The sequence below is a fragment of the Ruegeria sp. HKCCD7255 genome (genome assembly GCF_013031565.1).
Lineage (GTDB): Bacteria > Pseudomonadota > Alphaproteobacteria > Rhodobacterales > Rhodobacteraceae > Ruegeria.
Window position 1 is genome coordinate 1 of sequence record NZ_WQAG01000008.1, and the last position, 202,037, is coordinate 202,037.

Genomic DNA, 202,037 nt, shown 5'->3' on the forward strand with positions numbered 1-202,037 from the left:
TATCTGACCGCGATGTTCAGCTTTCTGTGGGATCATCTTTGAGACACTTGCAACGACCGTTGGGCAGACCATACGTAACCCAATCGAACGAAAGGCTAATGTGCGATGGACGGGTTAGCTAGTTTATTATTTCTCATCGTCTTAGGCGTTTTTGTGATCTGGCTTTACATCCTTCCAATCACAATGGCCGGACGACGCAACCGATCCGGTTTGATCTGGTTTTTGATTGGTCTGGTCGGATCGCCACTGCTGGCAATTCTATTGCTGCTGGCTTTGGGTGACGCACCCGAACAACCTACGATTTGACGGAAGCCAAAAAGCGGCGACACAGGGTGTTATTGTCTAGGGTTTGCTGCCATTAGCGATTAAATGTTTAGTGTCTGCACTGGGCTCAAGGCGGTCATTCGCTTTACTCAGTGTGACCGACTGCTTTGCGGACATTTCTGCCGGTTGCTGATGCGGCAAAATCGGCCTCCTCGCGATAGCCGAATTTCGTAGCTGATCGCTCCACCGCCGCGCGATTCCCCGAAAGCGGTCATTCAAAATAGTCAAAATGGCCGAAATCCAAACCGGACCTTCGCTGCGCCGGGTTCGAGCGTCTCACATGCGGACAAAGCTGCCATGACCCGCTGAAGCAAAATTGTTCTGATATGATTGACCTTCAAACGGAGGCATACCCCCGCAATCGGATCACCAGCGGCATCATCAGCAGAACCAGTACGGCCGCGAAAAGGAACGGTGCACCCGGGAAGTAAAAACCTATCGCATCAACGGAATTCTGAAACAATCCAGTCATCACCAAGGGAGATAATACTGCGGCAACGGATGACAGCGACGCAATAACGCCCTGCACGACACCCTGCCGATCTTCATTAACTTGGTTTGATGCCATCGCTGTAATCAACGCTGGTACGAGGTCAGACAACGCCGCAAGAACAAGGAAGATGATCAGGGCCACAACCGAACCGGTGAAGCCAAAACCGATCATCCCAATCAGTGCCGAAATCATGCCCAACATCAGCGTGCGGAAATCTCCGATCCACCTGATGAAGATGGGCATTAACCCCCCCTGAACCAAAGCTAACAGCACGCCGTAGGCCGCAAGCGACAGTCCGATATAAAGTGTCGGCCAGTCGAATACTTCGCGCGTCCAGAACGCCCAAAGCGTTGGGTAGACCATATTGGCAAACTCAAAGATAAAAATGCAAAGCAGGGGCACCGCTAGGCCCGGTAGGCGGAAAGCGTCTAGAATCGACTTGAATGGGTTGAGGTCGCGTTTTCCAAAAGCACGGCGTTTGTCCGACGCCAGGCTTTCTGGTAGCGCGAAGTAACCAAACAAGGCGTTGCTTGCCGATAGAACCGCCGCAATCCAAAACGGTGCCGCAATGCTGATTTCTGCAGCAATTCCACCCACAGCTGGTCCCAGTACAAAGCCGATCCCAAATGCTGCGCCGATAAGGCCAAAATTCGCCGCCTTTTCCTGAGGAGAAGATATGTCGGCAATATAAGCTGTCGCAGTGATATAGGTCGCCCCTGCAAGGCCAGCGAGGGTCCGCCCGAGAAGAAGAAGCCAAAAACTGTCTGCCATGGCCATGATCGCATAATCCAGTGCTAGCATGACAAGTGCCGTGATCAATATTGGCCTGCGGCCAACGGCATCTGAAATGCTTCCGACAATGGGGCCACACAGGAACAACGCCCCTGCGTAGGCAGCCATCAGCAAACCACCCCAGAACGCTCCTTGCCCAGTATCACCCGCTCCGACCCGGTTCATCAAATCCGGCATAATCGGGAAAACGATACCGATGCCGATGGCGTCGATCAGCAGTGTTAGTAAGATGAAGACAATAGCTCGGTTCTTGAACATACCGCCCTATCGAACGGGAACAGCGGCAAAGCAAGCCAAAAGAGTTTTCTATGCGAGGCGTGGATCCCACCAAACAAAAAACACAGCAAAGGAGTTAGCGGCAGCTTTGGGTTCAGAGCGGTCGTTCTACGATACAGCGGTTGAGTTTCGACCGAGCATGATAAGCAGACATTGCCCACCAACCAATGATTTCGTTTATTCTGAGCTTTATGCGGCGAGGCACTGAAAATGCTGACTCAGAGGTCTCCATGCGTAAATGCAATGGCACCAATCAATGCAAAAATTCTAGTTCTCTAACGCACGACTTCTTGAAGCACTTCGCCGCTTGCGCCATTTGGGCGCGCTGTGCTCAGCAAGGCGGACAGAGTAGATGCTATGGATGTTGTGCACACTCGGCGCGCGACACGTTGCGGCTCAATGCCTGGGCCGGAAAACAAGATGGGCACATGGGTGTCGCCTCTCCAAGGCGAACCATGTGTCGAGGTCACTGAAAGGCCATCAAAATCTGCAATAAACCAGCCAGGTTTGAAAACAACGTAGATATTGCCAGAACGCGCGGGGTTATGGTTGTTTCCGATCAATTTCATGATTTCAGTATCGGGCAGTTGGTTCGCTTCGATGGCAGTAGCCGGGATGGCGAAGGCCACATCCGGAAAAGACAATAATTCCTCGGCAATGGCAGCCTCAAGAGCGTTCAAATCAATGTCGGGGAGCGCCAGAACCTCGGGATCAATATTGAGATAGGGATGGGCGTATCCCGCCAGCAACGGACCAGTGATCTCAAAACGCTGTTTCAAACGCGTAATTTGTTCGGTTGGGTCCCAAGTATCCGGAGCCACGAGGCCTGTTTGAATGCCAACGCTTTCCAAATAGCCGGGTGCATCCGTCGTTCCGTGATCCGCAGACAGAACGATCAAAACATTCTCCAACCCAATACGTTCGTCGATAAACGCGAGAAGGTCCGAAAGCGTTTGATCCAACCTGAAAATCGTGTCCTCGGCTTCAAGACTGGACGGCCCGAAGACATGGTTGACGTAATCGACCGACGAAAAACTGATGGCCAAGTAGTCTGTAACGTCGTCCTTACCGATTGCTTCCGCATCAATCAAATGTTTGACAAACTGCGCTGTCAACTCATCACCGGCTGGGCTGAGCGTAAGGAAAGTTGTGAAATACGGGTTGTCAAGCGGATCGAAACTGGTCTGAGACACGCTGTAGTAGTGAGGAAATGTGATCCCGAACCCAGCGACATCTGTTTCCCAAGGTTGGTCGTCTCGATCGCCAAAGATATATGCTTCCCGAGGGTGCATCAGCTCCCAAGTCGCGCCTTGATAGAATGCAGTCGGCGCCTGGTCGTTCCAAGCCGTGACCCAGTCGGGATAGGCATCGTAGTAGTAAGAGCTGGTGACAAAGCGGTTCGCAGATTTTGAGAACCAAAAAGCCTTGCCACTTTGCCCAGCCATTGTGATTGCGCCGCGGTCCTTGATCGAAACGCCAAAGACTTTTGCCGCTCCGGCTGTAGATGCGCTTAATTCATCAGAGATTGTCGTAACCAACATCGCGCGGCGTGATCTACCATCTGTTCCCGCTGCAGCTTGTGTCGGATCGATTTCAATGTCTTCATTCACGCCTGCGGCTTCATCAAGCAGTGGCGCAGTATCGTCCTCTACGTTGTACACAACGCGGTCCAACGATCTATCAAACCAGACATTACCGATCATACCGTGAACCGCTGGCGTCGCGCCCGTCGCCAAAGTGGCATGTCCTACAACGGTCTCCGTATTGGCGTGGCAGTGATGCGCATCGACGTAGTGCACCCCAGTTTCCAGCAGATGCCTAAGGCCACCTTCGCCAAGATTGTCCAAGTACTTGGTCGGCAAATCACCTCGAAGTGCATCAACAGTCAGCTGCAAAACAAGACGTGGAGCATCCTCGGCGTTAACAGGGTTAACAGCGGTAAGGCACAGTACCGCGCTGGCCATCAATGAAATTCTCATGGGATCTCTCTTCACTACGATCGTGCGGATGGTGCCACGTCATCGTCCTAAATTGCAACATTTCGGTCGAGACTACGACACTCCAGACGGCGCCCGCAAAGTACCATCTTCGTTGTCCGTGCCCGCGGTTTTGACAATGGGCAAAGGCGCGGCGAATGACTGGATTGGATTTCAAGCTTTTTGGCGGCTGTGAGCGTCCGCTCTCGGTAAACTCTGTTACGCTGAAAGAAGTAGTTCGGTGATATCGTCGAGCAAATAAGACAATTTTCGCTGCGCCAGCATCAGGCAGCTCTGTCCGCAAAGCGGATGCTTGGCAGGTCGGATTCAATGACCGTATTGAGCCCAAGTCTGCCCTTCAAAGAGTGCCGATGCCCCTAGCCAGACTCCCTTATCCCTGCCCTGTAATTATTGAGGGTGCACGCAGTTCTTTAGTTAGCTGGCACGCGGCGTTCTCGTCGGGAGATTGATTGCGTTGGGACTTTTGGCGACTTTTGCCAATTGGTGTGTTAACGTTTGTTGGATCATCAGTTTTATGCCCGTGGCAAACAGCCTTGTTTTCCATTCTCTAATTTTTGACGGGTTGAGGAGGCGACATGACGGCTTGGACGCTTTTCTACGAAAACCGCTTTCCTCCCAAAGCAGATGGACCCGATATCACTCCGGATGATTTTCGAGGAGTTGAGGGTCAACAGACGGTTAAGGACTTCGAAGGTTTCATTGCGGTTCTCGATAGAGACGAGGTGGGCGAAGAAGATGAAGCGAGGCCACCGCGCGATGATGCGGGTGAAGGCAGAGCCGGATTTGGCATCGGCCCTGGGCGCAACATCGTCTTTGAACCGACGCGCAAAATGCAAGACGTGGTCGGGGCGGACATCACATTGCGGCTCGCGGTCAGTTTTATGCGCGTGGGTCAGTCATGCTCTGTTTTGTCACTTGGTCAAAATGGTATTGCCCTTGGCCTGACCGCGCTTGAAGCCGCGGACGAGAACAACAATCAGAAGTTCAGGCTCGAAATCCAAACATCTGTGGGCACCGTGACCGTCGCCCCTCTCATCCTCACAAAGGTGGCCCGAAACGATCTTAAATCCTTTCTGACGCTACGGGTACGGTGGGAGGCAAAAGGGCAGCTCCGGGTTTGGCGCGATGACGATCTGATTGCCTATGAGAATGCGGTCGGCGTGGGTCTCAAACTGCGCTTGGACCGGATCATGCTCGGAGAAATCGGCAATCCTTTGGAAGGCACATCAAACGTGATGATTGCGGGACTTCGCGTGCTCGAATTGCGTGAAGATGCAGCAGCTGGCGAACTTGGTGACATTCTGGACCCGCGCGGCGCCGATGAGATCGCAGATCGATGTAACGAGCTCGCACGCTTAAGTCTCAATCGGCTCACCACGCAGATGCGCGGGCTCATGGCTGGCTTCATTCAAAACCAGACTACGCCTTGGCGACAGGGTATGGCGCAGCCGGCCTTTTCCGAGAGCGCCCTGGCGCTGCACGCCTCCGCACAGAACGCAGGCCTCGCCTTACCGCGTTACCTTCAAAGCGGGGATGAAGCAGAGCGCACCTCTTTGATCGAGGGTCTCTCGGAGGTCTTGACGAGTTTGGCGGCAGATCAACCCCAACTTTTCGACGAGTTGCTCGCGACGAGCGTGCAGCCACCAGCAGATCTGCTGGAGACTTGCGGCCCGAGCATCGATCGCTTGCGACAGGAAAACGGTGATCTCATGGCGCGACTTGAGCCGATTTCCACTGAATTGGAAGCGGTTGTCCAACGGATTCGGGAGGCACAGGAGTGACAGATCTCGCAAAACTCAGACGCCTCGCGCAGATGGCTCAGGTCAATTTCACTGGGCCGCTGTCACATCAAACCGTCTCACGACTCGCCCAACACTGGCTGCCGGATGTGAACTTCCATGAAGATGAGCGGTTCCACAGCATCGATTTGTTCGACCTCTATAAATTACCTCCTGAAGTTTTTGAGCTGGAGTTCCAACAACGCGAACGCGAGGAGTACAGCTTTGTGGAGAATGGTGTTAGTCGGGTGCCTCCGAGGCTTCGAACACGGACTGGCGAAACGAGTTTTGGGACGGACGTCCTTCGAGACCTTGCAAGACCGGAATTCGGACCCGCAACGGTATATTCTCACGGCACCGATCTGGAATTCTCGGAGAAGTTTTTTGGGTCCGAAACCCATTTGCCCGGAGTCGCCAATCCGGCAATGCCCAGACATGAACTTAAGGCGCGCGCTGAGTTTCGAATGCTCTTAGATACGTTGAAATCAGACTTGGCGTTGCGGGACCTTGACGGTGGCGAGGGGGAGAATTTTACGACAAAAGCAGTGGACGCGATTTGGGGAGAGTTCGACGTTACCGATCTTCTTTTGCGTCGGGCTCCGATCAACGGCCAGGATCAGGGCCCAGCAGGCCGACGCCAGCGCTGGGAATACGCGAAGGCGCTGATAGCCGATTTCGAAGCCGAAGATCATGCTGCGGTTCATGAACGCTTGGACAATCCACCAGAAGGCACAGTGGTCAATCGAACCGTTTGGCTGGCGCTGTCGTCTTGTGGCCTAATGGAATACCACTTCGTTTACGCCTACAACGACTTCACGCGATATGGCGGCATGTTTACGAATGAACATGAGGGCGACAATGAAGGCTGCTGTTTGGTTTTTTCGCGGGTGGACTTGGAGGGATTGGAGCGCAACGAAAAAACGGTTGATCAGATTTCGCCGATCGGTCTCATCACTGCAGCCCATGAGCCCGAGGATCAAGCCGATGAAAAACGTGCTGTCGACAGAGATCCGGCCGATGCGCGCGATGGACTCGACGTTTACGTCGCGCGCGGATCTCACGCGACGTATCTTACCCCCGGCGTCCATGATTTCTTTACTGTTGGCGGTTTGATCCGAAAGAAACCGGGGCTTGTCCTTCTTCTTATTGCGGCCTTTCCCGGCCTAACTGTTGCGTTGTTGGCGATACTTGCGATCTATGAGCATTTCGATCCTGATCCCGATGTGACCTCGGCGGATGGCGTGACTGGCAAAACCGGCCTGGACGAGGAGCAAGCCGCTCAGTTTGAGAAATTGATGTCTCTCGTGGTCACCGAACTTTCCGCGCTTCCGGATGAAAGCATCTACAAACAGAACGGCAATCAAGACGAAACAGATGAATTGGCAATCCGGGCCTTCCAGGGTCGGTTGGGCGGGCACACCGGGATCAAAAACACCAGCCCAAGATGGACCAACAAAACCCGTCGGTACTTCATCCAACTTGTCCGCGCGCTTGAAACCGAGCAATTTCGACAACCGACACGTCGATAGGCTGCATTCATTCAAACCCGACTTAGTTTCTCCAAGCGAGGTTCGTCTGTCTAGCCCCCTGTGTCTGAGTCACTGATCAGGGGTTTCTCTAATAAAGTTTCCGGAACCGGTGGGCACATGCTGAGTGCTTGATGCTGCCGGGTGTGATTGTACTGCCTGAGCCAGTGGTTGATGACGATCTGGGCCTGCTCGGTCGTCGTGAACCACTCTGCATTGAGAACCTCTCGACGCAGTGTACCGTTGAAGCGCTAATTGTAGCCGTTCTCCTAGGGGGATCCCGGATAGATGTGGATCGGCTTGATGCCAACGCGTCTAAGCCAGACCTGCATCGCTTCAGCGAAATGCGACTAGTCCGCTCTGGGCTCATTGTGGATGATGGCGCGCTTAAACCGGCTAGCCGTTTTGTCCGCAAAGTGGACGTTATAGAAGGTTGCCGCAAAAGATCGCTATGTGGACGAAGCTGCTATTCTGAAAGTGAACGTTATACTATTCTCCGGGTTGAATGCAGACCTTTGAGCTTGACCGGTCGCTAGCCTCAATCAAGTCCGAGGCTGTAAATTTGAGCGCGAGAAGTGGAATCGGCTTGGTGAGGAAGCGATATTTATATGACGCCAATTTACAGTCAGGGCGCTAGACTCGGGATAGATTGATTGAAAACATTTACTAGTTTGCTCCGTCAGTAGCCCCAGATATTGGTGCTGCCCTAGTGCTGCCCAAATAGAATTCGACATGCCAGCAATCCAATGGAGGGCGTATAAATATCTGAAATTATTGTATAGATTGGTCGGAGCGAGAGGATTCGAACCTCCGGCCCCTGCCTCCCGAAGACAGTGCTCTACCAGGCTGAGCTACGCTCCGACCGTGGCGGGTGATCTACAGAAGGAGGGCGGGATCCGCAAGGGGGATTCTGAGGCTAAGGCAGCGGGTCGGTTTGGTAGAGGCGCACCTTGGTGCCGCCATGATCCACAACCGGGCCGGGGGCCAGCAGGGGCAGGCGCGTTGCGCGGGCCAGCGCAGGTGCGCTCGTTACAATGCCTATGCGCCAGCCTTGAAATCTGGACATAAGCGTTTTGCCTAGGCTTCCGTAGAGCGAGCGCAGGCGTTTTTCGTCGCCAATACGCGCGCCATAGGGGGGATTGACGATCACCAACCCAGTCGGACCCGGCGGGGGTTTGATATCGCTGACGACGCGCTGGCTGAACCGGGTGTTGTCCGCCACGCCTGCGCGCGCGGCATTTGCGCCTGCTGCCTCAACCGCACCGGAATTGCGATCAGATCCGAAATGGATCAATTTGCTGTGGGTCGGTGTGTACGAAGACCGCATCTGAGACCAGGCATCTGCGTCAAAACCAGCCAGTTGCTCGAATGCAAACGATCGCGACCGACCGGGCAGCAGGCCCCTAGCGATCTCTGCGGCCTCGATCACGAATGTGCCCGATCCGCACATCGGGTCCAGAACGGGCTCTGACCCGTCGAAACCACACGCGCGCAGGAACATCGCGGCCATGGTCTCTCGCATCGGGGCCTTGGCGATGGCTTCCTTGTGCCCGCGCTTGTGCAAAAGCTCTCCGGAACTGTCGATCGAGAAGGTGCAGAGGTCTTTTTCGATGCGCAGCAGCACGCGCAAGTCGGCCTCGGACGAGATGGGTGCGCCAAGCGTTTCGTTGATCGCGCGTTCGACCCTCTGCCGCGCGGCACCTGCGTGATAGATGCGTGACTTGCGGCTGGTGGCCTCAACCCTGACAGGGATATCCGGGCGCAGAAAGTCGGCCCAAGGAAATTTGCGGCACCGTTTGTCGAGTTGCGCCAGATGCACTGCCGGGAAACTGCCGATACGCGCCAGAACCTTGTTGGCCCCTCGCAAACAAAGATTGGCGCGCCAGACCTCGGGCCATGATCCTTGGCAGACGACACCGCCCGGAACTTTTCTCGCATCTGCGAATCCGTTTTCCTGCGCTTCGGCACACAGGGGCGATTCAAGCCCTGGGGTGGCGACCAAAAAAATCTCGAATTTCGTGTGTTTTGTCATTTTGGTTGCTTACACTGGATGCAACAGGGGCGCGACCGGCTAATTTGAGGAAAATCTGATGAATGAAACGCCAAAAATCCTGAGATTGCGGGTTTGAGCCATGACTTTTCGCGGTAACGGGTTTGCGTTTGTGACCAACCGCGCGTAAAGGGTCCATGATCAGAAATACGCCTGCGGATTCTGGAGTGTTTACGATGCGATTGCAAAGCGAACCCAGAGTATCCGCGCTGACGCAAAACCCCGATTGGGTGTAGGCTAAGCTGGCGCAGAGAAAAGGCTTGGAAGACCGTAGCAAGATGCAAACTTTCAATCTGAAAAAGGGGCTGGACCTGCCGGTCGAAGGCGCCCCGGACCAAAAGATCCAACCGGGGCCGGAATACAGCCGTGTTGCGGTTCTTGGGGGTGACTATATCGGTCTGAAGCCCAAGATGCTGGTGCAGGAAGGTGACATCGTGCAGCGGGGCGCGCCGCTCTTTTGTCATAAGGACGCGCCCGAGGCTATGATGGTGGCCCCGCTTGGCGGCAAGGTGGTTGCCATCAACCGCGGTGCGCGACGTGTGTTGCAAAGCGTGGTCATCGAAGTGTCTGACGCCAATGACACCGGCATAGATTTTTCGGACGTCGGTGATGCCGATACGGCCGAAGGCGTGACAACCAAACTCTGCGCGGCGGGTCTGTGGACGTCGTTTCGTACGCGCCCCTATTCCAAAATGCCGCAACCGGGAACTGCGCCTGCAGCGATCTTTGTTACCGCAATGGACAGCGACCCGCTGGCACCGGAAGCGGGCTTGATCATCTCCGAGGTGACAGAAGCCTTTGCGGCGGGTCTTGCGGCGGTTGCCAAGCTGACCGAAGGCGTGACCTATGTCTGCCACAAGGATGGAGATACCGTGCCGGGCGCTGACGTGGCCGGGGTAGAGCTTGCGGCATTCTCTGGCCCACACCCTTCGGGCCTGGCCGGAACGCATATTCATTTTCTCGAACCCCTGATCGGTGACAAGCAGGTCTGGACGATCGGATACCAGGATGTCATCGCTATCGGTCGGCTGATGCTGACGGGCCATCTGGACCCCAATATCGTGATCGCCCTGTCCGGGCCCGGTGCGCGCCAGCCGCGCCTGATCCGAACTGTTATGGGAGCTTCGACCGACGATCTGACCCGCGATGAGGTCAATATCGACGGCACCGCCCGGATCATCTCGGGCTCGATCCTGTCGGGCCAGCATGCTGAGGGGCCAACTGCCTTTTTGGGTCGGTTCGCCCGACAGGTAACCATCATCCGTGAGGATCATGACCAGATCCCGATGGGCTGGATCCGTCCGATGCCGTCTAAGTTCTCATTCCAGCCGGTGCTGGGCTCGGCGTTTTCGAAAAAGCTCTATGCTTTGACATCGAATTTGAACGGTGGACGGCGCGCCATGGTTCCGACTGGCGTGTTCGAAGAGCTGATGCCGCAGGATTACCTGCCGACCCAGCTGTTGCGCGCGCTCCTGGTGATGGACACCGATACGGCTCAGGCGCTGGGTGCGCTGGAGCTGGATGAAGAAGATCTGGGCCTTGTAGGCTTTGCCTGCCCGGCGAAATATGAATACGGGCTGGCGCTGCGCGACTGTCTGAACAAGATTGAAAAGGAGGGCTGAGCCGATGGGTTTGCGCAGCTTCTTTGATCGGATCGAGCCGAACTTTACCAAGGGCGGCAAGTACGAGAAGTATTTCCCCATCTACGAGATGGTCGAAAGCTTTATCTACACGCCGAAAACCGTCACCACCGTTGCGCCACATGCGCGGTCATATATCGATATGAAACGCATCATGACCTATGTCGTGATCGCGACGATCCCATGCATTTTGTGGGGGATGTACAATACCGGCTATCAGGCGAACTCGGCCATTGCCATGCTGGGCGCGGATGCGGCCACCGGCTGGCGGATCGCCATCCTGCAAGCATTCGGCATTTCGCTGAACCCCGACAGCATCTTTGCCAACGTGATGCACGGGATGATGTATTTCCTGCCGATTTACATCGTCACTTTGGTCGCGGGCGGCATATTCGAGGTCATCTTTGCCACCGTGCGTGGGCACGAAGTGAACGAGGGCTTTCTTGTTACTTCGATGCTTTACACCCTCATTATGCCCGCTTCGGCCCCGCTATGGCAGGTGGCGCTGGGGATCATCTTTGGTGTGGTCATTGGCAAAGAAGTGTTTGGTGGTACCGGCAAGAACTTCCTCAACCCGGCACTTGTTGGGCGGGCTTTCTTGTATTTCGCCTATCCTGCCAGCATGTCGGGCGACACCGTCTGGACACCGGTGGATGGCTTCTCGGGCGCGACCGCCCTGTCAGTGTCGGCCTCGCAAGGCTATCAGGCGCTGGCCGCGGATGGCATCACCTGGTGGAACGCCTTCTTTGGCACCATTCAGGGCAGCTTTGGTGAGACATCGACGTTGGCTTGCATGATCGGCCTGGCCTTCTTGCTGACCACGCGGATTGCGAATTATCGCCTGATCCTGGGCTGTTTGGGTGGAACAATCGGCTTTACCCTGCTGTTGAACCTGATCGGATCCGACACGAACCCGATGTTTGCCATGCCGTGGTACTGGCATATCGTGATCGGCGGTTATGCCTTTGGGCTGGCCTTTATGGTGACCGAGCCGGTCTCGGCCAGCCACACCAATCTGGGCCGCTATATTTATGGCGCGCTGATCGGTGTCATGGTTGTGATGATCCGGGTGATCAATCCGGCTTTCCCCGAAGGCATGATGCTGGCAATTCTGTTCGGGAACGTATTTGCACCGCTGATCGACTATTTTGTTGTTCAGGCCAATATCAAACGGAGGGCGCGTCGCCATGTCTGATCCGCAACCTCAAGAACCCAAAGGCGCCTTTGCCAAGTTTCTGGCGGCCTCGCCGGATTCCGTTGGCAAAACGATCGTCATCGCCGTGGCCGTCTGCCTTGTGGCTTCGATGGTCGTATCTGCCGCCGCAGTCAGCCTGCGTCCGGTGCAAGAGGCCAACGCCCTGAAGGACAAGCAGGTCAACGTGTTGCAGGTGGCAGGCATCTACGAGCGCGGCATCGATGTGACCGAGGCTTTCGCTGCGTTCGAACCGCATGTGCTGGATCTGGCCACCGGCAGCTTCGTCGACGATCAGTTCGACCCGGCCACGTTTGACGACATCGCTGCCGCCAGCGACCCTGACCTCAGCGTCGCGCTGGAGGATGATCCGGCTGGTATCGGCCGCAAGGCCAAATACCGCGTGATCTATCTGCTGCGCGACGATGCGGGTGGGCTGGATAAGGTGATCCTGCCGCTGCATGGCTATGGTTTGTGGTCCACGCTCTATGGCTTTATCGCGCTGGAAAACAACGGCAACGATATCTTCGGGCTGCAATTCTATCAGCACGGCGAAACCCCCGGTCTTGGAGCCGAGGTGGACAACCCGCGCTGGAAAGCGCTGTGGAACGGCAAAAAGCTGCGCGACGACGCGGGTGATCTTCAGATCACCGTGGCGAAATCGCAGCCTGCCGCAGGCCCCGACTTTTACATCGACGCGCTGGCCGGGGCGACCCTGACCTCGGTCGGGGTCGACAACCTGGTGAAATTCTGGATGGGTGACGCGGGCTATGCCCAGTTCCTGGCCAAGCTGCAAGCAGGAGAGATCTGATGTCCCAGACCAAGAAAGAGATGCTGGTCGACCCGCTTGTCGACAACAACCCGATCACCTTGCAGGTCCTGGGCATCTGCTCGGCGCTGGCGGTGACCTCGTCGCTGCAAGTGTCGATGGTGATGGCGCTGGCGGTGATCTTCGTGACATCGTTCTCGTCCTTCTTCATCTCATGCCTGCGCAACCAGATCCCCGGCTCGATCCGGATCATCGTGCAGATGGTGATCATCGCCTCGCTGGTGATCCTGGTGGATCAGATCCTCAAGGCTTATGCCTTCGAGATCTCGAAAACCCTGTCGGTCTTTGTGGGCCTGATCATCACCAACTGTATCGTGATGGGCAGGGCCGAGGCGTTTGCGATGAAGAACCCTCCGGTCGCGTCTTTCATCGACGGCATGGGCAACGGGATGGGCTATGGCCTGATCCTGCTGCTGGTTGGATTCATTCGTGAGCTGTTCGGTGCAGGTTCGCTGTTTGGCGTCACCATCCTGCAAACCGTGAACAATGGCGGTTGGTATGTGCCCAACGGCATGCTGCTGCTGCCACCTTCGGCGTTCTTTATCATCGGTCTGATCATCTGGGCCTTCCGCACATGGAAGCCAAACCAGGTCGAAGAACGTGAATACAAAATCCAGCAGGTAGAGGCCCACTGATGGAAGGTCTGATTTCACTGGCCGTAAAGGCCATCTTTGTCGAAAACCTCGCGCTCAGCTTCTTTCTGGGGATGTGTACTTTCATCGCCGTATCCAAAAAGATTTCCACCGCGCTGGGTCTGGGCATCTCGGTCATGGTGGTGCAAGCCATCACCGTGCCTGCCAATAACCTGCTGCTGAACTATCTGCTGAAACCGGGCGCGCTGGCCTGGGCGGGTTTCCCAGATGTAGACCTGACCTTCCTTGGCCTGATCTCGTATATCGGCGTGATCGCGGCGATGGTGCAGATCCTTGAGATGGTTTTGGATAAATACTTCCCGCCGCTTTACAACGCGCTGGGGATTTTCCTGCCACTGATCACGGTTAACTGCGCCATTCTGGGTGGCTCGCTGTTCATGGTAGAACGCGACTACAACTTTGCCGAGGCGGCGACCTATGGTCTGTCGTCGGGCTTTGGCTGGGCGCTGGCGATCACTGCAATGGCAGGCGTGCGCGAAAAGCTGAAATACTCGGACATTCCAGACGGTCTGCAAGGCTTGGGTATCACTTTCATCACCGCTGGGCTGATGGCGATGGCCTTCATGTCCTTCTCGGGCGTGAAACTGTAAGGAGGGCGGAATGGAAACCTTTGGCTTAGGTGTAGCCCTTTTCACCGTCATCGTTCTGGGCCTTGTCGCCATCATCATGGCGGCACGGTCGCGGCTGGTGTCGACCGGGAATGTCAACATCACCATCAATGGTGAGAAAACGGTCTCTGTTCCCGCCGGTGGCAAACTGTTGCAAACCCTGGCGGCCGAAAAACTGTTCGTGCCCTCCGCTTGCGGTGGTGGCGGGACCTGCGCACAATGCCGGGTGCGGGTGCATTCCGGTGGCGGCTCGATCCTGCCGACCGAGGAAAGCCACATCACCAAGCGTGAAGCTGCCTGTGGTGACCGACTGTCCTGTCAGGTGGCGGTCAAGCAGGATATGGATATCGAAGTCCCGGAAGAGGTATTTGGCGTCAAGAAGTGGGAATGCACAGTGCGTTCGAACGAGAACGTCGCGACCTTCATCAAGGCTCTGACGCTGGATCTGCCCGAGGGCGAGGACGTGAATTTCCGCGCCGGTGGTTACATCCAGATCGAAGCCCCCGCGCATGCGCTGAAATACACCGATTTCGACGTCGAGGAAGAATATCGCGAAGATTGGGACCGCTTCAATCTGTGGCAATATGAATCGGTCGTGAGCGAACCGATTGAGCGCGCCTATTCCATGGCAAACTACCCGGACGAAAAAGGCATGATCATGCTGAACGTCCGCGTGGCCTCTCCACCTCCGGGGGCCGAAGGCATCCCGCCGGGTCAGATGTCATCCTATATCTTCAACCTGAAACCGGGTGACAAGGTTACGATCTCGGGTCCGTTTGGTGAATTTTTCGCCCGCGAGACCGAGAAAGAGATGGTGTTCATCGGTGGCGGTGCAGGTATGGCACCCATGCGCAGCCACATCTTTGATCAACTCAAACGGCTTGAAAACCGAAACCGCAAGATCAGCTTCTGGTACGGTGCGCGGTCCAAGAAGGAGATGTTCTTTGTCGAAGATTTCGACACTCTGGCGAAAGAGTTCGACAATTTCGAATGGCATGTGGCCTTGTCCGATGCGCAGCCCGAGGATGACTGGAAAGGCTATACCGGCTTTATCCATAACGTGTTGTTCGAAGAATACCTCAAGAACCACCCCGCTCCCGAAGATTGCGAATATTACATGTGTGGCCCGCCGATCATGAACCAGTCGGTCATCAACATGCTGCTGGAACTGGGCGTGGACCGCGAAGACATCATGCTGGATGATTTCGGCGGCTAAGACAATGAAACCGGCGCCCTGAGCGCCGGTTTTCAGTTTTGGGTGACGTCGATACCCAGAACCTTTTTGATCGCAGCCGGCGGGTCGCACCTGTGGGCGCGCATATCCAGCCCCTGATGCAGCGCAACGGCCCGACGCGCACGGGACGCATTGCCATAGGCTATCAGGGCGCTGAGGCCGCCATTGAGCACCGAATAGGGCAGGACCATCAGGATCAACATTGCGGTTCCTGTCTGTCCCAAACTCTGCATGAACGCAGCCAATGCCAGAACTGCTGCGGTCCACAGCAGCGAAACCCGGATCAACTGGCTGGTGATATATCGGCGATAGGCGCCGTACCCGCCAAAGCGCGGGGCAAGCGCAAAAAATCGCAAAATCCCATGGTTGAGCGCGCCGTAGATGCAGACCTGCCCAAAGCTGAACAGTGTCATTGCCAGCGCCAGCTGCGCATAGGTCTGCGGTTCCAGCATCTCGGTCTGTAACCGCAACAGGGCCAAACCTCCGACCAGCAAAAACAGCTGACCGAGCCCGACCCAAATCGCCTCGGACCGTGAGGTCAGAGCGGCCCCGGCGTCATTTGCCGTGGTAATCCCGGAACCATTCGACGAAACGGGCTATCCCGTCTTTGAAGTCGGTCTGTGGGCGATACCCGGTCAGGCGCTGCAACAGATCCGCATCCGCCCAGGTGGCCGGAACGTCGCCCATCTGCATCGGCATGTAATTGCGGATCGCCTTCTGACCCAGCGCCTCTTCGATGGCTTCGATGAAATCCAGCAGGCGTATCTTCTCACCATTGCCGATATTCACCACCCGATAGGGCGCCACCGGTGACAGGCTGTCGCCCTCGATGATCTCGTCAGGGCTGGCGGGCCGAACCGGAGGCGTGTCAATCAGCAACCGGATACCGCGGACCAGATCTTCGACATTGGTAAAGTCGCGATACATGTCGCCGTGATTGTAAATGTCGATCGGGCGGCCATCGAGGATGGCATCGACAAACTTGTAAAGCGCCAGATCAGGCCGCCCCCAGGTGCCATAGACCGTGAAAAAGCGGAACATGGTGGTCGGCAGATCCCACAGATGGGCATAGGAATGGCCCATCGATTCATTGGCCTTTTTGGTCGCGGAATAGATCGTCAGTTGGGTGTCGGCTTTTTCCACCTCGGTGAAGGGCATTTCGGTATTGGCGCCGTAAACGGATGAGGTCGAGGCCATCAGCAGATGCTCGACTTTATGCTGCCGCGCGATCTCCATCACGTTGAACGTGCCCACGACATTGGATTGGATATAGCTGCGCGGTTCCTCCAGGCTGTAGCGCACACCGGCTTGCGCGGCGAGGTGAACGATCACATCAGGCTGAAACTCATCGGCGATACGGACAAGGGTATCGTAATCCTCGAGCATGCCTTCGGTCGCGGCAAAGCCCGGATTTTGCAGCAACATCTGATGGCGGCGGTGTTTCAGGGCCACGTCGTAATAGTCGGTCATCCCGTCATAGCCATGCACACGGAACCCCTCGGCCAGCAAAAGCCGCGCCAGATGGAACCCGATAAACCCAGCTGTACCTGTGACCAGAACCCGCTTCATATCACCCTCGATCATAGTCTTGACGTCGCGCCATCAGGGACCCTTTCCACCTGCGAAGGTCAAGGAGATTTTGTCAGCCACCCGCTGCATCCAACCCCGCATTGACCAAAGACGGCAGGAATTGATCCAGCGCGCGGCCCCATGTGGTGATCGGTTGTTCCTGAATGAACACGATATCATTGGGGCGCAATTGCATGCGCGAGGCCACCGACAGCGCAGCCGGGTTGCGCGCATCCAGATGCCACGCGGTCACCGCACCGAACTCGGCCGGGTTGGGGGAGGCGCGCAGCACATAGATATGGGACGCATCAGCGGTGCGCGTGCTGAACCCGCCTTGCCCGAACAGCGCATCCGCCAGATTCAGGTGCTGCCCATAGGGCAGGGGCATGCGGGCGTTGCTGCGGAACTCGCCACCCAGATAGACATAATCGCGGGCTTCGGCCCCCAATTCGGTGCGGGCGGTGAAATTGCTGCGAGATTCGATCAGTTCGTCGCGTTGTAGCCCCACCGCCAAGTCCAGCTCGGCCAGGGCATCAGCGCGGGCCTGACGGTTGAGGCTGATCACATCGACCTGATCTCGGTAGAACCCAAGCGCGCGGTCCAGATCATAGCTGGTATCCACATAGACCGCGTCACCATTCAGCAGGTTCAACCGTTGCAGATCAGGCCGCGCGAAATAGTCTTTCAGCGGGATCTGATAGAGGTCGCCTGTGCGATAGATCCGAATGGTGCCATAGTCGCGATCCCGCGTGCTGAGCCCCCCGGCGGCGGCAATCGCCTGGCTGAGGGTCAGGGGCACGGGTTTGACCGCGATATTCTGAGGTGCGGCGACCAACCCGCCAATGGCCACGCGTTTCGAGTTATAGCCGGTCTGTTCCAGTGCAAAAGACGGGTCGATCTGGCGGTCGACAAAAGCGTTGAACAGGGCGGCTTCGGCATCTTGCAGGCTGAGGCCTGATACTCGAACAGCGCCAATATCAGGTACCGAAATGGTGCCGTCCGCTCGGATTGTATAGGTCTCACGCTGCGGCGCGGATTGCGCGCCCAACGCACTTGCTCCGGCCCGGACCAGGGCAACCTCGTCGCCCACGCCCAGACGATAGGGCGGCGGTTTGACCTGAGGTGGCGCGCGCAGTTCCAGCGCTTGAGGGGTCAGGTGCGGCACTTCAGGGCGGTCCGGCAGCGTGGCCAGACGCTGCACCGGCGCGCCTGTACCGGCCGTGTCATAGAAGGACGCCGGCAGCCTGCGCGGCGTGTAGGGGGTAGACCGATTGGCCAACAGGACCGTCTGAGCTGTCAAATCCACCTCTCGCACCGCAACGCTGTCCAACTGGTTCGACACGCGCGGGCTGGTATAGGTGATCCCACAAGCCGTAAGCGGCAGCACCAGCAAAACAAGCGAAAGAAAACGGAGGATCGGCGTCATGTCATTCTCCTGAACTGTCGTTTCAGCGGACCAGATGTTCAGCCCATAGGTACCCGGCACTGGCGCTGACCCATTGGCGGGATTTCCAGATGAACCCGTCAGGGCCCAGCCAATAGAGGTTGGTTACGGTCAGGCCGGGCGTGATGCAGGTTTCTTCGATACGAACCGTGCCATGGGTACGGTCGAAGATGGTGATGCGTTCTGGGGTCTTGCTGGTGCGCTGGCACTGAAAGCTTTGAAATTCCGTCTGAAATTCACCGTCCAGATAGCTGTGCAGCTTCAGGTAATATCCAGTTTGGTCACCCCGCAGCATCGACAGTGTCCCGGATATATCCGCCGTCATCAGGTCGCGGCCCAACCCTCGGCTGGCCACCAGAAGACCGCTCTGGAACGACAGCGAGGCCTGATCGCCCGACGACCAGGTGCGCACGCCCGTATTCTGCGCGGATGGCTCAAGTGTTGCTGCAACTTTCAACTCGGGCAGTTCAGCAAGCAAGGTGGGACGTCCAAGCGCGTCCAGCTGCGCGCGGCTGAGCAAATCCCGAGGGTCTACAGGTTGCGCCGCGCACCCCATCAAGGCCAGCAAACAGATCAGACGGATTACCGCCAGAACCGCCCCCAATTGACCTGAAGGTCATGCCCACGCACCCCGCGTACAGTGTCGTAAAGCCGCCCCGCCACATCCAGACGCGCACCGCCATCCCGTTGGACAGGGCGCAGTACGGTGGTGAAATCATCGCGGGTGGGTGAGCCCGAAAGCCAATCGATGGGGATCGTGACAATGATGCCTTTGTCAAACGACCCTTCGCCAAAATCCTCGGCAGAGACATTGGTAAGCGTGGCAAAGGCCCCGATGCGCCAACCGTTCTTGAACTCGCGATGCAAGGTGAAGGTGGCACCCCAATCACCGGCAAGATATCGGCCCGCGTCGATCTGCGTGTGAAACCCGTTCTGCATCTGCCAATAGCCCGACAGATGACCGGTGGCGACGCTGTAATCCTGAAAGCCGAACAGCTGGTTGAAATCGCGCTGGCGGACATAGTTCAATTCGGCCCCCATCGCGAACCGCGACTTCAGCGGAAACCACAGCAACTCGGCGGACAGGCCGCCGAACATCGGCTCCAGATAACCGCCGGTGATCCGTCCGAACAGATCGCCAGCAGGCTGGTAATAATAGGCACCCGTAAGCTCGGTGATCGCGGGGCTGCCTTCGGCATCATAGAGCGCCCCATCGCTGCGCACGCGCGGTAGGGTCGAATCCGAAGGCCTGTCAGAATCGTCCAGATTGCCCAGCAAGGGCTGGCGCAGGATGCCGCGCAGGATCACGCCACGGGCCGGTTCGACCTGGGTCGAGGCCTGAACGCCGAAATCTGCCCGCACCGGCTCGTCAGGATCGAACAGGGCGGGTTGGATATAGGGTGAGATGCGGTTGTCCCACACCGGGTAGGCAGCGCGCGGTCCGGCAATGGCCTGATCCTGCTCTTCGATGCGCGCGCGCGCATAGCTGGACCAGCTGTTGTCCAGCTCATGTTCCAGCTGTTCCATATCCCGCCGTTGGATTGTGACCTTGGTCGGGGTCAGGCCGTTGACAACCAGTGCAATTTCGAACTGTTCGATATGGGCAGGCAGGGTGCGGCTCATCGCCCGGGCGGTGCGCCCGATGTCCTGCCCCGTCCGGGTGCGCGAGGTGCCCTGTACGCCGACCGCCGCGATGTCGCCCTGCGTTTCAAGGCTTTGTAGCCGCAGCCCTTCTTGCTGCAACGCCGCCGCCAAACGACGCCGACTGTCGGCAGGTGTGCCTGCAGGCATTTGGTTGACCCCGCGCACCAAGACTGGTGGCGGTGCATTACCGCGCAGCCCTGCGGCGGGTGGGTCTTTGGGGTTCAATGCAAAACTCAGGTTCACGCCGACTTCCGAGCCATAGAGATAGGTCAGCGATAGATGAATGTCGGGACGAATGCGATACTGCGCGGCAAAATTGAACGAGGATTTGCGGTCGAACGCCGTGCCGTCCTCCTGCGGGTAGGCATCGGGTGAGAACTCGGCCTGCAGCTTCCACCCGTCACTGAGCTGCCATTCGATCCCGCCAAACAGGGCGGCCGGACCGCGAAACCAGTTTTGCGATTGCAACGTGCCACCCTCATCATCTTCACGGCCGGGTCGGGTGTCCATCCGGCTACCAAAGATATAAGACAGCGGGTTCTGAAAAGACCCAACCCCCGCGAGTCGACCCCAGCCAATGCCACCTGTCAGGCGCAGGTTCGGGCGCACGGTCTTTGAGGCTACGATATATTCCGACTGGTAGATCCCGGTGCCCAGAAAATCGTTCAGCCCGATGGCCATGGCCGGGCGGCGGCTGGACTCGTCCAGAAACCGGTAATGGATTGAGAAACTGCGATCGAAGATCTCATCCTGCACAGCGGCGCCCGGTGTATTGCCGCGCACATCGCGCAGCGCCGAATAGCGCAGGCTTCCCGACAGGCGCGGGGTGACCTGAAAAGTCAGCGTCGTGCGCGTGGTGTTTCTGAAATGGCTGAAGTTCAGCGCCAGTTCCGCGTCCGGGCGGCTATGGGCCGGGGGTAGCTCGACCAGACCCGGATAACCATAGGTGTTATAGGTGGTCTGGATCTGAGGATCTGCCATGGTCAGGGTCGGTGCAACCAATGCCAAAAGACCGACAATAAGACGGCTGCGCCTAATGGCCCGGGTTCCGAAGAAGCGGCGCAAATTGCCCCAGTTTACGCAGGTTCTTTGCCAACAATGTGCCAGCGCCCCCAGCCTGGTTGGCGCGCAACGCACGATAGTCCTCGCGCGCCTTTGTCAGCAGTCCAGCGCCCAGATTGGTACTGACACCGCCATGGCGCATCTTGACCAAGACCCGTGGCACGTAACCCAGTTTGATCTCACCGGCCCCGATCCAGCGCAACATCGCGTCATAGTCCCCGGCAATCCGGTACGCGCTGTCATAGGCGCCAAAGCGTTCGATAACGCTGCGGCGCACGTAAAGCGTAGGGTGCGGTGGCATCCAGCCCCAGCTGAGACGCCTGCGTGAGAACGGCCCTGCGCGCCAATGGCGTATCACACGCCCCGATGCTGACAGGATCTGAAGATCGCCATAGATCGCGTCAATCGATGGATCCCGAAAGGCCCGTGCGATATCGGCCAAGACCTGATCATCCGCCAGCATGTCATCGGAGCTGAGCAAGCCGATGACATCTCCGTGGCAGCGCGCCACACCCTTGTTGATGGCATCGTAAAGACCACCATCATGGGCAGATTGAACACGCATCGGATGACTGTTCTTCCGGTCGAACAAAAGCTTCAACGTGCCGTCGGTTGAACCACCGTCCTGAACAACAAGCTCAGCCTTTTCATAGGTTTGCTGGTCAATCGACCCAAGCGCATCCGGTAGCGAACTTGCCCGGTTCAACACCGGCATCACAATCGAAATCATCATGCTAAACGTCAGTCTACCGAAATATCGAACAACAGCCCAAAAGCCATCTTCCGGTCACTGACAAAACGGATCCCCTGGGCCTCTAGAACCGAGCGCAGTTTTGTAAGGTTGCCTTTGCGCGAATGGGGTACGCCGTCCACGGCCTCATAACGCGTGATAGTGGCTGCTCCGACCCCGGACTTTTCCGAAAGACATCGGACCGACCAGTTCAAAGCCCCGCGCGCAGCGCGCAGTTACTTGCCTGTGACCGAGGGCATTTCGCCCTCAGCGTGATTTTCTGTATGCTTCATTTTAAGTAAAATTGCCTGATCAACGGCTACCGCACCGGAAGTGACGAATGTCTGACTTCTGGAGGTGGTTTCATGATCAGAGCCTTGGCAGGGAAAAGAGTAAATTTCAATCGCTAAAGTTGTAGATGATTGAAATTAGATAGTTCTGTTGGGTTTCAGTAACAGAATTTGCGTCAACCGCTTAAAATCAGAAAAACCTCAGCAAGGTTAGCAAAGTATTAACCATTTGCTTCAAGTTTGGCAGGTAAATGGCGAAGGTTGGATCATGCACCTCAGGACTGTTTTGCTTGCGTTCGGTGCAAGTATCGCACCACTTCCGGTTGTTTCGCAAAGCGCTGACGCTTTGCAATTGGCGCGCAGTCTGGATGCCTGTTCCGGGGCGAAGGTCTTGCGTGCAAAAGTTCTCAGCGACGGCAGTCTAAAGGTCTCGTGTGCGCGTCAAAACAGAAGGCAACGACAAGACCAGCTCCCCGGAGTGGCGCCGGGGGCGACGAACGTGGTGGGGCTGCAGGTGCCTGCGCTTGGCTTGGGGGCCGCCGCAGCGGCGGTGGCCGCAGGAACGTCGTCAACCTCATCAACCGACAGCACCGGCAGCAATTGAATGGTTAGGCAGGATCAGCACATGGCGCATAGCCAAGTTCGATCATCTGTTGCCCGGACAATCGGCGATGCCCGTTCACCCGGTGTCGCGCCATCTCCAGATACCATTGCCGCAATGGCGCGGGATAGTGGCTTGCGATCAGCTGGCTCCAATATTCGAAACTGGCCGCATCCAGAGCCAACCCCCAAAGACTGGGACCGTGGAACCCAAACACGGTATCTGCGTCGACACACACATCATCTGCGGCCAGATAGAGGGTACAGGCGGACAGGCAGATCCGGCCCCGAATCTCGACCCGATCCCCGTGTTGGCGCAAGCGTTCGACCCGCGCGACCCTGCGGTCGATCCGCCCACCCAGATCATTGCCGATTACGTGTACGACTCGTGAAGGCTGAGCCAACAGCGCGGGCGCAGAACCCACAGAGATCAGCATCGCAAAACACACAACAAGACACCCGGAAAACCGGGCAATACTTCCTTTCGGCACTTTCCAACTCCCCTGACAAAGCCCATAGATTTTCACACTGTGCGGTCGGGGAATTAACAACGGCATAAGTTTGCAATTCTCTGAAAATACAAGGTTTCTTTCATGACGCAGGACCGCTCTTCCTCAGCCCGTGATCATAGCCAGTGGTTTGCTGCGCAACTGCGTCCAAACATGCGCCTGATCGCCGAGCGCAACCTGACGCGACAAGGATTCAAGACTTTTTGCCCCACACGCTGGGAAACAGCGCGGGTCGGTCGCAAGCTCAGAACCAAGGCGCAACCGCTTTTCCCGGGCTACCTCTTTGTCGGCTTTACGCCTCAGTCAGCGCGCTGGCAGGTGATCAACAACACGCGCGGCGTCAATCGGCTGATAACCGACGCACGATTGAATCCTGCGCCCATTCCTCCCGATTTCATGACAGCGTTAAGGGCACGCTGTGATGCAGAGGGTGTCTTGCAACCCGATCGGGGGCTGGCCCCGGGTGACACGGTGCGGATTTTCTCGGGCCCGTTTTCGGGGGAACTGTCCCGGATCGAAAAGCTGGATCAGCACCAGAGATTGCAAGTGCTGATCCAGATACTGGGCCGCGCTGTGCGCGCAACGGTTTCGCGAGACGTGGTCGAGCGGGTTTCGCGGCCGGAACCCGCCTGATCCATCGTTCAGAGGGTTTGCAGACCCATATTTCCGATGTCGCTTGCCCAAAGACGAAGCATCTCCACATGACCCATCATCCCGGGCCCAAGGATCAGATCCTGCGACCCAAGCACCGGGATGCCACTCACCGCAGCTGAAGACCCGTCGGCCAGAGCGACCTCTGAATAGGTGTGGCGCGACGCGAGTTCAAACGGCTCATGGCGGGAAAGACCCACACTGCCGGGCGCGGAGCTTACGGTGGTTCCGGCGCCGCCAGCCAAATGCAAGACCTCTTTCCGACCGTCTGCCGCCACGGCGTATTCCAGCCCCTCGGTGACCCCATCAGACCACTCCAGCAACACAGCGCGACCCGGAACCGCGGCCCGATCAAGCGCCCCTTCCAACGCAATCGACACCGCATGTGACGCGTTGCTATCGGGTAGATAGGCCGATTTCAGGGTAACGCTTTCAGCCGCACGTGTCTGAGCACTTGTCTGCGTCGGGATAAAGGATGACGGTGCCCCGCCGTGTTCCAGCTGGGCACCCCAGATATAGGTAAATCCGGGCTGTGCAGAGGATGTGTTCAGATCCTCCTCGGAGTTGTAGATCTCGAACGCCGAAATCGCCGAGCGCGTGGCCTGCACCGTGATGGCACAGCGATACCAACCATTGCCAAGCGCCTCCATCGCGGCCGTGTGCACCGAGTTTACCGTTCCGGTGACCCCTGCGCTCAGGTTGAAATAGCTGTCTTTGGCAAAACCATGCGTGCGTTCGCGCAGAAAGATGAATTCGCGGTCACCGGCTTTGGCGTAGACCGAAAAGGTCAGGACATCTCCAATCAGATAGGCAACCGATTGCTGCACGGCTCCATCAAAGGTATCCGCTGTACTGGTCAGCCGGGACGCGGTGCCGGTGCCATCAGGGGCTAGGGCATCGTTGGGCGAGATGGCGGCGCGTGACCGCGACCAGACCGACGTGTCAAAGCCCGAGGCGTGTAGCAGCAGATTTGTGCGCGCCTCGGATTCCAACAAAAGACCGGCGCTCTGCCAGGTTCCGCCCGTCAGGCGATGGTCAAACCGAGGTTCACCGGGTACGGACTGGCTTAAAAGGCCCGAGGAATTCACATAGGTCGCTGTTGAGCCGCGCGCAAAGTCAAAGGCATCGTGAAAGGCAACCGGCCCTTGGGCAGCCCGAAAGACCGAGGATGAGAAATCCGCGACGACATCCGGCACCATCCCGTTGACGCCATATGCGGCAAACGGGTCACGCAGCGGCGCGGTGCGCCCGCTGAACGCGAACCGTCCGCTTTGAAACCGTGATCCTGTCACCATATGTCACCCGACCAAAAGCGTTACAGGGACGTCATTGCCCGCGATCCACAGGCGCTCGCCCGATTTGATCTGCATGGCCTGTGATCGGCCCGGTTGAACCGGATGGCCTTGCGAGACGTCAAGCGCGGGCACTGCATCGTCGGTTGTGATCTCAAAATGGATTGTGTCACCGCCCACATTGCTCAGCAATATGTCTTCGTCAGCGGTCGCGGTGTGACGGTTGGATGCGATCCATCCTGCAGCGGTCTTGTAAGCAGTTGATGGCATGGGAAACTCCTGTGGTTAGACCGCGCCACCATAGGGGCAGCGCCCGCACCGTTGCCCGCACGGCAAAATAACCCTGTGTTAAGGCGCTGCGACCTTTGCCAATTGCCCCTGCCTGGCGGACAAGATAGGGGTCTGTTCCATGATACCCGGATGGCTCAAAACCTTGATCTCGCGCCCTGCATCGAATGCAGCAGAGCCGGGCGTAATTGCACCGGATCAACGCTTTATCGCGGTTGGTGATATCCATGGTCGGATGGATCTTTTGCAGTCGTTGCTGGACAGGGTGGACCTCGATTGCCCATTGGTATTTCTGGGGGATTACGTTGATCGCGGTCCCCACAGCGCGCATGTGTTGCGTCATCTCTATCAGCTTGAACAGAACGACAATCGTCCGGTGACGTGTTTGCTGGGAAACCATGAAGAGATGTTGCTGCGTTTTGTTGATGAGCCAAAACGCAATGCGCAGTTATGGATGCTGAACGGTGGCTTGCAGACGATTGCATCCTTCGGCCTGGGGGACCTGGACGGGGCCGCCATCGGCCGAGATGCAGAAGGTGCTGCCACCCGGTTGCGCGAGGCCATGGGCGACGCGCTGCTGGACTGGCTACGGACGCGTCCTCTGACCTGGACCAGCGGCAATGTCACAGCTGTCCACGCCGCGCTTGATCCCAATCGCGCAGTAACCCGGCAACAGCGCCAGACCTGTCTTTGGGGGCATCCGGAGTTTCCGAAAACGGCTCGGCGAGACGGGCACTGGGTTCTGCGCGGCCATGTGATCGTTGATAAGCCCGACGCGTCAAACGGGGTGATTTCGATCGATACAGGCGCGGTTTTTACCGGTCGCCTGACAGCAGCAGACATCTCGTCCGAAGGTGTTCATTTCATTTCGACCAGCTGAACGCGCGAGCTTGTGACAAAATTCCGATCATAGCAGGAGCCCGCGTTCTCCGAATATTAGAAAAATCGCATGTTTTTGGGTAACCTACTGTTAAGGTTAACCAATAATTTACCAATGTCCCGTGACCCTTGCCCAAAGCTTCGCGCTGTTTTCCGGCGCACAAGGGCGCAAGGGGACAGGAATGTTGGATTACGAGCTCACATCGACGCGTATCGGACAAGAGGCTACTTTCTATCGACCGCTGCGGCAGGGGCCGTCGCCTGTATTCTTGGTGGCAAAGCGCGGATTTGACCTGTGGTTTTCGGTGATGTTATTGCCTTTGCTTTGCGTTACTTCGGTCATGCTGCTGCTGCTGAACCCGTTTTTCAATTCTGGCCCGGTGTTTTTTGCTCAAATCCGAATGGGGCGCCATTGTCGGCCGTTTCTGGCGTACAAGTTCCGATCGATGAGCCCGAGGCAGCGGGCTTTACGCGGGCCGTTTGATCCACTGGAAGCGGACCGCATTCCAGCGCTGGGGCGGTTTATCCGCCGCAGCCGGTTGGATGAATTACCGCAAATACTCAACGTGATCAAAGGCGAGATGAGCCTGATCGGTCCGCGCCCTGATTATGTGGGGCATGCGCGACACTATAACCGCACCATGCCAGGATATCGCTCCCGCCACAGCGTGCGTCCAGGCATTAGTGGATTGGCACAGACCGAGATCGGCTATGTCCAATGCGCCGACACGGTGCAGGCCAAGGTGCAAGCTGACCTGAGGTATATCCAAACAATGGGTCCAATGCAGGAGATACGGATTTTCTGGCGCACGATCCTGACCGTGCTGTGTTTGAAAGGGCAATAAGATGACGCCCGAGATGCAAGCTGAACAGGATGAATTGGGCCGTTTATTGGGCTTGCTATGGGCGGGCAAATGGCTGCTTGCGGCAACGACGGTGCTTGGGTTGACCCTTGCCATTCTGGCCGCGATCTATGTGGCCAAACCGGTCTACCAGGCTGAAACCACACTGCTTTTGGATCCCGGCTCTGATGGTTTTGAGGCAACCGCAGGTGCCTTGAACGGTTTGGCAACGGATGTGTCTGCCATCAACACCCAGATCGAGATCCTGCGCTCGGACCAGATGATGCGCCAACTGGCGGAGCGGATGAATCTGGTGGCAGATCCCGAGTTCAATGCCTCTTTGCGACCGCCTTTGCCGCTTATCGGCCAGCGCGGCAGTGGGGCAGAGGATGTTGCCAAAGCCTTGGCTGCGCGCGTTTCAGTCGCCAATATTCGCAATTCGCATGTCCTGACTCTGTCGGCCCGCAGCGAGGATGCGGCTAAGGCGGCTGAGATCGTCAATACCCTGGCGACGCTTTATGTGGACGGGCAGGTTGCGGAAAAACGCCGCGACATCAACACGGCCGTGAACTGGCTGTCCGACCGGGTTGTGTCTCTGGAACAGGAAATCGAACAGCAGGATGATGCGGCCGCACAGGTTGGCGCGGCGATCGCCGTCCAGAGTATCGAGGCCTTGGCCAAGCAGTTGTCAGATACGCAGGCCCGGCTGGATCAATTGTTGAACCGTCAGCGCAGTTTGCAACAGCGTGCGCAGCGGCTTGAGGCGCTTGCAGACAACCCGACTGGTGCCGCATCTTTCGAAGATGAGCTGTTGCAGCGTCAGGCCACAGCCGCGCTGGCCGGAGATACCGAGGCCCTGCAAGGCTTTGCTGCGCGGGTGGCGGAACTGCAAAACCAGACCATCCGCGAACTGGCGCTGGCCGACCGCCAAGCCAACGTTTTGCAATCGGGGCTGCGCCAGCTTGAGGCAGATTACCGGGCGCAGACCGATCAACTGGCGCAGTTGCGTCAGGTTGAACGCGATGCACGGGCGACCGAACTGTTGCACCAGACATTCTTGTCGCGCCTAAAGGAAACCGCTCTGCGCCGTGGTTTGCAAACACCCGACAGTCGCATCATTTCACCGGCCATTGAGGCGCGAAAAGTCGCGCCAAACACGGCAAAACTGGCCGTTTTCGGCGCTTTGGCGGGGGCCGTCGCGGGTATCGGTATCTTGCTGCTTAGACAGGCCCAACAGGCGAGAGCGCCAACACTGGCGACGATCGAGGCAGCGACACGCAGCCCCGTGATTGGCCAACTGCCCAAAGCGCCGGTCCGGTCTCGGGCTCAACTGATCGACTATCTGACCGCGCGCGCGACCTCACCTTTGGTCGAGGCGGCGCACAACCTGCGCACCTCGCTGCTTTGGCGCAACAAAACGGATCCACCGAAGGTGATCTTGTGCTCTTCCTGCGTGCCGGGCGAAGGCAAGATGACCACCGCGATCATCTTGGCTCACAGCTTGGCAGGGTTGGGCAAACGGGTGTTGCTGGTTGAGGCTGATATCCGCCGCCTGTCGTTCCAGCATTACTTCCCTGAAAATCCTAAAGGCGGATTGGTGACCGCCTTGTCGTATCGAGTGCCTGTGCAGGATCTGATCCAGCGCGATGCGCGAACCGGCCTGGACGTGTTGATGGGCGAGCGCAGCGCCGACAGCGCGGCTGATCTGTTCTCGTCTCCCGAATTTCACGCGCTGTTTGAAGACCTGCGGCATCGCTATGATCATATCGTCATCGATTGCCCACCGGTTCTGGTGGTGCCCGACGCACGTGTCATCGGACAGTCTGCCGACGCCATCCTGCTGACCGTTGCCGCCTCTGACACAAACCGGTCCCTGGTCGAAAACGCGCTGCGTGAGTTTTCAAGCGTGAACCTGCAGGTGACGGGGTTGGTAATGTCGCGTGTCAGCGCGACCAAAGGTACCAAAACCGATCTGGTCTATGGCACCTATGGTCAATACTACGATACGGTCTGAGCGTTAGCCGACAATCATCTGCTTCATCCGCAGCGCCTCGTATTCCAGCTCTTTCAAGCGGAATTGCACCACATCTCCGATGGTAATAACGCCTTTCAGATGTCCGTCGGACATCACTGGCATATGGCGAAAGCGTCCCTCGGTCATGGTTTTCAGAACTGCATTCAGGCTGTCTTCGGGCGCGCAGGTCTGAACCTCGCGGGTCATCAGTTCTTCGACAGACTGAGGCAGGGTCTGACCCGGCGTATCGGCCATGCGACGCACGATGTCACGCTCGGACAAGATGCCCTGTAGCGCACCGTTCTGATCAGTCACAACAACAGCACCGATACGTTTGTCGCGCAGCAGGTTCACCACCGAATGGATCGTGTCGTTGGGCCGTACCGCAAACACCGCATCCCCTTTGCCTTCCAGCAACTTGGCTACTGTCGTATTGGAGTGCGACAGGTTGGATTCAACCGACTGACTGCGGGTGGGTGCAGCGGGCTTGTCGCCGCGTGTCGGGGGCTGGTAAGAGCTTGGGGCCATGGGCGGTCTCCTCCTTTACCGGAAATGGCGGGTTCCTCTACCTTAGCGTGAAGATGGGCCCTGTATAGGGTAGAATCTTGCAAGGTGGCGCATCAGAAGGAAACGCGTAGACGTGAGCCAACTCTATCTGACCCCAACCTTTGCTGTTGTGATCTTTATCGGTGTGGTCATTTGCGGCCACAACTTTCGCATGCTGTGGAAGCATCAGCCCGAAGGCTGGCAAAAGCGCGCTTGGCTCTTTGGTGTCCCGGCGGGTATCGGCCTTATGGCCTTGGCCTTTCTGCCGATGAAGATCTGAGGTCGTTTGACTCTGCCAAAGCCCGCTGGCATATGCCGGGCACCACGTCCCGCAGGAGGTCAAACATGCGTATCTTGTCAGCACTGGCTGGGGTTTTTCTGGTCACCGGCTGCTGGTTCGACAAAGAACCCGACGTTGTTCGGCTGTCTGGCGAAACCATGGGGACGACCTTCAATATTGTCGCAATCGGGGAAGACCTGGATCAGGATGCATTGGCCGCTGATGTGCAGGCCACGTTGGATCGGGTCAATGGCAAGATGTCGAACTGGGATCCCAATTCCGAAGTTTCGACATTCTCGGCCTCAAGCAGCACCGATCCTGTGCAGGTCTCGGACGAATTCGCGCTTGTGCTGGCTGCAGCGAATGAGGTGCACAGCAAATCCGGGGGCACTTTTGATGTTACCTTGGGGCCACTGATCGAACTTTGGGGGTTTGGCCCGCGTAAACCCGAAGACCCGGTGCCCAGCGATGCCGACATTCAAGCTGCGCTGGATGCGGTCGGGCAAGATCGGTTGCTGACTCTGGACAGTCAGGCCGGGACACTTGCCAAGTCCGATGCTGGTGTCGGTATCAACCTGTCAGCCATCGCCAAGGGCTATGGGATCGATGCGGTTGCGGCCACGTTGGCCGATGCGGGGATCGAGGATTATATGGTTGAGATCGGTGGCGATCTTGTGGCCAAAGGCGAAAACGACAAGGGTGAAAGCTGGCGTATAGGGGTCGAGAAACCGGAAACCGGAACACAGGCGATCCAACTGGTTGTGCCCTTGAATGATCGCGGGATGGCAACTTCGGGCGATTACAAGAATTTCTTTGTGCAGGATGGCATTCGCTATTCCCATATCATTGACGCCACCACCGGGCGTCCGATCACCCATCACACGACGTCGGTCACTGTTCTGGCCGAAAACGCGATGATGGCCGATGCCTGGGCGACAGCCATGTTGGCCCTGGGCCAGGAGCGGGGGCTGGACCTGGCCGAGCAGCATAAACTTGCCGTGTTTTTCATCTCGCGGGATGTGACAAATGGCGAAGATGCCTATATCACCGTCCAAAGCAGCGCTTTCAAAGACGTGCTGGACACCAACTGACCGCTAGGAACCGTTATGAGCACCTTTATTCTCGCCTTCTTCCTGCTGTTGATCGTCATGGTCGGTATGGCGCTGGGTGTGATGTTGATGGGCAAGACCATCAAAGGCAGCTGCGGTGGCCTGAACGCAATCTCGGGCGCGGACAAGTGCGTCGTCTGTCAGAAAGACGTCGATCCAAACAGTCCTCTGCGCGATCAGTTGCAGTGCAAGCGAGCGAAAAAGATGCTGCAACGGATGGAAGGCTAGGATAACCCTCTTGGCATGAGCAAAGCCAAGAATATTCTCTTCATCATGTTCGATCAGTTGCGCTGGGACTACCTCAGCTGCAATGGCCACCCCCATCTTCACACCCCCAATATCGACCGGCTGGCATCAATGGGCGTGCGCTTTACCCGCGCCTATATCCAGTCACCGATCTGCGGCAGCTCGCGCATGTCTACCTATACCGGGCGCTATGTGCATTCGCATGGGGCGTCGTGGAACGGCATTCCGTTGAAAGTTGGCGAGATGACGATGGGCGATCACCTGCGCAAGGCGGGCATGGGCTGTTGGCTGGTGGGCAAGACCCATATGGTCGCGGATGCCGAGGGGATGGAACGTTTGGGGCTTGAGCCCGACAGCCTGATCGGCGCGCGCGTGGCGGAATGCGGGTTTGACGTGTTCGAGCGCGATGACGGGATGCGCCCCGAAGGCCCCAATGGTTTCTATGACCCCAATGGTGCCAAAATCTACAACGCCTATCTGAATGACAAAGGCTATGAGGGCGACAATCCCTGGCACGATTTTGCGAATTCCGGTCTGGATGAGGACGGCAATGTCCTGTCGGGCTGGTTTCTCAAGAACTCCTCTGAGGCCGCCAATATCGCTGAGGAAGACAGCGAAACGCCCTACCTCACGACCCGTGGCATGGAGTTCATGGAAAGCCAGTCCGGCCCGTGGTGCTGTCACCTGAGCTATATCAAACCGCATTGGCCTTATATCGTGCCGGAACCCTATGCCTCGATGTATGGGCCAGAACACGTATTGCCTGTTGTCCGGTCACAGGCCGAGCATGAGAACGCCCACCCCGTTCTGCGCGCCTTCATGGACACGAAAATCGGCAAAACCTTTTCGCGCCAGGATGTTCGCGAGGCGGTGATCCCAGCCTATATGGGCCTGATCAAGCAGGCAGATGACCAGATGGGAAGGCTGTTTGATTGGATGGAGCAAACCGGCCGGATGAAGGACACGATGATTGTCCTAACCTCGGATCACGGGGATTTCTTGGGCGATCACTGGATGGGTGAAAAGACCTTTTTCCACGATACATCCACCAAAGTTCCGCTGATCATTTACGACCCATCCCCGGACGCGGACGCAACCCGTGGCTCCACCTGTGACGCGCTGGTCGAATCCATCGATCTGGCGCCGACCTTCGTCGATGTGGCCGGTGCGCAGATTCCAGACCATATTCTTGAAGGGCACTCTCTGCTGCCGATCTTGCGCGGGCAAGCCAAGGAAACCCCGCGTGAGGTGGCGATCTGCGAATATGACTACTCGGCCTCGCCCATTGCGACGATGCTGAACGCTTCGGTGCGCGATGCAGTGATGTTCATGGTGGCCGACAAGCGCTGGAAACTGATCCATTGCGAAGGCGGCTATCGGCCCTTGCTGTTTGATCTTGAGAACGATCCCGATGAGCTGGTCGATCTGGGCGACAGCGCTAAGCATGCAGATGTAATTGCGCAGATGTATGATCATCTTTTTGCCTGGGCCCGTCGCCTGTCACAGCGGACAACAAGATCCGCAGAGCAGCTTATGGAACGGCGCACCAAAAGCAGTGGCACAGGTGTGGTGATCGGTATCTATGATGAAAACGACACGCCGCTTGAGCTGACGGTGAAATATCGAAACCGAAAGGCGCGCCCGTACCAAGAAATCAGAGGCAAGACAGAATAAATCAGGGCAAGACCCTGAATGCCAGTTCACCCTTGGTCACCCAGAGGGTAGAAGATCGGCGCAGAGCAGCAGACGGAGACCCTCATGACCGCCCCCAAACCCGTAGTCTTGTGCATTCTCGATGGTTGGGGATTGTCTGACGACACGCAAGCCAACGCCCCGGCGCTGGCCAAAACGCTTACATTTGACGCGATCATGGCAAAAGGGCCGTCGTCACAGCTGATCACCCATGGCCCGGATGTTGGGCTGCCTACCGGTCAGATGGGCAATTCCGAAGTTGGGCACACCAATATCGGTGCGGGTCGTGTGGTGGCGATGGATCTGGGGCAGATCGATCTGGCAATCGAGGACGGGTCATTCTTTGTCAACGCGGCTTTGCAGGATTTCATTGCCAAGGTGAAAGCCGCAGGTGGTACGGCGCAGCTGATGGGTTTGGTCTCGGACGGTGGGGTGCACGGTCATCTGACCCATATCGTGGCTGCCGCAAAGGCCATTACTGATGCTGGCGTGCCCGTGGCCCTGCACGCGGTGACAGACGGTCGGGATGTGGCGCCTAAATCGGCTGATGGGTTCATTGCCCAGCTGGAAAAGCTTCTGCCGGAAAGCGCTCGTGTTGTGACGGTATGCGGGCGATACTATGCGATGGATCGGGACAATCGCTGGGAACGGGTGTCTCAGGCCTATGAGGCGATGATCAAGGGGCAGGGGCGTACAGCGCCCACAGCTTTGGCGGCGATCAAACAGGCCTATGACCAGTCGGAAACCGATGAATTTGTCGTTCCAACCGTCCTTGATGGCTTTGGCGGCGTCAAAGATGGCGATGGGTTCTTTTGCCTGAACTTCCGTGCCGACCGGGCGCGTGAGATTCTGCGGGCCATTGCCGAGCCGGGTTTTGCCGAGTTCGACACCGGCCCGCGCCCGAACCTGTCGGCTTTGTTGGGCATGGTCGAATACTCGGATGGTCATAACGCCTATATGACCACCGTTTTCCCAAAACGCGCGATTGTGAACACTTTGGGGGAATGGGTGGCCAAGCAGGGCCTGCGCCAGTTCCGTCTGGCCGAGACCGAGAAATACCCCCATGTCACGTTCTTCCTGAATGGTGGCAAGGAAACACCCGAACCGGGCGAAGACCGTTTCATGCCGAAATCGCCGAAAGTGGCAACCTATGATCTACAGCCGGAAATGTCTGCCCCCGAGGTGACCGAGAAATTTGTCGCAGCCATCAAGGGCGGCTATGATCTGATCGTCACCAACTATGCCAATCCAGATATGGTCGGTCACACGGGTGATTTGCAGGCTGCTATAAAAGCCTGTGAGGCGGTGGATCAGGGGCTGGCGCAGGTTGTTGCCGCATTGGAAGAGGTCGGCGGCGCGATGATCGTCACCGCAGACCATGGCAATTGCGAGGTGATGGTTGATCCAGAAACCGGCGGCCCGCACACAGCGCATACACTGAACCCGGTACCGGTGGCATTGGTGGGCGGCCCTCAGGGCGCCACATTGCGGCAGGGCCGTTTGTCTGACCTGGCACCCACGCTACTGGATTTGATGGAACTGCCCAAACCACCTGAAATGACCGGAGAAAGCCTTTTGTCATGAGGCTTGCCGCGCTTGTTGTTGCCTGTGCCCTCCTCGCCGGGCCCGCGTCGGCGCAAACCAGCCCGGCGGATGCGGCTTTGGCGGCGGCGCAGCAGTTGGAACAGGCGTCTGTGTCCTTGTCTCAGGCCGACACGGCGCGTGACCGTGTTCGCGCGCTGACGGAAACTGTGCAAGCCTATGAGGCCGGTCTTGCGGCCATGCGCGAGGGGTTGCGCGGGGCGTCGCTGCGCGAGACGCAACTGGTGGCCGAGCTGCGCGCCAGTGAGGCCGAAGTGGCGCAGTTGCTGGGCGTGTTGCAAACGATTGAAACCACAGCGCCGCCGATCCTGATGCTGCATCCGTCGGGGCCCCTGGGCGCGGCGCGCACGGGTATGATCTTGTCGGATGTCACCCCAGCGCTGAACGCAAGGGCGCAGGCCTTGTCCGCTGATCTGCAAGAGGTTCAGACCCTGCGCAAGCTGCAGGAAAACGCGCAAGCGACACTGACCGAGGGTCTGACCGGCGTGCAGGACGCCCGCACCAAGCTGAGCGAGGCAATTGCCGAACGCACCGACCTGCCGCGCCGCTTTGTCGAAGATCCCGTGCGCACGGCGATCCTGATCTCGTCTACTGAAACGCTGGACGGATTCGCCAGCGGGCTGTCCGAGATTTCGGATGGTGAGATCATCGCCAGCAATGCCGACATCTCTTACCTCAAGGGGCGGCTTGAGCTGCCGGCCCAAGGGGTGATTCTGCACCGCGCCGGTGAAACGGATGCCGCTGGCGTGACCCGCCCCGGTCTAGTTCTGGGGACACGACCCCGCGCGCTTGTGACAGCGCCCACCGCTGCAACGATCCGCTATCGCGGGCCGCTTCTCGACCTGGGAAACTTGATCATTCTCGAACCGCAACCCGGTCTTCTCTTTGTTTTTTCTGGTTTGCAGGATGTCTATGGCGAGCCCGGGCAGGTCATTCCAGAGGGCACTCCGGTGGGGCTGATGCCGGGGGAAACGCCTGAAATTGGCGCTATTATGTCAACAAGCGGTGAAGGCACTGGAACTGATCGCTCAGAAACGCTCTATATAGAGGTAAGACAAGAGAACAGCCCCGTGGATCCGGAAGCGTGGTTTCGGACGAACAAGGATGGATAAACGAGTATGAAGAATTTTCTGATGGCCGGATTGGCCGGAACCGTGGCAGGTGTGATCGCAACAACGCAGGTCGCAGGCCCACTGTTGGCGCAAGAGGCCGAAAGCAAGGCCAGCGTCTATGAGCAACTGGATCTGTTTGGCGATATTTTCGAACGCATTCGCGCGCAATATGTGGAAGAGGTCGAGACCGAAGACCTGATAGAAGCGGCGATTGACGGGATGCTCACGTCGCTGGATCCGCATTCCAGCTATCTTTCGCCCGATGACGCGGAACAGATGCGGGTGCAGACCCGCGGCGAATTTGGCGGGCTTGGCATCGAGGTCACTCAGGAAGAGGGGTTTGTCAAAGTTGTGTCGCCCATCGACGATACGCCAGCCGATGCGGCGGGGATCGAAGCGGGCGATTTCATCACCCATGTGGATGGCGAAAGCATTCTGGGCCTGACGTTGGACAAAGCCGTCGATCTGATGCGTGGCCCGGTTGGCTCCGAGATTGTGATCACCGTGGTTCGCGAGGGCGAACAAGACCCGTTTGACGTGACCCTGATCCGCGACACCATCAAACTGACCGCTGTGCGGGCCCGGACCGAAGGTACCAGTGTTGTGCTGCGGGTGACCACATTCAACGACCAGACCTATCCCAACCTCGAAGCCGGGTTGCAAAAGCAAATCGAAGAGGCCGGTGGTATCGAAAATATCAACGGCATCGTTCTGGATCTGCGCAACAACCCCGGAGGCTTGTTGACCCAGGCGATCAAAGTGTCGGACGCGTTCCTGGACGAAGGCGAGATCGTCTCGACCCGTGGCCGCAACCCCGCCGAAGGCGAGCGGTTCAACGCGACGCTGGGCGATCTGGCAGATGGCAAACCCATCGTGGTGTTGATCAATGGCGGTTCGGCCTCGGCGTCGGAAATTGTGGCCGGTGCGCTGCAAGACCACAATCGGGCCATTGTTGTGGGTACAAAAAGCTTTGGCAAAGGCTCGGTCCAGACCGTGATGCCGCTGCGGGGTGACGGTGCGATGCGCCTGACTACATCGCGCTACTACACGCCGTCTGGTCGCTCGATTCAGGCGCTGGGTGTCAGCCCGGACATCATCGTCGAACAACCGCGTCCTGCACCTGAAACCGAAGAAGAGGAAGCCTCGAACACACGCACGAGGTCAGAGGCCGATCTGCGCGGCAGTCTGAACAATGACAGCCTCAGCGAAGACGAAATCCGTCAAATCGAAGAGGACCGCGCCAAGGCCGAAGCCACGGCAGAGCTGCGCGAAGAGGATTATCAACTGGCCTATGCCATCGATATCCTGAAAGGCTTGTCCGCCTTCCGGCCAAACGGGCCGTCTCAGTAAACCAGATCAGGGCCGCAGCAGATGCGGCCCTTTTTCCCTGCCGGTCAGCCTTCGACCTTGTGCAGTTTCTTCTCATCCAGCAACAGCGCCAGAACAAGCCCGAACGACACCGAGACTGTGGCGAAGACAAAGGCCATGTTCATTCCGCTGTCAAAGGCGTTAGCGATTGCGGTCTGAACTTTTTCGGCCTCGGTAGAACTGAGTTTTTGCATGATCGCCTTGGCCGTATCGGTGGTCAAAGTACCCCCATTGATCGCCTTTTGATCTGCAAGAGACAGATCAATACCATCTGCCTTGAGCTGCTTGCCAAGACTGTTCAAGCTGCTGACATACATGACCGCTGTGGCGCAGGCGACGGAAATGGCGCCATAGACCAGATGGGTCATGAAACTCAGCCCGCCAACCAGGCCTGCGCGTTCCGGTTTAACGGCACATACAGCCGCTGTGCCTGACGGACCCACGGTCAGAGTTGCCCCAAGGCCGATCAAAGCCATCCCCGGCAAGATTTGGAAATAGCCCAGGCCGTCAGGCATCAACACAATACTCGCCGAGCCCAAAGTGGCGCTGAGATATCCCCAGAACAACAGCCGTTTGGGCCCGAAATCGTTGTATAACGTCCCCGAAACCACAGATCCGACCGCCAGCAACACGGTCAAAGGGGCCAATCCCAGAGCGGATTCAAAGGTCGACCAGCCCAGCACCTTTTGCATGTATTGCGGGAAATACAGCAAGCCGATGAAGGCCGCGGACACGTTGAACATGTTCAGTCCCAGCGTGATCAGAAACTCCCGGTTCTGCATCAGCTGCGGCAAAAGCAGAGGCTCGGGCACCTTTTTTTCGATCCTTGGGAACATGAAAAAGAGAACGCCGCTGGCAAAGAAAAGCAGCAGCAATGGGACCGAGGTCCACCCCCAATCTGCACCGATGTCCAGCCCGTAAAGCAACAGAAGGACCGCGAAGGACAGGATTGCCATGCCTGCAAAGTCGATCCGTTCGCCTTGTTTGTGCTGGGTTTCCTTTTCCATCACGAAAATCGCGGTGGCCATCGAGATCGCTGAAAACACAACATTGGCCAAAAAGAACAGCCGCCATTCGCCCAAGGTGACAGCCGCGCCACTGATCATCGGTCCAAAGACGTTCCCGGTGGTCACCCCGGCCAGGATCATCCCCATGATCAGAGCCCGATGTTCGGGTTTCGAGACTTTGGTGGCCCCAAACGCCAATGTGCAAGGCCAAACGCAGCCTGCACCAATCCCCTGAAGGGCCCGCGCGACGATCAGATAGTCCAAACCGGGCGCGACAAAACACATGATCGACGAGAACAGAAAGATCGACAGTCCGATAATCATCATCTTCCGATGCCCGAACATGTCGCCCATCCGGCCTCCGGCAACCATCGTCATGGCAAAGAACAAGGCATAGATGTTCAGAACCCACTGGGTTCCCGTGATGTCCGAGTCAAAACTGTTTTCAATCGCCGGAACCAGCATCAAGGCGCCAGTAAAGTCGATGCCAATGCCAAAACCCGTCACCATGAGGGCGATGAGCATTACGATGCTTTTGCGTTCCATAGGTCCACCCGGATTGAACGTGATGTCCTATTGATGCACGGAAACGTGTCAAAAAGACATATAAAACCCGGATTTGCCGGTAATTCAGCTGCCGGACACGTGCAGGCGGCGGACCACTCGTTTCAGCAAATCCACTTCGGCTCGCAGCAGGGACAGCTCTGCCAGCAGGCTGTCGTCGGCGGGCTGGCCTGCGATGATGGTGATGTCGCCTAGCTTTTCATGTGTTGTCGCGTTTTGGATAAGGATCGTGTGAACTCCGTCCGATAACGTTTCAGTCGGCACGGTTAGTTGCAAAACCCACTCGGCACCGTCTTGCTTAAGTTCGAAATCGGTCAGGGATTGGCCGCAATACAGAATTTCGACTTCTGGGGGAGCATCGCTTGTGAGACGACCTTCCCAAACGCCGTTATTCAGCCGGATTGGAGTCAGAATGGGTTGGGTCATGCTTTGGCCCTCTTACAAATCGGCTCGGTGGTGGCGGCAAAAGGTCATATCGCGCAAGATCACCCGATTCATGGCGGGGTGTTCCAGGATGATATCCAACCAGAGTTTTTCGATCCGCCGTTCGTTCAGATCCAGATGCGCCAGATCGAAGTCGATTGAGGCTTCTGTCTTGGTCAGATCAAGTTCCCGCAGAACATGGTCGGTATTGGGACCGTGCTGCACATTGAGCCTGGCAAAGATACGGCAAGGCCGTTCGCTTTCGGTCAGCATGTCCAATCGAACGAGATGCTGTTGGGTCAGTTGGTTCGCTGCCTCGGCTGGCAACTCAACGGCAAGGGACAGAAACGACCCCTCAAAGGCAAAAACTTCGATTGCAAGGCTGAACGGGGCAAGGTCTTTGTCACTTCGGTTCCGGATCTGTCGCAGCGCGATCTCACGCAGCTCACAGTCATGGAACAGGGTGGACTGACCATCGATTGGTACGCGGCGCGGGGCCGAAGCAATACCCTGGGAATTCAGCGGCAATCGCCAAAGATCCGGTCTCCATGACCAATCCGACCCTAAGGGTTTGGAAAATCGCGTCGATCCGATCTCGGGCTGAACCAACCGCCCGTCTGCGTTCCGGATCAACCGTTCAACAGCAGTTTTGATCTGGCGCGCTTGGTCCCTTTGTCGCCGCAGGTCGGGCAGGGGTGTCAGATCGGCATTGCGATCCAGACGCGTCCAGCGTGCCAGCGCTTTGCGGTGAAGATAGCGATCCAGAAGTTTTCCCATTGCGCCTGATCCGATTTTCAGCCCTGTTTAGCTATTTTTACGCAAAGGGGTAGCCCGAGACTGCGCGTCAGGTGGTAAAAATTTCCTGAATTCTCGCGGGGCATGAGAAAATCGAAGTCCGGGTATGTTCCAGTTCTTGTAAAGGCGCGGGGTGCGCCTTAAGTTCCGCTGTCCGGCGTGTATCATTTCCTATACAAGCGTTTTCCAATAAGAAGGTAGGGCATGGAACCCACCCTATTCTCGTTCATCTGGAAATATTCCAAGAAACAGCAGCTGGTGCTGCTGGTCCTGACAGTATTGTCGTTCCCGTTTCTCTACGCTTCGCTGGAACTGCCCAAGCAAATCATCAACGACGCCATCGGCGCGCCCTCGAACGAGGTGTCATTGTTTGGCTATTCGGTTTCGCAGGTACAGTACCTGTTGATCCTGTGTTTTGCCTTCCTGGCCACTGTGATTGCCAGCGGCCTGATGAAGATGCGTATCAACACGATGAAGGGCGTCTTGGCCGAGCGGATGCTGCGGCGGTTGCGCTATACGCTGATCAGCCGGTCCATGCGCTTCCCGAAATCCTATTTTGCATCGACCAGCCAGGGCGAGCTGGTCTCGATGATCACGTCAGAGGCCGAACCGATGGGCGGCCTGATGGGCGATGCCATTGCGCAGCCGGTGTTCCAGTTCGGTCAGATGATGACCATTGTGACGTTCCTGTTCATGCAAAGCGTCTGGTTTGGTCTGGCCAGTATCGCGCTGATCCCGCTTCAGGCCTGGTTGATCCCCAAATTGCAACGCCAGATCAACTTGTTGAACAAAGAGCGTATTCAGGAAGTACGCCATCTGAGTTCCGAGATTGGCGAAAGCGCTGCGGGGATCAGTGATCTGCGCACCAACGGCGGGTGGCGTTACCGTCTGGCGCAGTTCAGCCACAGGCTGGGCACCTTGTTCGAGATCCGCTTCAAGATCTACAACAAGAAGTTCTTCATGAAGTTCCTCAACAATCTGATCACTCAGATGACGCCGTTTCTGTTCTATTCAGTCGGTGGTTATCTGGCGATCAAGGGTGAGGTAACGGTCGGGGCTTTGGTCGCGGCGCTAGGGGCTTACAAAGATCTGAGCGGTCCTTGGAAGGACCTTCTGACCTACTACAACCAGGTGCAGGACATGTCGCTGCGCTGGGAGGTGGTGACCGAGCGGTTTGCCCCTTCGAACATGATCCGCGAGGAGCTTTTTGAAGGAGAGCCCGAAACCATTCCACGTCTGACTGGCGATATCGAGTTGCGGAACGTCACCGTGCGCGATGATGACGGGAAGACCATTCTCGAAGATATCGACCTTACGATTCCCCGAGGCGCGCGGGTTGCGATCCAATCGACCCATGCCTCGGAACGCTCGGCGCTGGCGCAATTGCTGACCCGAGAGGTTTTGCCCGCGCAGGGAGAGGTGATCATGGCAGGCCATGATCTGAACGAGATGCACCAAAAAGTCATCGCGGCGCGGATCGGCTATGCCTATTCCCGCCCTTATCTGTTTGACGGCACGCTGGGTGACAACCTGATGATGCCGCTCAGAACCCACCCGCATCCTTCGAAAGAACTGTCAGTTCCATCGCAGCGACAGATCGAAGCGGTGCGGTCGGGGAATTCTTCCGATCTGCTCGATACCGTTTGGATTGACCCCGGACTGGCGGGGTTGGACGACACTGACGGTATTCGCGACTGGTGGTTCCAACTGGTCGAGGCGATGGGGATTGACGAGTTTATGTTCCGCCGCACTTTGCGGTCGCAGTTCGATCCCAAGCTGCACCCGGTTCTGGCCCAAGAAATCGTCAATTTAAGGGACGTTGTCGCAGATCGTTTGCGTGAAAAGGGCCTGGATGAATATGTCTATCGGTTTGATCCCGATCGGTTCAACCCAGCCGTACCCCTGGGCGGAAACCTTCTCTTCTCGGCCCCGTCGCGCCGAATTTCGGCTGACAATCTTGTTGAGGATGGCCGTTTCCTGTCGATGCTCAAGGATCATGACCTTGACGATGATGCTTTGGTGATCGCGACAGCAGTTCTGGACACGCTGCGCCAGACCTTTGGACGTGATGGTGCCGATCACCCGCTCTTCCTGCGTCTTGGCTTGTCCAAGGATATGTACCATCGCTTGCTGGATATCGAGGAAGAACGCATCTCGAAAGGCGCCGATGCGATCAGTGAAAGAGACCGGGCGCTTTTGCTTGCGGTTCCGTTCATGCTGACCGCTGAACAGGTTGGCCCAAGTTTTCCGGATGAATACAAGGACAAGATCCTTGCGATCCGCCAAAGCCAGGCGGAACAGCTGCGCGCAGCGTTGGGGGATATGTTCACTCCGGTCTCTCCCGATGTGTACCTGCCGCGGCTGACCGCGATGGAGAACGCGCTTTACGGGCGGGTGTCGTTAACCGCGGGTGCCAGAGCGGACGAAATCGAGGACGTCGTGGCCGAGGTGTTGAACGAAGCAGGATTGCGCCGTCGGGCAGCAGCGATCATCTTTGATTTGCCCTCAGGCCTTGGTGGGAACAACCTGCCCACGGTATTCCAGGAACGCGCGGCCTTTTCGCGTGCCAGCATCAAACGCCCAGATATTTTGATCCTCGACAAAGCGCTGGCCAGTCACGATTCCGAAAGCCGTTTGCGGACACGTTTGAAACTGCGGGAATTGCTGCCGGATTCGATCATGATCTTTATGGAAGATCATTTTGCCCATCCCGAAGCTTACGATCTGTTTATCGAAATCAAAGATGGTCGAATCGACGGTGTGTCTAGCACGTCGGCCGAGTCCGACGACAGACCGTCCGATGATCTGAGCCGCAAGCTAAAGATCATATCCACCACCGAGCTGTTTTCACGACTCGACGGTCGCAACCAACGACTGTTGGCCTTTTCGGCGCAATGGTATGAGGCCAGCGCTGGCCAAACGATTTTCGCCCGAGGAGAGTCGCCGGATGCCGCGTATCTGTGTATTTCCGGCAAGGCGACATTGTACATGGACACTCGTGACGGTGCACCGCAGGCGATTTCCGTTATCGAACCGGGTCGGCTGATCGGAGATCTCGCAATCATAACCGGCGATGCACGACAATTGGATCTTGTCGCAAGCGAACCCTGTGTATTCCTGCGGATCGGAGCCGAGGAATTGCGCGCGGTGATCGAAAGCGACGCAACTGTTGCCGTACAGTTGCTGGAACGGGTCGCAGGCCATTTGACATCTGTTGCCGAACGGCTGCGAGATTCGAATGCTCTGTTGCATCCACACCCAGACACAGTCGAGCAACACAATGCGAGTTGAAGGGCCTCAGTCCTATGTCGCTCATGAACAATTGGTCGCCGATGCGCGCCGCTATCCGCAAATATGGCGGTTGGTGGTCGGCGTATTGGTGGTGGGTGCTATTACCATACTGGCGAATTTCGCCTTGTTTTCGGTTGTCGCAAATCAGGGCCCTCCAACTTGGGTTGACGGTTTTCTGAACGGGCTTTTCCCTGTCGCTGTGCTCGTGATTTTGGCAAGCTTTGTGTTCGTTATCATGGGAGTGGCTCTGGCCGCACGTCTGTTGCAGCGTCGAGCGTTGCGGTCGATCATCGGGTCTTCTTCAAGGGCAATGCGCCAATTCGTAAAAGTGCTTGTGGCATTGCTGACGCTGCAAGTGATACTGCTATTGCTGCCGCCTTACGGGTTCGGTGCACCTTTGGTGCCCAATCTGGCTTTTGGTCAGTGGGTGTTGTTGCTGCCTCTGGGTCTGGTTGCGATCCTGATCCAGACCAGTGCCGAAGAAATCCTGTTTCGAGGCTATCTTCAGCAAAGCCTTGCGGCGCGGTTCCGATCGCCCTGGATCTGGATGCTGGTGCCTTCGGTCCTGTTCGGGTTTGGGCATTACACGCCGTCTGTGGCCGGTGGAAACGCGATGATCGTCGCAGTATGGGCCATGATCTTCGGTCTGATCACAGCGGACCTAACCGCACGCGCCGGCACACTTGGACCCGCGATAGCCTTGCATTTCTTCAACAACTGTTGGGTCATCCTGGGCACCTCGATGCCAGATATGCTCAGTGGCTTGGCGCTGTACCACTGGCCGTTCGACTCTGCTGATACAGCAAGCCTCAGGCCCTGGCTTTACGTCGATTTCGCGATCATGATTGTTAGTTGGCTAACCGTCCGGCTTGCCATCAGGCGTTGATTGCATTTCTGTCCCCAGAGTCTTATTTGACGTCAAAACCGTAAAACAAGGTTCCGACATGAACTGGATCACAAACTACGTCCGCCCCCGGATCAACTCGATCTTTTCGCGCCGCGAAGTGCCCGAAAACCTTTGGCACAAGTGCAGCGAATGCGGAACGATGTTGTTCCATCGCGAATTGGCCGAGAACCAGAATGTCTGCACCCAATGCGGTCACCACATGGCTATCACGCCACGCGACCGGTTCGGTCATCTGTTCGATGGCGGTATTTTCACCGAAATCGAAGTGCCCGCACCCAAGGACGACCCGCTGCAGTTTCGGGACCAAAAGAAATACCCCGACCGCATGAAAGCTGCGCAGAAAAAAACGGGTGAGAAAGAAGCGATGCTGGTCGCCACTGGCGAGATCGGGCGCACTCCGATTGTGGCCGCCGCACAGGATTTCTCGTTCATGGGTGGCTCGATGGGCATGTATGTCGGCAATGCCATTATCGCTGCAGCACAAGAGGCAGTTAGGCTTAAGCGCCCGTTGATCCTGTTCTCCGCCGCAGGTGGCGCGCGTATGCAGGAGGGGATCCTGAGCCTGATGCAGATGCCGCGTACGACTGTTGCGGTTGAGATGCTGAAAGAGGCAAACCTGCCCTATATCGTTGTCCTGACCCACCCGACCACAGGCGGTGTAACCGCGTCTTACGCCATGCTGGGCGATGTTCATATTTCCGAACCCAACGCGCTGATCTGTTTCGCAGGCCCGCGCGTGATCGAACAAACCATACGCGAGAAGCTGCCGGAAGGGTTCCAACGCGCCGAATACCTGCTGGATCACGGAATGTTGGACCGGGTGACCAAACGCACCGAGATGCGCGAAGAGCTGATCACCATCACCCGGATGCTGATGAACCAGCCTCCTGCGATCAAGGGCGATCTGCCAGCGCCAAAACCCGAAGACACCACCTCCGAGCCACAGGCGGCAGAGCCCGATCAGACATGACCGAGCAGACATCTGACGTCATCCTCGAACGGATGATGGCCTTGCACCCCAAGATCATCGACCTGACCTTGGATCGCGTCTGGCGTCTTCTGTCCGCGCTTGGCAACCCGCAGCTTGACCTGCCGCCGGTGATCCATATTGCCGGAACCAATGGCAAAGGATCAACACAGGCGATGATCCGCGCGGGGCTGGAAGGGGCAGGGCGCAGCACTCATGCCTATACCTCGCCGCATCTGGCGCGTTTCCACGAACGTATTCGTCTGGCCGGAGAGCTGATCTCGGAACCTGCGCTAACGGCTGTTCTGGACGAATGCTATGTTGCAAATGGCGGCGAGAATATCACCTATTTCGAGATCACAACCTGCGCAGCCTTGCTGGCTTTTGCCCGCACCCAGGCGGATTACACCTTGCTAGAGGTCGGACTGGGCGGGCGTCTCGACGCCACCAATGTGATCGAACAGCCTGCGGTGACAGTGATCACTCCGGTCTCGATTGATCACGAGCAATTTCTTGGTGACACTTTGGGCAAAATCGCTGCCGAAAAAGCCGGGATCATCAAGCCTGGTGTGCCCTGTATCGTGGGGCCGCAAGAAGACGAAGCGCTTGAAGTCATCGAATACACCGCCGCCCGTCTTGGTGCGCCTTTGTTGGTCCATGGCCAACACTGGCATGTGCACGAAGAAAACGGACGTCTGATCTATCAGGATGAAACCGGGCTGCGCGATCTTCCTTTGCCCAACCTGCTGGGTGCGCATCAGTTTCAGAACGCGGGTGCTGCTTTGGCTGTGTTACGCCACCTGAACATGGGCGATGACGCCTATGAGGCCGCCGTGACCAAAGCCCATTGGCCTGCCCGCATGCAGCGCCTGAAAACCGGTCCACTGGTCGACCAGGCGCCGCAGGCTGAGCTGTGGCTGGATGGTGGCCACAACGCCGCCGCAGGCAGCGCATTGGCCGATCTGCTGGCGAAACTGCCAAAAAAACCGACCCATATGATCTGCGGCATGCTGAAAACCAAGGATGTGACCGGCTATCTCAGCCCTTTGGCCGCGCAGGCCCAGAGCCTCACCGCCGTTTCGATCCCGGGCGAGGCGTCAACGCTCAGCGCGGATGAAACCGCCGCGGCTGCCAAGAAAGTCAAGCTGCCCGCAACCACCGCCGGAACCGTGTCAGAAGCATTGACCGCAATCACGCGAAACGATCCGCAAGCTCGCGTGCTGATCTGCGGCTCGCTCTATCTGGCGGGCAATATCCTGCGCGAAAACGGCTAGGCGGATCCGCGCAGGGCGAAAGGGCAGAGCCCCCTATGTTCCCCAGTTCTGATCCTGCATTTCCCGCAGGCGCGAGGCCGTGCGTTCAAATTCGAACGTCCCTTCGCCTTCGACATAGAGCATCTCTGGCTCCGCTGCCGCAGAACAGATCAACCTCACCCGAGCCTCGTAGAGCGCGTCAATCAACGTAACGAACCGTTTGGCCTCGTTGAAATTGTTGCGCGACAGCCGCGGGATATCCTCCAGAACCAGCACCTTCACGGCCTCAGCAATGGCCAGATAGTCCCCCGGACCCAGCATCCGACCGCACAGATCGTAGAATGAGGCCCGCGCAACCCCGTTTCGAAATGCAGGCAGAACAACCTCGCGCCCTTTGACCTGCAACGCCAACGGTTCAGCCGGTCCACCGGACAGATCGGCCCAGACGGCCCTGATCTTGTCGCGCGCCTCCGGGCCAATGGGGGAAAAATACACCGGCGAGCCTTCGAGGCGGTTCTGTCGATAGTCGGTGGGCGAGACCAGCTCCCAGACCTGCAATTGCTCTTTGATATGCGCGATAAATGGCAAAAACAGCTGACGGTTCAGTCCATCCTTATAAAGATCATCAGGATGCCGGTTCGATGTGGTGACCACCACAACCCCACCCGCATGCAGCAGATCAAACAGCCGCCCGACGATCATCGCATCGGTGATATCGGTGATCTGCATTTCGTCAAATGCCAACAGGCGAACCGACTTCACGACCGCCTCGGCCACTGGGGCTAGCGCATCTTCAACGCCGTCTTCGCGGGCTTTGTGCAGGCCTGAATGGATTTCTTGCATAAAGGCATGAAAATGCACGCGCCGGGTCGGAATATCCCCCAATGTCTCAACAAACATGTCCATCAACATGGATTTGCCACGCCCGACACCGCCCCACAGGTACAGGCCCTTTGGGGGCGGAGGAGCTTTACGGAAGAAACCGCGTTTAACAGGGGTCGCAAGCTCGGCCCTGATCCGCTCGAAATGCGGAAGAACCGCCTCTTGCGCGTCATCGCGCGTCAGGCTGCCATCCGCGATACGGGCTTCATAAAGCGAAATCAGATCGGTCATGGGCCCGAGCCATAACGCGCCGTTCCAGCCTTGAAAAGCGGCCTTTTCCGCGTGACATCAGAAATTCTGATCTGACCGCCCATAAATTCTGATTTGACGCGGCCTAACTAGCATTTAGGCTCGCCAAACCACCCATTCGCAGGACACCATGCCTCACACCGTACGTCTCTTGAACCCGATCCTGATCGTCGGCTGTATCATCATCACCGTCAGCTTTGCTGTGCGGGCCTCGTTTGGTGTGTTTCAGATCCCGGTCGCCGAAGAATTCGGCTGGCTACGTTCGGAATTCTCTATGGCGATTGCGATTCAGAACCTGGCCTGGGGCATCGGACAGCCGATTTTCGGAGCGATCGCCGAAAAAGTCGGAGACCGCCGTGCCATTGTGCTGGGGGCATTGACCTATGCGGCGGGCATGGTGCTGACCGCGTGGTCTGTCACCCCGTTTGAACATCAGATGTACGCCTGGCTTGTCGGTTTCGGAATCGCAGGCACCGGGTTCGGGGTTGTGCTGGCGGTGGTTGGGCGGGCCGCCTCGGATGAGAACCGCTCGATGTCGCTGGCCATCGTCACGGCCGCAGGCAGCTTTGGTCAGGTCATCGGGGCGCCGACAGCAGAGTGGTTGCTGACCTTCATGCCCTGGCAGCAGGTGTTCATTGTCTTTGCCGTTACCATTCTGGCGCTGGTTCTGACCCTGCCGCTGATGCGCGCGCCGCAGCCCGCCAACAAGGCCGAACTGCAAGAAAGCATGGGGCAAATCCTTGTCCGCGCCTTCCGCGATCCCTCATATTCATTGATTTTCATCGGCTTTTTCAGCTGTGGCTATCAATTGGGGTTTATCACCGCCCATTTCCCGGCCTTCGTGACAGAAATGTGCGGCCCGATTCAACCCGGCGGCGTTTTGCACTCCATGGGAATTACCTCGACCTCTGCTCTGGGCGCTGTGGCGATATCGTTGATTGGTTTGGCCAACATCGGTGGCACCCTATTGGCCGGTTGGGCGGGCAATCACTTCCCCAAGAAATACCTGCTGGCCGCTGTCTACACGGGCCGCACCATTGCTGCCGCCTTGTTCATCCTGTTCCCGATCACGCCCATGTCGGTCATCGTGTTTTCGCTGGTGATGGGCTCGCTCTGGCTGGCGACGGTGCCGCTGACCTCGGGCCTTGTGGCGCATCTATACGGTGTGCGCTATATGGGCACGCTTTATGGCATCATCTTCCTCAGCCACCAGATCGGCAGCTTCTTGGGCGTCTGGCTGGGCGGGCGCATGTATGATCAGTTCGGCGACTATTCTCTAGTCTGGTGGATCGGCGTTGCCATCGGCGCGTTCAGCGCCATTGTCCACCTTCCCATTCGCGAGAACAGGCCGTCGATCCCCGCCGCTGCGTGATCACGGGGCGAATTTGCTTTGGATATAGTGGCTGGTCATCAAGTCCAGATGCGCCCCACCGCCATTCTTGAACAGCGTCACGGTGGAAGGGTCGGGGCGGAACTGATCCAGCCCGTAGAAATCGGCGATCAGGTCACTGCGCGAGATCACCCCCTCGGCAATTGGGGTCTTGATCTCGCCAATATGCTCCACGGTCGACTCAAAGCTGTCCACATAGATCGCCGAGCGCCTCAGCACCGCGTCGTCGACCTCGCGCATATCCGGGCGATAGGCGCCGATCAGGTTCAAATGCTGCCCCGGGCGCAGCCATTCGCCTTTGATCACGGGTTCGGTGCTCATAGTGGCCGTCAGAACGATATCGGCTTGTTGCACTGCCTCTGCCAGATCATACGCCACGTCGACATGCCCCATCTCGTGCGCCAGCGCTTCGGCTTTGGCGGTTGTCCGGTTCCAAACGGACAATTGCGCCTTCGGAAAACCTGCCGAGAACGCCTCACATAGCGAGGTGGCAACCGGCCCGGCCCCCACAATCAGCACCGACTGGCTGTCAGGGTTGGCCAGCCGCAACGCGCCCAGCAGGCTGTCACCGGCGGTTTTCCACTTGGTCACAAGGTGGAAATCCAAAAGCGCCGTGAATTGCCCGTCCTTGTCATCAAACAGGCTGACCGACCCGTTGATCGGTGGCTGCCCCTTTTCGGCGTTGCCTGGAAACACCGTGGCGGATTTGACGGCCAGCCCCAGTCCATCGATCCAGGCCGCCCGAGACAGCAGCGTATCTTTGCCGCGATAGAGGAAACTGTCCTGAATCTCGGCCTTGGGGCGGGTATGACCCGCTGCCAACGCCTGCGTCAACTCCAGCCAATCCAGATTGGCTTGTCCCTCTTCAAACGGGATTTGCAGAACCTTCATCTCGCCTCGCTTTCTGTCCGACAGCGCCTTGGCGCCTGAATGCCATTGGTCCCGGAACTGAACCAATCCTAAGCCTGGGATGCAAGCACCGACCGCAGCGCGCAGCGCTGCCGGGCCCAACGGGAAGAGGCGCATCTCTGATGCGTCGATGACCGGCGGGAGTGTCAGCCTCGCTTGGCGGCTCGCAGCTCTCGCTCCAAAGCGTCAAGGAACCGCGACCGGTCCGCCTTGCCAAAGGGTTTGCCACCGCCCCCCTGTCCCAGAGGGTTGGCTGCGCGCAGATCGGCCATCAGATCACGCATCGCCAATTGCTGGCCGATATTGGCGGCGGTGAAGGCCTCGCCATTGGGTCGCAACACCCGTGCGCCGGCTTCGACACATTTGGCGGCCAGAGGAATGTCGGATGTCACCACCACATCTCCCGCACCGCAGCGTTCGGCGATCCACTTATCCGCCTCGTCCGCGCCCTCGGACACGATGACAACCTGCACCAGCGGATTGGCTGACGGGCGCAGACCTCCGTTCGAAACCAGGGCCAGTGGCACTTTGTGGCGGGTTGCCACGCGCTCGGCCTCGGCTTTCACCGGACAGGCATCGCCGTCGATATAAAGTGTTGTCACGCCGATTTGGCCTTTTTCTTTGCGGCGGGCTTCTTGCGCACTTTGAACTCGTCCGGGATCGGCATCCGGTTAAAGGCGTCCAGACCGGCGATCTTGTAGGCCTCGGCCAGCGTCGGATAGTTGAACGTGTTCTGCACGAAATAGTCGACGGTGCCTTTCAGGTTCAGCACTGCTTGGGCGATATGGATCAACTCGGTCGCCCCTTCGCCCACGATCTGCACCCCCAAGACGCGGCGGGTCTTGAGCGAGAAAAGCATCTTCAGCATGCCATGTTCCAGCCCCATGATATGCCCGCGTGAGGTTTCACGGAACCGTGCCACGCCGACCTCATAGGGTATTCCACGCTCCTGCAGCTCTTCTTCGGACATGCCGCAGGTCGACATCTCGGGTACCGAATAGATGCCATAGGGGTACCACGGGCTTTCCGGCAAGGTTGGCGTGTCCAGCGCATGGCAAGCGGCCACACGGCCTTGTTGCAAAGAGGTCGAGGCCAGCGATGGATGACCGATGACGTCCCCGGTCGCATAGATATGCGGAACCGAAGTTTGATAGGTCTTGCGGTCGACATTGATCCGGTTGCGATGATCGGTCTCGATCCCCACAGCCTCCAGGTTCAGCGCTGAAGTGGCACCCATGCGACCGGCTGCAAATAGCAGCATCTCGGCCCGCACATGGCGCCCGTTTTCCAATGTCACTTCCACATGGCTGCCTGCATCTTCGATCTTTTCGACCGCCGAACCCAGTCGCAGATCCACACCATTTTCGCGAATCTGATGGGTGAACTCGTGGATCAATCGGGTATCGATGAAATCAAGGAACGTCTCGCGCGGCTCGATCAGCGTCACGCGTACATCGAGCGCCGAGAACATGGTGGCATATTCCACACCGATCACACCTGCGCCAATAACCACCAGCGAGCGTGGGATTTCCGCCATTTCTAGGAAATCATCCCCGTCCACAACCGTCTTGCCATTGAATGGCACATAATCCGGGCGATAGGTCTTGGTGCCGGTTGCAATCAGAAACTTGGCCGCCGTCAGGCGCGTAGTGTCGCCGGAATCCGTGGCAACCTCAACCTCGTGCGGGCCGATGAATTTCGCCAGACCGCTCAGCGTGTCCACATGGTTGCGGTTGAACTGGTGTTCCAAAACATCGACTTCATGATCCAACGTCATATGCAGCCGTGCCTTAAGGTCTTCTGCCCGGATCTGGTCCTTCACACGGTACGAGCGCCCATAAAAGCTCCGTTCGCGCCAGCCTGACAGGTTGAGAACAGTCTCCCGCAGGGTTTTCGACGGTATTGTTCCTGTATGAACGGAAACGCCACCCAGCCGGTCATGGCGGTCGATGACCAGCACCCGATGTTGTAGCTTCCCCGCCTGAATTGCTGCTGAACGCCCAGAGGGGCCCGATCCAATGATAATCAGGTCATAGTCAAAATCGCTCATGCTTCAGTCCCCGTATAGCGCTTCGGCATGGAAGGTGATGTGGTCTTCCATGAAGGTGGACACAAAGAAATAGGAATGATCATAACCCGGCTGAAGCCGGTAAATGGCTTGCTGGCGACGTTCGGCAATGGCCAGTGCCAACGTTTCCGGGCGCAAAAGATCCATGAACTGGTCTTTGGCACCGGTATCTATCAGCAACGGCCCGTCAAACCCCTTTTCCTTCATCAACAGCGAGGCGTCATGTTTGTTCCAGCCCGCTGTGTCATCCCCCAGATACGCGCTCAACTGCTTGCGGCCCCAATCGGCCCCGGTCGGGTTGCAGATCGGTGCAAAAGCCGAGACCGAACGGTAGCGACCTGGCAGGTTCATCGCCAGCGTCAAGGCGCCGTGCCCACCCATCGAATGCCCGGTGATGGCCTGGCGATCGGCGTCTATGGCGAAGTTTTCGACCAACAGTTCGGGCAACTCGGTCGCGACGTAATCCCACATCTGAAAATGCGGGGCCCAGGGTTCTTGTGTGGCGTTCACATAGAACCCGGCACCCTTTCCCAGATCATAGTCGTCGTGATCGGCGACGCCCGCGCCACGTGGGGATGTGTCAGGAAAGACAATTGCGATCCCCTGTTCCGCAGCCCAGGCCTGCGCCCCGGCTTTGGTCATCGCGTTTTCATGCGTGCAGGTCAGGCCAGACAGATACCACAGAATCGGGACAGGGCCGTCTTTTGCTTCGGCGGGCAGGAATAGCCCGAAAGTCATATCGCATTGGCAGGCTGACGACGCATGGCGATAGACGCCTTGTACACCACCAAAGCATGCATTTTCCGAAAGGGTTTCCATCACGCTCTTCCTTGCAATGAGTTTGGGACATGGCTAACGGCCTGCAAGCGCAAGGTAAAGTGCAGGTGCAGAAAGCGCGCATAATTTACCATTGGTGAAGATCAGAGAGCGCTAATCCAGCCTATGACGACCGGGACTGTGAAAATGCTGAGCATTGTTGAAAGCAGAATTGCAGCTGATGCCCGTTGCGGTGCAATGCCATAATGCGCTGCGAGAATATAGACGTTGCCTGCCACGGGCAGGGCGGCCGCAGAAATTGCTATAGCCGCCGAGAACGGTGCAATTGGCAGCACATAAAGCAACATGATGGCGACGCAAAGCGGGTGGATCACCAGCTTGCAAAAGCTCAGCCAACCCGCAACCTGGATGCGTTCAGCGGACTTCCCGGCCAACGACGCGCCAATGGCAAACAAAGCACCGGGGGTAGCGGCTCCGCCCAGAATTGTCAGAAAGTCGGTCAGAGGTGCAGGAACTGGAAACTTTAGTGCCGACCATGCTACACCTGCCGAGATCGACAGGATCATCGGGTTTGTCAGCAGCCCTTTCCCGATTTGCCGCACCATGCGCCATGACAGCCGTCCGTCCCGGCCACCGTTTATCAGGATGACGATCAGCGAAGAAAACACCACCAAATCCACGGTCAAAACCACCATGACCGGGCCTATCGCGGCTTCGGTGAACAATAGCGCAAGCATCGGCAGGCCCAAAAAGCCCACATTCCCAATGGCTGCGCATTGCGCCTCGACCGCTCCGGTGGGGATGTCGAGCCCGCGCAGATAGGCCACCAGCGTTGCCAGGCTATAGACCGCCAATGTGCCAACCAGGTACCCGATCACCAGTTTCACGTCGAATATTTCGTCAAAGGGCAGCGTAGCCGAAAACCGGAAGAGCATGGCGGACAGGGCGAAATAGAAAACGAACTTCGTCAGATAGGCCGTCGCCTCGGCCGGAAAAAACCGTGTGCGCCCAGCCCAATAGCCCAGGCCGATGATCGCAAAGAAGGGCAGAGTGCGCAAAAAAATCTCGACCATGAAAGTGTCCCTAGCACAGCTGTCGCGTGCCGCAAGGGCCTTTACCGCATTGAAACGAGACACGTAGTTATCAAAAATCGTTGATACTAAACTAAATGGTTTATATTCTCGACGGATACTCAAGGAGGTGTCATGACCCAAACTGCCACGATTCTACGCACCGGGCGCAAATTTGATCAGGTGCTGCGCGGCGCGCGAGAGGTTTTCATGGCAGACGGGTTCGAAGGCGCAAGCGTAGACGATATCGCCCGCGCCGCCGGGGTCTCGAAGGCCACCTTGTACAGCTATTTCCCAGACAAACGCCTTTTGTTTTCCGAAGTCGCCCAGACCGAATGCAGCCGGATGGCTGAGAGGGTGATCGCGATGATCGATGAAACGAAACCGGCGCGCGAAGTCTTGATGATCGCTGCCACGCAATTGACCGGGTTTCTGGTTTCTGAATTTGCTCAGCAGGTCTTTCGCATTTGTGTGGCCGAACGTGACCGGTTCCCCGAACTTGGCAAAGCGTTCTACCAGGCTGGCCCAAAAAACGGCCAGGAACATATGGCAGCCTATTTGGACAAGGCCGTCGCCAAAGGTGAGTTGAAGATCGACGATGTCCACTTGGCGGCTGAACAGCTGTCCGAGCTCTGCAAAGTCCGGATTTGGAATCGATCGGTCTTTGGCATTCAGGTGTCCTTCACCCAGGACGAAATCGAGGCCGTCGCGACGCAGGCGGTCGATATGTTCATGTCGCGCTACGGCGTATGATATTTTTCAAAATTTTGGTGCGGGTGGAGGGACTTGAACCCCCACGCCTTGCGGCGCCAGAACCTAAATCTGGTGCGTCTACCAATTTCGCCACACCCGCAACCGTGGTGCATGTGCACCGCAATGACGCGCTGAATAACAAAGCTTCCTGTCGAGTGCGAGAGGGAAAATGAAGACCAGCGCAAGTTTGTGTATCACGTTATGACCCTCACCGGGACGAGCAGGGTTATCAGAAGTGTTTCTTTGACCGAGTGGGTGCCTCGGTCATTTTTTTTCATTCCGGCCAGCCAGTTACGGTGTTTGGTCCGTGTTTTTCCCGGCGTATTCACGCAACTCCACCCTGGGTTGAGACATTTATGCGAAGAGCCATCACAATCGCGCCACAATTCAAACGCCAAAAAATCTTATTCGCGTCAAAATAACACCGCGGTAATCGCGCTTGTTTAACGACAACGAGTTAATGAGTCTTTTTTGCCGCGAGGCGCGTTTGCCAGTTCCCGCTCAACTCCAACAACAGGGGTCTCTGTCGTGACCAACCAGATGAACAACGCCGTAAGCGAGCAGGATGTCATCGATCTTGCGCGTGAGAGCTTTGTCGACGAGCTCAAAGTTCTAAATCGTCATCACCCTGGAACAGGGTTTGGGATTGCTTTGAAAACACTTTCGGGCGACCGCTATTTGCTGGCCAATGCGCGTATGCCGTTACCCGCACATAAATCCCAGGACTTTCCAACAGGGCGTCGCGTCGCGCGTCTGGAAAATGGAGAGCATTTCAGCTCGATCGAAGTTCTGGCCGATTCATTGGCCTATGAATCGATATCGCCTCTTACCGAGGCCGAGATCTTGGGCAATGCGCTGGATCTGATCGCGCGAATCGACACATTGGCGGGCCTGCCGAAAGGTGGCCAGCCGTTAGAAATTGCCGCAACTGGCACCGGAGGCTGAATAATGGCGCGCAACGACCATCTTTTGTCCGTTGGAAACGAAGCTCTGTCCCCCGTGACAGAAGCGATGACGTCCCTGACGGCGCAGATTGACCAATTGACAGAGGTGGCGGATGCGCGCTCCTCGGCACGTTTGGCCACACTCAAGACGCGAATGGAAAACTTTACCGCTAACGTGACGTTGGTGGGGCAGGTCAAGGCGGGCAAGTCGTCGATCGTGAACATTCTGGCAGGGCGCCCGGATTTGCTGCCTTCTGATGTAAACCCGTGGACCTCGGTGGTGACCACGCTCAACATCAACACTCGGACCGAAGGCGACACAAAGTCGAAATTCACATTCTTTGAACAAGAAGAGTGGGACAACCTGATGGTCGGTGGCGGTCGTCTGGGTGAACTGGCCAACCGGGCCGGTGCCGATGACGAGATGGAGGACATCCGTCGCCAGGTGGCCGAGATGAAGGCCAAGTCGGAAGAACGTCTGGGCAAGCATTTTGACCTGATCCTGGGGCAAAGCCACCAGTACGACTATTTCGACGACGAGTTGATCCAACGCTATGTCTGTTTGGGCGATGAAGACGATCCGGACATCAACCCGAAGACAGGTCGTTTTGCCGATGTGACCAAGTCGGCCGAGCTTTACATGGATATTCCGCAGTATCCGTTGGCTTTGCGCCTGTGTGATACGCCGGGTGTGAACGACACGTTCATGGTGCGCGAACAAATCACCCTGCGCAGCCTGCGCGGGTCTGAAGTGTGTATCGTGGTTCTGGCCGCCAGTCAGGCGCTGACCACGATGGATATGGCGCTGATGCGGATCATCGCGCAATTTGAGAACCGTCAGATCATCCTGTTCGTGAACCGGATTGATGAACTGTCGGATCCGATCAACCAAGTGCCTGAAATTCGTGACAGAATTCAGGAAACGCTGAAACAGAACAACATCGACACCTCAACAAGTATCGTGTTCGGAAGTGCCCTTTGGGCAGAAGCCGCTTTGACAGGAAATCCTGACATCCTCACGGAAGAGTCGCGGCAGACCCTGAACACGTTCTATCTGGCGGCCGGCTTTGGGGATGAAGCCGCGTCGTTGGATAAGATTTGGGCATTGTCCGGATTGCCGGACCTGCTGTTGGCAATGAATGAACGGATCGCTGAAGGTACAGGCAAGCGATTGATCGACCGCGTGCGCCACCGTGCGCGCAACATCGCCAGCCAGATCCGTGCCACCTCGGTTGCCAAAAAGCTGTCGGACAGCGAAGGGGTCGTTCACAATTTGGAAGGCGCCAGCCCCGAAGAGGCGATCGCCACCGTTTCAGACGAATACGAGAAGAAAGCGGCCGAGTTGACCGCAAAACTGCGCGACAAGGTACTCGAACGCCTGACCTCGGCAGAGACGAATTTTGTCAAACGCGCGACGGACTCGTTGATCGCGCATCTGGAAGAAAACGGCGAGCAGGGGACCTGGCAATACGATCCCGCTGGCCTTCGGACCCTACAAAAAGCGGCCTATTTCAGCTTTGCCCGCGCGATGCGGAAAGATGCGGGTGCGCTCTATGAAGCCGCTGCAGCGGATATCGGTGAACTGTACCATAAGCTGTTGGGCAACCATCTGGGCGAGTTCACGATCGAAGCACCGATTGTGCCGCGCGTACCGCCGCCATTGGGCATCGGCAAGACCATTGCGCTTGACCTGCAAAGCACCTGGTGGCGCCGCTGGTGGCAAAAACGCAAGGGCTTTGAAGCTTATGCTGCGGATTACACCCGTCTGATCGCCTCTGAGGCGAACTCGATCACCAAGGACATCGAAGAAAACCAGATCGCAGCCGTTCTGGAAAATGTCCGGGCGACATTGTCTGATTTCCTGCGCGAGCAGAAAGAGACATTGCTCAGCATCTCTCAGTCCGGAGAGCAAAGCAAAGCCCGTAGTGCAGAGCTGATGGCCGAACAGAAGCCTCAGAAATCGCGCGACGATATCCTGGGTGACATCCTCAAAGATCTTAGCAACGAAGCGGCATAAGAAGAGTTATGGTAAATACAGCACAAACCCGTTTCGTTACCCCCAAAGCCTGGGACCGCATTGAAAAGTGGTCGCGCCGCAAGCCCGTGTTTGCGCTGATGGGGGAATTCAGTGCCGGTAAATCGACATTGATGAACTTCCTCTTGCGCAAACAAACGTTGCCGACACAAGTCACAGCGACGCAATTGCCGCCGGTCTGGTTCAGCTTTGGAAAAGGCTCGGCCTATGTTCTGCGTCATGATGGCAGCAAAGAAATGATCACGCTGGATCAGCTTGATCAGGTTGGCGTCAACGATGTGCAGTTCGTGCGAATTTTCCTTGAGGCGGATATTCTTGAGGCCGTCGATTTGATCGACACCCCCGGTATCTCTGATCCCAAGATCTCGAACGATGTCTGGCGTCGTGCGGTTGGTCAGGCCAATGGTGTGCTGTGGTGTACACATTCTACTCAAGCATGGCGCGAGACCGAGCGTGCCACCTGGGTGTCCTTGCCCGAGCGTCTGCAAGCCAACTCGCTTCTGTTGGTCACACGTGCCGACGCATTGAATACGAAGGATCGCCAAAAGGTGCTGCGTCGCGTGAACCGCGAGGCCGGACATCTGTTCAATCGGTCTATCCTTTTCTCGGCACGCGATGCCATCATTGCCCGGGACAAGACCGGAGATGCCGAGATGTGGGGCCGCAGCGGTGGCGGCAAGATGGTCGACAGCTTCCTTGAGATCACCGAGCAGATTATGGGAAGCCGCGCCGAAATGCTGTCGCGCTACCAAATGGAAAAATCGACCCTACCTGGGATCGAAAAGATCAAACCGCTGCGTCCGGCCAAGCCGAGCGAGGCAAAGGACGACGTGACCACTGTCCGAGTGATCCCTCCCGAAAACGCGGACACCGAAACAGTGACGAGCTTTCCGGTGCGTCCTGCGCGTGTCGAACGGCGTTCGGACGAGATAGAGCGTCCGAGGATCGATGCCGAGGAAGCCGAAAAGCTGCGGCAGGAGATGATCGTCGAAGAGGACGGGGTCGCAGCGACGGATCAGAATGTTTCGTTCAGCGATGACAAAGACGAGGCAATGGATCTGGACTTCCTGCCGAACCCGGCCACGGATGTTGACGAGTTCGAGTTCCAAGGCGAAGAAGAAGCGGAACCCGAAGATGAACTGACCGTTTCGGACACCAGTGAAGATGATCCGGTTGAAGAAGAGATCGAAATCGTGGAAATCGCGCGCGGCGTCGAATCCGATATCGAACGGTCGGTATCCTCGATAACGGCCCTATTGGCTGAAAAGTCTGAAGAGGACTACGAGCCCGAACCCGAATCCAATGCGCTGACCGACGGGCAAGTTGTACCAATGCAGCTTGAGGATGACGTCGCGGACGCCCCAGAACCGGACGTGAAATCACTCATTCAGGTTGTGCCTGGAACACCGATCAGCGCGGTCGATCTCTGGAACGAATTTGTCTCGAAAGAGGAGTTGCCCGACGATGCCAATGGGCTGCGCAGTGTCTTCTCGGCTTTCCTGACCGAGTTCGATCAGATATCCCGTGATTACCAACCCAATTCAGATCAGCCGGTAAACCCTATTGGACGATCTGAAGAAAACTCGGCGGCGGAACGACATGCTTTGTAGTTTGTTCCGGTTCGCTCGCGCCAAAGGCAGGTTAGAACATGTCAATTGAGAACGCGCTTTCCACTGCCATGGACTCCATACCCGACTGCGTTGCAGCCGGGTATGTTGATATGGAAACGGGTATGTTGCTTGGGCTGAAATCGGATCAACCTGATCACACGAACCTGCTCGAGAACCTGGCATTGGCCGTTGCGAACCTGTTTCAAGGGCGCGGTGTTCGTGGCTTTGAATCATTGTTGCGCATGATCGGCACCCAAGAAGATGACAACCCGGGCTTTGGGGAAATTGCCGTTTTCTCGGATGATCGGCTGCATATCTTTTTGCGGACGCGGGAATATCCCGATCACGTAGTCTGTTATGTCTGCCGCAGTGACGAAAAAGCGGGCTTGGCGCTGACGAAATCACATCTCAGCCTCGGGCCAGTTGCGGCGGCGGTTTAGACAGGTCCAAAGGGGGTCAAGACACGATGGATGCCGACATTCTTGAGATGCTCGACAGTATTGGACGCAACTCACTCGCGCGTTTGACGCCTGCTGTCTACCTGAACGGTGACACCGCACAGGACCGCAGAAACGGCGTTTTGAAAGCCATTCGTGGCACCATTCTTCCGCGCAGGCTGGAGTTTACGGCCGCCAACGATCTGGTTCTGGCGATCGAGGTCAATAGCTCTCGCATCACCGATATCTTTAGCTTTGGCGACGAGCCAACGCCCGATTTTGAAACGGAGCCGCGCGAAGCACTGACCGAGGTTCTGGCACGGATGGTGACGGACATCGCGATGGCCCCTGGCCCACTTGAATTGGTATCGCTGCGCCCGGACAACCAGCTTGAGGCTGACGATGTCGGGATCACCTATTCCGAGATCGCTGCAGCCTGTGCCGGGATGGAAATTTCCGAAGAACCTATCATGACGATCGTGCCCGACGCGCCCGAGGAAGAAATCGAGCCCGAGCCAAACGTGGAACCGGTTGAAGCCGTGGAAACCGAACCCACCAGCCCCTCGGGTATGGCGCATGGTTTCTACGCGGCCTCTGATCGCTTTGCAGAGGGTCGCATCCTTCTAAGTGACGACGACGGCGAAGCGCTCGAACTCGACGGGCTTTGCGCCGAAGGTCAGAGCGGTTTTCCCGAACAAGAGCTTTTGCAAAGCTTTGCAAAAGACCTTGCCGGCTGGAAATCGGACAGCGAAGGTGCCTTGACCCAACCACAACTGATTGTTGTGCGCGCTTCGGGCGGGCAAGGCACCGGCCTTTCGATCCTGTGCGACGGTGCGCAAACAGCAATCACATTGCACGAGGCGCGCAAGCTGGGTGCAGTCGTAAACCTATGGAGATCACTGCAGGGTGCCGCTGAATAACCGCGATCCTGCCCTATCCTGTTCTTTATTCTTTAATATTAGTGCATATGAGTTACCAGGTGAACCTAATGAGCGAGCAGAAACGCAACGAACTTATTCGCATCGCTGAAGATATGAATGAGATGAGCAATGACGAAACCCGTCATTTCATCTCACGCATTGTTGACGACCTGACAAAACTGAAACCCTCGATTGCGTTTGTCGGCCAGATCAAAGCCGGCAAGTCTCGCCTGATCAACGGGTTTACCGGTCATGCCGAATACTTGCCCTCGGACGTAAACCCTTGGACGACGGTGATTACCGACATGCATTTCGGTCACCCTTCAGGCAGAACGTCTGGCGCCGAATTTCATTTCTTCGACAACCGCCAATGGCAATCGCTGATCGCCGAAGGCGAAGAGCTGCGCAACATGTTCCCCGATGAGGAGGACAGCTATAAGCGCGAGATGATCGAAGAGCAGGTTGAGGCGATGAAAACGCGCGCCAAGCTGCGTTTGGGTGAAAGCTACAAACACCTGCTGGGTCAACACCATGATTTGGAAGATCTGACATCCGAGGATTTGGCGCGGTATGTCTGCGCAGGCGACGACCCAACAGAAGAGGACGCGCATGATCCCGGGTCTGATCGTGGCCTCTATAGCGACATTACCCGCAAGGCCGAAGTATACTTTGACCTTGGCCATTTTCCGTTTCCCCTGACGGTAACAGATACACCCGGCGTCAACGACCCTTTGCTGATCCGGGAAGAGATTTCGCGACAATACCTGAAGGAGTCGGACTTCTTCGTCGTGGTTCTGTCTGCTCACCAAGCACTCTCGCGGGCGGACCTTAAGCTGTTCCGCCTGATGCAGGCGTTGGAACTTGGTCAGATCGTGGTTTTCATAAACCGTGTCGACGAATTGGGTGGCGGTGCAGAAGACGCATCGAAAGTACGTGCCGATGTTTTGGAAGGGCTCGAACGTGCCCTTGGCAACTCGGACATCGATGTTCTCATGGGAAGCGCACAATGGGCGCACTACGCTCTGACAGGTGATGAAAACGGGATTGATCACGACCAGATCCTTGCCTGGCTTCGGGCACACCCGGAGCAGATGCGTCAGTACCTGTCTGGTGTAGAAGAGATCAAGCAGGGCTCGGGCCCTGTTAGCCGCGCCGCTGTTTTACGCTATGCCGCTATGGTTGCTTCGGGTCTGCCAGACCTGCGGCACCATGTAACTCAGGCCCTGACAAATGGGCCGCGCAATGAGCAGTTGCGTATGGCGTGGCAGCACTTGAACAGCTTCGCTCAGGGCGAGCTGGATCGCAGCAAAGCGAACCTGCGCGCGTTGGAAGCGAAAGAAGGGCCCGAAACCAAAGATATTACGGAAAGCAACCAGGCACTTTCCGACCTCAAGGCGCTTGTGGTCGAAAAGTCGGAGACGATCACCAATGAAATGGACGACGTTCTGGCCAATTTGCGGGGTGTCATGGATGACACAGTGGCCGAGGCCGTCTCTTTGGTGGTCCGTGGACCTGACGGGCAATCGCCTTTGCTTGCCAAGAACAACGAGACCGAGTTGAATTTTGGACCGCTGCGCGAACGCATGCGTGAATTGGTTCAAGGCGCAACTCAAGTGGTACGCCAACGCATGTTAAGCGAGCTTTATGCGATTGATATGCAAAGCAACGCGGCACTCCGCGCCTTGCCTGGATGGCGCGACCAGTCCGAAAATCGCATGAATACCAGTGCTGTACGCTGGTTCCGCCCGAACATGACCGCTCTGACCCGAGGTATAACAGTCGAACTTCGCGTCACCTGGCTGTCGCGTCTGATTTCGCGCAAAAGCGTCGTCAATCGGGCTGAGCGAATGATCATTCAGGAATTCGAGATGATCGGTGATGATCTGATCGACACCGCGCGCGGTGATCTGGTCGAGCGGATGAAAACTGTGCTGGATCACTACCTGGCCCTTCTCACAGGCCATCTAGAGCATCGCGTTGGGCCGCAAAGCAGCAACCCGCGGGTCGAAGCACAAGCTGCGGTTGACCGCGCCCGCCACATCGTCGATGAATTGAACAGCACCATGGGCGCTGCCCTGTCAGACAATCTTCAGCCAGAGGCCGCAGAATGATCGATTTCCCCGGAACCGATGCAGAGGTAAGACAGCTCGAACGGTTTCTGACTGCAACTGAGAAATTGCCTGCAACACCAGAGCTGGACGATCTGCGTTCCAAAGCGATGGCGCATGCCGAAAAGCTCTCGAACGCCGTCTCAATCGGCTTCGCGGGTGAGTTCGGCGCTGGAAAATCAAGCCTTGCCAATATGCTGGCAGGTGCCGACATTCTGCCGACAGGTCCGCAGCATCTTAAACTGCCGCTGGTGATTGTTGCTTATTCCGAGTCTCCGGAAACCACTGTTGGCTGGTGGGATCGAGAGCCCAAAGTTTACTCGGGGATCGTTCTCGAAAAAGCCGCCAAAGAAGAACCAGATTTCATCTCGGTTGGGCTAAACACCCCTGCCCTGCAGGAAATCTCTCTGTTCGACTTGCCGGGCGCCGGTGCATTGGATGACACCTATAAGCAGACGTTGGACCTGTTGAGTTACGTCGATTGTGCGATCTGGTGCACCAATGGAACCACCGCTTGGCGCGAGACTGAGCGTCACCTGTGGATGAAGGTTCCGCAAAAGCTGCGCGACAACAGTGTGCTTGCGGTCACCCATGCTGATCTTTTGACGGACAAATCCGCGCTTGAGCGTGTCACCGCACGACTGGACAAAGAAAAGAACGGCCTGTTTCAAGCCGTTGTTCCGATTGGCACTCCGGTCGCGGTACGCGCGATGGCACAAGAACCTGAGCCTGACTTTGATCTTTGGAACAACTGCGGTGGTCAGGATTTGGCCGAGCAGGTTTTGCGCATGGCATCGGTTCATCGCCAGGCCGATCTGGACGCGGCGCGAAAAGACATCGAGACTGTGTTCCAGCCCTATCTGGAACAGTTTGACGACGCGCAAACAGAAGAACAGCTTGACGATGCATCTGTTCAACCTGGCGTCGCGGCAAATCACTCGCCCTTGCAAAACCCGATCCTCGAGGATTGGCTGGCAGCGATTGCCAGCATTCACCATGATCTCAGCGAAAGCCCCGAGACCGAGCCTGCAGCATTTCTGCAGAATTGTCAGGAGATTGTTGAGGATTTTGCCGAGCGGTTGGAGGCAAGTGAAGAAATCAACCCAGACGCAGATTGGGTTCCAGCTGAATTTGAAAAGGCGACGGACCTTTTGCTGCTGCTGCAATTCGAAACCGGTTCCGCGCCTTTGAAAGATGCGGTACGGATTCTGGCCCAGTTGAGCGATACTCTGGCCTGGGCTGGCAGCTCCGAAGCTTCTGCGGCTTCCCGAACAGGCACCTGAACTCCCGCATAGATTGCACTGTTACAGCCCGATTCGCGGTGTCAAGAATCGGGCTGCTATTGTTTCGAATTCAGTGACCAATAGCCGGGAAATGCGGGGTATGGTGCGGTTTACCCAACTCAGCAACACTATATATGGCGTCGAAGAGGTCGATATCTCAATATATTGATTCACCCTTTTTTAAGTCCTTAGTGAAGCCATGCGGCGGCCCCAATAAAGTCAGATTTGAACCGTCTAACAGTCTTAAGTTTCTGCGGCTGTGTTTGGTTGTGAGTTCGCGGGCTGAAAGCCCAGTTAGCTTTGCCGCAATGTGTATTAAATGGGCGGGAAGAAATGAGCCACAACCAGGCTGTCGGCACGACGCACGACGAACCTCAAATTGAAGGTCTGCAACCAGGCGCCAAACTGTTGCGCGGGCAATACGAAATCCTGCGCTTTCTGAGCAATGGCGGTTTTGGGATCACATATCTGGCGCGCGACAGCCTTGAACGTGACGTGGTTATCAAAGAGTGCTTCCCCGGGGCGCTGTGTAAACGCAGCGGTGATTTGGTTGAACCGGCCGATCCTGAATACAAAGAAGACCTGCGCGCCATCATAGACCTGTTCATTCTCGAGGCGCGCAATCACGCGCGATTGGTGCACCCCAATATCGTGAACGTGCATCAGGTGTTCGAAGACAACAACACCGCCTATATCGCGATGGACCTGATCCGTGGGTGCGATCTGCTTGAATATGTCGAGAACCCCGAAAACGACCGGGGCCCGGACTTCATCGTTCAGGTGACCGAAAAAATGTTGTCTGCGGTGGCATTCATCCACCAAAGCGGCATGTTGCACCGTGATATTTCACCGGACAATATTCTGATCGACGAGCATCATCAGCCGGTGTTGATCGATTTTGGTGCGGCGCGCGAGCAGGCGGCCCATAAATCCGCGGCGCTGATGACGTTGCGGGTGATCAAGGACGGGTATTCGCCACACGAATTCTACGTGCGGGGTGCAGATCAAGGGCCCAGCAGCGATCTCTATGTGCTTGCGGCAACCCTTTACCACGCCATCAGTGGTGAGCGTCCGATTGACGGTCAGACACGGTTGAACGCGTTCAACAGTGGCCATGCCGATCCCTATTCGCCGCTCGACGGTCGTTTTGTCGGCTATCCCAAAGACTTTCTGAAAGCGATCGACAAGGCGATGGAGGTACATGCCACCGACCGTCTGCAATCGGCGCTGGATTGGCTGCGTATGTTCCGTGGCCCGGACGTCATGTTCGACACGTTCGAGCATCGCCCGATCTCGGTCATTGTCGGGATGGACCGCAAGGACAAGGAAGAAGAGGCAGCGCGGATCAAGGCCGAGAGCGAAAACGCCGAGGCCGTTGTCACTGCGCTGCTGGCCGGAAACGCTGACTTGACCCTCGGAAACGAGGATAAGGCGGATCAAGATCTGGCCAAATTTTCCTCGGACGATGACAACAAGGTGGCGGTAGATACCGTCGTCCGAAGTGGTACCGGGGGTACCAAGAAATTTGTGCTGCTTGCAGGTGTTGCGTTGATTGCGCTGGCCGCAGGCGGATTTTATGTGATGTCGGGCAACACTGGTACGCCCGAGGCAAGCCCCGAAGCGGCAGTGGCCAACGATGCCATTGCGGTCGCCGGGGAACCGATCGAGCAGACCGCCGAGGCCATCACAGAGCCGAAACCGGCCGAGCCGGCCCCGGCGGCGGATTCAGATGTTGCACCGACCGAGCCTGCCCAGCAGGAAGAGTTCGTTACTCCCGAGGTTGCGGCAACGCTAGAACCTTTGGCCGCTGCATTGGCGCGGGCGCTGGAAGAAGCGTCCGACGAAACAGCGGCCGAGGATCATCCCATCGAAGCTGCGGCCGCACCGCAGCTTAATGAAACCGTGGCTGAAGACGTGACGCCCGTTGCAAAGGCGGCGTCAACACCGGTCAACCTTTCCGAAAAACAGGTGTCGTTTGCGCATTGGGATGTGACCATTCCGTTCCAAACGGCGCTTCGGCGCGCGTCCACTGGCAACACAATCGCGGTCACCGCTGTGAACCCAAACCAGGACATGTCGGTCATTGGTGAATGGGTGCAGCGTGGCGCGACCATCTTCACGCTGAATGGTGACCCGGTGCGCGCAGATCTTTCTCTTGCCGCTCATTTTCTGGACAGCTTTACCGTTGATCCTGATGGCCATATCCGCAAGGCCGCGCGCTATCGCGAACTTGGGCAGACGCGTGCTCAGAACGGCCTTTTGGCGCTTCCCGCACAGCGTAGCATCGGGCTGGAGAACGGCCTGACCTTTGAGGCGTCACATGTTTCGGATAGCGGCTGGCAAACTGTAGTGAACTCGATTGCTAATGAAGGTCAGACAAGTCTTCAGGTCGGCGACATCGTCTTGCGTGAAAGCAACACCGATACAGCGATTGACCAGCCCGAGGCTTTGGACGCCGTGTTGGCGACGCTGGTGGCCGAGAACACGCCCGAAGCCAAATTCACCGTGCTGCGCAACGGAACCGAAACAACCGCAACCATGCAACTGGCAGGAAACTGAGCGCGCGGCGCATCTGCCTCAACCCCGCGCTTCGGCGCTGAGAACTGAATTAACCCGCGGGCTCTGCCCCGCATCATTAGCGAAGAAGGTGTCGACACCATGTTCAAATATAAAAGCCCTCTGAGCCGGCTTCTGGAAGGTGCCGGCAAAGCCAAGGACGATGATCTCGCAGACGTCAGCGAGGTACAGGCCGAAGACAACAGCCAGCCTGAGCCCATCGCGGATTTCAACGCGCTGCGAAACGCGCTTGCTGGTGGCAATCTTGGCTCAGAGAGCTATGACGACGCCGACGAGTTGCTTCCAGAAGAGAAGATGGAAGAGTTTCCCGAGGAAGACCTCGTGGAAGAGGAACCTGCTGCAACCGAAATCGCGTCAGAAGATGATCCGGTTGTCACCTTGCATTTGACCGAAGCACAGGGCGTTTCCAGCCAAGAAGAGGTCATGGCAGCCGTTGCCGAGGCGACGATAGAGGTGGCTGAAGAGAAAGCGGAGCCAACCCCTGAGATTGAAAACATCACAGAGGTTGCCGAAATCGTCGAGCAAGTCGAACTAGAAGAGGAGCTGAGTGTTCCCGAGCCTCTCGCAAAAGCACCAGAGCCAACGCCGATCCCGGCAACTGCTCCGACTGGTGACCGCCGGTCTCGCGTCAAAACTACCTTCCTTGGGTTCGAGCGCGGTGACACCAAGGTACAGGACTTGATGGAAACGGCAGCTCCGGTCGCCAAGACCGAAGCGGCAGAGCCCACATTCCCCGTCGGCTGGCTTGTTGTAACCTCGGGCCCGGGTCGCGGCGCAGCTGTTACCTTGACCGAAGGACTGATGCAGATCGGTCGGAATGATGATCAGGCCATTCAGCTGGATTTCGGCGATACCGGCATCTCGCGCAGTAACCATGCGGTGATTGCTTACGACCCCGAAGATCGCAAATGCTATCTGGGCCATGGTGGCAAGGCCAACCTTGTGCGTTTGAATGGCAAGCCTGTCCTCAGCACCATCGCACTGTCCAGCGGTGACCTGATCCGCATCAGTGAAACCTCTCTCCGTTTTGCAGCCTTCTGCGATGATGGCTTTGACTGGCGGGATACCGACTGATGCTGGCAACCCCTGCATATGATGTTGCGCTGATCCTGGATAAGGGTCAGCGAGATACGCAGGAGGATGCGATTGCTGCCCGTGTTTTCGACGCGGCGCAGGCGGGCTATGTCGTTGTGGCCGACGGGATGGGAGGTCACGATGCAGGCGAAGTTGCATCTGGCCTATGTGTCTCGACCTGGCGTGCGGCGTTCGACGGATTGCTGGAAGACCAAGAGCTTTCGCAGGATGTTCTTGTCGATGTCTTGCCCTTGGCTGCTATGCAGGCCAACGCGGCCGTAGCAAGCCACAGCGAAGATCACCGTATTCAGCTTGGGTCGACCCTTTTGGGTGTGTTGCTGCTAGATCGAAACGTGTTTTGGATCTCGATTGGTGACAGCCCGCTCTACCTGTTCCGCGACGACAAATTGCAGCAGATCAATGAAGATCACTCGATGGCGCCAGTCATCGATGCCCAAGTTGCCGTCGGCTCGCTGACAGAGGCGCAAGCCAAGGCGCACCCGGATCGCAATCAGCTGACTTCGGTGATCATGGGTGCAGAGATTCCGAAGGTCGATAGCCGTGAAGTTCCGTTTGAACTGAAATCTTCCGACATCCTGGTCTTGGGCAGCGACGGGATTCAGTTTCTGAGTGACACCGAAATTGAGCAACTGATGCGTGCGCATCTGAATGCCCCGGCGCGCGACATTGCAGATGCGTTGCTGCAAGCGCTTCACGCAAAAAACGACCCGGATCAGGACAACATATCAATCGCCGTCGTTAAGCCGGCCCTTTCGTGAAATTGGTAGAAATACAGGACACATGAGAAACCATCTGATCATATCCAGCCTTGCGCTCGCAGCCGCAACTGGCGCAGCATCGGCACAAGAAGCCTGCTCAACCTACGAAATTCAGCGCGGCGACAGTCTGCGCGAACTGGCAATCGCGGTTTATGCGACGGAAGACTATGGTTTTCTCTATGACGTAAACCGTGATGTCATCGGGTCAAACCCCAACATCATCCGGATCGGTGATGTGCTGACATTTCCTTGTTTGGAAGACGTGGGACGGGCCCTGCCCGAGCCGGAGACCGAAGCAGAACGCATGGCGGTCGAAATGGCTTCGGAATTGGTGAAAGCTGCAGAAGAGCGCGCGTCGAAGGCAATCGCTGATGCGGAAGCCCGTGTCGCCGCCGCCGAAGCAGCTGCCAAAAAATCAAGCGAAGACGCGGTCATTGCCGCCAAGGCCGCCGCCAAGGCCGAGATTGAGGCCGCGCGGGTTGAAGGTGCTGCGTTGATCCGGAACGCAACCAACAGTGAGCGTCCTGAAATCCGTGATCGTCAGCTGCTGTTGATCACAGGTGGAAACTACGCCCCGTTCACGGATGAAGCCCTGCCCCATCGCGGTTTGTATACGCAGCTTGTTGAGACCGCCATGTTGCGGGCCGCGCCCGAGCAAGGATACAAGATCCAGTTCGTCAATGACTGGTCTTCGCATCTCGATTTGCTCATGCCGACACTGGCTTTTGACGGCACATTCCCGTGGTCGCGCCCAAATTGCGAAGCAGCCGAAAGCCTGTCTGAAAACGACCGTAACCGCTGCGAGACCTACAACTTCTCGAACCCGTTCTATGAAGTCGTTGATACGTTCTTCGCGTTGTCAGGCTCTGGCTATGAACAGACGCTCAGCTACGCGGATTTCGCAGGGACAACGATCTGTCGCCCCGAAGGTTGGTCTTTGTCTCATATGGATGCGGTCAGCTTGTATGAACCCGTCATAACCTTGATGCGGCCAGTCTCTCCGGATGATTGCTTCCACGCGGTCATGCAAGGTGAGGCTGACATCATCGCCATCGAAGCCCATCTGGCCGACGAGGCGATCAGCCGTCTGGGCTATGAGCATCAGATAATCGAAAACCCCAATCTGGCGGCAATCAAGTCGCTTAACGTCATGACCCACAAAGATAATCCAGATGGGGTAGCTGTCCTTGAGACGCTAAACCAGGGTCTGGCGATCATGCAGCAATCGGGCGAATGGCGCGACATCGTGTCAACAGCTCTTCGTTACCAAATGGAAAATGGCTAAGGCCCAAGTTGGCCGGGCAAAACAATAGTCTGGAGGAAGTGGACATGTTTAACAAAAAACTGAAGAAAGCAGTACTGTCGGCATCTGCCCTCACCGCTCTCAGTGCAAGCGCAGCGGCAGCACAAGAGGCCTGCACTAACTACACGGTTCAGGACGGAGATACGATGGCCACCATCGCGATCGCGGCCTATGGAACATCGAACTATCAGCCGATTTTTAACGCAAATCGGAACGCAATAACGAACCCTGGGTCGCTAGAGCCGGGTCTTGTTCTAGCCTTGCCGTGCGAAGACGGCAGCCTGCCGGATGGCCGTTCGGCTCAGGACATCATCGCCGCAGAAGAGCAGCGTGCCGCGAGCGTGCAACGCTCAAACGTTTATGCTCCGCCAATCAAGATGGTTGCAGGCAACGGCTGGGAACCGTTCACAACAGAGTCGCTTGCTGGTGGTGGCATCATGACACGCCTGGCTACAACGAGCTTGCAGCGGGCGGGCAACAGCCGTGACTATTCGGTCAGCTTTGTTGATGACTGGACCTCGCACTTGGAAACGCTTCTGCCCCTGGGCGCGTTTGACATTTCGATCGCGTGGACCGTGCCAGACTGTACAAACCGGTCTTATGAGTGGTCCCCAGAGACCGAAGCACGGTGCACGCAGTTTGTTGCTTCAGTTCCAGTTTATGACGTTGTCGGCGGTTTCTATACTCTGCCTGAGAGCGAATATACCAATGCGACCACGTTCAGCGATCTTGAAGGTTCAACGATCTGCCGCATGCAAGGGTGGAGCATGGTGGTTTTGGAAGAGGTTGGCCTGAATTACAACAACACGACTGTGGTCCAGCCTAACTCGGCACGCGAGTGCCTCGACGCTGTTCTAACAGGTACAGCCGATGTTGCAGCGTTCGAAGTGGAACTGTTTGCGGCAACGATGAAGGACATGGGCTTGACCTCGTCTGACATTGTCGAGAATCCTTATGTGTCGACGTTGTCGTCGATGAGCTTCCTGGCGCACCGTACAAACCCATTCGCGCGAGAGTACATCGCGATGATGAACAAAGGTCTGAACGAAATGCGCGAGTCAGGAGAATGGTACGCCATCATCTCTGACACTCTGCGTGAGCATAACGAAAAACTGATTGCAGCGTCGAACTGATCCCTCGGTTTACGCATTCACTGGGGCCGGTTGTTGAACCGGCCCTTTTTCGCTCATGAACAAGACGTTCTGCCGAGAACAGTCAAAAGTTGCAGCGGCAAACTTTAACCATAATTCGGACGAATTTTGGTCTTTCCGCGAACCTACAACGTTCATGTCTACGGGAAACCCCGAATATTTTTTCGGGTCCAATGTTCTAGACTGGGCTTAACAATACCGGTGTCGGCTTAGGGCCGCCCCACTCACTCAGAAAAAGGCTGGCTATGGGGGCCAGCCTTTTTTCGTGTGTATTTGAGGGAACGGTCGAAAAAAGCCGGCCCAAGCAGGCCGGCTTTTCCGTTTTCGTTGTCGGGCAAGATCAGTCGATGATTGCGTTCAGCGTGGCGCTGGGACGCATGACCTTGGCCGTTTTTGCTGCGTCCGTGTGGTAATACCCCCCCAGATCGACCGCAGGACCTTGGGCTGCTGCCAATTCCGACAAGATCTGCTGTTCGTTGTCGGCAAGCGCTTTGGCAATGGGTGCAAACTCCGCTGCCAGATCGGCATCTTCCGTCTGCGCCGCCAGGGCTTCGGCCCAATAGCGGGCGAACCAATAGTGGCTGTCGCGGTTGTCCGGCTGACCCACTTTGCGGCTGGGCGATTTGTTGTTGTCCAGGATCCCCTGCGTTGCCGCTTCGGCTGCAGCCCCCAGAACACCGGCCTTGGCATTGCCTTTGCTGTCGGCCAGGAAGTTCAGCGATTCACCCAGTGCGCAGAACTCACCCATCGAGTCCCACCGCAGGTGGTTTTCCTCGACCAACTGTTGCACGTGCTTCGGTGCCGAGCCACCCGCGCCGGTTTCAAACAGACCGCCACCCTGCATCAGTTTCACAATCGACAGCATCTTGGCCGACGTGCCGAGTTCCAGGATCGGGAACAGGTCGGTCAGATAGTCACGCAACACGTTGCCGGTGATGGCGATGCTGTCTTTACCGGCCGTAATAGTTGTCAGCGTCTGATGCGTTGCTTCGCGCGGGGCCATGATCTGGAACTTGTCGGCCACGCCAGCAGCCTCAAGCGCCGGTTTGACGTATTTGATCAGCTCGGCGTCATGGGCCCGGTTTGCGTCCAGCCAAAAAATCGCCTCGGACCCGGTCAGGCGCTGACGGTCCACCGCCAGTTGGATCCAATTTTCGATCGGCGCTTTCTTGACGGTGCAGGCGCGCCAGATATCACCGGCCTCAACTTCATGCGCATGCAGCGTCTCACCATTGGCCAGAACGATGCGGATTGTACCATCCGCAGGGGCCTGGAACGTGGTCGGGTGCGAGCCGTACTCTTCTGCCTTCTGCGCCATGAGGCCCACATTGGCAACCGCACCAGCAGTCGCCGGGTTCAACGCGCCATTGGCTTTGAAGAACTTGATAGCCTCATCATAGACCGGTGCATAGCAGCGGTCGGGGATCACACAATTGGTGTCACCCTTGGCGCCGGTTTCATCCCAGCCCTTGCCACCTGCACGGATCACGGCAGGCATCGAGGCGTCGATGATCACATCCGATGGCACGTGCAGGTTGGTGATGCCCTTGTCACTGTCGACCATATACATCGACGGGTGGTCGACCTTCAGCGCGTCAATGGCGGCCACGATCTCGGCATTGCCTTTCACCCGCTCCAGAAGGTCACCCAGGCCCGAGTTCGGGTTTACACCCAGCGCGTCCAGTTCAGCGGCATACTTGTCGAACACAGGGGCCAACCACGCCTTGACCGCATAGCCAAAGATGATCGGGTCGCTGACCTTCATCATCGTGGCTTTCATATGCAGCGAAAACATCGTGCCGTCTTTTTTGGTGTCTTCGATGGCATCGGCCAGAAATGCCGACAGAGCTTTGACGGACATGAAGGTCGCGTCTGCTACGGTGCCCTCTTCCAGCGGCCAGCCGTCTTTCAGAACGGTGGTGCTGCCATCTTTGCCAACAAATTCGATCTTTGCATCGCATGCCTGCGCAGCGGTGATGGTGGCCGATTTCTCGTTGGCATAGAAGTCGTTGCCTGACATCGACGAGACTTTGGTCTGGCTGGATGCCGCCCATTCCCCCATCGAATGCGGGTTCTTCTGGGCATAGTTCTTCACCGCCTTCGCCGCGCGGCGGTCGCTGTTGCCTTCGCGCAGAACCGGGTTCACGGCCGAGCCCTTGATCGCGTCATAGCGCGCGCGGATGGCCTTTTCCTCATCGGTCGAAGGCTCTTCGGGATAGGTGGGGATGTCATAGCCCTGCGATTGTAGCTCTTCGATGGCCGCCACCAGCTGCGGGACCGAGGCTGAGATATTGGGCAGCTTGATCACATTCGCATCGGGGGTTTTCACCAGTTCACCCAGCGCGGCCAGATCATCAGTGATACGCTGCTCATCGGTCAAATTCTCGGGGAAGGTCGCCAGAATGCGACCGGCCAGCGAGATATCCTTGGTGCCGACACTGACACCCGCAGCGGATGCGAATTTGCGAATGATGGGCAGGAACGAGGCGCTCGCCAGCTCCGGCGCTTCGTCTACAATGGTATACAATATATCGAAGTTCGATTTTTCTGCCATGTTCCGTTACCTTTTTTAAGCCTTTCAGGGGCGTGCGATCCAAGAGTATGTGCCATGGTCCAACCTGGCACCGAGCCGTAACGGGGTAATGAAACCCAACCGGAGACTCTGATGTGACAGGGCCTCCCTTAAATCAGGATTGGCTTGGGATCAATCACCTATCCGGGCGCAAATTGACACGGGGCGGGAAAGTGAACGTTAAAGCCCTCTCGGAGTCTCTGGCAATTTCAGCATTGCATAGAAGGCGCTTAAATCGCTCTTTTCATGTTGATGAATAATACAGTCTGAAATCGCCTGTTTCAGATGCGCACCTGATCCTTTGTCAGCCATTTGGTCGACTTGAATGCTTTTTGATCCGATCAGGCGCAGCATGAAGAGCCGACCGCTTTTGCCGGAAGTGCCCAGGAAGTCTCCCATCTCTCTTTTAGCCTAAGCGAACTCATCAACCCTGCGCATAGAATTCAGCACATAGCAAAGCGGCAAGGCGGGTTATCATGTAAAGTCCTTAAGCTCAAATCCGGGTTCTTTGGACCCGTTCACAGTTCAAAAAGCAGGTCTGCTGGCTTGAAGTTCGGGTTTGCAGATCTGCCACCCCTCGCCATTTAACCTGTTTGAACCTTCACAAGAAAATGCGGCCGAACTAAGGATATCAGTCCCACAAGTTGCGGTTTTGCCTGAAATTTGAACAGCTTCCCGTCAAGTTCTGCTTGCAAGCTGGCACCGAGTGGACAAGACCTGTGGATAGTCTCAAGAATATGGCGGTCAGTATCTGTGCGTCGAAAGAGTAAAGAGGTTTCTATGCAGCCATCCAAGGCCCGAACATTTGACGCTCGGCTGAAGTCGTTACTGGGGCAGGTCTATCCGGATCAAAATGCCGCCGAATTGGGCGCGCAGGTTGTTGACGCCTTTTGGCCAGACACCGCACATCCCAGAAAACGCGGTCGTGTGCCCAGCAACAATCTGTGGAGCGAAAAAGATGCGTTGGTCATAACCTATGGCAACTCGATCCTGGATGGTGCGCATAAACCGCTGGATTTGCTGCATGATTTTCTGCTGCGCCGCCTCAAAGGGGTGGTGAACGGTGTTCACATCCTGCCGTTTTTTCCCTTCACCTCGGATGATGGTTTTGCCGTGACTGATTTTCAGTCGGTGAACCCGCAGCTGGGGGATTGGGCCGATATCAACCGGATTGGTGGCGATTTTCACCTGATGTCTGATCTTGTGCTGAACCATGTCTCAAGTCAGGGGACCTGGTTCAACGCCTATCGGCAGGGGCAATCGCCCTATGACGCGTTCTTTTTCGAGGCCTCGCCCGATGATGACCTGAGCGACGTTGTGCGCCCCCGGACCACGCCCTTGTTGCAAGAGGTCGAGACGGCAAACGGGCCCAAACATGTCTGGTGTACGTTCAGCCATGATCAGATTGATCTGGATTTCTCGAACCCCGAGGTGTTGCTGGAATTTCTGCGGATCATCCGCCTGCATGTAGACAACGGCGTACGCATCATCCGTTTGGACGCCGTCGCCTTTCTTTGGAAAGAGGTGGGCACACCCTCGATCCACCTGCCCCAGACCCATGCCATCGTGAAGTTGATGCGTCTGCTGTGCGATTATGCGACTGAGACGATCATCCTGCTGACCGAAACCAATGTGCCGAAAACAGAAAACCTCAGCTATTTTGGCAACCGGGACGAGGCGCATGCGATCTACAATTTTCCCCTGCCCCCGCTGATCCTGCACGCGGTCATGTCGGGTTCGGCCGCTTATCTGCGCCGCTGGCAAAGCGGGATGCCGCCTGCTCAGATGGGATGCGCCTATCTGAACTTTACCGCCAGCCATGACGGTATCGGTATGCGCCCTGCCGAAGGGATATTGCCCGCCGAGGAACAGGCGCGGATGATCGACACGATCAAAGAGGTTGGGGGGCTTGTTTCGATGCGCGCCCTGCCCGACGGGCGCGAGGCCCCGTATGAGATAAATACCACCTATTACGAGGCCACGGCGCAGACCTTTGCAGGCAAGGATGATCATCACTTCGATCGGTTCGTCTGCTCGCAAACCATCCCGATGTCGCTGGAAGGCATTCCGGCTTTCTATATCCATTCGCTGCTGGCCGCCCCCAACGATCACGAACAGGTCGAACGGCGCGGCATGAAACGCGGGATCAACCGGCACAGATGGGATTACCCGACGTTGAACGCGTTGTTGGATGATCCGTCTACCCCGCAGGCAAGAGTTCTGAAAGCGCTGTCAGATCGGTTGCGGATCAGAACGCGCCAACCGGCCTTTCACCCCAACGCCACACAATTCACCATCCCACTCGAGGATCGCGTTTTTGGGGTTTGGCGTCAAAGCCTGGACCGCTATCAATCGATCTTTGCCCTGCACAATGTCAGCGACCAGACGGTCGAGGTTCCGCATCTGTCGATGAACCTTATCGATGATGAGGCCTGGGTCGATCTGCTAAGCGGTGATGTCGTGGATATGTCGACCGATACTGTTACACTTGCGCCCTATCAGTGCCGCTGGATCAGTAATCGCAGTTAGTATTCCTTTTCGTCCGCGCGGGCGGCTTGGGTGATGTCGGACAGAAAGCTTGGGTCAGCCGCATGTATGCGGTTCCAGGTCGGGATAAACGGCGTCTCATGCGGGTTGTCCAAGAAGATTTGCCCCGCACGCATGATGTTTTCGGCAAACATCTCAATTGATTGCTCTTCCTTGTGGCGGTCGACAGACAGCCCGTTCATCTTGGCGTCGTTGTAATAGGCCTCCAGCAGGTCCAGCGCACAGCGATAATAGGTGGCCTTGAGCGTGCGGAACACGTTCGGCGTAAAAACCGTTCCGTCAGCCGCCAGTTTGCGGAAGATGGCTTTGCAGATATCGGTGGACATTCGGTTCAGGCCCGCATGGGCCTCGTCTGGGTTCAGATCCTGATGCTTGTGGTCATAGGCGTCCGAGATATCCACCTGACAAACCGCCTTGGGGGCCAGATTGCGCCAGGCCTCAGACAAAACACCTATTTCCAGCCCCCAATCGGAGGGGATGCGCAGGTCGGGCAGAATGGCGGTGCGCATGGCAAATTCACCCGATAGGGGATAGCGGAAGCTGCGCAGGTAATCGATATAATCGCGGTCGCCGATGACCCGTTTCAGGGCAATCAGGATCGGGCTGACCAACAGCCGCGTCACGCGCCCGTTCAGGTTCTGCCCGCCAATCCGAGGGTAATATCCCTTGGCAACCTGATAAGGGAAGCTGGGATTGGCCACGGGATAGACCAGCCGGGCCAAAAGCTCTTTGTCATAGGTGAGGATGTCACAATCATGGATGGCCATCACCGAACTGTCAGCGCAGCCGATCAGATAGCCCAGACAGGACCAGACATTCTTGCCTTTGCCCTGCTCGCTGGGGGCAAGGCCCATTTTCTTCAACCGCTCTCCCAGTGCAAGCATGCGCGGGCTGTCGTTCCAGATCACGATATGATTTTGGTTAAGGTCCTTGAAGAACGACTTGGCATGGCGAAACTGCGCCTCATCCGCCGCATCCAGGCCAATAATGATCCGGTGCAGATATTTGACCTTTGACAGCTCGGACAGGATATGCGGCATCGCCTGGCCTTCGAGCTCGGAATAGAGGCACGGCAACACCAGAGAAATCTTGCGGGTTTCGGCAAAGCTGCGCAGCTCATATTCCAGTTCATCGAGGGATCGAGTGTTGAGATTATGCAGCGTTGCGATGTTCCCGTTCTGGTGAAAGTCGCTCATTCCTTAGTATTCCCTTGCAAGTCCAGTCTGTTCAGAAGGTCCAGAACAGCTCTATTCCATCCTGCGGGCCCGGCCAACTCTGTTCGCAGGATGCGCCCGCTGTCTTCGCCTTTCAATGGGCCCAAGGCCGGGCGATGCGGGTTCGCGACCACGACGCCAAATTCGGCATGTTCCAACATCAGCACGTCATTGGGCGCATCCCCAAGCGCAATCGTATGCCGGGGGTGATGCTGCGCGATGATCTCAGTCATACAATCCGCTTTGTTCCGCCCGAAAGAAAGCGTCAGAAAGCGGCCGCCTTGTTGGGCCGTGATGCCCTGACTTTGCAAGGCCGCAAGAAAATCTGTCTTCTGTGCGTCGGATCCCTGCCAAAGCCCCGGCTCGGAAAATCCGCGCTGCTGGGCCAGGGTCGCAGCATCGGGGCTGAGGCCCGTCATCTCGACAACACCAGCTGCCGATACATCGCCAAAGCCCTTGAACGGTTGGCGCAGGCCTTTTGGCATTGCGTCCAGCACTGCGCGTAACCTGTCATAGTGTGTCCGATCGGGAATGTCGTCGGCAAAGGGCGGCAGTATACCCGCGCCGTTTTCGACGATGGCGGGCCACTTCTCAAAGCCCAGATTCGCCCGCAGACCACTGATTTCCAACGCGGTTTTACTGCTGGCTAAAATGACGGCAGTGGGCAACGATTGAAGAGCCTTCAGCGCCGGTTTTGCGGCATCCCACCGATAGGTTTCGTGGTCGATGAGTGTTCCGTCCAGATCTGTGAAGATCATCAGGCCTAGGTCTTCGGTCATGCCCGATCATAGGGCCCGATCTTTGACAGACGCAACAGCCGGTCAGGTGCAAATGGTGCTGACCGGCACATCCCGTGCCGATCCGCTTTGTTTTTGAGCATGCCCTGCGGCCGCGATCAAACCGGGGCGCGTCAGCCGCGCTTTAACCCGTTCATGTTCGCCACGAAATCCGCGAGCATCGGCAGGTATTTCTGCCCCTGCCCTGCAGCCTCCATGGCAGCAAGCGCGTTGCGAACATCGGCCTGCACCGGGGTCACCGCACCCACGCTATTGGCCAGATTGGCAAGGTAACGCATATCCTTATGCGCGTTGGTCACGGTGAATTTGTGAGCGTTCTCGTCGCGCTCCAACGACCACTTCATGAAGGTCTCATAAAACCCGTTCGACAAGCGGCCCGGGCGGATAACGGAATCGACCTGTTCGACGCTCAGCCCCGATTTCTCGGCAATGGCCAAGGCCTCGGAATACAAAGCGGCATAGCCCAGCGAGATGAAATTGTTGATCAGTTTCATCTTGTGGCCCAAGCCCACCTCGCCCAGATGCACAACCAGACCGGCCCAACAGTCAAGCACTGGCTTGATCTTGGCAAAGGTCTCAGGTGCGGCACCAACCATCGCATCCAGCGTTCCGGCCTCGGCCTCTTTTGGGGTGCGCCCCAAAGGCGCGTCGGCCAGGTCCATGCCCGCCTGGCGCAGCTCTTGCGCCAGTTGCAGTGTCGAGACCGGATCAGAGGTTGAACAATCGACCACAATCAGCCCCTCTTTGCCCGAAGCCAGAATACCCTCTTCTCCGCGAACCAATTGTTCGACCTGTGGGCTGCCCGAAACGCAAAGATGAAGGATGTCGCATTGCTCGGCCATCTCTTTGGCCGACGCCGCTTCGGTGGCACCACGGGACAGCAAGTCATCAACCGGCACCCGGTTGCGATGCGCCATCACCACCAGAGGATAGCCATTGGCGATGATGTTCTTGGCCATACCATGACCCATGAGGCCGACGCCAATGAAACCAATCGTGGGTTTTGTCATCTTCAAGTCCTTCTACAAAAACAGGGTCCAGAGTCTGTTTGGCTTACCTCCGGGCGCAACGCATTCACCATGCGCATGCCGGCTGTCGAGGCAAGCCGAAAGCTTAACCATCTGCCAGGTTGCCTTCTGACAGGATGACAAGCGGTCTGTCTGCTTTTTCTGCCAAACAAGCCGCCAGTCCAGCTGCGCCCGAGGGTGTGGTCGCAAGCCCCAATGTTTTGGCCTGGTCCACAGCGTCACGGGCCTGATCGTCGCTGACAGTGACCCAAGTGTCGGCACGATCCCGCAGGATATCGAAGGCCAGCATCGAGGGTGTCTTGCAATCCAGACGCCCCATGACCGAGGTGGGCCCTTTGACCGTAACCATTCTGCCCGTCTGAACACTATCCCGCAGGCAGGGCGCTGCGTCAGGCTCGACAACTATTATCTTTGGCTGAACAGCCCAAGTCGAGCGGATCATATAGGCCATCGCCGCAGCCAACCCGCCAACACCCGCTTGCAGATAGACATCACTCGGCCAGTTCCCAGACGCTTCGAAGGTTACGCACATTTCTTCAGCGATGACGGTGTAGCCTTCCATTACCAGATGTGGGGCTTGGGTGTATCCGGGCCATGACCCGTCAGCCAGGTGAATGGCGCCGCTTGTGTTCGCATCATCAATCGCCGCGGCGACGCTGGCCTCATAGTCTTGGCCGGAACGGATAACCTCGGCCCCTTTCGCGCGCAGGCGCTTGGCAAAGCTGTCGGGGACGGTGCTCGCCAGATGGATCCGGGCACTGGCTCCGAACAATTGTGCGCCTGCCGCAACGGCCATGCCATGATTGCCCGCGCTGGCGCAGACAAATGTAAGCTGCGCCGCAACGCTTTGAACGCGTTTGTCCAGAAACTCGTCGGGGTCCAGAGGGCCTTCGACACGGGCGCGGATCAACTCCGCCACCGCATAGACACCGCCAAGCGCTTTGAACGCACCCAGATTCATCCGGTGGGTTTCGTCCTTGATAAGGATCGAACGACCTTCCAGCTTATGCTTCACCAAAGGCGACGCGGTGTAGGCCGGGCAGGACTGTAACAGAGCCAAGGGCTTAGCGACGTCAAATGTCATCGGGTCTTGCATGTTTCGGCCTGACACTTTCGGTTTCAAGAGCTCTTTGGTTTTGGTCCCGCCGTGGTGGAAAAGCGAGAGGTTTTTTGCCAAAGCGCTACATAACCGGGCAGTCCGGTGGCCAAGATGCGAATTGGCGGGGTTTCCGCGCAACACGTAGTCAGGACCGCCAGGGCAGGCGTTGCCCAAGGCCAATGGGTTGGTATTTACGTGATTTGAAGGGCTTTTTGTGATAACAAGCCGGAAACGTAGTTTCATTGGTGTCACTAAAACAAAAGTCGACACATCTTACTCAGGAGGTATTTCATGGAAAAACATCAAATGATTGTCCGCGCGCCTGACGGACGCATGATTTCGATCGACAGGGATGGCATTTCGGTCAAGACCGACGTTGTTGCCGCGCAAGAGCCTCGGCAGTCTTCCACTGCGAATTCCGGCGTCATGGAGCCGCGCGCCGTCGGTGCAAAGATTGATCCAGCACAGATTGGCGCCAAGATCGACCCCGCACAATGTGGTGCCAAAATTGATCCTGCTCAGCATGGGGCAAAGATTGATCCGTCGCAGGTTGGGGCCAAGATTGATCCCGCACAGCACGGGGCGAAAATCGACCCGACACAATGCGGTGCCAAGATCGACCCTGGGCAAGTCGGAGCCAAGATTGACCCGACACAAGTCGGGGCCAAGATCGATCCGACCTCGGCGGTCTGACGACTGAGCTTATCGGGTGTTGGTCTGGATTGGGTGCCAACACCCCTTGAACGCGGATCAAAAGTCGCGCAGGGACATTAGAAAGCTTTGAACGGTCCAACGAGGGGTTGGCTTGAAACATTATCTGCGCGGCACGCACAGGATCCGCCCCCCCGCCGAGACTGTCGATCTTTTGCGCCCCCTCTTTCCGGTCTTTGGTATTACACGGATTGCTGATGTGACCGGGCTGGATCGTGTGGGGTTGCCAACGATGGTTGCGTGCCGGCCAAACTCGCGTTCGATGGCGGTTTCCCAGGGCAAAGGCGTCACGCCCGAGGCGGCGGTCGCATCGGCCGTGATGGAATCGATCGAGATTTTCCATGCCGAGCGGATCACACAACCGGTACTGCACGCCTGTTATGAAGACATCCGGTATTCGCATAACATCGTCCGGATCGACGACTTGCCTTTCAACAGCGGCAGGTCTTTTGATCCCTATGTACAGATGCTCTGGATCCAGATGCAGCGGCTGGAAGATCAAACCGGCATCTGGGCCCCTTACGAGTTGATCCACACCAACTACACCCGCCCTCTGCCCCCGGGCAGCGGGTTTTTCCTGTCCAGTTCCAATGGCTTGGCCTCTGGCAATTCGCGGGCCGAGGCAGCGACGCATGGGTTGTGCGAGGTGATCGAACGGGATGCAATAGCGCTGTGGACGCAATTGCCGTGGGATAGGCGCGATGCCCGCCGGGTGGATCAAAGCACGATCAAAGACCCGGATTTGCAGCAGATTCTGCAAAAATTCGCCGCAGCGGATATCGAACTGGCCATTTGGGATGTGACCTCGGATATCGGTGTGCCTGTCTTTCTGACCTGGGCTTGTGAACGGGGCAATATTCCCGCGCTGTTGTCGCGCCCGTCCGTTGGGGCCGGGTGCCATCCCATGCGTGAGATTGCCCTGTCGCGTGCATTGACCGAAGCCGCGCAAGAGCGATTGACGCTGATCACCGGCTCTCGGGATGACTTGCAGCAGGACTTCTACAAGGAAATGCCGTTTCGCGAATTGATAGCCCGTCCGGGGCAGTTGGATTTCACGTCGCGCCCATCTGTTCATGCGCCGACGCCCGAAGACGATTTGAGCTGGGTCCAAATCAGGCTTCAGGATGCAGGGCTGAAAGACGCCTGTTTGATCGACATCACGGCGCCTTATGTGTCTGACCATATCTCAGTGGTGCGGGTTCTGGTGCCGGGGCTGGAAGGCGCCTGCGACGATGACCGCTATACCCCCGGCGCGCGTGCCGCCTCTGCGCAGGAGCTTATGTCGTGACCGTCATCATCTTTTGCGGCCCCACCATTGGGCCAGACGATGCGCAGGCCTATCTGCACGCCGATTACCGCCCACCCGCCGCGCAGGGAGACGTGATGGCTGCGGTGGCCAGCCAGCCCCGTGCCATCGGAATAATTGACGGATATTTTCAGCTGACGCCCTCGGTTCTGCACAAGGAAATCCTGTGGGCCCTGCATCACGGTATTCACGTTTTTGGCAGCTCCAGCATGGGCGCGCTGCGCGCTGCGGAGTTGCACGGGTTCGGCATGATCGGGATTGGCCGCATCTTTGAGGGCTACCGCGACGGGCAATTGATACGAGACGATGAAGTGGCCCTGAATCACGGCCCTGCGGAACTTGGATACCCGGCCCTGTCGCAACCGCTCGTGAACATACGCGCAACGCTTGCGGCGGCGGTTCAGCAAAACAACGTCTTGCAAGCTACGGCGGACAAGCTGCTAGACCTGATGGATCAAAGCTATTTCTCGAACCGGTCCTATCGGCAGATGATTGATCTGGGCCACGACGCCGGTCTCGAGGCCGAAGGCCTCAGCGCATTAGAGGCCTGGATGGAACACGGCGCCGTGGACCTCAAGAAAAAAGATGCGATTGAAATGCTCACGCATATGCGCAGCTTCCTGGCGAGTGATCCCGAACGCTTTGTGCCCAAATTCCACCTGGAACGCACATCAATCTTTGATCAGACGCACCAATAGGGGTCGCTCACGGATAGGGCGAAATAGAAGTTTTAGACCCGCAAGGCTTGTCGGTAAGGGGAGCGGCTACCACTACAACGAAATGGCTGTTCTTACCTCCAACCGCGTTTCATTTGGTTAATACGTTGACTTTCTCAGTGCAGGGAGCGTTCTAGTACACCTGCCATTCGCTTCAACCCGCACGAACTGCCGACCTGCGGGACTTTGCTGCCATTTGATTCAAGCCATGATATGACTAGTCCGGAAGCTATCGGGGTAGGCAATTGACGGGCGAGCCGTTCTACAAAGAGCATTGGAAGAGCATCGAACCTGAGAGGATGTCTGCCTATCGGAGTGGTTTCGGTTGGGATGATGCAGCGGAACAACTCTACATTCCTGCCGACATCGCTGTTGGACAATCTGTTGCCGATTTCGGATGTGGGCCCGGTAAAGTTTCTGTGGCGCTCGCCAACAAAGTCGGAACGGGTGGACGCGTCCACGCAATCGATATCAACGCCGAGTTTCTGAACTTGGTCAAAGAGAATGCCGTTGTCGCCGGTGTCTCGGATCGAGTGAGGACCCATCTGAATGATGGCGTCTCGCTGCCATTAAGTGATGCCTCACTGGACCGCATTACGGCTCGAAACGCCATCATGTACGTTGATGATCCAGTCAACACATTGATGGAGTTTTATCGGGTGCTTCGCCCCGGAGGGCTCGCTCACGCAATCGACGGTGACTGGTACATGATGGTAGCGGAGCCCGTTGCACATCAGCCTTGGAGAGACTTTGTCGAAGCTGCCTCGCACGCTTGCCGCAATTCGGACATGGGACGAAAACTTTACGTTTCATTCGTTGAAGCTGGCTTTCAGGACGTACGCGTTTCAATCATTGCCAATGCAGATGTTGAGGGTCGGCTGCTCGGCATGATCCGCAATATGGCGCTGTACGCCAAGGAAAGTGGCACGATTGACAACGACGCTGTTGATCACGTCGTTTCACAAGTCGAGCAAGCGCATGCCGAAGGGACATACTTGGTTGTTTCGCCTCAATTCGTCGTAACCGGAAAAAAGACCGGCTGAGCCGAACTTCGGTCGAAATGGGCTCTCTGCCGACCTTCTCGGTACGTTGCCCGAATGGTCGTTCTGGTGCTGGCGTAGTGTTTCGCCCCAGCCGCAAGAGGCCCCCGATAGCCTTCATCCGGCTACATCACCGCGCCGATCTGCCAGGGCACGAATTCCACGCCGCCGAACCCAAGTTCTTCGCTTTTGGTTTTCTCGCCGGATGCAACACGGATCAGGATCTCAAGCAGTTCCTGGCCCTTCTCCTCGATGCTGACACCTTCACTCACGATATCCCCGCAGTTCAGATCCATATCGTCGGACATGCGCGCGTACATCTCGGAATTGGTTGCCAGCTTGACGCAAGGCGTGGGCTGATAGCCCGAGACGGATCCGCGCCCGGTGGTGAAGACAACCAGATTGGCCCCCGAAGCCACCTGCCCGGTGACCGAGCAGGGATCAAATCCTGGGCTGTCCATGAATACAAAGCCATTCTTGTCGACCTTTTCGGCAAACGTGTAGACACCACGCAACGGTGCAGTACCGCCCTTTGCAACAGCACCAAGGGATTTTTCAAGGATGGTCGTCAACCCGCCGCGCTTGTTTCCGGGGCTGGGATTGTTGTCCATCTCGCCTCCGTTGCGTGCGGTATAGTCCTCCCACCACGCGATGCGTTCGATCAGCTTCTCACCCACTTCGACGGTTTCAGCCCGCCGGGTCAGCAGATGCTCGGCCCCGTAGATTTCAGGCGTTTCCGACAGGATCGTGGTGCCACCCTGTTGAACCAACAGGTCCGAGGCATATCCGAGTGCGGGGTTTGCGGTGATCCCCGAATACCCGTCTGAGCCGCCGCATTGCATTCCAACGGTAATGGCGCTGAGCGGTGCCGGAGCGCGTTCGGCCTGATTGGCCAGCTCGGCAATGCCACGCAACTCGTCCAAACCGCGCTCAATCGTACGTCGCGTCCCGCCTTCGTTCTGGATGGTCATGTAACGAAGCGCGCCATCATGGCGGATTGGGCGACCTCCGACCAAATCCGCCACTTGCATCACTTCGCAGCCCAACCCGATCAGCAGAATTCCCCCGAAGTTCGGATGCTGCGCATAACCTGCAAGGGTGCGGAACAGCGTGTCGTATTCTTCACCCTTGGCCGACAACCCGCATCCTGTGCCATGCACAATGGGAACCACTCCATCCACGTTCGGGAAAGCGCCCAGCAAACCGGATTTTTCAGCCGCTTCTGCGACGAACCGCGCGACCGAGCCGGAGCAGTTCACCGTCGTCAGTATGCCGATATAGTTCCGCGTCCCAACCCGGCCATCGGACCTGTGATAGCCGTTGAAGGTTCGGTTTTCCGCACGCGCAGGCAAAGGTGTGTTTGCGCTGGCATGGGCATAGTCCTGTTGGTGTGCGCCCATGCCCAGATTGTGAACATGCACATGCTCGCCCGGGGCGATGTCGCGTTTGGCCTGACCAATGATTTGACCATAACGGATCACGTTTTCACCCGCGCCGATTGCGGCCACCGCGATTTTGTGACCGCGCGAAATCGACGAGGCCAACGGAACAGGCACATTTTCAGGCTCAGCGCCCGCAGGAAGATCTCGCAGGGCGATCACTACGTTGTCCTCAGGGTTCAGCGTAATCACGTCATGAGTGGTCGCGGCAGTGTCTGTTTGCATTCTCTTCCCAACTTTTCGCGCATATTTCCGGCTGTTGATTCAATTCTTGCTAACTAACATGTTAGAATGATAAGTGAAAGCGAATGAGTGACCATCACGACATTGACGCAGGTCTATTGCCTGAAATAACCGCGATCCAAGGGTCACTGACCCAGCAGGTCCATCACGTGATGAAACAGGCTATACTGGCATTGGACTTTCCTCCTGGGGTGAGTTTGCGCAAGGCGCCCATTTGCGAAAGGCTTGGTGTTTCACGCGCACCCGTATCCGAAGCCATTGCTCGTCTTGCAGCAGAAGGCCTGGTCGATGTGGTGCCGCAATCAGGTACGCGGGTTTCCTACTTTTCGATGGACGAAATCCGTGAAGGCGCTTTCTTGCGCGAAGCGCTCGAGCTTGCGACGGTTGCGAAAGTCGCGCGCGACCTGACCGAAGATCAGCGCAGGTTGCTCAACCGGAATTTGCGATTGCAAGAGGTGTTGATCGAGGATGGTGATAGCGTTGGCTTCTACCAGGCAGACGAAGAGTTCCACGACCTTTTGATGGAGTTTACAGGATATCGCCGTCTTTCTGAGGTGGCTCAAACGGTCTCACTGCAAGTCAGTCGTGCGCGAATGCTTATCCTTCCGACACCTGGCCGTGCTGCCGAAACGCTTGTGGAACACCGTGCCATCTTTGATGCAATTTGCCAGCGCGATGAGCGTGCCGCGCAGGATGCCATGCGACACCATCTTGGCCAGCTTTTGCCGCGCATAGAGCTGTTAGAAGACCACAAACAAGAGCTTTTCAAACCAACAACGCGCAGAACACACTCGGCAGAATGAGCTTGCTTTCAACAATGCCACCGCTCAGCAGTATCAGAGTTATCGTTCCCGAATTGCACGTCGAACAGGCTGCATCAACCCAATCGAGTTCTGTGCAATCTGTCCTGCCCGCCTGAAATCATACCTGCCAAAGGAGAATACCAATGCTGCATAACATCGATCCGATCCTTTCACCCGATTTGCTGCATTCTCTGCGTGCGATGGGACACGGTGACGAGATTGTCATAGTGGACGCCAATTTTCCCGGCTCAAGCAGCGGGCCAAAGTGTATCCGCGCCGATGGGTCGACTGCGAGTGAGGTTTTGAAGGCGGTTCTTTCACTCATGCCGCTAGACACGTTCGTACCCGACCCGGCCCTTACGATGGAAGTGGTTGGTGAGCCCGAAACGATCCCCGAGGCCGTTGCAGATTTTCAGGCCATCATCAATGAGGCCGCTGACAATCCAGCACAGATTCAGACCCTAGAACGTTTTGCCTTTTATGACCGCGCGGCTCAGGCCTATGCCATTGTTCAAACTGGCGAGCGCAGGTTCTATGGCAATATCATTCTCAAAAAAGGGGTGATCGGCTAACGGCCGGGCCACTATTTGCAAACCGCTTCTTCTGTTGGTCATAGGTACTGGACCTGCTCAAAGGAGTTCGCAAGACCAACAGATCTGAACTTGAAATCAGTGGTGTACGCGTTAACCAATTGAAATCTGCAATGCGTCTTTTGTGACGCGTTCGCGTATCAAATACCGCCTTTGCTAAGAAAGAAACGTCATGCTGACCGGAAAACACCTCATCTCAGGCGAATGGATTGGAAGTACCGCACAGTTTTCGTCCGCTCCTGCACATGGACCCAGCCATGATTTTGCGGTAGGAACCGCAGCGCAAGTTGATGCGGCCGTGCAAGCCGCTGACGAAGCGTTTCTTGCCTTCGGTTGGTCCAGCCGCGCAGAGCGTGCCACCTTGTTGCGTCAGATCGCAGATGAGATTGACGCGCGCGGCGAAGTGCTAACCGAAATAGGAACTCAGGAAACCGGTTTGCCCGAGGCAAGGTTGCAGGGCGAACGAGCCCGCACAACCGGCCAATTGCGCCTGTTCGCCGATCATATCGAGCAAGGTGACTATCTGGACGAACGCCACGATCCCGCGTTGCCCGACCGAGCGCCGATGCCCCGGCCCGATTTGCGCATGATCCAACGCCCGTTGGGGCCGGTTGCCGTTTTTGGTGCGTCAAACTTTCCACTGGCTTTCTCGGTCGCAGGCGGTGACACGGCGGCGGCCTTGGCGGCAGGCTGCCCTGTTGTCGTCAAAGGTCATCCGGCCCATCCCGGTACTGGTGAGATTGTTGCGCAAGCGATTGACGCGGCGCTGAAGGCCACGGGCACACATCCGGGTGTGTTTTCCTTGATCCAAAGTGACGGCATCGAAGTGGGGACTGCGCTTGTGAAACATCCGCTGATCCGCGCCGTGGGGTTCACAGGATCGCTAAGAGCGGGGCGCGCCTTGTTTGACCTTTGCGCCGCAAGGCCGGAACCGATCCCTTTCTTCGGGGAGTTGGGTTCGATCAATCCCATGTTCATCCTACCGCATGCCGCTGCAGCACGGGGGGACGCGATCGCTGAAGGGTGGGCAGGATCGCTGACCATGGGGGCGGGCCAATTCTGTACAAACCCGGGTATTGCACTGATCCTGGAGGGCCCTGACGCGGACGCCTTTCAGACCAAAGCGCAGAATGCGCTGTCAAAAGTCGCTAATCAAACGATGCTGACCGACGGTATCGCAAGCTCTTACCGCGCAGGGGTCGAACGCGTCGCCACCACCGCTGGTGTTCAACAGATCATTGGCACGCCTTGCGAGACGCGCGAAGCAGCACCCTATCTGTTCACCGTATCTTGTGATGACTGGCTGGCTGATCCTGAGCTGCAAGAGGAGGTTTTTGGGCCGCTCGGCATCGTTGTTCGGGTCCGGGATTTCGACCAGATGCTGCGGGTCGCAAACACAATCAAAGGCCAACTGACCTGTAGCCTGCAGTTCGACGATCAGGATCTGAACCGCGCGCAATCACTGCTGCCCATCCTCGAGCGTAAGGCGGGGCGGCTTTTGGCCAACGGCTTCCCAACCGGGGTCGAGGTCTGTGACAGCATGGTGCATGGTGGCCCCTATCCTGCGTCAACCAATTTTGGGGCGACATCGGTCGGGACGTTGTCCATCCGCAGGTTCCTGCGCCCGGTCTGCTATCAAAACATCCCCACAGACCTGCTGCCCCAGCGATAAGAACGGGCCGCGATCTGGTTCGAGCAGAGCCACCGCGTTTCAGATTTGAACGCGGTCCGGCCCCGACGCGGGCCTGATCTTCGAGCGGCTGATATAACGTGGAAACACACACATGACCTTTTGGATGTGTGTGTAACGGGCTTTCGGGCCCGACAAGCTCGAGCGCTATCGCCCGCAAAACGCTTGGGTGGATAACCGTGCGTTTCTGAAACATTTTCTGCGGAATGTACCTGTTTCGGGGCTCTTTCTCACGAAACGATCCCGAACCAGAAACAAGTCTGTGATAAGAGTTGCGCAAGTCTGGCAGGACTTCGGTGATGCGAATAACTAGAGACCACTGGTCGCGGTCGTGCCGCTTATAGGAGCACAATTCTCATGTCTCAGGTATCCGATTTCGTTCTCACATTGTTGCAAGTTCTGAGCTACACTTTCATCTTTGCGGTCGGGATCGCCTTTTTGTGGATTGTGGTCACGTATTTCCGCGACAAGACCCAAACCGAAAGCACCTTGCGGCGGAACTATCCTGTTGTGGCGCGGTTTCGGTACTTCTTTGAACATATGGGAGAGTTCTTTCGACAGTATTTCTTTGCACAAGACCGCGAAGAGATGCCGTTCAACCGGGCCGAACGGTCATGGGTCTATCGGGCTGCCAAGAACGTGGATTCGACCGTCGCCTTTGGCTCGACCCGTGATCTGAGACCGACCGGCACTGTCTATTTCGTGAACTGCCCTTTTCCAACGCTGGAACAGGATGCACAACCGCCATCCATGGTGACCGTTGGTCCCTATGCCCGGCAGCCTTATACCACGGATTCCATCTTCAATATTTCCGGAATGAGCTTTGGGGCAATCTCGGTACCGGCTGTGCGCGCTTTGTCGGAAGGGGCCAAAAAGGCAGGCATCTGGATCAACACCGGCGAAGGCGGGCTGTCACCTTATCATCTGGAAAGCGGCGCCGACATCGTGTTCCAGATCGGAACCGGCAAATTCGGTGTGCGCAAACCCGAAGGCGGGTTTGACGAGGACCGCCTGCGGGTTGTTGCGGCCCATGACGCGGTCAAGATGTTCGAGATCAAGCTGAGCCAGGGGGCCAAGCCCGGCAAGGGCGGCATTCTGCCCGGGGCGAAGGTCACCGAGGAAATCGCCGAAATCCGCGGTTTGAAAGCGGGTGAAGACGCGATCAGCCCGAACCGGCACCCCGAAATTGACAGCGTCAGCGATCTGCTCGACATGATTGCCTATGTGCGCGACGTGACGGGCAAGCCGGTGGGCTTCAAGGCGGTGATCGGCGCATATGGGTTCTTTGATACACTCTGCGCTGAAATTCTGGCCCGAGGCCCTGAAAGCGCACCGGATTTTGTCACCATAGACAGCGCGGATGGCGGTACGGGTGCTGCCCCGATGAGCTTGATTGACAACATGGGGATGCCGCTGCGGGAAAGCCTGCCCCTGGTGGTGGATGTTTTGAAAAAGCACGGTTTGCGCGACCGCATTAAGGTTTGTGCCAGCGGCAAGATGATCAACCCCTCCGAGGTGGCCTGGGCCTTTTGTGCCGGTGCAGATTTCGTGAACTCGGCCCGGGGGTTCATGTTTGCACTTGGCTGCATTCAAGCCCTTCAATGCAACAAAAACACTTGTCCCACTGGCATCACCACTCATGATCCCAAACTGCAATTCGGTCTCGATCCCACCAGCAAATCCGAGCGTGTTGCCTCTTATGCCAACAACATGAAGAAAGAGGTCGGTATCATCGCCCATAGCTGCGGAGTTTCGGAACCAAGACAATTGAAACGCTATCACGCGCGCATCGTGCTGGATAACGGGCGTTCCGTGTCGATGGACGAACTTTATCCAGAGCCCGAGATCATGCACGCCGCTGAGTGAACCACGTCAGAACTATCCCCACGATCAAACCTCGAGAAACCGGAGGCCCAAATGGCTGACACGCAGACTTTGACCCCCACAAAAGCGTCGGACCTTTTGGTTGCCGCGCTTGAAGCAGAAGGTGTGGAATATATCTTTGCCGTTCCGGGTGAAGAAAACCTGGACGTGCTGGAATCTTTGCGGACGTCTTCGATTGAACTGGTACTGACCCGGCATGAACAAGGCGCGGCCTTTATGGCCGCCACCTATGGGCGTTTGACTGGCAAGGCGGGCGTATGCATGGCGACGCTTGGCCCGGGCGCCACCAATTTCGCCACTCCAGCGGCCTATGCGCATCTGGGCGGTATGCCTCTGATCATGATCACCGGGCAAAAACCCATCAAGAAATCCAAACAGGGCCAGTTTCAGATCGTAGACGTGGTTGGCCTGTTTGATCCGATCTGCAAAATGTCCAAACAGATCGTGCATGGCAACACGATCCCGTCGCTGATCCGCGAAGCCTTCCGCATTGCCGAAGAGGAACGCCCCGGTGCGGTTCTGCTGGAACTGCCCGAAGACATCGCAGCCGAAGAAACCGACGCAACCGTTCTGCAACCGCACCCCCGTCATTATGCGGTGGCCTCGGATGAGGTGTTGAACCAAGCCGCCGAGATGATCCGCGCGGCAAAGATGCCCCTGCTGCTGCTGGGGGCCGGTGCCAATCGCAAAGACGCGCGCTCGGCGCTCAGCGACTTTGCCGATGCCACGCAGATCCCGTTCTTTAACACCCAGATGGGCAAAGGGGTCATCGACGAACGCTCGGACCTGTTTCTGGGGACGGCGGCGCTGTCGGATGGCGACTATCTGCATTGCGCCATCGACCGGGCGGATCTGATCATCAATGTCGGCCATGACGTGGTGGAAAAACCACCCTTTTTCATGGAAGAAGACGGCCGCCAGAAGGTGATCCATGTGAACTATAAGGCAGCGCAGGTCGATCAGGTCTATTTCCCGCAGCTTGAGGTCGTCGGCGATCTGGCGAAATCGATCACGCGGCTGAATACGATCATTGGCGGCAAGGTCGAATTTGACCGCGACTATTTTGAACGCATCAAGCAAGAGACAGAAAAGCACACGTCCGAAGGTTCTGACGACCCACGCTTTCCGATCATCCCGCAACGGCTGGTGGCCGATACACGCAAGGTCATGGACGATTGCGATATCATCGCGTTGGACAACGGCATCTACAAGATCTGGTACGCAAGGAACTACAAAGCCTATCAGCCCAACACCGTGTTGCTGGACAACGCATTGGCCACGATGGGGGCGGGCCTGCCCTCTGCCATGATGGCGGCGAAGCTGCATCCCAAGCGCCGGGTCATGGCCATCTGCGGAGATGGTGGCTTCATGATGAACAGCCAAGAGATTGAGACAGCTGTGCGGCTGGGTCTGAACCTTGTGGTTACCGTGCTGAATGACAGCTCTTACGGGATGATCCGCTGGAAGCAGTCGCATGCAGGCTTTGATGATTGGGGGCTAGAGTTCAACAACCCCGATTTTGTCCAATACGCCAACAGCTATGGTGCCACGGGCCACCGCGTCACCAGAACCGAAGATCTTGTGCCCACATTCGAGGCCGCGTTCAACGCGGGCGGTGTGCATCTGATCGACGTGCCGGTGGATTACAGCGAAAACCAACGTGTTCTGATCGAAGAGCTTGCGGCAAAGGCCTGCCTGATATGAGCCAGACCATCGACGTCGTAAACCCTTACAGCCTGGACCCGATTGGAACGGTTGAGACAAGTACGAGGCCTCAGATCGATCAGATGCTGGGTACGGCCCACGCGCTGTTTCGCAATCGCGAAGAATGGCTGCCTGCCCATCAGCGCATTGCCATCCTGCGAAATACCGCGCGCTTGATGGAGGCCCGGTTTGACAAGCTGGCCCATCTGATCGCCAGCGAGGGCGGCAAGCCCCTGGTCGATGCCCGGGTCGAGGTTGCAAGGGCCATCGATGGGGTCGAACTGTGCGTGCATGAGATCGGCCAGATGTCGGGCAAAGAGATCCCCATGGATCTGACCGAGGCCGGGGCCGGACGCATCGCCTTTACCCAGCGCGAACCCATTGGTGTCGTGGTGGCGGCCAGCGCGTTCAACCACCCGTTGAACCTGATCGTGCATCAGGTGGCACCCGCCGTGGCAACCGGCTGTCCAGTGGTCGTGAAACCCGCCATGGACACGCCACTGTCGTGTCTGGAATTCGTGGCCATGTTGCACGAGGCCGGGCTGCCAACGGATTGGTGCCGCGCTGTGGTGTGCGACAATGAAACCGCGGAAAAGATGATCACCGATGCGCGGGTTGGGTTTTTCTCATTCATCGGCTCTGCGCGGGTGGGCTGGATGTTGCGATCAAAATTGGCCCCAGGCACGCGCTGCGCTTTGGAACACGGCGGTGCCGCACCGGTGATTGTGGCCGAAGATGCCGATATCGACGCGATGATCCCGGCGCTTTCGAAAGGTGGGTTTTACCATTCGGGCCAGGTCTGTGTCTCGGTCCAGCGGGTCTTTGCGCAGGCAGGGCAAGCCGAAGTGATTGCCCAAAAGCTGGCCGCGGCGGCTGAGGGCCTGACCGTCGGGGACGCTACCAACCCCAACACAGATTGTGGCCCACTGATCCGACCGGCCGAGGTCGACCGCGTCGAGGATTGGGTGCAAGAGGCGCTGGATGGCGGTGCCAGGCTGATAACCGGTGGCAAACGGCTGGGCAAAACCACCTATGCGCCAACCGTTCTGCTGGATCCGCCTGCTGATACCCGAGTTTCACAGATGGAGGTCTTTGGCCCTGTGATCTGTGTCTACAGCTGCGACAGCATGGATCAAGCCATTGCCGCCGCCAACAGCCTGCCGGTCGCCTTTCAGGCTGCGGTGTTCACCAAATCGCTCGACACCGCAATGCAGGCGGTTCAGCGGCTGGACGCCACAGCGGTTATGGTCCCGCCTTTCGCGTCGACTGGATGCCCTTCGCCGGACGCCGGCAATCGGGCTATAACACCGGTGGGATCGGCTATACGATGCATGACATGACCCAGGACAAGATGGCCGTCATCAAGCTGTAACTGCCAAAACACATGTGCTAGATTTCAAACAGCCTGACTGTCCGCAGTCGGGCCATTCCACTATGCAAACTCTTTTCAGACAGTAGAAGCTCGTGCATTGGCGAGGGGAAATGAAACGCGTCATGATCGTTGGACAACCGGGCGCTGGTAAGTCAACGCTTGCGCGCGCCCTTGGGGAACGAACCGGATTGCCCGTTGTCCATATTGACCTGATCCATTGGAAACCGGGCTGGGTTGAGCGGGTCAGGGACGAAAAGACCAGGCTTTGCAACGAAGTCCACGCGCGCGAGGAATGGATATTCGAAGGCGGGCATTCGACCACATGGCCTCAGCGGTTGGAGCGATGTGACACTTTGATCTGGCTGGATTTTCCGCTGCTGGTGCGGACCTGGCGCGTATTCAAACGATCGGCAAAGGATTACGGGCGCAGCCGAATAGACCTGCCCGAAAACTGCCCTGAACAATTCGACCCAGAATTCTATCGCTTTATATGGCGAACCCGAAAAAGGGCGCGGCAAAACATCCTGAACCTGTTCGAACACGCTCCCTCAACAAAGAGAAAGGTAAAGCTTTCAAGCACATCAGAAATTGCAGAGTTTCTGGATGAATTCCGATGACGCGGCTCCGTACCACCCTGTCAGCCAGCTTAGTTGGTCAGGCTCAGCATAATCTCGATATCCCGGCGGCTTAAATCCTTCAGCAAGTCTTTTTCGGCCGCCAACAGGCCCGTCCCGGCCTGAATATGCTGCTCCAACAGTAACGCGATCTGGCTGGTGGAGTGATAATAGAGATCCCCATGGCTGCGGCTCAGCTCGACCACCATCCGGTCCAACAGTTGTTTCTGGCGTTCTGACACCAGATCTTTGCGCTTGTCCTCAAGCATGGGCCCGCCCTTTTCCTTGTCTCTGGCCTTACAGATAGCGCTGGCCGCGCGCGGGCACAGGGCTAGATCAAGCAGACGCAACACAGGGCGACATTCGGCGCATGCAAGTGGTCTGGTTCAAACGGGATTTACGTGTTCAGGACAATGCGGCATTGACGCAAGCCACGCGTCAAGGGCCGGTTCTGCCGCTTTACGTGGTCGAGCCCGCGCTGTGGCAGCAACCGGATATGTCAGCTCGGCATTGGGCGTTCATCGCCGAGACATTGGCAGAGTTGCGAGCGGATCTGGGTCGCCTTGGGCAGCCCTTGATCATTCGATTTGGCGACGTGGTGCAGGTCTTGGCCGAGTTGTACGAGGCAAAGAAGCTCTCAGCCCTTTGGTTCCATGAAGAAACCGGCAATGACTGGACATTTCAGCGCGACAGGGCCGTGTTGGACTGGTGCCGCGCGAATGGTGTGCCCTGGCATGAGTTGCAAAACCATGGGGTGATCCGACGCCTGGCAAAGCGGGAGGGTTGGGCCACCCGTTGGGACGGGTTCATGGCGCAGCCGCAGGCCTTGGCCCCTTCGTTATCTGCGCTTGATTTGGGTCTTGATCGGATACCCACCCCGGGTGATCTGGGGCTTGGCCCCGACCCGTGCCCTGAACGGCAACCGGGCGGGCGACGCGCAGGGCTTGCGCTTTTGCAATCGTTCCTTGAGCAGCGCGGCAAGACGTATCAGCGCGCCATGTCGTCTCCGCTGGACGGTGCGCAGGCCTGTTCGCGCCTGTCGCCCTATCTGGCCTGGGGCGCGTTATCGATGCGCGAGGTGTCGCAGGCCACCGACCACCGGCGGCGCGGCTTGCTGCCGGGTGAAACAGCTTGGCGTAAATCGCTGCGGTCCTTCTCGGGGCGTCTGCACTGGCATTGCCATTTCATCCAAAAGCTCGAAGACGACCCGCGCATAGAATTTGAAAACCTGCACCCGGCCTATGACGGTCTGCGCCCGATCGAGCCGCACTCTGACCGGTTGCACGCTTGGGCCTACGGGCAGACGGGCTATCCGTTCCTTGATGCCTGTATGCGATCACTGCGGGCCACGGGATGGCTGAATTTCAGAATGCGCGCGATGGTCATGGCGACGGCCAGCTATCACCTCTGGCTTCACTGGCGCGCGCCGGGGTTGGAACTGGCACGGCTCTTTACCGATTACGAACCGGGCATCCATTGGAACCAGGTTCAGATGCAATCGGGTACAACCGGGATCAACGCGGTGCGGATCTATAACCCGGTCAAACAGGGCAAAGACCAAGACCCCACCGGTGCGTTCACGCGTCACTGGCTGCCGGAACTGAAAGACATCGCCGATCCATACCTGCAAGAACCGTGGCTGGCCCCCAACGGGGACGCTGTGCTTGGCAAGACCTATCCCGAACGCATCTTTGATCACGTATCGGCTGCAAAACAGGCGCGCGACCGGATCTGGGCCATTCGGCGAGATCCCGATTTCCGATCCGGCGCGGCGCGGATTCTGGCCAAACATGGCAGTCGTAAGAAGAGGCGCCGCAAGCGGACGGCGCCAGATCATCCTGCCCAGCTTAGCCTGCCATTGGGGGATTGAGCCGTGCGGATGCGCAAGAAATCCGATCTGCCGGTAAAGACCTGCGCGCGCTGCGGTCGCCCGTTCAACTGGCGCAAGAAATGGGCCCGGGTCTGGGATCAGGTGCTATATTGCTCGGACCGGTGCCGAAGGGCGCGGTGATCAGGTGCGCGCCTTTTCAAATGCGGCCCAGGCGGCCTCGAACGCGGCAAAGTCAAAGCCCGGCTGGCTGGCCGGGTCCAGAACCAGACGTTCAGTTTGCAGCAGTTTTTCGATTGCAGCCTGCAACTGATCGATCACCTCGGCAGGAACGACCACGGCGCCGTGGCGGTCGGCGTGGATCAGATCACCGGGATGTACTGCCATGCCAAAGACCTCTACGGGCGTATCGACCTCGCGCACATGCACAAAGCCATGGCTGGGACCGATGGAGCCCGCCACAACGGGAAATCCTTCGGGCATATCGCCCAAATCGCGCATCACGCCATTGGTCAAAGCCCCCGCCATACCAAAACCCTTGTGGATCGTTGTGTTGATCTCGCCCCAATAGGCGCCGATGCAATCGGGATAATCCACATCTTCGATCACAGCCACCGAAGGCCCGGGCGCTTCGGCCATGTATTTGTAATAGGCCATGCGCCGCGCCTTGATGACATCCGGCGCTTCGCTGGGCGGTTGAAGCGCCGCAATCTTGGCGGTGCGGGCATAGCCCACAATCGCGGGCTCATCAGGGGCAGAGCACAGCATTGTGCCACGGGTAAAATTGCTGAACCCGCGCTTGCCCTGCGCCACTTCGATGGCGTTGCAAACGGTGGGCGTATCTACCTTGCGTAGCAGGGTCAAAAGGGACGGTGTCATTGATCCTCCAGCCAGCGGATCAGGGCCGCTGTTGTATCTTGGGGTTGTTCCAAAGTGGGCAGGTGCCCAGCACCTTCGATGATCTCAAACCGGCTCTGCGGCAGCAGATCATGCATCAATTGGTGACGTTCAATCGGGCAAAGCCCATCTTCGCGCCCGCACAGCACCAAAGCCTTGCCGGTATAGGCGCGTAGTGTTTCCCTCTGGTCCGGGCGATCCATCAGAGCCTGCGACTGGCGCAGAAAGACCTCGGGCCCCAGATCCGTGGCCATGGCCATGCACAGATCCAGTATGGCGCCCTGATTGGGACCGTCAGCCAGATAGTTCGGCTTCATCTCATCACGCATCACCTGCCGCAGTTTACCGCCCTTTACGGCCGTGATTTGCGGGATGCGCCGGGCTTTGACATCGGGCATTTCGGCCAGCGGATTGGTGTCCAGAAGGGCCAGCCGTTCGACCCGCTCGGGTGCCTGGCGCACGATCTCCATCCCGGCGATACCGCCCATGGACAGCCCCGCCAGCGCAAATTGGGGCGGCGCATTGGCCAGAATATCCGTCGCCATATCCGCAACATTGTCATGATCGCAAAGCGGAAAGCTCATAACCGGCATCTGGCCTGACAAAGCGTTGATCTGAGGCGTAAACAGCCGGGCATCGCACATCATGCCCGGCAACAGGATCAAGGGGGTCATGCGGCGGCCAGTTTTGCCCCTTCGGCCAGTGCGCCCAGCTTGGCATATGCGATCTGGGGATCCACCGCGCCAAACCCGGCGAAAGTGCCAAAACCGCAATCGCTGCCTGCAACAACCCGGTCCGAGCCAACAATATCCACAAACCGCTCAATCCGCTGAGCGACGAGTTCGGGGTGCTCAACGAAATTCGTGGTCGTATCAACCACTCCGGGCACCAGAACCTTGTCGTCGGGGATCTCGCCCTTGCGGTCACGGAAGACTGTCCATTCATGGGCGTGACGCGGGTTTGAAGTTTCGAAGAGCACATAGCGGGATTTGGTGTTCATCAACGTCGTGAACACCTTGTCCATGCCGATATCGCAACAATGCGGCCCTTCATAGTTGCCCCAACAGATGTGAACCCGCACCTTGTCTTGCGGCACGTTTTGCAGCGCGTGGTTCAGCGCCTCAACATGCATATCGGCGATCTTGATGAATTCGGCATCGCTGAGATCGGTAAACAGCATGTGCCGCGACAGGGCCAAATCGGGGCAGTCCAGTTGCAGATCCAGTCCGGCCGCCACTATGGTTTCGTATTCCTCTTTCATCGCATCGGCCAAAGCACCCAAATAGGCCTCACGCGTTGGATAGAAATCGTTTTGCAAAAACAGCGATATAACACCCGGAGAGGCCGCGTTCATGAACCCTTTTTCGGCGCCATGCTCCGCCATCGCCGCCTTGAGATTGGCGATATCTTTCTCTAACTCGCCTTGTCCTTTTGACCGCACTTCGCCGGTGCACATCGGTCGGGCATATTGCGGCGTTCCCCCATCCTTGGCCAGCCGTTCCAGAAAGCCTGGAAACATCTTCAGATCAGCAGGCGCATTGCGCGGGCTGTCGCCGGAAAACCCGGTGTAGCGATCTTTGACATAGGTGGCATATGAGATCTTGGAGGTCTCGCCATCGCTGACGATATCAACCCCGGCCTCGACCTGTTTGCGCACGGTTTCAGACACCGCGCTTGTCATGCAGGCGTCAAACGCATCCATGTCATAGGGTTTTTCGTTCTCGCGGGCGAAGATGAAATCCACCACCTCTTGCGTGCGCGGCAAAGAGCCGACATGCGTTGTTGTGACCCCCATTTGGTCCTCCCTAATCTTTACGTGCCATCAGCACGGTATGGCTTTGTGTTTCAGGGTCTTGCGCCATAAACCCGGTCAACCGCAGCCCATTTTCTTCCAAACATTTCGCGTATCCGGCAGGCGAAAGCGACGCGTGATAGACCAACTCTCCACCCACTGTTCCAGTGACCTCACCGGCCCCATGCCCAACTGTCAGCATCAGAGCACCACCCGGTTTCAGATGACGTGCCATCCGGGCAATACAGTCGGTTTGCTCATCTGCGGTCAGGTGGAAAAAGCTGTTCCACCCGATGATGCCGTCAAACTGTTGGTCCAGATCAAGGCTTCGCATATCAGCCTGCCGCCAATCGCCATCGGGCCAGCGATCACGTGCGATGGACAGCATCGCCGCAGAGAAATCGACCCCGGTGACAGTGAAACCTTCCGCCATGAACCAGCGCGCGATGGGATCGCCCGCGCCGCAGCCCAGATCCAGGACATGATCGCCCGGTTTCAGGCTGGCGGTAAAGCGCGCCAGCCAGCGCGCCTCGAACAAAGCTTTTGAGCGGCCTTTGACATATTCGACAGCTTGCCGCTCATAGATCGCATGGGTGTCTTTTGGGTCTGCGCTCATCCTGTCCAGGTTGCTCCTGCCGGGTCGTCTGTTGCGGTGATGCGGTAAAGCCCCGCCTGCCCGGTCATCGAGGGTTGCACGGAATAAGCCTCGCCCGGCAGCACCAAAACGGTGTCGCCGGTAGATACGGTTGTCTCAAACCCATCAACCGAGAGGCGCCAATGGCCGCTGGCAGGCATCAGGACGACCGGTTTATCCGTGTTTACAGGTTCGGTCACGCTGGAGCCGCGGCCCAGAAAATCGACCTCGAACCCGGGTTTGTCCTTGATCAGCGCGTTCTCACCGATCACCGGCGCGGGTCTATTGGCCGAAAGCGCCATAAGGTCCCAATACCGGGCCACATATTTGCCGACCACATCTTCAACAGGAACCTCGGGGTAATCCTTCATCTGCTCTTCGGTCAGGACAGGCATCGGGCGCACGTTATGCGGCAGCTCCTGCCCTTTCTTGTTGTCATAGAGCACACCATTGTCGCCCAGCATCAAACCGTGGGCCTGCGCATCCTCGATCACCTGCGGTGCCCAAGTCACCCCACCCCCGGCGTCATCACCACCCAGGATCGACATGATCATCCCGTAATCCTGTCCGACGTTTTCGAACCCTCGGAAAATACCAGTGGGAATGTTGAAAATGTCGCCTTCCTCGGCGATGAACTCGCCAGCGGTGCCATAGCGGCCCCAGAAAAAGCGCCAGCGGCCTTTGGCAACAAAGAATACCTCAGCCGTGGTGTGGCTGTGCAGGGAGTTACGGCATTTTGGCGGCTGGCCCGCTGCGCCGATATTAAAGCCCACCTTATCGGTGATGTGGACATGCTGATCGGGGCTTTCCGACACGCCGCCACCGATAATGGTAAAGTTCTCCTTTTGATCCGACCCGGGCGTGTGGGCATCGATAAAGGCTGTTTTACAGGGCCGCAGCTCGCCATAGCGGACGATACGTTGTTTAATAGTGCTCATCTTTTTCTCCGTTCATTGGTGTGGTGCATGGGGTCAAGTCCCAGCACCCGGAGGGCGATTGTTCAGCCGTTTTGCCCGCAAAGACGCCCGGTGGCCATGCAGCCGCCGGGTTCCTTCACTGGCGTCGAGAAATCTTTGCATCCCTGGCCTCAGAGGTTTCCGGTGGCCAGCAGGACCTGTTTCCAGACCGAAGTTTCATCAAACAGGGTCCATTCCCGGCGCAGCTTGATATCGCCGCCGATCAGCTCGCCCCATTCGGCGTGGCTGATGCCCAGAACATAGAGCTCGGCCCCTGTCGGCGCGCCAAAGGCACCCCAGCCGTCATGGGTGCCGTGAAGGCTCCAACGCAGGGCGGACCGTGGCGGCATGTTCGGATCATCGCGACCGATTTGGTGATCGATGGTGAATTTGGCATTGGGCATTGCAGCACGCAACGACATCCAGAACCGGTCTGCCGCGTCCCAGCCATGGCCGGTGACACCGCCCGGATATTCCGTCTGCACCGCACGGTCATAGTGCCGCTCGACCGCGCCAAGATCAGCATTCATCATGCTTGTCAGCAGATCGGCATGGCGCTGGCCCCATTCATTGTCATTGCCCCGCCCTTTATAGGGCCCATCGACGTCATTTGCAGGCGTCAAAGGTTTGACACAAGCCTCGGGCCCGCCTTCGCGTGCAATCAGATCAGCGGCATAGTCTTTTGGGTCCCACCCCATCTGACGCACAATGGCCCCCTGATCGCGGATCAGCCATTCATCGTTGATCTTGTTGTCGATCGCATGGCAATCGGCCAGGATCCGATAGCGCAGCTTGGTCCCGGTTGGCTTGCCATAGACGCCTTCGGCCAAATGGGTCGCGGTGGACAGGATACGGTGCGAACTCAGCATCCCCTCTTCCGGGGTTCCTGACCAGATCACATCTTCGCCCAGCAGTTGACGATCCGGGAATTCGGCCAGCGTCGCCATTGTTGCGCCGATGACGTTCTGGTTGCCCAAAACAACCGATCCGGGCGACCGCACGACGATATCGGCGCCGTAATAGTCATGCAGCGTTGCGATGCCACGATCTTCCCAGATCTCTTTGGTGATGCCGATGATGTAATCCGGGAAATCCCGGAACTTCGGATCAAAGCCTTTCATGTTTCCGTCCTTTGCGGGGCCCAGCCCTTTGGCAACCGTGCCGAGGTACGCACGACCAGCGGGCCGTCAATCGCCACTTTGCGCGGCTTGGTTTCTTTCGGGTTCTCAATGTGGTCCAGCAGGGCCGAGACGGTTTCGGACACCATCAAGTTGGCCCGCTGGCGAATTGTTGTCAGGTTATATGCCGGCCAGCCCGCCGGGGGAACATCATCATAACCGATGACCGAGACATCTTCGGGTATCCGCAGGCCCAGTTCGAACCGGATCACATCCATCACCGCCAGCGCCATGTGGTCATTGGCGACAAACACCGCGTCCGGCCTAGCTTGTGGATCGAGATCAAACATCGCCCGCGCTGCCGCCTTGGCGTTTTCGGTGTGAAACATCCCGTCTTGCTGCGCAAACACGCTCTGCCCGGCTTCGGCCAAAGCGGCGCGAAACCCCGCCTCGCGGTCGCGCTGGGTCGAAGCGCCTTGCCAGCCCGAGATATAGCCGATCCGCTCATGCCCGCCCGCCAGCAGGAACTCGGCCACTTTGCGCCCCCCCGCATAGTTATCCGAAGTGACAGTGGTGATACCGTCGATATCCTGGCTACGGTTGAACAGCACAACCGGCACGCCCGCCTGCTGACAGCGCATGGCGATATCCGATGACATGGGGACCGAGGCCAAAACGACCCCATCCACTTGATAATCCAGAATTTCTTCCATCACATCGTCGATATTCCCAGCCGAGCGCGATGCCATGAAGATCAACACGTGATAGCCATGTTCCTGCAAACCGTTGGACAGTTTCTCAAGCGCTTCTGGGTAGAAGTAATTGTCCAGATAACCGACCACCAGACCGATGATCCGGCTTTTGCCGGACACCATGGCACGGGCCAGAACATTGGGGCGATAGCCCAGCTGACGGGCCGCCTCGCGCACTTTCTCTTCGGTCTTTTTGCTGACGGATGCACCGGGCGTAAACACACGGCTGACGGCGGATTGGCTGACGCCCGCCAATTGCGCAACCTGCAGGGATGTCACTTTCTCAGCCATCAGTCCGCCGTCCATCCCCCATCGATCAGCATCGACGTACCGGTCACCAGCGCCGACGCGTCCGAGGCCAGATAGCGCACCGCGCCCATGATATCTTCGACTTCCCCCACTCGATCCAGCTTGATCTTCTCCATGATCCAGGCCGCGCGTTCGGGGTTGTCGAAGGTGGCTTGCGTCAGCGGTGTGCGGATGAAGGTCGGGCAGACCGTGTTGATCCGAATGCCCTGCTTGCCCCATTCGATGGCCATCGCCTTCACCATCCCCTCAAGCCCATGTTTGGTGGCGCAATAAAGCGCCCGGTCCACGCCGCCCACATGACCCATCTGGCTTGAGATATGAATGATCGACCCGCGCTTGCCTGCAGCCATCAATGCCTTGGCCGCATAGGCCGACAGGAAATAAGCCGAGCGCAGGTTCACATTTGTTACTGCGTCGAAATCTTCAGCCGTGGTCTCAACCGCCGGGCTGTGGCGCGCCAACCCGGCAGAATTCACCACGATGTCAAACGCACGGCCTTCAAACATCGCTTCTAGCGCCTTCAGATTTGCTTGATCCAAAGCCAAAGCCTCAGCCGACCAGCCTTGGGCCTGTATCGCGGCCACCGTTTCCTGCAACCGATCCAGCCCGCGCGCGGCGCAGACCACATGGGCACCGGCCTCGGCCAAGGCCACGGCACATCCCTGCCCGATGCCCGAAGAGGCTCCGGTCACCAGAGCCGTCTTGCCGGTCAGCGCAAACGAAGGGGTACGCGGCAGATCCGTCATCAACTCATCCCGTCCGGCAAATCAATGCGACCCATATTGCGCGCCTTGTTGAACTCTCGCAGACGAGTGAAGACATCCACGCCCAGCTGACGATAAGCATCCAGCAGATCGACCAGAACCCAGTTTTCGCGGATCCGCCCGTTTTCAAGCCGCCAGAAATCCAAACTGCGCATGGTGATCCGCTTGCCCGAGGGCGCAATCCCCATCCAGCCATCATCAGTCACCGTCTGGATCATGTTGGGCCAGCCTGTGACAGCAGCGTATTCGCCATCCCCAAAGAAGTGATAGGTGATGTCATCCACATATTGCCCGCGATCCGGCATTCCGTTCAGAAATGGGATCTGATGCCAGTTGCGAAAGCCTGCATAGCCCCGCCCCGTGCCGATCCCTGACGGGCCATACCAGTTCATACGCGGATGCCAGAACCGCTCCATCTCCATCACTTCCGGCCCCCCTTCCGAGGGGTGTTTCTTGAGATAGTCCAGCATGTCGATGATGTGCTGACAGGTCTCTTTGCCCTTGGCTGCATTATAGGGGCCAGGCACCAACCCGTCCTGCGTGGCCGGGCCTGGAATATGCCATTCGCGGCCAAGGCTGGGGGCCATGGGCCAGGCCCGCGCCTGCATCATCACCTCGGGAATGTCCCAAAGCGCCTGCATTTCGACCACCTTGCCATTTTCAAAGCGATAGAATTCGTGAAACCGCATCGTCACCTGATGACCTGTCGGCGGGATGTCCAGCCACGGGGCCAGGAAGGTTCCGGTATAATAGCCACCGCACCCAACCCAATCGGCGCCAAATTCATCGGGACCAGCCATCACGATATAATCCCGGCGTTCCAGATCGGGCCAGGCTTTCAGCAAATCGCCATAGGCCCGATTATAGAAAGCGTCAATGCCCGCGCTGTCGCCAATGGGATGGCACAAGCGAAACAGCGCGTCCGGAGTGCACAGTTCTGCCAAGGCCCGCCGCACGCCCTGTTCCGAAAAGTCATACATCGCGGCCCTGAGCGGCGCGATCAAACCCTTGTGTTCGGTATGCTTGTCCAACTTCATCTTTTCCAAAAATACTCCGGGGGAAGTCGAAGGCTGGGGGCAGAGCCCCCTATTCCGCCGCTTCCCGATACGGGGCCGCCTCGCCATAAGGTACATTGACGCCACCATAGCGCCGGACCCGCACATTGCATTGTTCGGCATGGCCGACAAAGCCTTCCAGCATACACAGGCGCGAGCCGTACTCACCGATCAGCGTCGCCGCCTCATCAGTCAGAACCTTCTGATAGCTATGGGTTTTCAGGTATTTCCCGACCCACAACCCACCGGTATAACGTCCGGCCTTTTTGGTCGGCAGCGTGTGGTTGGTGCCGATCACCTTATCGCCGTTCGAGACATTGGTGCGCGGCCCAAGGAACAGAGCGCCATAGCAGGTCATATTGTCCAGGAACCAGTCGTCTCGGTCGGTCATCACCTGCACATGTTCCGAAGCGATGTCATCGGCGACCTGCAACATCTCGTCATAGCTGTCGCACAGGATCACCTCGCCATATTCCTCCCACGATACTTTGGCGGTGTCAGCGGTGGGCAGGATCGTCAGCAAACGGGCCACTTCGGACAATGTCTCTTCGGCCAATTTGCGTGAATTGGTCACCAGCACGCAGGGGCTGTTATAGCCGTGCTCAGCCTGGCCCAGCAGATCGGTTGCGCAGAGCTCGGCATCGGCGGTCACCTCATCGGCGATCACCATGGTTTCGGTGGGTCCGGCAAACAGGTCGATGCCGACACGGCCAAAGAGCTGGCGTTTGGCTTCGGCTACAAACGCGTTTCCAGGGCCAACCAGCATATGCACCGGATCGATTGTCTCGGTCCCCAGCGCCATCGCGCCAATGGCCTGAATGCCGCCCATGACATAGATCTCATGCGCGCCACCCAGATGCATGGCTGCGATCACTGCGGCGTTTGGCTTGCCCTGAAACGGAGGGGTACAAGCGATGATGCGGGGAACTCCCGCGACCGAGGCGGTGGCCACGGACATATGCGCCGAGGCCACCATCGGGAACTTGCCACCAGGCACATAGCAGCCAACGGATTGCACCGGGATATTCTTGTGCCCCAGAATGACGCCGGGCAGGGTTTCCACCTCGATATCCAACATCGAATCCCGCTGCGCCTGGGCAAAGTTGCGCACCTGTTCCTGCGCAAATTTGATATCCGCCAGTTCCCGATCCGACAATTGCGCGATCAGATCATCAATCTCTTGCTGGCTCAGCCGGAACGAGGCCGGCGAATAGTTGTCAAACTTCTCGCTCAGCTCGCGCACGGCAGCATCGCCGCGCGCTTCGATGTCTTTCAGCGTCGCTTCGACCACGGCGCGGGTTTTGGCGTCATCTTCAGCCCGGTCAGCGTCAGACTTACCGCGTTTGAGATACTCGATTGCCATGTTTTCAATCCTCAGTTTTCGGGCCGAGGCGGAACTTTCTCGCCCCGGTCAAATGCTTCCCAGCCTTCGCCCTGGAACAGATCAACACCCAGCTGCGCCGCCACATGGGCGAAATCGACGTTGACCCAATTGTCGACGATCTTGCCGTCGACCACTTTCCAGAAATCCATGTAGCGGATCTCAACCCGCTTGCCGGTGGGGGCGATGCCCAGAAACTCACCGGAATGGGTGGCCTCTTGCCGGCCAAATGCAGCCGCCCACTCGCCCATATACAGACGCGCCTCGTCGATGCAGGTCTTATCGGAGAACGCGGCCTGAAACGGGCGTTGCCAATTGTCCTGGAATTCTTTCAAACCGGTCTTTGTTCCGCAGCCCTGATTGCCCATCCAACGAAAACCCTGGGCGAAAAACTCGCCGATATCGTCGATGCGGTGGTCATTCAGACCATCCACCATGGTTTCAATCACGCGGCGCGTGTCTTCGGTCTTACTTAGGTCGGTATCGCGGGTCAAAACCGCCTGTTCGGGGCGCGAGCCTTTCATGTCATATCCTTTCAGGGTGCCTTGGGGTGAGATTGGAAGAGAACCCTCCAAAGCTCAGGAAATCCCTTGGCATCCTGTTCAGCGCCGGGTGGCGTGACATGGCGTTATGACGGGCATGATTGCTCATTACCCTTTGACCGCACCGGCGGTCAGACCGCTGACAATCTGGCGCTGGAAGATCATCACCAGGAAGAACAAAGGCGCGGTGATCGACACAGCAGCGGCCACAGCAACAACCTGATCGGTTGTGGTGGTTTCGCGGTTGAACATACCCACGATGGCCGGAACCATCGTCTGGTTCTGTGCATCCAACAGCAGCGAAGTGACCAGCAGATCGTTATAGGCCAGCAGGAAGCTGAACAGACCTGTGGTAATCACGCCCGGCCACATCACCGGCATGATCACACGCCGGAAGGCTTGAAAATGATTGCACCCGTCCACACGCGCGGCCTCGTCCAGTTCCGCAGGGATGTTCTGGAAGAACGAGCGCAGCATCCAAATGGTAAAGGGTTGGTTGATGGCCACAAGCACCGCGATCACCGCAAAGGGTTTGCCATAGAGCGTGGGTGCATTGTCGCCAAGGATCGGGCTGAGCCATTCGGCCGAGTTGATGAAGACCGGCAAATATCCCGCCACCAACACTGAATGCGGCAGGGCGCGGAAGATCAGCGCGATGATCAGGATCCAGAACGCCAAGGTCGAGCCAGAGCGTGCCAGACCATAGCCTGCCAAGGTTCCGACGGTCAGCGACACGGTGACAACACCGGCGGTGACGATCAGAGAGTTCCGGAAGTTACTGGAAAACCCGCGATCTACCCAGACGGTTTTATAATGCTCGGTCGTCAGCCCCAACACATCACGCCCCAGCGGTCCAAACAGAGGGTTCAGCACGTTCAACACTGCAGGCAGAACGACAAAGAAGACCACAAGAAACCCGATCAGCAGCGCCAGAACGCCAATGATCCAACCAAACCAATGCTGACCAGGTTTGGTGTAGGACAAAACCATCGACGGTAGCTTTTTGGTTGCGACAATCACAGTGCCCCAAATCACGACAATGCCCAGGATTATGTCCAGAACCGAAAGCCCGTTCCCTGTTGCCAGCGTGGCAGGGCCCATAATCACATTGAGCGCGTTGCTGTCATAGGCATCCACAGGTGACTTGAAACTCATCACCACGATCCAGACGATCGGGAAAGCCGCCACCAGGCACCAGAAGGCGAGGAAGATATTCGAGGTCAGCCGCAGGCTGAGCGGTTGGCGAAGCGCGCGCGAGGACATATCAGTGGCCTCCTTTGTGATCACGCCAGGTCCGGCGCAGCGGGAAGATAAGCAGGATGACAATGCCGATCATGGTCAGCATGGCGCTGGCTGAGGCCCGGCTGATCGACCGGTTGCCCGCCTGATCCGGCACAAGGAAATCATAGGTCAGCCATTGCAGCGAGATGACATATCCTTGGCTCGAGAAGCCGACAACTTCTTCAAAGGTTCTGAACGCGTCCATCAGGTGGATCATCGACACAAATATGATCAGCGGCATCAGATGTGGGATCACGATGTATTTCATGCGCTGCCACCGCGTCGCACCGTCGATCACCGCGCTTTCCAGGCTGTCCTGGTTGACGGTCTGAAGCCCTGCATAGAACACGATCGCTGCAAAGGGTGCCACGTGCCAGACGCGATAGAGCATCATCAGGATCTCGATTGTCCAGGCCTGCGCAAACAGGGCGATATCGCGTTGCAGCCACCATTCCATCGTCGCCGTCAGAATTCCGTCTCCCCGGAACAGCCAGTTGATTGACAGGACCCCGATAAGCGGTGTGATGATAAACGGCAACAGCGATACGAAAATGACTGGACCCTTGATCGATTTGGCGGCGTTGTTGATCAAGACTGCAATCCCCAGCCCACAACCAACCACCAGCGGCAGGGTGATCAGGGTGAAGGTCACCGTAAAGCGCAGCGCCTTCCAGAAATCTATCGTAGACAGAACGTTCCACTCACCATTGGTGATCGCACGCCACGCGCGTTCCGGTTCCAGCACGTTGAGATAGCTTTGCAGACCCACATATTCTGTCCGGGTGATCACCTCACCATGTTCATCCAGTTTGGGCTGCGAAACCTCCTCGGTCGTGCAGGTCTGGGTCAAAAAGCCAGGGGTACAGGTTTCGACCTCGACCGTTTCGTAGATGGGTTGGGTGATATAGAAGCTCTGCTTGAACACGCTCACCAGCGGGAACGCGATAAAGAGAAGCATCATAAAGACAGAGGGGCCGACAAAAGCGGCAAATGTCCGGAAATTCATGGCTCTGCCTTTCTCATGGTTCTCGCGTGGGAAAAGAGGGAGGGCCGGAGCCCTCCCCAGAGAGGATTAGTTGCTGATCAATCCGGCCTCTTTCGCTGCGGTGATATATGCCGCCTCGATATCATCCAAAGTGGTTTCAGCGTCTTTGGCACCGGTCAGGTAATCGGCCAGACCATTGCCCAAAGCGCTGTGCAGAACACCCATCGCCGCGCTGGCGGGGTATGCACCTGCACCGTTCTCGGCGGATGCAGCAGCACCAGCCGCCAACTCACCGGGCTGGTAAGCCGCATTCAGCCAAACAGCTGTGTCGTTGTTGGCGCTGACCATGTCACCATCGATCCCTTCCATCACCAGACGGAAGGCGGCGTCGGCCTCTTCATCGCTCATGTTCGTGGCCAGAACGATGCCGTCCCACCAAATGGTGGTCGATGGACGTACCGAACCCATCGGGGCCGACGCCATTGTGACCTTGCCCACAACCTGGCTTTCGGCCTCGTCGTTCATCGCAGCGGCACGGCTGGCCCACAGGTTCGCCATGGCGATCTTGCCCTGTTGGAATTGCTGCTGAACATAGGTGGAATCCGAGACCAGATATTCGGGGTCCATGAACTCGGTCATGGCCTTCATGGTCTCGAGCGCCTTAACGCCTTTTTCGTTGTTGATCGAAGGCGCGTTGCCTTCCCCGAGGAATTCACCGCCTTCGCCCATATACATGTTGACGAATTCCTGCGCCAGGTTCCAGCCGGTCTTGTAGGTGCCGCCGATCGGGTATTCCATGACACCCGCTTCCTTGATCTTGGCAGCAGCGGCCAGAACGTCGTCATAGGTCTTGGGCTCTTCAATGCCCAGATCGGCCAGAATGTCGTTGCGATACATCAGGTGCTGCGCGTTGACCATCATGGCAATCGCCATGACCTTGCCATCCACCTTGATCAGCTGGTTGGGCAGCAGATCCTGGCCATATTTCTCGACCAGATCATCCAGAGGACGGATTGTGCCCGCATTCAGCAGCGGGATCATGGTCTCATTGGCGACACCACCGATCTGATAGAGCGATGGGTTTGCGGCAAAGGCCTCTGGCTGCTTTTCACGGAACTCCTGGTCCAGCGACGCGCTGAAATTGCCGCATTCGGCCATCGCGTCGGTCACCGCTTTCCAAGCTTCAAAGCCCGCAGTCAGCGATTTCAGCGGAACTTCGTTCTCATACGAGCAGGACGCCCATGCGCCGCCCGCCATCACAGACATAGCGCCTGCCAAAAGGATCGTCTTGAGTTTCATGCGTTTCTCCCTGTCAGGATCGGTCCGTCGTCGACGTCCGGACCGTTGTTAGGCCCGTATGGGCTGGTTCTGGGGCGTTTCCCCGATCCGCGCACCGCTTCCAGCTTCGAAGAGGTGACAGATTTCTTTCGGCACCGAGAATGAGACGGTCTGACCAATCTCGGCGCGAAATGATTTATCGGCTTTGACCGAGACCAAGGCACCGCCCACGCGGACCGAGATCATGGTCGCGTCGCCCAGCAGTTCGAGCGTATAGATCGGTGCGGTGATGTGGCCCTGCCCGTCCGCCAGGCTTGCGTCTTCGGCCCGAAACCCCAGTGTCATCGGGCCATCGGGGGCATCGACCGGTACCTCGACGTTTTCGGCACGGAAAACGCCGCCGCTGACCTCACCCTCCATCAGGTTCATCGCAGGCGAGCCAATGAAGCTCGCGACAAAGGTGTTTGCAGGCCGGTCATAGATTTCGGTGGGGCTGCCCACTTGTTGCACCACACCCTGTTTCATCACCACTACTCGATCAGCCAGTGTCATGGCTTCGATCTGGTCATGGGTCACATAGATTGTCGTAACGGCCAGCTCGTGGCTGAGGTTCTTGATCTGCGCGCGCGTCGAAACCCGCAGTTTGGCATCCAGGTTCGACAGCGGCTCATCCATCAGGAAAACGTTCGGTTCGCGCACAATAGCGCGGGCCAAAGCCACACGCTGACGCTGGCCACCTGACAATTCGGCCGGTTTGCGGTGCAGAAAGTCATCCAGTTCGACCATAGCGCTGGCGCGACGCACTTTTTCATCGTGGGTCGCCGGATCGATGCCGCGCACTTTCAGCGGGAATCGAATGTTTTCGTAGACATTCATGTTGGGGTATAGCGCATAGCTTTGGAACACCATGGCCACATCGCGATCTTTTGGCTCAAGATCGTTGACCACTTTGCCGTCGATCAGGATGTCGCCCTCGGTCACGTCTTCCAGACCAGCGATCATCCGCATCGTTGTGGTCTTGCCGCATCCCGAGGGGCCTAGCAGCACAAGGAACTCACGATCCGCAATGGTCAGATCAAAATTGTGAACCCCCACGAAAGAGCCCCAGCGTTTGCCGACGTTGCGCAGTTGAATTTCCGCCATAGTGCCCCCTGGAAGGATTCGTTGCATACGTTTGCAAAACTGTATTCGCGGCCCATCATTTCTGGCAAGACTTTTTTGCATACGTATGCAAAACTAACGGCAAGGATCGAATCTAAACACTCCGAACATGCTGAAAAAAATGGCAAATACCCAAAGTTTCCGCGACGAAAAAACATTCATCACGGCGTTTCACACTGCGCTGGATGCAGCATCCGCTGACGAAATCCCGGCGATCTTCGCCAAATTCTGCACGCCCGACCTGAAGTGGCGCGGATTTCATCCATTCGATGAAATCTTGGGCGCAGAGCAGGTGGTCGAAACCTTCTGGCAGCCGCTGAAACGCAGCCTGACCCGAATGCAAAACAGGGTCGACATCTTGTTTGCCGGACGGAACTCACTGGCTGAAGATGGTGACACTTGGGTGGTCACGATGGGTCATCTGGTGGGGCTGTTTGATCACGCCTGGCTGAAAATCCGACCAACCGGGAAAATGGCGTTTCTGCGCTATTGCGCGTTCTACCGTGTCGCCGGGGGCAGGATCGTCGAAACCGCGATGTATTTCGACATTCCGCATTTGATGGTGCAAGCCGGTCAGAACCCCTTTCAACCGCAAACCGCAGCGCATCTGGTGCAGCCCGGCCCGATGACCCATGACGGGTTGCTCATGCAAGACCAGCCCGAAGAGGACGGCATCAAGACGCTTGATCTGATCAACGCAATGATTGCCGATCTGGGCCGGTGGGATAGTGGCCTGCCGCTTGAGGAAGAGCTGGCCCGAACCTGGCATGACGACATGATCTGGTGGGGTCCCGAAGGGATCGGTGCCACTTACACGATCGAGCGATATGCCAAACAGCATTCGGGCCCCTTTCGCGCAGGCTTTTCGAAACGATCCGGCACAGGCCATATCTGTCGTCTGGCAGAAGGTCACTATGGCGGTTTCTTCGGTTGGCCCAATTTCGTGGCTACCCCTTCGGGCGGGTTCATGGGGATGCCCGCCACCGACAAACCCGGCGAGTTTCGGGTGATCGATATCTATCGCCGCGCAGGAGACAAGCTGGCCGAGAACTGGATCTTTATCGATCTTCTGCATTTCTGGAAAATGCAGGGTGTTGATATCCTCGACCGGACCACTGGAATCGATACACCATGAAGATCGACGCGCATCACCATCTTTGGGATCTGAACGCCGTCCATTACCCGTGGCTGATGGAAACAGGCACTGTTCGGTTCTTTGGCGACCCCAGCGCCATTCAACGGGATTATCTGCTGCCCGAGTTTCGTGCTGATGCGCAGGCGCATGGGATTAATGCATCAGTGCATATCCAGGTTGGTGCCGCCGACCCCTGGGCCGAGGCGCAATGGGTGCAGCAGGTGGCCGATCAGAACCCCGATTGGCCGCTTGTACAGGTGTCGTTCGGCGACCTGACCGCCGACGATCTGGGGGCTCAGCTTGACCGGCTGCAATCCCTGCCATCGGTTCGTGGCGTTCGTCAGATCATTGGTCGCGCACCGGGGGAAGACGCGCAAACCGGAACCAATGCCTTGTTGTCGGATCCCCGATTTCTTCAAGGCCTGCAAGAGTTGGGCGCGCGTGGCCTGTCCTTTGATCTTCAATTGCTGCCCGAGTTGATGGAGCAGACAGCTGAGGTTTTGGCGCAGGCACCACAAACGCCGGTGGCTCTGTGCCATGCGGGCTCGCCCCATGACCGCAGCGCACACGGGCTTAGCTATTGGTCGAATGCGTTGAAAAGCCTGTCGGCCCTGCCGCAGGTTTATTGCAAACTGTCCGGGCTTGGCATGTTTGACCACAATTGGACAGCGGACAGTGTGCGCCCGATAGTCGAGACTTGCCTGTCGCAGTTCGGGGCCGACCGCTGCATGTTCGGATCAAACTTTCCCGTTGATAGCCTGTCATCGACCTATTCCCTGCTGGTCGAGAACCACGAACAACTGCTCAGCGAAGATCAAAACCGGCACGTGTTCAGTGAAACAGCGCGCCGGTTCTATCGGTTCTGAATCTTAGCCGTCAGACCTGACTTGGCAGCCAGAGCACAATCCAAGGGAAGGCAACCAGCAAGGCGATTGTTGCGGCGTCGGCCAGGAAGAACGGGGTCACGCCTTTGAACACGTCCTGAACGCTTAGATCATCACGCACGCCGGCGACGACAAAGCAGTTCAGCCCGATGGGGGGCGTGATCAAACAGAACTCGGCCATTTTGACCACTAAAATGCCAAACCAGATGGCGCACATGGTGCCCGACATCCCAAAGGTGCTGTCCGCCGCGCTGACCGCCTCACCCCCGTTCAATGCCATGACGGCGGGGTAGACGACCGGCAAAGTAAGCAGCAGCATTCCGATGGCATCCATGAACATCCCCAGCACCGCATAGGCCAGAAGGATGCAGATCAGGATCAGCATTGGCGACATCTCAAGCGAGGTGATCCAGTCCGAGAACGCATTGGGCAGCTGTGCAAATCCCAGGAAACGGACATAGATCAGCACGCCCCAGATGATGGTAAAGATCATCACGCTCAGCTTTGCGGTTTCAAGCAGCGCGTCTTTCAGCTGTGACCAGCGCATGCCACGAAAGACAGCCATGACGAACACAACAAAGGCACCAATGGCCCCGCCTTCGGTTGGGGTGCCCCACGCGTCCCCACCAAAGGGGTTGTAGACGAAGAAGATGATGGTCATCACCACGATCAGGATCGGCAAGGCGGGTGGCAGAGACAGAAAGCGCTCTTTCCAGGTAAAGCCTGTGACCGCCGGGCCGAAACCTTTGATCACAACGGCCATACCGATGATCAACAGCCCATAGATCACAGCCGAGAACATGCCGGGGATAAAGCCCGCCAGCAGCAGCTTGCCGACGTCTTGTTCGACGATGATCGCATAGATCACCAGAATGGCCGACGGAGGGATCAGCGAGGCCAGGGTTCCCCCTGCGGCCACAACTCCAGCTGCGAACCGTTTGTCATATCCGATCTTCAGCATCTCAGGGATGGCAATCCGGGCAAACACCGCCGAGGTCGCGACCGAGGCGCCGGATACGGCAGCAAAGCCTGCGGTGGCAAAGACGGTCGAAACAGCCAACCCGCCCGGCACCCAGGCCAGCCAGCGTTTGGCGGCCTCGAACAGGGCTTTGGTCAGCCCGGCGTAATAGGCCAAATAGCCAATCAAAATGAAGGTCGGGATCAGGCTCAGCGCCTGGCTCGACACTTTGGAATGGGGCACCTGCCCTGCGGTCTTGACGGCGACTGTTACCGCCTGGCCAAAGCGCCCTGGGTCATAACCAAACTTCGCCCAGAAGATCCAGATCAGGCCCACCATACCGGCCATGGCAGCCGCAAAGGCCACGCGCATGCCCAGCACAACAAGAACAAGCATTCCGCCTGAAACGATCAGGCCAATATCAATCGGTTCCATGTGACCTAACCTTTGGTTTCGTTGCCCGAGACGTGCTCGGCTTCCATCGCAGCCTGGGTTGCGGCATCTGCGATCAGGGGCACAGCGATTGGAGCATCACTGGGGTTTCGAATGGCGCGGCCGTAAGCCCAAAGTTGCAGTGCAAGCCTGAGGCACAAGACGCTAAAGGCCACCGGGGCCAACAGCTTGGCGGGCCAGAGCGGGATGCCGATATCGATGGAACTGTCGCGGCTCCAGAGTGGGGCGCCGAAATCAAAGCTGCGGCTGAAATGGGCCCAACTGCCCCAGATCAGCAAGATGATCAGCGCGAAGATGAACGCAGTGGTCACAAACTCCACAATATAGAGCACCCGCCCTTTCAGTGCGCCGACAACCATATCCATGCGAATATGTCCGCCATCCCGCTGCGCGTAGGAAATCCCCATGAACGCAATCAGCGGCATGGCTTGTTCGATCCAGTCGACATATCCGGGCAGCGGCGCGTTCGCGAAATTTCTGCCGCCGACCGAAACCACGGCCATCAGCATGAGGACAAAAACGGTAAGACCGCTGATCAGAGCCAGAAAGCTTTCCAGCTTATAGAGACGTTGATCAATGATACTCAGGCGGCTGTCGTCGGACAGCACCAGGGATGACCCGGCCATCGGTATGCTCCGCTGTCAGAAAAAGGCACCCGACGCCCGCGAACGGGCCGCCGGGTGCAGAGTGGTTTAGCTGCCGCTTGCGATCTTGCCGGTCACAAGGTCGTAAAGCTCTTGTGCGGGCAGGCCACGCTCGGTGTTTTCGGCAATCCAGGCTTCTGCGGCCGGGGCTGCAGCGGCTTCTTTGAAGGCGGCGATCTCTTCGTCGGTGAAGGTCACGCGCTCAATGCCGCGCTTGTCCAGTTCGGGACCCCAGGCTTGCATGGTTTGCGACTCGTAATAGTTCACATAGTGATCCAATGCTTCCTGAACCGAGCCCATCAGCGCTTCGCGATGTTCATCCGACAGTGCCTCGAGCGCGGGTGTGTTGACCACAACAGGGCAGTTCACGGTGCCCGGGTTCAGGTTGGTTGTCCACCACGTGCCGTTTTCGATTGTACCAAAGGACATATGAGCGTGGGGCGCAAAGCTGACGGCCTTGACGATACCGCTGTCCATCGCCTGACGCACTTCGGTGGCCGACATCGAGGTGGGGACAGCCCCAACCGTTTCCATCGCGGCACCGATACCGCCGGTTGCGCGGACGCTCAGCCCTTCGAAATCCGCCAGTGACTTGGGCGCGTCGCCCACACCAACCAGGTTGTATTGCGGCAGAGGCGACGGCATCAGCAGGGTCGCATCCCAACGGCCCAGATCTTCGATAGCAGCAGGGTGCTGATACACCGCCATCGACAGCTCAACCTCTTGCTCCAAAGAGGTTACGCCCAGAAACGGCAGTTCCAGCACGGTGATCGAGGGGTTCTTGTCGCGGTGATAGCCCGCGCAGAACTGTGCCATCTCAAACGCGCCGATCGAGATACCGTCCAGGTTTTCACGGTTGTTGGACAAGCCGCCATAGCTGATGTTCAGCGTAAATTCACCATTGGTCTTTTCGCTAACCAGTTCTGCCAGCTTTTCAACATGCTCGGTAAAAGCGCGACGTTTGCCCCACAAGGACACGTTCCATTCAGTCGCCAAGGCTTCGGATGCAAAGGTCAGCGTCAGGGCAGCAATAGCTGCCCGGTTCAGATGTTTGCGCATAGTGGTTCCTCCCAGATCACGCGATTTTTCGTCAATATACGAAAGCTAGTGCAAGGTGGCTATGTGGGAATATGCGCCATCAACCCGCCCCGCCCTGCGGATTTCCGCAGAGCGCTTGGACTACAGTAATGCATCCTTGTCGAGTCCAAGCTTGACGATCTTTTCGTTCAGAGTGCGCCGCCCGATCCCCAATGCCTCGGCGGCGGCATCCATGCGGCCTTTGTGGGCTTTGATCGCCTTGCCGATCAACTCACGTTCGAATGCGGCCACGGCCTCGCGCAGCGTATCAGGCACATCATCGAAATTCTGATCGCTTTGTATGGCCAGAGCCAAAGAGCCCCCGCCCCGACGCGCAGTCAGGATGCGCCGTTCGCAGACGTGGCGCAGCTCACGCACATTTCCGGGCCAGTTATGCGCCAACAAAGCGGCGATATCGTCCTGATCCAGTTCCGGCGTGTCAATCTCGTAAACCTGTGCGAATTCATTCAGGAAATGCGTCGTCAGCAGAACCAGATCGTCGCGCCGTTGGCGCAAGGGCGGCAGGGTCAGGACAAAGGTATTCAGACGGAACAGCAGGTCCTGACGCAACCGGCCCGCTTCGGCGGCCTTCACGGGATCTTCGTTTGTGGCAGAGAGAATACGCAGGTTCACGGGCACTGGGGTGACCGCCCCAACCGGCAATACATGCTGGTCTTCGATCACCCGCAGCAACTTGGCCTGAACCGGCAAAGGGCAGGAACAGATCTCATCCAGAAACAACGTACCACCCGAGGCTGCAATCAACCGCCCGTCGGATGTGCCCGCGACCCCGAACATCTCTGCCTCGAACGTATCGGCAGACAGAGCGGCGCAGTTCAGCGCCAGAAAAGGCGTATCGGGCGCACCGCCCAGATCGTGCAGAGCATGGGCAACCAACTCCTTGCCCGTCCCGGTTTCCCCCTGGATCAGCACCGCCACCGCCGTATCGGCAAGGTCCAGAACCGTTTGTCGCAACCCTGCAATCCCGTCCGATTGGCCCAGCAGAACGCGATCAAGACCGGACAGTTTGAACAGCCGATCTTTCAGCCGCGAATTGCTTTGCTGCATCCGGTTCTGCTCGGCCGCGTGGGACAGAACGGTCAACAGACGGCGGGGCTCATAGGGTTTTTCGATGAACCCATAGGCCCCGTCCTGGATCGCCTGAACCGCCATCGGAATATCCCCATGCGCCGAGATCAAGACCACCGGCGGAGCGATCTGCTTGTCGAGGCTTGCCAACAGATCAAGCCCCGACATGCCCGGCATCTGCACATCTGACAGGATGACGTCGGGCACGATTTTGGCAAGGTGCTCGACCACTTGGGCCGCGCGCGGCACCGCTGTCACCGCCCATCCGGCGGCTTCCAGCAATTCGACCAGCGACAAGCGCATCGATTTGTCATCATCGACGATCAGAACACGGTAAGGTTGCTGTTGGGTCATGAGTCTGTGTCTTCGGGTCTGAGTGCCGTGGGAAATGTCACGCGGAATACCGTGCCGCTGCTGTCACGGTTCTGGGCTGTCATCGTGCCATCGTGATCCTTGACGATACTGGCCGAAATGGCCAGACCCAAACCCATCCCACGCCCGCTTTCGCGGGTGGTCACGAACGGCTCTTGCAACTCGGCCAGGGTGGCGTCGCCCAAACCATGACCGTTATCGCAAATCTCAAGTATAGCCTCATGATCGGACCGGGTGACCGAGATATGGATTTCCGGCGCGTCCGTATCGTCCATCGCATCGATAGCGTTGCGCAGCAGGTTGGTGATCACTTGTTCGATCCTCAGGGCAATGCCACGGATTAGAACCGGCTGATCCGGGTGATCAAATTGGACCCTGACACCCGATTGCTCGATATTCGGCGCCAGCAGGGCCAGCGCGGCATCAACCGAGGCGCACAGATCGACATCACCAAACGCTTCGCTGTCAGAGCGCGCAAAGAACCGCAACTGGCGCGTAATGCCTTCCATTCGATCCACCAGACCACCGATTTTCTGCGTCAGCGCGGTTTGGCCCGATGATCCGATCTCGGCCGCGACCAGATGATTGCGCATGGCAGCGATCGGCTGGCCCAGCTCATGGGTGACAGAGGCTGAAAGCTGGCCAAGTGCCGCCAACCGGCTGGCGCGTTCCAACTCACCCTGAGTGCGTTTCAAGCGCCGTTCGGCGGTCTTGCGATCTTCGATTTCCACCGCCAGCCGCTCGTTGGCCTGCCGCAACTGCGCCTCTTCCTGTTCCGAACGCGCCAGCGCCGCGCCAACCCGCCGCGTGCGCTGAACCTGCAAAAAGATGAACGCGGCCCCGGCCATCAGCACAAACAGCGCCGTCACCAGCCAACTGCGCGCAACAACCTGATCATCGCTGGCGAAATAGTGTAGCGACCAGCCATGGGGCAGATCGGTTGCCGCCAAGTGCAGGCGCTTCACCCCAGAAATCCGGGCCTGATCCCCAGGCAGCTCGGTCCAGTCCAGTGGTTCAAGGTCTTGCCCCGGAAATTGACGGGCCTCCTTGATCTTTTCCTGTTGCTCGGAGTTCAAAGGGCTGAGCACGCGATAGCGCCAGTCCGCGTCTGACGACAAAAGCACGACCCCATCTTCATTGGCCAACAAAACCTGTTCGCCCGATTGGCGCCAACTGTCTTGCAGATCGGAAAAGTCGATCTTGATCGCGACAACGCCGATGGGATCAGGTCCATCCCCCCGCACCGCATTTGCAATGAAATAGCCCGGCAAACCTGTGGTCGCTCCGATCGCGTAAAACCGGCCCTGATCGCCGGCATAGGCGGTTTGAAAATAGGGGCGGAATCCATAGTTTTGACCCACAAAGCTACCCGCATCGCGGTGGTTCGAGGCCGAGATCGTGATCCCCTCTTCATCCATCAGATAAATCGCATCCAACCCGGCCTGATCGGCAAAATCCTCAAGCCTGCGATTCAAGGCCCCGGTCGCATCGCCCTGCGCCGTTCCGATTACAAAGGAATCCTGCGCCAGCACATAGGTCAGGTGTGAAAACCGCTCCAGCTCACTCGAAACCGAGCTTTGATAGAGCGACAAGCGCCCCTGCATGTTCTCAAGCTCTTCCGACAGGAAATACGAATAGGACATCAGATAGATGCCAAGGCTGGCAACGGCGCCCACGACGCTTACGGCAAGATATGAGGTTGATCGCATTGACGGCCCATCCACAGCGGTCGCATACAATCACAGACACATTGGCCCGTCCATCCTTTGCTATGATGCTCCTATCGGGCTCCGCATCTTGCGCCTGGCACTCAGGGCGTGGATGATTGCTTTGGCGTCAGGGGGTGGTTCCTGTTCGACACGGCAATAGTTGCTGCCGTCGCGTTGTCGCGTCATCAACCCGCAGGAAATCATCGTCCGCCTTAGCGTGGCCGGGTCATTGAACAGATGTTCCTGCCCAAGTGCTGCGTTTACAGCTTTCTCGGGCATCTCCCTCTGGGCCGGGAAACGCGCCCAAAGGGCCCACAGTGCCATGGTCTGCACATTGCGCCGCGACGGCCATTGGCGCAGGCGTCCCTGCGCGTCGAACTGGTTCAAAACCCGCTCGACCAAACGCGCGTCAACGCTGTCTTCATGCGGCCGGTTCTGCATCCGCGTTCTGGCCGCGGAAATCGCGCGCATATGTTGTACATTCTGAAACCCCGCTGCGCGAGCGACCATGTTCATCAACAGCAGATGAGACGGGCTTTGCCCGGCCAGTTGTTTTGACAATGCGCGCGTGAACCCCGAGAGGTCATCGACATAAAGCGGTATTGGATTTTTGCTCATCCTACATCCATTTCTGGCGTGCTGATGCTTCGTCGGTCGCTGGCTTAACGAAACGACGCCAAAGTGAATGCGATGTCGTTTGTATGATGTGGACAGTTTTAGCACTCAGATCAGAGCAGCGACGCCTCGGTGACTGTCAACCGTACCAGAGTGTTACGCCCTTGGCCCGATCTGCGCAAGCCCGTGCGTCGAGGGCGCGTTGGCGGGTCAGACCGAAACGGCTTGTCGCAGCTGATCTTCGGCAATCTCGGCCTTGCTGCCGCGCAATACGGGCGTGCCGCGTTCCAGCACCAGGAAACTGTCGCCCAGGTTGAAAGCAAAGTCGAAATACTGTTCGACCAGAACAATGGCCATATTGCCCTGATCGCGCAGCAGACGGATCACCTCACCGATCTGCTTGATGATGTTGGGCTGAATCCCTTCAGTCGGCTCATCCAGCAGCAAAAGCTTGGGCTTGGTGATCAAGGCACGCGCGATGGCAAGCTGTTGTTGTTGCCCACCCGACAGGTCACCGCCGCGCCGCGGCAGGAATTCTTTGAGAATCGGAAACAGGTCAAAGATATAATCCGGCACAGAATGCTCACTGCGCGGCAGGCAGGCAAATCCGGTCTCGAGGTTTTCGCGCACGGTCAGAAAAGGAAAGATCTCGCGCCCTTGCGGGACATAGGCGACGCCTTTCTTGGCCAGCTCGAAAGACGAGGCCTTGCCGATATCTTCACCGTCCAGCTGATAGCTACCGCCGCTGCGCGAATGCACACCCGAGATCGCCTTGAGCAAGCTGGTTTTGCCCACCCCGTTTGTGCCCATCACGCAGGTCACCTGCCCCCGCTTGGCCGAGAACTCGACACCGTTCAGGATCTGGCTGCCGCCATAATGCAGCGACAGATCGGAAACACTCAGCAAATCAGCGTCCAAGATACACCTCGATGACTTTTTCGTCCTGTGTGACGTGATCCAATGAGCCTTCGGCCAGAACCGAGCCTTCGTGCAGAACGGTTACTTTACAATTGAGGCGCCGCACGAACTCCATGTCATGTTCGATCACCACCACGGCGCGGGTTTTGGCCGCCTCAACCAGAATATCCGTCGTGTGTTCGCGCTCGGCCGGCGTCATGCCAGCAGCCGGCTCATCCACCAGCAAGAGCTGCGGGTCCTGTGCCAGCAGCATTCCGATCTCAAGCCATTGCTTTTGGCCGTGGCTCAGTTCGCCGGATTTGCGGTCCAAAGCTTGCTCCAGACCGATTTCCTTGGCCAGCTGAGCGACTTTGTCGTGGTCTTTCTGGCTGGGCTTAAACCGCAACACAGCAAAGGGGCTGCGCTTGTTCTTCTGCGCCAGCATCAGGTTTTCACCGACGCTTTGGTCTTCGAACACGGTCGGGCGCTGGAACTTGCGCCCAATCCCGGCTTGCGCAATCTGGCTTTCGGTCATCGACAACAGCGAGACCGATTTGTCCCCCCACAGCACATGACCGTCATCGGGCTTGGTCTTGCCGGTGATAATATCCATGAAGGTGGTCTTGCCTGCACCGTTGGGCCCGATCACCGCCCGCATTTCGGCAGGGCCGATCTGGAAGGTCAGGTTGTTGATGGCTTTGAAACCGTCGAAACTGACCGAGACACCGGACACTTCGAGAAGCGTGCTCATTTATCCGCCTCCCGTTCCTGCAAGGATCCAAGATCAGGCCCAAGATCGGCGCCATGCCTGTCAGGTGCGCGACGCTCGGTGAACCGGTCGATCAGTCCGCCCACCCCGCGCGGAGCAAAGAGCGTGACCGCGACAAAGGACAGGCCCAGCAAGATGGTCCACCAGTCGACCCATTGGATCGTGTAGAACCCAAGCGAAATGTCAGGCGCCTGTCCTCCGGTGAACCAGGTCGACAGCAGCGACACAAAGGCTGCACCAATCACCGCACCATACAAGCGCCCGCGCCCGCCGATGGCCACCCAGACCGCCAGATAGATGGACGCAATGGGCGCGATCTCGGCCGGGTTGATGATCCCGGCTTGCGGATAATACAGCGCGCCTGCGATGCCGCAGATCACTGCAGTAAAGGTAAAGATGAACAGCTTATAGGCCTCGACCGAATACCCCAAAAACCGCACCCGGCTTTCATCATCGCGGATGGCACGGATCACCGACCCGAACTTGCCCGACACCACCCAAGCGCACAGCACATAGCCCAGTCCAAGCGCCAGAGCTGAGGCCCAGAAGAACAGGATCGATACGGTTGATTGCGGAACATCCTCAAGCCCCGGTAGGTTTTGCAGGCCAGACAGGCCATTATTGCCACGCAAGCCGCTGTCGTTCTGGAACAGATACAGCGACAAGGCCAATGTCATGGCTTGCGTCAGGATCGACAGGTAAACGCCCGTGACCCGGCTGCGGAAAGCCAGCCAGCCAAAGACAAAGGCCAGCAGACCCGGCACCAGCACCACTGCCGCCAGTTGCAGCGGGAAGGAATGGGCCAGGCTCCAGATCGGTGGGAATTCTGACGCCCCGACAACGCCGAAAATCTGCGTGGCGATGCCGTCCGAGATTTCCTGCGGCGTGGGTGGCAAGGCCGCCGCTGCCAGACTGTCGCGCACGATGATCTCGGTGCGCGCATACATCAGCCACATGCCGATGGCATAGCCACCGATGCCAAAGAAGGCCATATGCCCAAGCGACAGGATGCCGGTATAGCCCCAGACCAGATCCATCGCCAGAGCCGCAAGGCACAGGCACAGCGTCTTGCCCAGCGTCTTGATGAAACTGGTCGAGATCACTCCGATCCCGAACCCTTCGCCCAGGATCGTGACCACTGCCGTGAACAGCGCCAAGATGATCAGAAAGATCGCAACCGACGGGTAGCGCAGCACCAGCGGTTTGCGGCGCGGCAAGGCGGTAGAGGTCATCTCAACCATGTTACGCCTCCGCCGCCCGGCCCTTGAGCGCGATGATGCCGCGTGGCCGGAATTGGATGAACAGAATGATGAAGAGGATCATGTAGGTCTGCGCCGCGAGTGTGTTCGACGGGTTCAGCCACTCGATCCCTTTTTGCAGTGTGCCCACCATGGTCGCGCCCAAGAGCGTGCCCCAGATATTGCCAACACCGCCGACCACTACGGTCATAAAGCTTTGCACGATATAGTCGGACCCCATTTCCGAGGTCACTTTGGCATAAAGCCCAATCGCCACGCCCGCGATACCTGCGATGCCCGATCCAAAGCCGAAGGTCAGCATATTGATCCGGTCGGGATTGATCCCCATCGACGCTGCCATACGCGGGTTTTGAGTGACCGCGCGCACCTCTAGCCCCAGCCGTGTGCGGTTCATGACGATTAGAAACAGCGCCAGGAACAGCAGCGCCAGAATAAAGATCGCGATGCGGATATAGCTGATTGAGACGATGTCATTGATCACCATCGATCCGTCCAACCAGGCCGGAGCGGTCAGCGGACGCGCCTGTGTGCCGAAGATGTTTTTGGCCAATTGCTGCAACGCGATGGACACCCCGAAGGTGGCCAGCAACGTCTCAAGCGGGCGGTGATACAGCCAGCGAATGACCAGCCGCTCCATCAACACACCTGCTCCGAATGTCACCATGAACGCACACGGAATGGCGACAAGGATTGAAAGGGTCAGGTCGGGAATGAACAGCTGCACAACATATCCGGTGTAGGCGCCCATCATGATGAACTCACCATGCGCCATGTTGATCACGCCCATCACACCAAAGGTGATGGCAAGGCCAATCGCGGCCAGAAAATAGATCGAGGCCAGAGACAGCGCGTCCAGCACCAGATCGGCGGTTTGGTTCAGCGCCACCTGTGTCTCAATGTCTTGCAATGTGGCCTGCGCGGCCAAAGCGACGGGCAGAGGGGCTCCGACATAGACGCGAAAGAAACTGTGGCTTTCAATCGCCTTGTCTATTTCATTCTGGGTGACCAGAGGGTCAGCCAGGCCCTGCTCAGCCAACAGCTGGTAAGCCGCAGCCCGCGCGGCGTCTTCGTTCAAACTGGCGACCTGAACGCCTGCAACCGTGTCGCCCGAGATATTGGCGATCAATGTTTCTTTGACGGAGGCGCTATCAACAAGCGCAGGTGCAAAACCTGCATCAACCAGAAGGTTATATGCCTGATCGCGGGTCAGATCGTCCGAGCCGACCTTAATCGAAACAGCCCCGTCCGGGATCTGTTGGGCAGTTTGGATTTCAGAGGCAACCAAGGGGTTGAGCGTCGCGCGCACGTCCACACCCAGATCACCGGCAAAGCTTTCGATCGCGGCCAAACGCGCGGCTTCGTCTTCATCGAACCGGATCGTCAACAGACGCTCCAGCCGTTCTTTGCGGACCTTCAGGTCTGCGTCATCCTCAGTATCAATCGCACCGCGCAGCGCAGCCAGATGAGACGCTTCTGCATCTCGTTCGATCGCAGTCAACGCGTCGGCGCGGTTTTCCGGGTTTGGATCATTCAGGCGGAACTGCACAAGGGCAGATGCGATCATGCCCCGAATGCCCGAATTGGGTTTCAACTGCTTGAACTGTTTCCTGTCTGCGATGCCGATCTCTGAGCCGATCTCTGATCCGTCCGACACGTCAAACAGCTGCAACCCGCCATCTGCCTTTTCTGCAAAAACGAAAAGACCGGTCTCTTTGTTGACCCACATGTCTTTTGCCTGCCAGCGTTCAAGCACAACCTGCGCTTCGGGCAAACCACTTGTGGCCAGCGCATCAATGGCGGGACCGATTGTCTTGCGCGACGATTTGACGATGACGTCGGCGTGGGTTTGCAAAACCTGCTGCACCGGAGCCTCAGCCGATTGCGCCTGCAGCAGTGTCGGGGCCGCAAGGATCAGCAGGGCCAACACAGCCCGCTTGAACGGAAGCATCATTTAGGAAGACCTCAGCATTAGGTCTCGGGGCACGCATCTAAGCGCGCGCGCGCCCCGAGTATTTCGGGTTCAGATCTTAGTAGTTCGATTTGATCTGAACGCAGCTTTCGGTTTCGGTGTTGTACATACCGCAACCCAGCTCTTTCCAGTCCGACACAAGAACGGCGGATTCGGGCAAGAAGTCTGTCCACGCATCACCCGGAACTTCTTCGGTCTGGCTGATGATGTCGAATTGACCGTCTTCCTGGATCTCACCGATCAGAACCGGCTTGGCCAGGTGATGGTTCGGCAGCATCACGGCTGTTCCACCGGTCAGGTTCGGGAATTCCTGCCCGTACATTGCGGTGCGAACAGCATCCACATCTGTGGTTCCGGCTTCGGTCGCCGCATTCACCCACATGTTAAACCCGATATAGTGGGCTTCCATCGGGTCATTGGTCACACGATCTTCGCCCATGCGCGCCTTCCAGGCTTCGACCCAGCCTTCATTGGCTTCGCTGTCTGCCGACTGGAAATAGTTCCAGGCTGCCAGGTGGCCAACAAGGTTTGTGGTATCCAGACCGGCCAGTTCTTCTTCACCAACCGAGAAGGCAACAACCGGGATGTCATCGGCCGAGATCCCTGCGGCTGCAAGTTCTTTGTAGAAGCCCACATTCGCGTCGCCGTTGATGGTCGAGATCACGCCAACCTTTTTACCGTCTGCGCCAAGGGCAACAACATCTGCTACGATCTTGGACCAGTCCGAGTGACCGAACGGGGTGTAGTTCACAAAGATATCTTCTTCGGCGATGCCTTTTTGCTGAAGATAGCTTTCAAGAATGTTGTTGGTTGTCCGCGGATAGACATAGTCGGTGCCCAGCAGCGCGAATTTCTCAACTTCCAGCTCGTCCAGGAAGTAATCAGTGGCCGGGATTGCCTGTTGGTTCGGGGCGGCACCGGTGTAGAATACGTTTTTCGAGCTTTCTTCGCCCTCATACTGAACCGGATAGAACAGCAGGCCGTTCAGCTCTTCGATGACCGGCAGAACCGATTTGCGCGATACCGAAGTCCAGTTGCCGAAAATCACGTCTACTTCGTGAACGGTCAGCAGTTCACGCGCTTTTTCAGCAAACAGCGGCCAGTCGGATGCCGGGTCAACAACAACGGCTTCCAGCTCACATCCCAGCAAGCCGCCCGCTTCGTTTTGCTGTTCGACCAGCATCTCCATCGTGTCTTTCAACGTGGTTTCCGAAATCGCCATGGTACCGGACAGCGAGTGCAAGACGCCAACCTTGATCGGACAATCTGCCAGCGCAGGTAGGGCGCTTGCGAACAGGACAGCAGCAGTTGTGTTGAGAAGTTTGGTGTGCATCAGCGTTTCCTTTTTTGCGATGCGCAGCGGGGTTGTTCAGGACATCGAAACACCCCATATAACCCCCCTACGCAAAATTGCGGTGTGCGAGGGAGTCATCTGGTTCCTAGGCCGGACACCTTCGCACATTTTTTAAGCCGCCAAGCGGCGCACGCTCTTGCTAAGTCAGTGATGCGGTCGGGTCAGAGTCCCACGACCGGTGTTCTTGAAAAGATTAAGGCTGATGCTCAATTCTAAGGCGCTTCGGGCGCTGACGGCTAAAATTTGGGCGTCTGCGTAATTTTTGCCCTATGCGCCACCAAGAATTAACAATTCGCACTGCTCCAAAAGACGCAGCGCCAATTTGCGCGCGGTCACGGATTCGTCGGTATCTGAGTGAAATGAAGCCGTTTGCAGCAAACGTGCATGGGCATGCTTGGTGTTTATGCGATGATGCAAAACGACCTGCGCATTTGCAGCCGTGGTCGTCGCCTCCAGCAGCTCAACAAATCCGCTGCGGCGCAATTCAAGATCTTCTGCCTTTGGATCGTTGATCAGCCAGGCATGTTCCATCTCGGCCGAATAACGCCCGGCGCAGCTTGCGAAGGATTTGACCAGATCATCCTGAGCGCGCAGCATGCCGGCTGAAGCGCACAGGCAGACCAAAGAAGACACCAAAACTGCTCTTAAACTGATCATTTTTTCAGCTTCACAGGCGAAAATTCGCCCGTCAAGCTGGCAGTTTATAAATTTCTCCGCATTGTGGCACGACGCCCCTGGCATCGAAGCGCCCAGCCAGAGCCGATCTTACGCCAACGCTCATAGGTCCCGAAACAGACCGGCGCGACCGTCTGAACCGTCAGACGGGCCCGGCTGTCGTAACTGGATCCGTTCTGACCTTAAGCCTTGTCCTGTCCAAGACTACGACGGAAGGAGCGCGGGGACATTCCCGTAGTGCGCCTGAACACACGGCTGAAATACGAAGGGTCGTCATACCCCAACTGAAAGGCGATTGCTGAGATCGACAGGTTGGTAAACGCCAGATTGCGACGCGCCTCTCGCACCATATTCTGCGCAATCGCGGCCGACGCCGAATGCCCGGTTGCCTGGCGCACCACCCGGCTGAGATGCGTTGGGGTTACGCCAATCATACTCGCATAATCCGCCACCCCCAGATGATCTAACGCATGTTTTTCCAACAGACGCTCGAATTGGCGCAGCAATCCATCGTCATTCTGATCGGGCTTGGGGACCTGCCCCGCTATTCGACGCGCCACCAGACCGATCAGCAACGCGGAATAGGCCCGCAGGATATGCGCGCGCGCAAAGGACCTGTTTGCATGTTCGGCAAAGATGGACCGTACCACGTTTCGTATTTCGTCATCTGACCGGAGCACCCGTGCGGTTCTCAGCTCAAGCCGCAATCCTTCGCGGTCGAGTAACCCTTGATCAAGCAACTCGGCAGCCAATGTTACGACCCAGCCGGTTGTCTGCGGCTTAAACGTGAACCCGTGCACCGAACCGATCGGCAGGTTAACCAGGCTGCCTGCACCTAAGCCAAAGCTATCGCCTTCCAGCATCGCTTCGCCCCCACCTTTGTCGACCAAAAGGACCTGATGCAGGCGCGCGTGGCGGTGCGGGCGCAGCGCCCAGTTGTGCAGCTTCGAACGCTGCTCGATCGCTTCGCAATGCACCACATCGGGAAGATCGCGGATCTCGCCGTACAGGTTATAGTTCTGAATGCCGGACATGTTCGATTTGTACCAAAAAGGAATGGAAACATCCATTCAGTCCTCACCCGGATCAGGGCAAGGTCAACCCACAGGGGAGGATACGCGTGCAGATCATGAAAACGCAGGTCGGGATCATCGGCGGTGGTCCTTCGGGCCTTTTGCTGAGCCAATTGTTACACCTTCAGGGCATCGACACGATTGTTTTGGAAAAACACAGTCGCGACTATGTGCTGGGCCGCATTCGTGCAGGTGTGTTGGAACACGGCTTCGTCAAGCTGATGCGGTTGGCCCAATGTGCCGCAAGGATGGATTCCGAAGGTGAGATCCATGATGGCTTTTTCATTGCCGATGGCGAACGCAAGCGCCGGATCGATCTGGCCGGTTACACGGGCGGACAATCTGTGATGGTCTACGGCCAGACCGAGCTGACCCGCGACTTGTATGAAGCGCGCGACAAATTGGGGGGCACGGTGCTTCACAACGTTGAAGACGTGCAGTTGCACGCGTTGACGTCGGACGTCCCCCAAATCACCTGTCGCACCGGCACTGACCACATCCAAATTGATTGTGACTATGTGGTCGGAGCGGACGGGTACCATGGCGTCAGCCGCAAATCGATCCCGGACAACGTGTTGACGGAATACGAAAAGGTCTTTCCCTTTGGTTGGCTGGGCGTACTCAGCGAAACCAAACCTGTCTCACCTGAACTGATCTATGCCAAAAGCGCGCGTGGCTTTGCCTTGTGTTCGCTGCGCAGCCGAGTTCTGAGCCGGTACTATATTCAGGTGCCGTCGGGCGACCGGGTCGAAGACTGGTCGGACGAGGCGTTTTGGGCGGAACTCAAGGCGCGTCTGCCCGCAGATGTTACCGATAGTTTGGAAACCGGGCCGTCGATTGAAAAATCAATCGCCCCACTGCGCAGTTTCGTGGCCGAACCCATGCGCTATGGAAACCTGTTTTTGGCCGGAGACGCCGCCCATATCGTACCGCCAACCGGAGCCAAAGGGCTGAATTCGGCTGCCAGCGACATCTATTATCTTTATCACGCTTTGGTAGCGCACTATCAGGACGGCGACGACGCCGGATTGAACAGCTATTGTGAAAAGGCGCTGGCGCGTGTTTGGAAGGCGCAGCGGTTCAGTTGGTGGATGACAAACTTGCTGCACCTGTTTCCCGACCGCATCGCCTATGACCAAAGATTGCAACAGACCGAACTAGACTACCTGTTTGCATCCGAAGCCGCCATGAAATCACTTGCTGAGAACTATGTCGGACTACCGTTCTGAGGGGCCTGTACCCATCGAACAATCGTGCATCGTTAGGGTGGCGGAGAATGCCGTTGTTTCGCCCACGCGCGCGGCTTAGTCTTCACTACAGATGTTCGCGCGGGAGGTTGGCAAGTGCAACTGGACTCTTTTTTTCCATACCGGTTGGCCGTCGCTGCCGAAGCATTCTCGCAAACACTGGTAGATGTCTATTGCCGAACCTATGGCCTTTCTCGGGAAGAGTGGAGGTTGTTGTTCCTGCTGGCAAATGCGGGCAGTCTCACGTCGCTAGAGCTGGCGCAAAAGACGTCCTTGGACAAGGTTCAAGTCAGTCGTGCAGCGCAGAAACTTGAGGACAAGTCTTTGATCCGTCGGACCACCTCTGACACAGATCGCAGGCTTCGCGTTTATCATTGCACAAGTGAAGGCCAGAAAACATTCGAAACGGTGTTTCCAAAGGTGCAGGCCCGCGCAGAAGAGGTGTTTGGTTTGATGACGGATTCTGATCGCGCTGCGCTGGACCAGGGGCTAAGAGCTCTGACCCAGGCCATGTCAGAGCGTGAGACCTCGGAACAGGTTCAGCCCTGAGGCGGTTCTTTTTGCGTCAAAATATCCAAGGCGGATTGCAGCCCTTGCAGGTTTCCCTTCAATTCGGCTTCGAGCTTGCGTTGATATGCCTTTGCCAGCGGCACCAGTTCGCTTAACAATTGCGCTCCCTTGGGTGTGAGTTGCAGCTTCACCAGCCGCCTGTCAGCCCGATCAATATCTTTGGTGATGTACCCTTCGGCTTCGAGCTTGGCGGCGGCTCGACTGACCTTTGATTTTTCAAGATTAACTTTCTTTTCGATGTCACGAACCGACACCGCACCCGAATAACCAACGTTCAATATCACCCTCCATTGCGCCGTCGTTATTCCATATGTTGACTTGTAATGTTGCGCGAGCTCGGCGCTTAACCGCGCTGCGACAACCGTCATACGGTATGGGAGGAAGCCGTCGAAATCGAATTCCGGCAGTGTCTGGGACATAAGCACCAATTTTATTTCCAAGTTTCACAGCAAGATGAAACGATTTTCGTTGCAAATGCAACAAATATCTTGACATCGTTGCAAATGCAACGAATGCTTAGGACAAGTCGAATCTATGCCGGATACTCAGATGAGGAGTTACGAGATGAACGAGGTCGCCCCCCACGCGTTCACACAGGCGCAAACCCCTGTTGGCACAGTTCCCGGATACATGCCGGGCTTTGGCAATGACTTTGAAACCGAGGCGCTGCCCGGCGCTTTGCCACAAGGCATGAACAGCCCGCAGCGGGTGAACTATGGCCTATACGGCGAACAGCTGAGCGGAACCGCCTTTACCGCGCCCAGCCATCAGAACGAGCGCACCTGGTGCTACCGCATCCGCCCGTCTGTGAAGCATTCGCATCGTTATGAAAAAATCGACCTGCCCTATTGGAAATCGGCACCGCATATTGTCGAAGACGTAACCAGCCTGGGTCAGTATCGCTGGGATCCGGTCCCCCACACGGATCAGGGCCTGACCTGGCTGACCGGCATGCGCACCATGACCACAGCGGGTGATGTGAACACACAGGTGGGTATGGCCAGCCATATCTATCTGGTCACCGAGTCCATGGTGGACAGCTATTTCTATTCCGCCGACAGCGAGTTGTTGGTGGTCCCGCAAGAGGGCCGTCTGCGGTTCTGCACCGAGCTGGGCATCATCGATCTGGAACCCAAGGAGATCGCCATCATCCCGCGCGGCCTGCTCTATCGGGTCGAGGTTCTGGACGGCCCTGCGCGCGGCTTTGTCTGCGAGAATTACGGCCAGAAGTTCGAACTGCCGGGCCGGGGCCCGATCGGGGCCAACTGCATGGCCAACCGGCGCGACTTCAAGACCCCCGTCGCCGCCTATGAAGACCGCGAGGCACCCTCGACCGTGACAATCAAATGGTGCGGTCAGTTCCACGAAACCAAGATTGGCCACAGCCCGCTGGATGTGGTGGCCTGGCATGGCAACTATGCGCCGGTGAAATATGATCTGCGCGACTATTGCCCGATTGGATCGATCCTGTTCGACCACCCCGACCCGTCGATCTTTACCGTGCTGACCGCGCCCTCGGGGCAGCCCGGCACCGCCAATATCGACTTTGTCCTGTTCCGCGAACGCTGGATGGTGATGGAAGATACCTTCCGTCCCCCCTGGTACCACAAGAACGTCATGTCGGAACTGATGGGCAATATCTATGGTGAATATGACGCCAAGCCGCAGGGCTTTGTTCCAGGTGGCATGAGCCTTCATAACATGATGCTGCCGCACGGGCCCGACAAGGAAGCGTTCGAAAAAGCCTCCAACTCCAATCTGGGCCCTGACAAGCTGGACAACACCATGTCCTTCATGTTCGAAACCCGCTTTCCACAGCATCTGACTCGCTTCGCCGGTGAAGAAGCACCGCTGCAGGATGACTACATCGATTGCTGGGCGGATATCGAGAAGAAGTTCGACGGCACGCCGGGTCTGAAATGAAACTCTACAGTTACTGGCGTTCAACAACATCCTACCGCGTGCGCGCAGCCCTGAATCTCAAGGGGTTGGCCTATGAGACGATCCCGGTGGATCTGACCGCAGGCGCGCAGCAGGCCGAGGACTATGTAAGGCTGAACCCGGGTAAAGGTGTTCCGACGCTGGTTCTGGATGATGGTACCGTTCTGACTCAGTCGCTGGCGATCATCGACTATCTGGACGCGGTTTTCCCCTCGCCGCGTCTGATCCCCGAGGAGCCTGCGCAGCGCGCGCGGGTTCTTGCGGCGGCGCATACCGTGGCGCTGGACATCCATCCGGTGAACAATCTGCGCCTGATCGGGCAACTCAAGTCACGCTATGGCGCGACACCCGAACAGGCGCGCGACTGGATGGATCACTGGATGACCGAAGGGTTCAACGCGCTTGAGCCGCAGCTATCCGATACCAGTACATTCAGCTTTGGCGAGGCCCCCGATCTGGCCGATCTGTGTCTGGTGGCGCAGGTCTACAATGCGCACCGATGGGGTGTGGATCTGAGCCCGTTCCCAAAGATCACCCGGGTCGAACAGGCCTGTCTTGGCCTGCCGGAAATTGCTGCCGCCCATCCTGATCAACAACCTGACGCGATAGGTTCCTAATGACACAACTGATGAACTCCTGGGTGGACAGCGCCAACAGCGCTGACACACCCTTCCCCCTCAACAACCTGCCCTATGGCGTCTTCTCGACTGCCACTTTGTCACCCAGATGCGGCGTGGCCATTGGGGATCAGATCTTCGACATGCGCGCGCTGGAAGAGGCCGGTCTGGTCGATTTCGGTGGCGCTTTGACCGCTGCGACCTGGAACGCCTTTATGGCGCTGGGGTCCGAGGCCTGGGCCCGCTTGCGCGCAACGCTGACCTCGCTGTTGGCCGAGGGCAACGCCGACCAGGACAAACTGACCCCGATGCTGGTGGCGCAGGCAGATGCGACAATGCATATGCCCATCGCCGTGTCGGAATACACTGATTTTTACGCAGGCAAGAACCATGCCTTCAATGTGGGCACCATGTTCCGTGGCCCGGAAAACGCGCTGCCCCCCAACTGGCTGCATATCCCCATTGGCTATAACGGACGCGCCTCATCCGTTGTGGTCTCGGGCACCGACATCCGTCGCCCGTGGGGCCAGCTGAAAGGCCCCAATGATGACGCGCCGCGCTGGGGCCCGTCGCAGCGCTTTGACATCGAGCTTGAGATGGGCGCAATCGTCGGTCAGCCCTCGAACGGACCGATCACGGTGGATCAGGCGGATGCCAATATCTTTGGCTATGTACTGCTGAACGACTGGTCGGCGCGCGACATTCAGGCCTGGGAATACCAGCCGCTGGGCCCGTTCCAGGCCAAGGCGACCGCCACCTCGATCAGCCCATGGATCGTCACCGCTGCCGCTCTGGCACCCTTCCGCTGCGCAACGCCCGCGCGCGAGAAAGAGCTTTTGCCACATCTGCGCGACACCACCCCGATGCTGTTCGATATCGACTTGCAGGTAACGCTGACGCCCGAAGGTGGCGATGCCAGCGTCATTGCCGAGACCAACTATAACGAGATGTATTACTCTGCCGCTCAGCAACTGGCGCATCACACCACCTCGGGCTGCCCGATGCGGGTGGGTGATCTGCTGGGGTCGGGCACCATCTCGGGGCCGGAAAAACACAATCGCGGGTCTCTGCTGGAACTCAGCTGGGGCGGCAAGGAACCCATGACGCTGGCGGATGGCACCACCCGCAGCTTTATCGAAGACAACGACACCCTGACATTGCACGGCGCCGCCAAAGGCGACGGCTATCAGATCGGATTTGGCACGTGCACCGGCACGGTGCTGCCAGCACTCGACGACCCATTCAAAGGATAAAACCCATGGCCAAAGCATTTGCCTCGCAAGGCGACCTGACCGAAAAGAAAATCACCTTCGATGAGATCGGCGAAGGGCTTTATGCCTTTACTGCCGAGGGCGACCCAAACTCGGGCGTAATCATCGGCGATGACAGCGTGATGATTGTCGAAGCGCAGGCGACACCGCGCCTGGCCGGCAAGGTGATCGAGAAGGTCCGCGAAGTCACCGACAAGCCGATCAGCCATGTGGTGCTGACGCATTACCACGCGGTGCGCGTTCTGGGCGCTTCGGCCTTTGGGGCGGATCAGATCATCATGTCTGACAAGGCGCGGTCCATGGTTGTGGAGCGCGGACAAGAGGATTGGGACAGCGAATTCCAACGCTTCCCGCGCCTCTTTGAAGGCCATGAGAGCATCCCCGGCCTGACCTGGCCAACGACCACTTTCAGCGACAGTATGACCGTCTATCTGGGCAATCGCCGGGTCGATATCAAACATCTGGGCCGGGCCCACACGGCGGGTGATGCGGTGATCCATGTACCCGATCAGAACGTGATGTTCACCGGTGACATCGTCGAATACCACTCGGCCTGCTATTGCGGCGATGGTCACTTTGGTGACTGGGGCCAGACCCTGGACAATATCAAAGCCTATGATGTGGACGCCATCGCACCCGGACGCGGCGACGCGCTGGTTGGGCACGACATGGTCAACGCCGCCATCGAAAACACCCGCGATTTTGTCGAAAGCACCTATCGCCCGGCCGCCAAGGTCGCTGCGCGTGGTGGCAGCCTGAAAGAGGCCTGGGACGCCGTGCGCGCAGAATGTGACCCGAAATTCGCCGATTACGCGATTTACGAACACTGCCTGCCGTTCAACGTCGCCCGCGCCTATGACGAAGCCCGCGGAATCGACACGCCACGTATCTGGACCGACAAGCGCGATATCGAGATGTGGGAACAGCTTCAGGGCTGATCCACTCAGCCGCCAACCCCACTTGGTCAGAAAGGAATTCCAGTGTTCGACGATCGTTATACACTTGCATTCAAACTCTATCCCTACGCCCGATCTGCGGATCAGGACGTGGATTCAGCCGTACGCCATCCTGTAGTGGTTGTTGGCGGCGGGCCAATTGGGTTGGCCACAGCGCTTGATCTGGGACGGCAGGGGATCCCCGTTGTTGTCCTGGACGACCACGAAGGCATTGGCATGGGCAGCCGCGCCATCTGTTTCGCCAAACGCACGCTGGAGATTGCGGATCGCTACGGCTGTGGTGCACCGATGCGGGACAAGGGCGTGGTGTGGAACCTGGGCAAAGTGTTCCAAGACGCGGAACAAGTCTATGAGTTCAACCTGCTACCCGAGGAAGGTCACCGCAATCCGGCCTTCATCAATCTTCAGCAGCCCTATTTTGAAAAATTCCTGTTCGAACAGATCTGCGCCGAGCAGGAAAAGGGCGCGCCGATTCAGATCCGGGGCAAAAACCGCGTCGATGCGGTAGATGCGCAAGACGACCATGTGGTGCTGGATGTGATGACGCCCGACGGCACCTATCAGCTTGAGGCCGATTGGGTCATCGGCTGCGACGGCGCCAGCTCACCCCTGCGCAATATGCTGGGGCTGGATTTTGAAGGTCGGGTGTTCCAGGACAGTTTCCTGATTGCCGATATCAAAATGAAATCGACCGAGTTTCCCACCGAAAGGTGGTTCTGGTTTGAGCCCTATTTCAAATCGGGTGCCTCGACTTTGCTGCACAAGCAACCCGATGACGTGTGGCGGGTCGATTTCCAGATCGGTTGGGATGTCGACCGCAAGGAAGAAATGAAAGAGGAAAACATCCGCGCTCGTCTGGATGCGATGCTGGGCGAGGATGTGGAATATGACATCGTGTGGTCTTCGATCTATACGTTCCAATGCCGCCGCATGGAGAACTTCCGCAAAGGCCGTGTGATCTTTGCCGGAGACGCAGCGCATCAGGTATCCCCGTTTGGCGCGCGTGGCGCGAATTCTGGGATGCAGGATGTCGACAATCTGGGCTGGAAACTGGGCCTTGTGCTTGCTGGCAAAGCGCCTGAAAGCCTGATCGACAGCTATAACGAAGAACGGGCCTATGGCGCGGATGAGAATATTCTGAACTCGACCCGTTCTACCGATTTCATCACGCCCAAATCCAAGATTAGCCATACCTTCCGCAATGCGGTTCTGGATCTGGCCAAAACGCAGGAATTCGCGCGACCGCTGGTGAACTCTGGTAGGCTGTCCCTGCCCTGCACCTATGACGGGCTGTCGCTGAACGGTGAAGACGCGTTGACTGGAGGCCCGTCTCGTACTCGGGTCGGAAGCCCTTGCCCTGATGCGCCGCTAAGCGAAGGGTTCCTGCTGGACCAAATGGGGGACGGGTTTATCTTGCTGACCATCGACACCGATGCACCCGACAGCTTTGAGGATGACGGTATCACAGTGTCGCGGCTTGCCTTGTCGGCGTCAGACGATCCGACGGGCGTCCTGTCCGAAAGATATCTGGGCGATGCAAAGTCCGCCGTCTACCTGATCCGACCTGATCAGCATGTCACCGCCCGGTGGGACCGCTTTGACAGCGATGCGTTGCGCCAGGCACTTCGTACCGCCTGCGGAAAAGGATAAGACAGATATGGGCCACCTGATCACCAAACCAAACATTGAAACGCCCGATGCGTTCTATTCTGATCTGATCAAGCTGCACGAAGGGCTGACAGACGACGAAAGCGAAGCGTTGAATGCCAAGCTGATATTGGTTCTGTCCAACCATATTGGCGACACGAAGGTTCTACGCGAGGCCTTTGAACTCTGTAAGGGCTAAGCGCTGGTCTTCATTGGCGCTTAAGGCAGTGTTCATAAAACAAAGACCATAACCCCACACCCTTGGAACACAAGCGGCGTGGGGAATAATGGCTTTCAGGTTACGGCTTTACTCTGCCACCTGATTCCACATGTCGCCGATGATCTTCCATTCGTCGTCGACCTGATCAAGTACATAAAGATACGTCCCGTACCCGTCGATTCCGGCGGACTCGATTTTGACGTTCACATCACCGATCATGACAGCCAGCGAGGTGTCGTCGGACACAAACAGATGGTTGATTGAATGGGTGACGTCACCGTTTTTCGACGTCACGAACTCAAACAGTTTCCGAGCTTCATCCAAGCCTTCGGTCATTGGCATTCCCGGTTCGATCCACATTGTGTTTTCCCGGTAAAGACCCAAAAGCCCCTGAACGTCCTGTTCGGCAATGCCCGCGTTAAACGCATCGTTCACAGCATTGAGTTCAGCGACAGGATCATCCGCAAAAGCAGCTGTGGCGGTCAGGGCAAACGCCCCCAAAGTCAATAGTTTACGCATGGTTCTTCCTTGCATCACGGATTATTCGGCGGGCGGGTGTTGGTGCCACATATCGGTGACGATCTTCCAGCTGTCGCCCTCGGGTTTCAGCACGAACAGAAAGGTGCCGGTCGTATCCAGATTGAAGGCCTCAACCTTTACAATCGCGGTACCGACCATGACCGCCAGCGAACCATCTTCGGCGATTTCAAGACGGTCGATCGAGTGATCGTTCACCCCGTCATTTTCGGCCATGAAGGCAAAAACCGGACGGATCGCGTCGTGACCCTGCGCCACGGGTTTGCCCTGTTCGATCCACAGCGCATCTTCGGCGTAAAGACCGACAAGGCCGTCAACATTCTTGTCGATTACATATTGGTTGAACTGATCGTTCAGCGCGATCAGGCTTTCTTCTGCCTCTTTCTTGATATCGGCAAGTGCCGCCGTCGCGCTAAGCGCGATTGCAGCCAAGGTGGTCAAAAATCTCATATTCATTCCTTCTCTCAGGAGTTTTGCAGATTGGGTTGGCGCAGAAAGCTTGTGCGGGTCAGGGCAAATGCCGCTGCTCCGCAGGCTGCAATGGCGCTGACCATGGGAAGAGTTGTGCCGTCGAAAACCGGGCTGCCGATGGCAATCATTCCGGCCCCGGTGAACATCTGAAGCGTGCCACCCAACGACGAGGCAAGGCCCGCAATGTCGCCGTGGTTCTCAAGCGACAGAACCATCACCGTGGGAATGGTCAGGCCAAGGCAAAAGAACCCCATGACCAAGAGGGTGATCAGCAGGTAAAGCGTGACAAGATCGGCCAGCGTCAGTGCCACCAGGCTCAGGGTGATGACAAAGAAGCACGTGATCGCGATACGGACCAGACGATGCATGCCCAAAGTCGCCCCGGCCTTTCCTGAAACCATTGTCGCAATAAAGAACCCAACGCCATTTACAGCAAAGGCCAACCCGAACCCGGCAGGTGTCAGACCGAACTCTCCGGTATAGACGAATGAGGCGGAGGCGATGAACACAAAGAAGCTGGCCATGGCGAAGCCGCCAATAAAGGTCAGGCTTAGGTATTCACCATCGCGGAACAGGCGTCCGGTGCCCTCGACAAAGCTCTGCCGGTTGAACACCACGCGATTTTCCTGTGGCAGGGTTTCGCGGTACAGAAAGGTGATGATCAACAATCCCACCGCAGCCATAACGGCCAGCAGAACGAAGATGCCCCGCCACCCGGAAAAAGCCAGCACACCGCTACCCGCCAAGGGTGCCAGCATTGGTGAGACGCTGACGATCATCATCATGAACCCCATCAGCTGCGCCCCGTCCGTACCGGTGAATCTGTCTCGCACAACAGCCCGCGGGATGACCATCAAAGCCGCCCCGCCGATACCTTGTACCAACCGCGCGAGGGTCAGAACCTCGATCGACGGCGCGACGACCGACAAGACCGAACCCAGACCAAAGATCGTGACACCGGCAAACATCGGCCATTTGCGCCCATATTGATCCGCCAAAGGCCCATAGATCAGCTGAGACAGCCCAAACCCAAGGAAATAGGCGGTCAATGTCATCTGCACCGCGCCCGTGTCCGCGCCCAGATCGTCCGAGATCGCTGGCAAGGCGGGCAGGTACATATCGATGGCCAACGGACCCAGACAGGTCAGAAGCCCCAGCACCAACAAAAGTCTCAGCTTGCTCTGTTCCATGGTTCAGCCTTCGTTATCGTCGCGTGCAAAGATGACCTCACGCGTGACCTGCCAACGCCCGTCCTCAAAGATGAGGTCAATGCTGAGGATCAGGATCTGATCCTGCCCCATCAGGTTGACTTTGCGGGTGATCATGACATGACCAACTTCGTCCTCGGCCGTCACCGAATTGTACTGAGCCCAGGTGTTCAGAGGCGCGGCTCCTTCCGCTTTCTTTGCCTCGAACAAGCCCTTGAAAGCGGCCTTGTTGGCCTCGTTTACATTGCCATCCATGTCGATCATCACCACACGCATGTCATCGTGATAGATCCGATCCAACGCTTGAACGTCAAAAGACGTCCCCGCCGCGATCAGCTCATCAACCGCAGCTTTGATTGCTTCTACTGACATTTCCGTTCCTTATTGATGCGAGCCGTTCACCGGGAATTTCATGGATTGCCCGCGCAGCCAGGTCATCCCTCTGAGCACGGATTCAAGGCTTGGGCGCGCAAAGGGCACGTTCGAGGTGTCCACCAATTGCAGATTGCCCTCTTCGTTAACGATAAACAGGCCCGGCTCGGCGAAGGGGGCTTCGACATTCATGCCATTCTGAACGCCCGAGATATAAAGGCCCGGCTCTCTGGCCTTTTCCAAGCTCAGGCCATAACCGACCGGATAGCTTGGTTTGACCTGCGCCATCTGATCGCTGGCCCGCTCTTCGCTGTCGGTGGACACGGCGGCGACATCGATGCCGATTTTCGAGATCCCGTCCCGCAGGCTCTCAAGCTCGGCCAGATAGTTGGTGCAAAGCGGGCAATGCTTGCCGCGATAGACGACAATCATTTTCCAATCATGCCCGTCGGCTGGCTTGGAAAGATCCGCCTCACCACCATTCAGCAGCGGCACTGTGACGGCCGGAAAGGGTTGTCCAGCTTCAAGTTTGGATGACATCGATCTTGATCCTTGATTTATTTATTGGTCGATATATAAATACCCACAAACAACAGGTGTCAAGGAATATATATTGATCGATACAAAAAAAGTCGGGCGACCGCGTAAATTCGACTATGAAGAGGCTTTGCTGAACGCCATGTCGGTGTTCTGGTCCAAAGGTTACGACGGTGCATCACTCAGGGATCTGACCAAAGCCATGGGCATTACCGGCCCGAGCATGTATGCCGCCTTCGGTGACAAGCGAGAGCTGTTTCTCAAGACAATTGATCAATATGCCAACGTCGATGGCTGCAAACCTGTGGTCGATTTCGAGGCCGAAGAAGATATCGAAAAAGCGGTGCGTGGTTTTCTTGAAGAAGTGATCCACTATGCCACCGACAGCGGATATGGTGCCAAAGGGTGCTTTCTCGCATCCTCGGTATCGACCAATATCGGTCAGGTCGAAGGCGTAGACGAGCGGGTGCAGGCCGCCATACAGGATACCGATGAACGGCTGGCGCAACGGTTTGATCGGGAAAAGGAAAAGGGCACTCTGCCACCGGATTTCCCGTCTCTTGAACGGGCCGCGCTGCTGTACGACATCCGACAGGGATATATGTTCCGAGGACGCGCGGGCTGGAAAGCCGAAGATCTGCTGCGTGATTTGGACAACCGGGTAAAGATGATCCTCAGCCACTAAGCGAGTTGTTTACAGGTCAAGCTGCAAAAACTCTGTCTCATCCGCCGGAACGGCACAGCAGATCAGCGCTTCACCCTCTTCCAGGGGAAACTCAGGTTGTGTTGGATAGCCCACTGAACCGCGGAGCAGCCTTACGGCACAGCTGCCGCAATTGCCGCTTTTGCAGCCATAGTTCGGAGTCAGGCCCTGGGCTTCGGCCAAGTCCAGCAAGCTGCCTGATTTGGGTGTCCACTCGGCGTTGATCTTCGACTTCGCAAACCGGACCATCGCACTTGGCGGGGGTATAAAAACCTCGCGCTGTGACGGTTCCGCCCGTTGCCTCTGGATCGCAGCCGGACCAAAGGCCTCGGCCTGAATACGCGCGTCCGGCACACCCAGAGCAAGCAGCATGTCGTGGGTGGTCTGCATAAAGGCCGGTGGTCCACACAAGAAGAAATCATAGTCGGCCAATGGCAAAAGGGATTGCAGGATTTCCGGTGTCAGTCGGCCCTCGAAGTGAAAGTCGCGGCCGGCCTTTTCGTCCGGCGCCGGACGCGAGATCACCGAGACATAGCGCAACGCGCCACGCGTATCGTCCCGCAACTTGGTGAAGTCTTTGACAAACGCTCGCTCGGCCGTCGTGCGCGCCGCGTGAAACACCGTCAAAGGGCGCAAATGGCGGCGGCTGAACCCGTCTGAGACAACCTGTCGGGCCATGGAAATCAACGGCGTAATCCCCACACCCGCCCCGATCAACACCGCCGGACGCGTTTCGGCGGTATCGATGCAGAACCGACCATTCGGCGCGCGCGTGTCAATCGTGTCGCCTGGCTTGAGCGTCTCATGGAGGTATGTCGACATCGCGCCCGAGGGGGCATCGGTTTTGGCTTCCTCGCGCTTGACCGAGATCCGATAGTACCCGTCCGAGGGGGAGGAAGACAGGGTATAGGTTCGGATCACGTCACGCGTCCAGCCCTCGGGGCGGGCTCGGATCGTCAGATACTGCCCGGGCTTGGGGGTCAAAAGCCCTTTGTCATCGGCAGGTTCAAGATAGAACGAACGGATCACGCTGCTTTCATCTACAATGCGTGTCACTCGAAAGGGGCGCCACGCCTTGCGCGCGGCCTCGGCCTCTTGCGTTGCCTGGGCTTGAACCCAATCGCCGGTGAGCCTTGTATTGGGTGAAGCTTCGCCCGCGTCGAACCGAAGCGGAGAAGCCGCAACCAGACGGTGCCCGTGATCCAGGTGAAAGCGCCACGCACGCTCGGCCCCTTTGAAGGCTTCGACCTCTTGGGTCTTGTCCCAAAGCAGCTCGGCCTTGCCGGTCAGCTGGATCAGATCGCCACTGTTGAAATCGATGAATAGAAGGCCTGCCTTGGGGTTGACCAGAAAGTTGCCCAAAGTGTTGAAGGCAAAGTTCCCGATAAAATCGGGTATCGTCAGCGTATTGCCTTCGACTTTGACAAAGCCCGGATTTCCGCCGCGATGGTTGACGTCAACACCACCATTGATGCGCTGATCATCGCGTGGATTGTGGCTGGCGACGAAAAACGTCGTGGCTTTGGTGATCACGGCGCGCGCGTGATCATCCAGATCGGTGAAGGCTTGTTTTTCTACCGTCGTCGAAGTCAGTGGATCACGGGTAAAGTGCGGCTTGCGCGTGTGAATATATTGCGGACAGTTGCCATAAGACTGGACCACATCCACCACCGTGCGCCCGTCTTCTTGATGGCGTACCACCCCGTTGACGCGATTGCGCCTGCGGGTCGGCAACTCGATCCCGACATAACTGACCGGAGATCCGGCCACTGCATTCTGACCATAGGGATCGCCCTGAACGGCAGAACCCGAAATTGACAGCGTTCGGTCATCGGGCGTTGAGACAAATCCGGGGTTCCCAAACAGGATCGAAGCCCAGGGCCAACCCTTTGAATCGACGCTGCCGCCAATGAAAAAGGGAAGCTGCGCAAAGAATTCGCGGTGCTGATCCGGCATATAGGGGCGGTGGATGAAGCGCCCCATCTTCTCTTGCTTTTCCTGGCGGCCCAACCGGGAGTGCAGCTCAATCTCACCGGGGTGATAGGGTGAAACCTCTTTGTCCCAACCAGAAAGTGCCATTGCAACTGCCCCTGTTTTGAAGCGCCGGAACCAGCATGCCCGGTTCCAGCGTTTAGCTGTTAGCCAGCGGCCATCAGTTCTTCGATACGGACCATCGGCGGCAGGCCTTCGATGGCCTCAACCCGCTGAATCCACGCGTTGATCGCAGGGTATGCGGACAGGTCAAACCCGCCCTCGGTGACCCGCGCGACATAGGCATAGCAGGCCAAATCAGCAGCCGTCGGCGTGTCGCCGACCAACCAATCGCGGCCGGTCAGATGCGGCTCGAACAAGGTGCTGTACAGCGCGGTAGTTTTTGCGGCAGCGGTGTCTGCGTCCGCCGGAACGCCGAACAGCTTGATTGCACGAACCATGAACGGGCCATTCTGCACTTCGTTCACGGCCACCGACAGCCATTCCTGCACTTGCGCGCGCTTAGTCGGATCCTTGGGGAACCAGCGGCCTTCGGTGTCATATTTTTCACCGATATAGGTCATGATCGCAGTGGAGTCGCGCAAGACCAGCTCACCATCAGTCAATACAGGCACCTGCCCCAACGGGTTCAGCGCCAGAAACTCGGGCGTTTTGTGGGCCCCGGTTTTCAGGTCAACAAGCTCGAATTCATAGTCTACGCCCAGTAGTTCGATCAAAGCCTTTGCCCGGTGCGTGTTTCCCGAAAGCGGGTGTCCATAGAGTTTCATGATGCGGTCCCTGTGAGATGAGTTTCGAAACGATGCAACATGAGATAGCAAAACCCTGGCCCGCAGGTAATTGGATGATATAGATAGCAACTATGGAAGAATCTGATTACCTTGAGATTGATGGTCGTCAGTTGCGTATCCTGCTGACCATTCGGCAGGCGGGGTCGTTATCGGGCGCGGCCAAAATGCTGGATATGAACCAGTCAACTGTCAGTTATTGGCTGGATCAGATGCGCAAACGGATCGGTGACCCCCTATTTGTGCGCAGCGGCAACGGGGTTGAACCGACCATGCGCGCGCAGGAACTGTTTCCAGCCGTCGAGGCCTCTCTGCGCCATCTGCAAGAAATGTTTGAACCGCAAGACTACGACCCAGCGCAGGATCAGGGCGTTCTGCGCCTGACCGGCACCTCTGTCGAACGCGGCCTGTTCTACAACAGCCTTCTGCACCACGCGCTTGAGGTGGCACCAAGGCTTTCGGTCGAGATCTATTCCATCGGCTCGGCGTTTCAGATGTCGGAACGGCTGCGACAGAACTCGGTCGACATCGTTATCATGCCAGTGGCTGCCGAAAGCGGCGATGGAATTTTGCAACGCAAGCTTTTTACGCTTACGGATGCGGTTTACTTCGATCCCGACCACCCGTTGGAACAGGGTAATCTTGACGCTTTCTGCGAACGGCCTCAGGCCCGCGTTGCCTTTGGCCCGGATGCTGGTTTCGGGGTCGATCGCCGCTTGGCCAAGATGCATCGGTCTCGGCATGTTGCGATACAGGTCTCGGATTTCGACAGCGCGCTGGACATGATCCGCGGTACTCCGATCATCGCCACCCTGCCGCGCCAGTTGGCGACGCAAGGCCTGAACCGAGTAGATCCACCCTGGCTGCAAGAGGGGTTGGACATCGCAATGTTCTGGCATGCGCGCAACCAAACGTCATCGCGCCACAAATATTGGCGCGACACGCTTGCAGGCATCGCAGCCCGGTTGGGCAAAATCTAAGCATCAGGCATTGGGTTCAGCGTTTCAGGATCGTCTCTAACCGCGCGGCCGCCGCCAGCAAGAAGCGGTCGTGGCCGGCGCGGGCCTCGACCATGAATCCCACCGGCAAGCCGTCGCGATCCAGCCCTGCTGGCAGTGACAGCGACGGCGCCCCCGTCAGACTGGCCAGCGAGGTGTTGCGAATAACAGTCGGAAAGGTTGGCTGCGGACCTTGATCGGTTTCGATTGTCTCATCTTCGCCAATCAGCGGAGGCTGAACCGGCACCGTGGGCATGGCAATCAGGTCCAGGCTTTCGCGATCAAACAGATCGGCATAGGCAGACCTTAGCCGCGCTAGCCCCCCACCAGCATGCGCCGCTGCAAAGGGCTCGGCCGTTGGCTCCAACAGATCGGGAAGCGCGGAAAACACGCCGCGCACATCGGGACTGCCAATCGTTTCCGCAAATTCGGTCAGGGATTTACCCAACCGGTTCTGACAGAAATCAGTCCAGACCCGATGGGCTTCGTTTACCACAATGGCTTGCCCCATCTGTTGTTCAAGCCCGTCGAACACGGTGTCGCTTAGGGTGACAAACTGGGCCAGCCCGGCGGCTTCAAGCGCGGTGACCGCCTGTTCGAACCGCGCGTCTACTGCGTTCGACAGCCCTGCGTGCCGGTAGATCAGCCCGATCCGTAAAGGACGGTCGATGCCCGGTGTTTCACTGTCATCCGGTACGATCAGGCCATCGACTTCCTGCAGGTCAGCCACACAGGACGCAATCGGGCCAACGGTATCCCGCGTGGTGCTGAGCGTCAGGACACCGCCGTCAGGATATCGCCCGACGCTGGGCCGGAAGCCGACCACACCACAAAACGCAGCCGGAATACGGGTTGATCCACCGGTATCGGTCCCAAGCGCAAAGGGGATCAGCCCCCGTGCCACCGCAGCCGCACTGCCCCCCGAGGACCCGCCAGCCACGCGCGTGGGATCAAAGGGCGTCGAGACCGCTCCGAAATGCGCATTGTTCGACGTGATGCCAAAGGCCAGCTCGTGCAGGTTCAGCTTGAAGGGAACGTAAGCTCCTGCTGCTTTCAGCCGCGCGACCGGGGGCGCATCGACCTCAGGAAGGTTTTCCAACAAACCGGGCGAGCCACCAGTTGTCGGAAACGGCAGACAGTCGATATTGTCTTTGACACCAAACGGGATCCCCGCCAGCGGCCCTTGGGCCAGCAATGCTGCTGCATCCGAGGTGGCGATCACCGCGTTACCCTCAGCCGCACGTGCCGTCTTTAGAACCTTGTCGTACAGCGCCTGCGCACCCAGCATGTCGCGCAGATGGCGCGCCTTGGCCAAGGGCATCACGCTTTCGGCAAGGTCAAATCCTGTTTGGTCTGACGTCATCGTTGGTTCTCCCTGATGCTTATTGTGGGCGGTTGGATCGCCTCCGAAACATGGCCCCTCCTCTAAGGACTGTTCGTTATTACGGAACGATTTCCACCGGAGAGGAAAGAAACACCCATGTTCTGGGTGTTTCTTTGATAGCCTTAGCTGGTCGGAACAAAACGGTAGGCACTTGCGTCCTTTTCGACAAAGCCGATACCGGGTGTCGACAGATGGCTTCCTGCTATTCTGATCTTGTCCGTGGCAGCCTGATCCAGAATGGATTTGCGGGTCTGGGCGGCGACAGCCTTGTCAAACTCAAGCGCCCAGCCTGCGTCGGGATTTGCGAAATGCACCTTGTCCGACACGATCGCGTCACCGATCAACATGATCTGTTCCGACCCCAAGGTCAGCATTACAGCACTGTGTCCCGGGGTGTGGCCTGGCGTCGGCAAAAGAACGACGCCTTCGCCCAGATCGGCCTCGGCCTTGTGGGTCACCACATTCTCTTTCACGATCGAACTGACCAGTTGTGCGGCGTTGACCATCGGTTTCATCTGATCAGGCACTGAGGCGGGCAGGTCTTCGTTGTTCCAGAAGTTCCAATCCGCCTCGGACAGGTGGACCGAGGCATTAGAAAAGACAGGAGTTCCGCCTGCGACCAACCCTCCGATATGGTCGATATGCATGTGGCTGATCACAATATCCGTGACCTCGTCGGCTGCAATTCCCGCTGCCTTGAGATCAGCGTGTAATTGTCCAACCATCGGGAATTGCTGCGAGATATAGTGATCGCTTCCCGAACCCGCATCGAACAAGAACACGCGGTCTCCACTCCGATAGGCATAGGTATTGGCCGCAAGCTGAACGGTCTCACCCAATGCAGCCGCATCAGCCTCGGCCAGTCCTGTAAAAAGCACAGGAGGGACCGTCAGCGAGCCATCCGACAACGCAGTCAGCGTCGCGTTGCCGATCGCCACATCGGAAAACGCTTGTACCCGACCAGCAGCAAGCATGGCTGCCGAAGCCGTGAGCCCGGCCAGAGTCTGGCGACGGTTGAGCGACGCATGATTCATGGTGAATTCCTTTCAAGTCGTGTTGATTTCGGGCACAGCGACCAGTCTTTCAGGTCGCCCCTGCCCCGTCTGGATGTGCAATCAGTGGAATGCAGAACGGTTTCCCATTTCGCCGTCAGGACAGCGAAATGACCTCGCGGATGATCTGCCAACGTCCGTCTTCCAGCACCAGATCAATCGACAGCGTGATGATCTGTGTTCCGTCCGTCAGATTGACCTTTCGGCTGATCACGACATGCCCGCGCTCTTCGTCGGCCTCGACTACATGGTATTTTGCCCAGGTCTGAGGTTCCGCCGCTTCATTCGTTTTTGCGATCACTTGCGCCTTGAACTGATCTTTGTTCGCGCGTTGAACCTCACATCCGGGCGCCAGCATGAAAATATCCATGTCGTCGTGATAAATGCGATCAAGGACCGAGAAATCGTTGGAGCTGGCACCTTCGATTAGCTGCTCGATAGTTTTGCGCACTTCTTTTGCTTGCGGTGAATCTGGTGACATGCCGGGCTTCCTTACTGATTGGACCGCTCTATTCCTCGAGACGGCCATCGTTTTGACGCGACCCAGGCGGTGCAAAACCACCAGATCTTCCGGTCGCTATTTGTATAACGTTCGATACAAAAATATAGGCGGCGTTTTTTGTGTCAATATTTTATTTCAATCGGTAGAAATATAAAATGGCGGTAGCTCTTGTTTCGAAACGTCAGCCACCCGACGCACCCAAGGATCTAAACCCCAACCCTACAAGTCTTCAAAAGACGTATCCTCACCGGACAGCATCAAATCCAACGTCTCACTCAGTGCAGACTGCTGCGCGGCCGTAAGCTTTTTGGTGAAATGATCCTGCGTGCTTTCGACAAGCGGCAAACACTTCGTAACGCTGTCCATTCCTTGTTTGGTGACTGTAAGCTTCCGGGACCGTCCGTCTGAATTTATCAAAGCACGTTCGATCAAACGACGCTCGGTAAGCCCCTTGAGAAGACGCGAGACAGCCGGCCGCGTTATGCCAATGTGATCGGCCAGTTCTGAAGGTGAATCATACCCCTCCAACGCAACGCCGGACAGGATGCACCATTCTAGCCTGGTGACCCCATGCTCTCGCAAACTGAACTCGAGCCTTGTCTGCATCATCTTCGATAGCCGACTAAGCCGAAACCCCAGACGTTCTTGTAATTTATAGTCTTTCGCCATTTTTCAATTTCATTGTCACCCAGAAACATGCCCATGATACGGGCCCAAAAAGCTTAGTGCAAATATTTTCTTGATTTAATTGTTTACGTTGATAACTATGACTGCCAGCAACTTGCAGCTGGGAGAAGAACATGAAGCATCCACTATTGGCGATGGCATTTGCAGCATTGGTTCCTGTAACGGCTGCCGCAAGTGAACTGTCTCTTGCCTATTTCATGGGCCCAAAACACCCGATGAACGCAGGCTATTTCACGCCCATGGGCGAAATGCTGGAAGAGGTGAGCAATGGGGAACTGACGGTCAGACAATTTCCCGGTGGCGCGCTGAACCAGAGCCCGCCAAAGCAATATTCCCTGTTGCTGGACGGAACCGCCGATATGGCGTTCTTGCTGCCCAGTTTTACCAACAAACTGTTCCCCAAGACCGCCGTGATCGGGTTGCCCGGTATCTGTGTGGACGCGATCAGCTGCACGACGGCCATCAACAAGGCCCGCCCCGAGCTTGAAACGGAATACAACGCCAAAATCATTGGTCTTTGGGCCAACTCACCGCCGGTGCTGATCACACGGGACAAGCCCGTTCGCACGGTTGATGACCTGAAAGGGATGACCATTCGGGTGGTCGACCCGACCAGCACGCCGTTTCTGGAAGCTCTCGGCGCTTCTCCGGTTGCTTTGCCGGTCAGCGAGATCAACCAGGCGCTGGCCAACGGAGTGGTTGACGGCGTCATGATCGACCCAGCAGGGATCGGCTCGTTCAAGCTGCACGAAGCAGGAAATTACGTCACCACCGACATCCCCGGTGGCGCATCTTCGTTTGCGGTGGCCATGTCTGCGGCAGTTTTCGACGGGTTGAGCGACTCGGAAAAGGCCGCGGTAGAAAAGGTCGCGACCTCAGAGCTTTCGGCCCAGGCCGGTGCAACCTATGCCAAAATCTCCGACAAGGGTATGGCGCTTGCTGAAGAGTCGGGGCTAGAGATCATCGACATCGGCGATGAAGAACGCGCCAAGATGCAAGCCGTGATCGACGCGGTACTGCCCGAGCTGTTGGCTCAGCCTGCCGGGGACAAGACCGTGGGCGACATCATGACATTGATGGTCCAGGACTGATCCGATGAAGGGCCGATCACATAGCTTTCACACTTCGGCCCAGCGTTGGCTGGACCGGCTTTCTTATGTGTTTGTCCTGATCGGCTCGGTCGGAGTGCTGCTTTTGATGACCCTGACTGTGGTTGGGGTCATCTGGCGCTACATTTTGGTTGATCCGATCTTTGGGCTTCAGGATCTGTCATCCATGACGGCGGCGATTGTGGCTGCGGCGGCAGTCGCCTTTGGGGCCACCCAGAACAACCATATCACCGTCAACATCATGCCCAAACATTTCGGTCGCAAGGTTCGGCGTTGGACCGATCTGATCGCGCGCGGGGTCGGAGTTATCATCCTGATCCTGGCGGCCAGCGAGCTGATAAAAAAGGGAAACTGCGGACTGGCCTGCGGCAATGTCACGGGCAACCTGACGATCCCGCACGCTCCGTTCTATTACGCGCTGGCCATCGCATTGGGTTTCTTTGCCCTGACGCTGCTGGTTCAGATCGCACGCGGGCTGGTCCATTGGGCCGGTGAAGACCCAAATGAGGTTGCAGAATAATGGACCTGACGACGATTGCCGCACTTGGGTTCATCACCCTTCTGCTTTTGCTATACATCAGAACCCCGGTGGGCATCGCCATGATGGTGGTGGGCACAGCGGGCATCTGGCTGATCCGCCCCCAAGCCGCCCTGCCCTCGCTGGCGCGCGAGATCTTCAGTGAGGCCACCAGCTATCCCCTCACGATCATCCCGCTCTTTGTTCTGATGGGCAATCTGGCAGGGGTCTCTGGCCTCAGCCGGGATCTCTATACCGCCGCCCACAATTGGTTGGGCAGGTTCCGTGGCGGGCTGGCATCGGCTGCGGTGGTCGGCTGCGCGGGGTTTTCGGCGCTCTCTGGCTCAAGCCTGGCCTCTGCCATGACCATGGGCCGCGTGTCCCTGCCTGAAATGCGCCGGTTTGGCTATCACGACGGGCTGGCCACCGGTTCGATCGCTGCAGGCGGTACTCTGGGGATCCTCATCCCGCCCTCTGCCGGTTTTGTCGTCTATGCGATTCTGACCGAAGAAAGCATTGGTCGGTTGTTCATGGCCGGTGTCTTGCCCGGGCTGATGCTGACTCTGTTTTTTATCATCGCCATCTGGATCGTCGTCCGTATGGACCCGTCGAAAGCGCCGTCACTTTCCGAAGATGTGGACCGCCGGGAAAAATGGGTCTCGCTTGGACGCGCCAGTGTCATGGTCGGGATCATCCTGCTGACCGTTGGCGGCATCTATGGCGGAGCGTTCTCAGCAGTCGAAGCCGCAGGGATCGGCGCTGCGCTGACCCTTGTTGTCACGGCCCTGCGCGGGAAATGCACCTTGCAAGCGATGAACGAGGTCTTCAGCTCGACCCTGCGGGCAACGGGATCGGTTTACCTGATCTTGTTCGGGGCCTTCATCTTCAAGACCTTTGTCGGTTTCACGTCCATCACCTTTGTCCTATCCTCCTGGGTCGAGGCGCAGGGCTTCACCGGGCTTCACGTCGTGATTGCGTTTCTGGTGATGTTCATCATCCTGGGCATGTTCCTGGACGGATTTGCCATGCTGGTGCTGTCCATTCCGGTGGTTCAACCTATCCTTGAGCCGCTGGGTGTGGATATGATCCTGTTTGGCGTTCTGGCTGTTATCGCGCTTGAGATGGGGCTGATCTCACCGCCCGTCGGGGTGAATGTCTTTATCGTAAAGGGAATTGCCCGCGACGTTCCGATGGCAACAATTTTCCGTGGCATCTGGCCGTTTTGGTTCGCAATGCTTATGGCAATTGTCGTAATCCTGGCAGTGCCCGATATCGCGCTGATGCTGCCCAATACAATGTTCAACTAAGGCCCATAGCCAATGACTTTGCGCTTTTTCTCAAACAAACACCGCCCGGTTCACATGGGTCCTTACCCGACCGAGTTGCTGGCGCGGGCCACCGGCGCCCCCGATCTGGGGTCTGTGCCAGAGGCGCAGCATCTATCTTATGCGCGTCCATCTGATCCAAGGTCGATCGTGAACGCGATGCGCGAACACCAGGCGATGCTGGACGCGATCCGCGACGGGCTGATCAACAAGGCGGTGGCCGAGACCCCAAGTGATCTGCAAGAGCGCGCGGATCATTTGAAATCCTTTGGCTATTTCGCGGATGCCGCTGTGGTCGGCACTTGCCTTTTGCCGCCCGAGGCAGTGCTGGAACACCCCCATCAGAACCCCGACGTTGCGCGGCTGGCGCATGACCTGAAAACGCGTCAGACCAAAACTCTGGCCGCTGGCATCGACATGATCATGGCAGATCTGAAAGAGTCGATGGAGGCTCCGCCGACCAGTATCGACGGCCACACCCACTGTCTGGTGTTTCTCTATGAAAACCCGCGCGACCCAGATCAGGATGAGGTCGGCACTGGCTGGATCAAGGATGCGCAGGCCCATCGGGCGGGACTTTTGGCGTCTGAAACCGCCGTTGTGCTGGCCAATTATCTGCGTCTTCTGGGCTTTGACGCGCGTGGCCATACGGTGTCCAGCTCGGACGTCGATCTGAACAAACTGGCGGTTCAGGCCGGTCTGGCAACAGTCGAAGATGGCGTTCTTGCGCACCCTTACGTAGGCGCGCGCTTTGGCCTTGCCGCCGTCACCACCACGTTCGAATTTGCGCCTGACGCCCCGCTGGCCCCGCGCTCGGAACAGCCCGCATCCGCCTTTGGCACCGCCTGGAAATTTGGCACTGCATCGGCGAAAAACGCGATGAACGCCGTTCCTTTTGCCAAACGGCGTTTTGTCGACGGGGCGCACCCGTTTGAAAATCTCAAACGGGTCGACGAACCCACCACCTATATCGACGAAGAAAACGTAGCCCGCGTGCCCAAACGCGCCGACATGTTCGCCCGCGCGCAGTTCGGCGATATGGGCAAAAAGGTGCAAGAAGCTGCCACCGGCGGGCTTTATGTGCGCAAAGCCGCGCCATCCATGGCACAACGGCGAGCCCTGGGAGCGTTTGTGTTGTTGCAAGACGGTGAACCTGCGCCGGAAAAGCTCACGCTCGACCCGCAAGAGGCCGCCGATCTGGTCAAGGCGACCAGCTATTGGCTGGGCATCGACGCGGTTGGCATTTCACGCTGTCCCGATTGGGCCTGGTACAGCCATGACGCGCGCGGCGAGGTGCTGAACCCGCCCCATGATCAATCGATCAACATGATCATCGATCAGGGCTATGAGACGATGGAAGGCTCCTCCGGCGATGACTGGATCGCGGTGGTTCAATCCATGCGCGCCTATCTACGGTTTTCGCTACTTGGTGGTGTCATTGCCAAGCAGATCCGCAACCTGGGATATGAGGCCAAGGCCCATACGGTGATGGATGGCGAGGTGTTGCAGCCGCCGCTGTTGCTGCTGTCTGGTCTGGGTGAGGTCAGCCGTATCGGTGAGGTCATCCTGAACCCCTATCTGGGCCCCCGGCTGAAATCGGGCACGGTGACCACGACGCTGCCAATGGCCCATGACAAGCCGATTGATTTTGGGCTGCAAACCTTCTGCGAAAGCTGCAACAAATGCGCGCGCGAATGCCCCTCGGGCGCGATCACGGCCGGGCCCAAGACCATGTTCAACGGCTATGAGATCTGGAAATCCGACAGCCAGAAATGCGCCACCTATCGCGTCACCACGCCAGGTGGCGCCATGTGCGGGCGTTGCATGAAGACCTGCCCGTGGAACCTTGAGGGCATCTTCAAGGAACGCCCCTTCCGCTGGGCGGCAATGAATGTGCCAAAACTGGCACCGGCGCTGGCCAAGCTGGATGACTATGTCGACAATGGTACGCTTAATCCCGTCAAGAAATGGTGGTGGGATCTGGAGATTCAGGAGGATGGCGGTTACCGCCCCACCAAAGAGCCCACCAACCAACGCGCACTGCAAAAAGATCTGGATCTGAAATTCGAAGATCAGACGCTTGCGGTTTATCCCGCACCGCTGGCACCGCATCCCCACCCCTATCCGTTCAACATGGACCGCGAGGCGGGAATCGAGGCCTATAAGGCGATGGTCTCGGTTCAGGAATACAAGGACCGCCGCGCCCAGGGGGATGACAGTGTCATTCACAAATACACCGCCGATGGCGAAAGCCCTGTGATCCCCGCAATCATCACCAAGGCCGAAGCCACGGCAAATGGGGTGATGAAATACGAATTCACCCCGGTCGATGGCGGAGTGCTGCCCGAATGGCAGGCCGGTGCGCATCTGGACATCGTGGTCGCGCCCGAATTCCTGCGCCAGTATTCGATGTCGGGTGACCCTGCTGACCGGACGAAATACCAGATCGCGGTGCTGCGCGAGGATGAGGGGCGCGGGGGCTCGAAGCTGATGCACCGCATCTTCACCGAGGGTCGCCGGGTCTTTATCTCACACCCGATCAACCATTTCCCGCTGGAACCTACGGCCACCAAAACGATCCTGATGGGGGGCGGGATCGGCATCACCCCGATGATCGCAATGGCGCATGAGCTTTCTGCCAAAGGGGCTGATTTCGAGCTGCATTATTCAGGCCGCTCTCGTGAGACCATGGGTCTGCTTGAGGATATCGAAGGGTTTGAATGGCGCGACCGGGTCAAGCTGCATGTCAGTGATGAAGGCACGCGGGCCGATCTGGATCGGATCATGGCCGGGTACCAGCCCGGCTGGCATGTCTATACCTGCGGCGCTGACCGCTATATGACCAGCGTGCTGGAGGCAGCTGAACGCGCGGGCTTCCCGGAAGAGGCGCGGCATCTGGAATATTTCTCGGTCCCCGAAGCGCCCGATTACGTCAATCACGACTTTACGCTCAAGCTGGCCCGCAGTGGCAAAGAATTCCACATACCAGCCGACAAGACAGCCACCGACGTTCTGGTTGAGGCCGGCATCCCCATCGACGTGAAATGCAGCGACGGTATCTGCGGTGTCTGCAAATGCGGCCTGGTGTCAGGCGAAGTCGAGCACCGTGATTTCGTGCTGTCCAAAGCGCAGCGAGAGGGTTCGATCATTCTGTGTCAGAGCCGCACAGCCGAGGCTGACGGGGTAATCGAAATCGATCTGTGACTCACTGCATCTTCTGCTGTTCAACCCGGTAGGCGCGTGGCGACACCCCGTAGGTTTCCTTGAACAGACGGGACAAATGCTGCGCGTTGGGCATGCCCCATCTGAGTGCGATTTCCGTGACCGACATGCGGAGAAGTCTTGGATCAGCCAGGTCCAAGGCAATGGCCTCGAGCCGCGCCGCTCGGATGAAACCGGCGATCGACTGACCCTCGCGCGCAAACACGCGCGACAGGTTGCGAGCCGACATCCCCATGGCCCGGGCTACGCTATCCCGGCTCAGATCGTGGTCGCGCAAATTGGCCTTCACATAGGCTTTGGCGCGGTTCAGCAATAGTTGCTCGGGCCGACTGAGTTCGAGAGACGACGGTGCCAAGGATGACAGGCCAGTGGCCACGTAATCTATCATCAAATCCCGCATGTGCTGTTGTACGAGCTCCGATTGTTCGGCCACAAGATCGGCGCTTTGGCGTATTTGCGACGACAGCATACCGCCCAACCCATCTGTGGACTGAATACGTCGCGCTGTCAGCAGATCTGCCTGTGGCAACCGGGCGAGCATGGCAGAACGCGGAACCTGCAGGATCAGCTGATCAACCGTTGTTTCACAGCGGATTTCATAAGGTTCAATGGTCGAATAGGCCGCAAAATCGCCCGCTGCCAAAACCGCCTCGCGCCCAGCTTGCACCACCGCCCCAGTTCCGGACAGCTGCAGGCTGATCATGAAATAGGCGTCACGATCACGTCCAATCTCGGACTTGCTGCGCCTGACATGCTGCGGGCTGCCCGACACCCGCGACAGGTTCAGACGCGGCAACCGCGTCAAACTGATCTGGCCATGAAACTCTGAACGGTTTGGGGTCATGCAAGTGATCGGCAAATAGGCATCACAGATGACATCGCGCCAGAAATCAAAACGCTGATCCGGCCGAATGCTTTCCGTACTGTAGATATGCGTCTCTGACGGCATCCCGCCCCCGCGTTTGGATAAAACGAAGATAGTTTCAAAACGAAATAATTGCAAAGGTCTTGTAATTTCGGGCCAGCATTGTCCCAAATTCACAAGTTTTTTGGCCCATGCAGCTAAGAAGAACCGCAAGATTCCTGCCAGCCTCACTGTCAGAAAAAAGAACAGGGAGACTATCATGTCCGGACATGGACCTCTTGGAAAAATCGTAAAAGTTGCTTCGGTACAGGCCGCGCCTGTTTTACTTGACCTCGACGCAGGTGTGGAAAAGGCCATTGGTCTGATCGATGAAGCTGGCAAGGCGGGGGTTGAGCTGATCAACTTCCCCGAAACCTGTTTGCCTGGCTACCCTTGGTGGATTTGGTTCAACCCGCCTGCGATCAATATGCAGTTCGCAGCGCCCTACTTCCAGAACGCAATCGTTGCCGGCAGCGAACAGGATCTCAAACTGCGCGCGGCAGCGCGGCGCAACAACATCCATGTTGTCATCGGCGTCTCAGAACGCGAGGGCGGCAGCCTTTATATGGCGCAATGGCACTATGGCCCCGAAGGTGAGGTTATCTCGCGTCGGCGCAAGCTAAAGCCGACACATGTGGAACGCTCGGTCTTTGGCGAAGGCGACGGCAGCGACATGTTCGTGAACCAGACCGAGCTGGGCAATGTGGGCGCGCTGTGTTGCTGGGAAAACCTGCAGCCGCTCAGCAAATACGCGATGTTCAGTCAGAACGAGGAAATCCACTGCGCGGCTTGGCCGGCCTTTAGCCTCTACGCCAAATTGTCCAAGGCCTTCAGCCCCGAAGTCAGCGTGAACGTCAACCAGATCTATGCGGTGGAAGGTCAGTGTTTTGTTCTGGCTTCTTGTTCCGTGATTGATCAGCCGATCTATGATCTGTTGGTCAAGAACGAGATGCATGAGAAATTTGTCGAAGTTGGAGGCGGGTACTCACGGATATTTGGACCCAACGGTGCTGAATTCGGCGAAAACCTGGCACATGATGCCGAAGGCCTGGTCATCGCCGATATCGACCTTGGCCTGATCTCGCATTCCAAAACAGCAGCCGACCCGGCCGGCCACTATGCCCGCCCAGATGCGCTGGCGCTGATGCACAACAAAAACCCCCGGCGTCCGGTGATCGGAATGGGCCAGGCAACGGCTGAAAACGGTCAGGTTCCGTCAAAGGGTTCAGCCCCCGCAACCGACCTTGAAGCCGCAGAGTAAGCGCGCTTATAAGCTTTCAAAAGTAAAAAAGGGCCCGCTGTGATCACCTGATTGCTGCGGGTCATCCTATCTGCTTGCTGTTTCTCACAACCAGCTTTGCCGCAAAGCTATGGTGTTCAATACCGCTTTGATCGGTTTCATCTGTGATGATCTTCAAAGCAGAACTGGCCAACTCATCGACGGGCACCTGTATTGTAGTGATGCCACCGTCGATCCAGGAATAGAAATCGGGATCCCCGTAGCCGACAAATGCCATTTCCCTGTTCAGCGTGTTCGTTTCGATCAGAGCTTTCAGCGCCCCAATCGAAATCTCGAAACCGCCGCACACAATCGCTGTCGCGTCGGAGCCCTGCAACAACCGGTGCGCCGAGTTGTTGCCCATCTGTTGTGAAGGGGCATCCAGCAATGTCACAGCGCTCTCGGCGCTGAGGTGGACAGAATTCAACCCTTGCTGGAAAGCGGCCAGCCTTTGGCGCCCGGATGACAGGGCTTCAGGGGCACCTAGATAAGCAATATGTCTGTGGCCAAGAGCGTGAAGATGTTGGACTGCGTGTATAATTGCCTCGGAATCATCGACCAGAACGGATGAAACAGGGTCGCCATCGGTCCGCTGACGGATCAGTTGAATGTTCTTCAAACCGCTGCCCGCGTCCAATAGAGACATGTCCGTCTTTGGTGCCGGAACGGTGACCACGGCCTGCGCCTGTATCTCACGCAGGCGCAGCATTGCTTCGTTTTCGGCGGCGTAGTCGTCTTTGGTCAGATGAATGATCAACTGAAGCCCATGATCTTCGCAGGCTTCGGCGAATGTATTTGCAAAACGCGCATAGAAGTCATTGGTGATGTTTGGAACCAACAGGCCGACGATGGGGCTGTTGTCACCACGGATCGCCCGTGCAGCCGCACTGCGGACATAACCCAATTCCTGCGCCCGCTTTTGGACCGCTTCGCGTGTGTCCTTCTGGACGTTTGGGTTATCTGACAAAGCACGTGAAACGGTCATATGAGAAATCCCGAGATCATCGGCAATTGACTTGATCGTAACGCGCTTGGGCATGAACTCTCCTGACCGGGTTGTTCGGATTTAGATCACAAGACCAGCTTGACTTTCCAGTAATAACCGGAAATGTTCACGTGAACAACTCAGGAATCTACCAAAGTGACGCTTACCATTGATGACAGATGCAAAAACCTGGTCCAAGACTTGCAACTTGGTCAGCCCGAAGATGTCACCAATGTGGTTCCCCTGACAGGTGGGGTCGCCTCTGATATCGCGCGGTTTGACCTTAACGGACAAACGCTTTGCGCCAAATTTGCACTCGAAAAACTAAAGGTCGTCGAAGACTGGACCGCGCCTTTGCACCGCAACGCCGCCGAATATGCGTGGCTGCAATTCGCCGCAGAGACCTATCCGCAAGGTGCCGTCAAACTGTTCGGGCGGTCACAGACGCAGCACGGCTTTGCGATGGAATTCGTCGACGGCCCCGATGTCTATCTTTGGAAAGCCGCTCTGCTTGCCTCGGCGCCAGACAAAGGTGAGGCGGCTCAGGTCGGACGTTTCTTGGGGATGCTGCAAGCGGCCTCTGCCCGACCCGATTTCGACCGGGGCGCATTCAACAATCGGGACGACTTCCGCGCGCTGCGGATCGAACCTTACCTGACCTTTACGGCGGGGCGGCATCCCGATCTAGAGGCGCCTTTAAACGATCTAGCAGAGATGCTGTATCAGGCCGACCAGGTCTTGGTTCATGGCGATGTCAGCCCCAAGAACATTATGTTCCGCGCATCTGATCCGATCTTTCTGGATGCTGAATGTGCGACGATGGGTGATGCAAGCTTTGATCCGGCATTCTGCCTGAACCATCTGGTGCTCAAGGCGTTTCATCTACCCGACTCGCGCGAGACGCTTTTGACCAATATCGAAAGCTTCTGGGGGGCCTATGTACCCTCGTTGGACTTTGGCAACCCATCAGAGATTGAGCGTCGGATCACAAGGTTACTGCCTGCGTTGATGCTGGCGCGGATCGATGGAAAGTCGCCGGTAGAATACCTGTCAGACGACAACAGGTGCCATGTCCGCGCCGTGGCTGTTGGGTTGATAGAATCTCCCGAAGATCGGATCAGCCAGTTGCTTACACGGCTGCGGGACAGTTTTCTCTAAGACCAACCGGCATCCACGACAATGGTCTGTTTGGTAATCGCGCGCGCGGCGTCGGAACACAAAAACACGGCCACGTCCGCGATCTCTTCGGGCTCGATAAAGCGCTTCAGACATTGCTGTTCCAAGATCAGCTTGGAAGATTCAGGTGTCAGCCACTTTTCCACCTGCCTTTCGGTTCTGACAAAACCCGGCAGCAAACAGTTTACGCGCACACCAAAAGGGCCTCCCTCTTGCGCCAAAGCGCGTGTCAGACCTTCTATTGCGGCTTTTGCGGTGACATAGCCAACCGCATCGGCCAGGCCCACACGCCATGCGATGGATCCGAAATTCAGGATCACGCCGTGACCTTGCATCTGCATCTTTGGCAGCACAGTTTGGCTGCAGAAAAACTTGTGATCCAGATTGATCGCCAGAGTGTTGCGCCAGCTTTCCGGGGTTACATCCTGCGTGGCATGGCGCGTGTCATTGGCTGCGTTGTTTACCAACACGTCTATGCGACCTGCGGTTTCACATAGGTGATCAATAGCATCGCGCGCACGGTCGACATCACTCAGGTCAACGTCCGCAAAATGGACGTCATCGCCCAGGCTTTGTGCCAGTCTTTCACCTGCCAAGACATTATTGTCCAGAAATGAAACCTGGGCCTTTCGCCGAGCAAACGCTGCGACGATACTGGCCCCGATACCGGTTGCGCCACCGGTGACGATGACGTGTTTGCCGCTGAAGTCTTCGCTCGGGAGATCTGCGGTTGTCACAGGCGAAGCTCTGATTTTGTATCGAACAGACTGATCTTGCTCATGTCGATGGCAAAATCCATCGTCTCTCCCGGCGTTGGCGCTTCATCGGGTTCGCAGACAAGTATAGCGTCTTGCCCGGCGATTCTGGACATGAGGATCGTCTCGGATCCCGTGGGTTCATCCATGTCGACAGTGACCGGAACGGACACTGTTGTGCGCCCTTTTCGCTCGGCCCGTTGTTCATGAGCCGGGCTGAAATGCTCGGGGCGCACCCCAAAGACCACATCCTGGCCGTTTTCCAACGATTGATAACGATCTGCGGGCACCGGAAGTACCGTGCCATCACCCCCATTGACCACGACCCCGAGCCCATCCGCAGTGGACGCGATCTTGGCGGACAAAAAGTTCATATTGGGTGAGCCCATGAAGCCCGCAACAAACATGTTTGCCGGGGTCTCATAGATCGCTTTGGGCGTGTCATATTGCTGAAGCACCCCTTGATGCATCACGGCAATGCGCGTTGCCAGGGTCATCGCCTCAATCTGGTCATGGGTGACATATACCGTCGTGCGCCCGACACTTTGATGCAGTTTCTTGATCTCGCTTCGCATCTCGACCCGCAGCTTGGCATCCAGATTGGACAGCGGCTCATCAAACAGGAACAGCTTGGGATCGCGCACCAGCGCACGGCCCATGGCTACACGCTGACGTTGACCTCCCGAAAGCTGCGCGGGTTTGCGACCTAGCAGAGGCTCAATCTGCAACAGCGCCGCGACACGCTGCACCGTCTTGTCCTGGGTGGCTTTGTCGATATTCCGACACTCCATCCCAAAGGTCATATTCTGCCGGACCGTCATGGTCGGGTAGAGCGCATAGGACTGGAACACCATGGCGATGTCACGATCCTTTGGCGCCTCGTCATTCACCACCCGGTCTTCGATCAGCACCTCACCGGAGGTGACGCTTTCCAGTCCCGCGATGATGGACAGCAGAGTGGATTTCCCGCAGCCCGAGGGCCCGACCAGCGCGACGAACTCGCCTGATTCAGCCTCGAGATTGATATTCTTCAGAACTTCTACAGCACCATAGCTTTTGCGAAGATTTCTGATCAGCAAGGAAGACATGGCCCGACCTTTCTATTTCACGGCGCCCGAGGTCAGACCCCGAACAAAGTATTTTCCACCAAGCACATAGATGAACAATGGTGGCAAAGCGGCAAAGATGACCGATGCAGCCTCTACATTATAGTGACGTTCGCCCGTGCCCGAGCCCGAGAAGGCAACGATCGCAGCGGTAATCGGCTGGTTTTCACCCGAGGTGAACACGGTGCCGAACAGGAACTCGTTCCAGATCCCGGTGAACTGCCAGATCACACAGACGATAACGATCGGTGGCGAGAGGGGCAGCATGATACGACGGAAGATGCGCCAGAACCCGGCCCCATCGATCCGTGCGGCTTTGATCAGATCATCGGGGACAGCCACGAAATAGTTCCGGCAGAACAGTGTGGTAAAGCTGGTGCCCTGCACGGTATGCACCAGAACCAGCCCCATGATCGTATTGGACAGACCAATCTGACCCAGCACAAAAGCCCAGGGCAGCAAGGTCATTTGAGCGGGCAGGAACACACCCAGAGTGATCAGCCCAAAAACCCAGGCATCGCCTTTGAACCGCCATTTCGACAGCGCGTATCCGTTGACCAACCCCAAAGCGGTCGAAAAGATCGTGGCGGGGATTGTCATCAGCAATGTGTTCGAGAAATAGCGCGACACGCCTTCACACGTTCCGCCGATACAGAACGACCCCCAGGCCTCACCCCAGTATTTCAGCGACAGTGAGTCAGGGACCGAGATAAAGCCCTCGCGCACGATCTCATCCAACGGACGGAAAGTGTTCATGAAGATAATCAGCAGCGGCGACAGGTAGAGCAGTGCAAAGAAGGTCAACAGGACATAGACGATCCCCCGCGACCGCGCCTGTTGAGTCTTGCTGCCAGTGGCAAGGGGGTCATACGCCTGGTGCGATACTTCAGCCATGTGTTCTTTTCCCCTGCTTGTCTCTCCAGATCGACCAGATCAGGTAGGGCACCAAGACCAGCGCCAACGCGACCAGGATCATCACCGCAGCGGCGGCACCCTGTGCGATCTGACCGCGCTGGAACATCAGGTCATAGACCACAATTGCTGGAACCGTCGTGGCCACGCCCGGCCCCCCTTGGGTCAGGGCCACGACAAGGTCGTAGGTTTTGATGGCGAATTGCAGCAGAACAACAGTGACAGCGACAAAGATCGGCCAGATCGTTGGCAGGACCACGCGCCGATAGGTGCGCGCCATTGAGGCTCCATCGATCTGCGCCGCTTTGATCAGGTCGCTATCGACCGAACGCAGCCCCGCAAGCACAAGCGCCATGGCAAAGCCTGACGCGTGCCAAATGCCGGTAAAGACGACGACATACAGCGCCATATCGCGGTCGGTGATCCAATCAAACTGCGCGCTGATCCACCCCAGATCGTTCAAAGCGCGCTCTACCCCGGTTTGCGGGTGAAAGATCCAGCGCCAGACTGTTCCGGTTACGATGAACGAAATCGCCAGCGGATAAAGGAAAATGGTGCGCCAGACCGACTCGAACTTGACGCGCTGATCGATCAGCACCGCCAACAGCGTTCCGACAATCAGCGAACCCAGAACATAAAGCGTCCCGAACAGGAACAGGTTCTGATAGGCGACGATCCAGCGTTTGCTTTGCCACAACGCGGCATATTCGCCAAAGCCACCATAGGCCATGTTCGGCAACAATGTGGATTGCGAGATCGAAATCCACAGCGTCCAAAGCGAGAAGACAACGACATAGACAAAAGCCGCCAGCAAAGTCGGGACAAGCACCAGTTGCGGTGTCCACCCGGATAGTCGCTGAAACAGGCCCTGTGCAGCCGGTTTTGAGGATCTAGCCATTCCGGTTCCTTGAGGTCACATGCGTGATCGATCCGTGCCGGCTTGGAAGGGTGCCGGCACGGATCAGGCTGCGCTGCTTAGCTTTGCAGCTCGACAGCGTCAGCCAATTGGTTGGCCGCTTCTTCCGGCGTGATCGAATCGTCAGCGACGAATTCGGTGATCACCTCCATCATGGCGCCGCGGTATTTCTGCAGCACGGTCATGTTGTGGGCCATCGAACGGACCAGCGTGCCCTGTTCGACCGAAGCTTTCAGGTCTTCCAGACCCTTCTGCTGACACTGAGTGAAGCCGCCTTCGGACAGATCAACATCGGTACGCGACGGGATCGACCCTTTGGCTACGTTGAACGTCACCTGGAACTCGGGCGACATAATGATGCTGGCCAACAGCTTTTGGCCCTCAACATAATCCTCGTCTTTCTGGTTGAAGAACACCACCGAGTCCGCGTTCAGGATAAACCCGTCTCCGCCCCAATTCACAGGGGTTTGGTCGCAGAAATAGTCGACACCTTCCTTGAACCCGGCAAGATTGGCCGAGGCCACCGTCCAGTCTCCCATCAGGAAGAACGCGGCTTCGCCGGTCATGGTCATCGTCATCGACTGCTCCCACGAGCGGCCATTGATGCCGTCATCCATGTAACCGACCATTTTGCGCAGCTGTGCAAAGGCGTCGATCATGCCCTGACTGCGCATGGCTTCGACATCCGCCTCCTGGAAGGCTTTGCGATAGAGGTCGATATCCATACCATAGACAACGCTGTCAAAGGTGGTCGTATCCGACCAATCCGCCGCGCCATGGGCGATGCAGACATATCCGGCCTCGATGATCTTGTCGCAGGCAGCATTGAACTCATCCCAGGTTTTGGGCACTTCAAGGCCAAGCTCGTTCAGAATTTTCGGCGAGCTGTACAGCCAGTTGACGCGGTGGATGTTCATCGGGGCCGCAACCCAGTTGCCGGTGGGCTTCATCACCGAAACAAGTTCGGGCGCGACAACGTCATCCCACCCTTCGGCCGCAGCAACGGCATCCAGATTTGCAGTCGCGCCGGTCGCGTTCCACTCGGCGATTTCCGGGCCTTTCAACTGCACCGCAGCAGGCGCATTGCCCGCAACGACATCCGACCGCAACTTGGCCAGAGTGTTCGAGGTATGCCCCGAAATAGCTGTCTGGTTCCATGTTCCGCCCTGGGCTTCAAACATCTCACCCAGCTTGGCAATCGCAGCAGCCTCGGACCCTTGGGCCCACTGGTGCATCATGTTGGTCTTGGGTTCGGCCACTACACTCGTCGCATAGGTTGTCGTGGCCGCCAGGGTTGTTCCCAGCAATAGTTTCCCAAACTTCGTCATTTTCTCTCCTCCTCTGAGATTATGTAGTTGTTCGGTCTTGGTTTTAGATCGTTATGCCCCCGTCGACCTGCACGGCCTGACCCGTCACAAACGCACCATCTGTTGAGGCTAGCCAGGCGCAGGTTCCCGCGATCTCTTCGGGCGCGGCAAATCTTCCGGCTGGTTGGCGATCCAGAAACAGCTTTTCGGCCTGAACCAATCCACCAGCCTCGTCAGCGAGATCGGCGATCCGCTGACGCAGCGACGGTGTATCCACGACACCGGGGCAAATTGCGTTCACGCGGATTCCGTCCTTCAGGTAGTCGGCGGCGCAGGCTTTCATCAAACCAATGACACCGCCCTTTGCCGCCCCATATGCAGCGCGGTTCGGATAGCCTTTGATGGATGACGCAATCGACGCGATCAAAACAATGCTGCCACCCCCGCCCCGCATTTTCGGAACTGCCGATTTGATCGCATAAAAGGCGCTATCCAGGCAGATCGACTGAGATCGGCGCCAATCATCAATCGAACATTCCTCGATTGTGCCGTGATGAACATAGCCCACGGCATGGACCAGCACATCTATCCTCTCGAGTGCGCCGATCCACTTGTCGACTTGTACCGGGTCGGTGGCGTCCACGGCGGTCAATGACGCAGCCCCAAGCCCTTGCAACAGTTCGACGTCAAGGTCCGATGCGTGAACCTCAGCCCCTTCGGCAATCATGCGTTCAGCAATCGCGCGCCCTATACCCTGCCCTGCGGCGGTGACGCAGACCGTCATGCCCGACAAACGAGGTGATATGGGGACGGAGCCCGTCAATAGGTTGCCCGCCCGCCGGACAGATCAAACACCGCACCTGTGGTGAATGAGTTCTCCTCGGACGCCATCCAGACCACCATATTGGCGATCTCATCGACGGTCACAAAACGACCGCGCGGGATCTTGGACAGCATGAATTGCACAAAGTCATCCGAGACCTGATCGAAAATCCGTGTCTTTGCCGCCGCAGGCGTGACACAGTTGACGGCGATGTCATGACCCGCCAGCTCTTTGCCAAGCGATTTGGTCAAGGCAATCACAGCCGCCTTTGACGCTGAGTAGGCCGACGCATTCGGATTGCCCTCTTTCCCGGCGACCGAGGCGATGTTGACGATCCGCCCATAATTGCGGGCCATCATCCCTTGGCTGACCGCCCGGCAGGTGTTGAACGTGCCGTCGACGTTGACCACCTGCACCGCGCGCCAGGCATCGGCAGGGTATTCGGCCAAAGTTGACGTTGGCCCCGCTATCCCGGCGCTGTTGACCAAGACATCGACCTTGCCAAAACTGGCCTCGGTGGTCGCCAAAGCGGCCTCAACACTGGCCAGATCACTTACATCGGTCTGCACCGCAAGCAGTTGGTCCTTTGCATAAGCCTTCAGGCGGTCTTCGGGCTCGGAGATATCCAGATCCCAAATCGCAACACGTGCCCCCGATTGCAAAAGCCGGTCGGCCACAGCAGCGCCAATCCCGTTTGCACCACCGGTGATTGCGGCCACTTTGCCGGAAAAATCATAGCTGTTCATCACACGCCCCCAAAAGCTGTAACGGTCTGGGATTGCTCGCCCAATTCGTCGATGCCGAGCCGCACGACATCACCTTCGTTCAGCCAGACCTGAGGCTTCATCCCTGCACCCACGCCCGGCGGGGTGCCGGTGCAAATCAGGTCTCCGGCTTCAAGCCGCGTGAACTCGGACATGTAGCTGACAATCGTCGTCACATCGAAAATCATCGTCGAGGTCGAACCGGTCTGCATCCGTTTCCCGTTCACATCCAGCCACATATTCAGGTTCTGAACGTCCGAGACCTCGTCCTTGGTAGCCAGAAACGGACCGGTCGGGCAAAAATTGGGAAAGCTTTTTCCTTTGACCCATTGGCCGGACCGTTCCATCTGCCAGGCGCGTTCCGAGATGTCGTTGACCAGAACAAACCCGGCAATGTGATCCATCGCCTGATCTTTGGTGATGTTCAGCGCTGGTTTGCCGATGATGATCCCCAGTTCGACTTCCCAATCCAGCTTGGTCATCTGCGGGGATTTCAGGATCTGATCGTTTGGGCCGCAATAGGTTACCGTGGATTTGTTGAACAAAATGGGCTCTTCCGGCACGGGCAACCCTGCTTCAGCCGCGTGATCGGAATAGTTCAGACCAACACACCAGATATTGAACGGCTGCGCGACGGGTGGCGCCAGGCGCTTGCCTTCCACATCGGCGATCGGCAGTGATTTCGGATCCGTGGCGGCAAGTTGATCCAGCAGTTCAGGCGACAATGTGCGGGGTCCAAAATCCTCGACGATGGAAGATGCATCCCGTGCAACGCCTTCGTCGTCGATTATGCAAGGGATTTTGCGACCATAACGGTCACCATAGCGCGAAAGTTTCATATCAGGCTTCTTCTCCGACTTTTTGTGCCCAGACGGTCGAGGCCAGCGGTGCACCCTTTACAAATGCCCCCTGCCCCATCTCGTCTGCGATGCGCAGGCATTCATTCCATTTGGCCGTCCGCTCTGAACGGGTAATGGACCCGACCTTCAGCTGGCCCGCCCCAAAACCGACCGACATATGGCTGATCGAGACATCTTCGGTTTCGCCAGATCTGGCCGAAACGATGGTGCCGTACCCGGCGGCTTTCGCAGCGGCCAAACAATCCATGGATTCGGTCACGGTGCCCGCCTGATTCACTTTGATCAGAACCGCATTGCAGGCTCCGTCGCGCACCGCCTCTTCCAGCAGCGCGGCATTTGTCACCAGATAGTCATCACCGATGATCTGAACACGGCTGCCGAATTCCTGCGTAAAGGCACGCATCCCTTCGGGATCATCTTCGGCAAGCGGGTCTTCGATCGACAGAATGGGATAGTCATTCAACCACCGACCCAACAGGGCAATCATCTCATCGCGCCCGAGCTCTCGGTCTTCCAAAGCCAACCGGTAGCGCCCGTTTGACCCAAATTCCGACGCGGCGATGTCCAGCGAGATGACAACCCGGTCACCAGGCTTTTCACCAGCCAGTTCGATCGCGCGCACCAGCGTTTCCAGCGCTTCTTCGTTATGGTCAAAGACAGGCCACCAGCCGCCCTCATCCGCAACACCTGCCAGGCGCCCCTTCTGCTTCATGATCGCACCCGCGGCGCGATACACTTCCGAGGTCACTTCCATCACCTCATCAAACGTATCGGCTCCGGGAACCATGACCATGAAATCCTGAATATCGACGCGACGACCGGCATGGGCCCCACCACCAAAGATCTGAATTTCGGGCAGAGGCAAGCTGGGTTCATTTCCGGACAGGTCGGCGCAGTGGCGCCACAGGGGAACGCCTTTTGCTGCAACGGCTGCATGCAAGACCGCCAGCGAAGTTGCCACTGTTGCATTGCCGCCCAGTTCACTTTTGAGCTTGCTTGGGTCCAGATCCAGGATCGCCTGATCGACCTCAGCCTGATTCAGCACATTTTTGCCAATGATGGCCGGTGCTATCCGCGTTTCCACGTTTTTGACCGCGCGCTTCACGTCCATACCGTTCAAGGCAGAACCGCCATCGCGCATGTCGATCGCCTCACGCGCACCGCGTGAAGCACCCGCCGGAGCGATGGCACGCCCGACCCGACCGGATTGGGTTGTTACAACAACTTCGACGGTTGGATTGCCACGGCTATCCCAAACGCGCCGCGCGTTAACATCTGAAATCAATTCATTTGGCATGTAGCCCCCAGCTCGCATCTCAGCGCATTGTTCACGTGAACATTTCAATTTGTTCTCCGCCTGTCAAGACGAGTCGATCATGATTATTAAATTATCTCGAAACGCAGAGTTGACGGACAAGCCACGGTCATTCCCTGGCTTTGAAACCGCGTTGTTATAGAGAAATGGGACACAGAAATAGTTGAGACATCCAGTGCCTCACTAAACATTCCGGTAATCAGATCCCGTCATGATTGCTGACGGGATCGGTCAAATAGGGCGCGCAGACGTTATGGGCGGCTTTGGGCGATCAACGCCCCATCCAACCACCATCCACCACGAGAATCTCCCCGTTCACATAGTCCGAGGCAGAAGACGCCAGGAAAACCGCTGGTCCGCCAAAATCACGCGGAGTGCCCCAACGCCCTTGTGGAATGCGATCCAGAATGGACCGCGCGCGATCGGGATCGTCTTGCAGGGCCTGCGTGTTATCCGTCGCGATATAACCCGGTGCTATGGCGTTAACGTTCACGCCTTTGGGCGCCCATTCATTTGCAAGAGCCTTGGTCAGCTGGCCCACCCCACCTTTCGAGGCGGCATATCCAGGAACCGTGATCCCACCCTGGAAGGTCAGCAGCGACGCGGTGAAAATGATCTTGCCCGATCCGCGCGCGACCATGCCCTTGCCAATCTCGCGGGACAGAACGAATTGCGCTGACAGGTTGACCTCGATCACCTCGTCCCACCACTCGTCAGGGTGTTCCGCAGCAGGCTTACGCTTGATCGTGCCAGCGTTGTTGACCAGAATATCGGGTTGATGCCCATCGGCCTGCACCTGCGCGGCAAAGGCAAGCACCGCAGCGCGATCAGAAAAATCGCATTGATAGCTGGTGAATTTTCGCCCAAGGGCGCGGACGGCCTGTTCGACCTCGCTGTCGGGCGAAAGACTGGCCGAGACACCAATGATGTCAGCACCAGCCTCGGCCAGCGCCTCGGCAATGCCCCGCCCGATGCCGCGTTTGCAGCCGGTGACCAGGGCTGTTTTGCCGGTAAGCTCAAAGGCGTTCAGTATGCTCATTCGATCTCTCCGACTTTGATGAGGCTTTTCATGGCTGTAGGGCTGCTATCAAGGGATTCAAAAGCTGTCTGGATCTCACTCAGAGGTGCGACATCGGTGATGACAGTTTCTGCATCCACCCCGCCTGAAGCGATGATCGAGATGGCTTTCTCATAGTCTTCGGGCTCATAGACCCGCGCGCCGATCAGTTTGAGCTCGCGCCAGAAAAACTGGAACATGTCGATCTGCGGCTTCTGCGCATGTATCGCCACCATGACGATCCGCCCGCGTGTCGCCGCCACCGCTGTCATCGCGTCAACGCCCGGCTGCGTGCCCGACACTTCGAAAACGATATCAGCGCCTTTGCCACCGGTTCGGGCATTGATGTCCTCGGCCAGATCAACCTCGACCGGGTTGACCGTGTCAAAACCCAGCTTCTGCGCAATCGCCAAGCGGTTGGGGTTTACTTCCGAGATCACAACACGCCCGCCCGCGTCCCGCGCGGTCATGGCCACAAGAATGCCAATCGGCCCGCCCCCAATCACAACCACATCCTCGCCCGCCGTAAGGCCAGACAGGCGCACATCGTGACAGGCGACGGCCACCGGCTCGATCAGCGCGGCATAGTCCAGACGCAAATCAGCGGGCAGTTTATGGATCGTGTGAGCGGGCACCACCCACAGCTCTTGCATCGCGCCATCAGTATCAAGGCCAAGGAATTTCAGGTTGTGACAGATATGCTCGTGACCCGCCTTGCAGGCCGGGCATTCGCCACAATGATCCAGCGGACGCACAACAACCTTCTGGCCCAGCAGGGACGCATCAACTTCTGCGCCGACCGATTCGACGACCCCGGACATCTCATGGCCGATAACCCGATTCTTGCCGACGCGGGCATCCATATTGCCGTGGAACACATGCATATCGGTCCCGCAAATGCCGCAATAGGCGACGCGGATCCGAACCTCGTTCGGACCCGGCTCTGCCGGTGTCGCCTGCTCGACGGCGAAGGTTTTGTCACCGCGATAAAACGCAGAGCGGATAGGTTCAGCAGTCATCTGTTCATGCCCTCATGTGCAGCTTGTAGTTTGTCCCAATCAAAACTCACGCCAACCCCAGGAGCCGAAGGCGCAATGGCCAGGTTATCCTCAACCACCAGCGGGCGATGGGTGTATTCATCAATCGGAAATGAATGGACTTCGATCCAGCCCGGATTCGGTTGCGCCGAGACCAGACTGACATGCAGTTCTTGCATACCATGCGAACAGACGGGGATGTCATGGGTTTGGCTTAGCTTGGCAACTTGCAACCAACCCGTGATACCCCCGCAATTTGACGCGTCGGGTTGAATAAAGCTCAACTTGGCATCCTCGAACGCATACTCGAATTCGTGAATGGTATGCAGGTTTTCGCCCATGGCCAACGGTATGCCCGTCGTATCGGCTATGCGACCAAAACCTTTATAGTCATCGGGGATAATCGGCTCTTCAAACCAAGTGATGTCAAACGGCTTGAACGCTTTGGCGGCGGCGATGGCTTCATCAACGCTCATCGAGTAATTCGCATCCACCATGAAGGTGACATCAGGGCCAATCAGCTCTCGGACCGCTTTGACTCGTTCGACATCTTCGGCCAGCGTGGGCTGACCCACTTTGATTTTCACCCCGTTGAATCCACGATCAAGGTACGACTGAATACTGTCCAGCAGCTTTGGCAAAGGAAAGTTCAGATCGATCCCGCCCGCATAGGCACGACACCGGTCGGACTGGCCACCCGCCATTTGCCATAACGCCAGACCCGTGCGCTTGCCACGCAGATCCCAAAGCGCGATATCAACCGCCGAAATCGCAAACGAGGCCACGCCGCCGCGCGCAACATAATGCACATGCCACTGCATCGCCTCATACAGGGCTTCAACCTCGGTCGCGTCCTTCCCGATCAGGAAGGGAACAAGATCATGTTCGATCATCGCCGCGATCGCGCGTCCGCCTTTGCCTCCGGTATAGGTGTAGCCGGTCCCTTCTGAGCCGTCATTCAAAGTTATGGTCACACACACAAGCTCAAAATGCGTGTGATCGCCATGCTTGGCATCGGTCAAGACCTCGGCCAGCGGTACTTCGAACAGGTTTACCTGCGCCCGGGCGATCTGACGGTCGGTGAGTGGGATGTTCATAGAATTCTCTTTTGGTACGACCAAATACAAGAAAAACTAATCAATTATCGAATTTTCTGTCAAGTTTATTGCGCAGATATATTTTTTTATCGTACAAAAGCACTGATCTCATTCGGCCTAGTGAGGGCCTATGTGGCGCAAGTCTTTGATGACTTTGCCCTACTTAAAGGAACAAGGATGACCGAACAAGACGTATCAGGCAGGGCAGCCGATCAGGTCGTGCGGGAAATCGAAAAGCGTGTGTATTCAGGCCATCTCGCAGATGGTGATCCGCTGCCGCCCGAGCGCAACCTGATGGAAGAGTTTGGCATATCGCGAACTGTGGTGCGCGAAGCGGTTCGGGTCTTGTCGTCGCGCGGGTTGATCGAGGCCAGACCGCGCCATCGTCCTGTCGTGCGCAAGCCCAGTTTTGACACCGCCGTCGACGCGGTGAGCGGGATCGTGACGCATCTTTTGACCGAACCAAACGGAGTCAAAAACCTGTTCGACTGCCGCGCCATGATCGAAGTGTCCCTGGCACGGCAGGCCGCGGAAATCGCAAACAAAGAAGATTTGGCAAGCTTGAAGGCCGCCGTGGAAGCAAATGGCGCGGCCATCGAAGACAGTCAGGTCTTTTATGCGACGGACATGGCGTTTCACCGTGTCCTCTACGAAATCCCCCGCAACCCTGTTCTTCCGGCAATCCACAAAGCTTTTGTGGCCTGGCTCGAACCGCAATGGTCCCAGATGCCGCGCCTGCCTGATCGCAACCGGAACAATTTCCGTGCGCACACGGCGATTTTGGACGGCATTCTAATGCGCGACCCAGACGCCGCCGAGGCCGCAATGTCCGCGCATCTTGAAGGCGCCTGGACGCAGGTTTCTTCGACATTCAAGGATCTATAAATGACCCACCCCAAACGCTCACTCCGTCGCATCGCCTGCATCGGAGAAGTGATGATCGAGCTGATTGCCGGCAAGGACGGCCAAGCGGCACTTGGCATCGCAGGAGATACGTTCAACACCGCTGTCTATCTTGCACGGCAGTTGCGCGGGACCGAGGCCACCGTCTCTTATGTCACCGCTTTGGGTACAGATCCCTATTCCGACCGTATTCTGGCGGCCATGAACTCTCATGGGCTGAATACTGATTGCGTCGAGCGACGCGCAGATCAGATGCCGGGCCTTTACGCAATTGAAACCGACGACGCGGGTGAGCGCAGTTTCTATTACTGGCGGTCCGCTTCAGCGGCGCGCAGCCTGTTCCAGACCCCTTGCGAGATCACATTGGAAAGCCTGAACCAGTTCGATCTTGTACTGCTGACAGGCATTTCGATGGCCATTCTGCCCCAGCATATCCGCGATCAGATCATCGCTTGGATCGACTGGTTTCGTGCAGCGGGTGGCACGGTTGTCTATGACAGTAACTACCGCCCGCGCCTGTGGGAAAGCACCCAGGTCGCTCAGCAGGTCAATACCGCCATGTGGGCTCGGGCAGATATCGCGCTGCCCTCGGTTGATGATGAAATGGCCATGTTCGGTGACGCTGGTCCAAATGAGGTTTTGCAGCGCCTGACCGCCAATGGCGTGACACGGGGAGCCTTGAAACGCGGCGCTGAAGGACCGCTGGACCTTGCCTCGGGGGATACGCCCAACGGGTTGCGCCATGTCGACAAAGTTGTCGATAGCACTGCCGCCGGTGACAGTTTCAACGCAGGCTACATCGCCGCCATCATTCAAGGTCAAAGTGATCTGGAAGCCGCAAAAGCCGGTCATAGCCTGGCAAGTCAGGTGATCCAGTACCCCGGTGCAATCATTCCTGAGGCCTGACAGGTTGACGGGCACAGTGTTTTTTCAACTGTGCCCGCCGCAACATCTGATCAGAATTTCTGATACACTGTCCGCTTTTGCAGATAGCCTTCGATGCCATAGACACCGTCTTCGCCACCCACACCGCTCAGCTTGTGGCCATTGTGGTAGCCTTGAATATATCCAATGATGCCGGAATTCAGAAAGATGGTTCCGGTTTCAAGACGCTGGATGGCGTCCATATAGACCGAAGGGTTTTGCGTCCACAGATAGGCGGACAGCCCATCCGGGCGGTCATTTGCAATCGACAGCGCCTCTTCATAGTCGGCCACCCGAACGACAGGCAAGACCGGGCCAAAGATCTCTTCGCGCACGGCAGCTGTGTCAGCCGAGGCGTTGACCAGAACCGTGGGTTCGTACCAGTTGCCGGTTGCGTATTCCGCCCCTTCGGGCCGTTTCCCGCCTGCGGCAATAGCGGCCCCAGCGGCCACGGATTCGGCCACGATCTTCTCAACCCGCTCCAACGCGCCGGGGGTGGTGATCGGCCCCATCCCGCCATTGGTCATCGGATCGCCCACTTTGATCTTGGCGACATGGGCCAGCAGCTTTTCCGTAAACGCGTCGGCCACCGCCTCTTCGACCAGTACCGATTCAGAGCAGATGCAGACCTGCCCGGCATTGGCAAACCGCGCAATGGCGCAGGCTTCGGCGGCCGCATCAAGATCGGCGTCTTTCAGAACGATAAAGGGTGCGCTGCCCCCCAGCTCAAGCGACAAGGCGGTGATATTCTTGGCCGAGGCCTGCGCCACCGCCTGACCCGCACGGATCGAACCGGTCAGGGTGATCAGGCGAACGGTCGGGCTTTCGACCAGCGGCGCGCCAACCTCGGCGCCCGTGCCGGTCACCATGTTGATGACGCCCGGGGGCAGACCGGCCTCTTCGACGATGCGGCAGAACACCGATGCCGTAACCGGTGTCGCCTCATGCGGTTTGAGGATCATCGTGTTGCCCGTCACCAGCGCTGGCCCCGCCTTACGACCGATCAGCGCCAGCGGATAGTTATAGGCACACAGGCCCAGCGTCACGCCAAAGGGCACCTTGTAGATGAACAACTGTTCGCGCGGGTTGTCGGACGGAAAGATATCCCCGCGCAGACGCCGCGCCGCTTCGGCGGAATAGGTCATATAGCGGATGGTGTCGGTCACCTCACCAGCCGCTTCGGCAAGGGTTTTGCCCTGCTCTTTGACCAGCAATTCCTCCAGCAGCGCGCGTTCGCGCTCGATCCCTTCGGCGATCTTGTAGATGTAACCGGCACGTTCAATAGGTGGCAACAGCGCCCATTCCTTCTGTGCCCGCGCCGAGCTTTCTATCGCCTGGTCGACCTCGGCCTGGGTACAGGCGGGAACTTCGGCCCAAACCTCTCCGGTTGCCGGATTGCGCACCTCCATCCTGGCACCGTTGCTGGCTTCGACCCACTCATTGTCAATGAAGCATTTGTAGAACACAGGTGTTCTCTCCTTTAATCGATTAATGCGGCTGACCCGCGCCTGCCATGTCTGCAAGCATCTGATCTTTCTCGAAATTCGGGTACACATATTCCGAAACGCTTTGCCCTTGGTACAAGGTCAAAACCCGGTCAGCCAACATGATGACTTCGTCAATCTCATAGGATAGGATCAAGATCCCCACGCCACGTTCGGCCAGGTCTTCGATGATCCGATAAATATCGGCCTTGGCATGGACATCGATGCCCCGCGTGGGCTCAAGCAGGATCAACAGTTCAAGGTCTTCGTCCAGCCAGCGCGAGAAACAGATTTTCTGCTTGTTGCCGCCCGACAGAAACCGGATTTCCTGATCCGGTGACGAGGTTTTGGTCGATGTATCCCGGATGGCCTTGTCGACCACCTTGTCGATATAGCCCCCGTCGATCAGCCCGGCGCGCACGGACTTTTCAAGGAACGGCAAGGCGATGTTATCTCGGACGGACAGAGGTGGCAAAATACCGTTCTTGTCTCGGTTCTCGGTAACAAGCCCCATCCCGTCGCGCACTGAAACCGAGGGCCCGCGGCCAGGTTTGAGCGGGCGGCCTTTGTAGTGAACCGTGCCTTGATAGTCGCCGTCCAGGCCAAAAATGGCCTTGGCCAGTTCAGGCGCACCGCAGCCGCGCAGGCCAGTCATGACAACGATCTCACCCGGTCGAACCTCAAGCGACACCTGATCATAGGTCCCCGCCTTGCACAGGTCCTGCACCGACAAGAGAGGGTCGCCCTCGATCTCTTTGTGCGGTTTGACAAAATGCTCAAGCTCTTCGCCGGTCATCGACTGGATAACGGCGTCTTCGGTTGTGTCCGAGGTGCGCTCGGACAGCACGATTACACCGTCCCGCATAACGGTGACCTGCTCGGCGATTGAAAAGATCTCGGGCATGTGATGCGAGATATAGATGATCGCGATGCCTTCGGCCTTCATCCGGGCGATGAATTCGAACAGACGATCCTTGTCTTCTTCGGATAGGGCCGAAGTGGGTTCGTCCATGACAATCAGCCAACTGTCGGACATCAGCGCCCGAATGATCTCGACAATCTGTTTCTCGCCCGAGTTCAACTCGCGCACAGGTTTGTTGGGATCCAATGACAATCCAAAACGATCCAGCTGCATTTTGACCTGACGCGCCATCTCGCGCTTGTCCAGGAACGGGGTTCCGCCCCGCTTCAGCTCGCGCCCCAGAAATATGTTCCCGGCCACGGTCAGTTCGTTGATCAAAGACAGCTCTTGGTGGATCATGGAAATCCCGGCCTTGGCCGCATCGGCAGGCGCGGTGATCTCGATGGGCTTGCCGTTATGTTCGATAACGCCTTCGTCTTTTTGATAGACGCCGCCCAGCACTTTCATCAAGGTCGACTTGCCCGCACCATTCAGGCCGACAAGAGCGTGAACCTCACCGGACACACAGGAAAAATCGACATTGTCCAGCGCGCGGGTGGCAAAAAAGCTTTTGCCAATGCCCTTCATATCGATGCGGTTGCTCATGCGGTTTTCCCCCGCTGCGTATAGGTATCCAGCAGAACGACGCCCAACAAGATCATGCCCTTGATCAGGCTTTGCAGGTACGGGTTGGTTCCGGTCAGAACGAGGCCGTTGATGATGATGCCATAAAGCAGCACGCCAAGGATTGTTCCCAGCAGCATCCCTCGCCCGCCAAACAGCGACGTGCCCCCAAGGATCACCGCTGTGATTGCGTCAAATTCCAGATAGAGACCGGCCCAGGGCTGCCCTGATGAGACGCGCCCAACCGTGATGATGGCCGACAGCCCAGCCAACGCACCGGACAGAACATAGACCCACACAAGTGTTTTTTCAGGCCGACGTCCCAGCACAAAGGCCGTGGCAAAATTCGATCCCGCCGCATAGACATCGCGGCCAAAGGTGGTTTTGTAGAGCACAATCGACAGCGCGATGAACACCAGCGCGACAAACGGGATCACCACAGGCATGTTGCCCCAGCTCACACCGCCCAGCCACAAGAAAGTCTGGTTCGATACATTGATCGAATCTGCATCGTAAATCACCAAAGCCAAGCCACGGGCCAACGCAAAGGTGGCAAGCGTCACCATAAAGGCCGACAGCTTCAACCGCCCGATGAAAAAGCCGTTTACAGCTCCGATGGCCATGCCAGCAAAAATGGCAGCGGCAAAGCCAATGAACGCGCTTCCGGTTGTCGTCAGTGCTATGACCCCGACACCACCGGAAAAGGCCACGTTCGATCCGACGCTCAGATCAATGCCTCCGGTCAACATGACAAAGGTCATCCCCATCGACAGCAGAAAGAGCACCGCGATTGATCGCAGAAGGATGCCGATATTGGTCAGAGAATAGAAGTTCTCGTTGGCGAAACTGAACCCGACCGAAGCAATAACGATCAAACCGATCAGGACCAGATACCGAAGGGTCAAACCATCGAGCTTTTTGGTGTTTTGTGCCGATGAAGCCATAGCTGTACTTGTCATCTTTTTATTTCCCAATCGGAGACACGTCGGCACCCTGTAGGATGCCGACGCAAGCAGCGTTTACTTCACGCTGTCAGGACCAAATTCCAGGTACCCGTTCTGCGCGACTTCCAGCGCCTGGTCGACATAGTAAACCTGAACATCTTCGGGGAAGCCGTTCTCCAGCGCGATCTTGTGGTTCTCTTCGCTCAGAACCAGCGGCGTGAAGAAGTCATAGACTTTGTCCGGCGTCTCGCCTTTGTGAATGCGATAAGCCATCTGCACAAAGTTCCAGCCTTCACGCGTACCCGACAGCAGAATGTCAGCTTTGACATTTCCGCCTTCCATCTGCTGCATGATCGGAATGTCGCCATCATAGCCATAGAAGTGCAGATCGTCGCGACCGCTGTTCGCTGCGATTGCGATCGACGGATACATATAACCATCGGTCACACCGGAAATCGCGTCCAGGTCAGGGAACTGGGTCAGCCAGTTTTCGGCAATGGATTGTGCCTTGACAGTGTCCCAGTCGGCGGGCTGTTCGGCCACAACTTCGACATTGTCACAAGTCGAGATACCTTTCAGGATCCCTTCACGGCGCGCTTCACCCGACGGGTTACCGGCCTGACCCAGCATGATGCCAACCTTATAGGGCTCACCACCCGACAGGGCGCACATGGCCATGCCTTGATTGGTTCCGTTGACCACATCACCCAGTGTGAAGCTGTAGTCAGCGCTGTCCATCGGCGAGTGAACGGCAATCCAGGTGATACCCTCGGCCTGAGCCTTGGTCACCAAGGGTTCGAACGCATCCACGTTGATCGCGTTCACGAACATGATGTCAGGCTTTTCGTTGATCGTAACCTCAGCCTGCTGGATCATTTTTTCCAGCGAACCTTCGGCAGACAGCCAGCGCCCGGTGACCTTCACATCGTCGAACGCCTCGTCATAGGCTGCAATCGCGTCTTCAAAGCCCGACAGCCACGCCACGTGGTAAGGAGCGACATGGCCATCATTGATGAACACAATGTCCAGGGCGTCATCTGCCAATGCTGCACTTGCGGCAAAGGCTGAAACAAGGGCGGTGGTTGCCGCCAAGGTTTTGGATAATTTCATTGGATTATTTCCTCCGTATTAATCCGATTAGTGATCCGGTTGACCCGGACTTTTGGTTTCTGATTTACAGTTTGCCTTCCTTCTTCAGTGCGCCTCGGCCTGGCGGGATTGCCACAGCACCCAGTTCGCACCCAGCGCTGCCAGAATGACCGCGCCTTTGAAGACCTGGTGCCAAACGTCTTCGACATTCAGCAAATTCAATGCGTTGTTGATGACACCGATGAACAAGAGCCCCCAGAACGCACCACCGATGGTGCCGCGCCCGCCCAGGATCAATGTTCCACCGATGATAATGGCCGCGATACCGTCCAGCAGCAGCCCGTTTCCGTCCAGGCCGGGCTGCACAAACCCCATGCGGGTCGACAACATGATCCCGGCAAAGCCACTGCACAGACCCGAGAACATGAAGATCCCGATCTTGACCCGGTCGACATTGATACCGGCCAGCTTGGCGTTCTCTTCGCTGTTGCCGATGGCGACAACGTAGGACCCCCAACGCGTGTGATTATAGACGATGTAGGCCAGCACAAAGAGCACGACGAGAAACAGGAAGGACCAGTAAAAGCCCATGAATTTCTCGGATCCGACAAAGCGAAAGAACCCACCCATCAAAAAGATCTGCTGCCCGCGAGGGATGATCAGACCCGAAAGCCCCTGTGCCATGAACAGCATTGAGAGCGTGACGATAAAAGCCGGAAGTTTGAGCTTTGCCACAAAGACGCCATTCAAAAAGCCAAGCGCCAACGACGCCACGATAACGGCCACGATGCCGACGGCGACACCACCCGTCAGGCCAAAACAAACGCCCAAAAGAATCGCAAAAAGGACCGAGCCCATGCCCATCGAAAGATCAATATTGCCTGAAACAACGACAAAGAACTGACCCAAAGCGATCAGGCCGATGGGGACAATCTGGCGCGAGATCGCCGACATGTTTTCTACGCTCATAAAGCGCGGGCTGATCAGAAAGAACAACAGGCACAAAGCCAGAGTCACAAAGATGATGTTCTTTTCTCGCAGAAGCCGTCCTAGGTCAGGCATTTGATCCCCCCAATCCTCCATTCGCACTTTTTGGTACGACCAAACTTATTCCGAGAGGACCCAATCTTACTTGTATTGTCAAGAAGACTTTCTAGGCTTACCTTATTGTCGTACAAAAAATTTTGGTTGACTCCCAAAACCGTCATCACAAAACCCCCAGAACCATGTCTGCACACCGGTCGCCCAGCATCATGGCCGGCGCGTTTGTGTTGCCTGCAGGGATCTCGGGCACAGCTGACATGTCACAGACCCGCAGACCCTGAATGCCCCGAACCCGCATCCGCGCATCAAGTACAGCCATCTTGTCGCCATCGGCGCCCATCTTTGCTGTGCCTGCCGGGTGGAAGTTGGTTTTGACGACCTTCCTGCAATGCTCGACCAGACCGCTGTCGGACATATCCAAAGGCGCAACAACCTTGTCGATCTTGCTGGCCAAGGGCTCGGTCTCCATCGTCTGCCGGAAATACCGCAACCCCTTGATCATTTCGTCCATATCCCGCTGATCCTGCAGGAAGTTCGGATTGACCAGCGGCATATCCGCCGGATTAGCCGAGGCCAGTTGAACATCCCCGGTCGAATGCGGCTTGAGCAGAACCATCTGAATGGAAACGCCGTGGTCCTCTTTGATGTCTTTCAACTGCTCGTCGTTCAGATACATCACCGGGATGCAATAGGCTTCATGGGTCGGCGGCGCCTCGGGGTCGGTCGGATTCAGGAAACACGCCGCTTCCAAGCCGGTTGTGGTGATCCTGCCGCGCCCGAACAGTTTGAATTCAAGCCCGTTGCGGATCATGTTCCAACCACGATCCTGACCCCAATAGCCATAAGGTCCATTGGCGCGCGCGACGACCGAGACATCCGGGTGATCCTTGAGGTTCTGGCCCACACCGGGCAGATCCTCTTCAACCGCGATCCCGTGGGTTTGAAGATGCGCGGCTGGCCCCAGACCAGAAAGCATCAGCAGCTTCGGTGTCACAAGGGCACCGGCGGTCAACAGCACCTCGCCATCGGTTCTGACCTCGTGTTCGACACCGGATTTGTCTTTGTAGACAACACCAACCGCACGCTTGCCTTCGATCAGAATACGTTGAACCTGGGATTCCAACCGGATGTCGAGATTTGGGTCGTTCTTCAGCGGGTCGATAAAGGCATAGGCCGCCGAGATCCGCTGACCCTGATTATAGGTGAACTGGAAATACCCAACCCCACGTTGAGTTTTGCCGTTGAAATCGGGATTGAACGGCTCGCCCTGTGCCTGAATGGCCTGCACAAACCAACGGGCCATGTCGTCGATATAGCCCGGGTCCGAGACCACCAGCTTGCCGTCACAACCGTGTAGATCGTCGTTAAACTTCTTGTTGCCTTCCAGCCGCTTGAAATGCGGCAGGACGTCTTCCCAATCCCAGCTTACCGCGTCGTTATTGCCCCGCAGTATCTCATTCCACTCGATGTAATCACTCGGCCGACCGCGCACATAGGCCTGACCATTCACGGTCGAGCCACCACCCAAAACATTGCCCTGCGGAATTTTCGACTGTCGCCCGTTCAAATGCGGCTGCGGGACCGACATATGGTTTTTGAAAAACTTCGAGTCGTTTTTCAGCAGTTTGAACACACCCGGCGGCATGTCCAACAGAGGGTGGCGATGATGGTGGCCCCCTTCGAGAAGCAGCACTTTTGCGCCGTTTTCAACCAGGCGCGACGTGGCTACACATCCGGCCGATCCACCTCCTACGACGATATGGTCAAACGTTTCTGCCATATTATTCCCCCTTACGCTGCCTCCTCCCGGACCTCCTCCGGGCGGGCGCGCTCAGCTCTGGCACTTGATGCCCTCAACTCTACATTCTCATCTTTGGTACGACCAAACTATTCAAAGAGGATCGAAACTTGCCCATTTTGTCAAGATAGCTTTCAAGATCCACTTTATCGTCGTACTAAATCTTAACCAACTCCTGAAACCGCCCTCACAAATTCCTATGACCTTGTCCTCACACCGCTACCCCAGCATCATGGCCGGTGCGTTTGTGTCGCCCCGCCGGGATCTTTGTTCACTTGACCGAGGATGATGATCTTTCCGTAGGCCTTACCGCTGGTCATCAGCTCCAAAGCCTTAGCCGTCTCTTCCAACGGAAAAGAACCCGCCGTCAGCACGTCGAAATCAATCGACCCGGCTTCGATCAACTGCACTGCTTGCTCAAATTCCGAGTTGAACTGAAACGAGCCAACCACTTCGAGCTCTTTCAACATGATCAGGTTCAACGTCACTTCGGCCGCGCGCAACTGGACATTGCTTAGGATCGAGACCCGCCCCTTCTGCCGGGCCGCATCCAGCGCGGTGTTGAAAGCGGGCAGCGCGCCGCTGGCCTCAATCACTACGTCGAACTGCTTGGTCAGGTCCGCGGGATCGAACTCGCCCACAACCAAACCTGTCTTAGCCCCCGCGCGCAGCGCCACATCAACCGCCTTGGGTCGAAGATCCAGCGCCGTCACCTCGGCGCCGCACGCCGCAGCACCGGCAATCGCCAAAAGGCCCATTGGGCCGCACCCCGTCACAAGTACTTTTTGACCAGCGGAAACCCCGCCTTTGTTCAGCGAATGCAACGCGCAGGCCAGAGGTTCGGCAAACGTCAGATGGCGCGGGTCGACGTGATCGGCAACCGGACGACAGCAGCTCACCGGATGATCAATCACCTCTCGGAAAAACCCGTCAAGATGCGGGACCGTGGTGGCAGAACCTGGGAACTTCTTGGCTGTACATAGGTTGACCTCACCGCGCTTGCAGGCCTCACAAACCCCGCAATTCATGATCGGGTTCAGTGCGACCAACTGACCAGCCTTCAGGTCCGAGCCATTGGGGTCGGTCACCCAGGCGCAGGCCTCGTGACCCAAAGTCACTGGGTTGCGCAGCTGGAACCCGGCATTGGCGAAATCGGCGAAGTAGTGCATGTCGGTTCCGCACAGGCTTCCCACAGCAAGGCGTAACCGCGCGTGGCCATCGGGAATCTCGGATGCCACCGTCTGATCCTGAGAAGAGATGGCTCGTGCGGCAGTCAGTTTCGTTTCAATTAGGGTCATGGTCTTTTCTCAGAATCCGATTGCATATCCGCCGTCGACCGGCAGGTTGACGCCGTTCACATAAGCGGCCTGGTCAGACGCCAGGTAGAAGATGGAGTTCGCAACATCCTCGGGCAGACCAAACCGATGTGTCGGAATGCGCCCTTCGATCTTGTCGCGCCGCGCGGGATCACGAGCCAGAACCGCGCGGGTCATGTCGGTGTCGATAAAGCCAGGGCTGACCGCATTGCAGCGAATGCCGTAAGGTGCTGCATCCACCGCAACCGAGCGCGTCAATCCAACCACCGCGGTCTTTGCGGTCACATAGGCTGCAGCCGAAGGTAAAGCCATGATGCCACCCATCGACGCCACGTTGACAATCGCGCCGCCAACCTCGCGATGCAGCGCGACATAGCGCCCGCAGATCGCAAACATCGCCCGCACGTTGATATCCAGCACCGTGTCCAGTTCATCCGGCGCAACATCCCAGATCGGCTTTTTCAGATGCACCCCTGCGTTGTTGACCAGCGCCGCAATGGGCCCGACCTCGGAATGCAGTGTGGTCAGCCAATCCGCCGACCGGTCGCTGGCGATGTCACATTGAATGAAATGCGCCACGTCACCCAGAGAATCAAACTCGGCCCGGCTGCGGGCGACGACATAGACTTGATATCCCGCCTCCAGGAAACGGCGCGATTGGCTCAGGCCCAGGCCCTTGTTCCCTCCGGTGATGACAGCAACAGACATTATTCAGGCCTTCTGAAGATTGTGACGGTAAAGAGAGTTGATCTGCGTCAGGAAATCCTCAGCCGGGATATCCTTGCGGAAAAAGTCGGACATGATCTCGCAGACGTCATCGACGAAACCCAGGAACCAGATATCGCGCGGGCGTGTCCAGGCGTTGTCGATGGTGTGAAATGCGCCCTTGAAGAACCCTGCAAGATAGGGGTTTTCAGCCTGTGCCAGCCATGTATGGCGGTTCGCGGGCTGGCCGTTGTTGTCAAGATAGACACCCGATTGCACCGCGCTGGATGTAATCCATTGCGCGAATGCAATCGCCTCGTTGGGGTGCTGGGTCTTGGCGGACACTCCAATACCAGCACCCCCAAGGATTGCGCGAGGCAGGGAGTAACCCTCGCACAGCGGTAGATCAAAATATGAAATCTTATGGTCTCTGAAGCCCGGCCGCGCATAGTTCACATAACCAAACAGGCAGGGCGAACAGGCGAATTCATCGGTTGTGCTGAGGGTCTCAAGCACCTTGATCGGGTTCATTTCGGTCTGCGCGGACGGGCCCAGTTTGTAAAGCGCGCGCAGGATCCCAAGCGCATAGAGGCCATTGGTTTCTGAAACAAATTCATCAGGGTTGATCGGCATGACCTCGCCCCCGCGCCCGGCGACCAGGGTCATGAACATGTCAAACGCATCGACAGGCAAAAGCGGTGTGATCGCGCGGTACTGCGACGCTTCAGACCTGAGAAAGTCTTCCCAATAGACGGGCTGGGGCGCATCCAGATCCGATCGGCACGCGGCCATCTGACATGCCGCGTCGATTGCATAAGCCCAGCATTGCCCATTCCACAAATAGCTTTCCGCAGATCCCCCCAGAGACGCATCTGCATCTTCGGGTTCCGGCAACGGCAGCAAAGCCCCGGTTTCGGCAATCTGACCAACATGAGGGTGGTCAAGCACGATGAAATCATGGGTTTCAGCCAGACCCGCGATCGGTGCATCCGCAAATGCCTGAAGCGAACGCTTGTCCCAAGACAGCTCGATACCCCGCTGCGCGGCATAAGCCTTTGAGGCCGCCACAACCGGCTCGAACCCTCTTGGGTGATCCCAGGTCATTCCCTTCAACTTCATCCACCACGCCCCTTTTGACGCAAACAGCATGGCGCAAGTCGACAGGTTATTGCAAGTATAAAAATTACTTTTGTATTTGAAATAGGTTGTGCTAGGCTCTTGCCCAAGAGTTAGAGAATTGAGTGAGACTCCATGAGCGAGACCGAAAACGGATGCGTTCGAATCGAATTTCGAGAAAACACTGCCGAAATCGTCCTGGACCGCCCTGAGAAACACAACGCGCTGACCCCCGAAATGTACCGGCAATTGGCCGATTGCTGCACCAAGGCTAACGAGGCCAAAGAGGTGCATGTGGTGGTTTTCCGCGGCGCTGGTGAAAAGGCGTTTTGCGCCGGTTCGGATATCAAGGCTTTGGAAGGGTACGAGGATTTCTGGGCCTGGCGTAACCGGTTCGACTATATCCCGCCCATCCTTGCTCTGCGCAAACCTGCCATTGCCGCAGTCAAGGGTTGGGCCTTGGGCGGCGGGCTTGAAATCGCTCTGGCCTGTGATCTGCGCGTGGTTGCGCGTTCAGCGCAGTTTTCGGCCCCCGAAGTACAACTGGGCTGGAACGGAGCAGGCGGCGCAGCCCAACATCTGACCCGAATGTGTGGTTATGGCCAGGCAATGAAGATCCTGCTGACAGGTCAAAGGTTCTCGGCGGAAGAGGCCAACAGGATCGGCATGGTCGAGTATCTGGTGGAGCCCGGAGAAGAACTGACCCAGGCACGCGCGCTTGCGCAGGACATTGCCGCCCACTCAACCGTTGCAACTCAGGCTGTTAAAGCCGCCGTGCGCGGAGCAATGGATTTGACCACGGAACAAGGCTTGCGCAACGAAAATGAATTGATGTCCCTCTGTTTCGCAAAGGCCGAGCAGGCTAGACTCCTCGCCTCAGCCAAAGGGGAAAGCGGATGACAAAATCGGGCAACATCGCAACCACTGCATCAAAGAAAGAAAAATCGATGGTTCCGGCCGTCGAAAAGGCACTGGATGTGCTGGAGCTTCTGGCCGACTCCCCTTCAGGGCTGACGATGAATGAGATCGTGGATGCGCTTGGACGTACGATGGGCGAAATCTACCGTGTCGTGGTCTATCTCGCTGATCGTGGATATCTACGGCAAGACGAGGAAACCAACCGTTATGCGCTGACGCTCCAACTGTTTGAGTTGTCCCACCGCCACGATCCAACGGAACGCCTGATCCAGGCCGCACTGCCAATGCTGGAACGTATTTCCGCGCGCAGCATGCAATCGTGCCATTTGGGTGTGCTGAACCGCGAGAACATTCTTGTTCTGGCTTCGGTCCAAAGTCCGCTGCCTGCAGGCTATGCTGTCAGAACCGGCGCCTTGTTTCCGGTCGAACAGACCAGTTCAGGCCATGTGATCCTGGCCTTTTCGGCAGATGATGTTCAAAAGCGCTATATCGCCCGTTTGCCCACCAAAGCGCAGAAGAAGACGAAAGAGCGCTTGGCGCGTATTCGCATGGACGGGTTCGAGGATACACCAAGCAAGATGGTCAGCGGCGTTCGTAACCTCTGTGTGCCGGTATTCGACAGCCGGGGTGTCACCGCTGCAATCACTTCGGGTTTCATTGCCCAGACCAAGGAAACCGCGTCCGCAGCAGAGACGCTTTCCACAATCCGTGTTACAGCGGCCGAGCTGTCAAAGTCCTTAGGCTTTCAGATAAGCTCCAGCCCCTTCGAGGCGGCTTTGACTGTTTAATTGAAAGGAATACCCATGACCGAAGCGCCGCAGATGCGCCCCCTGGACGGGCTCCGCGTGCTTGATTTTGCGCAGTTTCTGGCAGGTCCCGTCGCCGCGTTGCGCTTGGCCGATCTGGGGGCCGAGGTCATCAAGATCGAAAGACCTCAAGGCGGTGATCTGTGCCGGTCAATGGTGGTGAACGATCAGAAGGTCGGCAATGACAGTCTTGTGTTTCATACCTTCAATCGCGGCAAGAAAAGCGTAACCGCTGATCTGAAACAGTCCACGGATCTGGAAAAGATCCGCGCGCTGATTACTGAATGCGATGTGATGATCCACAATTTCCGCCCAGGCGTGATGGAACGTATCGGTCTGGGCTATGACACCGTCAAGGCACTTAACCCGCGCATGGTCTATGGGGCTGTGTCCGGCTACGGGACCGACGGCCCCTGGGTGGCCAAGCCCGGACAAGACCTTCTGGTGCAATCGCTGTCGGGCATCGCCTGGCTGAACGGCAATGCCCAGGATGGTCCCGTTCCGACCGGCTTTGCCATGCTGGATGTGGCAACCGCTGGCAATCTGGTTCAGGGTATTCTGGCTTGTCTGGTGCGCCGAGGCGCGACCGGCAAAGGCGGGCTTGTGGAGGTGGACTTGTTGTCGGCGGCCATCGACATGACCTTTGAACAATTCACCTGCTTCCTCAACGACGACCAACGCCAGCCGCAACGCCACGCATTCGGCAACGCCAACCCCTATCAGCCTGCTCCTTACGGTATTTATCGCACGTCAGACGGCTATATGGCGTTGGCGATGGCGCCTTTGGCGAAGGTGGCTGATCTGCTTGACGCGCCCGAGTTGTCAGAGTTCGGCCAGGATCAGGCCTTTTCGCGTTTGAATGAGATCAAGGCGGTGATTGCAGGGATCATCGAACAAAAGCCCGCCCAGCATTGGGTCGGCCTGTTGGAACCCGCTGGCATCTGGTGCGCCGAGGTTCTGGACTGGCCCGGCTTTGTCGCCAGTGACGGGTTCAAGGCCCTTGATCCGGTGCAGACCATTCGCACCGCGTCGGGGCAAGAGGCACAGACAACGCGCTGTCCGATCAGGATTGATGGCAAGGCCCTGAAAAACCCCGCAGGTGCGCCCGAATTGGGGGCAGATACACAGGACGTGCTGGGTGCGCTGGAATTTGAAACAAGCTGATCCATGATTGCGCCGCTCAAAGGGATAACGGTTGTCGACTTCAGCCAGTTTCTCGCCGGGCCCTATGCCTCGCTGAAACTGCTCGACATGGGTGCGCGAGTCATCAAGGTTGAAAACCCCGACAAGGGCGATCTGTGCCGACAGATCTACTTGTCGGATACCCGGATCGAAGACGACTCGACCCTGTTTCATTCCATCAACCGTGGGAAAGAAAGCATCGCGCTGGACCTGAAATCGCCCCAAGGGCTTGAGGCGGCCCGGCGACTGATCGGGCGCGCTGACATCGTTATTCAGAATTTCCGCCCCGGTGTCATGGAGCGGTTGGGACTTGGTTATTGCGATGTCCAACAGATCAAGCCCGATATCATCTATGGCTCGGTGTCAGGCTATGGCCCCAGCGGGGAGTGGGCCGATCTACCGGGTCAGGATCTGCTGGCGCAGGCCCGGTCGGGGATCATGTGGCTCAACGGGAATGCCGAACAAGGGCCTGTTCCCGTTGGCCTGCCCATTGCAGATATCAGCGCCGGAGCCAATCTGGCGCAAGGCCTGCTGGGGGCCTTGTTTCATAGGTCGCGTACCGGTGAAGGCGTATTGGTTGAAACCAGCCTTCTCGACTCCCTGCTCGACCTGCAATTTGAGTTTCTCACCACCTATCTGAACAACGGTGAACGGCCGCCGCAACGGTTACAGCAAGGCTCTGCCCATGGCTATCTGGCTGCGCCCTACGGTGTCTATGAAACCGCAGAAGGGCATCTGGCGCTGGCGATGACACCGATTGAAATCTTGGCAAAGCTGATGGATCTGCCCGATCTGTGCGGGGATCAGGACGATCCGAGCCATCTGTTCCGAAGGAAAGAAGAGATTTTCACAGGCTTGCAACGCGCTTTTCGCACCCGCAGCGCAAAAGCATGGGAACAGGATCTTGGTTCGCAGGGCGTCTGGTGCGCGCGGGTTCTGGACTGGCCCGAAACGCTGGAGTCGGACGGTTTCACCGACATGATCCAGCAGGTTGAAACGTCGTCCGGCACGGACCTGCGCATGATGCAATCGCCCGTTCGGTTTGGCGGAACGCGGGTGGCGGATTTGCAAGCGGCACCCCTGCTCAACGAACATGGGGCCGCCCTGCTGAAAGAGATAGGGCTCGGCTGAGATCAGCCGTTTTGGCCACGCAGCGGTTCGGGTGGGGACACGAGCGGACTGTCTATCCCAAGCCGGGCCGCACGCTGAGATTCGAGCGCGGATTTCTGTCGCATCGCCGAATACCGATCAATGGCCACCGCCGCCAACAGTACCGATCCCCGTACGATATCGTAGATATAAGGCGATGCGTTCATCAGGTTCAGGCCGTTGTCGATCAGCACCAGAAAGATGGCTCCGATGACCGAGCCGACCACGGTGCCCGACCCCCCACTCAACTTGGTACCGCCCAGGATGACGGCGGCGATCACCGTGAACTCGATGCCGATGCCGATACCCGATTGCAGCCCACCGACCCGCGCCAGAAGGATCAGCGCCGCAATTCCGGTGACAAGTCCGCTGAACCCATAAACTGCAAGCAGGGTGCGGCTGACGGGCAAATTGGTTTCGCGCGCCGAGCGATCCGAGTTTCCAAGCGCACGGGCATAAACACCCAACCGCGTGCGGTTCAGCGCATAGATCCCGATCACCGCCACGATGAACAGGATGATGATCGGCACCGGCAGGCCCAGGATCCGGCCATTCCCCAGAAAACCCATCTCACGCGGGACGGGGATGTTCTGCGCGCCGGTCAGATGGATCGCCGCACCGCGATAGATCGAATAGGTGGCAAGCGTGGTAATCAAAGGCGAGACGCGAAACTTCACGACCAGCCAGCCATTGAACGTCCCCAGCCCAATCGCACAGGCAATCGCGGCGACAAAAGACAGCAAATAGCTTTCGGTGGTCAGGAACAATTGCGCAAACAGCGCCGAGGTGAAGAACAGGATCGCGCCGACCGAGATATCAATTCCAGCGGTCAGGATGATAAATGTCATGCCGATGGCCATGATTGCGGTGACACTGGATTGAACGAGAATGGCCTGAAAATTCGAAACCGTCAGAAAGACGGGCGAAACCACTGACAGAACCCCTGCCAATGCGATGGTGGCAAGCGCCACGGCCACCCATTTCTGATGCGAAATCAGCTGTTTGATCTGCCCGGTCATGTTCTTGTCTCGTAAGATGTGCTGGCCGCCAATGAGATTATTTTCACCGCGTCATAGTCAGAACGGTCAAACGCGCCAACGATACGCCCGCGCCGCATCACCAGCATGCGGTGCGTGATATGCAACAGCTCGGGCAGGTCAGAGGACACGACAACCACCGTTTTGCCCGCGCGCGCAAGCTCGGCAATCCGGGCGTGAATGTCGAATTTGGCACCGATATCGACACCTTTGGTCGGTTCGTCAAAAATCAGAATTTCGGGAGAGGTCGCAAGCCACCGGCCCAGCAACACCTTCTGCTGGTTCCCCCCCGAAAGATCACCAACCGCGCCGTCAATATGCGGGGCCGAGACATTCATGTCATCCGCAAGCGCCACAGCCTTGGCGGTTTCGCCCGAAAACCCAAAACCCTTCAGCTTGCGCCGCACGAATGACCCCAGAGACGCAGCCGACAGGTTCTCGCGCACCGGACGGTTCAGAAACAACCCCTTTTGGCGTCGATCTTCGGTGATATAGCAAACACCCTTCGCTTTCATCTCGGCCGTGCTGGATTGATCAACCCGCGCACCGTCGATCAGGACCGACCCCATTGATGGGCGCAGCCCAAAAATCGCTTCGGCCACCTCGGTCCGCCCGGCCCCCATCAGGCCCGAAATTCCCAGAATTTCTCCGCGATTGACCGAAAAGCTGACATCGGCAAAATCCGACGAAGTCAGATCGCGCACTTCAAGCATCGGCTGCTGTGTGGGCTCAGCCAGATCGACCTGCGCATCCTTCAGGGTGCGCCCCACCATCATCTCTTCCAGTTTGCGCTGCGAGACGTCGGCCAATTTGCCCTGCCCGACCTGCTGACCATCGCGCAGCACCAGAAAGCTGTCACAGACCCGATAGATCTCTTCCATGAAATGCGAAATGAAGATGATCCCCAATCCGCGTTCTTTCAATTTGACGATGATGGTAAACAGCTTTTCGCGTTCCACCGCTGTCAACGAGGTCGTCGGCTCATCCAGGATCAGTACCTTATCAGCATGGAGCAAAGCCTTGGCAATTTCGACAACCTGCTGCTTGCCCGCGCCCAAGGTTTCGATCAGAGCGCGGGGGTCAATCTCGATCCCCAGAAAGTCCAGCTGCGCCCGCGCGATGTTTTGCGCGCTTTTCCAATCGACTGCGATGGGAGATCCAGGCAGATCGGACACGCAGATGTTTTCCGCAACGCTCAGCGAACCGAACAGGGACAGTTCCTGATGCACCGCCGAGATACCGTGATCGACCGGGTTGATCCGGTCCACCGACTGTTTGTCGACGCGGATCTGCCCATCGCTTGGCCGCAGCAACCCACACAACATGTTTTTGGTGGTCGACTTGCCTGCGCCGTTTTCACCCACCAGCGCCAGGGCCTCACCTGGCATAAGGTCAAAGGTGACACCATCGACAACGGTCTTGCCTGAGAAAGACTTTTTCAGTCCTCGGACCGAAATCACAGGATCACGTGTGAAAGCCTCCATCAGGTTTCCCCCCGCGCGCCAAGACGCATGGCCAGGAAAGTCCCCAAGAAGATCAGGACGCCCTGGATGATCAATTGGTCATAGAAGGGGATCCCCATCAGGTTCAGACCATTGGTCAGAATGGCAAGGATGGCGACCCCAAGCAGCGTCCGCTCGACCGAGCCTTCGCCGCCGTTCATTCCGGTGCCCCCCAGAACCACCGCGCCGATGATTATCAGCAGCAACGTATCGCCCACACCCGGTATGGCATTCCCCAGGTTGGCAATCGAGATAAAGCCCGCCGCGCCAGCCATTGCACCTGCAAACAGATAGACGCTGAATTCGACAAACCGCGTGTTGATGCCGGTGTGGCGCGCGGCCTCTTCGTTTGAACCGACCAGCATCACCTGCCGTCCCCAGACCGTCTGCGACATGGCAAGGGCTGAGCCGACCACCAGCACCAATGCAACCCAAGTGACCGCCGGGATGCCAAACCAGGCCATAAACCCGAAATCAAGCATCCAGAATGGCGTCCCTTTGACCGCGATTCCCTGGCTGAGAACAAAGGCGATACCGCGCGCGATGAGCTGTGTCGCCATGGTTGTGATGAAAGGTGTCAGGCGGAAATACCCGATCAGGACCCCGTTTAGCGCCCCAAAGGCCAAGCCGACGATCAACGCCGTCACCGCACCGGCCAAAACACTGTCGGTCTGCGCCATGACCAAACCGGCAATCACCGCGCTGGCGCTGATCACGGTGGCAATAGACAGGTCAATACCACCTGCCAAGAACACAACCGTCATTCCGATCGCTGCAATCAGCACAACAGCATTGGCGCCCAGCATCGCTTCGATATTGCCGGAGGTCAGGAAATAAGGGGAGAGAAGCGAAAACCCGACCAGCAATACCGCGATGATCTGAATGGCCGGGTAAGATTTGAGAAACTTCACTACGGGTTGCACGCGCTTGATACCTGATGACAGGATTGCGGTGCGCCCCTGAACAGACGCACCGCACCAGATTTGCTATTACTTGGGTGCACCCCAAATCTTGGCCTTATTGGCCTCGGCGTCATCGGCGGTGTAAAGATTTCCACCAACATAGTTGAGCCGGTCAACCTCTTCCCCGGCCAAAATCTTAGACACCAGATCCACCGCCTTGCGGCCAGTGGCCTCGGTTCCCATCACAACAAACGCGTCGGCTGTGCCCGACAATACCGCCTGATAGCCGTCATTCGATCCGTTCACGCCAGTGATGACCACATGCCCATCTTCACCTTTGGGCACCAGCTTGCCCAAGTCGGCGAGCACGGTTTCAACGGCGGGGATATGAGTATCGGTGGCCGCGAAAACAGCCGCGACGTTCGGATTTGCCTGAAACGCGTTTTGCGTCCCCGACAGCGCCCGCGCCGAGTCCCAATCGGTGGGAACTTCGATCAGATTGACGTTCTCTAGGCTCGCAATTCCTTCGCGGAACCCTTTGGAACGGTCAATCCCGTTCTGGTCATTGAGCGCACCAATCAGCTCGACAATCGTGATTTCACCATCGGCACCGGCCAGTGCCTTGGCGGTGTATTCACCGGCCAGACCGCCATCGATCAGCGAGTCCGGACCAACAAAGGATTGAACAACGCGGCTGTCGGGCAAATCGCGGTCATAGGCAACCACCGGGATATTGGCCTTCTTCGCGGCCAGCAAAGCGCGCTCGATCGTGTTCTGATCCACGGCGCAAACGAGAATTGCATCAACACCTTGTGCGATAAGCGATTGAATCTGTGCATTTTGCTGTTGTGCGTCACCATCCGCGACAACCTCGACAATCTCATAGCCACGATCAGCAGCCTCTGCCTTGATACCGTCATTCACCGCGACACGGCTTTCAAACAGCTGATCCACAGACAGGCCAATCGTGATATCGGCCGCAAACAAAGCATTTGCCGCCAACAGGGCGCCCGAGAACGCCGCTGCAAATAATTTCTTCATGTTTCACTCCTCCAAGCAGTTCATGACCGAACGGTTGAAATGAGCGTCCGGCTGCAGCCCAGCCTCCTAACCGGGCATGCGTATTTTCATTTAAGCAAGTTACTTTGATATTTGCAAGTGAGTCGGCAAGCTACTTTTCAAGTTTGGCTCAGCGCCGAATGCAAAATCGTTTCTGCGTGGTTCGCGAAGGTTTTCTCTTGGCAATCAACAAGGTTGACGGGTTTGGAAACCGATTAGAACGGAGCGTTGAAAAACACCGGTGCTGTCAGGCGAGCCCATAGAATTGCTGCGCGGCCCCGCCAAGGATCATGTCTTTTTCAGCATCCGGATACGGTTCAATGGCTTTGTGCACAAAAGCCATCCAAGCGGCATAATCGCTTGCGAGATTAAGCACAGGCCAATCGCTGCCAAACATCACGCGGTCCGGTCCGAAAAGATCCAGAACCACCTCAAGAAAGGGCATCAGATCTTCCGTCCGCCACCCTGGCCCCACCTCTGTCACCATGCCCGACAGCTTGCACCGAACTGACCCGCATGCAGCAAGCTGATGCATCCCGTCAATAAAGGCTGCGTCCGGCAAGCGTGCTGCTCCCATCTGCGGCTTTGCGATATGATCAATCACAATCGGTAAATTCGGATGCTGCTGCGCAAGCCTGGCAATCACGGGCAAATGGCGCGGCTGGATCAATGCGTCGAAACACAGTCCGGTCGACGCCATATGCGCAAGCGCTGGTTGTGCGTCATCTTGCAAAATCCAATCGGTCTGCGCGATCCCCTGCAGCATTGGCCGCAGCCCTTTCAACGCAGGATCCTGGCGCAAACGGTCGATCGTTGCGATAGCATCGGATGCGGTCAGATCGACCCACCCGACAACGCCTGCAACAAAACCGGTCTGTCTCGCAATATCCAGCAGAAATTCGGTCTCGGCGACCGTGTCGGTGGCCTGTACCAGCACTGTCTGATCGACCCCCGACCGGGTCAGCAACGGGCGCAGGTCATCCGGAGTGAAATCTCGGAAAATGGGGGCGACGCTGTCATTGGGCCAGGGGTAATCCCCGCGGGCCAGCGTCCAGAAGTGCTGATGCGAGTCGATGATCATCGCCGCCTCATGCAATGAACCCGGACCCGCGCAATTCATCCCAAAGCGCTGTCGGAAGCTGGGCTTCGAATTGGTCGATATTGCGCTGCAACGAACTGGTTTTGGCGGTCCCGATCAGCGTCGAGACCACATATTCGCTTTGCGCCGGATACTGGATCGCTGCCGACGCCAAAGGCACATCATGGCGCGCACAGATCTCTTGGATCTGTGCCGTGCGCGTCTTTATATGATCGGGGGCTGGGACATAGTTGTACTGCGCGCTTGCAACCGGTCCGGTGGCCAGGATCCCCGAATTGAACACCCCTCCGATCACCAGCTTTGCCCCATGCTGTTCCAGCAAAGGGAAAAGCCTGTCTTTTGCAGTCTGCTCCAGCAAAGTATAGCGACCGGCCAGCAGGATAAGATCAATCGGGATGCGCCCCAGGAGCTCTTCGCAGATTTCGACCGTGTTCACACCAAGGCCCACCGCTGAAACCACACCCTGCTCTTTCAAACTGCGCAGCGCCTTTTCGCCACTGTCCAGCAATTGCGCGCGGTGGAAATCGGTGTCGGTACCCGCGCCCGGATCGCCGATATCGTGAACATAGAGGATATCGATCCGGTTCAGACCCAGCCGTTGAAAGCTGTCCTCAACTGATCGCATGATACCGTCATAAGTGAAATCAAAATGCTGTTTGAACGGCAAAGCGCTATGAAAACCGTTGGTCACTGCGGGCGGATTTGTGTCCGGCGTCAGGATCCGGCCCACTTTGGTCGACAGGATCCAACCTGATTTGTCGCGCAGAAAGTCGCCCAATCGATGCTCGGACGCGCCATTCCCATAATGTGGCGCGGTGTCGAAATACCGTATCCCCGCGTCCCATGCGGTTTGAAGCACGGCCTGTGCATCGTCATACGACACCGCGCGATAAAGCCCACCAAGACTGGCGGTGCCAAAAGAAAGTTGTTGATCAGGGGGTAAAGTCATCTCGGCCTCAGGCAGCGACGTGGCAGCCGGGTTCCGGCCGCGATTGCTCTTTGTAGGTCAGCACAAATTCGCGGTGTCCCAAATCTTCGGATGCGGTGGTTCCACCTGCCGCCAGGGACAGCAGCTTGCGATAGATCTCATCACCGACCTCGTCCAGCGTGGCCTCACCCGACAATATGCGACCGGCATTCACATCCATATCATCGGACATCCGGTCATAGGTTTGTGGATTGGCACAGACCTTGAGCACCGGAGATATCGCCGAGCCAACCACCGAGCCGCGCCCGGTGACGAAAATCACCGCATGTGCGCCGCATGAAATCAGCTCGACGATCTCGGCTGTGTCATTGATATTAGGGAACCCGAATTTAGGTGGCCCGTCGGGCACCACATCCAGAAGGAACAGCCCACCCGATCCGGGTTGTTGCGCCGGGCGTATGATTCCGCTGATCCGGCTGCTGCCCGATTTGGCATAGGCCCCAAGCGATTTTTCCTCGATCGTCGACAGCCCACCTGTGGCATTGCCCTGCGAGAATGACCCATAGCCCATGGCGGAATAATAGCGCGCAGCCTTTTCCACGGTGGCCACCAACTCGGTTTCCAGTTCCGGTGTCGCGGCGCGGGCGGCCATCACATGCTCACACCCGATCAATTCGCCTGTTTCCTCGAAAATGCAAGTCCCGCCCTCGGCCACCAGCCGATCAAAGGCGCGCCCGGCAGCGGGGTTTCCCGTCAAACCAGATGTCGCATCCGAACCGCCGCAGATCGTGCCAATCACGAGCTCCGAAGCGGACATCGGCACCTTTGGAAGCGTATCGAGCGCTGCACGCTGCGCCCGCACCCATTGGGCACCGGCTTCGATCGTGGCGCGGGTGCCACCAACCTCCTGGATTGTCATCAATTCAACGGGCCGGCCCGATGCTGCGATCCGGTTCATCAACTCGGTCTTGCGGAAATTCTCGCAGCCCAGCGACACAAGCAGAACCGCACCGACATTGGGATGGGTACACAGCGCGGTCATCATGTCTTCGCCATAACCGCTGGGGAAACACCCTGAAAACCCGATGACCTGAGCGTCTTGATCGGCGCAACCTTGCACGATCCGAGTGCATACGTGATGCGCACATTCGACGGTGTATGCGACCGGTATCGTATTGCGTATCCCTTTGCGGCCATCGCTGCGCAACCAGCCTGTCATGTCCGTCATCGGTTACTCCATAATTTCGACTGCGGTGTATCGGCTGACCAGGTTGTGAACATGAACATGTTCACCCGCAGCGATATCACCTTGGGCATAGCCAATCGGCAGCCCGTATTTCAGAATGTCCTCGTCGCGCATGATGGCCCGAATGGCCAGCTTGTGCCCCAAGTCCAGATCAACCGGAATCGTGAACTGTCCACCATTGATGCTGATCACCTCGCCCTTGCGCACTGGCGCGGTCAGAACGGCGATATTGTCGTCGGGTGAAAGGTGCAAAAGCCTTGGGTCCGTCTGGGTCATTGCTTGTCCATCGGGTTTGCCAGCGCTTCGGTGTTGTTGCGTACCCAGGTGATCACATGACTCAGATGCCCCCACATCGCGTGCCGCGCTTCTTCAACATCGCGATGTTCTATCGCGTCCAGCACCAGCTGATGTTCCCCGCGTATGCCGCCAAAATCGTGATCCGCCAGCCGCTGACGCCAGATCCGCGCCCGAACCGTTGGCGCAGACACAACCCGCAACAGCGCAGCCTGAACCGGGTTGCCACCGATCTCGGCGATCTTGTCGTGAAAGGCCCCATCCAGCGCCATCAACGTCGACGGGTCATTTTCGGTCAGAACCTTGTCGTGCAGCGCCTTAAGCTCATCCAGTTGCGCAGGTGTTCGGCGGACGGCAGCCTCTTGAGTGGTCGCCATCTCTAACGTGCGGCGCAATTCCAGAAACCAGACAACGGATTGCGCGTCCGAGACATCAATTGCGAACCGCAGCACGTCCATCATCATAGCCGGGTCGAGATCCGATACATAGGTGCCGTCGCCCTGGCGCGCCTCAAGAATGCGCATGGTCTGCATCGCACGCACCGCTTCACGCAGCGAGTTGCGCGAGACCCCTAGCTGGGTCGCCAATTCGGCCTCATTCGGCAGCTTGTCTCCGGGCCGAACCGCCCCGGTCTGGATAAGCTCTTTTACCAGATTTATCGCCTGATCAACCTTAGGACTGCTCACCCGCGCCTCTCTGTTCGAAACATCCCATCTTTCGACAGGTCTAAGTCCAATTTCAAGAATCTTCAAGCGCAAACTTGGCAAACATCCCATGTCTATGCATCACATCAGGGGGGAGCTTGCCGATTTTCCAAAAATGCCAGGCATTTTTCGTATTGGCACACCACACACATGGGAGGATTAACCTTGAAACTTAAAAATCTACTCAGCAGCGCCGTACTTGCGACCGGCCTCGCCGGTGCGGCAATGGCCGATGACGGCGCACCAATTGGTGTCAACATCCCGCTTTTGACCTCGCCTTTCTGGCAGGCCTATCAAGCGTATCTGCCGCAATATGCCGAAGAGCTGGGGCTGAACATGCTCGAACCGGTGAACTCGGATTACGACAGCGCTAAGCAGATGACCGATATGGCCAACCTGCTGACACTTGGAGCGAAAGCGATCGTGACAACGCCGATTGAAAGTGGTGCGGTTCGCCCGGCATTGCAGCGCGCAGCGCAAGCCAATGTTCCCGTGATCGGTGTCGATGTCGCTCCGCAAGCTGGCCCAATCGCCATCGTCGTTCGCGCTGACAACCGCGCTTATGGCACCAAGGCCTGCGAATATATCGGTGCCAATGTCGACGCCGGACCAGTTGTTCAGATCATGGGCGCGCTGGCCTCGGTCAATGGCCGTGACCGCGCCGAAGCGTTCCGCGAATGCATGAACGAGAACTATCCTGATATCGAAGTGCTCGAGATCCCCGCAGAATGGATGGCTGATATCGCTGCATCCAGCCTGGATGCCCTTCTGGTGTCGAACCCCGACATCTCGGGTATCTACATGCACGCAGGTGGAGCGTTCCTGACCGCTACTCTGCAAACGCTCGAGCGCAAGGGCCTGCTGGTGCCGCGCGGTGAAGAAGGCCATATCGTGATCGTGTCAAATGATGGTATTCCGCAGGAATATGAAGCGATCCGCGAAGGCAAGATCGACGCAACCGTGTCACAGCCAGCCGACCTTTACGCCTATTACGGCCTGCTCTACGCAAAAATGGCGCTTGATGGGCATGTATTCGAGGCAGGCCCGACAGATCACGGCAGCACGATTGTCGAAGTGGCCCCCGGCGTTCTGGAAGATCAGTTGCCTGCACCGCTTGTGACCATCGAAAATGTCGATGATCCTGAACTCTGGGGCAATGCGATCAAGTAAATCTTATCAAGGATTTCGAGATGTCCCAGATCTCAGAGGTTGGTTTCGACGCAGCAACCAAGGCAACGCCCGGCATGACGCCGGGCGCTGTCACCCCGGTTGTCGAAGCCAGCGATATCAGTAAACGCTTTGGATCCACTGTTGCCTTGCGGGATGCCAAAATCTGCATCCACCCCGGCCGAACTCACGCGCTTGTTGGACGAAACGGGGCTGGCAAAAGCACTTTGGTTTCCATTCTGACCGGCTTGCGGGAACCCGATACCGGTTGGGTCAAATTCAACGGCCAAGACGCGCCGCCCCCCGGCAACCCGAAGGAGTGGCAAAAACACGTCGCTTGCGTCTATCAACACTCGACCATCATCCCAGACCTGTCAGTCACCGAGAACCTGTTCATCAACAGGCAGATGCGTCGGTTTGGCTTGATCGACTGGTGCATGATGCGCCGCGAAGCACGTGCTTTGCTGGATCGTTGGGGCGTGGATGTCGGTGTTGACACAAGAGCCGGTGATTTGGGTGTCGAAGAGCGGCAGCTTGTGGAAATCGCGCCTTCCCTGTCGCGCGGGGCCCGTTTTGTCATTCTCGATGAGCCGACAGCGCAGCTGAATGGCAAGGAAATCACCCGGCTGTTCAAGCGCATTGAAGAGCTGAAACAAAAGGGCATTACCTTCCTGTTCATCTCGCACCATTTGCAGGAGGTCTATGAGATCTGCGAAGACGTGACCGTCTTTCGCGATGCCACCCATATTGTCACATCAGATGTTGCGGACCTGCCCAAAGACGCGCTGATCGAGGCGATGACCGGCTCATCCAGCGGCCATGCGCTGACCGATGCCGCATCGCGTCAGCGGCGCGACGACGGAGCTGTTGTGGCGCGGTACAACAATCTGGGGTCGGACACATTCCACGACATCAGCTTTGACGTCCGCGCCTATGAGATTGTCGGACCGACCGGCATCTCAAGCTCGGGTCGCACTGAACTGGCCGAGGCAGTCGTTGGCCTGGCGCCGTTTTCCAAGGGAACACTTGAAGTTGGTGGCAAGCCGATGACGTCCGGCGATGTCCCGCGCGGGCTTGCGTTGCAAGTAGGGTGTGTCCCCAAAAGCCGCCACAAAGAGGGATTGGTGCTGGGTCAAACCATCGAGGAAAACGTGTCGATGCCCATCTTCAACGAACTGGGCAAACTTGGTTTCATCAACCCGTCGCGCAAGTCCCAAAAGGCCAAAGACGCGATCCAGGATCTGGATATTCATGCCAAGGGGCCACAGCATATCGTGGGCGAACTGTCCGGTGGAAACCAGCAAAAAGTCGTGTTTGGGCGGGCGTTGTCGAACGATCCGAACCTGCTGGTTCTGATTGATCCAACTGCGGGCGTCGACGTGAAATCGAAAACAGCGCTGTTGGACAAGGCCGAGGAATTGCGCCAGCGCGGCAAAGGCATTCTGCTGTCCAGCTCAGAGCTTGAGGATCTGCGGATCTGTGACCGTGTCCACGTTCTGTACCACGGGAAAATTGTAGCGACATTCGAGGCCGGCTGGAGCGAAGCCGAGATGGTCGCAAATATTGAAGGTCTTAACCAATGACGGACATAACCGAGATGCAGCAGCCACCCGCTGCCGACAAACACCGCGGAGGCAACGCGATCCTGGGCCTGCTACGCGAACTTGCTTTGGTGCCCCCGATCATCGCGCTGATCGTGATAGGCGCTTATGTTGACGGAAACTTCCTTACGCTTGCCAACCTTGCAACGATCCTGGGCGCATCCGCGGCGTTGTCCTTGTTGGTTCTGGGTGAAAGCCTGATCATCATAACCGGCAAATTCGACCTGACACTCGAAAGCAATGTGGGCATTACCCCTGCGCTTGGTGCGATGCTGGTGATCCCTGCGGCTTCGGCCGGGTTTGGCACCGAAGGGCCCGTGGCGTTGGCGCTTAGCTGCACCTTGTTGGCCGGGGCCATCATCGGGATCCTGAACGGGTTCATGATCGTCAAACTCAAACTGAACGCTTTTAACGTCACTCTGGCGATGCTGATTGTCCTGCGGGGGCTACATGTGGGCGTCACCGAAGGCCAGACCCTGTGGGATATGCCCAGCAGCTTTTTCTGGTTGGCCACAAAGACCTTTCTATGGATGCCCATATCTGTCTGGCTGGCTTTGATTGTCTTTATCTGCGCCGGCGTGTTCATGCGCTATCACCGGACAGGTCGGGCCATCTACGCAATCGGCGGCAACGCCGAAGCAGCGCGCGGCGGGCATCCGCGTCGAACGGATCACAATGGGCGTGTTCATCTTCGCCGGGATACTGGCAGCAGTGGCGGGCATCATCCTTACCGGCTATGTCGGCGCGATCAGCGCAAGCCAGGGCCAAGGTATGATCTTTACCGTCTTTGCCGCTGCGGTCATCGGGGGCATCTCTCTGGACGGTGGTAAAGGGTCTATGATTGGCGCTCTGACCGGTGTTCTTCTGCTGGGCATCGTGCAGAACATTCTGACGCTGGCGCAGGTACCGTCATTTTGGATCCAGGCCATCTATGGTCTGATTATTCTTGGGTCTTTGATGATCGCCCGCATTACCAACCCGAACTCGCAATGACGGACCGTTTGATGAAGGCACTGCGCATAGAAGCCGTGGGGAAATCCGTCTTGTGTGATATCCCCGCACAAACCCCCGGACCGGGCGAAGTGCGCGTGAAAGTGCACTATGTCGGGCTGTGCGGCAGTGATTTGAATACGTTTCGCGGCAAAAACCCGCTGGTTGCTTTCCCCCGGGTCCCCGGGCACGAGGTGGCCGGCACGATTGTCGAGATCGGAGCAGGCGCGCCCGAAAACCTAGAATTGGGACAATCCGTGATCCTCTGGCCCTATTCGGCCTGCGGTGAGTGCACCTCCTGTAAGGCGGGTCGCAGCTATGCCTGCCGTTTCAACCAGACCATGGGTGTGCAACGCGACGGCGCGTTACGCGAAGAGATCGTTGTTCCTGCCGTTTCAGTGATCCCGAACACCTCACTCCCGCCGCGCCGACTCGCGCTGGTCGAGCCGCTTTCGGTCGGCTTTCATGCAGCCAGACGCGGGTCGGCAGGCGCGGGAGACACGGTTCTGGTCCTTGGCTGCGGCATGATCGGAATCGGAGCGATCATGGCTGCAGCGCGCGCTGGCGCGAAGGTCATCGCGGTTGACCCGATAGCCGCCAAAGAACAGGTGGCGCGCGCAAGTGGCGCCGCGCAGTTTCTGACCTTGACCGGCCCGGAACTGGCGCAAGAGATCGAGCGGCTGACCCAAGGTGCCGGTGTCGATCTGGCCATCGAGGCAGTCGGCATCCCCGAGACCTTTGTCGCTGCCGTAGATCTGGCCGCCTATTGCGGTCGGGTGGTGTATGTCGGGTATTCCAAGGCGCCTGTCACCTACGAAACCAAACAGTTCAACCTGAAAGAACTCGACATCTTCGGCTCGCGCAATGCCAGTCGCGCGGATTTCGATGATGTGGTGGCCGCGCTCGAAGAGCTTGGATCAGACGCCGATCTGCTGATCACGCGCGAGATTGCGCTGGCCGATGCAAGCGGTGCCCTGCCCTATTGGGATCAGCACCCACAAGAGGTTTTGAAACTGGTAGTGGCACTATGACAACTGATCTGAACAAGATTTACGGGCTGAGCGGAAAACAGGCGCTGGTCACCGGCGGGGGCAGCGGATTGGGACTGGCCATTGCGCAATGTCTGTCCCGCGCGGGTGCACGGGTGATCATCGCGGGGCGGCGCACCGATGTCCTGCGCAAGGCGTGCGATGATATCGGGGGCAATACGGCTTGGCATCAGTTGGATCTGTCGGATGTCGACAGCGTCGCTGCGCAAGCACAAGCCATCCGAGACACCCACGGCCCGATCGACATATTGGTCAATAACGCTGGCAATACGGTGAAAAAACCATTCCTCGACAGCGGCATCGCCGAATTTGACAGCGTGTTCGACGTGCATGTACGCGGTGCACTGGAACTGACGCGTGCGCTTGTTCCAGATCAGATCGAGGCGGGTGCGGGTGCCGTATTGTTCACCTCATCAATGACTGCCTTCATCGGCCAGCCCAGCGTTCTGGGCTATACTACAGCCAAAACCGCCCTGACCGGAGTGGTGCGTGGCCTGTCGGCCGAGCTTTCTAGCCAGGGGGTTCGCGTGAATGCAGTCGCTCCGGGCTGGATCGATACCGATCTGTACCGCAAAGCCACCGCCGGGGACCTACCGCGACAGCAAAAGATCCTGTCGCGCATCCCCATGGAACGGCTCGGCGCCCCTGAAGATATCGGTTGGACCTGCGCGTTTCTCGCCTCGCCCGCCGCCAAATACATCACCGGCCAGGTCGTCCTTGTGGATGGCGGTGCCGCTACAGGATTTTGAGAGATCAACCATGACCGACACCCAGATGTTCACCCAGATCAAAGAGCAGCTTTTTACCGCTGTGGTTGGCGACGTTCTCGACGTCGTGGGCCATAGCAATCAGTTCCTGCCGCAGTCGATCAAACCGCTTGTCCCTGGGACCAAACTTGTGGGACGCGCCATGCCGGTGCTCGAGGCCGATTATCCCGATGGGGCGGGCCATGGACCGATGGCCGACAAACCCTTTGGCATCATGTTCGAAGCACTGGACAGTCTGCGGGAAAACGAAATCTATCTGGCCAGCGGGTCCTCTTTTGACTACGCGCTTTGGGGCGGGCTGATGTCCACGCGGGCGCAGCATCTCAAGGCTGCAGGCGCCATTCTGGACGGCTTTGTGCGTGACACTGATGAAATTCGCCGCCTCGGGTTTCCGGTGTTTTCGAGGGGCAGCTTTGCCCAGGACCAGGGCGTACGCGGCAAGGTTCTGGACTATCGCGTCAAGATGCAGATCGGTGCAACCGTGGTGGCCCCTGGCGATTTGATCTTTGCAGATGACGAAGGCGTTCTGGTCATTCCTGCCGAAGTGGAACAGGAAGCGGTCGAAAAGGCGCTGGACAAGGTGGCGACCGAAAACAAGGTGGCCATTGCCATCAAAGAGGGCATGAGCACTGTTGAAGCCTTTGAGAAATTCGGCGTGATGTAACTCACGCGCCCAAAGCGGTGGTACACCGCCGAGACCAAATCTCTGACCCTACCGACCGAAACCGTTTGTCCGCAGAATCTGATGACAAGCAGCGTTGCCGAAGAACGTGCCCCCTTTGCGAAGGAAGTTACAAAGGGGGCACGCCCGAGGCCGGGGAAAACCCCGGCCGGGGAGGAGGATCAGGCTCCGACCTGTGTGCGCATGTCGTCTTTGCTGATGCCTGCGACGGCGACGGGTTTTT

General features: G+C 57.4%; 184 protein-coding genes, 2 tRNA genes and 2 pseudogenes. 83 read left to right on the plus strand and 105 right to left on the minus strand.

Features of this window, described 5'->3' with window-relative positions; all coding sequences use genetic code 11:
* Positions 1-183: 183 nt before the first annotated feature.
* The gene (locus tag GOX45_RS22230; protein WP_256415707.1) at positions 184-306 is read left to right on the plus strand and encodes a hypothetical protein; all 123 of its coding nucleotides are present in this window, start codon (positions 184-186) and stop codon (positions 304-306) included.
* Between the two features lie 355 nt (positions 307-661).
* On the opposite strand, the gene GOX45_RS14790 is transcribed toward GOX45_RS22230, so the two are convergent.
* Together GOX45_RS14790 and GOX45_RS14795 are read right to left on the minus strand one after the other, a co-directional pair.
* Positions 662-1,867, minus strand: coding sequence for an MFS transporter (locus GOX45_RS14790; RefSeq protein WP_171101932.1), 1,206 nt, complete (start codon positions 1,865-1,867; stop codon positions 662-664).
* Positions 1,868-2,160: 293 nt separating this feature from the next.
* Positions 2,161-3,864, minus strand: a complete 1,704-nt coding sequence (locus tag GOX45_RS14795) for an alkaline phosphatase family protein (protein ID WP_171101933.1) — start codon at positions 3,862-3,864, stop codon at positions 2,161-2,163.
* A gap of 593 nt (positions 3,865-4,457) precedes the next feature.
* On the opposite strand from GOX45_RS14795, the gene GOX45_RS14800 reads away from it, so the two are divergent.
* Positions 4,458-5,663, plus strand: coding sequence for a hypothetical protein (locus GOX45_RS14800; protein WP_171101934.1), 1,206 nt, complete (start codon positions 4,458-4,460; stop codon positions 5,661-5,663).
* The gene (locus GOX45_RS14805) at positions 5,660-7,189 is read left to right on the plus strand and encodes a hypothetical protein (protein ID WP_171101935.1); all 1,530 of its coding nucleotides are present in this window, start codon (positions 5,660-5,662) and stop codon (positions 7,187-7,189) included. The genes GOX45_RS14800 and GOX45_RS14805 overlap by 4 nt, the downstream gene beginning before the upstream one ends.
* Before the next feature lie 50 nt (positions 7,190-7,239).
* Here GOX45_RS14805 and GOX45_RS22335 read toward each other — a convergent pair.
* The 3 genes and pseudogenes from GOX45_RS22335 to GOX45_RS14820 all read right to left on the minus strand — a co-directional run.
* A pseudogene (locus GOX45_RS22335) lies at positions 7,240-7,425 on the minus strand (integrase core domain-containing protein); the annotation flags it as partial.
* A 545-nt stretch (positions 7,426-7,970) separates the two neighbouring features.
* A tRNA-Pro gene (locus GOX45_RS14815) sits at positions 7,971-8,047 on the minus strand.
* Positions 8,048-8,102: 55 nt separating this feature from the next.
* Positions 8,103-9,218, minus strand: a complete 1,116-nt coding sequence (locus tag GOX45_RS14820; RefSeq protein WP_171101936.1) for a class I SAM-dependent RNA methyltransferase — start codon at positions 9,216-9,218, stop codon at positions 8,103-8,105.
* 296 nt (positions 9,219-9,514) lie between these two features.
* Here GOX45_RS14820 and GOX45_RS14825 point away from each other — a divergent pair, with 296 nt between their 5' ends.
* Genes GOX45_RS14825 through nqrF form a run of 6 tightly spaced genes read left to right on the plus strand, consistent with a single transcriptional unit; the run spans position 9,515 to position 15,374 of the window.
* On the plus strand, positions 9,515-10,858 hold the full coding sequence (locus GOX45_RS14825) for a Na(+)-translocating NADH-quinone reductase subunit A (RefSeq protein ID WP_171101937.1): 1,344 nt from the start codon (positions 9,515-9,517) through the stop codon (positions 10,856-10,858).
* A gap of 4 nt (positions 10,859-10,862) precedes the next feature.
* On the plus strand, positions 10,863-12,071 hold the full coding sequence (locus tag GOX45_RS14830; RefSeq protein ID WP_171101938.1) for an NADH:ubiquinone reductase (Na(+)-transporting) subunit B: 1,209 nt from the start codon (positions 10,863-10,865) through the stop codon (positions 12,069-12,071).
* On the plus strand, positions 12,064-12,879 hold the full coding sequence (locus GOX45_RS14835; protein ID WP_171101939.1) for a Na(+)-translocating NADH-quinone reductase subunit C: 816 nt from the start codon (positions 12,064-12,066) through the stop codon (positions 12,877-12,879). Before GOX45_RS14830 ends, GOX45_RS14835 begins: the two co-directional genes overlap by 8 nt.
* Positions 12,879-13,532 (plus strand): NADH:ubiquinone reductase (Na(+)-transporting) subunit D, encoded by a 654-nt coding sequence (locus tag GOX45_RS14840; RefSeq protein WP_170710614.1) that lies wholly within the window; start codon positions 12,879-12,881, stop codon positions 13,530-13,532. The genes GOX45_RS14835 and GOX45_RS14840 overlap by 1 nt, the downstream gene beginning before the upstream one ends.
* Positions 13,532-14,140 carry an NADH:ubiquinone reductase (Na(+)-transporting) subunit E gene (gene nqrE / locus GOX45_RS14845; protein ID WP_050603817.1) on the plus strand — a complete coding sequence of 203 codons (609 nt, stop codon included), beginning with the start codon at positions 13,532-13,534 and terminating at the stop codon, positions 14,138-14,140. Before GOX45_RS14840 ends, nqrE begins: the two co-directional genes overlap by 1 nt.
* Positions 14,141-14,150: 10 nt before the next feature.
* The gene (nqrF, locus tag GOX45_RS14850) at positions 14,151-15,374 is read left to right on the plus strand and encodes an NADH:ubiquinone reductase (Na(+)-transporting) subunit F (protein ID WP_171101940.1); all 1,224 of its coding nucleotides are present in this window, start codon (positions 14,151-14,153) and stop codon (positions 15,372-15,374) included.
* A gap of 32 nt (positions 15,375-15,406) precedes the next feature.
* On the opposite strand, the gene GOX45_RS14855 is transcribed toward nqrF, so the two are convergent.
* The 6 genes from GOX45_RS14855 to GOX45_RS14880 form a co-directional block, all read right to left on the minus strand.
* Entirely contained in the window at positions 15,407-15,844 is a 438-nt protein-coding gene (locus GOX45_RS14855; protein WP_217350472.1) for a hypothetical protein, read from the minus strand.
* 103 nt (positions 15,845-15,947) lie between these two features.
* Positions 15,948-16,961, minus strand: coding sequence for a GDP-mannose 4,6-dehydratase (locus GOX45_RS14860; protein WP_171102095.1), 1,014 nt, complete (start codon positions 16,959-16,961; stop codon positions 15,948-15,950).
* Between the two features lie 73 nt (positions 16,962-17,034).
* Positions 17,035-18,387, minus strand: a complete 1,353-nt coding sequence (locus tag GOX45_RS14865; protein WP_217350473.1) for a polysaccharide biosynthesis/export family protein — start codon at positions 18,385-18,387, stop codon at positions 17,035-17,037.
* A gap of 22 nt (positions 18,388-18,409) precedes the next feature.
* Positions 18,410-19,009: a YjbF family lipoprotein gene (locus GOX45_RS14870; protein ID WP_171101942.1), complete on the minus strand. Its 600-nt coding sequence runs from the start codon at positions 19,007-19,009 to the stop codon at positions 18,410-18,412.
* On the minus strand, positions 18,988-21,030 hold the full coding sequence (locus GOX45_RS14875; RefSeq protein WP_171101943.1) for a YjbH domain-containing protein: 2,043 nt from the start codon (positions 21,028-21,030) through the stop codon (positions 18,988-18,990). Before GOX45_RS14875 ends, GOX45_RS14870 begins: the two co-directional genes overlap by 22 nt.
* A 52-nt stretch (positions 21,031-21,082) precedes the next feature.
* Complete coding sequence (locus GOX45_RS14880; RefSeq protein WP_171101944.1) at positions 21,083-21,844, minus strand: glycosyltransferase family 2 protein; 762 nt, start codon at positions 21,842-21,844, stop codon at positions 21,083-21,085.
* Positions 21,845-22,399: 555 nt separating this feature from the next.
* On the opposite strand from GOX45_RS14880, the gene GOX45_RS14885 reads away from it, so the two are divergent.
* Entirely contained in the window at positions 22,400-22,735 is a 336-nt protein-coding gene (locus GOX45_RS14885) for a hypothetical protein (RefSeq protein ID WP_171101945.1), read from the plus strand.
* 4 nt (positions 22,736-22,739) lie between these two features.
* Here the strand turns inward: GOX45_RS14885 and GOX45_RS14890 are convergent, their stop codons facing one another.
* Entirely contained in the window at positions 22,740-23,168 is a 429-nt protein-coding gene (locus GOX45_RS14890; RefSeq protein WP_171101946.1) for a hypothetical protein, read from the minus strand.
* Positions 23,169-23,324: 156 nt separating this feature from the next.
* Between GOX45_RS14890 and GOX45_RS14895 the strand changes: the two genes are divergently transcribed.
* Complete coding sequence (locus GOX45_RS14895; protein ID WP_171101947.1) at positions 23,325-23,873, plus strand: transcription termination/antitermination protein NusG; 549 nt, start codon at positions 23,325-23,327, stop codon at positions 23,871-23,873.
* An 8-nt stretch (positions 23,874-23,881) separates the two neighbouring features.
* On the opposite strand, the gene GOX45_RS14900 is transcribed toward GOX45_RS14895, so the two are convergent.
* Together GOX45_RS14900 and GOX45_RS14905 are read right to left on the minus strand one after the other, a co-directional pair.
* Positions 23,882-25,183, minus strand: a complete 1,302-nt coding sequence (locus GOX45_RS14900; protein ID WP_171101948.1) for a hypothetical protein — start codon at positions 25,181-25,183, stop codon at positions 23,882-23,884.
* 6 nt (positions 25,184-25,189) lie between these two features.
* Complete coding sequence (locus tag GOX45_RS14905) at positions 25,190-25,453, minus strand: hypothetical protein (RefSeq protein WP_171101949.1); 264 nt, start codon at positions 25,451-25,453, stop codon at positions 25,190-25,192.
* 139 nt (positions 25,454-25,592) lie between these two features.
* Here GOX45_RS14905 and GOX45_RS14910 point away from each other — a divergent pair, with 139 nt between their 5' ends.
* The 3 genes from GOX45_RS14910 (at position 25,593) to GOX45_RS14920 (ending at position 29,206) form a co-directional block, all read left to right on the plus strand.
* Positions 25,593-26,351: a metallophosphoesterase family protein gene (locus GOX45_RS14910; RefSeq protein ID WP_171101950.1), complete on the plus strand. Its 759-nt coding sequence runs from the start codon at positions 25,593-25,595 to the stop codon at positions 26,349-26,351.
* A gap of 181 nt (positions 26,352-26,532) precedes the next feature.
* A complete protein-coding gene (locus GOX45_RS14915) occupies positions 26,533-27,195 on the plus strand; it encodes a sugar transferase (RefSeq protein WP_171101951.1) in 663 nt (220 codons plus the stop codon).
* A 1-nt stretch (position 27,196) separates the two neighbouring features.
* Positions 27,197-29,206 (plus strand): polysaccharide biosynthesis tyrosine autokinase, encoded by a 2,010-nt coding sequence (locus GOX45_RS14920; protein ID WP_171101952.1) that lies wholly within the window; start codon positions 27,197-27,199, stop codon positions 29,204-29,206.
* A gap of 3 nt (positions 29,207-29,209) precedes the next feature.
* On the opposite strand, the gene GOX45_RS14925 is transcribed toward GOX45_RS14920, so the two are convergent.
* Entirely contained in the window at positions 29,210-29,734 is a 525-nt protein-coding gene (locus tag GOX45_RS14925; protein WP_171101953.1) for a CBS domain-containing protein, read from the minus strand.
* Positions 29,735-29,846: 112 nt separating this feature from the next.
* On the opposite strand from GOX45_RS14925, the gene GOX45_RS14930 reads away from it, so the two are divergent.
* From GOX45_RS14930 to GOX45_RS14960, 7 genes are all read left to right on the plus strand, one after another.
* A complete protein-coding gene (locus GOX45_RS14930; protein ID WP_171101930.1) occupies positions 29,847-30,032 on the plus strand; it encodes a hypothetical protein in 186 nt (61 codons plus the stop codon).
* A gap of 65 nt (positions 30,033-30,097) precedes the next feature.
* Positions 30,098-31,123 (plus strand): FAD:protein FMN transferase, encoded by a 1,026-nt coding sequence (locus GOX45_RS14935; RefSeq protein WP_171101954.1) that lies wholly within the window; start codon positions 30,098-30,100, stop codon positions 31,121-31,123.
* Between the two features lie 15 nt (positions 31,124-31,138).
* Positions 31,139-31,369: a (Na+)-NQR maturation NqrM gene (gene nqrM / locus GOX45_RS14940; RefSeq protein WP_171101955.1), complete on the plus strand. Its 231-nt coding sequence runs from the start codon at positions 31,139-31,141 to the stop codon at positions 31,367-31,369.
* Positions 31,370-31,384: 15 nt separating this feature from the next.
* Positions 31,385-33,061, plus strand: a complete 1,677-nt coding sequence (locus GOX45_RS14945; RefSeq protein ID WP_171101956.1) for a sulfatase-like hydrolase/transferase — start codon at positions 31,385-31,387, stop codon at positions 33,059-33,061.
* 84 nt (positions 33,062-33,145) lie between these two features.
* The gene (gene gpmI, locus GOX45_RS14950) at positions 33,146-34,663 is read left to right on the plus strand and encodes a 2,3-bisphosphoglycerate-independent phosphoglycerate mutase (RefSeq protein ID WP_171101957.1); all 1,518 of its coding nucleotides are present in this window, start codon (positions 33,146-33,148) and stop codon (positions 34,661-34,663) included.
* Entirely contained in the window at positions 34,660-35,793 is a 1,134-nt protein-coding gene (locus GOX45_RS14955) for a murein hydrolase activator EnvC (RefSeq protein ID WP_171101958.1), read from the plus strand. Before gpmI ends, GOX45_RS14955 begins: the two co-directional genes overlap by 4 nt.
* Positions 35,794-35,799: 6 nt before the next feature.
* A complete protein-coding gene (locus GOX45_RS14960; protein WP_171101959.1) occupies positions 35,800-37,143 on the plus strand; it encodes a S41 family peptidase in 1,344 nt (447 codons plus the stop codon).
* 44 nt (positions 37,144-37,187) lie between these two features.
* On the opposite strand, the gene GOX45_RS14965 is transcribed toward GOX45_RS14960, so the two are convergent.
* From GOX45_RS14965 to GOX45_RS14975, 3 genes are all read right to left on the minus strand, one after another.
* Positions 37,188-38,714, minus strand: a complete 1,527-nt coding sequence (locus GOX45_RS14965) for an MFS transporter (protein WP_171101960.1) — start codon at positions 38,712-38,714, stop codon at positions 37,188-37,190.
* An 84-nt stretch (positions 38,715-38,798) separates the two neighbouring features.
* Positions 38,799-39,158 (minus strand): hypothetical protein, encoded by a 360-nt coding sequence (locus tag GOX45_RS14970; protein ID WP_171101961.1) that lies wholly within the window; start codon positions 39,156-39,158, stop codon positions 38,799-38,801.
* Positions 39,159-39,170: 12 nt separating this feature from the next.
* Positions 39,171-39,932 (minus strand): DUF6478 family protein, encoded by a 762-nt coding sequence (locus GOX45_RS14975; RefSeq protein ID WP_171101962.1) that lies wholly within the window; start codon positions 39,930-39,932, stop codon positions 39,171-39,173.
* Between the two features lie 222 nt (positions 39,933-40,154).
* On the opposite strand from GOX45_RS14975, the gene GOX45_RS14980 reads away from it, so the two are divergent.
* The 4 genes from GOX45_RS14980 to GOX45_RS14995 are packed head-to-tail and all read left to right on the plus strand — an operon-like array spanning position 40,155 to position 46,389.
* On the plus strand, positions 40,155-43,241 hold the full coding sequence (locus tag GOX45_RS14980; protein WP_171101963.1) for an ABC transporter transmembrane domain-containing protein: 3,087 nt from the start codon (positions 40,155-40,157) through the stop codon (positions 43,239-43,241).
* Positions 43,231-44,127 (plus strand): CPBP family intramembrane glutamic endopeptidase, encoded by an 897-nt coding sequence (locus GOX45_RS14985; protein ID WP_171101964.1) that lies wholly within the window; start codon positions 43,231-43,233, stop codon positions 44,125-44,127. The genes GOX45_RS14980 and GOX45_RS14985 overlap by 11 nt, the downstream gene beginning before the upstream one ends.
* Before the next feature lie 58 nt (positions 44,128-44,185).
* Positions 44,186-45,118: an acetyl-CoA carboxylase, carboxyltransferase subunit beta gene (accD, locus tag GOX45_RS14990; protein ID WP_171101965.1), complete on the plus strand. Its 933-nt coding sequence runs from the start codon at positions 44,186-44,188 to the stop codon at positions 45,116-45,118.
* Positions 45,115-46,389, plus strand: coding sequence for a folylpolyglutamate synthase/dihydrofolate synthase family protein (locus tag GOX45_RS14995; protein ID WP_171101966.1), 1,275 nt, complete (start codon positions 45,115-45,117; stop codon positions 46,387-46,389). Before accD ends, GOX45_RS14995 begins: the two co-directional genes overlap by 4 nt.
* Before the next feature lie 33 nt (positions 46,390-46,422).
* Here GOX45_RS14995 and zapE read toward each other — a convergent pair whose 3' ends face one another.
* Entirely contained in the window at positions 46,423-47,481 is a 1,059-nt protein-coding gene (gene zapE, locus GOX45_RS15000; protein WP_171101967.1) for a cell division protein ZapE, read from the minus strand.
* Positions 47,482-47,629: 148 nt separating this feature from the next.
* Between zapE and GOX45_RS15005 the strand changes: the two genes are divergently transcribed.
* Positions 47,630-48,871, plus strand: a complete 1,242-nt coding sequence (locus GOX45_RS15005; protein ID WP_171101968.1) for an MFS transporter — start codon at positions 47,630-47,632, stop codon at positions 48,869-48,871.
* Here the strand turns inward: GOX45_RS15005 and GOX45_RS15010 are convergent, their stop codons facing one another.
* The 5 genes from GOX45_RS15010 to GOX45_RS15030 form a co-directional block, all read right to left on the minus strand.
* On the minus strand, positions 48,872-49,780 hold the full coding sequence (locus tag GOX45_RS15010) for an ornithine cyclodeaminase family protein (RefSeq protein WP_171102097.1): 909 nt from the start codon (positions 49,778-49,780) through the stop codon (positions 48,872-48,874).
* Positions 49,781-49,944: 164 nt separating this feature from the next.
* Entirely contained in the window at positions 49,945-50,400 is a 456-nt protein-coding gene (locus tag GOX45_RS15015) for a YaiI/YqxD family protein (protein WP_171101969.1), read from the minus strand.
* The gene (gene sthA / locus GOX45_RS15020; protein ID WP_171101970.1) at positions 50,397-51,848 is read right to left on the minus strand and encodes a Si-specific NAD(P)(+) transhydrogenase; all 1,452 of its coding nucleotides are present in this window, start codon (positions 51,846-51,848) and stop codon (positions 50,397-50,399) included. The genes GOX45_RS15015 and sthA overlap by 4 nt, the downstream gene beginning before the upstream one ends.
* 3 nt (positions 51,849-51,851) lie before the next feature.
* Complete coding sequence (gene fghA / locus GOX45_RS15025) at positions 51,852-52,685, minus strand: S-formylglutathione hydrolase (protein WP_171101971.1); 834 nt, start codon at positions 52,683-52,685, stop codon at positions 51,852-51,854.
* Between the two features lie 101 nt (positions 52,686-52,786).
* Entirely contained in the window at positions 52,787-53,716 is a 930-nt protein-coding gene (locus GOX45_RS15030; protein ID WP_171101972.1) for an AEC family transporter, read from the minus strand.
* Positions 53,717-53,848: 132 nt separating this feature from the next.
* Here GOX45_RS15030 and GOX45_RS15035 point away from each other — a divergent pair, with 132 nt between their 5' ends.
* Positions 53,849-54,466: a TetR/AcrR family transcriptional regulator gene (locus tag GOX45_RS15035; RefSeq protein ID WP_171101973.1), complete on the plus strand. Its 618-nt coding sequence runs from the start codon at positions 53,849-53,851 to the stop codon at positions 54,464-54,466.
* A gap of 15 nt (positions 54,467-54,481) precedes the next feature.
* Here the strand turns inward: GOX45_RS15035 and GOX45_RS15040 are convergent.
* Positions 54,482-54,566, minus strand: a tRNA-Leu gene (locus GOX45_RS15040).
* A gap of 428 nt (positions 54,567-54,994) precedes the next feature.
* Here GOX45_RS15040 and GOX45_RS15045 point away from each other — a divergent pair.
* The 12 genes from GOX45_RS15045 (at position 54,995) to GOX45_RS15100 (ending at position 70,669) form a co-directional block, all read left to right on the plus strand.
* The gene (locus GOX45_RS15045) at positions 54,995-55,411 is read left to right on the plus strand and encodes a hypothetical protein (protein ID WP_171101974.1); all 417 of its coding nucleotides are present in this window, start codon (positions 54,995-54,997) and stop codon (positions 55,409-55,411) included.
* Positions 55,412-55,414: 3 nt separating this feature from the next.
* Positions 55,415-57,427 (plus strand): dynamin family protein, encoded by a 2,013-nt coding sequence (locus tag GOX45_RS15050; protein WP_171101975.1) that lies wholly within the window; start codon positions 55,415-55,417, stop codon positions 57,425-57,427.
* An 8-nt stretch (positions 57,428-57,435) separates the two neighbouring features.
* Complete coding sequence (locus GOX45_RS15055) at positions 57,436-59,055, plus strand: dynamin family protein (RefSeq protein WP_171101976.1); 1,620 nt, start codon at positions 57,436-57,438, stop codon at positions 59,053-59,055.
* A 68-nt stretch (positions 59,056-59,123) separates the two neighbouring features.
* Positions 59,124-59,495, plus strand: coding sequence for a hypothetical protein (locus tag GOX45_RS15060; protein WP_254444511.1), 372 nt, complete (start codon positions 59,124-59,126; stop codon positions 59,493-59,495).
* A 26-nt stretch (positions 59,496-59,521) separates the two neighbouring features.
* Positions 59,522-60,412, plus strand: a complete 891-nt coding sequence (locus tag GOX45_RS15065; protein WP_171101978.1) for a hypothetical protein — start codon at positions 59,522-59,524, stop codon at positions 60,410-60,412.
* Between the two features lie 68 nt (positions 60,413-60,480).
* Positions 60,481-62,523, plus strand: coding sequence for a dynamin family protein (locus GOX45_RS15070; protein ID WP_171101979.1), 2,043 nt, complete (start codon positions 60,481-60,483; stop codon positions 62,521-62,523).
* A complete protein-coding gene (locus tag GOX45_RS15075) occupies positions 62,520-63,803 on the plus strand; it encodes a dynamin family protein (protein ID WP_171101980.1) in 1,284 nt (427 codons plus the stop codon). Before GOX45_RS15070 ends, GOX45_RS15075 begins: the two co-directional genes overlap by 4 nt.
* Positions 63,804-64,136: 333 nt before the next feature.
* Positions 64,137-66,362: a serine/threonine-protein kinase gene (locus GOX45_RS15080; protein WP_171101981.1), complete on the plus strand. Its 2,226-nt coding sequence runs from the start codon at positions 64,137-64,139 to the stop codon at positions 66,360-66,362.
* 99 nt (positions 66,363-66,461) lie between these two features.
* The gene (locus tag GOX45_RS15085) at positions 66,462-67,454 is read left to right on the plus strand and encodes an FHA domain-containing protein (protein ID WP_171101982.1); all 993 of its coding nucleotides are present in this window, start codon (positions 66,462-66,464) and stop codon (positions 67,452-67,454) included.
* Positions 67,454-68,233 carry a PP2C family serine/threonine-protein phosphatase gene (locus tag GOX45_RS15090; protein ID WP_171101983.1) on the plus strand — a complete coding sequence of 260 codons (780 nt, stop codon included), beginning with the start codon at positions 67,454-67,456 and terminating at the stop codon, positions 68,231-68,233. Before GOX45_RS15085 ends, GOX45_RS15090 begins: the two co-directional genes overlap by 1 nt.
* Positions 68,234-68,255: 22 nt before the next feature.
* Positions 68,256-69,518 (plus strand): ABC transporter substrate-binding protein, encoded by a 1,263-nt coding sequence (locus tag GOX45_RS15095; protein ID WP_171101984.1) that lies wholly within the window; start codon positions 68,256-68,258, stop codon positions 69,516-69,518.
* A gap of 44 nt (positions 69,519-69,562) precedes the next feature.
* Positions 69,563-70,669 carry a transporter substrate-binding domain-containing protein gene (locus tag GOX45_RS15100; RefSeq protein ID WP_171101985.1) on the plus strand — a complete coding sequence of 369 codons (1,107 nt, stop codon included), beginning with the start codon at positions 69,563-69,565 and terminating at the stop codon, positions 70,667-70,669.
* Positions 70,670-71,027: 358 nt separating this feature from the next.
* Here the strand turns inward: GOX45_RS15100 and GOX45_RS15105 are convergent, their stop codons facing one another.
* Together GOX45_RS15105 and GOX45_RS15110 are read right to left on the minus strand one after the other, a co-directional pair.
* Entirely contained in the window at positions 71,028-73,241 is a 2,214-nt protein-coding gene (locus tag GOX45_RS15105; protein ID WP_171101986.1) for an NADP-dependent isocitrate dehydrogenase, read from the minus strand.
* Between the two features lie 198 nt (positions 73,242-73,439).
* Positions 73,440-73,658 (minus strand): hypothetical protein, encoded by a 219-nt coding sequence (locus GOX45_RS15110; protein ID WP_171101987.1) that lies wholly within the window; start codon positions 73,656-73,658, stop codon positions 73,440-73,442.
* Between the two features lie 381 nt (positions 73,659-74,039).
* On the opposite strand from GOX45_RS15110, the gene GOX45_RS15115 reads away from it, so the two are divergent.
* The gene (locus tag GOX45_RS15115) at positions 74,040-75,788 is read left to right on the plus strand and encodes an alpha-amylase family glycosyl hydrolase (RefSeq protein WP_171101988.1); all 1,749 of its coding nucleotides are present in this window, start codon (positions 74,040-74,042) and stop codon (positions 75,786-75,788) included.
* On the opposite strand, the gene GOX45_RS15120 is transcribed toward GOX45_RS15115, so the two are convergent.
* The 4 genes from GOX45_RS15120 to GOX45_RS15135 form a co-directional block, all read right to left on the minus strand.
* The gene (locus GOX45_RS15120; protein ID WP_171101989.1) at positions 75,785-77,002 is read right to left on the minus strand and encodes a glycosyl transferase; all 1,218 of its coding nucleotides are present in this window, start codon (positions 77,000-77,002) and stop codon (positions 75,785-75,787) included. The genes GOX45_RS15115 and GOX45_RS15120 overlap by 4 nt on opposite strands.
* Positions 76,999-77,799: a mannosyl-3-phosphoglycerate phosphatase gene (locus GOX45_RS15125; protein ID WP_171101990.1), complete on the minus strand. Its 801-nt coding sequence runs from the start codon at positions 77,797-77,799 to the stop codon at positions 76,999-77,001. Before GOX45_RS15125 ends, GOX45_RS15120 begins: the two co-directional genes overlap by 4 nt.
* A gap of 131 nt (positions 77,800-77,930) precedes the next feature.
* Positions 77,931-78,827 carry an NAD(P)-dependent oxidoreductase gene (locus tag GOX45_RS15130; RefSeq protein WP_171101991.1) on the minus strand — a complete coding sequence of 299 codons (897 nt, stop codon included), beginning with the start codon at positions 78,825-78,827 and terminating at the stop codon, positions 77,931-77,933.
* Between the two features lie 103 nt (positions 78,828-78,930).
* A complete protein-coding gene (locus GOX45_RS15135) occupies positions 78,931-79,941 on the minus strand; it encodes a pyridoxal-phosphate dependent enzyme (protein WP_171101992.1) in 1,011 nt (336 codons plus the stop codon).
* Between the two features lie 294 nt (positions 79,942-80,235).
* On the opposite strand from GOX45_RS15135, the gene GOX45_RS15140 reads away from it, so the two are divergent.
* The 4 genes from GOX45_RS15140 to GOX45_RS15155 all read left to right on the plus strand — a co-directional run bounded on the left by GOX45_RS15140 (position 80,236) and on the right by GOX45_RS15155 (position 83,720).
* Positions 80,236-80,637 (plus strand): DUF4573 domain-containing protein, encoded by a 402-nt coding sequence (locus tag GOX45_RS15140; RefSeq protein WP_171101993.1) that lies wholly within the window; start codon positions 80,236-80,238, stop codon positions 80,635-80,637.
* Between the two features lie 112 nt (positions 80,638-80,749).
* Positions 80,750-81,943, plus strand: coding sequence for a YcaO-like family protein (locus GOX45_RS15145; protein WP_171101994.1), 1,194 nt, complete (start codon positions 80,750-80,752; stop codon positions 81,941-81,943).
* A complete protein-coding gene (locus GOX45_RS15150) occupies positions 81,940-82,659 on the plus strand; it encodes a TfuA-like protein (protein ID WP_217350474.1) in 720 nt (239 codons plus the stop codon). The genes GOX45_RS15145 and GOX45_RS15150 overlap by 4 nt, the downstream gene beginning before the upstream one ends.
* 263 nt (positions 82,660-82,922) lie before the next feature.
* The gene (locus tag GOX45_RS15155; protein ID WP_171101995.1) at positions 82,923-83,720 is read left to right on the plus strand and encodes a methyltransferase domain-containing protein; all 798 of its coding nucleotides are present in this window, start codon (positions 82,923-82,925) and stop codon (positions 83,718-83,720) included.
* Positions 83,721-83,842: 122 nt separating this feature from the next.
* On the opposite strand, the gene GOX45_RS15160 is transcribed toward GOX45_RS15155, so the two are convergent.
* Positions 83,843-85,381, minus strand: coding sequence for a UxaA family hydrolase (locus GOX45_RS15160; protein ID WP_171101996.1), 1,539 nt, complete (start codon positions 85,379-85,381; stop codon positions 83,843-83,845).
* Between the two features lie 83 nt (positions 85,382-85,464).
* Between GOX45_RS15160 and GOX45_RS15165 the strand changes: the two genes are divergently transcribed.
* From GOX45_RS15165 to GOX45_RS15195, 7 genes are all read left to right on the plus strand, one after another.
* Entirely contained in the window at positions 85,465-86,202 is a 738-nt protein-coding gene (locus GOX45_RS15165; RefSeq protein WP_171101997.1) for a GntR family transcriptional regulator, read from the plus strand.
* A gap of 143 nt (positions 86,203-86,345) precedes the next feature.
* Positions 86,346-86,774 carry an RbsD/FucU family protein gene (locus tag GOX45_RS15170; RefSeq protein WP_171101998.1) on the plus strand — a complete coding sequence of 143 codons (429 nt, stop codon included), beginning with the start codon at positions 86,346-86,348 and terminating at the stop codon, positions 86,772-86,774.
* Between the two features lie 190 nt (positions 86,775-86,964).
* Positions 86,965-88,464, plus strand: coding sequence for an aldehyde dehydrogenase (NADP(+)) (locus GOX45_RS15175; RefSeq protein WP_171101999.1), 1,500 nt, complete (start codon positions 86,965-86,967; stop codon positions 88,462-88,464).
* Positions 88,465-88,839: 375 nt separating this feature from the next.
* Entirely contained in the window at positions 88,840-90,348 is a 1,509-nt protein-coding gene (locus GOX45_RS15180) for an FMN-binding glutamate synthase family protein (protein WP_171102000.1), read from the plus strand.
* Between the two features lie 51 nt (positions 90,349-90,399).
* Positions 90,400-92,070, plus strand: a complete 1,671-nt coding sequence (locus GOX45_RS15185) for an acetolactate synthase large subunit (protein ID WP_171102001.1) — start codon at positions 90,400-90,402, stop codon at positions 92,068-92,070.
* Entirely contained in the window at positions 92,067-93,410 is a 1,344-nt protein-coding gene (locus GOX45_RS15190; RefSeq protein WP_254446037.1) for an aldehyde dehydrogenase family protein, read from the plus strand. Before GOX45_RS15185 ends, GOX45_RS15190 begins: the two co-directional genes overlap by 4 nt.
* Before the next feature lie 142 nt (positions 93,411-93,552).
* Positions 93,553-94,059 (plus strand): AAA family ATPase, encoded by a 507-nt coding sequence (locus GOX45_RS15195; protein ID WP_171102002.1) that lies wholly within the window; start codon positions 93,553-93,555, stop codon positions 94,057-94,059.
* 29 nt (positions 94,060-94,088) lie between these two features.
* On the opposite strand, the gene GOX45_RS15200 is transcribed toward GOX45_RS15195, so the two are convergent.
* Positions 94,089-94,325, minus strand: coding sequence for a hypothetical protein (locus GOX45_RS15200; RefSeq protein WP_171102003.1), 237 nt, complete (start codon positions 94,323-94,325; stop codon positions 94,089-94,091).
* Positions 94,326-94,426: 101 nt separating this feature from the next.
* Here GOX45_RS15200 and GOX45_RS15205 point away from each other — a divergent pair, with 101 nt between their 5' ends.
* Both GOX45_RS15205 and GOX45_RS15210 read left to right on the plus strand, forming a co-directional pair.
* Complete coding sequence (locus GOX45_RS15205) at positions 94,427-95,926, plus strand: deoxyribodipyrimidine photo-lyase (RefSeq protein ID WP_171102004.1); 1,500 nt, start codon at positions 94,427-94,429, stop codon at positions 95,924-95,926.
* A gap of 9 nt (positions 95,927-95,935) precedes the next feature.
* Entirely contained in the window at positions 95,936-96,067 is a 132-nt protein-coding gene (locus GOX45_RS15210; RefSeq protein WP_171102005.1) for a DUF2256 domain-containing protein, read from the plus strand.
* Here GOX45_RS15210 and GOX45_RS15215 read toward each other — a convergent pair whose 3' ends face one another.
* The 15 genes from GOX45_RS15215 to GOX45_RS15285 form a co-directional block, all read right to left on the minus strand.
* A complete protein-coding gene (locus GOX45_RS15215; RefSeq protein WP_171102006.1) occupies positions 96,068-96,763 on the minus strand; it encodes an RraA family protein in 696 nt (231 codons plus the stop codon).
* Entirely contained in the window at positions 96,760-97,455 is a 696-nt protein-coding gene (locus tag GOX45_RS15220) for an alpha/beta fold hydrolase (protein WP_171102007.1), read from the minus strand. Before GOX45_RS15220 ends, GOX45_RS15215 begins: the two co-directional genes overlap by 4 nt.
* Entirely contained in the window at positions 97,452-98,576 is a 1,125-nt protein-coding gene (locus GOX45_RS15225; protein ID WP_171102008.1) for a cobalamin-independent methionine synthase II family protein, read from the minus strand. The genes GOX45_RS15220 and GOX45_RS15225 overlap by 4 nt, the downstream gene beginning before the upstream one ends.
* 10 nt (positions 98,577-98,586) lie before the next feature.
* A complete protein-coding gene (locus tag GOX45_RS15230; RefSeq protein WP_171102009.1) occupies positions 98,587-99,189 on the minus strand; it encodes a trans-aconitate 2-methyltransferase in 603 nt (200 codons plus the stop codon).
* The gene (locus tag GOX45_RS15235; RefSeq protein ID WP_171102010.1) at positions 99,186-100,145 is read right to left on the minus strand and encodes a cupin; all 960 of its coding nucleotides are present in this window, start codon (positions 100,143-100,145) and stop codon (positions 99,186-99,188) included. Before GOX45_RS15235 ends, GOX45_RS15230 begins: the two co-directional genes overlap by 4 nt.
* 149 nt (positions 100,146-100,294) lie before the next feature.
* Complete coding sequence (locus GOX45_RS15240; protein WP_171102011.1) at positions 100,295-101,284, minus strand: nuclear transport factor 2 family protein; 990 nt, start codon at positions 101,282-101,284, stop codon at positions 100,295-100,297.
* Positions 101,281-102,324: a LacI family DNA-binding transcriptional regulator gene (locus tag GOX45_RS15245; RefSeq protein WP_171102012.1), complete on the minus strand. Its 1,044-nt coding sequence runs from the start codon at positions 102,322-102,324 to the stop codon at positions 101,281-101,283. Before GOX45_RS15245 ends, GOX45_RS15240 begins: the two co-directional genes overlap by 4 nt.
* Positions 102,324-103,088, minus strand: coding sequence for an SDR family NAD(P)-dependent oxidoreductase (locus GOX45_RS15250; RefSeq protein WP_171102013.1), 765 nt, complete (start codon positions 103,086-103,088; stop codon positions 102,324-102,326). The genes GOX45_RS15245 and GOX45_RS15250 overlap by 1 nt, the downstream gene beginning before the upstream one ends.
* On the minus strand, positions 103,088-104,143 hold the full coding sequence (locus GOX45_RS15255; protein ID WP_217350476.1) for an ester cyclase: 1,056 nt from the start codon (positions 104,141-104,143) through the stop codon (positions 103,088-103,090). The genes GOX45_RS15250 and GOX45_RS15255 overlap by 1 nt, the downstream gene beginning before the upstream one ends.
* Positions 104,144-104,192: 49 nt before the next feature.
* Positions 104,193-105,524, minus strand: a complete 1,332-nt coding sequence (hisD, locus tag GOX45_RS15260) for a histidinol dehydrogenase (RefSeq protein WP_171102014.1) — start codon at positions 105,522-105,524, stop codon at positions 104,193-104,195.
* Between the two features lie 11 nt (positions 105,525-105,535).
* A complete protein-coding gene (locus GOX45_RS15265) occupies positions 105,536-106,066 on the minus strand; it encodes an ester cyclase (protein WP_171102015.1) in 531 nt (176 codons plus the stop codon).
* Between the two features lie 126 nt (positions 106,067-106,192).
* Positions 106,193-107,347 (minus strand): carbohydrate ABC transporter permease, encoded by a 1,155-nt coding sequence (locus GOX45_RS15270; RefSeq protein WP_171102016.1) that lies wholly within the window; start codon positions 107,345-107,347, stop codon positions 106,193-106,195.
* Between the two features lies 1 nt (position 107,348).
* Positions 107,349-108,371 carry a carbohydrate ABC transporter permease gene (locus GOX45_RS15275; RefSeq protein WP_171102017.1) on the minus strand — a complete coding sequence of 341 codons (1,023 nt, stop codon included), beginning with the start codon at positions 108,369-108,371 and terminating at the stop codon, positions 107,349-107,351.
* Positions 108,372-108,437: 66 nt separating this feature from the next.
* Complete coding sequence (locus GOX45_RS15280; RefSeq protein ID WP_171102018.1) at positions 108,438-109,649, minus strand: ABC transporter substrate-binding protein; 1,212 nt, start codon at positions 109,647-109,649, stop codon at positions 108,438-108,440.
* 48 nt (positions 109,650-109,697) lie between these two features.
* Positions 109,698-110,771, minus strand: a complete 1,074-nt coding sequence (locus tag GOX45_RS15285; RefSeq protein ID WP_171102019.1) for an ABC transporter ATP-binding protein — start codon at positions 110,769-110,771, stop codon at positions 109,698-109,700.
* A gap of 139 nt (positions 110,772-110,910) precedes the next feature.
* Between GOX45_RS15285 and GOX45_RS15290 the strand changes: the two genes are divergently transcribed.
* Both GOX45_RS15290 and GOX45_RS15295 read left to right on the plus strand, forming a co-directional pair.
* Complete coding sequence (locus GOX45_RS15290) at positions 110,911-111,924, plus strand: nuclear transport factor 2 family protein (protein WP_171102020.1); 1,014 nt, start codon at positions 110,911-110,913, stop codon at positions 111,922-111,924.
* The gene (locus tag GOX45_RS15295) at positions 111,921-112,790 is read left to right on the plus strand and encodes an amidohydrolase (protein ID WP_171102021.1); all 870 of its coding nucleotides are present in this window, start codon (positions 111,921-111,923) and stop codon (positions 112,788-112,790) included. Before GOX45_RS15290 ends, GOX45_RS15295 begins: the two co-directional genes overlap by 4 nt.
* Positions 112,791-112,800: 10 nt before the next feature.
* Here the strand turns inward: GOX45_RS15295 and GOX45_RS15300 are convergent, their stop codons facing one another.
* From GOX45_RS15300 to GOX45_RS15360, 13 genes are all read right to left on the minus strand, one after another.
* Positions 112,801-114,201 (minus strand): TRAP transporter large permease, encoded by a 1,401-nt coding sequence (locus GOX45_RS15300; protein WP_171102022.1) that lies wholly within the window; start codon positions 114,199-114,201, stop codon positions 112,801-112,803.
* A 5-nt stretch (positions 114,202-114,206) separates the two neighbouring features.
* The gene (locus tag GOX45_RS15305; protein ID WP_171102023.1) at positions 114,207-114,845 is read right to left on the minus strand and encodes a TRAP transporter small permease subunit; all 639 of its coding nucleotides are present in this window, start codon (positions 114,843-114,845) and stop codon (positions 114,207-114,209) included.
* 66 nt (positions 114,846-114,911) lie between these two features.
* Positions 114,912-115,922 (minus strand): TRAP transporter substrate-binding protein DctP, encoded by a 1,011-nt coding sequence (gene dctP, locus GOX45_RS15310; RefSeq protein ID WP_171102024.1) that lies wholly within the window; start codon positions 115,920-115,922, stop codon positions 114,912-114,914.
* Positions 115,923-116,042: 120 nt separating this feature from the next.
* Positions 116,043-117,383 carry a sigma-54 dependent transcriptional regulator gene (locus tag GOX45_RS15315; RefSeq protein WP_171102025.1) on the minus strand — a complete coding sequence of 447 codons (1,341 nt, stop codon included), beginning with the start codon at positions 117,381-117,383 and terminating at the stop codon, positions 116,043-116,045.
* A complete protein-coding gene (locus GOX45_RS15320; protein ID WP_171102026.1) occupies positions 117,380-119,110 on the minus strand; it encodes an ATP-binding protein in 1,731 nt (576 codons plus the stop codon). Before GOX45_RS15320 ends, GOX45_RS15315 begins: the two co-directional genes overlap by 4 nt.
* 60 nt (positions 119,111-119,170) lie before the next feature.
* Positions 119,171-119,728, minus strand: a complete 558-nt coding sequence (locus GOX45_RS15325) for a DUF2087 domain-containing protein (protein WP_171102027.1) — start codon at positions 119,726-119,728, stop codon at positions 119,171-119,173.
* 207 nt (positions 119,729-119,935) lie between these two features.
* Positions 119,936-120,631: an urea ABC transporter ATP-binding subunit UrtE gene (gene urtE, locus GOX45_RS15330; RefSeq protein WP_171102100.1), complete on the minus strand. Its 696-nt coding sequence runs from the start codon at positions 120,629-120,631 to the stop codon at positions 119,936-119,938.
* 1 nt (position 120,632) lies between these two features.
* Positions 120,633-121,373 (minus strand): urea ABC transporter ATP-binding protein UrtD, encoded by a 741-nt coding sequence (gene urtD, locus GOX45_RS15335; RefSeq protein WP_171102028.1) that lies wholly within the window; start codon positions 121,371-121,373, stop codon positions 120,633-120,635.
* On the minus strand, positions 121,370-122,623 hold the full coding sequence (urtC, locus tag GOX45_RS15340) for an urea ABC transporter permease subunit UrtC (protein ID WP_171102101.1): 1,254 nt from the start codon (positions 122,621-122,623) through the stop codon (positions 121,370-121,372). The genes urtD and urtC overlap by 4 nt, the downstream gene beginning before the upstream one ends.
* Positions 122,624-122,633: 10 nt before the next feature.
* Positions 122,634-124,601 carry an urea ABC transporter permease subunit UrtB gene (urtB, locus tag GOX45_RS15345; RefSeq protein WP_371808986.1) on the minus strand — a complete coding sequence of 656 codons (1,968 nt, stop codon included), beginning with the start codon at positions 124,599-124,601 and terminating at the stop codon, positions 122,634-122,636.
* A gap of 76 nt (positions 124,602-124,677) precedes the next feature.
* Positions 124,678-125,952 carry an urea ABC transporter substrate-binding protein gene (gene urtA / locus GOX45_RS15350; protein ID WP_171102029.1) on the minus strand — a complete coding sequence of 425 codons (1,275 nt, stop codon included), beginning with the start codon at positions 125,950-125,952 and terminating at the stop codon, positions 124,678-124,680.
* Positions 125,953-126,240: 288 nt separating this feature from the next.
* Complete coding sequence (locus tag GOX45_RS15355) at positions 126,241-126,714, minus strand: hypothetical protein (RefSeq protein WP_171102030.1); 474 nt, start codon at positions 126,712-126,714, stop codon at positions 126,241-126,243.
* 116 nt (positions 126,715-126,830) lie between these two features.
* A complete protein-coding gene (locus GOX45_RS15360) occupies positions 126,831-127,718 on the minus strand; it encodes a helix-turn-helix domain-containing protein (RefSeq protein WP_254446038.1) in 888 nt (295 codons plus the stop codon).
* A 59-nt stretch (positions 127,719-127,777) separates the two neighbouring features.
* Here GOX45_RS15360 and pobA point away from each other — a divergent pair, with 59 nt between their 5' ends.
* Complete coding sequence (pobA, locus tag GOX45_RS15365) at positions 127,778-128,950, plus strand: 4-hydroxybenzoate 3-monooxygenase (RefSeq protein WP_171102104.1); 1,173 nt, start codon at positions 127,778-127,780, stop codon at positions 128,948-128,950.
* A gap of 114 nt (positions 128,951-129,064) precedes the next feature.
* Complete coding sequence (locus GOX45_RS15370; RefSeq protein WP_171102031.1) at positions 129,065-129,517, plus strand: MarR family transcriptional regulator; 453 nt, start codon at positions 129,065-129,067, stop codon at positions 129,515-129,517.
* Here the strand turns inward: GOX45_RS15370 and GOX45_RS15375 are convergent.
* On the minus strand, positions 129,508-129,957 hold the full coding sequence (locus GOX45_RS15375; protein ID WP_171102032.1) for a MarR family winged helix-turn-helix transcriptional regulator: 450 nt from the start codon (positions 129,955-129,957) through the stop codon (positions 129,508-129,510). The genes GOX45_RS15370 and GOX45_RS15375 overlap by 10 nt on opposite strands.
* Before the next feature lie 145 nt (positions 129,958-130,102).
* Between GOX45_RS15375 and hmgA the strand changes: the two genes are divergently transcribed.
* From hmgA to GOX45_RS15405, 6 genes are read left to right on the plus strand one after another with little or no spacing between them, the layout of a single operon-like run.
* Positions 130,103-131,461: a homogentisate 1,2-dioxygenase gene (gene hmgA, locus GOX45_RS15380; protein ID WP_171102033.1), complete on the plus strand. Its 1,359-nt coding sequence runs from the start codon at positions 130,103-130,105 to the stop codon at positions 131,459-131,461.
* Complete coding sequence (maiA, locus tag GOX45_RS15385) at positions 131,458-132,096, plus strand: maleylacetoacetate isomerase (protein ID WP_171102034.1); 639 nt, start codon at positions 131,458-131,460, stop codon at positions 132,094-132,096. Before hmgA ends, maiA begins: the two co-directional genes overlap by 4 nt.
* A complete protein-coding gene (fahA, locus tag GOX45_RS15390; protein ID WP_171102035.1) occupies positions 132,096-133,349 on the plus strand; it encodes a fumarylacetoacetase in 1,254 nt (417 codons plus the stop codon). Before maiA ends, fahA begins: the two co-directional genes overlap by 1 nt.
* A gap of 5 nt (positions 133,350-133,354) precedes the next feature.
* Entirely contained in the window at positions 133,355-134,305 is a 951-nt protein-coding gene (locus GOX45_RS15395; protein WP_171102036.1) for an MBL fold metallo-hydrolase, read from the plus strand.
* A gap of 42 nt (positions 134,306-134,347) precedes the next feature.
* Positions 134,348-135,973: an FAD-dependent oxidoreductase gene (locus GOX45_RS15400; RefSeq protein ID WP_171102037.1), complete on the plus strand. Its 1,626-nt coding sequence runs from the start codon at positions 134,348-134,350 to the stop codon at positions 135,971-135,973.
* A gap of 7 nt (positions 135,974-135,980) precedes the next feature.
* A complete protein-coding gene (locus tag GOX45_RS15405; RefSeq protein WP_171102038.1) occupies positions 135,981-136,169 on the plus strand; it encodes a DUF2783 domain-containing protein in 189 nt (62 codons plus the stop codon).
* Positions 136,170-136,277: 108 nt separating this feature from the next.
* Here GOX45_RS15405 and GOX45_RS15410 read toward each other — a convergent pair whose 3' ends face one another.
* Genes GOX45_RS15410 through GOX45_RS15430 form a run of 5 tightly spaced genes read right to left on the minus strand, consistent with a single transcriptional unit; the run spans position 136,278 to position 139,318 of the window.
* Entirely contained in the window at positions 136,278-136,709 is a 432-nt protein-coding gene (locus GOX45_RS15410) for a nuclear transport factor 2 family protein (RefSeq protein WP_171102039.1), read from the minus strand.
* 21 nt (positions 136,710-136,730) lie between these two features.
* Complete coding sequence (locus tag GOX45_RS15415) at positions 136,731-137,177, minus strand: DUF4440 domain-containing protein (RefSeq protein WP_171102040.1); 447 nt, start codon at positions 137,175-137,177, stop codon at positions 136,731-136,733.
* 14 nt (positions 137,178-137,191) lie between these two features.
* Entirely contained in the window at positions 137,192-138,388 is a 1,197-nt protein-coding gene (locus GOX45_RS15420) for a multidrug effflux MFS transporter (protein WP_171102041.1), read from the minus strand.
* 3 nt (positions 138,389-138,391) lie between these two features.
* Positions 138,392-138,778 carry a nuclear transport factor 2 family protein gene (locus tag GOX45_RS15425; RefSeq protein ID WP_171102042.1) on the minus strand — a complete coding sequence of 129 codons (387 nt, stop codon included), beginning with the start codon at positions 138,776-138,778 and terminating at the stop codon, positions 138,392-138,394.
* Positions 138,779-138,787: 9 nt separating this feature from the next.
* Positions 138,788-139,318 (minus strand): redoxin domain-containing protein, encoded by a 531-nt coding sequence (locus GOX45_RS15430; RefSeq protein WP_171102043.1) that lies wholly within the window; start codon positions 139,316-139,318, stop codon positions 138,788-138,790.
* Positions 139,319-139,391: 73 nt separating this feature from the next.
* Here GOX45_RS15430 and GOX45_RS15435 point away from each other — a divergent pair, with 73 nt between their 5' ends.
* Entirely contained in the window at positions 139,392-140,000 is a 609-nt protein-coding gene (locus GOX45_RS15435; RefSeq protein ID WP_217350479.1) for a TetR/AcrR family transcriptional regulator, read from the plus strand.
* Between the two features lie 9 nt (positions 140,001-140,009).
* Here the strand turns inward: GOX45_RS15435 and GOX45_RS15440 are convergent, their stop codons facing one another.
* Positions 140,010-142,097, minus strand: coding sequence for a pyridoxamine 5'-phosphate oxidase family protein (locus tag GOX45_RS15440; protein WP_171102044.1), 2,088 nt, complete (start codon positions 142,095-142,097; stop codon positions 140,010-140,012).
* Positions 142,098-142,156: 59 nt separating this feature from the next.
* Complete coding sequence (locus GOX45_RS15445; RefSeq protein WP_171102045.1) at positions 142,157-142,777, minus strand: glutathione S-transferase family protein; 621 nt, start codon at positions 142,775-142,777, stop codon at positions 142,157-142,159.
* A gap of 92 nt (positions 142,778-142,869) precedes the next feature.
* Between GOX45_RS15445 and GOX45_RS15450 the strand changes: the two genes are divergently transcribed.
* On the plus strand, positions 142,870-143,775 hold the full coding sequence (locus GOX45_RS15450; protein ID WP_171102046.1) for a LysR family transcriptional regulator: 906 nt from the start codon (positions 142,870-142,872) through the stop codon (positions 143,773-143,775).
* A gap of 16 nt (positions 143,776-143,791) precedes the next feature.
* Here the strand turns inward: GOX45_RS15450 and GOX45_RS15455 are convergent, their stop codons facing one another.
* The 4 genes from GOX45_RS15455 to GOX45_RS15470 form a co-directional block, all read right to left on the minus strand.
* A complete protein-coding gene (locus GOX45_RS15455; RefSeq protein WP_171102047.1) occupies positions 143,792-145,156 on the minus strand; it encodes an amidase family protein in 1,365 nt (454 codons plus the stop codon).
* A 143-nt stretch (positions 145,157-145,299) separates the two neighbouring features.
* The gene (locus tag GOX45_RS15460; RefSeq protein ID WP_171102048.1) at positions 145,300-146,211 is read right to left on the minus strand and encodes an MBL fold metallo-hydrolase; all 912 of its coding nucleotides are present in this window, start codon (positions 146,209-146,211) and stop codon (positions 145,300-145,302) included.
* Positions 146,212-146,326: 115 nt separating this feature from the next.
* A complete protein-coding gene (locus tag GOX45_RS15465; RefSeq protein WP_171102049.1) occupies positions 146,327-146,710 on the minus strand; it encodes a nuclear transport factor 2 family protein in 384 nt (127 codons plus the stop codon).
* 240 nt (positions 146,711-146,950) lie between these two features.
* Positions 146,951-147,400: a MarR family winged helix-turn-helix transcriptional regulator gene (locus GOX45_RS15470; RefSeq protein WP_171102050.1), complete on the minus strand. Its 450-nt coding sequence runs from the start codon at positions 147,398-147,400 to the stop codon at positions 146,951-146,953.
* A gap of 131 nt (positions 147,401-147,531) precedes the next feature.
* Here GOX45_RS15470 and GOX45_RS15475 point away from each other — a divergent pair, with 131 nt between their 5' ends.
* Genes GOX45_RS15475 through GOX45_RS15490 form a run of 4 tightly spaced genes read left to right on the plus strand, consistent with a single transcriptional unit; the run spans position 147,532 to position 153,573 of the window.
* On the plus strand, positions 147,532-148,509 hold the full coding sequence (locus GOX45_RS15475; protein ID WP_171102051.1) for a TRAP transporter substrate-binding protein: 978 nt from the start codon (positions 147,532-147,534) through the stop codon (positions 148,507-148,509).
* A 4-nt stretch (positions 148,510-148,513) separates the two neighbouring features.
* Complete coding sequence (locus GOX45_RS15480) at positions 148,514-149,047, plus strand: TRAP transporter small permease (protein ID WP_171102052.1); 534 nt, start codon at positions 148,514-148,516, stop codon at positions 149,045-149,047.
* Positions 149,047-150,351 (plus strand): TRAP transporter large permease, encoded by a 1,305-nt coding sequence (locus GOX45_RS15485; RefSeq protein WP_171102053.1) that lies wholly within the window; start codon positions 149,047-149,049, stop codon positions 150,349-150,351. Before GOX45_RS15480 ends, GOX45_RS15485 begins: the two co-directional genes overlap by 1 nt.
* Before the next feature lie 12 nt (positions 150,352-150,363).
* Positions 150,364-153,573, plus strand: a complete 3,210-nt coding sequence (locus tag GOX45_RS15490; RefSeq protein WP_171102054.1) for a 2Fe-2S iron-sulfur cluster-binding protein — start codon at positions 150,364-150,366, stop codon at positions 153,571-153,573.
* Between the two features lies 1 nt (position 153,574).
* Here the strand turns inward: GOX45_RS15490 and GOX45_RS15495 are convergent, their stop codons facing one another.
* Positions 153,575-154,540 (minus strand): helix-turn-helix domain-containing protein, encoded by a 966-nt coding sequence (locus GOX45_RS15495; RefSeq protein ID WP_171102055.1) that lies wholly within the window; start codon positions 154,538-154,540, stop codon positions 153,575-153,577.
* A 175-nt stretch (positions 154,541-154,715) separates the two neighbouring features.
* Here GOX45_RS15495 and GOX45_RS15500 point away from each other — a divergent pair, with 175 nt between their 5' ends.
* Complete coding sequence (locus tag GOX45_RS15500) at positions 154,716-155,756, plus strand: carbon-nitrogen hydrolase family protein (RefSeq protein ID WP_171102056.1); 1,041 nt, start codon at positions 154,716-154,718, stop codon at positions 155,754-155,756.
* A gap of 61 nt (positions 155,757-155,817) precedes the next feature.
* Here the strand turns inward: GOX45_RS15500 and GOX45_RS15505 are convergent, their stop codons facing one another.
* A complete protein-coding gene (locus GOX45_RS15505; RefSeq protein WP_171102057.1) occupies positions 155,818-156,813 on the minus strand; it encodes a LacI family DNA-binding transcriptional regulator in 996 nt (331 codons plus the stop codon).
* Between the two features lie 102 nt (positions 156,814-156,915).
* On the opposite strand from GOX45_RS15505, the gene GOX45_RS15510 reads away from it, so the two are divergent.
* The gene (locus GOX45_RS15510; RefSeq protein WP_171102058.1) at positions 156,916-157,917 is read left to right on the plus strand and encodes an aminoglycoside phosphotransferase family protein; all 1,002 of its coding nucleotides are present in this window, start codon (positions 156,916-156,918) and stop codon (positions 157,915-157,917) included.
* Here GOX45_RS15510 and GOX45_RS15515 read toward each other — a convergent pair.
* The 12 genes from GOX45_RS15515 to GOX45_RS15570 all read right to left on the minus strand — a co-directional run bounded on the left by GOX45_RS15515 (position 157,914) and on the right by GOX45_RS15570 (position 169,884).
* Positions 157,914-158,672: an SDR family NAD(P)-dependent oxidoreductase gene (locus GOX45_RS15515; protein ID WP_171102059.1), complete on the minus strand. Its 759-nt coding sequence runs from the start codon at positions 158,670-158,672 to the stop codon at positions 157,914-157,916. The two genes, GOX45_RS15510 and GOX45_RS15515, sit on opposite strands and share 4 nt — an antisense overlap.
* Entirely contained in the window at positions 158,669-159,778 is a 1,110-nt protein-coding gene (locus GOX45_RS15520; RefSeq protein WP_171102060.1) for an ABC transporter ATP-binding protein, read from the minus strand. Before GOX45_RS15520 ends, GOX45_RS15515 begins: the two co-directional genes overlap by 4 nt.
* A 12-nt stretch (positions 159,779-159,790) precedes the next feature.
* Positions 159,791-160,690, minus strand: a complete 900-nt coding sequence (locus GOX45_RS15525) for a carbohydrate ABC transporter permease (protein WP_171102061.1) — start codon at positions 160,688-160,690, stop codon at positions 159,791-159,793.
* A complete protein-coding gene (locus GOX45_RS15530; protein WP_171102062.1) occupies positions 160,683-161,606 on the minus strand; it encodes a carbohydrate ABC transporter permease in 924 nt (307 codons plus the stop codon). The genes GOX45_RS15525 and GOX45_RS15530 overlap by 8 nt, the downstream gene beginning before the upstream one ends.
* A 77-nt stretch (positions 161,607-161,683) precedes the next feature.
* Positions 161,684-162,952 (minus strand): ABC transporter substrate-binding protein, encoded by a 1,269-nt coding sequence (locus tag GOX45_RS15535; RefSeq protein WP_171102063.1) that lies wholly within the window; start codon positions 162,950-162,952, stop codon positions 161,684-161,686.
* A gap of 43 nt (positions 162,953-162,995) precedes the next feature.
* Positions 162,996-163,715 carry an SDR family oxidoreductase gene (locus GOX45_RS15540; protein ID WP_171102106.1) on the minus strand — a complete coding sequence of 240 codons (720 nt, stop codon included), beginning with the start codon at positions 163,713-163,715 and terminating at the stop codon, positions 162,996-162,998.
* Between the two features lie 35 nt (positions 163,716-163,750).
* Entirely contained in the window at positions 163,751-164,500 is a 750-nt protein-coding gene (locus GOX45_RS15545; RefSeq protein ID WP_171102064.1) for an SDR family NAD(P)-dependent oxidoreductase, read from the minus strand.
* Positions 164,500-165,357, minus strand: coding sequence for a fumarylacetoacetate hydrolase family protein (locus tag GOX45_RS15550; RefSeq protein WP_171102065.1), 858 nt, complete (start codon positions 165,355-165,357; stop codon positions 164,500-164,502). The genes GOX45_RS15545 and GOX45_RS15550 overlap by 1 nt, the downstream gene beginning before the upstream one ends.
* 1 nt (position 165,358) lies before the next feature.
* Complete coding sequence (gene eno, locus GOX45_RS15555; RefSeq protein WP_171102066.1) at positions 165,359-166,675, minus strand: phosphopyruvate hydratase; 1,317 nt, start codon at positions 166,673-166,675, stop codon at positions 165,359-165,361.
* Positions 166,676-166,964: 289 nt separating this feature from the next.
* The gene (locus GOX45_RS15560; RefSeq protein WP_171102107.1) at positions 166,965-167,726 is read right to left on the minus strand and encodes an SDR family oxidoreductase; all 762 of its coding nucleotides are present in this window, start codon (positions 167,724-167,726) and stop codon (positions 166,965-166,967) included.
* A gap of 2 nt (positions 167,727-167,728) precedes the next feature.
* Positions 167,729-168,769: a zinc-binding dehydrogenase gene (locus tag GOX45_RS15565; protein WP_171102067.1), complete on the minus strand. Its 1,041-nt coding sequence runs from the start codon at positions 168,767-168,769 to the stop codon at positions 167,729-167,731.
* Positions 168,766-169,884, minus strand: a complete 1,119-nt coding sequence (locus tag GOX45_RS15570; protein ID WP_171102068.1) for a mandelate racemase/muconate lactonizing enzyme family protein — start codon at positions 169,882-169,884, stop codon at positions 168,766-168,768. Before GOX45_RS15570 ends, GOX45_RS15565 begins: the two co-directional genes overlap by 4 nt.
* Positions 169,885-170,061: 177 nt before the next feature.
* On the opposite strand from GOX45_RS15570, the gene GOX45_RS15575 reads away from it, so the two are divergent.
* Together GOX45_RS15575 and GOX45_RS15580 are read left to right on the plus strand one after the other, a co-directional pair.
* Positions 170,062-170,769, plus strand: coding sequence for an FCD domain-containing protein (locus tag GOX45_RS15575; RefSeq protein WP_171102069.1), 708 nt, complete (start codon positions 170,062-170,064; stop codon positions 170,767-170,769).
* Positions 170,770-171,693: a sugar kinase gene (locus tag GOX45_RS15580; RefSeq protein ID WP_171102070.1), complete on the plus strand. Its 924-nt coding sequence runs from the start codon at positions 170,770-170,772 to the stop codon at positions 171,691-171,693.
* Positions 171,694-171,743: 50 nt separating this feature from the next.
* On the opposite strand, the gene GOX45_RS15585 is transcribed toward GOX45_RS15580, so the two are convergent.
* From GOX45_RS15585 to GOX45_RS15625, 9 genes are all read right to left on the minus strand, one after another.
* Positions 171,744-173,177, minus strand: a complete 1,434-nt coding sequence (locus tag GOX45_RS15585; protein WP_217350481.1) for an aldehyde dehydrogenase family protein — start codon at positions 173,175-173,177, stop codon at positions 171,744-171,746.
* Between the two features lie 22 nt (positions 173,178-173,199).
* Positions 173,200-174,702, minus strand: coding sequence for a sugar ABC transporter ATP-binding protein (locus tag GOX45_RS15590; protein WP_171102072.1), 1,503 nt, complete (start codon positions 174,700-174,702; stop codon positions 173,200-173,202).
* The gene (locus tag GOX45_RS15595) at positions 174,699-175,679 is read right to left on the minus strand and encodes an ABC transporter permease (RefSeq protein ID WP_171102073.1); all 981 of its coding nucleotides are present in this window, start codon (positions 175,677-175,679) and stop codon (positions 174,699-174,701) included. The genes GOX45_RS15590 and GOX45_RS15595 overlap by 4 nt, the downstream gene beginning before the upstream one ends.
* A gap of 60 nt (positions 175,680-175,739) precedes the next feature.
* The gene (locus GOX45_RS15600; protein WP_171102074.1) at positions 175,740-176,774 is read right to left on the minus strand and encodes a sugar ABC transporter substrate-binding protein; all 1,035 of its coding nucleotides are present in this window, start codon (positions 176,772-176,774) and stop codon (positions 175,740-175,742) included.
* Between the two features lie 84 nt (positions 176,775-176,858).
* Positions 176,859-177,815 carry an ABC transporter permease gene (locus tag GOX45_RS15605; protein ID WP_171102075.1) on the minus strand — a complete coding sequence of 319 codons (957 nt, stop codon included), beginning with the start codon at positions 177,813-177,815 and terminating at the stop codon, positions 176,859-176,861.
* A gap of 145 nt (positions 177,816-177,960) precedes the next feature.
* Entirely contained in the window at positions 177,961-179,577 is a 1,617-nt protein-coding gene (locus GOX45_RS15610) for a GMC family oxidoreductase (protein WP_171102076.1), read from the minus strand.
* 248 nt (positions 179,578-179,825) lie between these two features.
* Positions 179,826-180,893: a zinc-binding dehydrogenase gene (locus tag GOX45_RS15615; protein ID WP_171102077.1), complete on the minus strand. Its 1,068-nt coding sequence runs from the start codon at positions 180,891-180,893 to the stop codon at positions 179,826-179,828.
* A 9-nt stretch (positions 180,894-180,902) separates the two neighbouring features.
* Complete coding sequence (locus GOX45_RS15620) at positions 180,903-181,619, minus strand: SDR family NAD(P)-dependent oxidoreductase (RefSeq protein ID WP_171102078.1); 717 nt, start codon at positions 181,617-181,619, stop codon at positions 180,903-180,905.
* Positions 181,620-181,622: 3 nt separating this feature from the next.
* The gene (locus GOX45_RS15625) at positions 181,623-182,735 is read right to left on the minus strand and encodes an extracellular solute-binding protein (RefSeq protein ID WP_171102079.1); all 1,113 of its coding nucleotides are present in this window, start codon (positions 182,733-182,735) and stop codon (positions 181,623-181,625) included.
* A gap of 132 nt (positions 182,736-182,867) precedes the next feature.
* Here GOX45_RS15625 and GOX45_RS15630 point away from each other — a divergent pair, with 132 nt between their 5' ends.
* The 4 genes from GOX45_RS15630 to GOX45_RS15645 are packed head-to-tail and all read left to right on the plus strand — an operon-like array spanning position 182,868 to position 186,769.
* Complete coding sequence (locus GOX45_RS15630; protein WP_171102080.1) at positions 182,868-183,632, plus strand: enoyl-CoA hydratase/isomerase family protein; 765 nt, start codon at positions 182,868-182,870, stop codon at positions 183,630-183,632.
* Positions 183,629-184,438, plus strand: coding sequence for an IclR family transcriptional regulator (locus GOX45_RS15635; RefSeq protein ID WP_171102081.1), 810 nt, complete (start codon positions 183,629-183,631; stop codon positions 184,436-184,438). Before GOX45_RS15630 ends, GOX45_RS15635 begins: the two co-directional genes overlap by 4 nt.
* A 15-nt stretch (positions 184,439-184,453) precedes the next feature.
* Positions 184,454-185,620: a CaiB/BaiF CoA-transferase family protein gene (locus GOX45_RS15640; protein WP_217350482.1), complete on the plus strand. Its 1,167-nt coding sequence runs from the start codon at positions 184,454-184,456 to the stop codon at positions 185,618-185,620.
* 3 nt (positions 185,621-185,623) lie between these two features.
* Positions 185,624-186,769: a CaiB/BaiF CoA-transferase family protein gene (locus tag GOX45_RS15645; protein WP_171102082.1), complete on the plus strand. Its 1,146-nt coding sequence runs from the start codon at positions 185,624-185,626 to the stop codon at positions 186,767-186,769.
* Between the two features lie 2 nt (positions 186,770-186,771).
* Here GOX45_RS15645 and GOX45_RS15650 read toward each other — a convergent pair whose 3' ends face one another.
* From GOX45_RS15650 to GOX45_RS15690, 9 genes are all read right to left on the minus strand, one after another.
* A complete protein-coding gene (locus tag GOX45_RS15650; RefSeq protein ID WP_171102083.1) occupies positions 186,772-187,806 on the minus strand; it encodes an ABC transporter permease in 1,035 nt (344 codons plus the stop codon).
* A complete protein-coding gene (locus tag GOX45_RS15655) occupies positions 187,803-189,308 on the minus strand; it encodes a sugar ABC transporter ATP-binding protein (protein ID WP_171102084.1) in 1,506 nt (501 codons plus the stop codon). Before GOX45_RS15655 ends, GOX45_RS15650 begins: the two co-directional genes overlap by 4 nt.
* The gene (locus tag GOX45_RS15660; RefSeq protein ID WP_171102085.1) at positions 189,308-190,237 is read right to left on the minus strand and encodes an ABC transporter permease; all 930 of its coding nucleotides are present in this window, start codon (positions 190,235-190,237) and stop codon (positions 189,308-189,310) included. The genes GOX45_RS15655 and GOX45_RS15660 overlap by 1 nt, the downstream gene beginning before the upstream one ends.
* A gap of 78 nt (positions 190,238-190,315) precedes the next feature.
* Complete coding sequence (locus GOX45_RS15665) at positions 190,316-191,269, minus strand: sugar ABC transporter substrate-binding protein (protein ID WP_171102086.1); 954 nt, start codon at positions 191,267-191,269, stop codon at positions 190,316-190,318.
* Between the two features lie 265 nt (positions 191,270-191,534).
* A complete protein-coding gene (locus tag GOX45_RS15670; RefSeq protein ID WP_171102087.1) occupies positions 191,535-192,368 on the minus strand; it encodes an amidohydrolase in 834 nt (277 codons plus the stop codon).
* A gap of 7 nt (positions 192,369-192,375) precedes the next feature.
* Positions 192,376-193,335: an aldo/keto reductase gene (locus GOX45_RS15675; RefSeq protein ID WP_171102088.1), complete on the minus strand. Its 960-nt coding sequence runs from the start codon at positions 193,333-193,335 to the stop codon at positions 192,376-192,378.
* Positions 193,336-193,342: 7 nt separating this feature from the next.
* On the minus strand, positions 193,343-194,542 hold the full coding sequence (locus GOX45_RS15680; protein WP_217350483.1) for a UxaA family hydrolase: 1,200 nt from the start codon (positions 194,540-194,542) through the stop codon (positions 193,343-193,345).
* Positions 194,543-194,545: 3 nt separating this feature from the next.
* The gene (locus GOX45_RS15685; protein ID WP_171102089.1) at positions 194,546-194,836 is read right to left on the minus strand and encodes a UxaA family hydrolase; all 291 of its coding nucleotides are present in this window, start codon (positions 194,834-194,836) and stop codon (positions 194,546-194,548) included.
* Positions 194,833-195,540 carry a FadR/GntR family transcriptional regulator gene (locus GOX45_RS15690; RefSeq protein WP_171102090.1) on the minus strand — a complete coding sequence of 236 codons (708 nt, stop codon included), beginning with the start codon at positions 195,538-195,540 and terminating at the stop codon, positions 194,833-194,835. Before GOX45_RS15690 ends, GOX45_RS15685 begins: the two co-directional genes overlap by 4 nt.
* A gap of 183 nt (positions 195,541-195,723) precedes the next feature.
* On the opposite strand from GOX45_RS15690, the gene GOX45_RS15695 reads away from it, so the two are divergent.
* The 6 genes and pseudogenes from GOX45_RS15695 to GOX45_RS15720 all read left to right on the plus strand — a co-directional run bounded on the left by GOX45_RS15695 (position 195,724) and on the right by GOX45_RS15720 (position 201,796).
* Positions 195,724-196,728: a sugar ABC transporter substrate-binding protein gene (locus GOX45_RS15695; protein ID WP_217350486.1), complete on the plus strand. Its 1,005-nt coding sequence runs from the start codon at positions 195,724-195,726 to the stop codon at positions 196,726-196,728.
* Between the two features lie 20 nt (positions 196,729-196,748).
* Positions 196,749-198,308 (plus strand): sugar ABC transporter ATP-binding protein, encoded by a 1,560-nt coding sequence (locus tag GOX45_RS15700; RefSeq protein WP_217350488.1) that lies wholly within the window; start codon positions 196,749-196,751, stop codon positions 198,306-198,308.
* A 14-nt stretch (positions 198,309-198,322) separates the two neighbouring features.
* A pseudogene (locus GOX45_RS15705) lies at positions 198,323-199,319 on the plus strand (ABC transporter permease).
* A complete protein-coding gene (locus GOX45_RS15710) occupies positions 199,316-200,347 on the plus strand; it encodes a zinc-binding alcohol dehydrogenase family protein (RefSeq protein WP_254446040.1) in 1,032 nt (343 codons plus the stop codon). Before GOX45_RS15705 ends, GOX45_RS15710 begins: the two are co-directional and overlap by 4 nt.
* Positions 200,344-201,114, plus strand: coding sequence for an SDR family NAD(P)-dependent oxidoreductase (locus GOX45_RS15715; RefSeq protein ID WP_171102092.1), 771 nt, complete (start codon positions 200,344-200,346; stop codon positions 201,112-201,114). Before GOX45_RS15710 ends, GOX45_RS15715 begins: the two co-directional genes overlap by 4 nt.
* A gap of 10 nt (positions 201,115-201,124) precedes the next feature.
* A complete protein-coding gene (locus GOX45_RS15720; RefSeq protein ID WP_171102093.1) occupies positions 201,125-201,796 on the plus strand; it encodes an RraA family protein in 672 nt (223 codons plus the stop codon).
* Positions 201,797-202,037: the final 241 nt, after the last annotated feature.

Bases quoted from the DNA above. Each gene is read 5' to 3' on its own strand.
- GOX45_RS15650 (WP_171102083.1), bottom strand. From the start codon at position 187,806: ATGACCGGGCAGATCAAACAGCTGATTTCGCATCAGAAATGGGTGGCC.
- GOX45_RS15010 (WP_171102097.1), bottom strand. From the start codon at position 49,780: ATGAAGGTTCTGCAAATCCCGTTTGAAGAGGGACAAGCCAATCTGGAT.
- GOX45_RS14935 (WP_171101954.1), top strand. From the start codon at position 30,098: ATGCGTATCTTGTCAGCACTGGCTGGGGTTTTTCTGGTCACCGGCTGC.
- GOX45_RS15685 (WP_171102089.1), bottom strand. From the start codon at position 194,836: ATGACCCAGACGGACCCAAGGCTTTTGCACCTTTCACCCGACGACAAT.
- GOX45_RS15220 (WP_171102007.1), bottom strand. From the start codon at position 97,455: ATGACCCCCTTGATCCTGTTGCCGGGCATGATGTGCGATGCCCGGCTG.
- GOX45_RS15280 (WP_171102018.1), bottom strand. From the start codon at position 109,649: ATGAAACTCAAGACGATCCTTTTGGCAGGCGCTATGTCTGTGATGGCG.
- GOX45_RS15305 (WP_171102023.1), bottom strand. From the start codon at position 114,845: ATGGCCGGGTCATCCCTGGTGCTGTCCGACGACAGCCGCCTGAGTATC.
- GOX45_RS15195 (WP_171102002.1), top strand. From the start codon at position 93,553: ATGAAACGCGTCATGATCGTTGGACAACCGGGCGCTGGTAAGTCAACG.
- GOX45_RS15620 (WP_171102078.1), bottom strand. From the start codon at position 181,619: ATGTCTGTTGCTGTCATCACCGGAGGGAACAAGGGCCTGGGCCTGAGC.
- GOX45_RS15080 (WP_171101981.1), top strand. From the start codon at position 64,137: ATGAGCCACAACCAGGCTGTCGGCACGACGCACGACGAACCTCAAATT.
- GOX45_RS15075 (WP_171101980.1), top strand. From the start codon at position 62,520: ATGATCGATTTCCCCGGAACCGATGCAGAGGTAAGACAGCTCGAACGG.
- GOX45_RS15215 (WP_171102006.1), bottom strand. From the start codon at position 96,763: ATGACACCGTCCCTTTTGACCCTGCTACGCAAGGTAGATACGCCCACC.
- GOX45_RS15520 (WP_171102060.1), bottom strand. From the start codon at position 159,778: ATGTCTTCCTTGCTGATCAGAAATCTTCGCAAAAGCTATGGTGCTGTA.
- GOX45_RS14920 (WP_171101952.1), top strand. From the start codon at position 27,197: ATGACGCCCGAGATGCAAGCTGAACAGGATGAATTGGGCCGTTTATTG.
- GOX45_RS14795 (WP_171101933.1), bottom strand. From the start codon at position 3,864: ATGAGAATTTCATTGATGGCCAGCGCGGTACTGTGCCTTACCGCTGTT.
- GOX45_RS15605 (WP_171102075.1), bottom strand. From the start codon at position 177,815: ATGCCTGACCTAGGACGGCTTCTGCGAGAAAAGAACATCATCTTTGTG.
- fghA (WP_171101971.1), bottom strand. From the start codon at position 52,685: ATGGAAACCCTTTCGGAAAATGCATGCTTTGGTGGTGTACAAGGCGTC.
- GOX45_RS14835 (WP_171101939.1), top strand. From the start codon at position 12,064: ATGTCTGATCCGCAACCTCAAGAACCCAAAGGCGCCTTTGCCAAGTTT.
- GOX45_RS15410 (WP_171102039.1), bottom strand. From the start codon at position 136,709: ATGCGTAAACTATTGACTTTGGGGGCGTTTGCCCTGACCGCCACAGCT.
- GOX45_RS14830 (WP_171101938.1), top strand. From the start codon at position 10,863: ATGGGTTTGCGCAGCTTCTTTGATCGGATCGAGCCGAACTTTACCAAG.
- GOX45_RS14915 (WP_171101951.1), top strand. From the start codon at position 26,533: ATGTTGGATTACGAGCTCACATCGACGCGTATCGGACAAGAGGCTACT.
- GOX45_RS15210 (WP_171102005.1), top strand. From the start codon at position 95,936: ATGCGCAAGAAATCCGATCTGCCGGTAAAGACCTGCGCGCGCTGCGGT.
- GOX45_RS15105 (WP_171101986.1), bottom strand. From the start codon at position 73,241: ATGGCAGAAAAATCGAACTTCGATATATTGTATACCATTGTAGACGAA.
- GOX45_RS15500 (WP_171102056.1), top strand. From the start codon at position 154,716: ATGTCCGGACATGGACCTCTTGGAAAAATCGTAAAAGTTGCTTCGGTA.
- GOX45_RS15170 (WP_171101998.1), top strand. From the start codon at position 86,346: ATGCTGCATAACATCGATCCGATCCTTTCACCCGATTTGCTGCATTCT.
- GOX45_RS15300 (WP_171102022.1), bottom strand. From the start codon at position 114,201: ATGGAACCGATTGATATTGGCCTGATCGTTTCAGGCGGAATGCTTGTT.
- GOX45_RS15720 (WP_171102093.1), top strand. From the start codon at position 201,125: ATGACCGACACCCAGATGTTCACCCAGATCAAAGAGCAGCTTTTTACC.
- GOX45_RS15485 (WP_171102053.1), top strand. From the start codon at position 149,047: ATGGACCTGACGACGATTGCCGCACTTGGGTTCATCACCCTTCTGCTT.
- GOX45_RS15405 (WP_171102038.1), top strand. From the start codon at position 135,981: ATGGGCCACCTGATCACCAAACCAAACATTGAAACGCCCGATGCGTTC.
- GOX45_RS15675 (WP_171102088.1), bottom strand. From the start codon at position 193,335: ATGACTTTACCCCCTGATCAACAACTTTCTTTTGGCACCGCCAGTCTT.
- GOX45_RS15590 (WP_171102072.1), bottom strand. From the start codon at position 174,702: ATGAGCAACCGCATCGATATGAAGGGCATTGGCAAAAGCTTTTTTGCC.
- hisD (WP_171102014.1), bottom strand. From the start codon at position 105,524: ATGGCAATCGAGTATCTCAAACGCGGTAAGTCTGACGCTGACCGGGCT.
- GOX45_RS14800 (WP_171101934.1), top strand. From the start codon at position 4,458: ATGACGGCTTGGACGCTTTTCTACGAAAACCGCTTTCCTCCCAAAGCA.
- GOX45_RS15115 (WP_171101988.1), top strand. From the start codon at position 74,040: ATGCAGCCATCCAAGGCCCGAACATTTGACGCTCGGCTGAAGTCGTTA.
- GOX45_RS15550 (WP_171102065.1), bottom strand. From the start codon at position 165,357: ATGAAACTTTCGCGCTATGGTGACCGTTATGGTCGCAAAATCCCTTGC.
- GOX45_RS15225 (WP_171102008.1), bottom strand. From the start codon at position 98,576: ATGGGGGTCACAACAACGCATGTCGGCTCTTTGCCGCGCACGCAAGAG.
- GOX45_RS14945 (WP_171101956.1), top strand. From the start codon at position 31,385: ATGAGCAAAGCCAAGAATATTCTCTTCATCATGTTCGATCAGTTGCGC.
- GOX45_RS15095 (WP_171101984.1), top strand. From the start codon at position 68,256: ATGAGAAACCATCTGATCATATCCAGCCTTGCGCTCGCAGCCGCAACT.
- GOX45_RS14995 (WP_171101966.1), top strand. From the start codon at position 45,115: ATGACCGAGCAGACATCTGACGTCATCCTCGAACGGATGATGGCCTTG.
- GOX45_RS15290 (WP_171102020.1), top strand. From the start codon at position 110,911: ATGGCAAATACCCAAAGTTTCCGCGACGAAAAAACATTCATCACGGCG.
- GOX45_RS15375 (WP_171102032.1), bottom strand. From the start codon at position 129,957: ATGTCCCAGACACTGCCGGAATTCGATTTCGACGGCTTCCTCCCATAC.
- GOX45_RS15575 (WP_171102069.1), top strand. From the start codon at position 170,062: ATGACCGAACAAGACGTATCAGGCAGGGCAGCCGATCAGGTCGTGCGG.
- GOX45_RS15130 (WP_171101991.1), bottom strand. From the start codon at position 78,827: ATGACAAAACCCACGATTGGTTTCATTGGCGTCGGCCTCATGGGTCAT.
- nqrF (WP_171101940.1), top strand. From the start codon at position 14,151: ATGGAAACCTTTGGCTTAGGTGTAGCCCTTTTCACCGTCATCGTTCTG.
- GOX45_RS15005 (WP_171101968.1), top strand. From the start codon at position 47,630: ATGCCTCACACCGTACGTCTCTTGAACCCGATCCTGATCGTCGGCTGT.
- urtA (WP_171102029.1), bottom strand. From the start codon at position 125,952: ATGCACACCAAACTTCTCAACACAACTGCTGCTGTCCTGTTCGCAAGC.
- GOX45_RS15455 (WP_171102047.1), bottom strand. From the start codon at position 145,156: ATGACGTCAGACCAAACAGGATTTGACCTTGCCGAAAGCGTGATGCCC.
- accD (WP_171101965.1), top strand. From the start codon at position 44,186: ATGAACTGGATCACAAACTACGTCCGCCCCCGGATCAACTCGATCTTT.
- GOX45_RS14955 (WP_171101958.1), top strand. From the start codon at position 34,660: ATGAGGCTTGCCGCGCTTGTTGTTGCCTGTGCCCTCCTCGCCGGGCCC.
- GOX45_RS15360 (WP_254446038.1), bottom strand. From the start codon at position 127,718: ATGGATGTTTCCATTCCTTTTTGGTACAAATCGAACATGTCCGGCATT.
- GOX45_RS14840 (WP_170710614.1), top strand. From the start codon at position 12,879: ATGTCCCAGACCAAGAAAGAGATGCTGGTCGACCCGCTTGTCGACAAC.
- GOX45_RS15645 (WP_171102082.1), top strand. From the start codon at position 185,624: ATGATTGCGCCGCTCAAAGGGATAACGGTTGTCGACTTCAGCCAGTTT.
- GOX45_RS14905 (WP_171101949.1), bottom strand. From the start codon at position 25,453: ATGCCATCAACTGCTTACAAGACCGCTGCAGGATGGATCGCATCCAAC.
- GOX45_RS15535 (WP_171102063.1), bottom strand. From the start codon at position 162,952: ATGACGAAGTTTGGGAAACTATTGCTGGGAACAACCCTGGCGGCCACG.
- GOX45_RS15490 (WP_171102054.1), top strand. From the start codon at position 150,364: ATGACTTTGCGCTTTTTCTCAAACAAACACCGCCCGGTTCACATGGGT.
- GOX45_RS15715 (WP_171102092.1), top strand. From the start codon at position 200,344: ATGACAACTGATCTGAACAAGATTTACGGGCTGAGCGGAAAACAGGCG.
- GOX45_RS15610 (WP_171102076.1), bottom strand. From the start codon at position 179,577: ATGGCAGAAACGTTTGACCATATCGTCGTAGGAGGTGGATCGGCCGGA.
- GOX45_RS15420 (WP_171102041.1), bottom strand. From the start codon at position 138,388: ATGGAACAGAGCAAGCTGAGACTTTTGTTGGTGCTGGGGCTTCTGACC.
- GOX45_RS15060 (WP_254444511.1), top strand. From the start codon at position 59,124: ATGGACTCCATACCCGACTGCGTTGCAGCCGGGTATGTTGATATGGAA.
- GOX45_RS14860 (WP_171102095.1), bottom strand. From the start codon at position 16,961: ATGAAGCGGGTTCTGGTCACAGGTACAGCTGGGTTTATCGGGTTCCAT.
- GOX45_RS15630 (WP_171102080.1), top strand. From the start codon at position 182,868: ATGAGCGAGACCGAAAACGGATGCGTTCGAATCGAATTTCGAGAAAAC.
- urtD (WP_171102028.1), bottom strand. From the start codon at position 121,373: ATGAGCACGCTTCTCGAAGTGTCCGGTGTCTCGGTCAGTTTCGACGGT.
- GOX45_RS15540 (WP_171102106.1), bottom strand. From the start codon at position 163,715: ATGACGGTCTGCGTCACCGCCGCAGGGCAGGGTATAGGGCGCGCGATT.
- GOX45_RS15085 (WP_171101982.1), top strand. From the start codon at position 66,462: ATGTTCAAATATAAAAGCCCTCTGAGCCGGCTTCTGGAAGGTGCCGGC.
- GOX45_RS15270 (WP_171102016.1), bottom strand. From the start codon at position 107,347: ATGTCCTCGCGCGCGCTTCGCCAACCGCTCAGCCTGCGGCTGACCTCG.
- zapE (WP_171101967.1), bottom strand. From the start codon at position 47,481: ATGACCGATCTGATTTCGCTTTATGAAGCCCGTATCGCGGATGGCAGC.
- GOX45_RS15140 (WP_171101993.1), top strand. From the start codon at position 80,236: ATGGAAAAACATCAAATGATTGTCCGCGCGCCTGACGGACGCATGATT.
- GOX45_RS15495 (WP_171102055.1), bottom strand. From the start codon at position 154,540: ATGCCGTCAGAGACGCATATCTACAGTACGGAAAGCATTCGGCCGGAT.
- GOX45_RS15295 (WP_171102021.1), top strand. From the start codon at position 111,921: ATGAAGATCGACGCGCATCACCATCTTTGGGATCTGAACGCCGTCCAT.
- GOX45_RS15090 (WP_171101983.1), top strand. From the start codon at position 67,454: ATGCTGGCAACCCCTGCATATGATGTTGCGCTGATCCTGGATAAGGGT.
- GOX45_RS15070 (WP_171101979.1), top strand. From the start codon at position 60,481: ATGAGCGAGCAGAAACGCAACGAACTTATTCGCATCGCTGAAGATATG.
- GOX45_RS14875 (WP_171101943.1), bottom strand. From the start codon at position 21,030: ATGGCAGATCCTCAGATCCAGACCACCTATAACACCTATGGTTATCCG.
- GOX45_RS15565 (WP_171102067.1), bottom strand. From the start codon at position 168,769: ATGACTGCTGAACCTATCCGCTCTGCGTTTTATCGCGGTGACAAAACC.
- GOX45_RS15395 (WP_171102036.1), top strand. From the start codon at position 133,355: ATGGCCAAAGCATTTGCCTCGCAAGGCGACCTGACCGAAAAGAAAATC.
- GOX45_RS14925 (WP_171101953.1), bottom strand. From the start codon at position 29,734: ATGGCCCCAAGCTCTTACCAGCCCCCGACACGCGGCGACAAGCCCGCT.
- GOX45_RS15180 (WP_171102000.1), top strand. From the start codon at position 88,840: ATGTCTCAGGTATCCGATTTCGTTCTCACATTGTTGCAAGTTCTGAGC.
- GOX45_RS15325 (WP_171102027.1), bottom strand. From the start codon at position 119,728: ATGAGCAAAAATCCAATACCGCTTTATGTCGATGACCTCTCGGGGTTC.
- GOX45_RS15655 (WP_171102084.1), bottom strand. From the start codon at position 189,308: ATGGAGGCTTTCACACGTGATCCTGTGATTTCGGTCCGAGGACTGAAA.
- urtC (WP_171102101.1), bottom strand. From the start codon at position 122,623: ATGACCTCTACCGCCTTGCCGCGCCGCAAACCGCTGGTGCTGCGCTAC.
- GOX45_RS15470 (WP_171102050.1), bottom strand. From the start codon at position 147,400: ATGGCGAAAGACTATAAATTACAAGAACGTCTGGGGTTTCGGCTTAGT.
- GOX45_RS14965 (WP_171101960.1), bottom strand. From the start codon at position 38,714: ATGGAACGCAAAAGCATCGTAATGCTCATCGCCCTCATGGTGACGGGT.
- GOX45_RS15430 (WP_171102043.1), bottom strand. From the start codon at position 139,318: ATGTCATCCAAACTTGAAGCTGGACAACCCTTTCCGGCCGTCACAGTG.
- GOX45_RS14975 (WP_171101962.1), bottom strand. From the start codon at position 39,932: ATGGGAAAACTTCTGGATCGCTATCTTCACCGCAAAGCGCTGGCACGC.
- GOX45_RS14820 (WP_171101936.1), bottom strand. From the start codon at position 9,218: ATGACAAAACACACGAAATTCGAGATTTTTTTGGTCGCCACCCCAGGG.
- GOX45_RS14865 (WP_217350473.1), bottom strand. From the start codon at position 18,387: ATGACGCCGATCCTCCGTTTTCTTTCGCTTGTTTTGCTGGTGCTGCCG.
- GOX45_RS15185 (WP_171102001.1), top strand. From the start codon at position 90,400: ATGGCTGACACGCAGACTTTGACCCCCACAAAAGCGTCGGACCTTTTG.
- GOX45_RS15670 (WP_171102087.1), bottom strand. From the start codon at position 192,368: ATGATCATCGACTCGCATCAGCACTTCTGGACGCTGGCCCGCGGGGAT.
- GOX45_RS15600 (WP_171102074.1), bottom strand. From the start codon at position 176,774: ATGAAATTATCCAAAACCTTGGCGGCAACCACCGCCCTTGTTTCAGCC.
- GOX45_RS15315 (WP_171102025.1), bottom strand. From the start codon at position 117,383: ATGACCCAACAGCAACCTTACCGTGTTCTGATCGTCGATGATGACAAA.
- GOX45_RS15580 (WP_171102070.1), top strand. From the start codon at position 170,770: ATGACCCACCCCAAACGCTCACTCCGTCGCATCGCCTGCATCGGAGAA.
- GOX45_RS15065 (WP_171101978.1), top strand. From the start codon at position 59,522: ATGGATGCCGACATTCTTGAGATGCTCGACAGTATTGGACGCAACTCA.
- nqrM (WP_171101955.1), top strand. From the start codon at position 31,139: ATGAGCACCTTTATTCTCGCCTTCTTCCTGCTGTTGATCGTCATGGTC.
- GOX45_RS15205 (WP_171102004.1), top strand. From the start codon at position 94,427: ATGCAAGTGGTCTGGTTCAAACGGGATTTACGTGTTCAGGACAATGCG.
- GOX45_RS14895 (WP_171101947.1), top strand. From the start codon at position 23,325: ATGACGCAGGACCGCTCTTCCTCAGCCCGTGATCATAGCCAGTGGTTT.
- sthA (WP_171101970.1), bottom strand. From the start codon at position 51,848: ATGAGCGATTTTGACTATGACCTGATTATCATTGGATCGGGCCCCTCT.
- urtB (WP_371808986.1), bottom strand. From the start codon at position 124,601: ATGATGCTTCCGTTCAAGCGGGCTGTGTTGGCCCTGCTGATCCTTGCG.
- GOX45_RS15240 (WP_171102011.1), bottom strand. From the start codon at position 101,284: ATGAAAGGCTTTGATCCGAAGTTCCGGGATTTCCCGGATTACATCATC.
- maiA (WP_171102034.1), top strand. From the start codon at position 131,458: ATGAAACTCTACAGTTACTGGCGTTCAACAACATCCTACCGCGTGCGC.
- GOX45_RS15250 (WP_171102013.1), bottom strand. From the start codon at position 103,088: ATGACGGATCTGCCGCGTACCCCTTCGTTTGCGCTGACCGGCAAGACG.
- GOX45_RS15545 (WP_171102064.1), bottom strand. From the start codon at position 164,500: ATGAACAGCTATGATTTTTCCGGCAAAGTGGCCGCAATCACCGGTGGT.
- gpmI (WP_171101957.1), top strand. From the start codon at position 33,146: ATGACCGCCCCCAAACCCGTAGTCTTGTGCATTCTCGATGGTTGGGGA.
- GOX45_RS15125 (WP_171101990.1), bottom strand. From the start codon at position 77,799: ATGACCGAAGACCTAGGCCTGATGATCTTCACAGATCTGGACGGAACA.
- GOX45_RS14890 (WP_171101946.1), bottom strand. From the start codon at position 23,168: ATGCTGATCTCTGTGGGTTCTGCGCCCGCGCTGTTGGCTCAGCCTTCA.
- GOX45_RS15175 (WP_171101999.1), top strand. From the start codon at position 86,965: ATGCTGACCGGAAAACACCTCATCTCAGGCGAATGGATTGGAAGTACC.
- eno (WP_171102066.1), bottom strand. From the start codon at position 166,675: ATGCCAAATGAATTGATTTCAGATGTTAACGCGCGGCGCGTTTGGGAT.
- GOX45_RS15450 (WP_171102046.1), top strand. From the start codon at position 142,870: ATGGAAGAATCTGATTACCTTGAGATTGATGGTCGTCAGTTGCGTATC.
- GOX45_RS15480 (WP_171102052.1), top strand. From the start codon at position 148,514: ATGAAGGGCCGATCACATAGCTTTCACACTTCGGCCCAGCGTTGGCTG.
- GOX45_RS15100 (WP_171101985.1), top strand. From the start codon at position 69,563: ATGTTTAACAAAAAACTGAAGAAAGCAGTACTGTCGGCATCTGCCCTC.
- GOX45_RS14855 (WP_217350472.1), bottom strand. From the start codon at position 15,844: ATGCTGGAACCGCAGACCTATGCGCAGCTGGCGCTGGCAATGACACTG.
- GOX45_RS15235 (WP_171102010.1), bottom strand. From the start codon at position 100,145: ATGAGCACTATTAAACAACGTATCGTCCGCTATGGCGAGCTGCGGCCC.
- GOX45_RS14910 (WP_171101950.1), top strand. From the start codon at position 25,593: ATGATACCCGGATGGCTCAAAACCTTGATCTCGCGCCCTGCATCGAAT.
- GOX45_RS15640 (WP_217350482.1), top strand. From the start codon at position 184,454: ATGACCGAAGCGCCGCAGATGCGCCCCCTGGACGGGCTCCGCGTGCTT.
- GOX45_RS15255 (WP_217350476.1), bottom strand. From the start codon at position 104,143: ATGAAGTTGGACAAGCATACCGAACACAAGGGTTTGATCGCGCCGCTC.
- GOX45_RS14985 (WP_171101964.1), top strand. From the start codon at position 43,231: ATGCGAGTTGAAGGGCCTCAGTCCTATGTCGCTCATGAACAATTGGTC.
- GOX45_RS15355 (WP_171102030.1), bottom strand. From the start codon at position 126,714: ATGCCAGGGGCGTCGTGCCACAATGCGGAGAAATTTATAAACTGCCAG.
- GOX45_RS15440 (WP_171102044.1), bottom strand. From the start codon at position 142,097: ATGGCACTTTCTGGTTGGGACAAAGAGGTTTCACCCTATCACCCCGGT.
- hmgA (WP_171102033.1), top strand. From the start codon at position 130,103: ATGAACGAGGTCGCCCCCCACGCGTTCACACAGGCGCAAACCCCTGTT.
- GOX45_RS14980 (WP_171101963.1), top strand. From the start codon at position 40,155: ATGGAACCCACCCTATTCTCGTTCATCTGGAAATATTCCAAGAAACAG.
- fahA (WP_171102035.1), top strand. From the start codon at position 132,096: ATGACACAACTGATGAACTCCTGGGTGGACAGCGCCAACAGCGCTGAC.
- GOX45_RS15035 (WP_171101973.1), top strand. From the start codon at position 53,849: ATGACCCAAACTGCCACGATTCTACGCACCGGGCGCAAATTTGATCAG.
- GOX45_RS15460 (WP_171102048.1), bottom strand. From the start codon at position 146,211: ATGAATCATGCGTCGCTCAACCGTCGCCAGACTCTGGCCGGGCTCACG.
- GOX45_RS15120 (WP_171101989.1), bottom strand. From the start codon at position 77,002: ATGAGCGACTTTCACCAGAACGGGAACATCGCAACGCTGCATAATCTC.
- GOX45_RS14960 (WP_171101959.1), top strand. From the start codon at position 35,800: ATGAAGAATTTTCTGATGGCCGGATTGGCCGGAACCGTGGCAGGTGTG.
- GOX45_RS15595 (WP_171102073.1), bottom strand. From the start codon at position 175,679: ATGACAAGTACAGCTATGGCTTCATCGGCACAAAACACCAAAAAGCTC.
- GOX45_RS14885 (WP_171101945.1), top strand. From the start codon at position 22,400: ATGCACCTCAGGACTGTTTTGCTTGCGTTCGGTGCAAGTATCGCACCA.
- GOX45_RS15415 (WP_171102040.1), bottom strand. From the start codon at position 137,177: ATGAGATTTTTGACCACCTTGGCTGCAATCGCGCTTAGCGCGACGGCG.
- GOX45_RS15050 (WP_171101975.1), top strand. From the start codon at position 55,415: ATGGCGCGCAACGACCATCTTTTGTCCGTTGGAAACGAAGCTCTGTCC.
- GOX45_RS15665 (WP_171102086.1), bottom strand. From the start codon at position 191,269: ATGAAGAAATTATTTGCAGCGGCGTTCTCGGGCGCCCTGTTGGCGGCA.
- GOX45_RS15445 (WP_171102045.1), bottom strand. From the start codon at position 142,777: ATGAAACTCTATGGACACCCGCTTTCGGGAAACACGCACCGGGCAAAG.
- GOX45_RS14880 (WP_171101944.1), bottom strand. From the start codon at position 21,844: ATGATGATTTCGATTGTGATGCCGGTGTTGAACCGGGCAAGTTCGCTA.
- GOX45_RS15055 (WP_171101976.1), top strand. From the start codon at position 57,436: ATGGTAAATACAGCACAAACCCGTTTCGTTACCCCCAAAGCCTGGGAC.
- GOX45_RS15265 (WP_171102015.1), bottom strand. From the start codon at position 106,066: ATGAAAGGCTCGCGCCCCGAACAGGCGGTTTTGACCCGCGATACCGAC.
- pobA (WP_171102104.1), top strand. From the start codon at position 127,778: ATGAAAACGCAGGTCGGGATCATCGGCGGTGGTCCTTCGGGCCTTTTG.
- GOX45_RS22230 (WP_256415707.1), top strand. From the start codon at position 184: ATGGCCGGACGACGCAACCGATCCGGTTTGATCTGGTTTTTGATTGGT.
- GOX45_RS15700 (WP_217350488.1), top strand. From the start codon at position 196,749: ATGTCCCAGATCTCAGAGGTTGGTTTCGACGCAGCAACCAAGGCAACG.
- GOX45_RS15475 (WP_171102051.1), top strand. From the start codon at position 147,532: ATGAAGCATCCACTATTGGCGATGGCATTTGCAGCATTGGTTCCTGTA.
- GOX45_RS15320 (WP_171102026.1), bottom strand. From the start codon at position 119,110: ATGCGATCAACCTCATATCTTGCCGTAAGCGTCGTGGGCGCCGTTGCC.
- GOX45_RS15135 (WP_171101992.1), bottom strand. From the start codon at position 79,941: ATGCAAGACCCGATGACATTTGACGTCGCTAAGCCCTTGGCTCTGTTA.
- GOX45_RS15465 (WP_171102049.1), bottom strand. From the start codon at position 146,710: ATGTCACCAGATTCACCGCAAGCAAAAGAAGTGCGCAAAACTATCGAG.
- GOX45_RS15245 (WP_171102012.1), bottom strand. From the start codon at position 102,324: ATGGCTGAGAAAGTGACATCCCTGCAGGTTGCGCAATTGGCGGGCGTC.
- GOX45_RS15030 (WP_171101972.1), bottom strand. From the start codon at position 53,716: ATGGTCGAGATTTTTTTGCGCACTCTGCCCTTCTTTGCGATCATCGGC.
- GOX45_RS15200 (WP_171102003.1), bottom strand. From the start codon at position 94,325: ATGCTTGAGGACAAGCGCAAAGATCTGGTGTCAGAACGCCAGAAACAA.
- GOX45_RS15110 (WP_171101987.1), bottom strand. From the start codon at position 73,658: ATGGGAGACTTCCTGGGCACTTCCGGCAAAAGCGGTCGGCTCTTCATG.
- GOX45_RS15190 (WP_254446037.1), top strand. From the start codon at position 92,067: ATGAGCCAGACCATCGACGTCGTAAACCCTTACAGCCTGGACCCGATT.
- GOX45_RS15615 (WP_171102077.1), bottom strand. From the start codon at position 180,893: ATGACCCTAATTGAAACGAAACTGACTGCCGCACGAGCCATCTCTTCT.
- GOX45_RS15625 (WP_171102079.1), bottom strand. From the start codon at position 182,735: ATGAAGTTGAAGGGAATGACCTGGGATCACCCAAGAGGGTTCGAGCCG.
- GOX45_RS15530 (WP_171102062.1), bottom strand. From the start codon at position 161,606: ATGGCTAGATCCTCAAAACCGGCTGCACAGGGCCTGTTTCAGCGACTA.
- dctP (WP_171102024.1), bottom strand. From the start codon at position 115,922: ATGCGCAAACATCTGAACCGGGCAGCTATTGCTGCCCTGACGCTGACC.
- GOX45_RS15570 (WP_171102068.1), bottom strand. From the start codon at position 169,884: ATGAACATCCCACTCACCGACCGTCAGATCGCCCGGGCGCAGGTAAAC.
- nqrE (WP_050603817.1), top strand. From the start codon at position 13,532: ATGGAAGGTCTGATTTCACTGGCCGTAAAGGCCATCTTTGTCGAAAAC.
- GOX45_RS15525 (WP_171102061.1), bottom strand. From the start codon at position 160,690: ATGGCTGAAGTATCGCACCAGGCGTATGACCCCCTTGCCACTGGCAGC.
- GOX45_RS14825 (WP_171101937.1), top strand. From the start codon at position 9,515: ATGCAAACTTTCAATCTGAAAAAGGGGCTGGACCTGCCGGTCGAAGGC.
- GOX45_RS14790 (WP_171101932.1), bottom strand. From the start codon at position 1,867: ATGTTCAAGAACCGAGCTATTGTCTTCATCTTACTAACACTGCTGATC.
- GOX45_RS15710 (WP_254446040.1), top strand. From the start codon at position 199,316: ATGACGGACCGTTTGATGAAGGCACTGCGCATAGAAGCCGTGGGGAAA.
- GOX45_RS15230 (WP_171102009.1), bottom strand. From the start codon at position 99,189: ATGAGCGCAGACCCAAAAGACACCCATGCGATCTATGAGCGGCAAGCT.
- GOX45_RS15165 (WP_171101997.1), top strand. From the start codon at position 85,465: ATGAGTGACCATCACGACATTGACGCAGGTCTATTGCCTGAAATAACC.
- GOX45_RS15160 (WP_171101996.1), bottom strand. From the start codon at position 85,381: ATGCAAACAGACACTGCCGCGACCACTCATGACGTGATTACGCTGAAC.
- GOX45_RS15505 (WP_171102057.1), bottom strand. From the start codon at position 156,813: ATGCCCAAGCGCGTTACGATCAAGTCAATTGCCGATGATCTCGGGATT.
- GOX45_RS15275 (WP_171102017.1), bottom strand. From the start codon at position 108,371: ATGAATTTCCGGACATTTGCCGCTTTTGTCGGCCCCTCTGTCTTTATG.
- GOX45_RS15425 (WP_171102042.1), bottom strand. From the start codon at position 138,778: ATGTCAGTAGAAGCAATCAAAGCTGCGGTTGATGAGCTGATCGCGGCG.
- GOX45_RS15635 (WP_171102081.1), top strand. From the start codon at position 183,629: ATGACAAAATCGGGCAACATCGCAACCACTGCATCAAAGAAAGAAAAA.
- GOX45_RS14970 (WP_171101961.1), bottom strand. From the start codon at position 39,158: ATGACCCAACCCATTCTGACTCCAATCCGGCTGAATAACGGCGTTTGG.
- GOX45_RS15680 (WP_217350483.1), bottom strand. From the start codon at position 194,542: ATGACGGACATGACAGGCTGGTTGCGCAGCGATGGCCGCAAAGGGATA.
- GOX45_RS15285 (WP_171102019.1), bottom strand. From the start codon at position 110,771: ATGGCGGAAATTCAACTGCGCAACGTCGGCAAACGCTGGGGCTCTTTC.